The organism is Micromonospora sp. CA-259024, from assembly GCF_050936255.1.
Taxonomy (GTDB): Bacteria; Actinomycetota; Actinomycetes; order Mycobacteriales; family Micromonosporaceae; genus Micromonospora.
Genome location: NZ_JBNJND010000001.1, coordinates 2,562,163 through 2,792,848 on the forward strand (window position 1 = coordinate 2,562,163; position 230,686 = coordinate 2,792,848).

Genomic DNA, 230,686 nt, shown 5'->3' on the forward strand with positions numbered 1-230,686 from the left:
GCCGCCCGCGGCTGAGGCTCGGGCCGTTCCCAAACAGGCAGCGCTCCGCTACCGTACGGCGTATCCATGAGATACAGCGTACGGCAACGGAGTGAGAATGCGAATCGCGATTGCTGGTGGCGGCCTTGGCGGTCTGACGCTGGCACGAATCCTGCATCAGCACGGCATGGATGCGGTGGTGTACGAGCGCGAGGCAAGCCGATCCGCGCGGCCGCAGGGCGGCGCGCTCGACCTGCACCCGGAGTCCGGGCAACAGGCCCTGGCCGAGGCGGGTCTCGCCGGCCGGTTCCGGTCTGAGGCGCGGCCCGAGGGCGAGGAACATCGCATCGTCGACCCGACCGGACGGACCCTGGTCCACCACGAGCCGCAACCTGGCTCATTCTCCGGACGTCCCGAGATTGACCGGAGCGCACTGCGTGATCTTCTGCTCGACTCGCTCCCCGGCGACACGGTTGTCTGGCGGCACCGGCTGATCGCGGCGACCCCGCGGCCCGACGGAGGCTGGGAACTGACATTCCATGGCGGCCACCGAACCGGCTGCGACATCCTCATCGGCGCGGACGGCGCGCGCTCGGTCGTCCGGTCGCTGCTGACCGACGTCCAACTGTCCTCAGTGGCAACCCTCGTGGAGCTGACCATCGACGACGTCGACCGGCGCCATCCCGACCTCGCCGAGCTGGTCGGCCCCGGCAACCTGTGGTGCGTCGGCGTGAACCAGATCCTGGCGGCGCAACGCCTCGGCGACGGCCGCCTACGTGTCGGGATCTCGCTGCGCGCAGACGATCGCCCCATCGACACATACCGTAGTAAGCGTGCCCTGCTGGACATGTTCGGTGGCTGGGACCCACGCCTCACCACACTCATCGAGGCCGGCGACAGCGGGCCGACACCGCGACTGATCGAGGCGATGCCCATCGATACGCGTTGGGCCAGCCGGCCGGGCATCACCCTCATCGGCGACGCCGCGCACCTCATGGCGCCGGTCGGCGAGGGCGCCAACCAGGCCATGCTCGACGCCGCCGAACTCGCCGGCCGACTCGCCGCCAACCCCACCGACCCGGACTCGGCGATCCGTACGTACGAGGAGGAGATGTTCAGCAGGATTCACCCGATCGCCGAAATGTCCGCACGAGTCCAGGCGATGATGCTGTCCCCCACCGCAGCGGAAGACATCATCCGCTTCTTCACGGCCCGGCCTGCCGCACCGGCACCGGCAGACTGAGGACGCGCTGTGCAGTCGATCGCTGCTGTACTTCCTGGCGTACGCCGCCAGCCCGGGTTGTGTACGGGTCAATGCGAACTCGCCACGGGCCGACCGATGAATCGCACGCTGTGCGGCTAGGCTGCGGGGCCATGTCGACAAGAGAGGACCAGGTGTTTGATGCGGTGGTCCGACGGATCGCCGCCGGCGGGTACATCGACGACGTGCCAGCGAGTCGGTTGGCGCCGCTCCGACCCGCGCCGCCTGCGGCCGTCGTGGAGGCCGAGGAACTGGCCGGCCGGCCACTGCCATCGCTGCTGCGCCGGCTCTACCTGGAGGTCGGCAACGGCGGCTTCGGCCCCGGTTACGGTCTCCTCGGCCTCAGGGACGGGCATCGAACCGGCGGCCTGGACGCGCTGACCGGGCTCCAGGGCGGTGTCCTCACTCTGTGCGAGTGGGGTTGCGGCATCAGCAGTGAGCTCAACCTCGCCGACGGCCGGATCTGGGGCTGCGACCCGAACCCTGCCCCGGACGGTGTGTCATGCACGTTCCCGCAGCAGATGACGATCGTTGACTGGTTCGCCAAGTGGGTCGGGGGCACGTTGTACCAGCCGTGGCTGCTCCAGGACCTGGCGACCGGCGAGTGGCGCGGCGCAACCGATGCCGAGTACGTGGAAATGATCGAGGAGGCGTTTGGTCCCAGCGCCCGGGAGGACTGACCCCGCCCTCGCCGCGTGCATGGCATCCGGAACGTTCTGGCCCGCGCGGCTGTCTCGGATCGGGTCGGCCATCGGCGACGCGTACGTACCCTCTGGCCCCCGCCATGCCGCCCGTGTCCGCACGGTGTGTGTCGGGGTTCTTCGGGTAGGGCATCAGGGACCGAGAGAGAGGACGTGCTGATGCCGAGCACCACCAAGCCGATGCTGGACACGTACCCGAAGTCGATCAACCTGGACCGCGCGAAGCTTGCGGCGGCGATCGACGCGCTCAACGACTGTGCCCAGGCCTGCACCGCGTGTGCGGACGCCTGCCTGAGCGAGGACATGGTTGCCGAGCTGACCAAGTGCATCCGGACGGACCTGGACTGCGCCGACATCTGCGCCACCACGGCCCGGGTGCTGTCCCGGCACACCGGCTACGACGCGAACATCAGCCGCAGTTTGCTGGAGGCGTGCGCCACGGCCTGCAAGTCGTGCGGGGACGAGTGTGCCGCTCACGCCGACAAGCACGAGCACTGCCGGATCTGCGCCGAGGCGTGCCGCGCGTGTGAGCGGGCCTGTCGGGACCTGCTGGCCACCATCAGCTGAGGACAGGCGGGGGTGCCGGCACGCAGAAGGGTACCGGCACCCCGTCCCTACCGCTTGGCTTCCTGCTTGGCCATCTGGGGCCGCTCACCCTTGCCGACCCTGCGCAGCGCGTCGCGCAGCTGCTCCTCGGTCATCTTGGAGTTGCCCTCGATGCCCGCGTCGTGGGCCTGCTGGCGAAGATCGTGCAGCTTCTCCCGGTCACCCATGTCGACCTCCCCGTAGGTGCGATGGCGCTCGTGTTCCCGCGCGCCACTGTCGTGCGTCGCCTTCCCGTGCGGCGGCGGCCGCAAACGGGATCTGCGGGTGCCCTGTCCGGGCGTCTTGTCCCCGTCTCGGGTGGATGATGTCGAAGTGGCCCTCGCCGTCTCCTTTTCCCGCCGTGGGGCGCGGTGCCGGTGGCGCATGGTGTAAGAGTTCCGAAAGGGTTCGTGACCAGTTCGACGGGTGCGGTGGCCGTAGGCTGCGGGGGTGGGAAAATGGATCTTCCGGTCGCCGCTGGCATGGGCCGGTCTCGCCTCCGCTGTCGTCGTGGCGATTCTGGCGAGCTACTGGTTCCAGCCGTGGAAGCTGTTCACCGATACGTACGTCGACGAGGCACTTCCCGTCGTGGGGACGGCATCGGCCACCCCCGCTCCGGCGTCCGTGACCCCGTCCCACACGGCCTCGGCCTCCGCACCAGCCCTGAACGAGGTCCTGGCCGCCGGCGAGTTCGTCACCCATGAGCACGAGACGACCGGCAGTGCCGAGATCGTCCGGCTCGCCGACGGGCGCCACCAGCTGGTCATTCGAGACCTGAACACGTCGAACGGCCCGGACCTGCGGGTGTGGCTGACCGACCAACCGGTGACCCGAGGCACGGCCGGCTGGCGGGTGTTCGATGACGGCGAATGGGTCGAGCTGGCACGGCTCAAGGGCAATCGGGGCGACCAGGTGTACGAGCTACCGGCATCGGCTGACCCACGCGACTTCCGCAGCGTCTCCATCTGGTGCAAGCGATTCGCGGTCTCCTTCGGCGCGGCCGACCTCAAGACCACCTGACCACGCCGCTCGCCTTCAGACCTTCGGTGGCCGGCAGACTCGATTGATCTGGGGAGGATCCCGGTCAGGTCAGGCGGCGACCAACCGGACCACGAACTGGCAGCCCTCGGCGGTGTTGCTCACCTCGACCCGCCCTCTGTGCGCCTCGACCAGCCCGTGGACGATGGCCAGGCCGAGTCCTCCGGACGCGCCACCGTTGCCGTTACCCAGTCCTGGGGTACGGGCCGGTTCACCACGGAACGCGACGTCGAACAGCCGGGGCAGGTCGGCCGGGGGGATGCCGCCACACGTGTCGGCCACCGACAACCAGGCGTAGTCCTGCTCGCGGCCGGCCTCGATCCGCACCGTGCCGTCCTCCGGGGTGTAGCGGACCGCGTTCAGCAACAGGTTTGTCACCACCCGAGCAAGCTCCGGTTCGCTCGCGGCAACCATCGGCCACCCCGACTCGCTGGCGACCAGCTTGATGCGGCGGGCAGCGGCCAGCGGAATGGTGCTCGCCAGCGCGTTCGAGACCACCTCTCCGAGCGGCACCGCCGTCAACGACAACCGCAGCGCTCCCGCGTTGATCCGGGACAGCTCGAACAGGTCGTCGACGAGTCGGGTCATCCGGTCGGTCTCCACCCGGATCCGTCGGTGGTACTCGTCGACCGTGTCCGGGTCACGGACCACCCCGTCCTCCAGCGCCTCCGCCATCGCCCGGAGCCCGGCGAGCGGGGTACGGAGGTCGTGGGAGACCCACGCGACCAGGTCACGGCGGCCCTTCTCCAGGTGCCGCTCCCGCTCGCGGGCCTGGTCGCGCCAGACCGCGGCGAGTGCCAGTCGGCGGCCGAAGTGCCCGCCGACGGCAAGGCTGACCACCGCCGCCGCCGCGACGGTGATCAGGACGACTTCCAGGTCGTGTGGGGAGAGGAACATCGCCTCCGCGACCGCCATCACGCCGACGGCGATAGCGACCACCGTGGTGGTGAGCAGCACGCTGAGGTGCACGGTGATCGATCTGCGTCGAAGTGCACGGAGCAGCACCGCGCCGACGAGTCCGATGGCGAGTGCCGCGCCGAGGGAGATCGCGAAGATCAGCAGCAGGTCACGCATCGGCCGGCTCGTACCGGTAGCCGACTCCCCAGACGGTCACGATCCGCTGCGGATCAGCCGGGTTGACCTCGATCTTCTCCCGTAGTCGGCGTACGTGGACGGTCACGGTCGAGTGGTCGCCGAAGTTCCAGCCCCAGACCTGCTCAAGCAGTTCGGCCCGCCCGAACACCTGGGACGGGTGCCGCAGCAGGTGGACGAGCAGGTCGAATTCGCGCAGCGTCAGGGCCAGTTCCGTCCCGCCGAGGCGGGCGGTTCGGGAAGCGGTGTGCACCACCAGACTGCCGTCGCTGAGCACCTCCGGCCGCCCTGGTGGCGGCTCACCGCCGGCACGGCGGAGCACCGAACGAACCCGCAGGACCAGTTCCCGGGGTGAGAAGGGCTTGGTCAGGTAGTCGTCCGCGCCGAGTTGCAGCCCGAGGATCCGGTCGGACTCGTCACCGCGCGCGGTCAGCATGATGATCGGTACGCCGTCCGGCCGGGCCCGCAGTTCCCGGCACACCTGCAGGCCGTTGATCCGGGGCAGCATCAGGTCGAGTACGACCAGATGCGGTGCCTGCCGAGCCACCGCCGCGAGTGCCGCCGCCCCGTCCCCCGCATAGCTCACCTGGAAGCCGTCGTGTTCGAGGTAACGACAGATGACGTCGCTGACGGTCTGGTCGTCGTCGACCACCAGCACCCGCTGTGTCACGACCGTCCTCCGTTCCGGCCCGTCGACGTGTCCCCCCGCGTGTCCATCGGCCCAGCGTAGCCAGGCACCGAACTCCGACCGCGTTGGCGAAACCTAACGAGGTTCTTACGGCTGCGCGGGCCACCCGGTGTGGGCGTACGCGGGGTCATACGGTGACCGGAATGCGGATACTTGTCACTGGTGCTGCCGGGTTCATCGGCTCACACGTCGCCGACCTGCTCAGCGAACATGGGCACGAGGTGGTGGCCGTCGACGCGCTCCTGCCGGAGGCACACGGGGCGACGCCACCACCCTGGGCACAGCGGCACGATCTCGTCGTCGGCGACGTACGCGACAGGGAACTGCTGACCCGGCTACTCGCCGGAGTCGACGCGGTCTGCCATCAGGCGGCGATGGTCGGCCACGGCATCGATCCGGCCGACGCCCCCCGCTACGCCACCCACAACGACCTCGGCACGGCCACCCTGCTCGCCGCGATGCACGCCACCAGGGTGCGCCGGCTCGTGCTGGCCAGCTCGATGGTGGTCTACGGCGAGGGCCGTTACCGCTGCCCGACACACGGAATCGTCCGGCCTGCCGGCCGCCGGGCCGCCGACCTGACCGAGGGCCGGTACGAGCCGACCTGCCCCCGCTGCCACCGTCCGCTCGCCCCGGCTCTGGTGCCGGAGGACGCACCGCTGGAACCGCACAGCACGTACGCCGCGACCAAGTTGGCTCAGGAACACCTCGCCGGTGCCTGGGCCCGGCAGAGCGGCGGATCGGTCTGGGCGTTGCGGTACCACAACGTCTACGGCCCGCGAATGCCCCGCGACACCCCGTACGCGGGGGTTGCGTCGATTTTCTGTTCGGCCCTGGCCGCCGGGCAGCCGCCCCGGGTCCTGGAGGATGGCCGGCAGCGGCGCGACTTCGTCCACGTGTCCGACGTCGCGGCGGCGAACCTGCTGGCGCTGACCGCGCCGGCGCCGGAGCCGCTGGTTCCGGTCAACGTCTGCTCGGGTGAGCCGCACACCGTCGGCGAACTCGCCCACGAGTTGGCCACCGCGATGGGCGGGCCGATGCCGGTGGTGGTCGGGGGCGGGCGGGCGGCGGACGTACGGCACGTGGTCGCCGATCCGGCCCGCGCGACCCGGCTGCTGGGTTTCACCGCCCGGACCGGTTTCGCCGCTGGCATCGCCGACTTCACCACCGCGGTGATGCGCGACCCGGCGGCGGTCAGGAAACCGTCCACAGTAGGTGGTTGACGGCGAGCGCGGTGGCGGCCTGGGCTGCCAGCCACCAACGTCGGTGGCTGGCGGGCAGGTGGGCGGTGGCGACCAGCAGCCAGACGGCGAACGGCAGCCAGATCCGCTCCACCTCGGCCTTGCTGAGCGAGGACACGTCCGCCGCGAGCACGGCCACCGCCGCCGCGACGGGCAACCACACCGCCGGTCCGCCGGTGGCGAACGGCTGTCGGAGGGTCGCCGCGAGTGGCCGGCCCGGTGGTCGGATCGGCACGGCGGCCACCGCCCGCCGCAGCGCCGGCCCGGCCACCGGGCCGGCCGAGAGCAGCAGGGCGGCCAGGTTGGCCCAGGCCCAGTAACCGAACGGACGTTCCGCCGCCCAGCCCTGGTAGTAGCGGCGCACTACGAGGTGGTAGCCGTCCAGCCACCAGAACCCTGACAGCGTGAATGCGGCGACAACCGCCGCGACCGCCGCCGCCGCGAGCAGTAGCACGCCGAGACGGTCCCGGGCTCGGAGCAGCACCACGGTCACGGCAAGCAGCCCGACCAGGACGAACCCGTACGACAGGTAGAGCGCGAGGCCGAGCAGCAGCCCACCGAGTACGGCGCCGGCTCGACCACCCACCGCCAGCAGCGCCAATCCGGCCGCGACCACGGCGGCGAAGATCCCGTCCGCGGACGCGCCCACCCAGACCGCCCCCGGGAAGAGAACCAGGAACGGCCACACCGCCCGAGCCGCGTCCTCGGCACCGAGCGCCCGCAACGTCACCGGAACCGACACCGACACCGTGGCCCCGAGCAACACACAGGCGAGCCCGGCGGCAGTCCCGCCGCCCAGGCCGACCCGCTCCAGCCCGACGAAGAGCAGCAACGCGCCTGGTGGATGCCCGGCGGTGTGGGTCGACCACGAATCGGGTTGAAAGTCGAGGATCCGGTCTGCGAAGCCGGACAGCATCAACCCGACATCCATCACCCGGGGCACCTCGTGCAGGTACTCGGCCTGCACGGTCAACCGCTCTGTCAACCCAGCGGACCACCCGTCGACCAGGGCCAGCGACAGGGTCCAGAGCACCGAGGCGAGATAGCCGCCGACAAGCAGTCGCGGCCACCGCAACCCGGTGCCCCACCTCGTCCCCCGCCACACGAACAGCGCCGCGACGAGAAGGACGACGGGGGTACCGAGGCCCAGATGGGGTCGCCAACCGGCATAGAGCGGAGCGGCGTCGGCGTAGAGCCGAACGCCCCGATGGTTGAGCAGTGCGCCGACGGCGATCGCGGCGGCGAGCAGAGCCACCTCGGCCGCGAGGACGATCAGATCGGCGGACCGGGATCGTCCCGGCCGGGTCATCATGGTCATGGTGACGGCCGACGATACGACCTCCGACCAGCGGTCCGACAGCCGAGCGGCGACGTCGTCAGGGACTCGTAAGATCCGTTGTCGCGTAAGCGATTCGTAAGGCGGCACAGCGGGTCGGACGGCCCGCGGCGGGCCTAGCGTCCCCGGTATGCACACAACCATCGACGTGGTTCTGCCGTGTCTGGACGAGGCGGCCGCCCTGCCTGCCGTACTCGCCGGGCTGCCCCCCGGCTACCGGGCCATCGTGGTCGACAACGGCTCCACCGACGGGTCACCCGAGGTCGCGGCCGAGCACGGCGCGCGAGTCGTCCACGAGCCGAGACGCGGGTACGGCGCCGCCGTACACACCGGCCTGCTGGCGACCGACGCGGAACTCGTGTGCGTACTCGACGCGGACGGCTCGTTCGACCCGGCCGAGCTGCCGAGGCTCGTCGCGGCCGTGCTCGACGGCCGGGCGGAACTCGCCGTCGGGCGTCGCCGGCCGGTCTCGGAGGGCGTTTGGCCATGGCACGCCCGTGCCGGAAACGCCCTGGTCGCCGCACTGCTGCGGCGCCGGGGCGTACCGGTGTACGACATCAGCCCGATCCGGGTGGCCCGCCGGGCGGCACTGCTGCGGCTCGGTGTCACCGACCGCGCGTTCGGCTATCCCCTGGAACTGCTGCTACGCGCGGCCGAGGCGGGCTGGCGAATCCACGAGGTGAACGTCGCATACGCACCACGGGCGGCGGGCACCAGATCGAAGGTCTCCGGTTCCGTCCGGGGCACGTTACGGGCGACCCGGGACTTCGCCGGAGTGTTGCGTGCCGGCGTCGGCGGTGCCCGGTGAACGTCCTGCTCGTGGTCGCGAAGGCACCGGTCCCGGGGCTGGCCAAGACGCGCCTCTGCCCACCGGCCAACCCGACGCAGGCGGCCCGCGTCGCGGCGGCAGCACTGCTGGACACCCTCGGGGCGGTGAACGCCACCGCGTCGACCATCCCCGTGCTGGCGTACACCGGGCGGTTCGCCGATGCCGAGGACGGCGCGGAGCTGGCCGCCGCGCTGGATGGCTGGCACCTGGTTCCACAGCGCGGCGACACGTTCGCCGACCGCCTCACCAATGCGCACGCCGACGCGGGCGCGGCGTTTCCCGGCCGACCGGTGCTGCAGATCGGCATGGACACCCCGCAGATCCGGCCAGCCGTGCTCACCGCCGCGCTGGGGTCGCTCGCCGAACGCGACGCGGTGTTGGGACCGGCGGTCGACGGCGGCTGGTGGGCAGTCGGGTTACGTGATCCCGCGTACGCGAGCGTGCTACGTGGCGTACCCATGTCGACCGGCGAGACCAGCCGACACACCCTGGCCGGTCTTCGCGGGCGCGGACTACACCCGGCGATCCTGCCCGTCCTGCGTGATGTCGACGACTGGCCGACGGCGCTGGCGGTCGCGGCCGACCTACCCGGAAGCCGGTTCGCGGATGCCGTCGGGTCGGTGGTCGACCAGCTGGCGAAGGGAGGGCGACAGTGAGTTCGACGATCACTCGCGGCGGCTTCGATGTCGTCTTCGGCGGACTCGACGGACGGCCAGCCGACCACGACGAGTCCGGTACTCCGGTCGCCCCGTTGGCCCCGGCAAGGCCCGAACACTGGCTGGTGCACACCGACGGGCGACGCGACCCGTTGCCGGTACGGCGCTGGCACGGCCCACCCGAGCCGGCGATCGAGGCCGTCGCCGCCCGCTGCACCGGGCCGACGATCGACCTCGGCTGCGGGCCCGGCCGGCTGACCATGGCACTCGCCCAGCGGGGCCTCGTCGCACTCGGGGTGGACATCTCCGCCGAGGCGGTGCGCCTGACCTGGGACCGGGGTGTGGTAGCCCTGCGACGCGACGTCTTCGAACCACTTCCCGGCGAGGGGAGGTGGGCGCACGCTCTGCTCGTCGACGGCAACATCGGCATCGGCGGCGACCCGGTCCGACTGCTGCGCCGGTGCGGCGCCCTGATCGCGGCGGACGGAACGCTGGTGATCGAGGTGGACCCCCCGGGAGCCGGGCTGTGGCAGGGACAGGCGTACGTCCTGTCCGGATCGTCCGGCGAAGGGAAAGGACAGGGTCCGGCGTTTCGATGGGCGCGGGTCGGGGCGGAGGCGGTGGCGTGTACCGCCGCCGCTGCCGGCCTGCGGGTCGCGAACAGTTTCCGGTCCGGTCCACGCTGGTTCGCCGAGTTGGTGCGCTCATGATCCGCCGGCCACGCATCCCCGCGCCCGAGGACTTCACCGCCCCGTCGCACTCACCGCTGGTTGCCGCCCGGCTCGGCCTCTGGCTCGGGGTGGCATTCGGGCTGTGCTTCGTCACCGGACTGCTCAGCCACTACATCCAGCACCCGCCAGGCTGGTTCACCTGGCCGACCCGACCGGTCAACCTCTACCGGATCACCCAGGGTGTCCACGTCCTCTCCGGGGTCGCGGCGATTCCGTTGCTGCTGGCCAAACTGTGGAGCGTCTACCCCCGACTGTTCGCCCGTCCGCCCCTGCGCCAGCCGCGCCGGCTGCCCGCACACGTGCTCGAACGGATCTCCATCCTGGTCCTGGTCTGCGCCGCGTTCTTCGAGCTCGTCACGGGCCTGTTCAACGTCGCCCAGTCGTACCCGTGGGGGTTCTTCTTTCCGGCGGCGCACTACGCGGTCGCCTGGCTGGCGGTGGGCGCGCTGCTGGTCCACATCGCGGTGAAACTCCCGGTCGTCCACCCGGCGCTGACCACACCGTTGAGACAGGCAAACGCGGCGGGCGGTGTGGCCCCGAGGCACGACGACCGGGACCTGGCCGCGCGCCGGGCGTTCCTGCGCACGTCGGCCGGCGTCGCCGGCGTCGCGGTGCTGGCGACCGCCGGGGTCACCGTGCCGTGGCTGCGTCGGGTGTCCCCGTTGGCCTGGCGTTCCGCTTCCGGGCCGCAGGGCGTACCGATCAACCGTACGGCGGCGGCCGCGGGCATCGTCGTACCGCCCGACTGGCGACTGGACGTCGTCTGGCCGGGCGGACGACACACCCTGTCCCTGGCCGAGTTGGCAGCCCTGCCACAACGCACGGCGGAACTGCCCATCGCGTGCGTCGAGGGGTGGAGCGCCTCCGCGCACTGGACCGGAGTGCCCATCGTCGACCTGCTCCGGGGCGCCGGCGCGCCGACCGGCCGCCCGGTTCGGATCTCGTCACTGGAGACCAACGGCCTGTACGCCGGGAGCACGCTTCCAGCGGCCCACGTCGGCGATCCGCTGACCCTGCTCGCCCTACGGATCAACGGCGAAGAACTGTCCCCCGACCACGGTTATCCCTGCCGCCTCATCGCACCGAGCCGGCCGGGCGTCCTACAGACCAAGTGGGTGGCCCGGCTGGAGGTACTGACGTGAGGGCCGTCCGACTGCTTCTGCTCCTGCTCGGCGTCGCAACGGTGACGTACGGTGGTTGGCTGCTCCTCCCCCAGCTCGGCGCCATCCTGCCGTGGCTGATCGGCGGCCCGCTGCTGCACGACGCCCTGGTGGCACCGCTGGTCGGGCTGGTCGGGCTGATGCTGGGCCGGCTGGTGACCGACCGGGTCCGCCGGGCCTGGATCACCGCGGGCCTGGTGGCGAGCGCGACGTTGCTGCTGATCGCGGTGCCGCTGCTGTGGCGACCGCCATCAGCACCACCGAACCCGGGCCTGCCGGACCGCAACTATCCGCTGGGACTGACTGCCGGACTGGCCGCCCTCTGGGCCGTCATCGCGGTCGTCCTGATCGTCATCCGCGCGGTCAACCGACGCGCGAGGGATCGGACAGCCGACCGTCCCTGAGTCACCGCCACGCGCTCTCATCTCTGCCGCAGAAGGAGAAGTACACGTGTCACATCAGCCGCGGATCGGCGTGATCGGCGGATCCGGCTTCTACGAATTCCTCGACGACGTCGCCGAGATCACGATCGACACTCCGTACGGACCGCCCAGCGACTCACTGTCCATCGGGAATCTCGCCGGCCGGCCGGTGGCGTTCCTACCCCGCCACGGACGCCGTCACACCCTGCCCCCGCACCGCATCAACTACCGTGCCAACCTGTGGGCGCTCCGAACGGTCGGCGTCCGCCAGGTACTCGCCCCGGGTGCCGTCGGTGGCCTGCGACCGGAGTTCGGCCCCGGAACCCTCGTCGTACCGAACCAACTGGTCGACCGGACCAGCGGTCGCATCCAGACCTACTACGACGGGGAGCGACGCGCGGACGGGCAACGTCCCCGGGTGGTACACGTCCCGTTCGCCGACCCGTACTGTCCGGTCGGACGCGCGACGGTGCTCGCCGCCGCCCGGTCCGCCGGTTGGCAACCGGTCGATGGCGGAACCATGGTCGTCATTGAGGGGCCCCGGTTCTCCACCCGCGCCGAATCGCGATGGTACGCCGAACAGGGCTGGTCCATCGTCGGCATGACCGGCCACCCCGAAGCGGTACTGGCACGCGAACTGGAACTCTGTTACACCCCGCTGTCACTCGTGACCGATCTCGACTCCGGCGTCGAGATCGGCGACGGCGTGACCCAGCAGGAAGTGTTCGCGGTCTTCGCACACAACATCGACCGCCTACGCGACCTTCTCACCGACGTGGTGGAGACCCTGCCGCAGGGCCACGGAGACTGTCCGTGCGGGCAGACTCTGGCGGGCACGGAAACCGGCATCGCACTTCCCTGACCATCCGCAACGGCTCCGACGAGACGCGGGCCTGCGACCAGAGACGACCGCCCCCGCCTTCATCCGGCCCGCGAGACCCGCCCCTGGCCGAACCCGGAACTGGTAGCGCCCTGGTCCGGTCCGATGTGTCGCAGGCGATGGGCGGGTACACCCGCCGTCACCAGTCGGTCCGCGATGGCGCTCGACGGATGGTCCAGGAAGACAGCGACATCTTGGTCGTCGCCAAGGTGGCAGGCCGCGGCGAAGGTGCCGATGTTGATGGGGTCGAGTCCCTGGACCTCGCGCAGGTCCAGGACCAACCTTGGCGGCCGGTCGTGCCGGATGGCCCGCACGAGGGTACGGCGCAGTTCGACCGCGTCGTCGGCGTCGAGCAGGCCGCGTGGTTGTATGACAAGGGTGCCGTCTGAGCTGGTGTCGACGTCGACCGTGGCGCCGGTCATCGCGCTACCTTCCGTCACCTGATGTTTCCCGAACCGTCAGGTTAGAGGTTCTGAGGCGGACGGTCGACCGTTGGTGCGAATGTTCACCAGGTCACGGGCAGATCACTAGTGGCTGCTGACGGCGAGTCGGATTTCGAAGCCGGCGACCACAGTCCCGGTGACGCGGTCCAACAGTCCGCGGGCCGCAGGACGGTGCAGCACCGCGCGCAGCCGATGTGCCAGTACGACCAGCGAGCTTGATCATCGGTCGGCTGGGCGGCAATCTACAGCAGCCCTCGCGGGTCCGCGCGGCATGTCCGGGCGGTGGACGGGTCGGCCCGTGAGGCAGCCCATACGCTGTCAGGGCTGGACGCGGTCGTACCGATATCGGAGGTGGTCACGTTGTACCGCTGCTCATGACAGCCCCACCTGGGGCGTCACGGAGCCGAGAAGGTGACCGTATGAGCAGGACCGACAAGACTCGGCCCTGGTGGGTGAAGATCGCCGATCGACCAATGGTGACCTGCCGACCCCATCATGACCATCGGTTCGGGACGTGTACGTTGCCCGGACGGATCGATGCCGACAGCACCGCGACGGCGACCGGCCGCCTCACGAGAAGCTGTTACTGGAGGGTGACGGACCACTCCGCCGATCTGCTCCACGATGGCTGCCGGAGTTGTACCGACTACCACATCCGTCGCGAGGAACGCCGTCGCAGCCGCCACCAGGTGCGCCGCGATCTGCGCGCCTACCGCGGCGAGGATTGACCAGAACGGCAGGGCCGGACATGTGCCGGCCCTGCCCGCCCCCAGCCGGGCCTCGCCGGCAGTTCGCCCCTGGTTCGGTCGGAGGTCAGGCGGGCGGGTCGAGCCGGGTGGGCGACCACCTCGTCCCACCCGGCTCGATCACCGACGGCCGATCAGGCGGCAGCGTCGACGAGCCGGCCGACCGTCTCTTCGGGAGACGGCATTCCGCCGATCTCACTGGCCAGCTTGTCGGCGCAGGCCCGCACCTGCTCGTCGGCCAGGAGCGCTTCCGCCTGGCTGAACACCACCTCGGCGCTGAACTCGCCCGGCATCACCTGCCGGCCAGCCCCGATGTCCGCCACCGCCCGAGCATTGCTGAACTGGTCGGCACCCTGGGGCAGCATGAGGTGGGGCAGTCCGTTCGCGAGCACCTCGAGGACGGTGCTGCCGCCGCCGTGGCTCACCACGAGGTCGACGTGGGGGAGCAGGTCGCCTTGCGGCACCCAGCTCTCGACCACGACATTCGGCGGCAGGTCACCCAGGGCACCCTTCCCGCCGGTCGGGCCGGCGGCGGCCACGAGCAGGTCGATCGGCAGCTTCGAGAGCCCGGCGATGGTCTGTCGCAACAGTTCCGGGGTCCCGAAGGCCGTACCGAGCGTCAGGTAGACGAGCGGACGACCCCGGTCACGCTCCCGCACCATGGCGGGAAGATCGGCAGACTGACGCCAGGTGCCCGGCCGCATCAGGATCCGCTCGGCCGAGGTGGCGAAGCCGGGGAGCTGGAAAGAGGGCGGGCAGATGTCCAGGTACCGGTTACCGAGAAAATCGGCGTCCCGGGTGGGGGCTTCGATTCCCAACTCCGCGGCCGTGGCGAGCCACGCGGCAGACATGGCATTCCACATCGGCCCGCCGGTGAGCCGACCGATGCTGTGGCAGATCGCGGGGATACCGGCCAGCGTTGCCGCCATCCCCGCGCCCGGAGTCAGCACCTCGTAGATCATCAGATCGGGCCGCTGCTCCTTGAGTACGGGCGCGAGGTCGGCGACCATGCGTCGGGCCAGGACACTGCCGAACGCCCGGGGGGAAGCGTCGAACGGTTGACCGGCGGGAATCTCCGCCCGCACCGTGGCGATCGCCTCCCGAACGGTGGATCCGGCGGCGACGGGAGTCAGGCCAGCGTCGTGCAGCATGGGGTGGAACCGCTTGTCGGTGGCGAAGGTCACCTCGTGTCCCGCGTCGCGGGCGGCGACGGCCAGCGGAAGCAGCGGAATGAGATGGCCGTACGCGCCTATCGAAGCGAAGATCAGACGCATTCTCGTACATTGCCTTTCGATTGCGGTGGGTGTCGGCTCCGCTGGAAAGCGGTCGCGGCACCTGGGGCACGGGGACTATTGGGCGGAGATCACGAATTCCGGCCGAGCCGGAGCAGGTTGTGGGTAGCGAGGACCACCGTGACTCCACCGGCGCCGAGGCAGATGATCAAGGCTTGCCAGCCTGGCCCGGCGATGACCCCGATGACGTTCACCAGAGTCAACCAGAGCCCCATCCTGAACTGCTCCCGGTCTCCCCAGATCGCGCTGCCGCTCATGTGCAGTGCCCCGACCAGGCCGGTGGTGGTGGCACCCCAGAGCAGCTCGGACTGGTGCGGCGAGAGGTCACTACTGATCTTACCGATCGTCATGATCAAGCCCACGAAGCCGACGAGCCAGGCGGTGCCGTACCGCTTGGCCTGCTGCGTCGATCGAGGGTCGGTCGCACCACGGCCGAATGCCCGGACACCGAGGATCGCGGTGGTCGCACCGGCTCCGCCCAGGAGCGCGAGCAGTACGGTCAGGGGCAACCGGTCCGGAAGGTCCACGAAGACGCGCCCGCCCGGACCATCGTCCAGGAAGCGCAGCCCGTACCCGATGAGCCAGGCCAGTCCCCATGCCATGTGCATGACCTGGACATGGTGCTTGATGCGAGCCACCGTTTCGGCCCCCTGCTGGGTCTGGCGCGACGCCTCCGGGCTGGTGGCGTCCACCAGCAGGGCTCCGGAACCGTTTGGTGACGTTTCCACTGATCCTCACAGTTTCTGGTTGTTCGATAATTGCGTACACGAAGCCGCCAGGCGTTTTCGACTGCACCCGCCGTGGCCACGGCGGAACCGACCATCATGGACGGTCGCGCGAAAACCGGTGATTTCTGGCGGTCGGATCTGGCGCGGCATCAGCCCGCAAACCCGGAAGCAGATTAGCTTTGGTGACAATTAGGGGCAACGCGTCCAGTATCACCTACCCGACACTGTGATCTTGGTTTAGGGTTCCCGGCCCCAGCGGCGTGATCGTCCAATCCAGAGACCGCTCCTGCGGCGCCGGCTGCCGGCTCCCCGCATCGATTCCAGCCCCGACATGTGAGGGTGGGCAGGCTGCCTCCCGAAGGTGAACATTGCGCGAACGGCTGAATATCGAGTCGATGATCGGGGCACCACTCACGGAGACCGATAGGACGACATGCGAGGTGCGCGATGACCGAACCCGCCGCCACTGGCGGTCTCGTTGACCCGGAGACCGCCCTGCAACGCCAGGTCGAGACGCTCGGACAGCGTTTCCCGGACGTGGACCGCGCCGAGATCTCCAAGCGTGTCCACACAACGTACGAGCGCCTCAAGGACGAGGCGACCGTCGACTCCCATCTGGTCGCCATGACCGAGAAGCGGGTTACGGAGGATCTGCGCAGCGGCGGCGAGACTGTCCACGTCCGCAGCGACAACACGGCCTGAGCGGGCATGGGGAATGGTCGGCCGCTCGACAGGGCGACCTGGGTTGGCGGCGGTGGTCAGGCTCTCTGCGTGGCTACCGGTTGAACGGGCTGCACCGGCGTGAGTAGGGCCGTTGCGGCCAGTGCGGCACCGATGGCGGCGAGTAGGAGCATGGAGCTGGCACGAATGCCCACGTGGAGCACGGCCGCTGTTGCTGCGGCCAGTGGCCCGGCCGCCAACAGGCCGGCGATAGTGCCCGCTTGCACGAGCATCCGCCGCAGCGCGAATACACGCCCCTGCGCTTCGGGGCTGATCGCGTCCTGCCACAGCACCTGCGAGCAGGAGACCACCACCGGCACCCCAAACGAGAACACGAACGCGGCCACGCAGAGCACGACAGGCCGCGGGTAGACGCCAGCCACGATAACGGCGACGGCGCTGACCGCGGTCGCCGCACGGATCCACAGGAAGCGGCGGCGCGGACCGCGCCACAGGGACATGGCGAGGCTGCCGGCGGCCAGGCCGACTCCGGCCGCCGTGCTCACCACGGCGACGGCGAGGCTCTGCCGCGATGGGGGCACATCCGCCAGGATCAGCGGCAGCAGCAGGACGGGCGCGGCCGCCTGCACGGCGAACAGGGCGGTCGCCACGCGCAGCAGGTGCACGAGACGCCGGTCGTCCTGGATGAGCTGCCGGCCTACCCGGATCTCCACCCGCCATCCCGACCGGTCGGTTGCGGCCGGAATGTTCGCCGCAACGGGCTCGGGGAAACGCACTGCGACGAGCGTGAGCAGCCCGAAGGCGATCGACGCGGTGTCGGCCAGGAGAACCACGGTGAGGCCTCCCATGCTGAGCAGCGCGGTGGACAGGGCAGGGCTGATCAGTTGGGCGGTCGACAGGGCTGTCTGCGTCATCGCGCCGGCCCGCCCGCGCTGCGCGGGCGGCACCATCGTGGTCACGGCCGCGGAGAGGGCCGGCCATTGAAAGGCTGCGCAACCGGACTGGAGAGCGATCAGCAGGTAGATCTGCCACACGGCGAGGTGGCCGGTGCTTTGGCTGGCCACCAATGCGACGCTTCCGAGTAGCGCGGCCGCCTCCGCGCCGAGCAGGATGGTCCGCCGGCGATGCCGGTCGACGAGCACGCCGGCCCACGGCGACAGCAGCAGGCCGGGTATGAAGGCGAGGAACAGCCCGATCGAGTACTGGGTGATCGAGTGGGTCTGCTGGTACACCCAGAGACTGAGCGCGAAGGCGCTGGTCTTCGAACCGAGCACGCTGATGAGCCGGCCGGCCCAGATGGGAAGGAACGTGTTCACGGCAACTGGGCGGTGAGCACGACGCCGACCTGGGCGAGGGGCCCGTGGCCGCACATCCCGGCGTGGTCGGAATCGACCGCGTGGACGTCCAGCGCTCCGGACACGTACGGCTGCCACTGCCGCTTCGCTCCTTCGGGGGTGAATCGGCCCCGGGTTGCGGTGAAGTGGATCGCATCGCCCCGGAACGGTGGTGGGACGGTGCCGTGGTGCAGACGCATGCCGGTGCGTACGTTCCGCAGATAGGTCCGGACGTGTTCCTCCTTCACCGTCCACGGAAGGGCGTCGTCGACGAGTCGTGCGGTGGCCGGTGCCGTCAACGGGGTGGGAACGGTCGCCGGGTCGATGCCGGCTGCGCGCAGTAGATCGGCGAGCAGCGTCTCGTCGTCCGGTAGGGGCCCCGGTGCGGTGGTCGGGTAGGCATCCATCATCGCGAGCAGCGCCACCGTTTCGCCGTCGCCTTGCAGTGCGGCGCCGATGGCGTGGGCGAGGGTCCCGCCCGCCGACCAGCCCAGCAGATGGTACGGGCCGACCGGCTGGATCCTGCGAATGTGCTGGACGTACCACGCGACGAGACTGGCCAGGTCCGGGTCGGGTTGCTCGGCGTCGAGCAACGGAGCCTGGAGTCCGTAGATCGGGCGGTCGACGTCCACGTGCCGGGTCAGGCCGGCGTAGCACCAACTCAGTCCGCTTGCCGGAGGCAGGCAGAAGAGTGGTGGCCGGGTGCCCTGGGAGCGCAGTGGGAGAACGGGCTGGAACGGGTCGTCGGTCCGGTCGTCGGTGAGCAGCGGAGCCAGTGCGGCGACGGTGGGGTGCTGGAACAGGTTGACGAGGGGGATGTCGGCGCCGAGGACGGCACGGATCCTGCTGATCAGTCGGGTGGCGAGGAGGGAGTGGCCGCCGAGGGCGAAGAAGTCGTCATCCACACCGACGGTGTCCACGCCCAGGACCTCGGCGAACACCTGACACAGCAGTTCTTCCTCCACCGTGCCCGGCTCACGACGCACCAGCACTGTCGTGTGCTCCGGCAGCGGCAACGCCTTACGGTCGAGTTTCCCGTTCGCGGTCAACGGCACCGCGTCCAACCACACGAACGCCGACGGCACCATGTAACCCGGCAACCGGGCGAGCAACCGCTCCCGCACCAACCCGACATCCGCACCACCCACCAGGTACGCGACAAGCCGCTGATCCCCCGGGCTGTCCTCCCGCACCACCACCACCGCCCGGCTGACACCAGGCACCGCCACCAGCGCGGCCTCGATCTCCCCCAACTCGATCCGGAAACCCCGCAACTTCACCTGATCATCAGTCCGACCCAAATACTCCAAACTGCCCTCAGCCCGCCACCGCACCACATCACCAGTGCGATACATCCGACCCACACCGAACGGATTCGCCACGAACCGCTGCGCCGTCAAACCCGGCCGATTCACATAACCATGCGCCAACTGCACACCAGCCAAATACAACTCACCCGCCACCCCCACCGGAACCGGCCGCAAACCCGCATCCAACACATAAACCTGCGAATTATGCATCGGCACACCGATCGGCGTCACCCCCGCACCCGCGACCGTCAACGCCCCCGTGACAGCGATCGTCGCCTCAGTCGGACCATACAAATTCCACAAAGGCACATCAAGAACAGCACCAAACGCGTCAACCACATCAGCCGGCAACGCCTCACCAATACACATCACCAACCGCAAACCCACACACCCGGCCGCCCCCGCCTCAGCCAGAAACAACCGCAACATCGACGGCACGAACTGCACCACCGTCACACCCCGAGCCTGAATCAACCCCGCCAGATACGCCGCATCACGATGCCCACCCGGCCGAGCCACCACCACCGCCGCCCCCGACACCAACGGCCAGAACAACTCCCACACCGACACATCGAAACCAACCGGTGTCTTCAACAACACCCGATCCGAACCATCCAACCCAAAAGTGTCCCGCATCCACGCGAACTGATTCACCACCGCCCGATGCGACACCACCACACCCTTCGGACGACCCGTCGAACCCGACGTGAACATCACATACGCCGGACTATCACACGGCACCCGCAACCCCAGATCAGAACCAGAGCCACCAACCAACGGCAACTCACCATCCAGAACAACCACCGGAGCCGCATCAGCAAGCATCACCGCAACCCGATCCACCGGATAATCCGGATCGATCGGCAAATACGCCCCACCCGCCTTCAACACACCCAACAACGCCACCAACAAATCCACCGACCGAGGCAACGAAACCGCCACCACCGACCCCACACCAACACCCCGACCAACCAACCACCCAGCCAGCCGATTCGCCCGCGAATTCAACTCCCCATACGACACCACAACACCATCAGCCGACACCACCGCAGGCGCACCCGCCGCCACCAACACCCGCGCCTCAAACAAATCCACCAACGACACCCCAGGAACAACCCGCCCGGTGTCATTCCAACCACCCAACACCAACTCACGCTCCGCGGCACCGAGGACATCGACGTCGTGGAACGAGTCACGTTCCGACTCGATCTCCGACACGAGGCTCTCCAGCGCGACGGAAATCATCGTCGAGAGGGGCGCCGGGGCGACGGCCTGCACGGTGACCGTGAACCCCTCGCCCAGGTCGTCCACCATGACGGAGATCGGGTAGTTGGTGCGTTCCCTGACCTTCAGCAGCGTGATGCCGTCCAAGCCGTCGCCCGCGACCGTCGGTGTGGTGTGCCGATAGTTGAGCAGGGTGGTGAACAGCGGTGTGCCTGCGGGGACACCGCTGGCACGCTGGGCGACGGCGAGCGGGGTGTGCTCGTGGGCCTGGAGGTCGGCGAGTTGGTCCCGTACGGCGAACAGCACCTGCGTCAGGCTCTGGCCAGCCTCGGTGGTGACGCGCATGGGTAGCGTGTTGATGAACAGGCCCGGGGTGTCACCGCCGCCGCTCATTCGGCCGAAGAGGACGGTGCCGAAGACCACGTCGTCGCGGCCGGAGATCGCCGACAGCACGCGCGCCCACACGGTGTGGAAGAGCACCGCGGGACTCGTGCCGGTCTGGCGGGACACTGCCCGCAGCCGTCGGGCAAGGCTGGGTGTGAGTTTCGCGGTCGACTCGGTGATGTCGCTTCCGTCGCCCTGCACGTCCAGCAGACCGAAAGGGGCGGTCGGCTCGTCCACGTCGCCGAGTAGGGATGCGAAGTAGGTTTCGTGCTCGTCGAGGGACGCGCTCAGCAGCGCCCGAGCGACGTGGTCGCGGAACGGCACCGGCTCGGGAAGGTCTCCGCCGCGCCCGGCGATGACCGCGCGAACCTCGTTGAGTAGGACGTCCATCGCCGCGTGGTCCTGGACGATGTGGTGGATCCGGACCACGGCCTCGTCGCCGGTGACCTCGACCCGGAGGAGCGGCGCGCTGCTGAGGTCGATCCCACCATCGGACAGCTCGATCCGTGCTGCGCGCTGGACCACCTGAACCGGCTGCCGCAGCCCTTCCCACAGGATCGCGGTGCGGAGGATCTCGTGCCGATCGACCACCTGCTGCAGCGCGGCGAGAAACACGTCGAGTCGTGCCGCGGAGTCGAAGCGCAGCGTGAGCGGCAGGACGTACACGTCGTCGCGGCCGGTCTCTCGGCTCATCAGGTGGTGGAAGAAGATGCCTTCCTGCAGGGGTGCGAGGGGGTAGATGTCGACGATGTTCGCCGCCCCGCCAGGGATCTGGCCCGCGATCCGATCAATCTCGTCCTGGGTCAGCTCGATCAACGGGAACGTGTCCGGGGCGAACGCCGCGCCGGTGCGCCTGGGCGGCACCACGATCTCGGCGGTCGTGCTGCCGGTCGTTTCAGCCAGTCTGGCCGGGGTCGGGGTCAGGAAGATCGAGCGGACGTCGACACCGACACCCCGATCACGAAGCCGCTGGACCAGCGTCACCGCGAGCAGGGAATGACCACCAAGAGCGAAGAAATCATCATCGACACCGACCCGATCGACGCCCAACACCTCCGCGAAAGCCGCACAAACCACCGTTTCCCGAGCCGTCACCGGAGCCCGAAACACGTCCCCCGACACGAACTCCGGCGCCGGCAACGCCGCCCGATCCACCTTCCCGTTCACCGTCAACGGCAGGGCATCCAACCCCACGATCACCGCCGGCACCATGTAATCCGGCAAACGACCCCGCAAAGCCGCCAACTCCGCACCACCCACGACATAGGCGACGAGCCGGTCCTCCCGCGCGACGACCACCGCCTGCACCACCCCGGGCAACTCCCGCAGCGCCGCCTCCACCTCACCCAACTCGATCCGATAACCACGCACCTTCACCTGATCATCAGACCGACCAAGAAACTCCAGATTCCCGTCGCCGCGCCACTTCACCAGGTCCCCGGTCCGATACAACCGCTCACCCGGGCCATCGAACGGGCTCGCCACAAACCGTTCCGCCGTCAACGCCGCCCGGTTCAGATAACCCCGAGCCAATTGAGCACCGGCGACATACAACTCGCCGGCAACCCCCGCCGGCACCGGCCGCAGAGCCTCGTCCAGAACATAGAAACGGGTGTTCCACACCGGACGACCGATCGGCACCCGGCCCTCGTCATCACCCAACCGGTAATCCGCAACAGCAACGGTCGTCTCCGTCGGACCGTAGCTGTTGACCACACCAACCCGATCCCGCAAGTCCCCCACCTGGCTGCTGTGCAGGGCCTCACCACCCACCACCAACAACTCCGACGGATACTCGGTCACCATCGGAAGATGCCCCGGAGTGACCTTCAACAACGACAAACCCTCGGCCGACTCCACCTCACCGACAACGACGTGACCACCAGACACCAACGCACCGAAAACCGAAGTGACCGTCGTGTCGAACGCCGGCGACGCATGCAACAACACCCGCCCGTCCAACCCCGGATACACCTCAGCCACCCGCGCCACGTAATTCACCAAACCCCGATGAGTGACAACCACACCCTTCGGCCGCCCCGTCGACCCCGACGTGAAAATCACATACGCCGGATGATCCGACCGAACAAACCGCCGAGGACCAACATCCACGCCATTCACCAAGGCCATGACCTCAGCGGTCACCACAACCTGCGGCGCCGCATCCGCCACCATGAACGCCACCCGCTCGACCGGATAACCCCCATCAATCGGCAGATAAGCGCCACCGGCCTTCAACACCCCCAACAACGCCACCACCAGATCCACCGACCGCGGCAGATCAACCGCCACCACCGACTCCGGACCCACACCACGACCCACCAACCACCACGCCAACCCATTCGCCCGCGCGTCAAGCTCCCCATACGACAACCCACCCACCGCAAGCGCGTCCGGCGCCACCACCACCCGCGCCTCAAACAAATCCACCACCGACACCCCAGGAACAACCCGCCCGGTGTCGTTCCACCCACGCAACACCAACTCACGCTCCGCGGCACCGAGAATGTCGTGACCGCCGACACGCGCATCCGGATCATCCGCCACCGCGGTCAGGAACCGGACCAGACCGTCTGCCATACGTTCAACGTCGGCCGGGTCGAACAGGTCCGTCGCGTAGACGATCCGCCCACGCAGACCCTGCGGAGTCTCCGACAGCTGAAAATCCAGATCGAACTTCGCCACGGCCCCATCGACCGTCACCGCAGACACCTCGACACCCGGCAGATCCACCACCGGCACAGCATTGTTCTGCACCGCCACCATCACCTGGAACAACGGATGCCGACCCATCGACCGCACCGGCGACAGATCCTCCACCACCCGCTCGAACGGCACATCCTGATGCGCGAACGCATCCAGCGACGCCTCACGCACCCGCCCCAACAACTCCACAAAACTCGGATCCCCCGACACGTCAGCACGCACCACCAACGTGTTCACAAAGAACCCGACAAGACCATCCAAAGCCTCATCCGAACGCCCCGCCACCGGCACACCCAACGGAACATCCGTCCCCGCACCCAACCGCGACAACACCACCGCCACCGCCGCCTGCACCACCATGAACACCGTCACACCCGCAGCCCGCGCCACCGCAACCAACCGACGATGCACACCCTGATCAACCACCACCTCCACATGACCACCCCGATGCGAGGCAACCACCGGACGCGCCCGGGCATACGGCAACGACAACTCCTCGGGGGCCCCTGCCAACGCACGCCGCCAGAAACCCAACTGCGTTGCCAGCACGCTCCCCGGATCGCTCTCGTCACCGAGAAGGTCCTGCTGCCACAACGCGTAGTCGGCGTACTGCACCGGCAACGGCTCCCACTCGGGGGCGACACCCGAGAGCCGAGCCCGATAGGCCACCGACACGTCACGCGCCAGCGGCCCCAGCGACCAGCCATCCCCCGCGATGTGATGCAGCACCAGCACCAGCACGTGCTCCTGCGGCCGTAGGCGCAGCAACCGGACCCGCATCGGCAGGTCCGCCGCGAGGTCGAAGGGCATGCGCACCACGGCCGCGATCTCGTCGTCGAGCATGGCGGCGTGGACCTCGCGTACCCCCAGCTCCACCGACTCCTCCCCCACGGCCAGCGGCTGCTGGCGCGGAGTTCCGCCGGTCAAGGGGAAGACGGTGCGCAACGCCTCGTGCCGCGCGATCACATCGTCGAGTGCGGCCGTGAGCGCGGTTTCGTCCAGCGGTCCGGTCATCCGCAGCACGAGCGGAATGTGATACGTCGCGCTGGGACCTTCCATGCGGGCCAGGAACCAGAGTCGCTGCTGTGCGAACGACAGCGGTACCACCTCGGGCCTCGGCGTGGCCGCCAGTGCCGCACGGGCGGGTGCCGATCCCGGAAGACGTGCGGCCAGCCCTGCCACGGTCGGTGTTTCGAACAGCGCCCGCAGTGGAACCTCCGCACCCAGGACGACGCGGATGCGGCTCATCAACCGGGTGGCGAGCAGGGAGTGACCGCCGAGGGCGAAGAAGTCATCGTCGACGCCGACACTGTCGACGCTGAGCACGTCGGCGAACGCCTGGCACAGCAACTCCTCCTGAGGGGTGGAGGGTGCGCGACTGGTCGTGGCGGCGAAATCCGGTGCCGGCAGTGCGGCCCGGTCGAGCTTCCCGTTGGTCGTCAACGGCAGGGCGTCCAGTGGCATGACCGCGGCGGGCACCAGGTAGTCGGGCAGCACGTCCGTCAGGTGCGCGCGCAGTGCGGATGGCTCCGGTGCCGCGCCGGCGTCGGGCACGACGTACGCGATCAGTCGTGTCTCGCCGGGGACGTCCTCGCGGGCGACGACGGCGGCCTGCCGCACGCCGTGCACGGCCAGCAGAGCCGCCTCGATTTCGCCTGGCTCGATCCGAAATCCGCGCACCTTGACCTGGTCGTCCGCGCGGCCGAGGAACTCGAGGTTGCCGTCGGCCCGCCACCGGACCAGGTCACCGGTGCGATACATCCGCTCTCCCGGGCCGGCCACCGGGCTCGCGACGAACCGTTGCGCGGTGAGCGCGGACCGGTTCAGGTAGCCGCGGGCCAGTGCGGGGCCGGCCACGTACAGTTCACCGATCACGCCCGGCGGGACCGGATTGAGCGCCGCGTCGAGCACGTAGAGCCGTAGGCCGTCGATTGGTGTACCGATGTGCGGCGCGGCGACGTCCGCTGCGGACATCGCCGCGGTGGTCGTCGCACAGACGGTCGTCTCGGTCGGGCCGTAGGCGTTGAGCAGGGCCCGCCCGCCGGCCCAGCGGGCGGCGATCTCGGCCGGCAGGGCCTCGCCGGCGGAGACCAGGGTGGTGATCGAGGGCAGGCTGTCCGGGTCAAGCACGGCCAGCACGGCCGGTGGCAGGGTCGCGTGGGTGACTGCGCGCTCCCGCACGGTGCGGACGAGGGCGGGCCCAGGCACCAGGTCGTCGGCGTGCGCGATGACCAGCACAGCACCGGAGCACAACGTCACGGCCCATTCGGAGACCGCCGCGTCGAAGCTCGGGGATGCGAACTGAAGCACCCGGCTGTCCGGCGCGATCGCAAAACGCTCGCGCTGCGCGGGCACGAGCCCGGCGACGCCGCGGTGCTGTATCAGGGCGCCCTTGGGGCGACCGGTCGAACCCGAGGTGTAGATGAGATAGGCCGGGTGCGCGGGCAGCAGCGGGCCGGTGCGCTCGGCATCGGTGAGATTGGTGCCGGCAAGGCGCGCGCATGCTGCGGCCGTCTGCGGGTCGTCCAGGGTCACGACCGGCATACCCCGAGGGTCGACTCCGCTACTGATGTCGCTGCGGGTGATGAGCACGGCCGGGGAGGCGTCGTCGAGCATGAACGCGATGCGCCCGGCGGGATAACCGGGGTCGATCGGCAGGTAGGCACCGCCGGCCTTGAGCACCGCGAGGAAGGCGACAATCAGGTCGGGTGAGCGCGGCAGTGCGACAGCGACCAGCGACTCCGGGCCGACACCGTGCGCGGCCAGGAGACGTGCCAGGCGGTTCGCCCGGTCGTTGACGTCCCGGTAGGACAGCTCGGTGTCCTCGAAGAGCAGCGCCACGGCGTCTGGGCTGGCGGTGACCTGTTGCTCGAAGAGCGACGGGACGGTCGCGTACGGCACCTCGGCGAGGTCGTATCCGACGCGCAGGACCAGGTCACGCTCGCTGCCGTCCAGGACGTCGATCCGGCTCACCCGCGCATCCGGGTCGTCAACGAGGGCGGTGAGCACGCGTACGAACCGCTGCGCCAAGCGTTCGGCGTCGGCGGTGTCGAAGAGGTCCGTCGCGTAGGTGAGTCGCGCGCGGGTCTCAGCGAACTCGAAGGACAGGTCGAACTTGGCAGGGATCGCCCCGATCTCGTCGAGCGGCACGGCCGTGGCCTCGACGCCGGGAAGGGCGAGGATGGGCATGGGGGTGTTCAGCACCGTGAGCATGACCTGGAACAGCGGGTGGCGTCCCGTGGAACGGACCGGGGCCAACTCCTCGACCAGCCGCTCGAACGGCACGTCCTGATGCGCGTAGGCGCTCAGCACCGTCTCCCGAACTCGGCGCAGCACCTCCGTGAACGTCGGATTTCCGGACACGTCGCTCCGGATGACCATGGTGTTGACGAAGAAGCCGACCAGACCGTCGAGGGCCTCATCGGTACGGCCGGCGATCGGCGTGCCCACCGGGATGTCCGTACCGGCGCCCAACCGCGACAGCAGCACCGCCAGCGCACCCTGAAGTGCCATGAACGTGGTGACGCCGTGGGTCTGGCAGAGCCGGGTCAGGCTCTCCTGCAGGGCCGGGTCGATGTCCAGCGAAACGGTGCCGCCTCGGTGGGACGACATGGCTGGGCGGGGCCGGGTGGTGGGCAGTCGAAGCTCAGCGGGCAGGCCGTCGAGGGCGGCGCGCCAGTAGGCGAGTTGATCGTTGTCGGCGGCGAGCAGGTCGCGCTGCCAGAGCGCGTAGTCCGCGTACTGGACCGGCAACGGTTCCCACACCGGAGCGGCACCGCCCAGCCGCGCTCGGTACGCGGTGGAGAGGTCACCCGCGAGCGGCGCCAGCGACCAGGCGTCCCCGGCGATGTGGTGCAGCACGAGGACCAGCACGTCCTTGATCAGCCAGACGCGCAGGGGCACGTCCCGCGCGAGATCGAAGGTGTGCTCGACCGCCTCTCGGGGATCGTCGCCGTGCGACACGCGGACGAGGCCCGGTGACGGCGGCAGGATCACCTGGTGTGGCTCGCCGTCGGCGGAGGGGAAGACCGTACGCAGCACCTCGTGCCGGGCCACGACGTCGTCGAGCGCCTCGTCGAGCACGTCGGTGTCGAGGTCGCCGACAAGACGCAGCACGATCGGGATGTTGTAGGTGGCGTTGGGTCCTTCGAGACGATCCAGGAACCAGAGGCGTCGCTGGGCGAACGACAGCGGCACTCGTTCCGGCCGGGGCAGCGCGCCGACGACCGTCCGGCCCGACCGTTGCGCTCCGGGCAGGCGGACGGCCAGCGCGGCCACCGTGGGTGCCTCGAAGAGTGCGCGTACGGGGATCTCGACGGCCAGGGTCGTGCGCAGTCGGTTCACCAGTCGGGTGGCGAGGAGGGAGTGGCCGCCGAGGGCGAAGAAGTCGTCATCCACACCGACGGTGTCCACGCCCAGGACCTCGGCGAACACCTGACACAGCAGTTCTTCCTCCACCGTGCCCGGCTCACGACGCACCAGCACTGTCGTGTGCTCCGGCAGCGGCAACGCCTTACGGTCGAGTTTCCCGTTCGCGGTCAACGGCACCGCGTCCAACCACACGAACGCCGACGGCACCATGTAACCCGGCAACCGGGCGAGCAACCGCTCCCGCACCAACCCGACATCCGCACCACCCACCAGGTACGCGACAAGCCGCTGATCCCCCGGGCTGTCCTCCCGCACCACCACCACCGCCCGGCTGACACCAGGCACCGCCACCAGCGCGGCCTCGATCTCCCCCAACTCGATCCGGAAACCCCGCAACTTCACCTGATCATCAGTCCGACCCAAATACTCCAAACTGCCCTCAGCCCGCCACCGCACCACATCACCAGTGCGATACATCCGACCCACACCGAACGGATTCGCCACGAACCGCTGCGCCGTCAAACCCGGCCGATTCACATAACCATGCGCCAACTGCACACCAGCCAAATACAACTCACCCGCCACCCCCACCGGAACCGGCCGCAAACCCGCATCCAACACATAAACCTGCGAATTATGCATCGGCACACCGATCGGCGTCACCCCCGCACCCGCGACCGTCAACGCCCCCGTGACAGCGATCGTCGCCTCAGTCGGACCATACAAATTCCACAAAGGCACATCAAGAACAGCACCAAACGCGTCAACCACATCAGCCGGCAACGCCTCACCAATACACATCACCAACCGCAAACCCACACACCCGGCCGCCCCCGCCTCAGCCAGAAACAACCGCAACATCGACGGCACGAACTGCACCACCGTCACACCCCGAGCCTGAATCAACCCCGCCAGATACGCCGCATCACGATGCCCACCCGGCCGAGCCACCACCACCGCCGCCCCCGACACCAACGGCCAGAACAACTCCCACACCGACACATCGAAACCAACCGGTGTCTTCAACAACACCCGATCCGAACCATCCAACCCAAAAGTGTCCCGCATCCACGCGAACTGATTCACCACCGCCCGATGCGACACCACCACACCCTTCGGACGACCCGTCGAACCCGACGTGAACATCACATACGCCGGACTATCACACGGCACCCGCAACCCCAGATCAGAACCAGAGCCACCAACCAACGGCAACTCACCATCCAGAACAACCACCGGAGCCGCATCAGCAAGCATCACCGCAACCCGATCCACCGGATAATCCGGATCGATCGGCAAATACGCCCCACCCGCCTTCAACACACCCAACAACGCCACCAACAAATCCACCGACCGAGGCAACGAAACCGCCACCACCGACCCCACACCAACACCCCGACCAACCAACCACCCAGCCAGCCGATTCGCCCGCGAATTCAACTCCCCATACGACACCACAACACCATCAGCCGACACCACCGCAGGCGCACCCGCCGCCACCAACACCCGCGCCTCAAACAAATCCACCACCGACACCCCAGGAACAACCCGCCCGGTGTCATTCCAACCACGCAACACCAACTCACGCTCCGCGGCACCGAGAATGTCGTGACCGCCGACACGCGCATCCGGATCATCCGCCACCGCGGTCAGGAACCGGACCAGACCGTCTGCCATACGTTCAACGTCGGCCGGGTCGAACAGGTCCGTCGCGTAGACGATCCGCCCACGCAGACCCTGCGGAGTCTCCGACAGCTGAAAATCCAGATCGAACTTCGCCACGGCCCCATCGACCGTCACCGCAGACACCTCGACACCCGGCAGATCCACCACCGGCACAGCATTGTTCTGCACCGCCACCATCACCTGGAACAACGGATGCCGACCCATCGACCGCACCGGCGACAGATCCTCCACCACCCGCTCGAACGGCACATCCTGATGCGCGAACGCATCCAGCGACGCCTCACGCACCCGCCCCAACAACTCCACAAAACTCGGATCCCCCGACACGTCAGCACGCACCACCAACGTGTTCACAAAGAACCCGACAAGACCATCCAAAGCCTCATCCGAACGCCCCGCCACCGGCACACCCAACGGAACATCCGTCCCCGCACCCAACCGCGACAACACCACCGCCACCGCCGCCTGCACCACCATGAACACCGTCACACCCGCAGCCCGCGCCACCGCAACCAACCGACGATGCACACCCTGATCAACCACCACCTCCACATGACCACCCCGATGCGAGGCAACCACCGGACGCGCCCGGGCATACGGCAACGACAACTCCTCGGGGACCCCTGCCAACGCACGCCGCCAGAAACCCAACTGCGTTGCCAGCACGCTCCCCGGATCGCTCTCGTCACCGAGAAGGTCCTGCTGCCACAACGCGTAGTCGGCGTACTGCACCGGCAACGGCTCCCACTCGGGGGCGACACCCGAGAGCCGAGCCCGATAGGCCACCGACACGTCACGCGCCAGCGGCCCCAGCGACCAGCCATCCCCCGCGATGTGATGCACCACGAGGACGAGCACGTGCTCGTCCGGCCTGACCGTGAACAGGCTGGCGGCGAGCGGGATCTCCGTACCCAGGGCGAAGGAGTGCTGGACCCGGCGCGCGATCGCCTCGGCGAGACCTTCCTCGGGCACGGTGAGGACCGGCAGGGCGACGGTGACCTCGCCGGGTTCGAGGATCTGTTGCACGGGTTCGTCATCCACCACGGGAAAGACGGTGCGCAGCACCTCGTGCCGCGTCAGCAGATCGTTGAGCGCCGCCTCCAGGGCCACACTGTCCAACGTGCCCGACAGGCGCAGCACCAGTGGGATGTTGTAGGTCGCGCCGGGCCCCTCCAACTGGGCCAGGAACCACAACCGCCGCTGCGCGAAGGACAAGGGAATCATCGGGGCGGTCTCCGTAACAGACGTCGGTATGTGGTTTGGTCGGTTCGGGTCAGGCCGGCGGGTGGTCCTGCTCCATGGCGGCGATCAGGCTCTTGGGCCGCATGTCGGTCCACGACCTCTCGATGAAGTCGAGGCAGTCCTGGCGGGCGGCCTTGCCGTGCACCACCTGCCAGCCGGCGGGGACGTCGACGAAGACCGGCCACAGCGAATGCTGGCCCTCGTCGTTCACCAGAACCAGGTACTCGGCGTCGTTGTCCTCGAACGGGTTGGTCATGACAGGCCCTTTCTCTTCATTGGAAGGTGCTGCAGGAGATCCCCGAGCAGGTCGTCGGCCACGTCGGCGAGGTAGAAGTGACCGCCCGGGAACGAACGGGTGCGGAACATGGATCGGGTGATCGCCGACCAGGCGTGGACGTCGTCCGGGAGGAGGTCGGTGTCGTCGCTGCCGTAGTAGGCGGTCACCGGTGTGTCGAGCATCGATCGGTCGTCCGGCCGGCGGGGCGTGTAACGGTCCAGCAGGCGGTAGTCGGCGCGGATCGCGGGGAGCACGACGTCGCGTAGGTCGGGGTCATGCAGGACCTCGGCGTCGGTGCCGCCCATGCGTAGCAGTGCCTCGACCAACTCGTCGTCGCCGGCGTCGGTCAGGCCGGGCCGGCGTTCCCGGCCGGGTCCGCCGCGTCCGGAGACGAAGAGCGCGTCGGGTGCGGTGCCGTCGCGCTCGCGCAGCCGGATGGACAATTCGTACGCGACGGACGCGCCCATGCTGTGGCCGAAGAGGGCGACCGTGGTGTCGAACAGTCCTACGGATGCGTCGGCGAGTTCGTCGACCAGCTCCGCCATGGTCTCGGCGGGCGTGTCCAGGAACCGGGTCTCCCGGGCCGGATACTGCGCGGCGAGCACCTCGACACCCTCCGGCACGAGGGCCGCCCATGGACGGAAGAAGTTCGCGGTGCCGCCGGCGTGTGGGAGACACACCAGTCGGATGGCGGGTGACGGGTGCGGCCGAATGACGCGGAAACACCGGTTCCGCGTACCTGCCGCTCTCATCGGTTTCCTCCCCGCTCAGCGCGCGGGCGCAACGCGGGCCTGGCCCGGGTCGCCGGCACGGTGTCGATTGCCCGCGCCAGGCCGGCCACCGTGGGCGCCTCGAAGACCGTTCTGATCGTGACCTCGACTGCCAGTTCGGCGCGGATCCGGGCGATGAGCCGGGTGACCAGCAGCGAGTGGCCCCCGAGATCAAAGAAGTTGTCGTCGACCCCGACGCCGGTGACGCCGAGTACCTCGCCGAACAGCCGGCACAGGGCCACTTCCCGCGGTGTCGACGGTGCTCGGGTGGCGGTGGTCATGGAGGTGCGGTCCGGGACGGGCAGGGCGCGCCGATCGAGTTTTCCGTTGACCGTGAGTGGCAGTGCGGCGAGCACCACCACGGCTGCGGGCACCATGTGGTCGGGCAACGTCCGCGCCACGTGGGCGCGGACGACGGAGGGGTCCGGAGCATCGTCACCAGCGGGCACCACGTAGGCGGTGATGCGTTTGTCACCGGGTACGTCCTCGCGTACCACGACCGCTGCCTGACCCACGGTCCCGTGCCCGAGCACGGCCGCCTCGACCTCGCCGAGTTCGATGCGGAAGCCGCGCACCTTGACCTGTTCGTCGGTGCGCCCCAGGTAGACCAGCGTGCCGTCGGCGCGACGCTTCACCAGGTCGCCGGTGCGGTACATCCGCTCTCCGGGCGCACCGAACGGGTCCGCGACGAACCGGCCCGACGTCAGTGCGGGCCGGTTCAGGTAGCCGCGGGCGAGCCCGGCTCCGGAGACGTACAGCTCGCCGGGCACGCCCGGGGGCAGTACGCCGAGGTGGCGGTCCAGGACGTACGTGCGCAGGTCCGGGATGGCCTCGCCGATCGGGCTCTCGCTGTCCGGGGTGGCGGTCAACGGGGCGTACGTGACGTGCACCGTGGTCTCGGTGATGCCGTACATGTTGATCAGCTGCGGTTGGCTGTCCGGGCGTCGGGCGTACCAGTCGCGCAGGCGGCCGACATCGAGTGCCTCCCCGCCGAACACCACGTACCGGAGTTTGAGCGCGGTGGTGGACCCGCCGGCTCGCCTGCCCTCGTCCAGCAACTGGTAGAAGGCGGATGGTGTCTGGTTGAGCACCGTGACGCTCTCCTGGGCCAGCAGGCCCAGGAAGTCTCTCGGCGTACGTGCCACGTCGCGTGAGATCAGCACGAGGCGACCGCCGTGCAGCAGGGCGCCCCACAGTTCCCAGACGGAGAAGTCGAACGCGTACGAGTGGAACAACGACCAGACGTCGTCCGGGCCGAAACCAAACCAGTGATTGGTGGCTGTGAAAAGGCGAACGACGTTCCGGTGGGTGACGACCACGCCCTTGGGGCGGCCGGTGGAGCCGGAGGTGTAGATGACGTAGGCCGGGTGGTTGGGCCGCAGTGGGGCGCGCCGGTCAGCGTCGGTGAGGTCGTGGGCGTCGAGCCCGGGCAGCGCGTCAGTCTCCTCGACGAGAACGGTGCGGCCGGTGGCGGTCTCGCCCAGGACGCCGGACTCGATGACCGATCGCTGGGTGAGCACTGCCACGGGGGCGGCGTCGGCCAGCACGTACGCGACTCGCTCCGCCGGGTAGTCCGGATCGATCGGCAGGTAGGCACCACCCGCCTTGAGCACGGCCAGCAACGCGACGACGAGGTCCGGGGTTCGCGGCAGGGCGATTGCCACCACCGTTTCCGGACCGGCGCCGTGGGCGACGAGGTGCCGTGCCAGCCGGTTGGCGCGCGTGTTCAGGTCGGCGTACGTCAAGGGCTCTCCCACCCCGCTGACCGCGACGGCGTCGGGTGTCGCGGCGACGCAGGCCTCGAAGAGGTGCGCCAGCGTGGCGGACGAGGCACTGTCGACCGGAGCAGCGGCGGGGGCGAGGAGATGGGTGCGTTCCGCCTCGGTCAGCGTCTCCAGGCGGTGGAAGGGCCAGCCCGGGTTGGGGGTCTCCAACGCGGCGACCAGGCTCTCGGTGGCGGTCTTGACCATGGCGCACAGGGCAGGCGGGGACGCAGGGGCGGCGGCCTGGACGGTGACCGAGAAGTCTGCGCCCAGGTCGTCGATCATCACGGTGATCGGATAGTTGGTGCGTTCCGTGACCTCGAGCACGGTGACGCCGGTGAGGCTGTTTGCGGCCTTGCCTGGGGTGCTGTGTCGATAGTTGAGCAGGGTGGTGAACAGCGGCGCTCCGGCCGGGACGCCGCTGGCCCGCTGGGCGACCGCGAGCGGGGCGTGTTCGTGCACCTGGAGGTCGGCGAGTTGATCGCGTACCGAGGTCAACACCTGTGAGAGGCCGGCGGACCGGCTGTCGATCCGCAGAGGCAACGTGTTGATGAACAGGCCGGGGGTTCGACCGCCGCCGCCCATCCGGCCGAAGAGGACGGTGCCGAAGACCACGTCGTCGCGTCCGGAGATCACCGACAGGACGCGTGCCCAGACGGCGTGAAAGAGCGTCGCCGGGCTCATCCCGTGTCGGCCGGCCGCCTCGCGCAGCCGTGCCGCCAGGGCGGATGGCAGCGCGATCGTCGACTCGGTGACGTCGCTGCCGTCGCCCTGGACGTCCAGGAGACCGAAGGGGGCGGTCGGCTCGTCCACGTCGCCGAGCAGCGCCGCGAAGTGCGCCTCGTGCTCTTCGCGTGGAACGCCGAGCAGTGCCTGTCCGACGTAGTCGCGGAACGGCAACGGTGCCGGCAGTTCGTCACCCTGGCCGGCGATGAAGGCTCGGACCTCGTTGAGCAGGACGTCCATCGCCGTGTGGTCCTGGACGATGTGGTGCATTCGGACCAGGACCTCGTTGCCGGTGACCTGGACCCGGATCAGCGGTGCCTGGCCGAGGTCGATGTCGGCGGCGGACACCTCGATCCGCGCCGTGCGCTGGACCACCTGAACCGGAGCCGGTAGGCCCTCCGAGACGAAGGCCGTGCGGAGGATCTCGTGCCGGTCGACCACCCGCTGGAGGGCGGCGAGGAAGGTGTCGAGGCGTTCGCGGGTGTCGAAGCCGAGTCTGATCGGCAGGACATAGACGTCGTCGCGGCCGGTCTCTCGGCTCATCAGGTGGTGGAAGAAGATGCCTTCCTGCAGGGGTGCGAGGGGGTAGATGTCGACGATGTTCGCCGCCCCGCCAGGGATCTGGCCAGCGATCCGATCAATCTCGTCCTGGGTCAGCTCGACCAGCGGAAACGCGTCGGGTGTCGGGGTGTCGAAGGCCGGTCGTGGTGGCACCACGACCGCGGGCCGCGCACGGCTGCCGGCGAGCCCGGCCGGGGTCGGGGTCAGGAAGATCGAGCGGACGTCGACACCGACACCCCGATCACGAAGCCGCTGGACCAGCGTCACCGCGAGCAGGGAATGACCACCAAGAGCGAAGAAATCATCATCGACACCGACCCGATCGACGCCCAACACCTCCGCGAAAGCCGCACAAACCACCGTTTCCCGAGCCGTCACCGGAGCCCGAAACACGTCCCCCGACACGAACTCCGGCGCCGGCAACGCCGCCCGATCCACCTTCCCGTTCACCGTCAACGGCAGGGCATCCAACCCCACGATCACCGCCGGCACCATGTAATCCGGCAAACGACCCCGCAAAGCCGCCAACTCCGCACCACCCACGACATAGGCGACGAGCCGGTCCTCCCGCGCGACGACCACCGCCTGCACCACCCCGGGCAACTCCCGCAGCGCCGCCTCCACCTCACCCAACTCGATCCGATAACCACGCACCTTCACCTGATCATCAGACCGACCAAGAAACTCCAGATTCCCGTCGCCGCGCCACTTCACCAGGTCCCCGGTCCGATACAACCGCTCACCCGGGCCATCGAACGGGCTCGCCACAAACCGTTCCGCCGTCAACGCCGCCCGGTTCAGATAACCCCGAGCCAATTGAGCACCGGCGACATACAACTCGCCGGCAACCCCCGCCGGCACCGGCCGCAGAGCCTCGTCCAGAACATAGAAACGGGTGTTCCACACCGGACGACCGATCGGCACCCGGCCCTCGTCATCACCCAACCGGTAATCCGCAACAGCAACGGTCGTCTCCGTCGGACCGTAGCTGTTGACCACACCAACCCGATCCCGCAAGTCCCCCACCTGGCTGCTGTGCAGGGCCTCACCACCCACCACCAACAACTCCGACGGATACTCGGTCACCATCGGAAGATGCCCCGGAGTGACCTTCAACAACGACAAACCCTCGGCCGACTCCACCTCACCGACAACGACGTGACCACCAGACACCAACGCACCGAAAACCGAAGTGACCGTCGTGTCGAACGCCGGCGACGCATGCAACAACACCCGCCCGTCCAACCCCGGATACACCTCAGCCACCCGCGCCACGTAATTCACCAAACCCCGATGAGTGACAACCACACCCTTCGGCCGCCCCGTCGACCCCGACGTGAAAATCACATACGCCGGATGATCCGACCGAACAAACCGCCGAGGACCAACATCCACGCCATTCACCAAGGCCATGACCTCAGCGGTCACCACAACCTGCGGCGCCGCATCCGCCACCATGAACGCCACCCGCTCGACCGGATAACCCCCATCAATCGGCAGATAAGCGCCACCGGCCTTCAACACCCCCAACAACGCCACCACCAGATCCACCGACCGCGGCAGATCAACCGCCACCACCGACTCCGGACCCACACCACGACCCACCAACCACCACGCCAACCCATTCGCCCGCGCGTCAAGCTCCCCATACGACAACCCACCCACCGCAAGCGCGTCCGGCGCCACCACCACCCGCGCCTCAAACAAATCCACCACCGACACCCCAGGAACAACCCGCCCGGTGTCGTTCCACCCACGCAACACCAACTCACGCTCCGCGGCACCGAGAATGTCGTGACCGCTAACACGCGCATCCGGATCCTCAACAACAGCCGTCAGCACCCGCACAAACCGCTGCGCCAACACCTCCACGTCCGCGGCGTCGAACAGGTCCGTCGCGTAGACGATCCGCCCGCGTGCGCCGGTGAACTCGAACGACAGGTCGAACTTGGCCGGGATCTCCCCGATCTCGTCGAGTGGCACCGCCGTGGCCTCGACCCCCGGGATCGTCAGGGTCGCCTGGGGAGTGTTGTGCACCGACAGCATCACCTGGAACAACGGGTGCCGGCCCATCGACCGATCCGGGGCCAATTCCTCGACAAGGCGCTCGAACGGCACGTCCTGATGCGCGTACGCACTCAGCACCGTCTCCCGAACCCGGCGCAGCACCTGCGCGAACGTCGGATCCCCCGACACGTCGGTGCGCACCACCAACGTGTTGACGAAGAAGCCGACCAGACCATCCAGGGCCTCGTCCGTGCGCCCAGCGATCGGCGTGCCGACCGGAATGTCCGTACCGGCGCCCAACCGCGACAACAACACCGCGAGCACGCCGTGCAGGACCATGAAGGTGGTGACGCCGTGAGCCCGCGCGAGTTGGCCCAGCCGGTCGTGCACCTCCTCGCCGAGGTCGAGCATGAGCACGCCACCCCGGTGCGAGGCGACCGGCGGACGCGGCCGAGCGATCGGCAGCCTCAGCTCGTCGGGCAGACCGTCCAGGGCGGTCCGCCAGTAGGCGAGCTGGGCGTCCTCGGAGCCCAGCAGGTCACGTTGCCAGAGCGCGTAGTCCGCGTACTGGACCGGCAACGGCTCCCACGCCGGAGCGACACCGTCCAACCGTGCCTGGTAGGCGGCTGACAGGTCACCGGCGAGCGGCGCCAGCGACCAGGCGTCCCCGGCGATGTGGTGCAGCACGACGACCAGCACGTCGTCGAACAGCCAGGCGCGCAGCGGCACCTCCCGTGCGAGGTCGAAGGCGTGCCCGACGGCAGTCTGTAGATCTCCCTCGGTCGACAGGCGCACCAGGCCCGGCTCTGCCGGCAGGATCACCTGGTGCGGTTCCCCGCCCACGGTCGCGAACACCGTGCGGAGCGCCTCGTGGCGGCCGGCCACGTCGGCCAGCGCCGCGGCGAGCACCGCCCGGTCCACGGTGCCGGTGAGGCGCAGCACGATCGGGATGTTGTAGGTGGAGTTCGGCTCCTGCAGTTGGGCCAGGAACCAGAGGCGTCGCTGGGCGTACGAGAGGGGCAGCACATCCGGGCGAGCCCGTGCCGTGAGAGCCGCGCGCGGTGGCGTCGCCCCGGTCAGTCGAGCAGCGAGCGACGCTACCGTCGGGGCGTCGAAGACGGTGCGGACGGTCAGCTCGACGCCCATGGTGGCACGGATGCGGCTGACCAGCCGGGTGGCGAGCAGCGAGTGCCCGCCCAGGTCGAAGAAGTTGTCGTCGACACCAACCTCGTCGAGGCCGAGCACCACGGCGTACGCCTGACAGAGAAGTTCCTCCCGCACAGACGCCGGACCGCGGCCTACCGCGGCGGCGGTGTGGCCGGGCGTCGGCAGTGCCCTGCGGTCGAGCTTGCCGTTCACCGTCATCGGCAAGGCATCCAGCGGCACGAACGCCGACGGCACCATGTACTCGGGCAGGATCCGGCCGAGTGCCCTCCGCAGCGCGGCGGTGTCGATCGGGTCGTCGGACACCAGGTAGGCGACGATCCGTTGGTCGCCCAGCACGTCCTCACGGACGACGACGGCCGCCTGGCGTACGCCGGGCGTCGACCGTAGGGCGACCTCGATCTCGCCCAGCTCGATGCGGAATCCACGCACCTTCACCTGGTCGTCGGTGCGACCCAGGTAGATCAGGTCGCCGGACGAGGACCAGCGGACACGGTCGCCGGTGCGGTACATCCGCTCGCCGGCCGGGCCGAACGGGTCGGCGACGAACCGTTGTGCCGTCAGGCCCGAACGGTTCAGATAGCCGCGGGCCAGTTGCACGCCGGCCAGGTACAGCTCGCCCGCGACACCCGGGGGGACGGGTCGCAGCCGGGGGTCCAGGACGTACACCCGGGTGTTCCACACGGGTCGGCCGATCGGCACCTCTGCCGGTTGGGTGCCCGGGTCGGCGGTCCACGCCGTGACGTCGATCGAGGCTTCGGTCGGCCCGTACAGGTTGTGCACGATCGTCGCGGGCAGCAGCTCGCTGAAGCGCGCGTGCAGGTCGGCCGGCAGGGCCTCGCCGCTGCAGATGACCGCCCGGAGCCCGTCGCACCCGGCTGCGGCCGGATCCTCGAGGAAACTGCGCAGCATCGACGGTACGAAATGGGTGATGGTCACGCCTTGGCGCCGGATCAGGTCGGCGAGGTACGCGGGGTCCTGGTGGCCTGCCGGTCGGGCCACGACCAGGGTGGCGCCGTGCAGCAGCGGCCAGAAGAACTCCCACACGGAGACGTCGAACCCGAACGGGGTCTTCTGCAGCACTCGGTCGACCGGCGTCAGCTGGTAGGCGTGCTGCATCCAGGTCAGCCGGTTGACCAGGCCACGGTGATCCACGAGGACCCCCTTGGGGTGGCCGGTGGATCCGGAGGTGTAGATGGCGTACACGGGGTGTCTCGGGTGCAGTGGGGAGCGCCGTTCGGCGTCGGTGAGGTTGGCTGCGGACGCGGACATGTCGGCGGCGGCCATGTCTGCGGTGATCACCATGACTGGGCGGGCGTCCTCGATGAGGTACGTGATGCGGTCGGCGGGCAGGGCCGGGTCGATCGGCAGGTAGGCGGCACCCGTCTTGACCACTGCCAGCAGCGCGACGACCAGGTCGGCGGAGCGTTCCAACAGGACGCCGACAAGCTTCTCGGGGCCCGCGCCCTGCGCGATCAGGTGCCGGGCGAGCCGGTTCGCGAGGGCGTTCAGTTCTGCGTACGTGAGGTCGGTGCCCTCGAAACACACCGCGATCGTGTCTGGGGTGGCCGCCGCCTGCGCCTCCAGGAGATCCGGTAGGACGGCCGGCGGCACCTCGACGGTTGTGCTGTTCCATTCCGCCAACACCGTTCGCCGCTCGTCCACGCCGAGCACGTCCACGTCGCCGAGGTCGCCGGTGTCCGTCTCCAGCGCCGTGACGATGTCGCTCATGGCGGCGTCCACCATCGTGCAGAGCGCGCCCGGGTCGACGGAGGCGGCCGTCTGCGCGCTCAGGACGAAGCCGGTGCCGGTGTCGTCGACCGACAGGGTCAGCGGGTAGTTGGTCGCGCCGCCGTGGTGCAGGATCTCGACGCCGTCGAGCAGGGCTTCGCCGGCGCGCTCGGGAGCGGGGTTGTGCCGGTAGTTCAGGATCGTGCTGAACAGCGGGTTCTGCGGCGGGACCCCGCTCGCCTGCTGTGCCACGGACAGGGGTGCGTGCTCGTGCCGAAGGAGATCAGCGAGCTGGTCGCGCATCGCCGTCACCGCCTGCGCCACGGTCGACGTGCCGACCCGCACGCGTACGGGAAGGGTGTTGATGAAGAGGCCGGGGATCCGGTCGGCGCCGGCGCCGGCCTGCATCCGGCCGAACAGTACGGTTCCGAACACCACATCGTCGCGGCCGGCGAGGACGGCGGTCACCCGCGCCCACATCACGTGGAAGACCGTCGCGGGACTGATACCCCGAACGCGCGCCTGGTCGCGCAGCCGCTCGGCGAGCCGCCCGTCCAGCCGGTGGGCCGCCTGCCGTACGCCGCTGCCGTCACCCCGGGTCTGCACGAGCCCGAACGGAGTGGTCGGTTCGGTGACATCGCCCAGCAGCGCGGCGAAGTGCCGCTGGTGCTCCTCTCGCGGCGTCCCGAGGCGGGCCTGGGCGACGAAGTCACGGAACGGCAGCGGCGTGGGCAGCTGGTCACCGCGACCGTCGAGGACGGCGCGCACCTCCCCCAGCACCACGTCCAGGCCGGTACGGTCCTGGATCAGGTGGTGGATCCGAAGGAGCGCGAGGGCCCGTCCTGAGTCGGTGTCGATGGACACGGTGACGCGCAGCAACGGTGCCGCGCCGAGGTCCATGGTGGTGTCGGGTGACGTCGGCAGCCGATGCACCTCGTCCACCGGGATCCGTGCGTCGCGCAGCACCACCTGGACAGGCTCGCGCAGACCCTCCCAGATGATGGCCGTGCGGAAGATGTCATGCCGGTCGACGACGACCTGGAGAGCGGACAGGAACCCGTCGAGGCGCCCGCGGGTGTCGAAGGACAGCACGACCGGCATCACGTAGGCATCCGGACCGCCGGCGCTCATGAGGTGGTGGAAGAGGATGCCCTCCTGTAGCGGCGCCAGCGGATACACATCCGCGACGTTCGCCGCCCCGCCTGGCACCCGCGCCACGATCCGGGCGATCTCGTCCTCGCCGAGGTCCACCAGCGGCAGCATGTCCGGGGTGATCCGCTGCGCTCCGGCCGGAATCAGGTTCGGTGGGACGGCCACCGCGTCGGGTGCCACCGCAGCGGCCAGTCCGGCCACGGTCGGCGAACGGAACAACGCCCGCACGTCCACCGGTAGCCCGCGCAGCCGCAGCCGTTCGATGAGCCGGACCGCCAACAGTGAGTGACCGCCGAGCTCGAAGAAGTTGTCGTCGACGCCGACCCGGTCGAGGCCGAGGACCTCGGCGAACGCCTGGCAGAGCACCTCTTCGCGCGCGGAGGCCGGCGCACGGTGGGAGGCAGCCACGGTGTACCCGGGCGCGGGCAGGGCGGCACGGTCGAGTTTGCCGTTCACCGTCAACGGCAGCTCGTCGAGCACCACCACCGCCGCCGGCACCATGTAGTCCGGCAACGCCAGCGCAGCCTGTGCGCGTACGGCGGCACCGTCCACGGCCGCGCCGGGGGCCGAGACGACGTACGCGATGAGCCGCTTGCCGCCGGGTGCGTCCTCACGGACGACGACCGCCACCCGGCCCACCGACGGATGCGCCGCGACGGCCGCCTCGACCTCGCCCGGCTCGATGCGAAAGCCGCGGATCTTCACCTGGTCGTCCGTGCGTCCCAGAAACTCGAGGCGGCCCTCCGCGTCCCACCGGGCCAGGTCGCCGGTTCGGTACATCCGTTCGCCGGGCGTACCGAACGGGCAGGCCACGAACCGTTGCGCCGTCAGGCCGGCCCGACCCAGATAGCCGCGGGCCAGTCCGGCGCCGGCCACGTAGAGCTCGCCGGGGACGTGCGGCGGCACCGGTTGCAGCGACGCGTCGAGCAGATAGGCACGGCTACCGGCGATCGGGCCACCGATCGACGTCAGGCTCTCCGGCCGTACGGTGTGCGCCGTGGAGATCACCGTGTTCTCGGTGGGCCCGTACGCGTTGACCAGCCGCAGCCCGGGCACCTCGTCGAGCACCCGTCGGCAGTGTTCGGGCGACAGCGCGTCGCCGCCCGCGAGCAGCGTACGCACACCGTGCAGCGCGCTGATGTCGGTGTCCACGATCTCGTGGAACAGCCCGGCGATCAGCAGCAGTGTCGTCACGTTGAATTCGGCGATGAGGTCGCGCAGCGCGGCGCCGGAGAGCACCCGCTGCGGGGAGACGGCGAGCGTGGCGCCGTTGAGCAACGCCGCCCAGACCTCGAACGCGGCTGCGTCGAACGAGGTTGAGGAGAGCTGGCCGATCACGTCGTGTGGGCCGACGTCGAGATAGTTGGTGTCGCGTACGAGCCGGCCGATCGCCCGATGCGGTACGAGCACGCCCTTGGGACGCCCGGTGGAGCCCGACGTGTAGATGACGTATGCGGAGTGGGCAGGCAGCAGCGGATCGATCCGGTCGACGTCGGTCAGATCGGTCGTGGCGAGGTCTTCGCACGCCGCGACGGTCTCCGGATCGTCGACGACGAGACGTACCACGCCTGGCGCGGCGAGCCCGCCGGACACGGCTCGACAGGTGAGCAACACGGCGGGCCGGGCGTCGCCGAGCATGTAGGTGATGCGGTCGGTCGGGTAGTCAGGGTCGATCGGCAGGTAGGCGCCACCGGCCTTGAGCACCGCGAGCAGCGCGACGATCTGCTCGGGTGAGCGGGGCAGCGCGATCGCCACCAGCGACTCCGGGCCGACCCCGAGCCGGACCAGCAGCCGGGCCAGCCGGTTCGCCCGCGCGTTCAGGTCGCGGTAGGACAGTCGACCGCCCGGGAACACGACTGCCGCCGCGTCCGGTGCGGTCGCTGCCAGGGCCTCGAACCGTTCCGGCACGGTCAGCTCCGCAAGGGCCTGCGCGGTGTCGTTCCAGCGGTGCAGGATGCGGTGCCGATCGGCGGTGGTGAGGGTGTCGACGTACCGGAACGGCCGCTCCCCGGCGGATGCCTCAAGCGCGGCGACCAGGCTTTCCGTGGCGATGCTGAGCATGGCACCGAGCGCCGCCGGTGCGGCGGGGGCGGTGGCCTGGACGGTGATCGAGAAGTCGGCGCCCAGATCGTCGACGGTCACCGCGATCGGGTAGTTGCTGCGCTCGCGGACGTTCAGCAGGGTGACGCCGTCGAGACCAGCGGTCGCCGTGCCGGGGATGCTGTGCCGGTAGTTGAGCAGGGTGGTGAACAGCGGCGATCCGGCCGGGACGCCGCTGGCGCGTTGCGCGACCGCGAGCGGTGCGTGTTCGTGGGTCTGTAGATCGGCCAACCGCTCCTGCACTGCCGTGAGCACCTGCGCGACCGAGGCCGCGTGGGTGTCGACTCGCAGCGGCAACGTGTTGATGAACAGTCCCGGGACGTCACCGCCCCCGCCCATGCGGCCGAACAGCACCGTACCGAACACCACGTCCGTACGGCCGGAGACCACCGCCAGGACGCGCGCCCAGACGGCATGGAACACCGTCGCCGGACTGATGCCCTGCCGGCGGGCCACCTCGCGCAGCCGGGCAGCCAGTGCCGGCAGCGGGACCGTCGCCTCGGTGACGCCGGTGCCGTCGCCCTGGATGTCCGTCAGGCCGTACGGCGCGGTCGGCTCCGTCACGTCGCCGAGGAGCGTGGCGAAGAAGGCCTCGTGCTCCGCACGAGACACGTCGAGCAACGCCCGGCCGACGAAGTCGCGGAACGGCACCGGTTTCGGCAGCTCGTCACCACGCCCGCCGACGATGGCGCGGACCTCGTTCAGCAGCACGTCGAGGGCTGTGTGGTCCTGGACGATGTGGTGGATCCGGATCAGCGCCCGGTTGCCGTCGACCCGTACTCGAAGCAGCGGAGCCCGACTGATGTCGAAGTCGACGTCACGGTCGGACACCTCGATCCGCGCTGTGCGCTGGACCACCTGGACCGGCCCGCGCAGGCCCGACCAGACAATCGCCGTACGCAGGATCTCGTGCCGGTCCACCACCTTCTGAAGCGCGTCGAGAAAGCCGGCGAGCCGATCCTCCGAGTCGAAACCCAGCTCCACCGGCAGCACGTACACGTCGCCGGAGTCGTTCCTGCGGCTCATGAGGTGGTGGAAGAAGATTCCTTCCTGTAGCGGCGCCAGCGGGTAGATGTCGACGATGTTCGAAGCCCCACCCGGGATCGCGTCGGCGATCCGGTCGATCTCGTCCTGGGTCAGCTCGACCAGCGGAAACGCGTCGGGGGTTGGCGCTGCGAACTCACGGCGGGGTGGCACCACGATCGCCGCCCGGGCTGGACCGACGACCAGACCGGCGGGGGTGGGCGTACGGAAGATGTCGCGGACATCGATCGCCAGACCCTGCTCCTGCAGTCGCTGAACGAGCGTCACCGCCAGCAGCGAATGACCGCCCAGCGCGAAGAAGTTGTCATCCACGCCAACCCGGTCGACGCCGAGCACGTCAGCGAAAGCCCGGCAGACCAGGGACTCTCTGCCCGTGACAGGAGCCCGGTAGACATCGCGCGAAACGAACTCGGGCGCGGGCAGGGCATTGCGGTCCACCTTGCCGTTGACGGTGAGCGGCAGTGCGTCCAGGACGACGAGTGCCGCCGGGATCATGAACTCCGGCAGTCGCGCCCGCAGTTCCTCGACATCCGCCGTACCGACCACGTACGCGAAGACACGCCCGTCGCGCGCCACCACCGCCGCCTGCGCGACCCCGGGCAGCGTCAGCAGGGCCGCCTCGATCTCGCCGAGCTCGACGCGGTAACCACGCACCTTCACCTGGTCATCGGTACGGCCGAGGAAATCCAGGTTGCCGTCGCCGCGCCACGTCACCAGGTCGCCGGTGCGATACAGCCGCTCCCCCGGGGCACCGAACGGATGTGCCACGAAGCGTTCCGCCGTCAACGCGGGACGGTTCAGATAACCACGAGCCAACTGCGCGCCAGCGACGTACAACTCCCCGGCAACCCCCACGGGCACCGGTCGCAGTCCCGCATCCAGTACGTAGAAGCGGGTGTTCCAGACCGGACGGCCAATCGGCACTGGGCCCTCGTCATCACCCAGCCGATAGTCGGCGACGGCAACCGTGGTCTCGGTCGGGCCGTAACTGTTGACCACGTCGACCTTCTGCTGCCGCTGGCCCAACTGCCCGCTGTGCAGTGCTTCGCCGCCGACCATCAGCAGCTCGGATGGGACGTCGGCCACCATCGGGAGGTGTCCCGGCGTGACCTTCAGGAACGACAGATTGCCGGCCGAATCCACGTCACCGACGATGACGTGACCGCCCGATACCAAGGCGCCGAAGACCGAGGTGACGCTCGTGTCGAAGGCAGCCGAGGCATGGAACAGGACCCGTCCGCCCAGGCCCGGATAGACCTCCGCGGCCCGAGCGACGTAGTTCGTCATGCCCCGGTGGGTGATCACCACACCCTTCGGCCGCCCCGTCGATCCCGAGGTGTAGATGACATACGCCGCATGGTCGGGTGACAGTGCTCGTCCGAAGTCGGAATCCGGCCCGTTCGCCTCGGCGAGCGTGTCGGCCGTGAGCAACGCGGATGCGGCGGCATCCGTCACGATGAAATTGATCCGGTCGGCAGGCTGGTCGAGGTCGAGGGGCAGGTAGGCCGCACCGGCCTTCAGCACCGCGAGAAGGGCGACGATCAGGTCAGCCGAGCGGGGCAGCGCGACCGCGACCAGCGACTCCGGGCCGACACCGCGATCGACGAGCAGTCGCGCGAGCTGGTTCGCCTTCGCATTCACCTCTCGGTAGGAGAACGCGTCCACCGCGGGCGCGTCCGGGGTGGCTGCCGCCCGCATCTCGAACAGGTCCACCACCGTCACGGCGGGGACGTCGTGGGCCGTGTCGTTCCAGGCCCGCAGTATCAGCTCGCGCTCCGCGTCGTCGAGCAGCTCGAAGTGCTCGATACGGTCCTCCAGCGCGGCCTGTCCGAGCCAGTCCAGCGCGGCCAGGAAGTTCGACGTCTGGCGGGTGACCGCTTCTTCGTCGTACAGGTCGGGATTCGCGTCGGCGACGACGCTCATGTCCCCTGATACCGGCCGGTCGTAGACGGACACCGAGAAGTCGTTGAAGTGCAGACCGGCAATGTTGTGCGCGGTGCTGGCGGCGGCGCCGAACGTCAGGTCGTAGTCGAACGACATGACGTTGACCAGTAGGGAATAGAGGTTGCCCTGATTGATCAACCGCAGGTCACGCAGCATGTCCTCGGTACGGTAACGCTGGTGCCGTAGTGCGCTCCGGATCGCCCGCGATGCCTGCTTCACCAGGTCACCGGCCGTGCTGCCGGGGCGTACGGTCAGGCGGATGGGCAGCACGTTGGCGGTCATGCCGGGCACGGTCCGGGCCACGCTTCCGGTGCGGCCGATGACCGGCAGGCCGATGACGACGTCCCGCGCTCCCGTCCCCCGTTGCAGGCAGAGCGCCCCGGCTGCCACGGCCAGGACGGTGAGGCCTGTGCCGTACCGCCGGGCCGAGGCACGGCGCCGTTGCGCGATGTCCGGCGCGAGATCCTGGGTGTGGCGGATGAGTCGGTGGGGCGTCGCACCGGGTCGTTGACCGCTGAGGCTCAGCGGCGCCGGAAGATCGGCGAGCACCTCGGCCCAGTACGTCTGGTCGTCGTCGAAGTCCGCCGATGCTCGGTACTCGGTGTCGGCGTCCATCAGGACGGTCACCGATGGCAGGGTGGGCGCTGGCAGGTCCTCGCCCGCGGCCAGCGCGGTGTAGGTGTCGGCCACTCGGGCGGCCACCAGGGAGCCGCCGAAGCCGTCCCCGATGATGTGGTGGGTTCGCTGATACCAGAAATGACGCTCGTCGCCGACCTTGAGCAACGCGAGGGTGAACAACCCCCCGTCGTGCAGAGTCGCAGGGCGGCCCGCGTCCGCCCGCATCCACCTGAGCGCGTCCTCGACCGCGTTGTCGGCGGCACTGAGGTCGACGACATCGAGTTTCCAGTCGAGCGATCCGTCGAACCGGATGATCGGAAATCCGGTGGCATCGGCGTCGAATCGCAGATGGAATGCGTCAACCTCCGAAACCACCTTACGGAGAGCCGTCTCGAAGAGTCCGACGTCGATTGGGCCGCGAATGTCGACGTACTCCGCGATATTGTAGATGGGGTTGTCCGGCTGAAGCCGCTGAGCGTGCCAGATACCGAGCTGACCCGCCATGGGCCGTCTGCGATCGTCGCCCGACCCGGACATTCAAGCACCCCTATTTCATCGTTACACGCGAAGTTCGGCGCGAATCCTCGCATCGCGGATTCCCACCTTCGGAGACGCCAGGTGAAGGAAGCGTAAGGAATTGGTAAACAGCCCAAGATCCACCCAGGGTGGCGCGTCTTGGGTTACCCCTTCTGGTGGCGGCAGGCGGCGCGGTCCCGACGATCGCGTGTCCTGACGGCGAGCCACCGAACAAATCGGAGCGCCGCGGACCGCACACGAAACCTGACCCTACGAAATCGTCGATCCGTGATCGACAAGCCTGTCCGCCGCTGCGGCAATCCGGCGCTGCACCGGCGGGACCTGTACGACTTCGGCTGGCGCGACCACCCGCATCCGTCAGCGTCGCCTAGGTGACCGAGTCGGTGGCGGCCGATCAGCATCCGCACCGAAGCCAGGTCTCGCCGAGGGCACAGGTGAAACAATCGGCAGTCGACTCCGTCGTCATTTGTCTCAAGCAGCCGTCGAAACAAGATTGGTGCAAGTCCTGTCGACTCCAGTTGACGGGGGCCGAGGTTCTACCAGTCAGGCATCCCCGCTGCCCTTTTCGGCAACCTTGGAGAGAAGGCGGGCGTCGATCAATCTACGGGGATATGCCAGCTCCGGCGGTGTGCTGACGCCGGGAAGAAGGCAACAGTTCGCACTTCCACCAACCGAGCCCATCGATGGCAGGGTGCCGCCGCCCTCCAACCGTTCCACGAGCCGGACAGAAGTGTGGCTCGATTTGCTGCCGCTTTGAGGGATCAACTGGTCGGCGTTCGCCGATCAGATTCAGGCAGCCTACTGATGCTCGTTGTTCACGCCGCCGAGGATCCGTCGCCACCGTGTCGGGTCGTTGCTGAGGATGACGGCGGCGGGATCATGGCTCCGTGGGTGTCGGGCGACACTCTGGTGTGGACGGTTACCGCGAACGGCCCGGCAGCCCGGGCACGGAGGAGTGACCGAACCCGACCAGGCCACCCTGTATTCGGCGATGTCCCCACCCCGGATTCGCCGGGCCAGCCACATCACGAGATCTCCGACGTCGTCCCGATCGGCGGGCGAGCCACGGCGCGGAAACGCCCAATACTGGGCAACCAGGCGCCAGCCGAAGCGATTCACTGTGGTGGTGGACACGAATCCGCTGTGTTGCCGCCACTTTCCGCTGGTGCGACGTAGCGTCGAGGGTTGCCCAGGGCGGGTCCGCATGCCGCACACCTGGTTGACGCTGACCCGCGAGGTGAAGATGGTGCACGCCCGGTGACCCTGACGACTGATCCGCGGCCGGGCACGCTTCCGCCGATGGCCACCGCACCGGCAGCCGCGGCGGTGTTCCGTTCCTCTTCCGCCCCGGTCCGCCGTACGCTCGTCGACATTCTCGACGAGACCGTGCGCGCACACCCCGGGGCCGACGCTCTCGACAACGGTGCCACGGCGCTGACGTACCGCGAACTGGCCGACGAGGTCGAGGCCGTACGGACGTCGCTCGCCGGCAACGGGATCGGCGTCGGCGATCGGGTGGGCGTCCGGATCTCGTCCGGTACGGCCGAGCTGTACCTGGCGATCCTCGGTGTGCTCGCAGCGGGCGCGGCCTACGTGCCGGTCGACGCGGACGATCCCGAGGAACGCGCCGAGCTCGTCTTCGCCGAGGCGGGCGTCGCCGCGGTGCTCGGTGACGGGCTGACGGTGTCGCTCCGCCGTACCCCCGGGGGTCGGACCTGCCGGCCCGGCCCGGACGACGACGCCTGGATCATCTTCACCTCCGGGTCGACGGGCACCCCGAAGGGTGTCGCGGTCAGCCACGGCGCGGCGGCGGCATTCGTGGACGCCGAGGCGCAATTGTTTCTGGTCGGCGAGGCCGATGAGGCGATCGGCCCGCAGGACCGGGTCCTGGCCGGGCTGTCGGTGGCATTCGACGCGTCTTGCGAGGAGATGTGGCTGGCGTGGCGGCACGGCGCCTGTCTGGTGCCGGCCGCGCGGTCGCTCGTCCGCAGCGGCGTCGACCTCGGGCCGTGGCTGGCCGAGCAGCGCATCTCCGTGGTCTCGACCGTGCCGACGCTCGCTGCCCTGTGGCCGGTCGAGGCGTTGGATGAGGTCCGGCTGCTGATCTTCGGTGGGGAGGCCTGCCCACCGGAGCTCGCGCAGCGCCTGGCCGTCGAGGGCCGCGAGGTCTGGAACACCTACGGGCCGACCGAGGCCACCGTGGTCGCCTGCGCAGCGCGGATGACCGGCGAGGGGCCGGTACGCATCGGGCTGCCGCTGGCCGGCTGGGAACTCGCCGTGGTCGACGGGTCCGGCGCCCCGGTTGCGATGGGCGAGACCGGCGAGCTGGTGATCGGCGGGGTGGGACTCGCCCGTTACCTGGACCCGGGCAAGGACGCCGAGAAGTTCGCGATGCTGCCGGCGCTCGGCTGGCAGCGGGCCTACCGCAGCGGGGACATCGTCCGCGCGGAGGCCGAGGGGCTCGTGTTCATCGGCCGCGGCGACGAACAGGTCAAGCTCGGCGGACGCCGGATCGAGCTGGGTGAGATCGACGCGGCACTGCAGGCACTTCCGGGAGTCGCCGGTGCCGCCGCCGCTGTGCAGCGGACCGCTACGGGCAACCAACTGCTGGTGGGGTACGTGGTCCCGCACGATGGCGTGGCATTCGACGCCGCGACGGCAGCGCTACGGATCCGTGAGCAACTGCCGGCCGCGCTCGTTCCGATGCTGGCCGTGGTCGAGGCGCTGCCCACCCGGACGTCCGGCAAGGTTGACCGGGCCGCGCTGCCCTGGCCGCTGGCCACCACCGCTGAGGACGCGGCGGGTGAGCTGACCGCGACCGAGGAGTGGCTCGCGGGCGGCTGGGCGGATGTTCTGGGCGTGCGCCCCACCGAGGCCGACGCGGACTTCTTCCACCATGGCGGCGGCAGTCTCAACGCGGCGCAACTGGTGGCGTGGATCCGGCGCCGGCACCCGCGGGTCTCGGTGGCCGACATCTACCTCCACCCGAGGTTGTCGCAGCTCGCGGCCGTACTCGACGCGCTCGACACCACGCCGGCCACGCGCCGGGAGGTCAGGCCGACGCCGCGGCGCGCGGGGCTGATCCAGGCCGTGCTGATGGTCCCGATGCTCGCGCTGGTCGGGCTCCGCTGGTTAACCGTTCTGGCCGCCCTCGGCAACGTCCTCGCCCTGCTCGCTCCGGCACCCTGGGCGCCTGCCGTGTCCTGGTGGTGGGTGGCGCTGGGCTGGCTGTTGCTGTTCAGCCCGCTGGGGCGGATCGCCCTGGCCGCCGGAGGAGCGCGACTGCTGCTCCGCGGGCTACGCCCGGGCAGCTACCCGCGCGGGGGCAGCGTGCACCTGCGGCTGTGGGCCGCCGAACGGCTCGCCGAGTTGAGCGGTGCCACCAGCGTCGCCGGGGCATCGTGGATGATCACCTACGCGAGGGCGCTCGGCGCGCAGATCGGCGCCGACGTCGACCTGCACTCCGCACCGCCGGTCACTGGCCTGTTGAAGCTCGGCCGGGGTGCGGCGATCGAGCCGGAGGTCGATCTGTCCGGCCACTGGGTCGACGGCGATGTCGTCCGCATCGGCAAGGTACGCGTCGGCGCCGGGGCGCGGGTCGGGTCCCGCAGCACCCTGATGCCGGGCACTCGGATCGGTAAGGGTTCGCGCATCGCCGCCGGCTCGACCGTGGCCGGCGCCGTACCGGCGAACCAGCGCTGGGCGGGTTCACCGGCCGCACCCGCTGCCAAGGATTCAGCCGGGTGGCCCGGGCAGCGTCCCCCGAGGTCCCGGATTGGCGCACGCCTCTGGCCCGTCGCGTATGGCGTGACCGCCCAGTTGCTCGGGCTCGTGCCGGTCGCCGCCGCTCTGCCGGCGCTTGCCCTGCTCGGCTGGACGCTCGCCGTCCGACCGGCAGTCGGCCCTGTGCTGGCCGCCGTCGCGGTGGCGACCATCGGCTATGTCGTTGGCTACGCGCTGCTGGTGCTCGGGGCCGTCCGGGCCCTCGGCATCGGCATGCGCGCCGGGTACCACCCCGTGCAGGGGCGGGTGGCGTGGCAGGTCTGGACGACCGAGCGGCTGATGGGCATGGCCCGGGTCGGGCTGTTCCCGCTCTACGCCAGCCTCTTCACACCGGTGTGGTTGCGGCTGCTGGGCGCCCGGGTGGGACGCGGGGCGGAAGTCTCCACAGTGCTCGCGCTGCCCACGATGACCACGGTCGCCGACGGGGCCTTCCTGGCCGACGACACCATGGTCGCCACGTACGAGCTGAGCCACGGGTGGCTCCGTGTCGCTCCGGCCCGCATTGGGAAGCAGGCGTTCCTCGGCAACTCCGGAATGGCAGCACCCGGCAGGTCGGTGCCCAAGCGTGGGCTTGTCGGCGTGCTGTCGTCGGCGCCGCGTAAGGCGAAGAAGGACTCGTCGTGGCTCGGCGCGCCACCGATGCCCTTGCGCCGGACCGTGGAAGCGGCGGACACCAGCCGCACCTTCGACCCGCCGTTCCGGCTGAAGCTGGCCCGGGCCGCGATCGAGCTGTGCCGGATCGTCCCGGTGATCGTCTCCGCCGCCTTGGCGGTCGGCGTCCTGGCCGTGCTCGCGTTCGTGTGGCGGGCCGCCGGCTGGATGGTGGCCGCGCTCGCCTCCGGGCCGGTGCTGCTGGGTGCGGCGGTCGCCGCCGCCGCCATCGCCACGGCTGCCAAGTGGCTGCTCGTCGGGCGGTTCCGGGTCACCGAGCGCGCGCTGTGGACCTCCTTCGTGTGGCGTAACGAGCTCGCCGACACGTTCGTCGAGGTCCTCGCCGCGCCGTGGCTGGTCCGCTTCGCGACCGGCACGCCGCTGCTCACGGCGTGGCTGCGCACGCTCGGTGCGAAGATCGGCCGGGGTGTCTGGCTGGAGACCTACTGGCTTCCGGAGTACGACCTGGTGCGGCTCGGCGACGGCGCCACGGTGAACCGCGGTTGTGTGGTGCAGACCCACCTGTTCCATGATCGTGTAATGAGCATGGATGAGGTGGTGCTGGGCGCGGGAGCCGCACTGGGCCCGCACGGCATCGTTCTGCCGGGTGCGAGCATCGGCGCGCGAACCACCGTCGGGCCCGGTTCGCTGGTGACCCGCGGCGACGCCGTGCCCTGCGACAGCCGGTGGCTGGGCAACCCGATCGCGACCTGGCCCGCGCCGGCCGCGCGGCCCGCGTGAATCCGAACGCATCGGCGTCGCGCGGTGCCACGCCCGGTGCCGACCACTCGGGTGACTCGTACCTACCCGAGCACGGCAACGGCGGCTACCGGGTCCTGCACTACGACCTCGACCTCGATTACCGGGTCGTGTCGAACCGGCTCGCCGGCCGGGCGGACATCACCGCGGTGGCCGCGCAGCCGTTGTCGCGGTTCACTCTCGACCTCGGCCGGCTCCGCGTCCAGGACGTCCGAGTGGACGGGCGCCCGGCGAGGCATGTCCACCGGCCGGACAAGCTGCAGATCAAGCCCGAGCGGCCGATCGACGCCGGGGACACCTTCCGGGTGGAGATCCGGTACGCGGGGAAGCCGGTGCCGATTTCCGGCCGCTGGGGCGACATCGGGTGGGACGAACTCACCGACGGGGTGCTCGTGGCCAGCCAGCCGAACGGATCGCCGTCGTGGTTCCCGTGCGATGACCAGCCCGGTGCCCAGGCCACCTTCCGAGTGGCGGTCACGACCGCGCACCCGTACACCGTCCTGGTGACCGGCGATCCCGTTCTCCAGCGGCGTGGCGCGGGCAGCACGACCTGGGTGTACGAGCGGCACGAGCCGACGTCGCCGTACTTGATGAGCGTCCAGATCGGACGCTACGAGATGGTGGACCTGACTGTCGGCGGAGTGGTGCAGCGCGCCGCGATCCCACCCGCACTGCGCAGGAACGTCGCCCACGACTTCGGCCGGCAGGGCCAGATCATGACGACGTTGCAGCGGCTCTTCGGGCCGTACCCGTTCCGGGAGTACGTCGTCGTGGTCGCCGACGACGATCTCGATGATCCGGTCGAAGCGCAGGGCATGGCCGTCTTCGGGAGGAACCACGTCGACGGGCGGCGCACGCACGAACGGCTTGTCGTGCACGAACTGGCCCATCAGTGGTTCGGCAACAGCCTCACGGTGGCGGACTGGCGGCACATCTGGCTCAACGAGGGCTTCGCCACGTACGCCGAGTGGCTGTGGTCCGGCGTCTGCGGCGATCTGCCGGCGGATGCTCTGGCCGCGCAGTGGTACGCGCGGGTCGCCGCTCGCCCGAGGGACGTCATCGTCGCGGATCCCGGCGTCGACCGGATGTTCGACCCGCTGGTCTACAAGCGTGGCGCGCTCACGGTGCATGCCGTGCGGAAGAAGGTCGGCGACGAATCGTTCTTCGCGCTCCTGCGGGCCTGGGTCGCCGAGCACCGGCACGCCACCGTGACGACCGAGCAGTTCCGGTCACACGCCCAGCGCTTCGCCCACGAGCCCCTGGACGGCCTGTTCGCTGCCTGGCTCGACAGCCCGGCGCTGCCCCCGTTGCCGCGCTGACCACCGGTGCGGAACGTGCTCGCGGAGGATCAGGATGGTCCCGTGGTAGCCCACGGGTCCGTGCGGTTCAGCTCCTGCCCGACCATCTGGAGTCGGTCCGCGAGCTGCGGCGCACGGGCTCGTACCGCGGCCAGGTCGGTGCGGATGTCGAGCAGCTGCGCCCAGAGCACGCCCCGCCCGCTGTCCAGCAGGGAAACCGCGCAGTCGTGGCGACGAGCCGCCACCGCACACGCCGCCAGGTCCACAGCCGAGCCGTGCCAATCGGTCAGCAGCAATTCCCGGCTCGCGCGGGCGGATCCGTGCCATGCCGCGGTCGGCAGTAGTGTCACCGCAGCGGCGTACCCGTCCGTGGCCGCCGACCACCGCCGCAGCCGCGCCGACCACTCGCCCCAGGCGCGCGCCGCGTCGAGACGATAGCGGGTGGGCGTGCTGGCCGTGCCCGAGGCGTGCCGGAACTCTTCGATGGCGATGTCGAGCAGCTCGGTATCCGCCGTTGCCCGGTACGTGTCGGCGAGGGCGAGGCCGAGGTGGTACCGGAGGATGCCCACCACCGGGTGATCGGCCGGTGCGGCCTGAAGGGCGGATCGGGCGGCCGCGACCGCTTCGTCGAGCAACGCCGCCTGGCCGCTGTGCTCGTACTGGCGGCGCAACGCGACGCTCAACAGGGCCATGACGTGGGTTCGTTGAGAGGGCGACCCGAACGGGATGGCGGCGGCTGCTCGAAGGCGATGCACCGCCTCGGCCACATCGTTGGCCGCGCGCGTGCCGTCGTACCGGGTCAGCAGCGTCAGACCGAGGCTTGCCAGGGCGGGGCCATGCTCCGGGTGCTCGGGAGACAGGCCGGCGACCACCGCGCGAGCGGACTCGACGGCGCCGTCGATGTCTCGGGCATTCCTGGTCTGCTCGAATCTGATCTGCAGAACGAGAGCAAGGTTGCGCAGGAAGGTGGTGCGGCTCGGATCGTCCGCGGCGACGGCCCCCACCGCCGTCCGTGCGGCTTCCACCGACTCGCTCAGGTCGGCCAGTTCTCCCGTGTACTCGTATCGCAGGACCAGGCGCAAGCCCAGGTTGGACCAGACGCCGGCCACGAAGGCCGACCTGGGGAGCGTGGCCGCGAGGCCGACCACGGTCCGCCCGACCTCGACCGACCTGTCGAGGTCTTTGATGTCGCCTCGGTGCCGAAACCGGGTCGCCAGCATGCTGCCGAAGTTGGAGAGGATCACGGTCCGGTCCGGCGAGTCCTCGGGCGAGCGCTGCGCGGCGTTCTCCGCCGCAATGATGGCCGCATCCAGATCCGCGGCGTCGCCGAGCCGGTCGAACCGGGTCTGCAGAGCAACGCTCAGCATGGCCACGTACAGCGGGTAGGCGTCGTCGTCCGGGGCCGTCGCCTCGGTGGCCGCCTGCGCGGCGTGCACGGCCTCGTCGATGTCCCGGCGGTCGTTGCGGCGTTCGAAGCGCATCTGGAGCCCGAGGCCCAGGTTGTGGAGTTCTTCGGCGACGGCTTCCATGTTGCCCGCCGCCTGCACCGCTGACCGGCCAACGGCGATCGACTCCTCCACGTCGGCCAGGTGCCCGAATCTCTCGTACCGGGTTTGCAAGGCCGACGCCAGCACCGACAGGCTGTTCCCGAACGCGGGGTCCGCGGGCGTCGAGCCGCGGACGCAGTCGCGGGCGAGATCGATCGCGGTGTCCAGATCGGCTGGGTCGTCGGTGGTCTCGAACCGCTTGTACAGGTTGAATGCCCGCACGAGGGTATCGGCGACGTTCGACTCGGACATGTCACTCACGCCGGTGGGCAGGAGCCCGCGGCGCTCATGCCGGACACCGTTTTCAGGTCGATGGCCCGCTCGCCGTGCTCGGTCTTGAGTACGAGTGTGCCGGCGCCCACCCGGACGACCGTGCCGCAGATGGTCTCGCCGGCCGCGACCACCCGCAACCGCTGGGCTTCCTTGGCCGGCCCGTACCAGGTGACCGCGACCGCGGCGATCAGCAGGGCCGTGCATGCCAGGAAGGCACCGATGCCGTGGCGCAACGCCCGCTGGGCGCGGATGGCCTCGTCGTGGTCGGCGGCGAGGCGGGAGCGCACCGCCGCGCGTGCGACCACCTCGGGCAGCCCGTGCGCGGCCCGCAGCAGCCGCATCGCCGCGTACGAGCCGGCCAGCAGAGAGGCCAACAGGAGCACGCCGACGAGGACGGCCCAGGTGCTCGCCAGCCCGTTGATGTCCGCGCGCCCCTTGACGAGGCTGAAACCCAGCAGCCCGGCGAGCAGGGCGGCGAGCCCGTTGCGCCAGGCGAGCGCGGCCGCACGTACGCGGGGCAGCTCCTCCCGGTAGAGCCGCTGGAGGGCCTGGGCGTTCTGCCGGCCGGGCCGCCGGGGCGGCGCGGCTGCGGGCCCGGTCATGAGCCGAGGGGCAGGTCCCAGAACGCCCCACAGCCGAGATACTCGACCGGGCGTCCCGGATGTTCCTGCTCGCACGTACAGCAGATCTCTTCGACCAGCGGGGCCGCCGCCGGGGTCGTGGCCTTCCGCGCGCGCCAGCCTTTGACCACGCTCTTGGTTATCAGGTACTCCATGGCGTGCCCGCAGCGCGGGCACGGCCCGCTCAGCACGACCGTGCCGTCGGCGGTGGTCTCCCGCACGAAGGCCGAGGCGGCCTCCGCGAAGTGCTCTTGATTGGTTTCGAGGTATGGCATGTCGGTCTGCTCGGCAGTCGACAAATGGTTCCCCTTCACGGCCCGGTGTGGGTGAACGGTGTCCAGACACTTGGCTGGTCGGCGGCGGTGTCGCGGAGTGCGCGGGTCGCTCGGTGCAGCGCGTGGGCACTGCGGTGCGGATACAGGCATCCGTCGGTGATTATCTCTTCATAGAGGGTGCGGAACAACCGGGTGGTGTGGTCGCTGTCGTACACCGACCACAGGGTGCCGATGACGTGCCGGTATCCGGTGTAGTGCAGTGCGGCCGAGAGGCTGATCGCCTCGTCGAGCAGATTGACGCCGCCGGTGGCGGTCTTGCAGGCGGAGAGCCCGACGAAGTCGGCGTGGTACTGCCCGGCGGCGATGTCGGTGACGGTCAACGTGCCGTCGGACAGCACCAGCCCACCGCGGGACGGATCGCGCAGATCCTGGGTGCCGTGGCAGCTGAAGTGCGCCCACCGGTGACCGACGAGCTGCTCGCGGGTCGCGTCACGCGTCGCGTCCGGCCCGATCAGCATGGTGAGCCGGTCGGCGGGCATGAGCTCCGCCAGGGCGGCCAGCTCGCTCGTCACCCCACCGAGCGACGGCTGCCCCTCGGTGTCGCTGACGCCGACCGCGAGCATGCGGTGGTCACCCGGGGTGGGACCGAGCGGCCGGCGGGCCTCGCGCAGAGCGCGCAGCGTCGGCGTGTAGGACGACACCACTCGATCGATCACGGTCCGCGCGGGTCGGTCGCGGGACAGGTGGTGTCCGGCCGCGTGCAGCGGCAGCAGCGTCATCGGACCGGTGGGGCACCACCAGAGCCGCGGCCATCGCGCGCCGGGTGGCGGTGTCTCGTGCAGTCCCAGCTCATCGAGCACCGGTTCGGCCGCGACGTCCCAGAGCCAGGCGACCAGATCGGTGAGCATCGCCTCCGTTGCCTGGAGCGCCGCCGCCATCGCCCGCTCGGCCCGCTGCACGGCTTGACGCCCTCCCATGCCGCTGTCGCCCTGTCGATGCTCGCGCACTGCGTCGAGGTCGCCTGCGGCCTGCTCGGCGGCGCGCAGGGTGCGCAGGTAGCGGTTGGCCCAGTCCGCCGCACTCTGCGCGGTCAGATCGGGTAACGGGCGTGATGCCACGCCGGTGTGGTCGACGATGATCGCGTCGCAGCGCCATTGGCTGACGTTGACGACGACCACGGGTCCTTCCGTAGCGGGGGGCAGCAGCGTGTCCAGATCAAGGGGTTTGAGGAAGTCGGCGAGGTCCGGTAGCTCGCGCACCTCCGCGACGAGCCGGTCCCACTCGCGCGCCAGCGCCATCCGCCGATCGGTGGCGGGGGCGGCGTCGTGCCAGGTGTGGGACATCTGCTGCGGCACCGTCTCGCGGGTCGAATGGACGATACGGATCTCCAGGGTAGCCATTCGGAAGGCGAAGATGGCTGTGCCGAACTGCCAACAACATGACACCGGGGGGGCGAATGTCCGAAGTCGAGCGACTCGTGGCGGCGATCGACGAGCGCGTCCGCGCATTCGACCGTGGCGATCATGCCCAGGTGTTGGACGGCAATGCATTGTCCGAGGTGGATCGTCTCTTGCGGCATGCCGACGAGGCGACCCGGTTCGAGGCGATCCGCGTGGCGGCCTGGTTGCACTGGTGCCGCTACCTCGCCTTGCCGGCGGACAGCGAACAGCCCGACCTGCGGGCGGCGATCGAGCTCTTCATGCAGGTCGCCCTCGTCGACCTGCGGGCACTACCCGGGCCGCTGCTGCGCAAGCTGCTGCACACCGACGGCGTCGCCGACTCCGCGCCGAAGGCGAAGACCGTGCGTGACCTCATCCACCACGTCCGGCGTACCGGCGACCCGGCGGTACTGGAGGAGGCGCTCAGGCAACTCGTCGAGGCTGCGGGGAACCTGCCCGACGATCCCGACTCGGCCGCAGCGCTCCTGGCGGACCTCGACGAAGCCATCCTCGTCGGCAAGCAGACGATTGGCACCATCGCCAATGATCACCCGTACCGGTCGACGGTGTTCGACCGGCTGGCCAGCGCCATCCACGCCCGGTACCGCCGCACCGGCATGACCGCAGACCTCGATGACGCCATCACCTTCGGCCGGGAGACGCTGCCGGCGAGCATGTCCACATCGTCCTACGTCGCCCACCTGTCGAATCTGGCCGGCGCGCTGGTGCACCGGTACGACCTGGCCGGTGCTGGCGCGGATCTCGACGAGGCCATCGCGCTGAGCCGTCAGGCGGTGGCCAACTGCCCGGAAGGCCACCCCGACTCGGCCGCCGTCTGGAGCGTTCTCAGCGGAGCGTTGTGCCGCCGGTTCCAGCGCGACGACGACGGAGCCGACCTCGACGAGGCCATCGCGACGTGCCGGCGGGCCGTCGCCGCCGCTACCGACCCGGCGATGCACCTGGCGAACCTCGGCGGGCAGCTGCGGCTGCGGCACGCCCTGCACAGGGACGACGCCGACCTCGACGAGGCCATCGACGTCGGCCGGCGAGCGCTGGCCGGCGTCGCGACGAACGCTCCCGAGCGCCCCGGATACCTGATGAACCTCGCCGGGGCACTGCGCCTGCGTTCTACTGATGCGGGCGATGGGGCCGCGCTCGACGAGGCCATCGCGCTGGGCCGGCAGGCCGTCGCGGCGACAGCCGCCGGCAGCCCGGACCTCGCCAACCGGCTCACCCTGCTCGGTACCATCCTTCGCGACCGGTACGAGAAGTCGGGCGACGACGCCGACATCGACGAGGCGGTACGCGACTGGTCCGCGGCACGCGCATCCGTCACCGCCCCGGCGGCGATGCGGCTCCGAGCGGCCAAGCTCGCCGCACGGGCCGTCACCGAGCAGGACGGCCTGTCCGCTGCGGCGGGCGCCTACGGCGCGGCGGTGGGCCTGCTGCCGTTGCTCGCCTGGCGCGGCATCGGCCCCGACGACCAGCAGCTCCTCATCGAATCGCACGCCGCCGGCCTGGCCTGCGACGCCGCTGCCAGCGCCGCCGCCGCCGGCAGCGTCAGCGTGGGCGTCGAGCTGCTCGAACAGGGCCGCGCCGTCGCCTGGTCGCAGCTGCTGGACCTCCGCGGCGACCTCTCGTCCGTTCACCGCGCCGCACCGGACCTGGCTGAACGCCTCGTCGCCTGCCGCCGGGCCCTTGAGCAGCCCTACCACACCGGGCGCAGCGAAGGGTTTTGATCGATGCCCGCGCCGCCGGTAGGTGTGTACCACGTACGCCCGGGACCCACTGGTCATCGACCGAGGTGACCTGCCACCAGGTCAGGCCGAGTGCTCGGCATAGCGCAGCACCTCCGCGACGAGTCGCCTGGTGGCCTCCCCGTGCAGCATGTAGGTAACCTGCCGGCCACGACGCTTGCGCCGGATCACTCGGGCGTCCTTGAGGCACCGCAGATGGCGGGCGATGATCGTCGAATCCACGGACATGGCCTCCGCCAGCAAGGCTGGCGTCTGTTCGCCGCCCTGCAGCAGCACGAGGATGTGTAATCGGTGCTCGTACGCCATGGCGCGCAGCACGGCGACCGCGCGGTCCCGTGTGTGCCCCGTCTCGTCGAGGTGTGCGGTGCTCATGCCGGGATGGCACGGGAGCGGGCGGCCGCCGTGAACCTGGAGGTGACGAGCCGGGACAGCACGGTCGACAGCGCCAGGACCGCGGTGGCGGTCAAGGTGATGCTCGCGCCTGCGGCGACGTTCCAGCGGCTCGACGCGTACAGGCCGCCGATGCCGCTGAGAGCGCCGAACGTGACGGCCAGGGCGGTGATGACGCTCAGCCGGTGGGACCACTGGCGTGCTGCCGCGGCCGGCGCCACGATGAGGGCGAGGGCGAGGATCGTGCCGACGGCCGGGACGATCGTCACGACCACCACCTGGATGGCGAGCAGCAGCACGACGTCCCAGACACCGGTGGCGAAGCCGGCCGCCTGCGCACCGGCCCGGTCGAATCCGGTGTACCGGAGTGGACGGGCGCAGGCCAGCAGCGTGGCCGCGACGACGACGAGCGCCACCGCAGTGGTCACCAGGTCCTGCGGGCTGACCGTGAGGATCGATCCGACGAGGAACGACGTCAGGTCTCGGCTGAAGCCGTTCTGGGTGGCGACCAGCCCGGCCCCGAGCGCGAAGCCACCGGAGAGCACGACGCCGGTCGCCGCGGCCGTGTTCTGGCTTCGGCGGCGGCTGAGTGCGGCAACGCCCAGCGCGACGATCGCGCCGGCGACCACGCCGCCGAGGACGATGTTGACACCGATGATGGAGGCGGCCACCACCCCGGGGAACGTGGCGTGGGTCAGTGCCATGGTGAAGAAGGACAGTCGGCGTAGCACGACATGGACGCCGATGAGTCCGGCGAGCGCGCCGGCGAGCAGCACCTCGGCCGTGGCCCGGTGCAGCGCGTCATCCCACCAGTTCATGGGGCGATCTCCTTCCCGCGGAGACGATTCGCCCGTGGTTGCGCCTCGAACGCAGCGCGCCCAGCGGGAGCAACAGCAGGTACGCGAGCACGAGCAGCAGGACGACGGCGGAGGCCGAGGTCAGGGAGATGCCGTAGTCGACCGACGCGGTCCAGCTGGCCAGGAGGCCGCCGTATCCGGCGATGAGGATGAGGCCGGTGCCGATCACCGCCATCAACGACAGGCGTGAGGTGAGCAGGCGAGCGGCCGCGGCCGGCACGATGAGCAACGCCACCACGAGGATGGTGCCGACGGCGCGCACCGCGGCGACGACGACGAGCGCGACGATGATGTTGAGCAACAGATCGAGCCAGGCGATCCGGAAGCCGGCGGCGGCAGCTCCCACCGGATCGAAGGTCCGGTATATCAGGGCGCGGGCACTGATCAGCAACAGCCCAAGGATGACGACCGCCAGCACGGCGGTCTCCGCGAGCTGACGCGGCGTCACCGTCAGGATGCGCCCGAAGAGAAACGACGTCAGATCCGAGGTGTACGAGGAGCGCCGTGACACGAGCACCACACCGATCGAGAACATGGCGGTGAGCACCACGGCGGTGGACGCATCGTCGGACAGCGCTCCGCCACGGCTGAGCAGGGTCAGCACCACCGCGGTCACGACGCCGGCGACCAGCGCCCCGACGACGATGCCCTCGATGCCACCGGCCAGGAACCCGATGACGACGCCGGGAAACACGGTGTGCGTCAGCGCGTCGGAGACGAAGGACAGGCGGCGGGCGAAGACGAAGACACTGACTGGTCCGCAGATGAGGGCGAGCACCGCGAGCTCGGCCAGGGCTCGCCCCATGAACGGCACGGTGAACGGCTCGATCACGGCTCCACCAGCACTGTCCGGCCGTCTCGCAACTCGATGGCATGCCCGCCGTACGCGCGGCGCAGCGTATCGGCGGTCAGGGCATCAGCGGGCGGGCCCACCGCCCACTGTCGGCCGTTGAGCACGCAGACCGTGTCGGCGAGTTCGTGCGCGACCGTCAGGTCGTGGGTGCTCAGCACCAGGGCGGTCCCCACCGCGCTGAGTTCCCGCAGCACGGACAGGATGGCTTCCTGGCTCACCGCGTCGACGCCGTTGAACGGCTCGTCGAGCAGCAACAGCCGCGGCTCGGCGGCGATGGCGCGGGCCAGCAGCACCCGCTGACGCTGGCCACCGGAGAGGACGCCGAAGTGTGTTCCCGCATGATCGGCTAGGCCGAGCCGGTCGAGCGCCTCGTGGACCGCTCGACGGTCGGCGCTCCGGGTGGGACGCCACCAGCCGATGCGCCGGTAGCGGCCCATCATGACGACCTGGGCCGCGGTCACCGGAAAGTCGGCGTCGAGGGAGTCGGTCTGGGGGACGTATCCGGTGCGGGAGCGGGCCTGGGCCGGCGTACGCCCGAGCACGGTGGACGCGCCGGCGAGGACCGGCACCAGGCCGAGGATCGACTTGATCAGCGTGGACTTGCCGGCGCCGTTCGGCCCGATCAGGGCCAGACGCTGCCCGGGGGCCAGTTCGAGGTTGACGTCGGTGAGCACGGGCGTGCCGTGGTAGCCGACGCTCACCTCGGCATAGCGAAGGGCGGCGCCGGCCACCGCGACATCGCCCATGTCAGCCGCCCAGAGCCGTGACGATGACCTGGGTGTTGTGCCGCTCCGCACCGAGGTAGGTGCCCTGAGGCGTGCCTTCGGCGCCGATGCTGTCGCCGTAGAGGGCGTCCTCACCGCCGATGACCTTGACGCCGGCCTGGTTGGCGATCGCCTCGGCGCTCTTGGGCGGTAGCGACGTCTCCGCGAAGATGGCCTTCGCCCCCGTCGCCTTGATCTTCGCGACGAGGTCGTTGAGCTGCTTCGCGCTCAGCTCGGCGGAGATGTCGAGGCTGGGGATGACCGAGCCGACGAACTGCAGCTTGTACCGGTCGACGTAGTAGCCGAAGGCGTCGTGGTTGGTCACGAGCTTCCGCTGGTCGGCAGGGATCCTGGCGAAGGCGGCCTCGTTGTCGGCGTCGAGCTTGTCGAGTTCGGCCGAGTAGCCCTTCAGGTTGTCGGCGAAGGCGGCAGCGTGTGCGGGGTCGGCCGCGGCGAGGCCCTTCTCGATGTTGGCGACCATCGTCTTGGCGTTCAGCGGGTTGTGCCAGATGTGCGGGTCGTGCTCCTCGGCCTCGTGCTCGCCCGCGCCCTCCTCGTGGCCGTCTTCGCCCTCCTCGTGGCCGCCCTCGCGCAGGGTGACGCCCTGGCTGGAGTCGACGACGGTGCCCTTGAAGCCGGCCGACTCGATGGTCTGGTCAAGCCACTCCTCAAGGCCGACACCGTTCTTGACGACGATGGCGGCCTTGCCGATCGCCTGGATGTCGGCCGGGGTGGGCTCGTAGTCGTGCGGGTCCACGTTCGGCTTGATGATCTGGGTGACGGTGACGTCGCCGCCGCCGATGGTGCGGACGAAGTCGGCCACCTCGGGTGTCGTGGCGACCACGGCGAGTCTGGTGCCGGACGAGGGGCTGCTTCCGCCCTCGGCGTCGGCGTCACCCGAGCCACAACCGCCAAGGAGAACGAGCGCGGCGGCGGTTGCCGCGGCGATGATCGTGCGTTGTCCGTGCTTCACGAAAACACTCCATTCCTGAGATGCGGAACGGTAATCGTTTTCGCTAAGTATCGTCTAATAGCGAGATGACCATGCGTTTCATGTGTCACCCCCGCGGCGCTCGAGGACCGGGCGGTCGGCCCTCAGGCCACGGCCGCCAGCGCGGCGTGCCTGCCACATCGCCAGAGGATCCCGGCCTCGCCGAACCCGGCCTCACGAGCGGCGGTGGCATGCCAGGACGCCGGAGCGGTGAACTCGGCCGGCGGGCTGTTGTCGAAGATCGCCGCCCGTTGCGCGAGCGGTGGCCGCAGCGCCTCCACCGTCCCGATGTCGTTCCACCACTGCGCCCAGGCCAACTCCGCGGCGGCTTCGTCCGGGGCGGGGTCCAACGCACCCATCAGTGACGGGAGCCCGTCGTCGGGCATGAGGTCGGCGACGATGAGCAACCCGCCGGGCGCCAGGCACCGGCGAGCGTCGCCGTAGAACGCGCGCACCTGGGCCGGCGTCAGGTAGTGCAGGGTCATGACCACCGTGATCAGGTCATGATCGCCACCCACACGGGCCGCCCAGCCCGGAGTCGACAGATCACCCTCCAGCGCCCGCACCTCGGCCGCCAGGGCACCGCGCGCCAGCGCGAGCAGCACCGGATCGATGTCCATGAGGGTGACCTCGGCGTCGGACCACCGCCGAGCCATCCGCTCGGCGAGCAGCCCGGGGCCACCGCCGAGATCGAGCACCCGGCCGGGCGTCCGACCGCGGGCAGCCTCGGCGACACGGCAGAGCGTCTCCTCAAGGGTGGCGAGGTGCGGCACAAATCCCCCCATGACCTGGGCCCAGGTTTCGCGCCACCGAACGGCCTGCGCGCGGTCGAGCACGGCGCTGGGCGGGCCGGTGGTCGTTGCCATGGGTGCACTCCGGGACGACGCGCGGACGGGAAGGCAACACGATAACGGAAGCCATTTCCGACAGGATAGGCGCTCCGATGCGGGAGAATCGGCACATCGCGGTGCGTGTCCGTCAATCGTGGTCGAGTTCGCCCAGGACCGCCAGCAGCCGGTCCACCTCCTCGACGGTGTTGTAGACGTGCAGGCTCACCCGTACGGATGCCGCCTTCTCGCCCTGGTCGCCCTGGCAGTGACCGTCCGCGCGAACCATGAGCCCGTGTGCGGCCAGGATGAACCCGAGGTCGTTCGAGCCGATCACACGGTGGCGGAAGGCGACGATGCCCTGGCGCTGCTGCACCGGGGAGTCGGTGGCCAGGCTGCTCTGACAGCCCAGCACCTCGAAGCTGGACAGCGTGCGCAGCCCGTCGGTGAGCCGCGCGCCGAGCGCGGTGTTCCAGCGGGCGATGCGATCCATGTCGGCCGCGTCGAGCCAGTCCAGCGCGGCGACCAGGCTGATGATGCCGCTGGTGTTGGGTGAGCCGCTCCAGCCGGCCGGCGCGTACGTCGGACCGCGCTGATTGCGCGCCCAGATCGCACCGGTGCCGGGCAGCGCCATCGCCTTGTGCCCGGAGAACACCACGAAGTCGACGTCGGTCGCCGCGGTGGACAGCGGCAGGTGCCCCACGCCCTGTGCGGCGTCGAGGCAGATCGGGACGGCCGGTCCGGCGACCCCGCGCAGCCTGTGCACGTTCATGTCGTTGCCGTAGACGTGGTGCACGTGGGTCGCCGCGATCAGGCGCGTCCGGTCGCTGACCAACGCCGTCAGCCGGTCGATGTCGTAGTCGTGGGCGGCGTCGTAGGGCATCGGCCGCACGTTGACGGAGATGCCCTGGTGACGCAGCAGCTCCGCGGTTTCCAGCCAGGGTGCGTTGTTGGCTGCGTGATCGGCGAACGGCACGACGATGTCGTCGCCGTCGCGCAGCTGCGGGAGGAGCCAGTCGCGGGCGATGGCGCGCAAGCCCTCGGTGGTGCCACTGACGAAGTGCACGCCCGAACGCTCCGGCGCCGGGTCGTCGAGGAAGCGGCGCAGCCGGTCGCGGGCCTGTTCGATGCGAGTGGTGGTCCGGTTCGCCCACGGGTATGTGCCACGGGCGGCGTTGGCGTTGCCGGTCGTGAGGTAAGTCAGGACCGCGTCGAGGACCGCCTTCGGCTTCTGCGAGGTCGCGGCGCTGTCCAGGTACGCCACATCGGGGTTGGCGGTGATGAGCGGGAACTGACCGCGCAACTCTTCCTGCCACGGGCGCAGCTCGTCGAGAACGTCCATGTCAATCGCGCACGAGCTCGGCGCCGGCGTCGCGCCAGGCGATGATCCCGCCCTCGAGCGAGCGCACGTCCTGATGACCCATCCGGGTCAGCAGAGCGGCGTAGCGGGCGGACTTCTCCCCCACCGGGCAGACGAGCAGCACCGGCTGGCGGCGGCCGAACGGCAGCCCGCCGTGTAGCAGCTCGGCGAAGAGCTCGTCGACGATGTTGACCGATCCATCGATGTGCAGCGCCTGGTACGCGAACGGGCTACGCAGATCGACCACCAGCCCTCGGCGCCCGGCGATCCACCGCTCGGCCTCCGCGACATCCACGGTGGCCGCCTGCCGCACGTCCGCGTCGGTCACCGCACGGAGGGAGTTGCGCCGTGGCGGCCGACCGAACAGCTCGGGGCGCCGCTCCCGCAGATAGCTCATGTAGCTCTCGACGCGGTCACAGACGATGAAGACCGCCGTACGGCGTCCGGTGAGCTGCGCGTCGATGGCGCGCAGATGGCGCACGGCGCCTTGGTAGGCGCCGCCGCCGGTCGGCCCGGCGAGCGTGCCGCACCGGCGTACGAGCGTCAGCAGACCATCGATGGCGTCGTCGGCGGTGATCGTCTCCACCGTGTCGTAGACGTCGGGGTCGAAGAGGCCGACCTCGTGCACCTCGTCGATGGTGCGGATGCCCGGGATGAAGTCGGACTTGTGCGCCACCAGCCCAATGACGCGCACGTCGGGATTGTGCTGGCGCAGCGCAGCCGCGACGCCGGTGGAGGAACCGGCCGTTCCGACGCAGGCGATGAAGTAGTCCGGGGCCCTGCCGTCCAGGTCCTTCACGATCTCCGGGCCGGTGCCACTCAGGTGCGCGTCGACGTTGAGCTCGTTGAAGTACTGGTCAGTGTGCAGGTAGCCGCCGCCCGAGCCGGCGAGCTGGTGGTACATCCGGGTCAGCGGGTCGTCGGTGTCGGTCGGGTCGAGGCACTCGGCCTGCCCGGGCAGCTCGTCGATCTCCGCGCCGAGCAGCAGCAGCAGGTCCTTGATCTCGGCAACCTTCATGCGGTTGGTGATGCTCTTGAAGCTGAGCCCGTACAGGCCGGCGATGACGGCGAGAGCCTTGGCCGTGTTGCCGCTCGACAGCTCGACGATGGTGTCGCCGCGCTCGACAGCCTCGTTGAGCAGAGGTCGGACCATGTTCCAGGCGGCGCGGTCCTTCAACGAGCCGAACGGGTTGAGCAGCTCCATCTTGGCGTACAGGTCGATGTTCCGCAGACCGTGCACGGTGGGATCGATGCGTACCAGCGGGGTGTTGCCGATGGCCTCGGTCATCGTCTCGAATCTCATGGTGCCTCCGCGGGATGGTGAACGGGCCAGTACTGCTCGTCGAGGCACCATCGCCACGCGCCGTCGTCGCGGTACATCGCCACCTTGCGGCCGACCGGCTGCCGCAGCGCCTGCGTGGCGCTGAAGTCCATGAGGTAGCCGGCGGTGTTGACGAAGGCCAGCAGGTCGCCGGTGCGGGGCCGGGTCGGCAGGAAGACCTTGCGCCGAGTGATGAGATCCGCTTCGAGACAGAGGTTGCCGAACAGGTAGACCCCTGCGGGCCGGGGATCGGCCGGGGGCGTCCGGTGCACGACGACCGGGTCCATCAGCACGCCGTGCTCCTCGAGGCTGACATCGCGTGCGTTGCAGTCCAGGCGCACGATTGTGTCGCCGTCGGCCTCGTCGCGTACCTCCAGAACACCGGCCAGGACCAAGCCGCACTGGTCGAGCAGGGCCCGGCCCGGCTCGACGTGCAGGTCGTACATGTTGTCCAGTAGCAGCGTCCCGAGTGGACGACGCTGTTCGGGCGCGGTTGTCCGCAGCAGGCGATCGAGATACGCGGCTCCCGAGACGGGCCGGTGAGCGGGGTAGAGGTTCAGCGAGCCCCGAACGTGACCACCCTCGGCACGCAGCCCATAAGCGTGGCCGTTCCAGGTCAGCGGCGCCCGCCTGCCGAGCACCGCCTCGGTCAACGCGGAGGTGTACTGCTCCCACTGCGTGCCGTCGGCGAGGTAGTCCGCGCCGAACCCACCGCCGATGTCCACCGACCATGGCCGCAGCCCGCGCCGACGACACCCGTCCAGCGCACCGAGGCAGCCCTCCAGCGCCACGGCCTTCTCCGGCAACCCGATGGTGTCGAGGTGAAACGCCACCCCGACCAGATCCAGGGCCTCGGCGTGTTTCTCGATCACGTCGAGGACCTGGCTCACGGCGGTGGCCGGCACCCCGAAGCGGCTACGGCGACTGCTGAGCTGTACGCCTGACGAGGTGAAGCCCGACAGTCGTGCCATCACCCGCACGGGCGGCAACGCCCAAGCCGTGACCAGTGTGGCGAGCGCCACCAGTTCCTCGACCGAATCGGCGCTGACGGTGACCCCGGCGCGGGCGGCGAGCCAGAGAAATTCCGGATTCTTCGGCCCGGTCGCCATGATCCGCTGCGGCACGAAGCCGGCACCGAGCGCGTGCTGCAACTCGGCCAGCGACGCCACGTCGATACCCGCGTCGGTGGCGGCGAGTTCTCGTACGAGGGCACTTGACCGGTTGGCCTTGTGCGCGTAATAGATCTGACCGGAGAGGCGATGGTCGGAAAAGACGGAGCGAAATGCGGCAACGTTGCCCGACAACTGCTGTGGAAGAATCACTCCGAGTGGAGAGCCCAACGCGTCGGTTAATTGTGCCAACAAGACGGTTTCGTCGAGAGCCGACTGCAATGTCGGATCGATTCGCGGAGACAGGTAAAGGGGCAATGCGACTCCTGAGGTGAGTCGTGGAGCCACGGGCGCCGCCACTCCCCTCGCCGAGAACCCTTCGTAGCGGCGGCCTCCTTCAACGTAACCGATGTTCCGACGCCCGCCAAGGGGTGACGGATGAGCGACTGGACGCACACCGCCACATAAACAAATGCGCATATGTGACGGTGTGCGTCAATGTAGATGTCGACTATTCGGCAAGCCTCAACCGCACCTTGTTCCCCTCGAACACCCCCGAGCCGAGCGTCGTGGTGTTCCAACCCGGCCAGAGCAGATCCGGATCCTGGGTCAACGGCAGCAACCAGACCTGACTGCCCGCCGGCCCGAGGAAGGCGAACCGGGGATCGTCCGGAACGGCCATGGCCGCCTCCGGCAGAACCTGGAACGTCACGTCCGCCGGGTCCCGCGTCACCGAAGGGCTGACGGTGTCGTCGTGCACCTTCAACGACTACACACCACCCTCGTAGTGCACGTCGAGCGCATCGGTGTGCCCCTTGGACAGCACCACCTTCTCGGCCGCCGATGCGGCAGTCGGCGCCAGCACCGTGCCGGCGACCACCACCGCCCCGGCAACCAGGGCCGCGAAACCGCGAGCCCTCACCATCGCATTCATACCTCCCCTTTCACACCGCGCGTACCTGCGCGCGGTGGTACACCTGGTGACATCACCACGACGCCTTGCGCACCCCGGGCAGCTCGCCCCGCAGGGCCAACTCGCGGAATCGCACTCGGGACAGCCCGAATCGGGTCAGCACACCGCGCGGGCGGCCGTCGATCTGGTCCCGCGACCGCAGCCGCACCGGGCTTGAATCCCTCGGCAGCCGGCTGAGCCGGCGGACCGCCTCGGCGCGTACGTCCGGGTCGGTGTCCGGGTGGCGAACCATCCGCTTCAGCTCCACCCGCACCTCGGCGTACCGGGCCACCAGTTCCTCGCGGTACGCCTGCCGGTTGACCAGGCTCTTCCTGGCCATCAGCGGGCCTCTCGGAACTCGACGTGCCGGCGTACGACCGGGTCGTACTTGCGGAGGACCAGCCGGTCCGGGTCGTTGCGACGGTTCTTGCGGGTGACGTACGTGTAGCCGGTGCCGGCGGTGCTGCGCAGCCGCACGATCGGTCGAACGTCGGTCTGCCGGGCCATCAGACCTTCACCCCGCGGGTACGAAGCTCGGCGACGACCTTCTCGATGCCCTTGCGGTCCACGGTCTTCAGCGCCTTTGCCGTCAGGGTGAGGCTGACCCATCGCCGTTGCGACGGCAGCCAGTAGCGGTGGTTCTGCAGGTTGGGGTTCCACCGGCGGCGGGTGCGCCGGTGGGAGTGCGACACGGCGTTGCCGAAGCTCGGCTTCGCCCCGGTGACGTCACAACGTCGGGACACAGTGAATGCTCCTTGCCCAGGTCGTCACGATAACGACAATGGTTTTCAGTTTTACATCACCCGTTCGGTCAGACCCACGCGGGGGGCTGACCGATCTCGACGGAACAGTCGGCACCGAGGCGGTGGTGGGGCGAGGACGCGACGCGGGTGCCGGGCTGGGTAGAGCAGCAGGTTGCACTCCCGTCGGGTCGGGCGATCCCGATTCGGCCGCGCTGCGGCCACCCTCCCGGACCGCCGTTCGCTTCGGCAGCTTCGGTGTGCTTAGAATGACAATCGTTTTCAGTAAGTCGAGAGGAGTGCGATGTCGTCGTCACCACAGGCCCCGACGCACGTCATGACAACGGATGCCGATACCCGCCCGTCGTTGACCGTGCTGTCCGGGTTCTGGCCGGCGGCGACCTTCGCCGTCGCCCGCACGTTGCTCGCCGCCGACCCGACGCTGCTGCTGGTGCGGCACGACCTCACCGGGATCCGCGACGGCGTCGTTCGTCGGGTGGTCCGTTCCGGGACCGGCATCATCGAGGACGAGCAGGTCGGCCTGAGGCACGCCTGCGTCTCCTGCACCCTGCGCGAGGACGTGCTGCCCACCCTCGTCCGACTCACCCGAGCCAACCCCGGCCGAGACCTGGTGCTGATGCTGCCCGAGGTGGTCGAACCCGAGGCGGTCGCCGCCGCCTGCGTCCACTGTCTCGTCGACGGCGCACCAATCACCGACCTCATCCGCATCGACTCCTACGTGACCGTCCTCGACGCCGAACATCTGCTTGACGGCCTGGCCAGCACCGACGACCTCTCCGCGCTCGGCATCCAGGCCGCCGAGGACGACGATCGCGCGCTCGCCGACGTCGTGGTCAGGCAGATCGAGTACGCCGACACCCTGGTGCTCTGGGGACAGTCCCGGGAGGGCACGTTCGACACCAGCAGGATGTCGGTTCTGCTGCAGCGGATGGCGCCGTGGGCGGCTCACATCCGGGTCGACGGCGACCTCGTCGACGCCACCATGCTGACCCGTCAGCTGCGCCACACCCATCGGCACCGGCCGGAGACTCCCGGGGTGCTCGCCCGCGGCCTGCAGGGCTACACGCTGGGCACGCACGAGCCGGAGTCCGACTGCGGTGTGGTCTCCGCCGTCTTCCGCGCTCGCCGCCCGTTCCACCCGCAGCGCCTGCACGACGTACTGGAGGACGTCAACGCCGAGATGATTCGCTCGCGGGGTTACCTATGGCTGGCCAGCCAACCCGACACCGTGGTGGCCTGGGAATTCGCCGGCGGCGGTCTGGCCATGGGCTCGCTCGGGCACTGGCTGGTGAGCCTGCCCGAGGACCGCTGGGAGCACGTCGAAGACCAGCGCCGGCTCGCCGCCGCTCTGGACTGGGACCCCTACTACGGCGACCGCCATCAGCACCTGGTGCTGATCGGCCTCGACGTCGATCCCGTCGAGCTGCACCGCACCCTCGCCGGCTGCCTGCTCACCGACGCCGAACTCGCCGACGGCGAGGAGATCTGGCGCACCTACCACGACCCGTTCGCCGGCTGCTTCCCCCTCGATGCGACGGAACTTGCCGACACCGACACCGACACCGACACCGACACCGAAGGAGCGCAACCCGCATGAAGCCCGGAATCCACCCCGACTACCGACCCGTCGTCTACCGCGACAGGGGCGCCGACTTCGCCTTCCTCACCCGCTCCACCGCCACCAGCGACCAGACCATCGAGTGGACCGACGGCAACACCTACCCCGTCCTCGACGTCCAGGTCTCCTCCGCCAGTCACCCCTTCTGGACCGGCAAGCAGCGCCTGCTCGACACCGCCGGCCGGGTCGAGAAGTTCCGCAACAAGTACGCCCGCCACGGACTCCAGGGCAGATGAGCGCCAGGGTGCCCGTCGACCGGACCGACCAGCGCCGCAGCTGGTCGACGCCGCCCGGCACGGCTGGGTCCGGCATCTGACGATCGTCCGCGAGCTGGTCGGTTCCCCCGACCGGCTCGCGGGCGATATCGGCGAGCGCCGAAGCGGCCACCTTCGCCGGCCTTTCACCCGCTTCGACCGTACGGCCCTCGTCTACGAGCCCACCCTGCGCAGAGTCAGGCCGCTCACGTCGCCCACGGCCCCCGCTCGTTACACGTCGCGGTGTCGACACACCGCTCGGCGCCCACGAAGCGACCAGGGCCGGATCTTCCGACGAGCCGGCCCTGGTCGGTCACTGACAGATCCGCCGAAAGCTCAGCGAGCGCACTCGGCGCACGTGCCGAAGATCTCCAGGGTGTGACCGACGTCGGTGAATCCGTGCTGTGCGGCGAGCTGGTCGGCCCACCGTTCCACGGCTGGCCCGGCCACCTCCACCGTGCGTCCGCAGTCACGGCAGACAAGGTGATGGTGATGCTTGCTCTGACTGCAGCGGCGGAAGAGTTGCTCGCCGCCCGGCAGCCGAGTCGAGTCGATCTCGCCGGTGTCCACCAGCAGTTGCAACGTCCGGTAGACGGTGGTCAGGCCGACCCCCGCCTTGCGCTCCAGCAGCATCTGGTGCAGTTGCTGCGCCGAGTGGAAGCCCTCCACCTCGCGCAACAGCGCCAGCACCTCCCCGCGCTGCCGGGTGTTTCGGGGCACCTTCGCCATCGCCTGGTTCACCGTGGCCGCCATCCTCCCGTGATCTCGGCCGCCGCCGACCTACTCGTCTCCGACGCCCCACCGCGGCCGGTCGGACCATTATGCGTCGTCCGGCACCATCGACGCCGTGCCATCTCCGGCCTCACCTCACCGGTGCCGACCAGCGGAGAGCCGGCCGTTATGAGGAACACCACCGGCGAGCAGGACAACCGGAACGATCACCGGTAGGACCCCAGGAGCGGCAACGGGTCCGGCGTAGGGGCCGAGTGTCAGGAGCCCGTGACCGGGACCGGTTCGGCATGGTCGTGCTCGTGCGGATCGCCGAGGTCCCAGGTGGGGAACGGGTCGGGTAGTGCCCGCCAGGCGTCCTGACCGGCGGCGATCTCAGTGTCGGTGAGTAGGCACGTGATCAGGGCGGCCCGCAGGCCCTGGACGTCCAGGTCGACACCGATGAGAACGAGTTCCTGCTGTCGGTCCCCGAAGACCGGATGCCAGCGGGACCGCAGCTCGGCCCGCTCCTCGGGGTCCTCCGGCCACTCCCCGGAGACCACGACGGGCACGCCGACCGGGTCGCACCGGCCCGACGGTCCGACCTGCGACCACAGCGCCTGCACGTCCGGCCGGCTGGCCAGCCACAGGAACCCCTTCGACCGCACCACCCCGAACACCTCGAGACCGCCGGCCAGCAGGTCCCACAACCGCTGCGGGTGCAACGGCCGGTGGTCCCGGAACACGAGGCTGAAGATGCCGTACTCCTCGGTCTCCGGCACGTGCCCACCGTTGAGCTCGGCGACCCAGCCGGGCGCCGTCTCCGCCCGCTCCAGATCGAACCGGCCGGTGTGCAGGATCTCCGCCGGTGCCACCCGGCCGTGCACGGCACGGACCTGTCGGGCGGCCGGGTTGAGGCGGGTCAGCAGCGCCTCCACCACCGCCAGATCGCCGGGGGCGAGCAGGTCGGTCTTGTTGACCACCAGCACGTCGGCGAACTCGATCTGATCGACCAGCAGGTCGGCGATGCCCCGGTCGTCTCCCTCGTAGGCGGCCAGCCCACGCGCCGCCAAGCTCTCCCCCGCCTCGATCATGCTCCGCAGGCCCGCTGCGTCGACGACGGTGACGGTGGTGTCCAGGCGGGCCAGGTCGTCGAGCACCTGCCCGTCCTCCACACCGAAGGCGAAGGTGGCGGCCACCGGCATCGGCTCGGAGATACCGCTGGACTCGATCAGCAGGTAGTCGAATCGGCCCTGTCGGGCCAGCCGGGCCAGGCCACCTCGTTGAGCAGATCGTCACGCAACGTGCAGCAGATGCAGCCGTTGGTCAACTCGACAAGCCGCTCCTCGGTCCGTGACAGCGCCCCACCTTCGCGCACCAGCGCGGCGTCGATGTTCACCTCGCTCATGTCGTTGACGATCACCGCCACTCGCAGCCCGTCCCGGTTGCTCAGCACATGGTTGAGCAGGCTGGTCTTGCCCGCGCCGAGGAACCCGGACAGCACCGTCACCGGCAGGCGGTCGGTCACGGTTGATCCACCACCTGACGTCCCCTGTACAGGCCGCAGTGTGTGCAGGCCCGGTGCGGCACCACCATCTCCTTGCGGGGGCAGGGGCAGGGCGTCAGCTGCGGCACGCTCGCCCTCCACTGCGCCCGCCGGTGCCGGGTGTTCGACCGCGACATCTTCCGCTTCGGTACGGCCACGAGGTCTCCATTCACGAGAGGTCGGACCACACCTTAACCGTATTGGTTTTCATTTTCCACACGGCCTCACGTTCAGCCGCGCCGGCCGGGCCCACACAGATCGCCAGCGCGGCGCAAGCCCGCAGGACAAGCCCCGAGGCAGCCGTCTTGGTCAAGCTCCGGGTACGGCGGCGCCATCCGGCGCCCCTCGCCCGGTGGCGGGCGTACTCAGGACGAGCGAAGCTGCTCGCGGAGCCAGGCCCGGTCGGGGTTCACGACAGCCTGACCGCCGAGCACGACGGTGGGCACGGTCTCGTTGCCGCCAGCTACCGCCCGGACGGCGGCAGCACCCGCCGGATCGTGCCAGATGTCCACCCAGTGCGCCCGCCGGGCGAGCCGGCCCAGGGAGAACCGGAGCTGGAGGCAGTATCGACAGCCGGGGCGCCAGTACACGATCGGCCGGCCATCCGCCGCGCTGGCCCGCTGCGCCTCGGCGGCGTCCACCGACCCGGGGAAGGCCCACGGGGACAGCAGCAGTGCCAACGCCGAGAAAATCAGCAACTCAACGGCACCGACGGCGGGCAGACCGGCGGCCAGTTGCGCCACCAATACCAGCACGCCACACACCGCCATCAGGATCGTCAGGGTCCACCGTCGCAGCACGCCGGGGACCCTACCGCCAGACACGCGGATGCGCCGTCTTCGCGCGCCACCCACGACCCAGCTGCGGGTCGACAGCTGCGGCGCCCTTGTCATCGCCGGCCAGCGCATCCACGCTGGCATCAATCACGCCGCCTCACCGTCGCACATGCCGGCACCACCTTCCGCAACCACCTCGTCACCGAGGTCCCCACCAGGGCGATCGCGCGGTTCAAGCCCGCAAGCCCGAACCCCGCTACGGTGCACCCTCAGCCAAAGCGGTACAGGACAAGGATGGACAACCGAACGGACCCGATCGAGATCATCGCCCGGGTGGACGAGCGTGACGGCAAGCAGCGCGCCTTCGAGGTGGGCTCTACGAAGCCCACAAAGCAGGCTGGTCCGTGACGGCGGAGTCGACCTCGGTAGATGAGCCAGGTGACGAATGCGGAGTCGTACACATCGAAGGTTTGAAGTACCGTGTTCGCCACGCCAAGCGAGTCCGGGGCCGGGTCGCGACCGCGCCCCCGGGACAGCACCTGATGGCTGCCACCCTCAAACGGAGGATGGGCGAATCGGACGGCGTCTCCTGGACGTTTGAGTTCATGCACACGGCCTGGGCTGAGCCGATCATCGAGGATGCCTAGGGCAGCCACCGTTGCACCCTGTTACTACAAATTTGCGATCACCCGCCGGGTCAGAACCTTGGACTCCATCGGGTCGCGGCCGATCGCGCTCGGATCGGTGACCAGGTTGCCGGGTTATCTCCAGCCTGACGGCGATGGCTGGCTGCTGAAGGCCCCGAGTCAGCGGTGCAACACCCCGGCACGACTTCCACGCGGAGCGGCTGATGGCCGCTGACAGGGTCACGTATCGGACGTCAGACCCGGCGGCCGAGGCAAGGGCTGAGCGCAGGCAAGGCGTTCTTGGGGAACGCATGCTTTGCGCCGCCGATGACAGTTACGGCCGCGACGATCAGGAGGATCAGTGCCGCCCAGGTGATCGAGGCAGTGCCCAGGCCGGCGAGCAGGAGACCGCCGACCAAGCCACCGACTGCGATAGAGGTGGAGAAGATCGTGATGGTGATTGACTGAGCGACGTCGGCGGCTTCTCCTGTCGCGTTGATCGTGGCACCCACGAACAGGCTTGGGGAACTGCCGAACGCGAAGCCCCACGCGGCGACGGCGACGTAGACCAGGACCGGTGCGTCCGCGAGGACGCCCAGAGCGAGCACGCTGGCTCCGAACAGCAGGGTGCTGCTCACGACGAGCTTGCGCAGGTGTCGGTCGATGTGCGTTCCGACCACGAGAACGCTGAGCACGGAGGTGACTCCGAAGGCGAACAGCACCCAGCCCGTATGGTCGACCATCCCCAGATGAAGAAGAAGGTCGGTGATGTACGTGTAGAGAATATTGTGCGCGATCATATAGGTGGCAAGAGTGAACAGAATGGGCCGCAGTCCTGGGATGACCAGGACGTGCGAGATCTTGAAGCGTGCGTCGACCGGCTGGCCGGGCAGGTTCGGGAGGGCCGCCAGGACCCACGCCATGGTCATGATGGTCACGGCGGCCGAGGCGTGGAAGGCGAGTTGCCAGCCGCCGAGGCTGCTGAGCCAGGTCCCCAGCGGAATACCCAGGGCCAGCCCGATGGGGGTTCCGGCCAGGGCGATGGCGATGGCACGCCCCTGTCGTCGCTCTGGCGCGAGGCGGGCGGCGTAGCCGCCGAGAAGAGGCCAGATGAGTCCGGTTCCCAGCCCGGCGACGAAGCGGAGCACCATTGTCAGCGTGAAGTCGCTGGACAGCGCGGTGAGCACATTGGTGACGGCGACCATGGCCAGGGCGAGTTGCAAGACGTGCTTGCGCGGCCAGGTGGCCGTCGCCCGCGCAAGAGGGATAGCGCCGAGCGCGGTGGCGAGCGCGTAGATCGTGACGGTCTGGCCGGTCAGCGAGACGCCCGTGTGCAGAGTGCGGCTCATTTCCGGCAGGAGACCCGCCGGGAGGCATTCGGTGAGGATGCTGATAAAGCCGGCCAGGAAAAGGCCGAACAATGCTTTTCCCGGAAGGCGGCCTTGTCGGGCAGTCGCCGAGGTCGGGCCTGTGGATGTGGTGATGATGTCGGTCATGGAGCTCTTTCAATTGCGGCACGGAGCCCATCAGGGCGGATGGCGCCTTGGCGGGCGGATTGGTGACGGCAGGAACGGGTGATCCGTCGGGCCTGGCCATGGGCTTGCAGGCCCGGTTCCTCAGGACACGTCGAGCGTGCTTCAGGCTCGCAGTGCTAGCCAGCCACCTGCTTCGTCTACGTCTCGTGTGGCTATCACTGGCAGGGACAGGCTGCGTCGCGTACTGGGTGGGATAATCGAGATATGGCAACCGGCCACGCCACCCACACCAACCTCTCAGCCGCTTCGGAAACGGATGCCGAACCGGCCCCGCGGGAAGGGCTCGACCCCCGCGCGGAACTGAGCGAGTTTCTGCGCACCCGCAGGGCACGCCGCAAGCCGGCCGATGTAGGGCTGACCGACTACAGCCGACGGCGCCGCGTCCCGGGTCTGCGCCGGGAAGAACTCGCGCAACTCGCGGGAGTCTCTGCGGCGTACTACACGCGATTCGAGCAGGGCAACGCCCGCAATGTCTCGCGCGAAGTGCTGGACGCGATTTCCCGCGTACTCAAACTCTCCGAAGCCGAGCACGCCCATCTGGTGCGCCTGGCCCAGCCCAAGCGGCATCAGCGCCGGCCCACGCCGTCGCGCCAGCAGGTGAGGCCCGAGATACGAGAACTGCTCGCCGCACTGGAAGGCGTGCCAGCGTACGTCTGGGGCCGCCGCACTGATGTGCTGGCCTGGAACCAGACCGCCTCCGCCCTCTTCGGTGACTGGGCAGCCCGTGCCCCACAGGACCGGAACTGGGCCAGAATCACCTTCCTCGACCCGGCGTCCCCGAAACTGTTCCCTGATTGGGAGGCCAAGGCGTATGACGTGGTGGGACAACTACGACTGGGGGCCGGCCTGCACACGGACGACTGGATGCTCGCGTCCCTGATCGGCGAACTCTCCATAAAGAGCGAGGACTTCCGCAGGCTGTGGGCCGCTCACGACGTTCAGAAAAAGACGCATGGTGGCATCCGCCTGTCGCATTCGCTGGTGGGGGAACTAACGCTGCGCTACGAGACTTTCGCGCTCCCCGGCGATCAGGAGCAGTCGCTGAGCACCTACCACGCCATGCCTGGCTCACCCTCAGAAGAGGCGCTGCGGCTGCTGGCCAGTTGGGGAGCAGACGCCTCGCGAGAGCGGGCTGGCAACAAATCGCATTGAGGAATGCATCGACAGGTGGGCGGCTGAAGGCCGCCGCTCCATTGCTGTCGCCGTCCGGCCGCCGTGTCACGTGACGGGCGGTCGTCGATGCGACCGGCGGTATTTCGCCTCAGGAACGGTCGAAGGGTTGTTCACCGAGGACGCGGAGGAAGTCGAAGCTGTCGGCGGTGGCCGTGCCGGGTTGGGGCCGGAAGATGACGAGGCGCTGACCCGTGGTGGTGCTCAAGACGACGTCGCACTGTACGTCCAGACGCCCGGCTTGCGGATGGACGAGGATTTTGCGGGTGGTCTGTAGTGGGGAGACCTGCATGTCGGACCAGTACTGGACGAATTCGGTGCTGGCGGCGGTGAGATCGGCGATCAGTTGGTCGGAGACGGGGTCGTGGCCGCCGCGGACGGCGGCCGCGCGTAGGTCGGCGACGTATCCGCGGCCGATCGCCTCGTGTTCCTCCGGCACGTTGAGCACGCGGGATTCGGGGTTGGTGAACCAGCGCCAGGTCACGTTCGCGCGCCGGGCGTCGCCGTCGGTCCAGGAGCCCAGCAGCGCGCGACTGAGGGTGTTCTGGGCGAGGATGGTGGTGCGGCCGTCGATGACGTGTGCGGGCACGGTGGTGAGTGCGTCGAGTAGGAACATCATCGCGGGGTCGACGTACCCGCTCACAGTGGTGGTCGTCGGCGCCGAATATCCGGCGAGATGGTAGAGGTAGTCGCGCTCGTCGATGGAGAGACGCAACGCCCGGGCAAGGCTGCCGAGTAGGGCCTCTGAGGGTTTGACGGCCCGAGACTGTTCTAGTCGTTCGTAGTAGTCGACAGACAGGTTTGCCAGCAGTGCGACTTCTTCGCGGCGTAGGCCGGGGGTGCGGCGCCGCCCGCCGGATACAAGCCCGACGTCGGCCGGCCGGAGTGCCTGCCGGCGAGCCCGGAGGAAGTCGCCAAGTTCGGTTCGTGCCACGAACTTCCCTTCCCGGAAGACGGCGCCACCAGGACGGTTGGTGGCGCCGCGAAGATCCCGTCGATCTCGGACATTACTCCTGGATTGCGGCCATTGCCGGTCCGGTGTAGCGCTCGCCGACGGCGGCACCGACCGGAGCAGCGGCGCTGAGTTCCTCGAAGACGCCGGCATCAACCTTGAACTGCGCCGCGGCGACGTTCTCCTCCAGATAGGTACGACGCTTGGTGCCAGGAATTGCGGTGATGTGGTCACCTTGCGCCAACACCCAGGCCAACGCGAGTTGGCCGGGAGTGACACCCGCCTGTTCCGCGATGGCGCGGATCCGGTCCACCAGGAGCAGGTTCTGCCGCAGGTTCTCCTCGGCGAATCGGGGCCAGGTGCGACGCCAGTCGTTCTCGGGCAGGTCGTCGAGGGTGCGAACTGAGCCGGTGAGGAAGCCACGGCCCAGCGGCGCGTAGGCGACAAACCCGATGCCCAGTTCGCGCACCGTGTCGAGCACACCGTTGGCCTCAACATTGCGAGTGAACAGCGAGTACTCGGTCTGCACCGCGGACAACGGCGCGGCGGCGTGCGCGGCGCGGATGTTGTCCGGCGACGCCTCGCTGATCCCGAGATAGCGGACTTTGCCTTCGGCGACAAGTTCGCCGAGCGCGCCGAAGGTCTCCTCGACCGGTACGGTCGGGTCGACCCGGTGTTGGAAGTACAGGTCGATGCAGTCGGTGCCGAGCCGGCGCAGCGATCCCTCCAGCGACTTGCGCACGTAGTCAGGCTGCCCGTTGGCGCCGCCGATGATGCGGCCGGCATCGTCGAACGTCACACCGCCGAACTTGGTCGCGATGATGGCCTGATCGCGACGTCCCCTCAGCGCCCGGCCGAGTAGTTCCTCGCCGGTGAGCGGGCCGTACATGTCGGCCGTGTCGAACAAGGTCACGCCTAGTTCGAGTGCGCGGTGCACGGTGGCGACGGACTCCGCGTCGTCCGGCGTGCCGTACATAGCGGTCATGCCCATGGTGCCGAGCCCTTCGACCGAGGCCACCAGTCCTTGACCACCGATTGCATGTTTCTGCAAGATCACCTTGGTGTCTCTTCCCTCATGTCACGAAGCGACGTCCGATCGTTCATCACCAGCCTGCGGCAGATCGTGGCCGTTATCGGCGTTCTGTCTATCCTCGGCCTGACAGGGCGACGATCTGACGGGTCGGCTCGCCGACCGGTTGTGCGGCTCTAATCGTCGGCGCCATGCTTAACCAGCGTTGGCACGTCGCATCTCTCCAGATCCGCGACGAAGTTCGTCTTCAGAGAGCGCCGTGATGCTCTCGCAGCATTCTTCAGCTCGGCCTGCATGCTATATCTCCCCAGAACCCGTCGGGGGACGCTGCGCGAAAGCAGGTGGCGTTGCGATCGGGTCGGGCCGCTCGCCGCCGTCGGGCGCGCCAGCCGGGGCCGTGCGGTCGGCCCGGCCGTGGGTCGCTCGGCGCTGAGGTGGTCGTGCGTGACGAGGCCAGACTCCACCGCGTGGCAATCGACGAATGGCTCCAACCCGAGCTAGCGCGACGCCCCGGCTCGACCGGCGGCGGCACACTGAGGGCATGCTGATCGTGGTGGGCGTGCTCGCCGTCGCCGTACCCGGCGCGCTCGGCTGGTTCGTGGGCGAGGCGTTGGGCGGCCACGGCGAGGTGGGCCTGGCCGTGGTGTACGGCATCGTCGTCCTGCTGTGGGCGCTGCTTGACGAGCACACCGGCGAGACCACCTTCATGGCGATCCTCGCCTTCGTGCTCGGCCTGCCGATCGTGTACGTCGTGGTTGTCGCGATAAAGCTGCTCGTCCTGGCGCTCGGTCTCGCCGACCTGAGCGCTCGCGACGTCCTGCTGTCCAGCCTGCTGAGCGCGTTGGCCGGCACGGGAATCAGTGTCGGGCTCTCGCTCGTCGGCGCGTTCAAGCGGGCGACGGAGCCGTCGGCCGGCCGGCGCCCGGCCGACCTGGAAGAGTCGTTCCTGTCCGGCCTGTCGTTCCGGATGCCGCTCGCGCTGCTCATCGCCGGCCTGATGGACCTACCCGAGACCCCGGCGGCACGCGTCGTGACCGGTACGGCGTGGGGCGTCGCCGCCGCGGTCTGCGCAGTCGTCCACACCGGGCTCGTGGACCGGGAGCCGATCCGGCGCGCGTGGTTCCACATCGTCGTGGTGCAGGTCATCCTGCTGGCCTGCGGCCTGTTCGCCGTCATTCAGAGCCTCGGTGAGGCGAACCTGGTCGACGAAGCCGTGCAGCTCGCGGTGCCGGCCAGCGCGGCGTGTGCCGTGACGTATCTGCTGACGTTGCTCGGCGCCACCGCCGCCCACCTGTTGCCCCGTCGCACCCCTGACGCGGGGAAACCGACGCCGTCGAGGGCGGCAACAACCAGCTCAAACGACACCGGGCCCCGGCTACCAGGTTCGACAAACTCGCCGCGCGCCACGGGCACACACTCCCCGTCGTAGCAATCATCGAGTAGCTCAAACGCGGACTGACGAACACGGCAACTTGCCGCCGTGGCCCTCACCGGGCGCGGCGCCGCAGGCGGCCGGGCGACGGCCCCCCGGCCGGCGCTTGGCTACTGGTCGTACTGGGCGAGCACTCGTTGGATCGCCGCTGAGATGTAGGGCGGGATCCGCAGTTCCGGGAGCCGTTCCGGCGGGAAGAAGCGGAGCTCGACGCCCTCGGAGAGGGGCAGCAGTTGCGGTTGGCCATTCCAGCGGGCAGAGAAGAAGGTGATCAGCTGCCCGGACCCCAGTTCGTCCTTCACCTGGAACAGCTCGGTGATCTCGTCAGCCACCAGACCCGCCTCTTCGAACAGTTCCCGCTCGACGGCCTGACGCGGGCTCTCTCCGGGGTCGCAGCCGCCGCCCAGGACGCTCCAATAGCCGGGCCAGGTGATTCCCGGGATGTCATCCCGTAGGTGCAGCAGGAGATCGCCGGAGTCATCGAAGATCAGGGCTACCGCGCCCTGGCGCTCATCGTTACTGGTCATGCGCCCGCCGTAACTGGCTCGTAGGTTCGCTCTGCTCGGGTCTCGACGAGGTCACGGGCGGGAACGGCGACCGGCGCTCCAGCGCGAACCCGAACGAGAGCTGTCGCTGGTCAATACCAGCGGCCGCCAGTTCGCTGAGCGCTCAGGCCGCAGGCGATATCTCCGTCGGCCCACGCCAGCGCCTCCCGCACGACTCGACGGATCAGGATACAACCGCCACGCCCTGGTCCTGCCCGGGGCGGAGGCGGTGCTCGCCTCCGCGCTGGAGGTGTGTCGTCCCCTGGCATCCACGCTCATGTCCCTCTCCGAGGAACGGCTGGACGCGACTGATGCGATCAGCCGGCGCACCCCGTGGATCAGGACGGGACTCATCCGGACCTCGGTGCAGATCCTGCTGAGCTTCGCGCCGGGCCTGGTCCTGATCCGCGTCGTCTCCACCGACCGCTACGGCAGCGCCGGCCTGGGCGCCATCCTCGCCGTGTCCGCCGCCGCGGCTCTGATCGGCACCGTGGTGGCGGCCATTCAAATACCCCGCCTTCCGGGGCTCTGGGCCAACATCGGCTTCGTTTGTTACACCCCGGTATTCATCTGCATTCTCATTCCCGTTCCACTCTGGGTGTTCGTCGCCGCGATCGGAGTGGGCGGCATAGGAATCAGTCTGCACGGTGTCTGGTGGTACGCTGCGCCCAATGAGGGCGTGGCAGTTGGTCTCCGTGGCCGGGTAAACGCAACCGATCTGATGACCACAAAGCTGCTCGAGCCGGCCGGCATGGCCCTGGCAATTCCGGCGACATCTCACCTCGGAATGCAGTCCATCTGCCTGATCGGTGCCACCACGTTCATGGCCGCACCGGCCCTGGCCCTGCTCACCAACGGCTTTCCGCAGTACGGACGGCACCTTTCTCCCGCACCCAGCCCCGTGGAAAGGAAGACGGCATGAGCACGGCCGGACCGGTGATCGACGAAGCACTCGTGGCGCGATTGATATCGGACCAGTTCCCTGAGTGGGCTGGTCTACCCATCGTCGCCGCGTCACCGCAGGGTTGGGACAACCGGACGTTCCGGCTCGGCGACACGCTGACCGTCCGGCTGCCGAGCGCCGAGGGTTACGCGCACCAGATCCTCAAGGAGAGCCGCTGGCTGCCATACCTGGCGAAGCATCTGCGGATCGCGGTGCCGAAGCCGCTCGAACTCGGTCACCCCGCGCACGGCTACCCGTTCGCCTGGTCGGTCAACGCGTGGCTGGACGGGCAGGTGCTCTCCCTCGCCGCCATTCCGGACGAGGCGGCGCTCGCCATGGAACTCGCGTCCTTCCTGGTCGAGTTGCGCGCCGTACCGACGGACGACGACGCCCCCCGGCCCGGCCCCGACACCGCCCACCGGGGCGGGCCCTTCGCGTACTACGCACCCGAGGCGCGGGCGGCGCTCCGCTCGCTGGACGTCGAGTCCCCCGTCACCGACCAGGTGATCGATGAGGCGTTGGCGTCGCAGTGGGCGAGCCCGCCGGTCTGGTTCCACGGCGATGTCGGCGTCGACAACCTCCTCATCGCCGACGGTCGCCTCGCGGGCGTCCTCGACTTCGGCTGTTGCGGCGTGGGCGATCCGGCCTGCGACCTCGTCATCGCCTTCACGTACCTCAGCGACGACAGCCGGCCGGTCTTCCGCCGGACGGTCGGGCTCGACGACGACACCTGGCGCCGCGCTCGGGGCTGGGCACTCTGGAAGGCCGCCATCACGCTGGTGAGCCCCGGTGCCCCGCAGGCGCGCCGGACGGAACAGAAGCGGGCGTTCGCGGCCGTCCTGCGCGACGTGTCCGGCGACTGACGGTCCCGGAGTCCACAGGCGACCCGGCCGGGCGCTCGCTCAAGGCTGTTCAACTGCGCGATCGGTCGGTCGAACACCGTCCCGTGGGCGAGCGGGCGCACGGAAGGTCACCCGCAGGTGCGCCGGCAGCGGCGGCGGGCGTACTCCCGAGCGGTGCGGGACCTGCTCGGCCAGGACGCCAGCGCGAACATACGCGTAGGTGTCTTCATCCGCCGGGACACGCCCGAGCCGGTACGCCACCGCATCTACGAAGGCATCCAACAGGCGAGCGCCCGCTGGCGACGGATCTCCGTCGCCGCTGAACTGACGGTGCTCCGCGGTCAGGTGTCGCTTCTGGACCGGGTCACCAGAAAGGTTTGGGTAGGTCCGGGACGGCGAGCCGGTCGGCTCGCTCGCGCAGGTGCCGGGCGATCTGGTCGCTGGCCAGGGTGAAGCCGGCTGTGAAATCGGCGTCGAGGGAGATGCCGGTCGCGGCAACGTGGTGGTCGGCCTGCTGGCGCAGTTCGTGGGCAAGCGTGTTGCGCCAACGGATCACCTCCTCGGTCAGGTGCGCCCGCTGAGCCGCCAGCCGGCGCTGCGTCGCGGCCAGTTGCTCCTCCACCCGTTCGAGATGGTTCAGCGTGTCATCGAGACGGTCGAGCTCCGGCAGGTCGGCCACAATCGTCCGCCCGATGGCGGTCGGGTCCGCGCTCGGGCTGCCGGGGTGGTGCAACGGTTCGATGGCGCTGGGTCACCCGCGCCGTCCACCGCTCGTGCCGAGCGTCCCGCTGGTGGGGAAGTGCCGCCACGGCGTTGCGTAGGGCTGCCAGCACCGGGGTGGGCGAATCGGCCGGTTCTGCGGGCGGAGCAGCCGTGGCCAGGACGCCGCGGCGGGGGTTGCGCTCCGGCGTCCCCTCGAGTTCCGTCGCCCGATGCGCCATCTGCTTGACGAATCCGGCGTACGCTGCCCGGTAGCCGACCTGGTGTTCACCCTCACCAGTCACCGGTGCGCGACCGACCCGCTCCGCCTCGATCCGGAGAGCATCGGCGATGGTGGTATCCCGATCGCCGATCTCCGACGCCGGGTCCGTGGCGTCGTGCAGCACCATGTCGCGCAGGGTGCCGAGCAGGCATTCGGCGTGCTGGCAGCGCTGCCGGGCGTTCGCCATCAGGTTCAGCTCCGGCATGGCCTGCCAGACCGCCCAAACCGCGGCGGTCGCGTCGTCCGGCACCGGCGCGTGCCGCCGGACTATCTCACGGATTGCCTGCACCGGTTCGGGTGTGTGGGTGGAACCGGCCGACGCCAATCGCTGCAGCAGGGCCAACAGCTTTGCCTGGAGCTCCGGCCCGACCGACGACCCGTCCCCGGTCAGGTCCCGCAGGCTGGGCGGCCAGGGGCCCGGCGGTACGCCCCGAGGTGGCCGGCGCAGCGGGTGACGCGATCCGCGTCGGAATCGATTCCACCAGCCCATTGATCCAGCTTTGCACCGCCGATGATCACGCGCAATGTGTCCGGTGCGGCGCCTTCGGGCGAATCGAGGGCCGAGCCTGCCGGGCGGCGATCCTTCTTCGCCGGTCAGCAGCGCTCGCCGGGGGGTGATTGGAGACGTTGCTGCGGGTGAGGTCCTACGTCTGCGGGTCGCGAGCCTCTGCGCTGGTGGTCGCACGGGTCCAGCCTCGTGGGCAGGTGCGCCAGCGGCTTCGCCACGGCGTCAACCGGCGAGCAGGTGTTTCTGAACCTTCCCCATCGCATTGCGGGGCAGCGTGTCGAGAAACCTGACCTGCCGGGGTCGTTTGTGAACGGACAGCGTCCGCGCCACGAAATCGACGAGTTCGGCCGCGGTCACCTGGTCGGCCACGACGAAGGCGGTGACCTCCTGGCCGAGGTCGTCGCTCGGCGTGCCGACGACCGCGGCCTCGCGGACGCCCGGGTGGGCCAGCAGCGCGTCCTCGACCTCCCCCGCGCCGATTCGGTAACCACCGCTCTTGATCAGGTCGGTGGACCGGCGGCCGATCAGCCGGTGCGCGCCGTCGGGTGCCACGCTCGCGATGTCGCCGGTGCGGAACCACCCATCGTCGTCCAGCAGCCGGGCGGTGACGTCGGGTTTGCCCAGATAGCCATCGAACAGCATGGGACCGCGAACCCACAACTCCCCGATGGCCGTACCGTCGGCGGGCACCGGCTGCCCGTCGTCGTCGACCACCCGGGTTTCCGCGCCCGGCACCGGCGTGCCGACCATGCCGGGCTGACGAGACGGGTCGTCGGCACGATTGCTCAGCGTGATCAGCGTTTCGGTCATGCCGTAGCGCTCGACCGGCCGGTGGCCGGTGAGCTGGCGCATCCGCTCGAACGACGGCGCGGGCAGGGCGGCGCTGCCGGAGACCAGCAACCGCGCCGAGCTGAGGCGTGCGGCGGCTTCCGGCTGGGCGCAGATCCGCGACCAGACGGTCGGCACTGCGAAGTAGAGGGTGCCGCCCGCCGCGGCGTACGCCTCGGGCGTCGGTCGTACGGTGTGGTGCAGCCGGCAGCCCACCCGCAGGGCGCCGAGCACGCCGAGCACGAGACCGTGTACGTGGAACAGGGGCAGACCATGTACCAGGACGTCATCGGGGGTCCAGGCCCAGGCGTCGGCGAGCGCGTCGATGCCGGCCTCGACCGCACGGTGCGACAGGACGGCACCCTTGGGCGCGCCCGTGGTGCCACTGGTGTACATGATCAGAGCGGTTCGCTCGGGCCCCGGCTCCGGATACCGGGTGTCCGAGGTACGCCCCAGGTCGACCCGGCGGACATCGACCTCCGCCGGTACGTCCCCCACACCAGCGAGCAGCAGCGCCGCCCCCGAGTCGCGCAGGATGTGCGCCCTCTCCCGGGGCCCGGAGTCAGGCGGCACCGGTACGACGGCGGCACCGCTGAGCAGCGCGCCGAGCACCCCCACCACCGTCTCGGCGGTCGGTGTGGCGTGCACCGCGACGACCGGTTCGCCGTCCAGGTCGTCCGCCACCGCGGCCGCGCACCCCAGCAGACGGTCCGCGGACATCGTCACCGGTCCGAGTCGAATCAGATCGTCGACGGCCGGAGCGGATCGGGCGAGACCGGCGAGCAGACGCATGCGCCGAGGCTACGCCGGATGCGGCACATGCACGACCGCCAGTTCGAGGTCAGCCCCGGCGCCTTGACCGCTCCGGGCCAGGGCCAGCCACGCCGGTTCATCCGAGGCATTGTCAGCGTGTCCAAGGTGCTTTGATCAGCTGCCCGCCCCGAGCGAGGTCAAGGCAAGGAGTAGCAGCTCTGTGAGCTTCCACATGCACCTGCGCGCCACGGCCGCCAACGAAGTCTCAGAGGATTTCTCGTCGCTGCATGACTTCATGTGGATCGCCTGGGAGGACCACCAGCAGGAGTACGCGGCCGGCATCGCCGATTCCATCGAGAAGGACTTCGGGCACGTCCACGAGCTCTACACCATGGGCGCGGACCACGGCGACGCCACGAATGCCGCCAGCACCCTGCCGGTCTTCGGCGGCCGTCACATACACAGCCCGACAAAGGACCAACCGCCGTTCGTCCTCCTCAACCCGGCCGAGGTGCGTGGGGTAGCGGAGTTCCTCCGGACCGTTTCGTTCGACGAACGCTGGCAGACGGCGGGGACAGAGCCCTCCCAGCCGTACATCGGGTGGGAGGACAAGAACGCGGCCAAGAACATCTTCCTCGGCTACCACAACGACCTGCGCACCTTCTACGAACGAGCCGCGCTATCGGGACGTACCGTGATCAAAGCTTTTTGGTATTAGGCGCGTCAGGCAACGCGGCGCAGAACGACCGAGCCGCTCGACGCGCAACGGGGCTCCCTCCCGCGAGCAGCGCCACGGTGGGCATCATGCAGATCAGATAAGGGCCGAACTGTCAATAAGCGAATCACGATTGGGTGAGGCCACAAGCGACCCGGAACTTCAAGGCATTGAGATTCCCATCTCTGCCGACGGAGTTCCTGGCCGGTGAGGAGAAGCCAGCTCTATGCTTGCCGCCGGAATACACTGCGGCCCATCAGGGCCGAGGGGAACACCAATACAGGGATTTGCGAATGCGCCGGGATTCTGCTCCGAACAACGGCACTGCTGGCATCAACGAGGTAACACCGAACGGCGAACCGCCGACCGATACCGCAGAGAAGGCCGCACGCCGATCCGCCGTCGCCGAGGAACAGGACTTTCTCGACTTGGCCACGGCCCGGCGCGACAGGCTGGCCGACCACCTGCAGGCCGAGCTTTCGTCGGAGGCCCTGGACGCGTTGGAACGGGCCCGGCAGCGCATGCTCCGCCAGCAGTACGAAGAGCTACGGCGAGCACGGGAAGGGCTGGTCTTCGGCCGCCTCGACGGCCTTGATGGCACCGTACGACACGTCGGCCGGGTCGGTCTCCGCAACGACGGCGAGGACAGTGAGCCACTGCTGGTGGACTGGCGCGCTCCCGCATCCCGGCCGTTCTACACCGCGACGGCTGTCGACCCACAGGGTCAGGCACGGCGTCGTCACATACGCACGACGGGATCGACTGTCGTCGGCGTGGACGACGAGCCACTGGACGGGACCATAACGGCGGAACTCGTCGGTGAAGGCGCTCTCCTGGCCGCCCTCGACCAGCGGCGTACCGGCCGCATGTCGACGGCGATCTCCACGCTGCAACGCGAACAGGACGACATCATCCGGGCCGAGGCGACCGGCCCGCTGATCGTTCAGGGCGGCCCTGGCACCGGCAAGACCGTGGTTGCTCTGCACCGCGTCGCCTACCTGCTGTTCGCGCACCGAAAGATGGCCGACCAAGCGGTCCTGGTCCTCGGCCCCTCGCCACGGTTCCTCCAGTACATCGCCCAGGTGCTGCCCGCGCTCGGTGAGACCGCCGTCGTCTCGGCGACCTGCGACACTCTGCTGAGCGAGATCCACGTGCGCCGCGACGAGAGCCGGCTTCTCGCCGAAATCAAGGGCCGCGCCCTCTGGCAACCCGCGCTCGAAAGCTACGTCACGTCGCTGCTCCCCCGACCCCAAGAGCTGAAGCTGCGCTGGGAGGGCGAGTTCTCCGTCATCACCGCCGCAACAGTGGCACAGGCACTCGCCTCGGCGGTGCAGGGACGCCCGTACCATCGCGCCCGCGCGGCGTTCGCCGAGCAGCTGCACCACCTCCTTGCCGAAGCCGTCGTCGAGCAGCGCGAGGCGCTGATGAACGAGATGGAGGAGGGTTTCGAGGACATCCTCGCCCGTGTCGACAAGGGCATGCGGAACGACCACCAGCCCGGCAGGACACCCACCGGCAGTGACATCGACGGATTGCTCTCCGACGAAGAGATCGAAGACCTCCGTTATCGTATCGCCGAGAACGCCACCATCGCCCGGTTCATCGAGGCATGGTGGCCCACCCTCGACGCCGAGGCCCTGCTGCGTGATCTCCTGACCGACCGCACCCTGCTGGCCCGGTTCGCCCCACAGCTGTCCCCGCAGGAGATCGCCGCGGTCTCGGCCGAGCCCGCGCCATGGGCATCGAGCGACATCCCCCTGCTCGACGCCCTCGCCGACCTGCTCGGCGAGGGCGAAACCCCACAACCGCAGGGCGAGTTCGTCGCCGACCGCGCTCGCCGGCAGCGTGGCTGGGTGTACGGCCACGTCGTCATCGACGAGGCGCAGGAACTGTCCGAGATGCAGTGGCAGATGGTCCTACGGCGCTGTCCCAGTCGCTCCATCACCGCCGTCGGTGACATCGACCAGGCGGAGGCAGCGCACCGGCACACCAGCTGGGCACAAGCGGTGCAGGCTGCTTTCGGAGACCACTGGACCGCCGCGGAACTCACCATCTGCTACCGGACCCCGCGTGAGGTCATGGACCTCACCGAACCGGTCTTGAAGGAAGCTGGCAGCCACAACGCGCCGCCACGGGCGGTGCGCTCCTCCGGCATCGCCCCCTGGGAACTCACGATCCCGTCCGCCGAGCTTGCCGGGGCCGCCGCCCAGGCTGTGCGACAGCTGCAGCAACGGTGGCATGGTGGCACGGTCGGCGTCATCGCCCCCGCCGACCGCATCGCCGAACTCCTCGCCGTGCTGAGCGATGTGCCGGTGCTCACCGCGACCCAGTCCAAGGGATTGGAATGGGACGCGACGCTACTCGTCGACCCCCAGGGCATCGCCGCTGAACCGCGCGGCTGGAACGGCCTCTACGTCGCGCTCACCCGATGCACCCAGGAACTCGGACAGCTGATCCTCACGCAGCAATCGCCACAGCCCGGGGTAAAGGGGTGAGTAGCCACCACCATCGTCGCGCCGACCACCGTCGAGGGCGGCCGATGTCCGTTGCTCCTGCTGCCCGGCAACCCGGTCAGACACGGAACGCGTTGAGCACGAGGATCGCGTACCGGTGCCAGACTTCTGGGTCATATTCCCGAAGCACAATCAGCTGACGGACCGCGCCGCAGAGGACGACCCGCACGTCACGTACGCCGACGTCGGGCCGCACCTGGCCGGAGCTGACGGCGTTCTGCAGTAGCAGTCCGACGAGGTCGAGCAGCTTTCCGGCCGACGGTAGGCGCGCCTCGAAGAAGGCGGTGGCCAGGCCGCGGTTGCGGGCCAGTTCGTCGAAAAGAGCCAGGACGTATTCGTTCAGGCTGCGGTACGCGTCCGGCGCGGCCAGCGCCTGTCGTGCCCGAGATTCCAGCCGGTTGAAATGCTCACCGGCAACGGCCGCGACGAGGTCTTCCTTGGTCGGATAGCTGCGATAGACGGTGGCACGTCCGACGCCCGCCCGAGCAGCGACCTGGGGCACTGTCACCCCGAGGCCGTGCTCGGCGAACAACTCCTGGGCTGCGGCGACGACCAGTTGCTGGTTACGACGGGCGTCGGAGCGCCGGTGTGTGTGGGCAGCACTGGCGGATCGCGACTCTGTCACCGTGTCAGCCTCCCACACCGTCGCTGCTGTTCAGGCCGTCTCGGGATCGAGCTTGATGACCGTCTCCTCGCCGTAGACCTGGGTCACCGGCACCTGCAGCACGGTGCTGACCCGGCCAAAAGTCCAGTAGTAGCCGGCGACCTGGATGACCTCGACGATCTCACGGTCACTGAGGTGCTCGCGGGCCTCGTTGAACAGCTCGTCGCTCACTGTCGGCCGCTGGGTGATCTCGGCGGTGAAACGCAGGACCAGGCTGTCGTGCGCGGTGAGGCTCGGATCGGTGAGCCGGCGCTCTCCGATGAGCCGAATGGTCTCGTCGCTGACGCCGGCTGCTTGGGCCATCGGCACGTGCTGGGAGGTGACGAAGTCGCAGTCGGTGTACTCGGCGGTCGTGAGGATGACCAGTTCCCGCGTTCGTTCGGGCAGTTCGAGCCCGGTGAACAGGGTCCGGGCGAACTGGATGAACGGCTTCACCGTGCCAGTCGAGTGGGTGAGCATCTTGACCTGCGGGTCGGGCGGCAGCGCGTTGAGGAAGGTGCTGACCTCCTGGGGGATGGTCGCCGGGTCCGGATCCGGCAGCCGCGGGCCTTCCGAGGTGGAGTTCTCGCCGATGTCGACGCCCGTCTCGGCGAGTTCGGCGAAGCGGCCGTCCGGCGCGAACCGGCCGAACACGACGACCTCCTTCTGGGCGGTCGTGCCGTCGTTCATCGTGATCCGGTAGCGGTGGCGCTCCGCGTACTGGTCGCCGTCGACCACCTCGTCGAGCACCGTGACCGTGCCGCCGCGGATCTGACCGCGGACGGCGACGACCACCTGACGGAACGCCGCCCAGTCCAGTTCCCGGCCTTCAGCCCGGTGGACGTAGCCGGGGGCGTAGTACCTGTCGAGCGCCGTTTCGAGGTCCTCGGTCGGATTGAGGGCTACAGCGAGGAGTGCGTCGCTGATGCGGACGTTTGCCATGTGACACCTCCTGTAAGTGGACTTGCGTGTCCGTTAAACCGTAGCGGACACGCGGGTCCGCTTATCAGTGTTCTGCCTCACAATCCGTTACTGGTTGGCACCTGCGCGCTATCAAGCCCACTGCCACCGGTGGCATGCGCTCCAAGGGCGTCTGCCTCGCCCTCGGCGTCGGCCAGCGACGCCGAGGCCCGCACGTTGTCAGCCGCAGGCAGGGCTTTGGGGGTGAATCAGCGGCTCAGGCGGCCAGCGCAGTGGCGAGCCTGCGGGCTTCGGTCACCAGCCGGCTCGTGCCGCCGCGCGCCACCATGTCGGCCAGCCCCGGCACCTCGATCGGTACACCGGTCGCGCTGGCCGTCTCGGCCGCCAGGGTGAGCAGGTCGGGCGTGCCGCGAGGTGGGGTCGGGGCCGCCAGCAACGGTGGCAGCGCGGCGGCGAGCAACCGCCAGACGCTCAGTCGCGCGCCGGCCGAGACTGCGTCGCGCAGCGGCGTCGCCGCTCGGGTCAGCGTCACCTGGCTGTCCGCCGCCAGCGCGCCCAACTGCCCACCGACGCCTGGGGCGTCCAGCTCACCGGAGGCCGCCAGCATCAGCAGGGCGTCGAGGGCGGCCACCCGGTCCACCTCGTGCCGGGCGCACAGCCCGTACGCCAACGCCAGGTCGAGCGCCGGGCCGCCCGTGCCAGTGCACTCGGCGAGCATCGGCAGGATCGTGGCAGCCTCCTGGGCGTCCTCCTGCGCTGCGCTGGCGAACGCGGGCAGCAGGTGGGCAGCGACCAGACCCCGGTGCCCCGGCAGCAGCGCCGGCCACAGGTCCTCCCAGCCGCCGTGCCCGTGTCCGTCCATCTGCGCCGGCACGGTGAGCAGTCCGAGCGGGTCCGCCGCGCCCTCGGGCGGGCTGCTGGCGACGACGGTGCGCCGGATGGGCAGCCGGTCGTAGCCGAAGTCGTAGGTGCCCCTGCGCTCACGGCGGTCAACCGTGACCACCCGGTGGACCGGCACCGGTAGGACGTCCCCGCGCAGCCAGCGGGCCAGTTCGTCGCCGGCCATGGTGCCGAGCGCTGCGGCGCGGGCCGCCAACACCTCGTCCACGCCGACGGGCAGCCGCAGCAGAGCCTGGGTGAGATCCCATCGCCAGACTGGGCGATCGCCGAGGGCGGCCAGCCGTTCGTAGAGCGCGGTCGGGTCGACGGTCCCGGTGGCGGACGTCGGGGCGGCCAGCAGCCCAGGGTCGTCCCGCCCGTCCAGCCGCTGCCCGATCTCCGCGAGCCGGGCGCAGTAGACCAGCGTCAGCGCGGACTGGCGGGGCGGCTCGACCGCCGGCCGGTCCCAAAACGGGCGCAACGTCCGGGTCAGCGACTGGCTGAGGATGCCGGACCACTGGTCGCGCCGCATGGCAGCCTCGGCCGGCGCAGCAGCGGCCAGCAGGACGCCGTGCAGCTGGACCGACAGGTTGAACACGGCCCAGATGTGGTCGTAGGCGCCCACCTGTCCGCGTCGCAACACCGGCAGCAGGGCGGTCGCCAGCCGGTCCCGTTCGGTGGTGCCCAGCCGGACCAGCCCGTCGAGGACCCGTTCCAGGGCCGGCGCGGGCCAGCGCCGAGCGATCAGCCCGGAGACCTCCTCGACCAACTCGTCCACCTCGGTGATCGGCGGCGGCGCGAGCGGGGGCGACATCGGCGGAGGCAGTTCGTCGCCGGCCACCGCCACCGTGACCGTGGCGACCGGCCGATGACCGTGCCGCTGCGCCAGCGCCGCCGCGCGGTCCCGCAGGTCGGCGGCCGGGTGTTCGACACCCGACGCGAGGACCTCGCCGATGTCGGCTGCCCGCTCGGGGTTTTGCCGGGCCAGTCGGTCCAGCCAGGACAGCTGCGCCCGCACCAGCGCTTTCTCGGGCCGTCCCAGCACGACCCGCGCGGTGTCCAGCACCGACTCGAGTTCCACGTCGCCGCCCGAGGCACGCAGCGCCCGCTGCGCCAGGCCGGCCACCGGCCCCGGTCCGTCGGCAAGCAGCCGCAGGTACGCGCTCCCCCGCGCTGCCACCTCGTCCGACGTGGGTCCAAGCTGCTCGTGCAGGGCGAGGAACGGACGCAGCGCGCCGGGTCGGTCCCCGCGCAGCAGCCGGCCTATCACCCCATCCAGCAGCGCCGTCCGGTCGAGCCGCCCCTCCGACGTCAGCTCGGCCAGCACCCGGGGCACCGCCTGCCCGTCGCCGCCGAAGGACAGTTCAGCGCCGACCCCGTCGACCTCGAACAGGCGGGGCAGCAGCACGTCCAGGAACGGGTCGGCGCGCAGCCGATCGAGCAGGGGTGTGTGCTGCTGCGCTCCGTGGGGCCGCTGCCACCACATCGCGTGCGCCCAGCCGACGACGAACGCGTCCCCAGTCGGTGGCGCCACCTTCTCCGCCAGCAGCAGCCCGGCCGTGAAGTGCCAGCCCTCCCACGGTTGGCTGCGGCGCAGTCGCTCGGCCAGCCGGAATGCCAAGTCGGCCAACGAGATCACGCCTCGCTGCCGGGCTTCGGCGATCACCGGCTCGGGGTCGGCGTCGCGCAGCATGACCGAGCGCCGGCCGAGCAGCGCTGCGGCCTTCGCCGCGGTGCTCAGCGTGCCCACGGCGGCCACCGCCAACGCGGTCGCCTCCTTCCCCCACCACCAGTTGTCCCGCCGACGCCGGACGTGGTCGATCAGCTCGTCGCCGAGCGCCCGCCGGGCCGGCTCGTCCAGCGCGTGCAGCACAGACCGGACCGCGGCGACATCGCCCCGGACCAGCGACTCGAAGAAGTCGGTCATGCCCCCACCTCCACCGGTGCCACGACCATGGACACCGCGAGGGCGTGCTTGCACGGGCCGCGCTGCCCCCGATGCTTCGCCCACCACCGACACGAGCACGTGAAGTTCCCGTCGGGCAGCCGGCGTACCCGGTACTCCTCGTCGCCGCTGCGTACCCAGGCGTGCTCCCCGTCCCGGCGGACCGCGCCCTGCTCCACCAGCGTGCGCGCGCCGACCAGGCGGGGGTTGTCCCGCTCGGCCCGGCCGGCGTCGTAGGGCATCACCCGGTGGAAGTACGCGACCTCGGCGACGTCATAGCCGACTCGTCCGGCGGTGCCGAGTTGGGCCAGGGCCGCGCGGACCCGGTCGTCGGGCAGACCAGACGCGTCGGCCAGCGCGGCGACATCGATCGTCGGGTCCCAGGAGAGCAGGGCGCCGACCAGCTCGGCGTCGTCGATGACCTCGTCACCGGCGAGCGCGAGCAGGGCGGCCCCCTCGCCGGAGAACCCCCGGTACGGTTCGGGAGAGAGTGTCAGCGACAGCCGCAGCGACCCCGTGTCCAGCTCCCACGTGCTCGACACAGCCGGAGAACCGCTGTTCACTGTCGGCCCGTACACCCGTAGGGTGCTCGCGTGCCGGAGTAGCCCGCGCAGCGCCGCGAGCCGCCCCGCGCCAGCCAGACAAACGGCCCCCGGTGCCGGCCGCGAGGTCAGCCGGAGAGTACGCCCGGCCGGCACCGCCCAGAGCACCGAGCGGTTGCCAGCCCCGGGCAGGCGGCGCAGGAACGCAGCAGCCTCGACGGCCGGGATCTCGGCGCGCGGTTCGAACCCGGCGGTGAGCACCTGCACCTCCGCGAAGCCGCGCAACCAGCGCCCCGGCAACGGAACCTTTCGCTCCACCACCGCGCCCTCCATCGTGGAGACGGTGAGGTCATCCGGGCCGACCGCCACGTGCAGCGGCTCGATCCCACCCACCCGGGCGAGAGCCTCCCGCAGCGGCGGGTTGACGTCGACGTTGGTGGTGCCGTGCCCGACGATGTCGCCGTCGAAGCCGGCCGGGATCACGTCCATCCGGGCGTACACGCCGCAACAGCCGGAGAAGGACTCGAAGCGCAGCCGCTCCCGGCTTCCGGTCACCACCGGGTCCAGGCTGGCGGGGCTGACCGGCTGGTAGTAGCGGGTGCGAGCTACTTCGGCCACGGCGAGCAGGCCGGCGGCCGCACCCGCTGGTGTGGTGAGGAAGCCGGAGAAGAAGCGCGGGTTGGCCGCCGGGCCGCCGCTGGTCTGGAGATCGAGGCCCGCGGCGCGCATGGCGGACGGCTGGAGATACCGGTACGTCTGGACGGCGTTCACGGCGCACACCGTAGAGCGACCGACCGACATCCGTTCCGGCTGTCGCCCGTGCCTCCCCCCGGCTGTAGAGCATTTGCTGGGCCTCGGCATCGGTTGTTCGTCGCGGTGCGCGTCAAGGACGTGCAGGAGCCTTTGCCATCAACCGGTGGCACCGTAAACGCCGGCGCCCATCGGCTCGTCGAGTTCCAGGTCGGTTGCTGCGGCGACACGGGCGATCATCATGTATTGCCCGATCACCATCAGGAGTTCGACCACCTCCCGCGGGGAGAGTCGCCCTGTCAGTGCGGTGGCGGTTTCGTCGGAGGGGCGGACGTCGCGGACGACTTCGGTCGTGAAATGCAGGACGAGCCGCTGGTCTGCCGAGAAACAATCGGCTTCGATCTCGTCGCGCCCAAGCGCGTGAATCATCGCGTCTGTGGCGCCGACGGAGCGGGCGATCGGCTCGTGCTGAACCCACTCATACCTGACGTCGCTCAGCCCGGCAACTCGCAGAATCGCGATCTCGCGGAGCAGCGGATCGAGGGCTAGGTCCTTGAGCAGCGTGCCTCCCCAGCGCATCCAGTCCGGAAACGCCGTCTCGGCGTTGGCCATCACGCGGAAGAACTTCAGAGGAAGCGCGGCCTGCAGCGCCTCGCGGACCGCCGCTGGCGCGTCGGCAGGGTTCACGTACGGTAGGCGGCTCAACTATTTTCCTCTCATAATCGGCAAATCAGGCCTCACGGACCATTATCCGATCGCCGCCAGCTACCGGACCGGCATTCGGGAAAGCGCAAGTGGTGACCAACGACCTGCCGCCACGGCGGTCTGGTGAAGAAGATGGCCGCTCGGGCTGCTGCCCCAGGGTGCCGTCAACTCGCCCGGTCTTTGCCGGTCTGCGCTCTCGTTGACGGCATGCCCCAGGGGAACGTGGATCTGCCGACGCGCTGGCGAGCTACTCGGCTCGCCAGCGCGTCGTACGGGCTTACGCCCGCTGGCATGTTGACGAGGGGTGTTACTTCTCGCCCGTGTGGGGGTTGCCGGTGATGGACTCCTGATAGACGTCCGCATAGGTGCGCGAGTCCTTGACCAGGTCGTCGCAGAAGGCGGCGACGTCGTTGCCGACGAGTTCCAAGACCCCTTTGCCGGCCACGACGCCCTCCTCGAAGAAGTCGACGATCCCGGGGAGCAGGGGCCCGTCAGGCAGGTCGATCGGCCCGACCTTGAACAGGTATTTCTGCATCTCCTTGTAGACGATCTGGTAGTCCGGCGGAAGCGCCTTGACCCGAGCCACGTGCGCCCGCCACTGCTTCTTGCCCTCGATGATGTCTTGGATGCCCACGTCAGCCTCCTAGCCGGCCCAGTTTCCTTGCGACGTTCCTGTTCAACTGCTCGCGCCAGCGGTCGCGATAGGTCCGGGCTCCCTCTCCGCCGGCCAGCGCCGTACAGAAGCCTGGGATGTCGTCCCCGAGCACCTCGTGAATGCGCTGCCCGTCCGCCGATGCTTCTTCGAGCAGCCCCAGGGCGGCGTCGAGGATCGGGGTCAGGTTGCGACCTGTGAAGCCCGCGTAGGGGTAGAGGTTGCCCTTGATTTGTTCCCATGCCGCCTGGTAGTCGGCCGGCAATGCTTCTGCCCGGGCTTCGAACGCCTTCCATTCGCTGGTGAGATCGCTGCCGGTGATGGTCTCCCAGAAGCTCATCTCGCCCCCTCCCTGAGCCTGTCGATGCGTGATGAGACGTACTGCCATTTCGCCCAGAACGTCGCGAGTTCCTTGCGCCCGGCGTCGTTGAGCGCGTAGAACTTGCGCGGCGGGCCCACCTCGGATGGTCGTTTCGTCACCTGGACGAGCCCGTTCCTCTCCAGTCGCAGCAAGATGGTGTACACCGTCCCCTCGATGACGTCGGCGAAGCCGAGCTCGTTCAGCCGACGCGTGATGGCGTACCCGTAGGTCTCCTCGCTGCCGATGATTTCGAGCACGCAGCCCTCGAGCGTGCCCTTCAGCATCTCCGTCAGGTCGTCCATCGCGGCTCCTCTTCGGTCCCTGGTACTCGGTATTACTGAGTACCGCTATACCGTAGCACCGAGTACCGCTATACGGTAGTGCCGAGTAGCGCGTCGATCAGTTCCTCGGCCTGGATCGTCGCCATGGGCGCTCGCCCTCCGGCCACCCACACCACCGAAGCAGCTTGAGGTTCAGACAGCGACTTCGGCGCTGAGGACGACGGTGCGCTCCTCGGGCAGGTGGAGGAACTCGGCCTGGCTCGCGGCGTTGTGGGCGAGGGCGATGAACAGGCGCTTACGCCAGATGGCCATGCCGGGCTGGCGGGTGCACCGCAGCGTGATCCTCGAGATGAAGTAGGTGACCTGGTCGGGGTCGAGGTTGATTCCTTCGGCGAGGGGGTGGATGGCGGCGCGGCGAAGTACCTCGGGGAAGTCGGTGGGGTCCTGGAAGCCGAAGAGAGCGTCGATGTGGATGATGCCGTCGTTCGGGTCGCCGAGGTCATCGATGGTGAGGCGCTGGTCCCAGGGGATGTGCGGGACGTTGGCCGTGCGGCCCGTAATGATCACGATCTTCTCGTGCCGGACGTGGTAGTACGCGACGTTCGCGCGCAGCGCAAGAGGCGTGGTCGCCTTGTTCGGGTGGGGAAAGACCGCGGTGCCCGGCACCCAGGGGACGTTCGTGGCGTGCAGGGTGTCGATGAAGTCGGGGAGAGGTCCTTCCCGTTCGATCCGCCTGGCGGTGACCAGTTGGGCTCCGCGTCGCCAGGTCAGCAGGACCGTGAACAGGATGATCGCGATGAGCAGCGTCAGCCAACCGCCATGGGTGACCTTGGCCAGGTTCGCGATGAAGAAGGTCAGCTCGAGGCTGCCGAAGACGAGCCCGAACAGCACCAGCCGCCAGGTGGTCCAGTGCCACAGCGCTCGCGCGACGACGAGGAAGAGGGTCGTGGTGATCAGGAATGTGCCGGTGACCGCGACCCCGTAGGCGGCGGCAAGGTTCGTGGAGGAGCCGAACGCGAACACGACCACCAGGACTGCGGCGAAGAGGCTCCAGTTCACGCCTGGGGCGTAGATCTGTCCGTACTGGTGGCGTGAGGTCTGGCGGATGCGCAGGTGCGGCAGGAAGCCCAGCCGCATGGCCTCCCGGGAGACTGAGAACGCTCCGGAGATCACCGACTGGGACGCGATCACAGTGGCAACGGTGGCCAGAACGACCATCGGCAGCTGCGCCCAGGCTGGTAGCAGCAGGAAGAACGGATTGTCCCGGCTCTCCGGCGCCCGAACGATCAATGCGCCTTGGCCGAGGTAGTTCAGCGTCAGAGCGGGGAAGACGACCCCGAACCAGGCTCGGCGGATGGGAGCGCGACCGAAGTGCCCCATGTCAGCGTAGAGCGCTTCGGCGCCGGTGATCGCCAGCACCACAGCACCCATCGCGATGAACGCGATCATCGGGTGGTCGACGACGAACAGGGCCGCGTACGTCGGTGACAGCCCGGCCAGAACGCCCGGGTGACGAATCACCTCGGCAGCGCCGGCGACGGCCAGGCAGGTGAACCAGAGCAGCATGATGGGCCCGAACACGGCCCCGACCCGTCCGGTGCCCCACCGCTGGATGGCAAACACCAGGGTAAGGATCACCGCCGACGCCGGCAGCACGACCACCTCCCAGCGCGGGGATATCACCTCCAGCCCTTCCACCGCCGACAACACCGAGATCGCCGGGGTGATCACACTGTCGCCGTAGAACAGGGCCGCGCCGAGCGCTCCAAGCGCCAGCACGGTCGCGGCGCGCCTTTCACTGACGTTGAGCAAAGCTCTTCGGGCGAGGGCGGCCAAGGCCATGACCCCGCCCTCGCCCTCGTTGTCGGCCCGCAGGATGAAAATGACGTACTTGACCGACACGACCAGGATGATCGACCAGAAGACCCACGAGATCACCCCGAACACGTCGGGAGCGTCTGGTGTCAGGCCCCGGTCGAGGGTGAAGACCGTCTTCAGCGCATACAACGGGCTGGTACCGATGTCGCCGTACACCACCCCCAACGCGCCCAGCAGCAACCCGAGCCGCGCCGTACGGTGCCCGGCCAGCGATGCCTGAGAGGGCGTCCCACCATCCTCCGCCGCCCTGTCGCCGTCTGCTTCGGGCCGCTCATCGTCCGGACGCTCCGCCACCTCACAGGCATACCAACCCAGACGACCGGTCCTACCCCGGACTCCGAACTTTGGTCACGCTGGCGCTGAAGAACCTCCATCAACGGATCAGCCGCTTCGGCGGTTACCCCACTGTCGCGGGCTCTGGACCGAGCCCCGTCCGCCGAGGTGCTGACCCTTTCCGTACGGTTGAGGCGAGGCGACCTTGCCCTTCGCGCGTCGGGCAGCCCGATTCGCGTGAACGGCAGGCTGGTCGGTCTCGGCCGTGGTTGAGGTGTCGGTATCCGCCTCGTGGGCGTCTTGGACGGGCTCAGGCTCCGGCATCGGTATCTCCCTGGATTCGTGGGGCCCTGCGGAGCATCGACAGCCGCCGGACGCGGACTATTCGACGCCGGTGTGGGCGCCTTGACGGTATCGCAACGCCTGGCCCGTCCGATCGACGGTCCCTAGCCCATACCGCCCGCTAGCCGCGCAGGCGGGTCGCGATCCGGTCGGCCTCATCGGCGTTCAGGGGGTAGGGGCTGCCGTGCAGAACCGGGCCGGTGATGATCGCGGGGCCAGTGACCGGCGGCGCGCCGTGCTCGGCGGCGAGCTGGCTCGCGGTGGGGTTGGGCTGCCCTGGTCGGGATCGACCCGGGCTGTCCTCGGCGTGCCACAGGGTCAGGTCGGTGCCAAGCCTGGTGGATCGTATGTTCGCCGAGCCGAGCAGGCGGGCCACCTCCTGCACGAGATCCATCCCGAAGAAGGGTGTCGTCAGCTGCTGGACGTCACCAGCGGTCACCAGCAGCAGCCCCGCTGCTGTGCCGCGTTCATTCGCCGTCCCGGAATCAGCTGGCTGGCCTGTCGAGGCGGTCGCGGTCTGACTGGACGTAGCCTGAGGCTGAGCCGGCCGGGACGCACGCTGCATCAGCAAGACGATTCCGCTCACCGTGGTGACCAGCAACGCCACCGCCCCAAAGGGCACGGCCAGCATGAACGGCCATCGCCAACCGACCGCCTGCCCCAGGAGCACCCCTGCCACGGGCCCCAGACCCAGCGCCAGCACCACCGCGCCGGCGACGAGGGGCGTCACCCACACGCGTCGTGCCCCCATCTGCGCCACCAGCATGGCCGTGACGCCCCACGCCAGTCCGGCCCCGAACCCCGTCACCGCACGGCCGACTAACAGCACACCACCGCCCGGGGCCAGCGCCGTCAGCAGCGATCCGAAAACCAGCAGCACGATCGCGAGCAACGTGCCGGCAGTCGGCCACCGTCGGACGACCAAAGCGCCGACCGCAACCGCCAGTGCGGCCGGCAGTAGGTAGGCGACGAAGATCCAAAGGACCGCCGAGCTCGGCAGGTCCATGTCCCGTTGGATCCCAACCCATTGCGACCCGACGGTGACGGCAAGCAGGAAGGCACCCAGCGACGCGGCGAGTGTCGGCCCGATCAGCAGCCAGACTGGGAGGAACGCGTGCGGCCGATCACTAGCGGCCACCACGGAGCCTGAACCGTACGGAGGAACCTGGTTCGCGGTGCTGGGGAAGGGCGCAGTCACTCCGGCGAATATACCCGCTCGCGAGACCGGCGTTGGCCCGAGGGGGCGTACGGGTCGTGGCGGCCGGCCAGTTGGTGGCGCGCCGATGGTCACCTGCCGACTCGTCGAGCACGTCGCCGCCCCCGCACCCCGCACAGAAGACTCCGCATCCTGGTGAAGCTGGAGCTGCGTGACCGGATGCGGGCGGCGGTGCATCTGTCGACGTCTGCGTCGACCAGGGATGATCAGGCCGTTGAGAACATCTCGTCCATCGGGATGTATCTGCACGATCTGCGGCGGCGGTCTGGTTGACGATCGCCGACACCGCCGGGTTCTGGTTCAGAGGCTGCAGGAGGTCTGCCCGCGATGCGACATTCCGAAGACGAAGGAGAGCCCAGCACATGAGTGAAGACCAGGGCCTCACGCGGCTGCGCTACGACCAGACGGGTCTGCAAGGAAGACTCGCCCGCGTCCTCGTCAAGGAACCCACCGATGAAATCGACTGGCCCGCCGGACTACCGGCCGGGATCGAAACGGTCGTCATCCTTGATGATGAACCAAACCCACATCACACCCTGCGGGTGCACCCACAGGACGACCCGACGCGCATAGCCTTGGTCGTGTTCGACCAGTTGGCGCTCTGCGAGGACGTGTCGGAGACGTGAGGACGATGGACCACCGACCATCGAGATCAACCGACGGCAGTGGTCCGAATTGTCTGGGGCCGCGGCCATGGCCCCTACAGTGTGTCGCTCGGCAGGGCCACCCCATGCGGCGCGCTGGTGCCAGCGCGCCGCGCGCCCCGGTTGGCGACTGAAAGCCCGCGCCGCTTCCGGATCTGTCGATGGGCGGACATGTTGCGCCGTCTCTGCGGAGGTTTAGGGGCGTGCGTCGAATTGGGTGCGGGCTTCGAATACCCGGTCCATGTGCATCTCCGCCCAGTTCTTGATCGCGACCATGACCGGAAACAGTTCATGGCCGAGCGGAGTGAGTTCGTAGTCGACGCGGACCGGTACCGAGGCGGTGACCGTGCGGGTGACCAGACCGTCGCGCTCCAGCGCGCGCAGGGTCTGAGTGAGCATCTTCTGGCTGACGCCGGCGATGCGGCCGGCGAGTTCGCTGTGCCGCTGCGGGCCGTCGGCGAGGGCTGGGATCACCAGTGCGACCCACTTGTCAGTAAGCCTGCTCAGCAGCTCGCGGGTCGGGCACCGTTCCAGGAACGCGTCGTAGTCGCGTTTGGCCTGTTCGCGGCGTTGTGCCGCGGTCGTCGTCGCCATCTTGCCCTCAATCCGTGCCCTAGGTACTTCGCGGTACCTACTTTCTCATGGTGCCCGCTGATTCGTACGTTCTTGGTGATCACGAGAGCCCACCAAGGAGACAGCGATGCGCGCAGTCAGCTATGCACAGTTCGGCGGGCCGGAGGTCCTGCACGTGGCCGACGTGCCGGTGCCCGAGCCGGGGCCGGGGCAGGTACGGGTGAGGGTCGCCGCGTCCGCCGTCCACCCGGTCGACCTGATGATCCGCTCCGGTCGGTTCCCGGCCCCGCTGCCGACCGGTCTGCCGTACACGCCCGGCTGGGATGTGGCCGGCACCGTCGACGCGGTCGACCCGGCAGTCGCGCATTTCACGATCGGCGACAAGGTCATCGGCTTCTCGCCATGGCTGCAAACCACGGTCGGTGCCCACGCGGAGTACGTGGTGCTCGACGCTGCCTGGCTGACCCCCGCGCCCGCCGGCGTCCCCGCCACCGAGGCGGCGACCCTGCCGACCAACGGCCTCGCCGCTGCCCAGGCCCTCGACCTGCTCGCGCTCCCGGCGGGTTCGACCGTGCTCGTCACCGGCGCCGCCGGGCAGGTCGGCGGGTTCGTCCTGGCGCTGGCTCGCGCGACCGGCCTGCACGCCACGGGACTCGCCGGAACCGACGACCGTGCGTTCGTGGAGTCGCTGGGCGCGGCATTCCTGTCGCGCTCCGACGACCCGACGGGGACGTTCGATGCGGTCATCGACCTGGCGGTGATCGGCCCCTCGCTGCTGGGCCTCATCCGCGACGGCGGCGGCTACGTGGCCGCGTCGCCTCCGTTACGCCCGGAACCGGTGCGGGACATCCGGACCTTCGCGCTGGAGGTGTCACCGGACGGATCGCGGCTGGGTGAACTGGTCAAACTCGTTACCAGCGGCGACATCCCGCTCCGGGTCGCCGGCGTGTACCCCTTCGCCGACGCCGCGGCCGCTCACGACCGGCTGGCCAAAGGCGGCGTCCGCGGCGGCGTGGTGATGGTTCCTTGACCCCCAGCCACGCCGCCGTCACGATCAACTGACACGCCCCACGGTGACCACGCCGCATCGCCAACGGGCTCGCCGGACTGATCGGCGCAGGCTGCATCCTCATGGGCGCCAACGCCTTCCGGGCGCCACAGGCCGCAGCCGGCTTCGGCATCCCCGGCACGCCGACCGAGAGCCACACCTTCCAGGCCTGGCTGTCTGTCAAGGCCGTGCGCGACATGCCTCGGGAATCTTCATCTTCATCCTGCTGGCTGGAGCGACACCGCACCTGCTGGGCTGGTTCATGCTGGCCGCCGCCGCCATACCCACCGGCGACGCACTGATCGTGTCCCGCAACAACGGGCCCAAGGCGGCCGTGTACGGCATCCACGGGGCCACCGCCAACGCTTCGGCGACGCGTGCCTGCAAGGGCTGGAGGACTTCTCCCACGTCGACGTGCTGTTCATCTTCGACCAGTTCCCGCCGCACGACGACTACCGCGAGCCCCGCCCGAACCGCGGCCGCACCGACCTCCCGCCCGTCGGCATCTTCGCCGGCCGCGGTCCCCGCCGACCGAACCGCATCGGGGTGACGTGCTGTGCGATCGAATCCGTGCGCGGCCGCCAGCTGACGGTGGTCGGCCTCGACGCGGTCTCGGGCACCCCCGTCATCGACCTGAAGCCAACGATGGCCGAGTTCCTGCCGGTGAACGTCCAGCAGCCGGAATGGGTCAGCCACCTGATGTCGGAGTACTTCCAGCCGTAAGCGAGTGCCTGACGGTGGAGCCGAGGCCCGCAACACGGCGGGCCGGGCTTCGTGCCGGATACCCGACGCGTCCGGTTGACGACGGTCGAGTCCTCTTCACCTCTCACGCCGCCTCTGACACTCTGCAATCGCCATATGACTCTATGGATAGGGCGGGCCGAGGGCATGACGAAGCGTTGGTTAATCACGGGGTGTTCGAGCGGACTCGGTCTGGCTCTCGCGGCCCGGCTCGCCGCCGAGGGCGAACAGGTGGTGGCGACGGCCCGGCGGCCGGAAACCCTGGACGCATTGGTGGCGCGGCATCCGGGCAACGTGGTGGCCGCCGCCCTCGACGTACGGGGTCCGGAGCAGTGCGCGGCAGCCGTCGAGCAGGCGGTGGACGCCTTCGGCGGCGTCGACGTCCTGGTCAACAACGCGGCCTACGGACAGTTCGGCACCTTCGAGGAGGTCTCCGACGCCGAGCTCGTCGCGCAGTTCGACACCAACGTGTTCGGGCCTTGGCGGCTCACCCGCGCGGTGCTGCCGTTGTGGCGGGCGCAGCACCGCGGACACGCCATCTTCGTCAGCTCGGTCGCCGGCATGGTTCCCTTCCCGGGCCTCGCCGCGTACACCGCGAGCAAGTTCGCGGTGGAGGGGGCGGCCGAGTCGCTGGCCGCCGAGGCCGGGCACTTCGGGGTGAAGGTGACCATCCTGCAGCCGGGCGGCTTCGCCACCGGTTACAGCGCCAACCTGGTGATGCCGGAGCACCGTATCGCCGACTACACGCCGGTCAACGACGGCATGCTCGGCGCGCTACGCGGCATGAACACCAAGGCGGAAATCAACTCCCCCGAACTCTTCGCCGACGTGGTGTGGCGGCTCGGGCAGATGGACTCGCCGCCGCTGCGGCTGCCGATCGGCCCCGACTCGGAGGCGTTCCTGGAATCCGCCTACGACGCCCGACGCAGCGAGTATGACCAGGTGATCAAGGCGGGTCATCACACCGTCGCGTGAGCAGGTACGCGACATGCTCCTCGCTTTTTGAGCATGCCCAAGGGATCAGCCGAGCTGAGACGCAAGGAACCGGTTGCGACCAGGATCGCGCCGTGACGTCGAGGCCCATCGTGCTCACCCGGTTCGTCGTCGTTGCCGCCGGCAAGGAGGTCCTCCTTCGACCTCGGCCCATGGTCGAACGTCCTCGGTCACCGGCGGCGGACATGGCACGATGGCCGTGTCCTGCGCCGCCGGTGGCCGGGCACGACACTGATGGAGTCGGGATGTCAGAACTGGCCGGCACGCCGGTGCCAGGGTTGGCGAAACTGTGGACGCACGATCCGGTCACCGCCGGCCCGTATCGGCTGGTCGGCCGGCTGGGCGCGGGTGGGCAGGGGGTCGTCTATCTCGGTGAGGACGACGCCGGTGACCGGGTCGCGGTCAAGATGGTCAACGTCGATCTGAGTGATCCACGGGCGCGGTCGCAGTTCGTGAAGGAGATCGCCGCCGCACGCCGGGTCGCTCCGTTCTGCACCGCGCAGGTGCTCTTCGCCGAGGTGGACGGCGAGCGGCCCTACGTGGTCAGTGAGTTCATCGAGGGCCTGACCCTGCACCGGCACGTCCGCGAGCGCGGTCCGGTGACCGGTAACGCCCTGCACCGGCTCGCGGTCGGCACCGTCACCGCGCTCGCCGCGATCCACAGTGCCGGAGTGGTGCACTGCGATCTGAAGCCGGACAACGTGGTGCTGGGCGAGGACGGTCCTCGGGTGATCGACTTCGGCATCGCCCGCGCGTTGGGCGTCACCGAGACGGCGTCCAGCCGGGTCATGGGGACCACCGCGTACATGGCGCCCGAGCGGTTCCGCAACGACGCGGTCGGTCCGCCCTGCGACGTCTTCGCCTGGGCGGCCACGATCGCCTTCGCCGCCGGTGGTCGGCCGCCGTTCGGCAATGATTCGCTCTTCGCCGTGATGCACCGGGTGCTGCACGATCCGCCCGAGCTGCCTGCGTTGCCGCCCGTTCTGGACGAGCTGATCCGGGAGTGCCTGGCCAAGGATCCGGCGGACCGGCCGGGTGCCGAGCGCGTGCTGGTGCGGCTGCTCCGGCAGGACGGCAGGGTCACCGATCCGCTTCGTCGGGAGAACCTGCTCGAGGTCGGCAACGAGACCGCGGGCGCGCCGACGCCGAACCACCCGCTGCCCCAGGTCACGCCGGCGGCTCCACAGTCACGCCCGACGCAGCCGCAGATGCCGACCCGGCCGACGGTGCCGACCCAGGCCCGGCCGACCCAACCAGCACACCTGCCGGTGACGGAGCCCGGCGTCGGTGGAGGTGGCGGCGCGTTGCGGCGGCTGCGTAGTGAGGCCCTTGACGCCTGGGGCATCTCGACCGCGATCTTCCTCGGTTCGGCCGGCGCCGCCGCCGGCTACGTCGCGTCGAGCGCGGTCGGCCCGGCCACCGCGGTCGGGGCGGTCGCCTTCGTCGTGGTCTACCTGGTTCGGCTGCTGGTCGCGGCGGCGGTCGGAGGACCGTCCGACCGCGAGTGACCGGTGCGGTGGGTCGGGGTCGCCGGCTGGCGCCGGATCGATAGGTTGACTGCCACCAGCCGCCCGCCGAGGAGGACGTCCCGATGGCCCCATCCGCTACGCGTACGCGGCAGTGGTTGCCGTACACCGCCGCCGTCACCGCCGGGCTGGTGGTCATCGCCGGGGCGTTCGTGTTCGTCCGGCAGCGCGAAGCGGGCAACGACTGCGCCACCACCCTCCAGGTCAACTCCTCCACCGAGAAGGCGGCACTGCTGGTCGACCTGGCCGAGCGCTACAACCGCAGCGACCGGTCGATCGATGGCGGTGGCTGCGCCCAGGTGCACGTCAGCGCGTTGAACTCGGGCAAGGCCACCGAGGCGCTGGCTACCGGCTGGACCCACACCGGCCTGCCGCAACCACAGGTCTGGCTGCCGACGTCGAGCCTGTGGACCGGCCAGCTCCGGCTGCTCGACGAGGCCGCCGGGCGAGAGCTGCAGACCCCGGACCGCTACCCGTCGATCGCCAACAGCCCGCTGGTGATCGCGATGCCGCAGCCCAAGGCCGAGCTGGTACGCCAGCGCGGGTCGCTGGGCTGGGGGGAGATCCTGGGCCTCTCCGGGCGCGACGGGTGGGCGGGCTTCGGCAAGCCGGAATGGGGCCGCTTCACCTTCGGCAAGGACAACCCGAACCTGTCCACCTCCGGGCTGGCGGCGACCATCGCCACCTACTACGCGGCGGTGCAACGGTCCAGCGACCTGACCCAGTCCGACCTGGCCGACCCCGCGGTCACCCAGTTCGTCCGCCGGATCGAGGCCAACGTGTCGCACTACAGCGACGACTCGGTCGACCTGCTGCGCAGCCTCGCCGAGGCGGACCTGGCCGGCGGTGCGGGCAGTACGGACGACATGAGTGCCATCGTCCTGCAGGAGGAGCTGGTGGACCTCTACAACACGGGCGCGCTGAGCCCTCGGCAGGACGGGCAGGAGCGGGGCCGCCGGCCGAACGTCCCGCTGGTCGCCGTCCATCCCAGGGAGGGCACGTTCAACCTGGACCACCCGTTCGTGGTGCTGCCGTCGGCCGATGAGCGGCAGCGCGCGGCAGCGGCCGACTTCCAGAAATTCCTGACCATGGACGCCCAGCAGGAGAGCTTCGCCCGCCTCGGCTTCCGGGACCACGAGCGCCGCGCCTCGGCGGAGCTGCTCGCCAGCGTCGGCGCCGAGCCCACCGGCGGGCTGACCTACTTCGAGCCCCCGAACCCGGAGGTGGTCGGCGCGATGCTGGACGGCTGGCGCACGCTCCGCAAGAAGGCCAACATCCTGATCGCCCTGGACACCTCGGGGTCGATGCTGGCGAAGGTCGGCACCCGTACCCGTTTCCAGGTCGCGTCGGCGGCGGCGGGCAAGGCCCTCGCGCTGCTCAACACCGAAGACCGGGTGGGACTCTGGTCGTTCTCCTCGGAGACCAAGAATCAGCCGAAAAGCCCATACCGGGAGGAGTCCCCTCTCGGCGAGTTCGACCAGAAGCGGATCACCAGCAAGATCGCCGGCCTGCATGTCGAGGGTGGCACCGCGCTCTACGCGACGGTCCGGGCCGCACACCGAGAGCTGCTCGACCGGTACGACCCGCAGCGGATCAACGCGGTCGTCGTGCTGACCGACGGCAAGAATGAGTACAGCCGGGACAACGACCTGGCCCGGTTGCTCGCCGAGGTCGCCCTGGACCCGCAGCGTCCGGTGAAGGTGTTCTGCATCGCGTTCGACCGGGAGTCGGACTTCGCCACCCTGGACCGGATCGCCAAGGCATCGTCGGGCAAAGCTTTCGACGCCACCGATCCCGCCAAGATCGACGAGGCGTTCGTGAAGCTGGTCAGCAGCTTCTGACGCTCTCCCTGGCGCGACTGGGCCGGGCGATCGCGTCACCGAGGCCGCCCTGCTCAAGGGTCTGCCACAGACCCACGCAGGGAGAGGGGCCAGCGGTCCGTGAGGCGTTGGAAGAGGATGCGGTCCTGCCAATCGCCGACGATTCTCAGGTACGCGGGGGCGAGCCCGCACCGGGGTGGCTGGCGCGGGAGCGCCACCCCGGCCACCCGGTCACCCGGTCACCCGGTCACCCGGTCACTCGGTCGTCCAACGGTCGTGGTGGATCACCGACGAGACCGGACGTCGCTGGCGCCAACCGTGCCGCTCCAGGTCCGGCGTCTGCTCCAGATGGGTGACCGGGCCGAGGCAGAGCCACGCCACCGGGCGGACGGTGGCCGGGATGCCGAGCAGGTCGCGCAGAAACGGCTCCCGGTAGAACGAGACCCAACCGACCCCGAGCTGCTCGGCGGTCGCGGCCAACCACAGGTTCTGGATCGCCAGACAGACCGAGTAGAGGCCGGCGTCGGCGATCGCGTGACGACCGAGTACGGCCGGTCCACCCCGCTGCGGGTCGTACGTGACCACGACCGACAACGTCGACTCCCGTACGCCATCGATCTTGATCCGGGTGAAGCGTTCCGCCGCGGCACCGTCGAGAGTGGCCGCGAAGGTGTCCCGCTCCCGCTCCACGTGCCGGTGAAACTCCTGCCGCAGCTCAGGATCGCGGACCAGGATGAAGTCCCAGGGCTGGGAGATACCGACGCTCGGCGCGGCGTGCGCCGCCGTGAGGATCCGGTCCAACGTCTCGTCGGGGATCGGCGCCCCGGTGAACTGGGCACGTACGTCCCGGCGGCGGTGGATGGTCTCGTAGAATCCGGTGTTCAAGGCAGGCTCCCCTGCTTCTCGCCCCTGACGGGGCCGATGACGCGAGGCCGGTCTTCGGACTCCCGGATCTACGCTGGTCACCCGCCTTCCCAACCCCTCAGGGCCAGTGGCTGCGTCTAGTGCGCGTGGGTGGCAGCTCCCCGGTCACCGCGGCGGGCCCGTGCCGGACTCACACCGGCTTCCCGATTCTCCCCACTCGCGCGGGGCACCTCGCAACGTTTGTGCCACCGCGCACCATAGCGGCCCCGCCGAACCTGGGACGAACCCCGCCACAAGCTCGGGATTGGCGTTGCGGTGGCCGGGTTGTTCCCGGACCACCGCTACGCCGTTGCCGGTCGGAGTGAACCTTGCCTGCGGGGTGACAGTCTCGCCGCTCAGTCGGATGCCCGGCTGGGCGACGCCCGCTACCCGCGCCGCATACGTCAGGCGGAAAGTTCCGCCCGGATCAGCGCGGCCAGCTCGGCGGGCTGAGAAAGGAACGGCGAGTGCGAGGAGTTCATCCGCAACACCCGCTCGGCCCGCTTGGCCATGAGCTCCTGCGCGAAGGGCGGAAGAGCGTTGTCGGCCTCGCAAATGATGTAGGTGCTGGGAATGGTGCGCCACGCCGCCTCGGTCAGCGGCTGCTGCGTCGAGGCCCATGACTGGAGTCCGAGTCGTGCAACGGCCTGTTCCGCGATTTCCGGATCGACGTCGCCGTAGAAGACATCTCGGGGCTGCGATGGCTCGATGTGACCTTTGCTCTTCAGGTCCGTCCGCTCGTGCACCTCCCACCACGGCGGAGCAACGCCACCGGCGGTGGAGAAGAGCGAATCGCCGACGTCCGGCTGAAAAGCAGCGAGATAAACAATCCGGCGTACGTTGTCCGCGGCAGCGAGCGCCTCCGTGACCGGGGCACCACCGTAGGAGTGGGCGACGACCACGACCGGGCCGCCGATGGCGGCGACGGCGGCCTTGACCACGGCCGCGTCGTCGTAGAGGTCCCCGAGGGCAGCGGGGTCGTTGCCGCTACTGGGTAGCGCGACGGTGTGGATGTCAATATCCGGGAACTGCTCGACGAGCGACTGCCAGACCCACGGCCCGTGCCAGGCGCCGTGCACGAGAAGAAGCGACGGAATACTGTTCAAGATGATGTTCCTGCCCGCATGGATTCAAATGATCGGATCTGGAGTTCGTCGCCGCCCACGCCGTCGTGTATCGCCGCAGCGCCCCATCTCGACCGAGGACAGCGGAAATATATGCCGCTACTTTCGGGTAGCAAGGTGCGGTCGCCTATGAGCCGAGCCACAAGCCGGGCGGCAACGGTGTCACCGTGAGCAACAACACGTTGCCCGGTTTCGTGCCGAATCTATGCACGTAGACATGCACTCGATCCCCGCATTGCTGAGCGTGGCGGCACAACAAAATCGTTTCCCGTGGCTATGCGGTTGTATCTGATTCTCGGCCCCCGGATATCGACCTTTCGATGTTGCTACAGATCCTGAAAGGTCGGGTTCGTCCACTATGACCCAATGCGTCGGCGTGATCGTCGCGGCGGGGAGGCGTAGGCCGGGGTGATGAGGTATGCCTACCAGCAGGACCCGCACGCGTGGGCCGGGCTCGGCCTCGCCCAGCACCTCACCACCGGCAGTTCCACACCAGCCGAGGCCACGACATGGATCGGGACGGACGGGGCCCGGCAGTTCGCGACCGGCAACAGCCGCAGGTGGGCGGACCTGTTCATCGGCACCGGCACCTCGGCAACCGCCGCCCGAGCCGTGCAAGCTCGGACGACGGCGTTCCACCTGGGCACCGGGGCAGCCGCCCGGCGGCGAGCAGTAACCACAGCTCGCGGCGATCACGCCGATCTTCTGGCGGGTACGAGCGTCCTAGTGGCTGAGAGCAGCCACCGTCGAGGAGACCGCCGCATCGAACACCGCCTCGTCTAGCGGCTCCGCGATGGCGGTCAGCTGCACCTGCACCAGGTTGTGACCGATCCGGACCAGGCCGAACAGGGTTGTACCGGTGATCCTGCTCGAACCACTGCCGAGGGAGAGGTCATACCGCACCCGCCAGGACTCTTCCCCCACCTGGGGAGCCGGCTGGGCGCTCACGGTGAACCGCACTGGTGAGCTGCCGGGGACGGTGGCGTCGAACCGGGGGCACGCGGCGCGGGCTGCCTCGGCCTCGTCGAGAAGGGTGTCGGGCACGGGGTGGGCGTACGAGGTGACGATCACGATGACGGCCGATTGCCTGATGCTGCTCGGCAATTTCCTGGTGGCAAAGCCGCGAATCTCGTCGACCCGTTCGTCCGACTCGATCCGGCGCAGATAGTCGTCCCGGGCCAACTCCCGGCAGGCCGCCGGCGCGATGGCGGTGTCGGGGTCCTCGGTCTCCTGTTCCTGCGGCTCCGGCTTCCAGAACGCTGACAGTGGCGCCCGGACGGCGCTGGCGGCGGCACCGGCTTCCGCGACGGTAAGCAACCGGCCGGGATCCGCACCGGTCTGCGCACCGGGCGAGGCGCTGGCGTTCGGCCCGACGGTGGTCGATGACGGCACCACCACGACCGCCGGGCCGGTGGTGGCCGGCGCCCCTGTGGGCAGCAGCACCGGCCCACCGGGCAGGCCGATGACCGCCGCCGCCCCGACCAGGAGCACCGCCGTCACCGGACCCACCGCCGGCCACACCTGCGGTCGCGTGCCGGCCCGGCCGGGTGGCCATCCGATCGGGTCGGGTCGTTGTCCCAGTCGTCCGGTGAGAGCGGAGAGCCCGATCAGGACGGGCATCGTGAGCACCGCGAGGTAGAACCACCAGATCACCGGCACACCGACATAGAGCCGGAGCAGGGTCGCATCCGAGGTACGACCGGCGAGTATCTGGTGCGCGAACTGCGAGGTCCCGGCCAGCACCGCGACACCCGTCCCCGCAACAAGGGCCCGTCCCAGACCGGGGTCACCACGTCCAATGGCGAGCACCACGAGCGCCGCCCACCCGGCCAGGGCACAGATCCACCATCGCTGCTGGGAAAGGGAGAGCGCGGCGTCCAGCGTGATCGGTGGGTGCCGTAGCGCCTGTGCCGATGCGAGGCTCCCACCGATCAGCACCGTCACCGCCACAACGGACAGGACGGCACGGGTGGCGACCCGGCGCCAACCGAGCAGGGCCACGACCGCCGCTGGCGCGGCTAGGCCCAGCCACGGCCACGGCGCGTCGGGCAGCGTGTAGACCAGCCAGGCACGTACCGGCACCGGCCGTTCCAGGCCGACGACGAGGGGCTGCAACGGCCAGCAGATCGCCGTGACGGTCGCTGAGGCCGCCAGATAGGTGAACCCTCGCCGGAGTCGGGTGTACCGGTCCGGGCCCCGGCGAGCCGCCATCCCGGCGAGCACGGTGCAGGTCGTGACGGCGACCACGCCGGCCAGTGCGACCACGATCGCGAACCGCAGACTGACGCCCAGACTGGCCGTGCCGGCCGGGAACGACGCACCGCCACCGGTCGTCCCGGTGGGAAAGAGGAAGCCGCCCACGGCGAGACCGGCAGCGGCCGCGACGACCGGAAGCCAACGCCGCGAGGGCGCACCGGTGAGCGCCCTGCGGTGCAGCGCGGGGGTCAGCCCGAACCCGAGCAGCACACCGACCAGACCGGCCGGCAGCACGGAGAGATCCCGGTCAATCGCCAATGCGCTGACCGCCTGGGTCGCCGCCCCCGCGACGATCGCCGTCACCGCCCCGGTCACCGCGGCCTGCATCGGGCCACCAACCGACACCTGCTGCCCGCCACGCAGCGCGGCGGCCCGCCGCTGCGGCGTCGGGTGCCGGGCGAACAGCCGGCGCAGCCGCCCGGGGCGGTGCGGTCGGATCGAGGCGGCGGCGTCCAGCAGCCAGACCAGCGCGGTCCGGTCACCGGTCCGGTTGACCTGCTGATCCGCCTCGTGTTCGCGCAGTCGCAGCACCTGCGCCCGCAGCAGGGCGCTGAGCAGCACCAGCACCAGCGCCCGGCTGAGCGTGACGACCGGGATCTCGGTGAGCCCTTCCCGGCGGATCTCGGAAAGACTGGCCACCGCCACCGCCGGTACGACCAGCCACAGCAGACCACGCACGGCGGAGACCCACCGGACGTCCCGACCCTGTACATGCGCCAACTCGTGCTGGACGACTGGATCGAACCGCGCCGGATCTCGGTGACCGACCGCCACCGCGGCCGGCAGCACCACGAGTGGTCGGCCGCCGGGCCGGACGGTGGTGAACGCCTGCCGCACCGACGGTCCCGCCACGAACAGCCGGGGCCGGTGGCGACCGTGCAGCCCTTGCCGATCGCAGAGCTCGGCAAACCGCTGCTCAGCACCGGCGATGGTGCCCGGGAGTCGGTGGCGACGCAGCCGCCAGTGATCGACCACCGGGGTGAGCGCGACGATCAGGGCGAGCCCGACCAGCAGCAGGACGCCGCCGGTGAGCATGACCAGTCCGCGTATCCGGGACGGGTCGGACATGCAGGTCAGGAACTGCATTGTCCGGGTGGCATCGAACTCGACAGGACTGCTTGGGTCGACGTCATACGTCCGGGAACACCGGATGGTCGCCTGCGCGTAGGGCTGCGCCAGTGGACGGCGACCGAAGAAGAAAACGGTGCCCACCGCGATACCGACGCCACCCACCACCCCAACGACTTGGAGATAGAGCCAGAGCAGTGGGGTCGGCTCTCCGCCGGGTTTCCGGGCCTGGGGAACAGCCGGCGGCGGCGCGTCGGTGCGGATCACTCCGGTGCGGACAAACGAACGTGCAGGGCCCCCACCGCCGCGTCGGCCAACAGGATGGCCTGCTCCTCGGTGAGGCCAAGGGTGACTCCGTGGCGCCGGCACGCCTCGCGTAGAGCCTGTGCCTGCGCATCAGTCAGCGCCAGCCGGTCCCCGTCGATGACCGGCTGGGGCGCGTCGTCGCCCGGTTGGAGCGCTTCACCGCCCGACTCGACCGCTGCCGGCGCCGTCGACCGGCGTAACCGGCGCCTGCTGCGCCACCAACCGGCACCAGCCGCGGTCGCACCGGCCGCGAAAATGTCACCCAGTCCCGACGTGACGGCCTGCAGTGCGATCTCGCTGACCAGGACCGAGTCGATCCCGAACCCGATCGACCCGCCGGGCGCCGGTCGGCTCCGTAGCGACGACCCGTCCCGCCGCCACTTCTGGGCGACCGGGGCGAAGACCGCCAGCTCCTCGGGAGCTAGCCGGGCCACCCCGGCACGGGCGGCGGCCTCGATGAGGCCCGGCAACTGCGTGTGCGTGTCGACCATGGCCACCCTCCACAGAGTAGGCATTAGGATACGCAACGTCCGCCAGCCTCATCGGGCAGGATTCGTCGTAGGCTCCGCGCCCGAGAAGACAGCGAGAGCCGAGGCGGTGAGCGTCGCTTCGACTCACGAGGGGCACACAGCCCAACGCCCCAGCCAGTTTGTTGATCCAGGCGACGCAGTCCTCAACCCCCTTGGCGGAGGTGCCGACGGCGGCGGCGATCTCACGCGCTGAGGCTGTCCGGTCGGGCTGCTCGGTGAGACAGCGCGAAATGCTCCTGCCGTCACTGTCGAACTGGGGCCATGTAGGCGGCCAAAAGGTCGTTGGGTTGTCGGTCGAGGTATCGGGCGGGCACGCGAGGTGCCGTCCGGTGACCCGCTCGGGCGGACCTAAGTGGGATGGAAGCGAGCGCGACTGACGACGAACTGTGGGAGGTCGACCGTGGCGTCTGGATTCTCGGGAGCCGGGTCGACGGCCAGCGGATCGTCACTCTCTCGTTCGACGGCCGTATGGCAGTCCACCTCGTCGTTCAACTCGCTCGCGGGACTGACTCGCGCGACGATTTTCTGTGCGGCACGGCTCCGTTGCCGCACAGAGAGAAGGCTGTCGACGGATCAGTCAATTCGCGACTGCTGCCTGGGATACCTACGTTCTACTCCTTCGTGGCGTCCATGAGGGCGTCGATCAGCGCGCCCAGTGCGGGCTGCGCCAGCGAGATCTCCCGGACCACGGCGTAGATCGTCCTGATTGGCGCCGGGCGCCGGACCTGGCGGATGGTGACGCCTGGGTGGCGGGTGCCCAGCCCCAGTCGGGGAATGAGGCTGACGCCGAGGCCAGCCGCGACGAATCCCTGGGCCGTTGCGTAGTCCTCCGACTTCGCCACGATGTCCGGGCTGAAACCCGCCGCGGCGCAGGCGTCGGTGATGGGCTCCAGGCAGGGGCCGGGGGGTTCACTGCCGACCCAGGGTTCGCCGGCGAGGTCGGCCAGGTCGATCACCCGTTGCCTGGCGAGCGGGTGTCCGGTGGGCAGGACGGCCTGGTACGCGTCGTCGAGCAGATGCACCGCGCGGATGCCCCGGTGGCTTTCGTCGTGTGGTCGGCGGACCACGATGGCCAGGTCGGCGTTGCCCTGCTCCACGGTCGGCAGTGGATCGTCAGGGTCGGTCACTCTGGCATCGATCGTCACGCTGGGGTGCTCGCGCCGGAGTCGGGCGAGGGCCGGTGCCAGCAGGGTCGGGCCGACCGAGGCGAAGTACCGGATCGTCAGTCGGCCCGTACGTCCCGCGCGCAGGTCGGCCAGCGCCGTCTCGGCCTCGGCGACATGCTGGCTGATGATGGCCGCGTGCCTGGTGAGCAGTCGGCCAGCCGCTGTGGGCTGCACACCGCGGCCGACCCGTTCGAGCAGCGCGATCCCGGCCTCTTTTTCCAGCGCCGCCACCTGCTGGCTGACGGCGGAGGGTGTGTAGCCGAGGTGTGCCGCCGCCGCGGTCACCGATCCGCTGGTGACCACCGCCCGCAGCACCTGCATGCGTCTCACATCAAGCATGTAGCAGAGCTTAATGCTCATGCAGAACCTTTTGCTTTTCCTTTTCAGTTGGGCGCGGCACTGTTCATGGGAACGGATCAAGGAGAGCAGGGTGAACAGTGCCGTGGGCAGGACATGGGCGTGGGTACGGGTGGGCGTGCTCGCCCTGCTGTGGGGATCAACCTTCCTCTGGATCGAGCTGGCCCTGGACGCCCTGACTCCGGTCCAGGTCACGCTCAGCCGGTGCGTACTCGGAGCGGCCGCTCTGCTGGTCGCATGCCTCGGCTCGGGACGACGGCTGCCTCGGGGTGGGGCGGTCTGGGGTCGCATCGTCGTGGCCGCCTTCTTCTGCAACGCCCTGCCGTTCGCCATGTTCAGCATCGGCCAGCAGACCATCGACTCCGGGGTGGCCGGCGTACTGAACGCGACGACCCCGCTGTGGTCCCTGCTGATCGGCGTCGTGATCGCCTCGGAGCGCGGGCTCGGGCCGGGCCGGCTGGGCGGGCTCCTGCTCGGGTTCGCCGGAGTTGTGCTGATCTTCGCGCCGTGGCAGACGACCGGGCCGGTCGGGTGGGGCGCTCTTGCCATCGTCGCCGCGGCGGCGAGCTATGCCATCGGCTTCGCATACATGGGCCGCCACCTGGTCGGCAAGGGCATCCCCACCATCTCGCTGTCTGCGGCGCAGCTCATCGCGGCAACCGGCTTGACCGCGCTGACCCTGCCGGCCGGCGGCCTGACGTCGATCGGGATCGGCCCGAAGACGCTGATCGCCGTCGTGATCCTGGGCGTCGTGGCCACCGGGGTCACCTTCCACCTCACCTACCGGATCATCGCCGCCGAGGGCGCCACCAACGCCGCGACGGTCGGCTATCTGCTGCCGGTGGTCTCGGTAGCGCTGGGAGCCATCGTGCTCGACGAGGATTTCAGCTTCCGGATCGCCATCGGGATGGTGGTCGTGCTCGTCGGGGTCGGCCTGACCCGCCGCAGGAGGCCGACGCCGTCGACGCCAGCCCCAGAAGAGACCCCGACGGCGCTGGCCGCGCCGAGACCGTGACCCGCCACCTTCGGCCAGAAACAGGACGTACGACAGTGACCGCACTATCGGTAAGCACCATCCCCGTCGCATCGCTGCCCGTGGACTGCATCGTGATCGGCGCCGCCAAGAGCACAAAGGGCCCGGTCCCGGCCCCCGGCGCCGAGGCGGTGGCCGAGGCGTTCGACGGCGCACTGGCCGAACTCCTCGGCACCCTCGGCGTAACCGGTGCCGAGGGCGAAGTAGCCAAGCTCCCCGCGCCCGCCGGCATCAGGGCCCGACTGGTCCTCACGGTCGGCCTCGGCGACGCCGCCAACAACAACGAGGAGTACGACGCCGAGACCCTGCGCCGAGCCGCCGGGGTGGCCGCCCGGACTCTGGCCGGCACCGGGACGGTCGCGCTGGCGCTGCCGGCCAGGACGGCCGAGGCCGTGGAGGCGGTGGCGGTGGGTGGCCTACTCGGTGCCTACGCCTTCACCGCCTACCGCACGACCGACCACGCCGCGGCCCCGGTCCGCGAGCTGGCGATCCTTGCGAACCGCGTCGGCCGGACGGACGCCGAGGCCGCCGTGCGACGCGCCGGCGTGCTCGGCCAGGAGCTGAATCGGGCTCGCGACCTGGTCAACACGCCAGCCAACGACCTGCACCCGGAGAGCTTCGCCGCCGCCGTGGTCAGCGCCGGCCAGGAGTACGGGCTGGCGGTCGAAGTGCTGGACGAGGAGGCATTCGCGGCGGGCGCCTTCGGCGGCATCCTCGGCGTCGGCCAGGGCTCGGCCCGACCGCCGCGGCTGGTGCGGATCGCCCACACCCACCCCGAGGCGAAGGCGAGTCTCGCCTACGTCGGAAAGGGCATCACCTACGACTCGGGCGGCATCTCGTTGAAGCCGGTCGGCGCCAACGAGATCATGAAGCGCGATATGGCCGGCGCCGCAGCGGTGTTCGCCGCGGTGCTGGCCGTCGCCCGGCTCGACCTTCGGGTCAACGTCACCGGTTGGCTTGCGTTGGCCGAGAACATGCCGTCCGGCTCCGCCGTCCGTCCCGGCGACGTGCTGCGGATGTACGGCGGGCGGACCGTCGAGGTGCTCAACACCGACGCCGAGGGACGCCTGGTGCTCGCGGACGCGCTGGTGCGCGCGGGCGAGGAGCGGCCCGACGCAATCGTGGACGTGGCCACCCTGACCGCCGCCATGCGGTTCGGCCTGGGTAACCATCTCTTTGGGACGATGTCCAACGATGACGCCTTCCGTGATCGGGTACTGGCCGCCGCCAGCCGGGCCGGCGAGCGGGCCTGGCCGATGCCGCTGCCGGCCGAGCTGCGCGGGAGCCTGGACTCCCGGGTGGCCGACCTCGCCAACCTCGGCGAGCGGATGGGCGGCGGCCTGGTGGCCGGTCTGTTCCTCCAGGAGTTCGTGCCAGCCGGCACGCCCTGGGCACACCTGGACATCGCCGGACCGGCCTTTCACGAGGGGGAACCCAACGGCTACACACCCAACGGCGGCACCGGGTGCGCGGTCCGTACCCTCGTGCGGCTCGCGCAGGACACCGCGACCGGCGGACATGATGGTCCTTAGATCAGGTGAGCCCTCGGTCTCGTCAGGAATGCGTCGGTTGACCTCAACCAAGCATGAGGTTGCATGCTTTCGGCGTTCGCGTCGGCGAACGGATGGGAGCAGGTGGTATGCGAGTGGTCCAGGCGATCCGTTTCGGGGGTCCCGAGGTGCTGGTTCCAGGCGAGGCGCCGGATCCGGTGGCCGGGCCGGGCCAGGTCGTGGTCGATGTGGCGGTGGCGGGCATGACGTTCGTCGAGACGCAGATCCGGCGTGGCACCGACAGGTGGCATGAACGGCCACGGTTGCCGTACGTGCCGGGCGGTCTGGTGGCCGGGCTTGTGAGTGCGGTCGGCGCGCAGGTGGATCCGGCTTGGCTGGGGCGGCGTGTCGTCGCCAGCACGGGAGAGACCGGCGGTTTCGCCGAACGGGCGGCGGCGATGGTCGGGGAACTGTTCCCGGTGCCGGACGGCCTGGGTCTGCCGGAGGCTACCGCCCTTTACAGCGACGGCAGCACGGCGCAGGGGCTGGCCGAACACGCCAAGATCGGCCCCGGTGACTGGGTTCTGGTCGAAGCGGCGGCGGGTGGGGTGGGCAGCCTGCTGGTGCAGCTCGCCCGTGCGGCGGGCGCGCAGGTCGTCGGAGCCGCCCGCGGATCGCGGAAGCTCGATGTGGTCCGGGAACTGGGCGCCGACGCAGTGGTGGACTACTCCGAACCGGGCTGGACCAAGCGGGTGCTCGAAGCGACCGGCGGCGCGGGACCGGATGTGGTGTTCGACGGCGTCGGCGGCCAGATCGGGCGGGCCGCATTCGAGGTGACGGCCCGCGGCGGCCGTTTCTCGGTGCACGGCGCCTCCAGCGGCGAGGCCACGTTCATCGATCCTGCGGAGGCGCACCACAGAGGCGTGGAGGTGATCGGTATCGAGCAGCTTTTTGATTTCGGACCGAATGTAGTGCGGTGGGCGGAGCGGATGATGACCCAGGCGGCAGCGGGACTCGTCCGGCCGATCATCGGGCAGACCTTCTCGTTGGAGCGTGCCGCCGACGCGCACACCGCGGTCGAAAACCGCACCGCCGTGGGGAAGACCCTGCTGCTGATCTGAGGGCCTACGCTCGGGAACGCCTCCGGCCACCGCATCCGCCACTGAGGCTGAACAGCCTGATGCCCTCCGTCAAGCCGGACGCTCATCGCCTACTGACCGTACGCCGCCGCGATCTCGGATTGCACGGTCCAGCCAAGGGCGCGGTACAGGCGGCGTCCGACTTCGGTAGCGACGAGGATGCCGGTACCCAGATCGTTGCGCGCGGCATGGTCGCTCAGCGCCCGCATGACAGTGGTGCCTAGGCCTCGGTGCCGATGCGCCAGACGCGAGTCGGCCAGTCAGTCGGTCGCCGGCCAGCGCTGCCATGCCTTTCGGAGCGTCAGTAGCATTCGGTTAGACGCTTCACCGAGCGGTTGGTGTGTGCGCGAGCTACGGGTCATCAGGAGCGACCGCCGGTGGATGGGCTGCTAGCGTTCCCCGCCATGTGGACTGAGGAATTCGTGGCTGGGCGCCCGGCATGGCGGCACGTCCCGTCGGGGGTTGTGTTCCGGATGGTTCCCGGCGGCACGTTCCGGATGGGACTGTCCGAGGCGGAGCTGGACGCGGTACGCGCTATCGAGCGCAGCGGCGAGGTCGAGGACACCATCGACCCGTTCCTCGCCAGCGCTGGGGACGCACAGCCGGTACGCGAGGTGCGGGTCGAGCCGTTCCTGCTTGCCCGGCACCCGCTGACCGTGGCTCAGGTCCAGCACTGGCTGCCCGAGTACGAAGACGACTACGCCGAGGCGGGCACCGGCACTGCCCGACTGGAGAGTGACCTGGAGGACCTGCTCAAGCTGTTGCCGTTCCAGCTGCCCAGCGAGGCGCAGTGGGAATACGCGGCCCGGGCCGGAACCACCACGCTGACCTTCCGCGGTGACGGGAAACCCGACGAGGACCAACTGCTCGACGACTTCGGCGACGAGACGCGGACCGCCGCCGGCGAGAACGCGTTCGGACTGGCGGCGATGGGCTCGGCGAACGAGCTCTGCGCCGACGTGTGGATCCCCGGGTTCGACGGCGCACCGTCAGACGCGCGGCCACGGACCGGCGACGGGCCCCGGACCGTACGCGGCGGAGCCGCCGACCTCTACCCGTGGCAGGGCTGTGACGAGTGGCTGCTACTGCTCTGCGCCACCCGATACGAACACGCCGACTTCACAGCGGTACGCCCATCGCACCGCTGCCACCCCATTGAGGTGGTCTAGTTAGGTGCTACTCCATTCCCCTCCGGCGCTGCGGGTTTTGGGACACCGTTGAGGTTTCCCCACGGGCCCCAAGCACATCGGGTTCGGTTATGGACAACACGGCGCCAGAGCAAGCAGCCCGAAGCGCAGCTGTCGCCGAAGGTGGTGGGGTGGACTGTGGCGCGTCGACGTAGATGCCAGCGCGCAGCCGTACGAGATAACCCCGGCGACGTCGGTGGTCATTCCCGCAATGATGGCCGACATGGACGTAGACGAGGTCGAGGTTGTCGTCGCCCATAACGAGCGCGCGACCCTGCGCGTCGGCGATGTGTTCGTGAAAATCGACGCTGATCAGACCCGCACCGACGTCGAGGTCGAGGCGATGGCGATGGCGCCGGTCCCAACCCCGGAGATCCTGTGGCGGAAGCCGCCCGTGCTCGCGGTCGCCGCCCTCCCGGGGACGGCACTCGGCCACCTCGGCGAGCCATCTACCGCTTCGTCGGCCGCATGGGCCGCGGCGGGTGCCGCCGCCCGGATGCTGCACGACGCGCCGCTGCCGCCATGGCCCGGTCGGAGCCTCGACGAGCTCGCATCGCGCCTCGCCGATGAGTGCGAGTGGCTCGTCGCCAACGACGTCCTTCCCGCCGACGTGGTCGCACGCAACCGCCGGCTCGCCGAGACTGCGCTCCGGCCGTGGACACCGGTGTTCATCCACGGCGACCTGCAGATCGACCACGTCTTCGTCGCCGGTGACGAGGTCACCGGCGTCGTCGACTGGTCCGAGGCGTCCCAGGGCGACGCGCTTTTCGACCTCGCCATCCTCACGCTCGGGCACAAGGAGCACCTTGGCGACGTCGTCGCCGGCTACGGCACCGACGTCGACCGCGACCTCATCCGCGCGTGGTGGTCGTTGCGATGCCTGACTAACGTACGCTGGCTGGCCGAGCACGGCTACGGCTCGCCGGACGAGTTCCCCGAGGTCGCCGTGCTGCGATCCGGGCCGTAAGGCTGGCGGAGAACTCGCATCAATCGAATACGCAGTTCTACCGGTCCAGTCGACCGCCGCTCGAAGCAACGTCCGATTCTCGGCATGCCCGGGAGTTGGGCGGCCTGACTCGCCACCACGTTCCGTAGCCGCGTTGCGTCATGCTCGCGCTGATAGCCATGACGGGGCCGGCACCCTCTGTCCGATCTGGTGTGCGAGGCTTCGACGGTGACTGACCTCGGCATCCGCGCAGCCACCTCGGCTGATTCCGAATTCCTGGTCGACATGCTCGTGGAGGCCGTGAACTGGCTGCCTGAGCGCAACTGGTCTCGCAAGCAGATCCTGGCGAATCCCGCGCTGGCGCACTATGTCACCGGTTGGATGCAGCCAAACGACTTCGGCCTGGTTGCGGTGGACCCGGCTGATCGGCCAGTCGGCGCGGCCTGGTTCCGATACCTGACCGCCGCTGATCCAGGCTACGGGTACGTGAGGGACGACGTGCCAGAGTTGACTATCGGCGTGGTGGAAACCTGGAGGGGCCGGGGTGTGGGCCGGGTGCTTTTGCGCGCTGTTCTGGACGCCGCACGGGAACGTGGCATCCGCACGGTGTCGCTGAGCGTGGAGCGGGCGAACTTCGCTGCGAGGCTGTACGCCGCTGAAGGGTTTCGCACGGTTGAGTCGTTCGAGGACGCGGACACGATGGTCGCTGAGATCGGGGCCTGACGCGTGTGGCACCTCAGTCAAGTCACTGCAAGGCAGGCCTGGACGCACTGTCAGCTCCCTTGACCCACGCGTCGCTCCCTCTCCGCCCCCTAGCCATCCCGTCGGCCTTCGTCCGCACAGCGTGGAGTGGTGGGGCCCGCCCGCTTCGCAAGGTTCGGACGGCTGGCAGTGGCCGTACGCCCACGGCGAAACGTTCTGCGAGCACTGCCGCGACCGCCACGACATCAGCCTCGTCATCGACAAGCAGCTCCAGCGGGTACGCGGCCGGCTGCTGCACCGGGCGACCAAGACTGAGGAGTCCGACGCTCCCCTACCGCTGCCGGCCATCTGCGTCGCCGCACTGCGGCACCGCTCTCGGCAACAGGAGGCCGCACGGGGAAAGAGCTGGCGACGCCTGGCACGACACCGGCATGATCTTCACGACCCGCTACGGCGGTGAACGGCAACGCGCCGCGGACGAGTAGTCCGCCGGCTGCTGCCTAGATCGGCGCGCAAACTCTCAAGGTGCTCCAGGAGACCGGGACGGACCTCGAGAGGCTAGGTGCGCTCGTACGGTGGCTGCTCTTTCGTCAAGTGGAGCAGCCACCCCTCACTGGTGCGGATGAGCGCGTATCGCCGGGGGCCGGTGCGGCCGTGCAAGGTGAACAGTATTCGGCGGTCGGTGCGGTCGTGCTCCTCCCACGTGCCGATGTCGGCGATCGACTTGTCCGCGTCCTCGTAACTGAGGTGATCGAGGTGGTGGTCGGGCACGGCGATCGCGAGCCGGTTCTCGCTGGGACTATCGGGCAGGCCGCGAGGCACTGCCCAGGAGCGCAGCACACCGTCCTCCTCGAGCCGCAGGTCAAAGTGCGGTCGCGGTTTGCGGTGGTGGTGCAGGACGAAGGCGGGTGCCACTCTTACCATTGTCGGCGCCCGCCAGCCCTACCGCCCGCCTATGCGTACGGCCGGCCCACCAGCGGCAACACGGGCGTCAACGTGCCCGTCACCGCCCGCGGGCCAGGCCGAGCAGTTCGATGGGCCTCGCGTCGCCCCGCGCCGACGCTGCCGGTCGGCGCGGCGTGCCCGGTCGGTGGCCTGCGGCCAGGCCAGCTCCACCTGCACATGGCCGTGGCCAGCAGCCCCGCCGGCGACCTCGCCGACCGCCCCAGTCTCGACCGGAAACGCACAGCCCGGAAGTCGTCAACACGTTACCTGCGGACAACGCCCTGACCTTGCACTCCCCTGGCATGCACACACCCGACGTCCACGGCTATCGACCTCCGCACTCCCCCAACTTCCCGGGATCTGTAAACAACCCTTGATATTAAACTTCACGAACGTCAATATGTGGAGGTCGCGGGTCACCGAAGCCTGGGGAGTGAGCCATGGGAAGCCGTCGGATTTTCGCAGTGGTAGCCGGGGCGGCGCTGACCGTCACGGCCGCCGTCGCCTTCGTCCCCAGCAGCATGGCGGCCGTGTCCTCGGCCAACGCCGTCCCGATGGTCGCCTGCACCGCCCCGGCCTGGGCCGAGGGCACCACCTACCAGGCGGGCGCCCAGGTCACCTACGGCGGCCGGCTCTACCAGGCTCTGGTCACCCACACCGCGCACCCCGGCGCCGGCTGGAACCCCGCCGCGACCCCGTCGCTGTGGCGTGACCTGGGCGCATGCTCGGGAACCACTCCGCCGCCCACCACGCCGCCACCGACGACACCTCCCCCCACCACGCCGCCACCGACCACACCTCCCCCCACCACGCCGCCGCCAACCGGCGGGACGTGCGCGGTGAAGTCGCGGCCCACCGGCAAGGTGCTGCAGGGCTACTGGGAGAACTGGGACGGCGCCTCCAACGGCGTACACCCAGGCCTCGGCTGGATCCCCATCACCGACAGCCGGCTCAACCAGCACGGCTACAACGTGATCAACGCGGCGTTCCCGGTGATCCGCTCAGACGGCACGGTCCTCTGGGAGAACGGCATGGACGTTGGCGTGAAGGTGGCCACCCCGGCCGAGATGTGCCAGGCCAAAGCGGCCGGCGCCACGATCCTGATGTCGATCGGCGGGGCTGCCGCGGGCATCGACCTGAGCTCCACCGCGGTCGCCGACCGGTTCATCGCGACGATCGTGCCGATCCTGACGGCCTACCACTTCGACGGCATCGACATCGACATCGAGACCGGCCTGACCGGCAGCGGCAACATCAACACCCTGTCGACGTCGCAGGCCAACCTGATCCGGATCATCGACGGCGTGCTGGCCCGGATGCCGTCGAACTTCGGCCTGACCATGGCACCGGAGACGGCCTACGTCACCGGCGGCAGTGTGGTCTACGGCTCGATCTGGGGCTCGTACCTGCCGATCATCAAGAAGTACGTGGACAACGGTCGGCTCTGGTGGCTGAACATGCAGTACTACAACGGCAGCATGTACGGCTGCGCCGGCGACTCCTACCCGGCGGGCACCGTGCAGGGCTTCACGGTGCAGACGCAGTGCCTGAACAACGGCCTCACCATCCAGGGCACCACCATCCGCGTGCCGTACGACAAGCAGGTTCCGGGCCTGCCGGCGCAGAACGGGGCGGGCGGCGGCTACATGTCGACGTCGTTGGTCACGCAGGCCTGGAACACTCTGCCCGGCCTCAAGGGCCTGATGACCTGGTCGGCGAACTGGGACGGGTCGAAGGGGTGGACCTTCGGCGACAACGTGAAGCGCCTGCAGGGCCGCTGACGGGTGATGGCGTCAGGCATACCGTCAGCCGACCTCCGGCGGGCGCGGGCCCGGCGATTCGCCGACGTGCGGCATGCTGGGCAGCCCGGCCGCCCGAGCGGCGGCGACAGGGCTGCTGGCCCCGGGACATCCCGGTCTCCGGGCCGCCCAAACCGAAGCTGATTCGGCACTCCGGCTGAGGATCCCGCAACGCGAGTCGCCGCGATGGTACTTGTGCCCGAGCATCGAAAAGCGAGATCATCACGCATGCTCGACCCCTCGCCCGAGGACGACGGGACTTCACCGACGGTTTCCACGCCGCATTTCGTGGGTCGTGATCGTGAGATGACGACGCTTCGGGGCGCCTTGGCCCGACCACCGGCGATCGTGCTGGTGGAGGGCGAGGCGGGGATCGGAAAGAGCCGACTGCTGCGAGAGTGGTTGGCCGAGCCGGACCAGCGCACTGCCTTGGTCTCGGTGTGCCCACCGCTTCGCGAGTCGCTGACGTTGGGGCCGATCGTCGACGCGTTCCGTGGGATCGACCGCCCGGTGTCGCGATTGCGGCTCACCGAGCTTGCGGGTGCGTTACGGCCACTGTTCCCTGAATGGTCCTCGGACCTGCCGCCCGCACTGCCGCCCTTGGACGATGCGAAGGCGGCACGGCATCGCCTGTTCCGCGCCCTGGACGAGCTGCTGCGGGCCCTGCGTGTCGACGTTCTCGTGCTCGAGGACGCTCACTGGGCCGACGAGGTGACCTTGGAGTTCCTGCTGTTCGTCACCTCCCGACAGCAGTCGGACGGGCCGAGCCTCGTGATCTCCTATCGGCCGGAGGAGGTGGACGTCGGATCGCTGTTGCTGCGGCTGACGTCCCGGTTGCCTGCTGGCGTGACCCAGCTGAGGATCGCCCTGGCGCCGATGCGACCGAACGACACGGCAGCGCTGGTGTCCTCGATGCTGGACGGCAATCCGATATCGCAGGAGTTCACGACGTTCATGCACGAGCGGACCGGTGGCGTTCCTCTGGCGCTGGAGGAGTCGGTTCGCCTCATGTGCGACCGCGCCGACCTCGTCTTCCGCGACGGGCAGTGGGTCCGACTGAAGCTGCGCGAGCTACAGGTGCCGCCAACGGTGCGCGACTCCACCCGGGAGCGGGTGGGCCGTCTGTCGGCGACGGCGCAGCAGGTGTTACGAGCCGCGGCTACGTTGGCTGAGCGGTCATCGGTGGCCACGATCGCGGTGACCGCCGGTCTGTCACCAGCTGCGTGTCGAGGCGCAATCGCGGAGGCGGCCAACGCCGGCGTCCTGGACGGAGACGACCACGGCCAGTGGCGATTCCGGCATGTGCTGGCCGCCACGGCTGTCTACGAAGCGATCCCGTTAACCGACCGCAGACACTTCCACCTGCTGGCCGGCCGGGCGTTGGAGGACATCCATCCGCCGCCTGTCGCACGCCTTGCCCACCATTTCCGTGAGGCGGGCGAGACGCAGTCCTGGGCGCGGTACGCCGAGCAGGGTGCCGAGCTGGCCATGGCCTCGGGTGACCACACCAAGGCGGTCGACTTGCTGGTTGATCTGTTGTCGTGGGCCGTGTTGCCGCCGACGGATCGGGCACGAGTCGCGCGCATCGCCGGAGTTGCCGCACTGGGCCGTCGTGAACAGGTCGACGAGGTCTACCACCGCGTGATCCGTACCTTGCGCTCGGTGCTGGAGACCCCCGGTCTCTCCGCCCGCCAGCAGGCCGAGATCCGCAACCCCCTGGGTCGGCTCCTGATCACCGGGGGTGAGGCGCAGGCCGCACTCAGCGAGCTGGAGCAGGCGGTGGCCAACCTCGACCATGACCCGGTCGAGGCGGCTCGGGCAATGACCTACCTGGGATGGGCCTATGCGGGGCCGTGGCCGGCGTCGACCCATCGGCGTTGGCTGGATCGCGCCGCTGAGCTCACCGCCGAATTCGATTCTCCCCCAGACCGGCTGAACCTGGCCGGCAACCGCGCCGCGGCGTTGCTCATGCTCGGCGAAGAGGAGGCCTGGGACGTCGTCGCTGGCCTGCCCATCGACGGCGCGACCTCGACGGAGCGTCTCGACGTGGCCCGCATCCACGCAAATGTCGGGACCGGCGCACTGATCTGGGGTCGGTACGCCGACGCGGAAGAACACCTCGCCGTGGCCATGCGCCTTGCCGAGGCCGAGCAGGCGTCCCGGTTGCACCACAACGTCCGACTCGAACAGGCCAACCTGGCGTGGTTCACCGGCCGGTGGGAGGGTCTCGCGGAGCGAAGCGCGGCACTCGCCGATGCCGACCGGGACCGGCCGGCGCACTACCTCGGCAGCATTCGCCTCGCGGCCCGGCTGGCAGTCGCAGCCGGACGGCGGCGCGCTGCGGAGGAGCAGTTCCGGCTGGTCCTCGACGAGTCTGCCCGTCTCGGCGCAGCCGACGACACGATGGAAGCCGCCGCTGCGCTGGCCAGACTGTGGCTGACGGACGGAAACAGCGTCCGGGCGCTACAGATCACGAACGAGCCGATGGACACCGTCCGGAGAAAAGGCATCTGGGTCTGGGCGACGGACCTCGTCCCCGCCCGGATCGAGGCGCACCTCGCCGCAGGCGACCTGAAGGCCGCGACACGCCTGGGCGACCAGTTCGCCAGAGGACTGCGTGGCCGTACGGCGCCTGCGCCTCGCGCCGCCCTCACCGCATGCCGTGCCCTGCTGGTCGCCGCAGCCGGAGACCACGCCCGCGCGGCGACGGCATACGATCGGGCGGCGCGCGCCTGGAGCGCGTTGCCGCGCCCCTACGACGCCATGCTCGCCCGCGAGCGTCAAGCCGAGGCGCTCATCGCGCAAGGCCAGATCGAACAGGGCCGAGAGTTGCTGGCCGCACAGTACGAGCAACTGTTCAGGCTCGGAGCCCGCGGCGATGCAGACCGTGTCGCACAGCGGCTTCGCGAACACGGCGCCGAGGTTCCGCGATTGTGGCGCGGCGGCCGACGGGGGTACGGCGACCAGCTCTCACCTCGGGAGCTCGACGTGGTCCAACTTGTTGTCGCCGGCAAGACGAACCGGGAGATCAGCCGGATCCTGGCCAAGTCGCCGGCCACGGTGGATCAACAGCTGCGCGCGGCGATGCGCAAGTTGAAGGTGACCTCCCGGACCGCGCTCGCGGTCAAGGCAGTGGAGGCCGGAGTGTTCGCAGAAGAGGACCCCCTCGACGACGCGTCATGAAAATTGACGTATCCGCTGGATAGCGACGGTCACTCGTCCCGCCGAGCATGACTCCATGATTCATAGCCGTTGGGCAATGCATGCCTGAGCGACCTGTCGCGGGTGACGACTCCGCCATCGAGCGCCAGCCACCACCCGAGCTGGCCCGCGAGCCGCGCGTCAGCGCCTCCGACGCCCGTGACGTAGACGGTGGCGACGGTGCCGACGACCACGAGAGCCACGACCCCTACCAACCCCTGTAAGCCGAAGGACCCCACATGAGACTCAAAGCCCTCGCGGCTTCGCTGGCTGTAGCGGTCGGTCTGAGCATGATCCAGGCTCCACCGGTGTCCGCCGCCGAGCCGGATCCCGGTGCCGCCGCCAACAAGATCGCCTCGAGCCTGAAGGACCGCTTCCGCACGCAGCCGGCTTCCGACTTCTGGATCAGGTTCGAGACCAAGGCCGACCTCGGGCCGGCAAAGAAGCTCACCGATTGGACTGCTCGTGGTCGGTTCGTCTACGACGCGCTGACCGCAACAACGAAGGACTCCCTGGCATCCGTCTCCACCGACCTCGACCGGGCAGGGGTCAAGTACACCTCCTACCCGATCGCCAACGCGGTGCTCGTCAAGGGGGGCACCGAGAAGCTGGCCCTCAACGTGGCCTCGAAGGTGCAGGTCGCCGAGATCCACGCGACGCCGCAGGTCGCGCTGGTCGAGCCCGTGGACGAGAAGATTCCAGCTGACCAGGCTGCCCGCCCCACCGCCCCGAAGGCCGCCGCCGAGGCGGGCACCGTCTCGTGGGGTCTGGACGCCATCCACGCCCCGCAGGCGTGGGCCATGGGCGCCACCGGCGCGGGCATCACCGTGTCCAACCTCGACTCGGGCGTCCAATTCGACCACCCCGCCCTGGCGCACCAGTACCGGGGCACGAAGCCCGACGGCACCGTCGACCACAACTACAACTGGATGGCCGCCCGGGGCACGTGCACGGGCGCACCGTGCGACGACAACGGACACGGCACGCACACCATGGGCACCATGGTCGGCGACGACGGCACCAACCACGTCGGCGTCGCCCCGGACGCGCAGTGGATCGCGACAAACGGCTGCTGCGACAGCACCGGCGTCGAGTCGCTGCTGCGGTCCGGCTGGTGGCTGCTCGCCCCGACCGACGTCCAGGGGAACAACCCCGACCCGTCCAAGCGCCCCCACGTCATCAACAACTCGTGGGGCCAAACCGAAGAGCACAGCTTCAACGACTTCTTCCGGGCCATCGACGAGGCCTGGAGCGCCGCGGGCATCTTCAGCGTCTGGTCATCGGGCAACACCACGCCGTACGCGGCCTGCGACACCGTCTCCTCGCCCGGCTCCGCCGAGAGCGCCTACTCCGTCGGCGCCTACGCATCGGACGGCACGCTCGCGTTGTTCTCCCGCAAGGGCGAAGGTGAAGGTGACCGGATCAAGCCCGAGATCTCCGCTCCGGGCGACGCCGTGCGTTCGTCCTACCCGGGCAACAGCTATGTCGAGATGTCCGGCACGTCGATGGCGGCACCCCACGTCGCCGGCGCCGTCGCGGCGCTGTGGAGCTACGACCCGACCCTCATCGGGCAGGTCGAGGAGACCCGCCGCCTGCTCGGCGAGTCGGCCGTCGACGTCGACGACACCGAGTGCGGAGGCACCGCCGAGGTCAACAACAAGTACGGCGAAGGCCGGCTCGACCTCGTCCGCCTGCTCGAGCTCGCGCCCCGGCAGGGAGGCACCCTCACCGGTGTGGTCACCGCGAACGGCGCCCCGGTCCCCGCGGCCGAGGTGACGATCAGCGGTCCGTTCAGCCGGTCGATCGGAACCGACAAGGACGGCCGGTTCACCACGAACCTCCCGGTCGGCGACTACCAGCTCAGCACCAAGGTCTTCGGCTACCTGACCGCGACCGCCAACGTCACGATCTCCCTCGGCGAGGACACCTCCGTCAAGCTGCCGCTCACGGCCGCCGCGCGGCACGACATCAGCGGCAGGGTCGTCGACGACAAGAAACAGTCCGTCCCGAACGCCGACGTCTCCGTCAGTAACACGCCGCTGAAGCCGGTACGCACGGATGCCAACGGCGCGTTCACGATCGCCGCTGTTCCCGAGGGCGGGTACACGCTGACCGTCAAGCCCAACGCGTGCTTCTCGCCCACGACGGTCCCGCTGACCGTCGGCGCGCAGAACGAGTCGCGCGAGATCCCGGTCGGGCTCGTCGTCGACAAGGGCGGCTACAGCTGTGCCGTCTCCGACGGCGAGTACCTGCGCGGCAGTGACCCGGTCGCGTTCACCAGCGGCGTGTGGGCGACGGTGAAGCTGCCGTTCCCGGTCGCGCTCTACAACGGCAGCCACGACACCCTCGGTATCAGCCTGCGCGGCGTGATCTCCCCGGACACCAGCACCGGACCCGGCAGCGGCGGTGCGGGCATCTTCCCGTTCTACGCCCAGACCCCCGTCGAGTTCGCCCCCGGCGGAGGAGTCTTCACGGCAGCCACCAAGGTCGGCGGCGAGGACGCGTTCGTCGTCGAGTTCCGCAACGCCAAGCTCTGGGCCTATCCGGACCGGTCGGAGTACACGGAGCCGGTCAGCTATTCGGCCACGCTCACCCGCTCCGGCACCGTGATCTTCGGCTACGGCGACGGCATCGGGTCCGACGACCCGGTGACCGCCGGCGCGCACGCCATCACCGGCATACAGGGCTGGGCCGGCGTCGACGGCATCCGGTTCTCCGACAGCGCCCCGGTGCTGCGCGACGGGATGGTCGTCACCTACGACATGCCTGACTTCGGGTACCTCGACGCGACCGTCGTCGACCAGAACGACGGGCTGCCGGTGGCCGGGGCCAAGGTCTCCTTCACGAACAAGACTGGGCTCGTCGAGACCGTCACGACCAACGCGACGGGCATCGTGCATCGCCAGCTTCCGGTCGGCGACTACACCATGACGGTCGACGCGCCGAACTACACGACCGGGGCATACCCCTTCTCCCTCGACAAGCTCTACGCGAACGCCAAGATCGACGCTCGTCTGACCACGGGCGTCGCCGGCCTGAAGGCCGACGGCCTCGACGCCGTGTTGGGCACCGACCAGAACGGTGTGGGCTCGCTGACGCTGACCAACAACGGTTCCGCCCCACTCACGTACAACCTGGGCGAGGCCGCGCGCCACCCCGACCTTGACGCCGCCGACGCCACCGGGCGCACCGGGACGGGTGCGGACAGCACGATCGACCTCACCGCGTGGAAGACCGGTGCGAGCGGCATGAAGCCGTCGAACGTCGACGGCAAGGCTGCGACGGCGAGCGCCGCGGAAGCACAGGCGGCCGGCAAGGTCGGCGTGACCTCCGGCGGTGACGTCATCACCCGGATCGCCATTCCGGGCAGGATCGAGGATAAGGAGCCCTCCGGCGTCGGGTACGACGGCGATGTCTGGGTCCACGACTACAACGCGCGGACCAACACCGCCTACACGGTGGCGGGCAAGCCGACCGGGAAGGTCTTCGACGCGTCGTGGAACCCGGCGTACCGGGCGTTCGACATGGCGCTCGACACCAAGACCGGTGACATGTGCCAGATGGAGGACAGCCCGGCCAGCTACATCCACTGCTTCGATCGGCAGACCGGGAAGGAGACCCGGCAGGTCAAGGGTGACTGGTCCACGCTGCAACTGACCGGACTCGCCTACAACCCGACCGAGGACGTGTTCTACGTCGGCGGCCGGAGGAACGGCATGATCGGCACCGTCGCCGGGACGTCGCACGACAACCCGGGTGCGCTGCTGTCCTTCTGCGCCCCGCCGCTGCCCGAGGTGATGGGCCTGGCCTACAACCAGGCGTCCGACACCATCTGGTACACCGACCTCACCTCGAACCGGCCGACCCGCCTGCTGCAGGTCGACCCCGACGACTGCTCGCTGGTGAACGCGTGGTGGTTCCCCGGCCAGAAGGCGGGCCAGGGCGGTGGCCTCGAAACCGACTCGACCGGTGCGCTGTGGGCGGCGGACCAGGTCGCCGATGACGTCGTGCTGGTCGACGTCGAGGACGACCTGCTCACCGACCTGCCGTGGCTGTCGCTCTCCTCGACCGGCGGCACCCTCGCCCCGGGTCAGTCGACGACCGTCAAGGTTTCGATCTCCTCGAAGGGCACCAAGCCAGGGGTCCTCGGTGCGAACATCGTGGTGAGGTCCGACTCCGGACGCCAGTCCAAGACCTACGTCCCGGTGACGCTCACGACCGCGAAGTATCAGGTCGGCGTCAACGCCGGCGGCCCGTCGTTCACCGACGGCTCCGGCTTCACCTGGCTCGCCGACCAGGCCGCCGGTAAGAAGGCGTGGGGCTACGAGGGGAAGACGAAGGTCGCCTCCACGAAGGCCGGGATCGACGGTACGACGGACGACGCCCTGTTCCAGTCGCAGCGCACCACGCCGGACAAGCAGTTGTTCTACCGCTTCCCGGACGCGCCCAAGGGCACCTACGCGATCGATTTCGGGTTCGCCGAGATCGAGAAGGTGGCCAAGGGGAAGCGGGTGTTCGACGTCCTCGTGGACGGATCGCTGGCGGAGTACGCGTACGACGCGGCCGCGGCCGTGGGGCCGAACGCCGCCGACTGGCGCACCGCCGTCGTGAAGCACGAGGGCGGTCCGCTGACCGTGGAACTGCGCGGCTCGAAGGGCCTGAAGGCTCCGACCATTGCCGCGCTGCGTGTGACGCTCGACCCGCGGGCGGACACGGCGGAGCCGGAGCCCCAGCCCGAGCAGCCGGAGCCGGGCCCCGTGCCGGTGGCCCCCGCCGGTCGCTCGTACTCGATGAAGGTGACCGAAGGGCTCTACCGCCAGGGCACGGAGGAGTCCGGGTGGCACGGCGATGACCTCTGCGGCGTGCTGTGGTTCGACTCCAGCTTCCTGCAACCGTTCTACGACACGGCCTGGGACGGGGTGTGCGTGACGACGAACGGCACGCTGACCTTCGACCGCGCCAGCACGCTGGGGAACAACACGGCACTGCCGTCGCCGTACCCGATCGACGCGATCTATCCGCTCTGGGACGACCTCATCGTCGACGACGAGGCAGGCATCTACTTCGGCACGACCGAGGTGGACGGGCTGGCGGCGCAGGTCATCGAGTGGCGCAACGTCGCCTTCTACAACGACCGGACGGCTCGCGTGAGCTTCTCGGTCACCCTGATCGCGGACGGACGGATCCAGATCGGGTACGGCGACGGCGTCGGCGGCGACAACCCCCTCACCCGCGGGTCGTCGGCGACGGTCGGCCTGGAGAGCCTGAACCGCAACCCCGCGAGCCAGTACTCCTTCAACCAGCCCGTCCTGAAGGCCGGCCTGGGGCTGGAGTACACCCTCCCGGCCGCGGGCACGATCGAGGGCACGGTCACCGACAAGAACGACGGCAAGCCGATCGAGGGCGCGATCGTCACGCTCAAGGGGCCGGCCGGTGAGCGGGTCATCACCGCCGACGCGAAGGGCCGGTGGAAGGCTCAGGCGCTGGTCGGCGAGAACACCGTGGAGGTGTCGGCGCCGAACTATGTCACCGCCAGCCACCCCGTGACCATCGCCAAGAAGGACCAGTCCGAGGTGGTCGACACGGCGTTGACCACGGGCGTCGCCACCGTCACCGGAGGTGCCTTCGACTGGCTCCTCGACAAGGACCAGAAGGCGACGGCCGACGTGACCGTGACCAACACCGGCTCCGCCCCACTCGAGGTGCGGCTCAGCGAGCAGAAACGCACCAGCGACGGCGGGCACGAAGCCGCCGACCTTGCGTGGCTGACCCTCACGGGCGCGGCCGCAACCGGCACTGTCACGCTGGCGGCCGGCGAGTCCACCACGGTCACGGCGACGGCCGACAACGCCGACGTCGAGCCCGGCGTGCTCGTCGGGGACGTGCTCGTGGCGTCGAACGCCGGCAAGGGCGAGGCCCAGCTCAAGCCGGTCCGCCTGGCGACCTCGGCCTACTGGAAGGGCGTCGACGTCGGCGGATCCGGGTCTGTCGGTGCCGACGGCTTCGTCTGGTCGCCCGACCAGCAGCTCGGCTCGCGGCCGTGGGGCTACGTCGGCGGCAAGGCGCGTACCACCAAGGCCGACATCGCCGGCACCGAGGACGACGCGCTGTTCCGCACCCAGCGGACCGGCGAGGCGTTCAGCTACGTGTTCAAGAACGCCCCCGCCGGGACGTACCGGATCGCCCTCGACTTCGCGGAGATCGAGAAGGTCAAGGCCGGCACGCGTACCTTCGATGTTCTGGTCGACGGCAAGGTCGTGCTCTACGACCACGACGTGCAGGCGAAGGTGGGTGCGCTGACCGCGGACGTGAACACGGTCACCGTCGAGCACGCCGGTGGCGATCTGAAGGTCGAGCTTCTCCGCGACAAGGGCGAGAGCGACCCGATCCTCAACGCCCTGAAAGTCCAGCAGGACCCGCGCCTCTGAGCTAGTCAGCCAGTTCGCCAGTAGTGGTCAGAGCCTCCTCGGAAAGGATCGCCGGGGAGGCTCTGACCACGACTACAGAGATCAGCGTCCGTACAGCTCGAACTCGTAGAGCGAGAACCCGTACGAGGTGGCCCGCTTGACCCCGTACACCCGCACGGAGCGGGCGGTGACCGGGGCGAAGGTGGCGTTGTCGACGCCGCCGTTGCCGTTGGTGGTGGTGAACACCGGCGTCCAGGAACTGCCGTCGCCGGAGACCTCGACCCGGTACGAGGTGCCGTACGCGGCCTCCCAGCGCAGCACCACCCGGCTGACGCTGCGGGCCGCGCCGAGGTCGACCCGGATCCACTGGTTGTCGTTGTAGCTGCTGGCCCACCGGCTGCCGAGACTGCCGTCGACCGCCTTGTCCGGGGTGTGGCTGGTCAGGAACTGGGTGCTCGACGCGGTGGTCGGACGACCCTGCGCCAGGTTGGTGACGTCGTCACCTCGGCGCGCCGGGAATGAGACGACCTGCTGGTAGGTGGGGCGGTTCTGCCAGGCGATCAGCGGGTGGGTGATGCCGCCGAGCCCGGACTGGGCGATCGAGTCGGCGCACCACTGGTCGCCGGCCCCGCAGGACTTGTCGCCTGGGTAGACCGTGGTGGCCGGCACCGCGGCGGCTTGGCCGAGCGTGTCGAGCAGGGACTGCCGGCACGCGGCGAGGTTGCCGTTGCCGCAGTACGCGGGGCCCAGCCCACCGGCCACCGGGTCGCCGAGCACCGTGCGCACATCCTTGTCGACGTAGCCCCACCAGCCGTACTGGAATGACGAGCCCTTGTGCGCCTGACCCTGCAGGGCCCAGCTCGCGGCGCCGTCGCGCCCGCCGTTCTGGCCGCCCGACGGCGCCTCGTTCACCTCGATGGCGTCCACCAGCGCGGCGTAGAGGTCCGGCCCGAGGCCGGGGCGGAACTGCGCCGAGGCCAGCAGCGGCCACCAGGCGTCGAAGATCCGGATCGCGTCGGCGTGCTGGTAGCTCTTCGTGCCGGGGGACGTCTCCACCCGGCGGGCCCCGGCCTGCTGCCAGGCCCGCAGCTTGCCCACCGCGTCGGCCAGCGCCGGATCCGTGACCGGCGTGCTGTCCAGCACCCGCAGCAGGTCGCCGAGAACCTGCTGGCCGCGCAGGTCGGTCACCGCCGCGTCCGCCATGATCTTGACGACGTCGGCGCGGCCGAGCTTGCGCTGGGCGATCGCGGCGCGCACCGGGCCGTCGAGCAGCTGACCCCGGTGTACGGAGCCGAAGCTGAAGTTGCCGTCCGCCGCCCCGAAGTCGCGCGCCTGCTTGTTGTTCCAGCTGACGTAGTAGTCCTGGTTGACCGACTGCGGATGCGCCGACGCCGGGGTGTAGGTGGCGTCGTTGGTGTCCGGGTTCCAGCCGGCCCACTCGTACGCCGGTTCGGCCTTGGTGGGCAGGTTCGGGTCGGCGGTGGCCGGACGGACCGGGTTCGAGCCGGAGTTGACGTACGCCGCCTCGGTCGAGTTGACGTAGAACCAGTTGAACGCGTACCCGACGTTGGCCGCGGACGCCTGGAAGGCCGCCGCGCTGCCCATCGCCGACGGGTCGTTGTAGGCCTGGAAGCCGATCGCCGAGTCAGCCTCGTGCCGGTAGGTCGAGCGCAGTTTGGTGAACGCGGTCGGCTGCCCGTTCACCATGCCCCGGTAGGCCACCAGCCCGTACTTGGTGCGCAGCGCGCGCAGCGTGTACGAGCCGGCCGGGGTGGAGTCGGCCAGCGTCGGGGACCAGGAGTTGCGCTGCTCCAGCGCCTCCATGGCGAGGCACTGCCCGTGGTAGAGGTAGCGGTTGGTGTGCAGCGTCGGGGCGCTGCCGTCGGTGGTGCACAGCGGCACCGCGTACGTGTCGGTGAGGTCCTGTGCGGCGGAGGTCGCGCTCCAGGCGTAGTCCTGGCCCCGGCCGAGCAGCACGTAGAGGTTGAGCCCGGCGAACGCGGCGCCGCGAGCGCTGATGCCTGGCCCTTGCAGCTCCTGGAGCATCAGCAACTGCGGCGCGAAGTAGCCGGTCTGCGGCCCGAACACGGCAACCGGGTTGCCGGTGGTGGTGTGCCGTCCGGAGACCACGACCGCGTTGGACATGCCGTGCGCGCGCAGGTTGGACAGGCCGCCGAGCAGCCCCTGGGTGGCGGTGCTGGCGCCGGTGCGGGCGGCCCCGCCGGTGGCGTCGTAGGCCAGCGGCTCGGCGACCACCGAGCCGGCGTCGGGGAGCACCGCGCTGGTCGCGCCCGGCGGCGTCGCCCCGTACGGGAAGCTCTGCCCGTCGTGCAGGGTGAGCACGGTCTCCGGGTCGTTCTGCGACCGGAACGCCGCCCACACCCGGTCGCCCTCGGTGGCGCCGTACTTGGCGCGGGCGGCCACCCGGACCAGCGCGGACTGGATCTCGCTGCCGCCGCCCCCGCCGAAGAGCCCGCCGACGACGCCGGCGGTGGCGATGAGGTCGGTCATGGTGAAGTGCTTCGGCTTGCCGGCGCCGGTGAGCACGTACTCACCCGGGTAGTTGTCCTCGGCGATCGACTTGTCGACGTAGGCGTTGATGCCGGCGATGTAGTCGACCACGTCGGTGTAGAGCTGCTGGCCCCGGGTGCCCTTGAGGCGCAGCGCGTCCACCTGGGCCTGCAGGTCCGCCTCCGAGTAGGGCGAGTTGGCCCAGATGCTCTGCTCCAGCTCACGGTTGCCCGGCGCGCCGCCGGCGAACGAGGTGAGCGTGCCGCGACCGGCGTGCCGCAGCAGGTCCATCACCCAGAGCCGGTCCTGGGCCCCGGCGTAGCCGGCGCCGAACATCGTGCCGGCGCGGGTGGTGCCGGTGACGTGCGGGACGCCGGTGGCTTTGTCCCGCACGATGGTGACGTCCGCGCGCGGCGCGACGGTGCTCTCGACCTGCGCGGCCGGGACGCCGAACGAGGCGTCGTTGTAGAAGTGGGCGATCTGCTCGTCGGTCAGCCCGGCGTAGTTGTAGACCAGGTTCGCGTACTCGTCGAGCTGGTCGCTGGAGTGCGCCGGGCGGGTGCCGAGCGCTTGGTGCGCCAGGATGGCGGCCAGCGTGGCGTTGCCGTTCTGTCCGGGGGGCAGGATGTCGGCGCACTGACCGAGGCAGTAGTCGTTGGCGGCGAACGTGCTGGCGGCCAGCGCCGGTGACGGCGGGGTCACCGTCGTCAGGACGCTCGCGGTCAGGGCGGCGGCGGTGAGCGCAGCGAGCCGGGTACGGAGAGCGGGACGGGGCATGGCGATCCTCCGGGGACGCGGAGTCGGGCCGATCGGTTACGCCCGGCTTCCGGTGCCGACGTCTCGCCCTCCGCGCCCGGGCGTTCCACCAGGAGGTGAGAGTGGCTCATATCTATCTCCGGGCAATGATCGGCGCAGCACCGCCGTCCGGGATACCCGTCGTTCACCACGTGCCAATGCCGACGTTTCGCCGTCTCTCGCCATCGGGAACAGGCACGGCGGGAGTGGCTAGGACTCCAGCTGGGATCGTGATCAAGGTCCGGCGGCATGAGCAGGCCGCCAGTACCATGCGGGGATGGGTAGATTCCTTGCACTCTTCAACGGCGCGGCTGATGAGGTCGGCAAGGCCACACTCACGGAACAGCAGCAAACTGAGTTCATCCGCGCCTGGGCGTCATGGGCGCAGGCCAACGAGAGAGCTCTCATCGATCCCGGCGCTCCGTTGAACGCGAAGAAGCTGGTCACGGCGCAGGGGGTCGAGGACTTCACCGACGCCATGACCGGCTACACCATCGTGGAGGCGGACTCGCACGATGAGGCAGTTCGGATCTTCTCCGGACATCCGCACCTGGGGCTGTACGCCGGAAACTCGATCGCAGTCCTCGAGTGTCCGCCTCCGCCCGGCTGATACTCCCGCCTGCACGTTGATCCTGGCTGAGCTCGTATCTGATGTGAGGGCGCCACCGTCGATCATGGGCAGTTGTGTGGACCAACCATGACGCAGCGGTGGCTGCGGTTACAGGGCAGACGCCCAACGATGGTGGATGTTGTTCGACGACCTGTTGATGACCGTCGGGCAACGGTTCCGCAGGCCAGAGCCCCGGCACCGGGTACGAGGGTTCGTGCGCGGGCTGCTGGCGCCACTACCGACCAAGAACTGCTGGAGCACCGCTGTGCTGCCGGCGTCCCCCGTATCAGGCGCGACCAGGGCCCGCAGCAGCCGGGCGTCCTACGGCCAGCGGCGGGTGTCGGGGGCGTCATCGGCGCGAAGGTGAGCGGCGAGGCCCGGCAGAGTAAGGCCTGGGAAGAAGACGGACTCCGGCATGTCCGTGCGGGCCGATACCGTATCGACTTATGGATCCTAAGCAACGCACGCGGGACATCATGAGCTCGATGTCGCAGGGCCGGGTCGGGCCGCTCTTCGACGCGATGGCCGAGGACGTCACCTGGCGCTGGATGGGGGTCAGTCAGTGGTCCCGCACGTTTGAGGGCAAGCAACTGGTGGTGGACACACTGTTCGGAGGAGCGCGGGAAACGCTCAGCCCGTCGTCGAGAGTTGAGGTGCAGTGCATCCACGGTGACGGCGACTTCGTGGTGGTGGAACACTCGGGACGTAACGAGTTGGCTGACGGTCGCAGGTACGACAACAACTACTGCTGGGTCCTTCGATTCCAGGACGGACTCATCCAGGAGGTCCGTGAGTACATGGACACCCAGTTGGTCACCGAGACATTCGGGCCTGACGGAAGCTCGTGACACGAGCTCAACTGAGCGGATAGCCCTGGGCAGGCATCTCATGGACCACGGCGGGCCGTTCGGGACTCAGTAGGTAACAGGCTCAGTCGAGTACCGACTCGCCACCCGGGTAGGCGAACGACGCGCGCGGTGAGTAGAAGCCCCAGACGATTTCCAGCGGATCGGCCGGACGCAGCGCGTACACCGGATGGTCGGGTTCGAGGAACTCCAGCAACTCGACCTCGAACGGGTCGACCGGCTCCGCCACGAACGGGTAGTTGCCGCTGAGCAGCTTGCCGTTCAGGCGGGTGAGGTAGCGCAGCTGGCCCCGGTTGACGGCGTCGCCGGTGCGCCCGACGCGGGCCGTCGTCCTGATCACGGGTATGCCGTCCGCCTCGGTGGTCGCGATCAGCCGACGCCCTCGTACCTCGATGGTGGTTCTTCCCGGGGTCGCCGGCACACCCCGGGCGGCGGCGTACGCCCGGACGACCGGACTGGAGTTGACGTAGTGCGTCCACCAACGACCGGGCGTGACACCGTCGGGAGCGTCGACCCCGGAGAGATCCGGCCCGATGTACGTCAGGGAGTAGGCGCCGAAGCCAGAGGTCTGCCCGGCGTCGTCGACGACGTACTGGTTCATGAAGACCTGGTGGTTCGGTGCCGGCTTGAGCCCGTCGGGCACCAGGGCGGCCACCGCGTCGGGGTCGGCCGGTAGCCAACCGAAGTAGATCATTCTGCTGTTGACGACGAGCTGCGGAGCGACGAGTTCGGTCACGAGGGGTCCTTCCGCTGGGCATCGATCCGTAGTCGCGACGCTACGGAGCCGCCCGCCACCCGGACAACGACGGATTGCCGACATGCAGCCCGTCCGGCTCGGGCTCGGGCTCCGATGGCTCGGTGTCGGGTGGCACCGATGCGCGTCAGAGCGGGTCGAGGCGCGCCAGTCGTTGGATGCGCCGTCGTGACAACCGAGGTCCGGCTGCGCCCACACATTTCACCCTGGTCGGCACCGAGCGTGTGGGGCAGGCATCGGCGGAGTGCCATCGGTGTGGCTCGCTCGGAACAACTGCCGGTTGACCAGCCTGATCCGGGTACTCACCGCAGGCGATCAACGCTTCGCCGAATTGTGGGCCTGCGGCGCGGTCGGTGCACAGGGCGACGTCTTCCACGTGGCTCGTCAACGCCCGATCAGCGGCCATGAGCGGATGCCGTATTCCATCCGTGAGGTAGAACCTCAGCCACAGGTAGCGGTCAGGACTTCGCGAATGTCTCTTTGGGCTGACGGGGTCTTCTCTCGATCCAGTGCCCGCACATCGTTGAGGGCGGCACGCCGAAGAGAGCGGCGATCTGGTCGAGTGGACAGCTATCCGACCAGTGCCTGGGTGCCGAGCACGGTGAGCAGGGCGAGGCGGTCGGCGTCCTCGGTGCCGGGCTCGGCCGTGTAGATCATGATGCGCAGGTCGCTGCCCGCCACACTGAGCACGTCGCAGTCCAGCGTCAGGGGGCCGACGTGCGGATGATCGATGGTCTTGCGTGCAGCCTCATGACGGCCGACAGTGCCGGAATCCCACAACTTCGCGAACCGGTCGTTGTTCGCGCGTAGTTCCGCCACCAGCTGCCGTAGCTGCTGATCGGCCGGATAGCAGCCCGCGGCCGCACGCAGGTCGGCAACCAGCGCCGTCTCGAACGCTCGTAGGGACTGCGGGGTGTGCCGGGCTCGAGTACCCGGGCCGAGAAAATGCCGCCACACCGCGTTGCGTTGGTTGCCACGCCATCCGGACGGATCGCCCATCAACGCCGCGTAGGGCGGATTGGCCACAAGTAGCGTCCAGGACGCGTCGTAGACGCCGACGGGTGTCCCGGTCAGCCTGTCCAGCAGCCGCTGGACGCTCGGGGTGATGTAGGCGGGTACCGTTTCCGGGCCCGGCGGTGCCAGCCCGGCCAGCCGAAACAGGTGTGCGCGCTCGGTTGCCGACAGCCGCAGGGCCCTGGCCAGGGCTTCGACGACCTGCGCCGAGGGATTGGACGCGCGGCCCTGTTCGAGGCGGGTGATGTAGTCGACGGAGATCCCGGCCAGCAGGGCAAGCTCCTCACGGCGCAGTCCGGCCGTACGTCGGTGCCCGCCGGCGGGCAGCCCGGCGGCCTCGGGCGAGACCCGGTCGCGCCAGCGGTGCACCGCCTGCCCGAATTCCGTCGTCGTCATGCTCACCAGTGTGCGCCGTTCAGTTGTGGTGTTGCCTGGTACTGGCAGTCCCAGGAAGACGGGACGACTGGGCGACCGCACCGCCCGGCCGGAGCCTGGAGGCATGACAACAACACTGATCACCGGAGCGAACAAGGGACTCGGCTTCGAGACCGCCCGTCGACTCATCGCAGCAGGTCACACCGTCTACGTCGGCAGCCGGGACGCCGAACGCGGGCGCCGCGCCGCCGAGCAGCTGGGCGCGCGGGCCGTCCAGCTCGACGTCACCGACGACGCGTCCGTGGAGGCCGCAGCGAAGGCCATCGAGGCTGATGGAGGGCTGGACATACTGATCAACAACGCGGGCATCGAGGGACGGGGTGCCGGCAACATCGTGATCGGCGCAGCCGACGTGACCGCCGACATGATGCGGGAGACGTTCGAGGCGAACGTCTTCGGCACGGTCCGTGTCACCCACGCGTTCCTGCCGCTGCTGCAGCGTTCGGCCGCCCCGGTCATTGTCAATCTCAGCAGCGGCCTGGCCTCGCTGGCCCGGGTCACCGACGCGGGCACCCCGACGTACGCCTACCCGGGGGTCGCCTACCCGGCGTCGAAGACCGCGGTCAACATGATCACCGTGCAGTACGCGAAGGCGTTCCCGAACATGCGGATCAACGCGGTCGAGCCCGGCTTCACCAAGACCGACCTGAACGGAAACACCGGTATCCAGACTGTCGAGCAGGGCGCCGAGATCATCGTCCGCATGGCGCAGGTGGGCTCCGACGGCCCCACCGGAGGCTACTTCGACGCCGAGGGCCGCCTCCCCTGGTAGGAGGAGGGGTAACCGGGTGGAGGAAACCGGCCTGGTCGGCCCGTGCACACGCGGGGCCGGCCGGGCCGCAAAGCTCTGCGGCCGACGGCCGGCGCGAACCGGCGAGGCGGTCGGATCCATAGGGCCTGCAGCTGACCATCGAGCGTGACCACGCCATGTCCTGGGGTGACGACCTGGCGCGGGCCTACGATCTCGTCCGCTCGTAACGACACCTCGGTCTGCGACAGATGCGGACTCGTCCACTGCGCGAGCGGGTTATCCCTCGGCAGCGGGTCGGCTCCGCACCACCAGTTCGTCGATCTCCAACCGGCCGACGCGCAGCTCCCGCACGACCGCCCGGCGGATAGCCAGCCGCCCGATGACCAGCACCCCAACGGCCACGGCCCCGACGGCCAGCGCCCCGACGGCCAGGGCGCCGAGCGACGCCGCCCCCGCAGCCCGCGCGCCTGTAGCCGCCGCGCCCGTCGCCACCGCGCCGTCGGCGCGCGTCCCGGCCAACCGCATCAGGCGAACCTCTCGCTTCATCCCCCCATTATCCGCGCACCGCCGGCCGCCCGCTCCCCACAGATCCCGGGTGTCACCCCACCGCCCTATCTTCGTCGCCCTCCGGCTATCTCAATCGAGTCGACGCGATCCACGGATGCCCGGGGACCAGGGCGCTCTCAAGCTTCCGTGGGTCAATGCTCCATTGACCGGCGAGCGTGAGCACGGTTTCCTCACTCGGCCACGGCGAAGTCTCGTCATCGTCGTCCCACGGTTCGTCCTCGTCGTAGGCGGCGCCAACCCCGAGCGCTTGCTCTTCCATCGTGCGCTCGCCTACGTCAAACAGCACCTCGCCGCGCTCGCCGAGGTAGGCGAATGCTCGCTCCACAACGCCGCCCCTGGCGCGCCCCCACCCGTGATAGTCGACAACGCGATGAGTTCCGAAGTACTGCACCTCACCCAGTAGACCGCTTAGCGCCGCCAGCCAAGTGGCAAATCGGTCATCTTCGGGTGCGGGAACGTCTCTCGAAGCGGCGAGCGTCCACAGATCGAGCGGCGGCGTAAGAAGCCAGTGGCCGTGGCCGTCATACGCAGCGGCGACCGCACTGCGCCAGGTGGCTGGAGTGGGACGGCTGAGGTTCAGCGCGGCAGCGACGGCGTCCGCGTCCCGGTCACGCACAGCGAGCCACTGAAGCTTGTAGCCGAAGCCGAGCGCGGCGTCCGTCATCGCGTCATCGTAGGTGGCTGCAAATGGTGCCTCGCATCGCCGACTGACCATCAGACCGAAGCAGCCGCAGGGCGTGCTGGATCCGCGCCAGGTCGACCGGTGACCGCGGGAGCCAACGGCGATTGGCGCGGGGCCGGCGCTATCGTGCAGCACATGGCCGTTTCCGGTTGGCTCGACGACACCCGGACCTCCTACGACACGGTGGCGATCAGCTATGCCGACCTGCTGCGCGACGCTCTCACCGACGAACCGTTCCAGCGGGGCATCCTCGCGCTCTTCGCCGAGCTGGTGCGGGCCCAGGGGAACGGGGCGGTCGCCGACGTCGGCTGCGGCCCGGGCCGGATCACCGCGTACCTGCACCGTCTCGACCTGGACGCGTTCGGCGTCGACCTGTCACCCGCGATGATCGAGATTGCCCGGCGGGATCATCCCGGCCTGCGTTTCGAGGTGGGCTCCATGACTCGCCTCGACCTGCCCGACGACTGTCTGACCGGCCTGCTTGCCTGGTTCTCCCTGATCCACGTCCCCGACGACGAGGTACCCGCGGTCCTCGCCGAGTTCCGCCGCGTGCTGCGGCCCGGCGGCGTCGTGCTGCTCGGGTTCCACGCCGGCGACGGCAGTCGACTGAAGACGGAGGGCTACGGCGGTCACCCGATGCACGTCTACGTGCACCGCCGCCCGCCGGACCGGGTCGCGGCCTGGCTGGACGCCGCCGGCTTCACCGTCGAGGCCGAGATGACGCACCGGCCAGCCCCGAACGTCGAGGGCGGGTTCGTCTTCGCCAACCGCTGAAATTTGCCGAGGCCATCCGTAACCGCGGACTCGGGCGGCCCGGGTGGCTCGTTTGCCTACCCTCGCAAGGGCTTGTGCTGTCCGGGCTCGATGTCGGATGTTCGAGCCGGAACGTTGTCCCGATGTGGGCGGACACGACGCACTCCCCAGCGAGGCCTACTCACGCGACATGACGTCAGAGGTGGAACTCTCGGGTATGCAAGCACTCGGCGCTCAGCATTTCAGCGAGGCCGGCACCGCCCGGTCAGCCCCTGCCAACGTGGGCACGGAGAGTGACGGCCAGCGGATCCAGCGACCGGCCCGCACGTGGCCCGGGACCGGGGCGAGAGCACGAAGACGGGCACGATGTGCAGGTCCCAGTAATCGTCGGCGGTCAGGCCGGAGCGGGCCTTGAGCACCGTCCGCGCCATGTACACGTCCTGGTCGGACAGCACCATCGCGCCGGTCGGGACGAGCGGGATGTGACCTTCGAGTGGTCGATGAGGTTCGCGCCCGCAACGGGCCTATGGGTGCCGGAGCCTCGATGCGGGCAATCAGCGCCGACCTCCTGCGGTCTGCGGGCACGTTTCTCTACGGGCGGCGCCTGTACGAGGCGGTGGCCGTCTGGGAGACCGACGCCGCTCTGGCCGCGCAGTCCGACCTCGTGGCCGACTTCGCGAGCGCCTGGCAGGCGGCGAGCAAAGCGTCCCGTATCGGCGCGTGCTGAGCCCGAGGAAGCTGCCGGGGGTCTGCATGACGGGCGCGAAGAGGCTGGCGCGCATAAGGTCGGCTCGACACGGCAACCCTCGCAAGATTGGAACGGGGCAGGACATGGACCGAGGCACCCGCGACGAGATGCTCGTCCGCCTTGCTGAGACGGTCGGGTCCGTCACAGTCGCCCACCCGACGCGGGTTGCCATCGACGGACCGCCCGCGACAGGCAAGACCACCCTCGCCGACGAGCTGGCCGTTGTCTTGCGCACACAGGGCCGCGACGTCATCCGCGCGACGATCGACGATTTCCTCCTCCCCCGGGCACAGCGCTATCCGCGCGGCGAGTACTCGGCCGAAGGTTGCTACTTCGACACCCACGACTACGAGGCGCTGAACCGGGTTCTGCTTGATCCGCTCGGCCCGGGCGGAGATCGACGCTTCCAACCCGCGGTCTACGACCGCACAGCAGATACCGCGCTGTCCCCGCCGGTCACGACTGCGCCCGCCGACGCCGTGCTGGTCTTCGACGGCGTCTTCCTCATGCGCCCGGAACTAGTTGATCGGTGGGACCTGCGCATCTTCGTGTCGACCGCGCTCGAGAAAACCGTGGATCGTGCCGTGATCCGAGAGCGTCAGGTGTCATCTCGGGCCGACGTCGAACGGCGCTGGCGCGAGCGTTACATTCCCTCCCAAGAGCTCTACTTCGCCACCGTCCACCCGACCCATCACGCCAACATCATCGTGCACAACGACGAGCCCCAACAGCCGCTCTGGGAGACCCGAACAAACTGACGCACTCGATTCGGCACCGACACCTACCGCCGCTCCTGGACAGCAAGGCTGCGATCGGTGACGCGCGGTCGGCGACACGACCGCGCATGAGTGGATCTACGCTTACGGCCATGGGCCGCTTCTACCGTCGTCGCTGGGAGGAATCGCGCGGCGACGAGTTCGATGCTTTCGGGCACTCGGTCTGGTACTTCGAGGTGGATGACGACGGTTGGCCGGTTCGACAGATCGAGGTGTACGACCGCGGCCCGGTTCTCCGGTACGGGCCCGGACATGAAGAAGACCAGTGCGGCGGCCTCGGGCAGGCAAGCCTGCATGATCAGGAAGAAGACTGGAGCCCATTCGTCATCACACGGGACGCATTCGAACACGCCTGGAACTCCGCTGGTGAGTAGCCCGAGCACTCGGGATCCGCGCGCTGCGGCAAATCCAGGTGGCGGATCATGAGGGTGCGCAGCATGATCATCTCGTGGATGCCGCTGAACGATCGTCCTGCTCGAATCTGGCTCGGCGATAACCGTCGCGCGTCTGCCGGCGCGGCGGCGTTTCGCCGGGCGGGAGTGTCGACCCGCCTGTTCACCCTCGCCCGTGGGCAGGTCGGCCGGTATCGGGCCAACTTCCGGTTCCGGTTCACCGACTGCGCGTGCGACCCCAGCTGGTACTACGAGGACCGGCATGTCAGCAACGGCGATGTCGCACACGACCGTTTCCTGCACGGCGAGCCGGACTCCGTTGTCGACAACCGTTTCCATCTGCATGGCGGCCCCGCGCCGAGATAACCGCTAGCGAGCCGTGCCCGAGCGATTTGCGACATCAGTGGATGGCTGCTGTGGTAATTGCCCGAAACAGGTGGGTCACGACTTCGCTCTGCCCTCAGCCCTCGCCTCGCATGCGGTGTGCACGTCTGCTGGCTTAGAGTCCCTGGGATGGTCATGAGCGCGCAGGACGTTGTGGGCGTGATCGAGTCAGACCCGGGAGCGATGAGAGTCCTTCGGGCTACGGCCGACCTTGGATTACCGGACTGGTGGATCGGTGCCGGCTTCGTACGCAACCGCGTCTGGGACGCGATCAGCGGCCTCCCGGTCTTGCCTGAGCGCGACGTGGATGTCGCCTACTTCGACCCGGAAAAGCTGGACGCACGCGAGGACGCACGCGCCGAAGCCCAAGCAGTAGTGGCCCTGCCTGGGGTGCCGTGGGAGATTCGCAATCAAGCACGGATGCATCTGCGCAACGGCGATGAGCCCTACACGTCTGCCCTGGACGCGATATCGCGCTGGCCCGAAACGGCGACGTGCGTCGCGGTGACTCTGCGGGGCGACTCTGTTCGCCTGGTGTCCTGCCACGGTCTGACTGACCTTGTGGGAATGGTTGTCCGCCCCTCTCCAGCCTTTGACAACGCAGCGGGCCGCGCGAAGGTACAGCGCCGCGTGGAGGTCAAGGGATGGCTCCACCGATGGACCGGACTGCGGCTGGAGATCTAGCGCTCACGCCAAGCGAAGGAAGGGTAAGCCCGACAGAACGTCCTCTTCGCGGCTAAGGGGCGTCTCTCGACGATGGTGAGATGCCCATCGCTGCTGTGATGGTCCGACCGACGGTGGTCTTCGACGTTGCTGCCGCCGGTGGCCGCCGTATCACGGCGTCGTCCAGCTCGTCGAGAGCTGCGCGGTCGGCGGGGTTCATGGCGCAGTAGGCGAGCCGCGTCCGCCAGCTGCATCAACAGGGCAGCGAACGTATCGCCCTGCACGTGGATGCCGGGAAATGCTCTACCCGCCAGCTGTACGACGGCACAGTTGGTGCCACGGGACAGCACCTGCGCTTGCTCCTGGCTCATCTGAGCAGAATCCCAGCACCACTCGAAGGTCGTCCAAGGGAGCCGCTTCCGGCATCGCCAACCTCCACAACATCATCCTGACCGGCTGACCGCCGGGCCGGCGCTAGGAAACACCTTCACCCAGTTACGAGACGTCCCGTAGATGCGCACGTCGCTTCTGCCAACGCGGCGGGTATTCGTTGCACCCTGCTTCGCCAGGCAGGTCACGGTGAGGGTGGGTGGGCGCCTTCGCGGGTGTGGCGGCCGATGGGTTGTGCTACCCCGCCCGGACGACCAGGCGGATGCGCACGACGTCGTCGAGGGCGATGTCCTCCTTGTTCCGCACCGAGTCCCGCAGCGGGAGGACGTAGCCCCCGTCCTTCGGGAACAACGAGGTCCGCCAGCGGCTTTTCCCGAGCCGAACCTCCACCGGAATCATGCCCCAGCCGTAGGTGACCGCCGAGGCCAGCTGGCGCACCATATCGGCGCACTCGGGCGGGATCGTCACGAAGTGGTACGGCGACGGCCCCCGCCATTCCCACACAGCGCCCTCGAACTCGTACTCCATCACGGCATCAGGCCACGCAGAACTCGTTGCCCTCGGGGTCCTGCATGACGACGTGCCCCAAGATGTCGCCGTACAACTCCTCGCGGACCACCGTCGCGCCGGCGGACACCAGCTCGGGCACCTTCTGCCGGATCAGTCGTGCGCGCTCGGTCATGTCCCAGGGGCCTGGGCCGGCCACCCGTACATCAAGGTGCATCCGGTTCTTGGCGGTCTTGCCCTCGGGCACCTTCAGGAAGCCGATGGCGGGCCCCCTGCCGTCCGGGTCGACGATGGACGCACTGTCCGGTTCGTCGAAGCCAGGCTCCTTGATGTACCCCAGGGCACGTGCCCAGAAGGCCGCGATCTGCTGGGGATCGTCGGCATCCCAACCCAAGGTCCAGTGGATTGCCATGGCGCCAACGTACGTGAGCCAGGAAACGCTGTCATCGGCGGGACCGCGCGTCGGGCGCTGCCGTTCGCCCGTCACGTGACGGTCGGTCGGCGACCATGAGCGTCCGCCCTATCTGGGGCTGCCCTCGCCCGGCTCGGGCCCGGCGAAGTTTGGCAGGACCAACGCTTGAGCGGCGACGACGCGGTCCCCGTTGAAGGCCAGCGCCGGTGAGCCGTAAAGCCGGTAGCCCTGCTCAAGGAGGAGCTTAGCCGTATGCCTTGCCGGGTGTTGGTGGTCATGAGGCTCGCCGCGAGGCATCGAACGTCGGGTACTGGATCTGCCAGCGCTGCGGGCAGGAGATCACGGCCCTGCTCACCCTGCGCCTGCAGAGCACGCAAGATCGTTGTTCGTACGACCGGGTGTGGTTCCGTCGACAGCGCCTGCGCCAAGACGTCGAGGAGCGATGCGCTCGGCCCGGGATAGGTGATGAACGTGTACGCGGCAGCGTTGCGTCGCGTTGCCCATGCGCCCTTCAGCAGCGTGTCCACGAGTTCTGGCTCGTCGCCGGCCATCTGGTGTGAGAACCAGGTCAGATCATCATGTCCGGCCAGGGTGAAGTCCAGCCAACGCTCGTACCAGGCCAGGAAGTCCGCATCGGTGTGGAAGTGAGGCACGACGTCGCTGCCGGTGAAGACCTCGACGAGACGGCCGCGGCCGGACCCGGTGACGACCAGCAGGGTGTATTGGGCGCCTCCTCCCCAGACAACTGCGATCGTGCCGGGAAAAGGAAGCGTGGGACCGCCCTCATCGCCAGACCAGGCCGAGACGTACGAGTCAGGCGCAAGGGGAAATGGATCGGTGAGCTTTGCGTGGACTGCCATGCGTCGGGGAATCCACCTGTCCATGGACAGCAGCCCACAGGCCGGGCCGTATCCGCCATGGCCGATGCGGGTAACAAATTGTCTAAATTCCTCGGGCAGTCGGATACCGTGCAGGTCCTCGAAACCCGAGACCTGCTGCTCGGTGAGTACGGGGTTGAGAACGGCCTTTTCCGTTGGAGGCAACGCTGCAAGTTTGGCCTGAATCCTGGCGATCCTGTCGTCCATCAGTGCTTCTTCACGCATGAGGGGGTGACTGGGAACACAAGCATAGTCGCGCGCTGGCTGCATCGACTGGCATCAGCCAGCCGGGAGTCATTGGCCAGCGAGGACTCCGGTCGCACGATCAGATGCACGGTTCTCGACAGATCCGACTGCGCATCGTGGGGTTCTAAAGATCGTCGGGCCACCAGCCTCAATTGCCGCAGACAACGCGCGGTTAACCGCCAATCGCCGCGTGACAGGCGCGGGCTGCGGCTACGTTCGGTGACCGGCCGGTGGTATTGACCAGCCTGTGGTGACGCTGTGGGACGAGTACCTCGACGGGCTGAGCCCGGCCCTACCGCGATGGCGCCCGCCGGGAGGACCGCTCGGCTGAGGGTGAGGGCGATCGATGACGAATGGTCATCCCGACCCACGCAACCCCGTCCGGTCACTACCATCTGGTGTCTGAGCCTCAAGGAACTCCGAGTCGGAGTCATCTACATCAGCTCCTCGACATTTCCGGACATCGAGGCGACGCAGGTCGGTCCATTAGGGTCGGCGGTATGACGCCAGCCCTTGCCGCCAATGCCTTCGACTCGCTGCGCCTCGACGCCGTGCCCGACCAGGAGGCGTTGCGCCGGGCCTACGATCTGCCCAGCGACGCGGCCGTGCGGAAGCAGATGACCGAACTCACCGAGCAGACCCGGCGGTTGATCGGCTGCTCGTCGCTGGTCATGGTCGCCAGCGTGGACGCCGAGGGCAACTGTGACATCTCCCCGCGCGGCGGCCCCGCCGGGTTCGTCGCCGTCCTGGACGCACGGACGGTGGCGATACCGGACGCGACTGGCAACAAGCGTCTGGACACCCTGCAGAACGTCGTCGCGACCGGGCGGGCCGGGCTGCTGTTCATCATCCCGGGGCGCACCACGACGCTCAGGGTGAACGGCCGGGCCTGCGTCTCCACTCGCCCCGAGCTGCTGTCGCAGCTGACCGCCGTAGGCAAGCCGCCGGCCAGTGCGCTGGTCGTGGGAATCGAGGAGGTCTACCCGCACTGCCCCAAGTCGCTCCTGCGCAGCGGGGCTTGGAACCCGGAGCAGTGGCTGCCAGCGGACGCCCAGCCGACCTCGGCCGAAGTGACGCTGGCCCAGCTGCGGATGCCGGAGCTGACGATCGCTGACATCGAGCAGGCGGAGGCAGACTCGCTGAAGTACCGGTACGAGTGACGGGCCGCACAGCGATTGTGCGAGCACGGTGGTCGAGCACATCGCCGCGATCGGGTATCCGATCGCTGCGGCGCGACGTCAGGTCCACACCTGGACCACCTCGGCGGTAGCCCTCGCTGACGAGGACGGTGCTCAAGTCGGCGCCTGCGCGCCCTGCTGAGTAAGAGGCTGTGCTACGGACGGCCGGGCCGGCGAACCGGTACCCGGCCGTCCGCGTTCTGACCGCTGGCGAAACTACCGGTCCAGCGGCTCGATCCAGATGTTGCGGTACTGGACCGGGTTGCCGTGGTCCTGCAGTCGGATGGCACCCGTCGCCGGGCCCTCGGGCCGGCTGCCGCCAGTCGGGCCGAGGATCTCGACGTCGTCGTGCACCTTGACGCCGTTCCACACGACGGTGACGTGAGGGTTGGCGACCTTCTGCCCGGATGCGTCGTAGCGGGCCTGCCGATAGACGATGTCGTACGTCTGCCAGGTCTGCGGCGGCAGCGCCGCGTTCACGTCGGGGGCCTTCTGGGTGTAGATGGCCGCGGCGTCGTTCTTCTGCGGCAGGTCGATGCCGAAGGAGTCCAGCACCTGGATCTCGTAGCGGTCCTGCAGGTACACCCCACTGTTGGCGCGCGCCTGGCCGGTCACGTCCGGCGGATACAGCGGCAGGTTGAACTCCACGTGCAGCCGGAAGTCACCGAAGGCCTCCACGGTGCGCAGATCCCCGTTACGCACCGTCATGGCGCCGTCGGCGACGGACCACGAGGGTTCGCGCCCGTCGGTGTGCTGCCACTCGGTGAGCTCGCCGCCGTTGAACAGCGTGATGCGTTTGCCGTGCGGCCGGGCGGCGAGCACGTCCAGGTTCAGGTGCCCGGAGTCCGCAGCCTCCTTGCGGTACTCGACCACGTTGCGACCCTTGTTCAAGCGCGCGGTGGTGGTGACGGTGCCCCACTCTTCCCAGGTCACGGTGGAGGGGAAGACCGTCTGCTCGACCCGTTCACCGTTGACGTAGAGGCTCAGCTGCTTCTCGCCGGAGTACGGATTCGGGCCGTTGCTGTAGCGCATCGCCAGGTCGTACGTCCCGGCCTCGCGGACATCGACAGAGATCCTGGTCGACGAGCCGTCCTGGGCGAACCCGGCGGCGAAGCCGGCACCGGAGTAGGCGGCGTGGTCGGTCGCCATGCCGACGCCGGCCGTACGGCCCTCCTCGGCCTCGAAGAAGGTTTGCGGCTGCACCACCCGACCCGGAATCTCGTTGAGCGTGTACCAGGCCTCAGTGTTCCACAGCTCCTCGCCGTCGGCGGACGAGAACGGACGCGGGGAGCGCACGTGCACCACGCGGTTCTCCTTCAGGCCCGGAATGTGGAGTTTGACGGTGCGGCGGTCGGTCGACAGCTCGGCCTTGGCCACCTTGAGCGTCTCCAGCTCGAGCTTCGGACCGCCGTACTGGCTCGTCGCGCCGTAGCGCCACTGCGTCACCTGGTACGCGTCGGCGAGTTCCTGCACGGTCTCGGCCGACAGCGGCTCGGTGTACTCCAGCTCGAACCCGACACGCGACGCGCGCATCTGCTTGACCTCGAAGACCGAGGTGCCGTTGGGCGTGAGCTTCTGCAGGCCGTAGGAGAGCTTGCCCTCCTGGCCCCAGTTGCCGCCGGCACCCAGGCCACCGGTGTAGAGCGCGCCGTCGGGGCCGAGGGTGACCTCGTTGACGCCGGCCTCCAGGCCCTGCGTGTGCCGGAACACCGCGCCCTGGTACTGCCCCTCGATCTCTTCGAGGAACACGCGCTGCAGGCCGCCGTAGGTCACGTCGCCGACGACCAGTTGTCCCGCGTACGGCCCCTGCTTCAGCAGCACCGGAGTCGACGGCGAGTTGCCGATCTCGTTCTGCGGGATCCAGACGATGGGACGCGTCACGGCCTTGTCGTCGAACGGACCCGCGGGCGTCGTGTAGTGGTTGTAGAACGCCCCCTGCTGGATCTGGACCAGCTTGGACGCGGGCAGCCAGCCGCCCTGGTTGTCGGTGACGAGGACCTCCCCGCGGGGGCCCCACCCGATCCCGTTGGGGGTGCGCAGGCCTCCTGCGACATAGGTGATCTCGCCGGTCTCGGCGTCCACCTTGATCGAGGTTCCGCGGTTCGGCGCCGGCTGGGGCACGGTGGTGGCGCCGCCCAGGTCGATGGCGACCGAGAGGTTGAGGTAGAAGTACCCGTCCCGGTAGAGCAGGCCGAACGCGAACTCATGGAAGTTGCCGCCCCATGGCCAGGTGGCGACCGTGCGGCGGTCGTCGGCGAGGCCGTCGCCGTCGGTGTCGCGCAGGGCCGTCAGCTCGTGCTTCTGGCTGACGTAGACGGTGCCGTCGACGACCGCGACGCCCTGGGGCTCGCGCAGCCCGTCCGCGAACTTGCGGTAGGTCACCTGCTCGGGGCTGGTCTGTCCGGTGACACCCTCGACAACGTAGATCTCGCCGGTCGCGTTGTCGGTGCCGCCCCAGGTGGACATCAGAAGGTCGCCGTCGGGCCGGAACGCCATACCGGTGACCTGCGGCTGGAGCCCTTCGGGGCGCAGGTCGGTGAGGGTGTAGCCCGGGTGCACCCGGTCGAGGGGCAGGCCGTCGCCGGCCGAGTCGGTCGCCCCCTCGCAGTACTTCCATCCCGGGGCGGTGACGCGTACGACGTCGGCGTCGGTGCTCAACGCGGAGTTCGGTACCAGCTCGAAGGTGGCCGCACCCGGGCGGCGCCATTCGAGCCGCAGGACCTGGCCGCCGCCGTTGTCGAAGAACTCGATGCGCAATGGGTGCAGGCCGGCGCTGAGGGTGGTCGACCCTTCCTTGGAGGTTTCGCCGTGCAGCCCGTCGTGGTCGACGACACGCTGATCGTCGATCGTCAGCCGTGACCCGTCGTCGCTGGTGAGCCGGAAGGTGTACTCGCCGTCGGCGGGCGCGGCGAGGTTGGCGATGACGTGGCTGATGAACCGGTCGGAGAGGCCGAACTCCTCGGTGGTGGTCCAGCTGACCTGCGGCATGAGCTTGTCGACGTTCGGTGTCTGTGCCGGCTTGAGGTCGCACAGCGCCGACAGCGGACCTCCCATGTCGTACGAGCGCAGGGTGACGCCGGGTTCCTGCGGCGGGACATCGGCGGTGATGGGTGCGGCCCCGGCTGGGGTGATGGGGACCGCGGCGAGCAGAGCCGCCACAGCGGCACCTGCGGCCACGAGACTGACGCGACGGCGACGGCGCCATCGGTTCGGTGCGGGCATGGTTCCTCCCGGTGGGTGGGTCCTGGCCGAGGTAGGAGGCGCTTTCTCCTCCCTGGACGGGCCAGTACGGTCTCGGAACACAAAAGATCGATCGCAGACGCTATCACTTTGGATTGATCAAGCGGAACTTTTAGATTTTTGGATAAAAGTGCCCCCTGCTGGCCCATGACCTTGGTGGCATCTGGGCAGCGCGAGCGGGGCATGTGGTGGCGTCGCGGAGCGGAGGTAAGGGCAGCCGCGAGCCCGATGAAACGCCGCTACCACGGTGGCGCGGTGACTACCGACCGGCGGCGGGGCGCCAACGAACGACGCCTCGCCGGCTGGCGGTCGGCACCTTCTCGTAGGTGTCCCTCACGGCCCGGTGACGGAGATCGGCGCGCCGAGTCGGCCCTCGTTCCCGCTGCGATCCAGCCCGGACACGCAGTAGGAGAGCGGGCGGTCGGCCGGCTCGGTGCGATCGATCCAGCCGGTTCCTCGGGCGGTGCCGACGAGCCGGGCCTCGTCGCCGTCCACCCGGTAGACGGCGTAGCTGGTGGCGCCGTCGCCGCGCCAGGTCAGCGCCACCCCGCCGGCGCCCGCACGCCGGGCGTCGGTGAGCGTGGGTGCGGCCGGCGGCGCCGCCGGGAGCTGCGCCATCGTGGGCACCAGCGCCGGGCCGGCGTAGTGCGCCCGGCTGTAGCGGCTGACCGCCCCGAGCTTGTCGGCGCGGACCTGCTTGGCGCTGAAGTGCACGCTTCCGTGCACGCCGTGCCGGCGGTTGAGGGCCAACTGCCGGTCCAGTTCGGCCGGGTCGCGCCAGGCGCCGCGCTCACCCACCCGGTAGTCGGCCTGACCGATGTAGAGCTGCACCCGGGTGCCCCGCACGGTGTCGACCCACCACGGCAGCAGCTTGGCGTAGTCGGCCTTGGCGAACCCGACGTGCCAGTAGAGCTGCGGCACGACGTAGTCCAGCCACTGTTCCCGCACCCACAGCCGCGTGTCGGCGTAGATGTCGTCGTAGCTCTGCAGGCCGGCGGTCGCGGAGCCGGCGGGATCGGTGCGCTCGTTGCGCCAGATGCCGAACGGGCTGATGCCGAACTTCACCCACGGTTTGATCGCCTTGATCCGCTCGCTCATCTCCCGGACCAGCGTGTTCACGTTGTCCCGGCGCCAGGCGTGCTTGTCCGCGAAGCGCCGGCCGTACCGGGCGAACGTCGCGTCGTCCGGGAAGTCCTGCCCGGCCTCCGGGTAGGGGTAGAAGAAGTCGTCGAAGTGCACCCCGTCGACGTCGTACCGCTGAACCGCCTCCAGCATCGAGTCCTCGACGAACGTGCGCGCCTCCGGGATGCCTGGGTTGAAGTAGAGGCGGCTGCCGGGCCGGTCGGCGCTGGGGTAGGTCACCACCCAGTCGCGGTGGTGCCGCAACGGGTGGGCCGGCGCGAGCTGGTCCAGCCTCGGTCCGGGCCCGCCCACCGTGGCCGGTTGGCCGCCCCGGTAGGGGTTGAACCAGGCGTGGAACTCCAGGTTACGGGCGTGCGCCTCGGCGACCATGAACTCCATCGGGTCCCAACCCGGGTCGCGGCCGTCGCGGTGCCCGGTCAGCCACTCCGACCACGGTGCGTAGCTGGACGGCCAGAGCGCGTCCCCGCTGGGCCGGACGTGCACGAAGACCGCGTTGTGGTTGTGCCGCACGGCCAGGTCCAGCCAGCCCCGGAACTCCGCCCGCACCGTCTCGGCCGGCAGCCCGCGCCGGCTCGGCCAGTCGATGTTGTTCACCGTCGTGATCCACATGCCGCGCAGCTCGCGGGGTGCGCGGGCTGGCCGGCCGGCGCAGCTGGGCGTACCGCCCGCCGGGCCGGCGTCGGTGGCCGCGCCGAACGCGGCGACGTCCCCGGTCTCCGGTGCGCCGCCGTCGCCGACAACCCGGTGCCGCAGCGACCATCCGCCCACCGCGAGCGCCACAGCGAGCGCGACGACCACGGCGACGAGAGCCTGGGTACGACGACGGTGGGCAGCAGGAGCGGACGGCTCGGCGGCGGGCATTGTCACAGTCTGCCGAGTGTGGCTCACCGGGTGAACCAGTCGGCCCGTTACTTAACGGTCAGCTAAGGCCGGCGCTCAGGCTGGCGCGGCGCCAGCTCGCTCCCCCGTTCGCCCGTCTGGGCAGTGGTCACCGCCAACTGACGCGGGAACCGGGTTTCAGCGGCTGGTGGAAAGCGGTCGCCGAGGGTGATGGTGACGGCGTTCGACGTGTCTCGGCGAGCAGGCCAGCGTGATCGGTCCGGTCGCTTATGGTGATAAACCGGGCGGCCACTGTCGTCGCCTGGTGGTGTGGAACGGGTGTCCGGTCCGGCCCGCAGGATCTTCACGTTGTCCAGCCGGAGGGTGCAGCGATGACCGAGAGGACCTCGATGTGCCCGGTGTCGACAGCTCGGAGCCGCGGTTCGGCAGCTCACACCCGGTCATGTGCGCGCCCGACCGACGCCTGCGTCGGGAGACCGGGCGTCGCCAGCGCTTGCGCCGCCGGAGCGGCCGTACCGACTGAGTACGCCCGCGACGTCAACCACCGCTGAGATGGACTGGGCCGGATGGGCGTTGTTCGGGTTGGTCGCCACCGTGGCGCTCACCGCGGCGTTGATCAGCGCGCAACTGGCCGGCCTCACGCGGCTCGACATTCCGTTGGTGCTCGGGGCCTTCGTCACCGACGATCCCGATCGGGCCCGGGTCATCGGGTTCTTCATCCACCTCTGCGCCGGTCAGGGTTTCGCCCTCGGTTACGCGGCCGCGTTCGCCCTGCTGAACCGCGCCACCTGGTGGATCGGGGCGCTGTTCGGGCTGCTGCACGTCGGGATCGCGCTGACGGTGATTCTGCCGCTGCTTCCCGGTGTCCATCCGCGCATGGCCTCGCAGCGGGCGGGGCCGGCCAGCACTGCCGTGTTGGAGCCGCCCGGCCTGTTCGCCCTCAACTACGGCGTCCAGACCCCCGCGGTCTCGGCTGTCGTCCACGTCATCTACGGGGTCGTCCTCGGACTGCTCCTCCACGCCACGTGACCCGCACCCCGCTGTTTTCCCCGCCCGATCCGCCGTTCGCACCAGCGCGACCCGTTAGGAAGCGATCTCCATGACCGGTAGGCCCGACACGGCGTGTCCCCGGCCACCGGCGCCGATCAGCGACTACGGGTTGCTGGGTGACACACGCACGGCCGCCCTGGTCGCGAGCGATGGCGGGATGGACTGGTTCTGCGTGCCCCGCTTCGACGGCGAGCCCCTGTTCGGCCGGCTGGTCGGGGGCCCGGACGCGGGAACGTTCCGGGTCGGACCGGCCCGGCCCGCCACGGTCCTCGAACGACGTTACCGGCAGCACACCGCCACCCTGGAGACCACCTGGGCGGTGGGCAGCAGCCGGCTCAGCCTCACCGAGGCCATGGTGGCCGAGGTCAGCGGTCGCCTGCTGCCCACGACACTGATCGTGCGGCGCCTGTCGGCCGAGCATGCGGCGGTCGACGTCGTCGTGGAGTTCGACCCCCGCTTCGGCGCCCGGCACCGCCGGCCCCGGGTCCACCACCAGCGCCAGGCCCTCGTGTGTGAGTGGGGGCCGCTGGCGGTCGCACTGGACAGCACGCCGGAGCTCAGCATCGAACCGGGTCGGCCCACCTCGATCACGGTTCGGCCAGGCCGTCCGGTCACCCTCGTACTGGCCGTGGCCTACCGCGAACCGCTGATCCACGTCGAGCCGACAGCCGCCTGGGAACTGCTCCTCGCCGACGAGAACCGGTGGCGGGCCTGGACCGCCGAGATCGACGAGACGTTGCCTTTCCGGGAACACGTCGTACGAAGCCTGCTCACCCTGCGGCTGCTGACCTACTCGCCCTCGCGCGCGCCGGTGGCCGCGCCCACCACGTCACTGCCCGAGGATCCCGGCGGGGTGCGGAACTGGGACTACCGCTATGTCTGGCCCCGTGACGCCAGCATCGGCGTCAGCGCCTTCCTCAGCGTCGGCAAGACCAACGAGGCCTACGGCTTCCTCGCGTGGCTGTTGCACGCCAGCCGGCTGCAGCGACCACGCCTGCCGGCACTGCTCACCCTGCACGGCCGCCACGTACCAACGGAACGGGACCTGCCTGGCTGGCCCGGCTATCTCGACAGCCTCCCGGTCCGGATCGGCAACGGCGCCGCCGGGCAACACCAGCTCGATGGCTACGGCTGGGTGATCGACGCCGCCTGGGCGTTCGCGCAGGCCGGACACCGCCTCCACAGCGAGACGTGGCGGGCGGTGCGCGGTTTCGCCGACGTGGTCGCCAAGTGTTGGCAGGAGCCCGACGCCGGTATCTGGGAGGTCCGCGAACCCGCCCAACACGTCCATTCCAAACTCATGGGTTGGCTCGCCCTGGACCGCGCCCTGGCCATCGCCGACACCCACCCCCTGCCGGACCGCCAACGTCGACGCTGGCAGGAATCCCGAGGTGCCATCGCCGCCGAGGTCCGGACGCGCGGCTTCGACCCGGCGGCGGCCAGCTACGTCCGCAGCTACGGCTCCCAGGACCTCGACGCGGCCCTGCTCGTCCTGCCGCTGCTCGAGATGGACAGCATCGAGTCGCCCCGTGTACGTGGCACCATCGACGCCATTCGCGACAGGCTCTCCGCCGGCGGTCCACTCCTCTACCGCTACCCGCCGGGACGTGACGGCCTCCCCGGCTCCGAGGGCGCGTTCCTGCCCTGCTCATTCTGGCTCGTTCAAGCCCTCGCCCGCACCGGACGCCGCCGCGAGGCGACCGAGCTGTTCCAGACCATGCTCGACTACGCCAGCCCGCTCGGCCTCTACGCCGAAGAGCTGGACCCCGCGACCGGCGCTCACCTCGGCAACTATCCCCAGACCCTGACCCACGCCGCGCTCATCCAGGCCGCACTCGCCATTCGAGACGCCCCCACCGGTGATCCCGGAGCCTGATCCCGGGCCAGCCCTGGTCGAACCGCTGCGCAGCCGACGGCCGCGGCGCCGGAGAGCGCCGCGGCCGTCGACCGTACCGATCGCTGATCAGCCCGTCGGTAGAACGGCCTGACCCTTGCGGTAGTTCCTGCCGCCGCCGTCGGCGGTGTAGTTGTTCTCGACGTTGCCCGCCGAGTCCACCGAGAACCAGTGGACCTTCGTACCCACGGGAAGGGTCAGGGTCTCCCCGCCCTCGCGGATACCCGCCGAGCCGTAGAGCACCGAGGAGTACGTGGGTGCGCTGCCGTCGACGGTGTAGAAGACCGCGGCCGGCTCGGTGACGCCGAAGGTCACGTTCACCATCCCCGCCGTCGTGCTCGGGGTGACGGACATGCTGCTCTCCGGCCGGGTGTGGTCCTTGTCGAAGTCCCGCGCCACCCGCATGAGCTCCACCAGGCCGTTGGCGAACTCCATCGTCTCGTCGTGCGCCTCGTCCCACTCCGGTTGGAACTCGGTGCCGACCTCGAAGTTCCAGGCGTAGATGCCGTACTTGTACCAGAGCATGTCGCCGGAGTTGCCCGCCGCCGAGTAGAGCACGTCGGAGATCGGGCCGGTGCGCGCCGGGGTGACCGCCAGGTTCCGGTGTTGCTTGATCGAGGTCAGGATCCGCGCCGAGGCGCCCCAGAACGCCGATTCCTGGGCGAGCGTCGGGCGCGGCGCCGAGATCCGGTCGGGCAGGGCGTACGCGCCGGGTGACCACATGAAGTAGTTGCCCGACGAGTGCAGGTTCATGGAGAACTTGATGTTCGGTCGGGCGGCCAGCCAGTCGAGGTTCCTGTTCTCCGGTTCGGACAGCTCGCTCGGCCCGGCGTACGTGCCGCTGGTGCAGCTCGTGGACGCGCCGGAGTAGCCGTCGAAGAGGCTGTACTCCGTGTAGTTGCGGTTGTTGTCCACGCCCCACGAGTTACGGCCGAGGTAGTCGGCAGCTCCGGTGAGCGGGCAGTGGTTGGTCATGTTCTTACGCTGGGAGTTGAAGTCGTAGAAGGAGTAGTGGCCACCGTCGGGGTTGACCGACGGCGCGATCCAGATGTCAAGGTTGTTGAGCAGCTGCTTGGTCTGCCCGTCGTGCGCGTAGTTGCGCAGCAGCCGCTCGGCGGTCTCGATGGTGACCAGCGGCGGCACCCATTCCCGGGCGTGTTCCTGCGCGTAGGCGAGCACACCCAGCTTCGAGCCGTCGCGGTGTTTGCCGATCCGGATGGCGTACACCGGCTGCGGATCGCGGGAGACGCTGGCCGGCGCGCTGAGGCCGTCGCTGAGCGACGTCGGCGCTGCCGGCGCGACCACGCCGGTGCCCGCGCTCCCCCGATAGGTGTACGCCCGGACCAGCGACCCGGCCCCGGCGTTGAGGGCCGCGACGACCTGCGCTGCCGTGCTGGTCACCGCGCCGGCGGCGTCGGTGGCGAGGTTCACCCGGATGGCCTTGCCGGTCACGTTCACCGACAACGCGGCATTGGCGGCGCCGGGGTCGGCCAGCTCGACGGAGATGTCGTTGCCGCCCTGGTGCCCCCACGCGAGGGAGTCGACCGCGACGCGACTGTCGTTGGCGGTGCCGAGCACCGCCTGCGCTTGGCGCCGGTAGCCGTTGGTCCGGTACGGCAGTTCGACGATCTCGGCCAGGTCCGGGAACGCGGCGGCGAGCTGGTGGATCCGCCCGTACAGCTCGGTGGGTGTCAGGTAGCTGGTGACGAAGTCCTTCTGGTACCCGGGGCCCTCCGGGTTGGTGTCCGGAGTGGGCAGCCACTCCTGCACCTTGGCCACGGCGACATCACCGGTGGGGCTGGTGATCCGGACGTAGTCGGGGCGGCTCGTCACCAGCGAGGCGCCGCGATGGTAGAGGTAGACGCCGGCGTCGACGAAGCGGGAGATGGTCTGTGTCCCGCCGGAGCCGATCTCGGTGCCCGGGCCGCTGTCCCGCGCGACGGTGAGGGTGTTGGTGGCCGTCTGGCCCTGCGCCCACTTCGCCTCCACGGAAAGGACCTGGCTGGTCCCCGAGGTGTAGTAGTCGGCGCGGATGATCTTGATGTCGGAGACGTCCGCCGCCGTTGCCGTCGTGGAGAACTCCCGGTTCTCCGCGACGTGCTCCGCGATGGTCGCCTCCCGTTCGGCGACGCGAGCCCGCGCGTCGTCCGGGCGATGCACGACGTTGCCCAGGGTGAACCCGGCGGCCGTCAGTGCCGCAGCCTCATTGGGCGTGATCACGGCGTGTGCGACCACGCCGTTGTCCGTCCGTGTGACGTCGTGGTCGAGGTCGACGCCGGTGGCGACGAGTGCGTCGAGCTGCGCGGTGTCGGCGAGCAGCACCTCGACGACGCTTGCCTCCTCGTCAGCGATGCGACCGAGGTCGGCAGGCGGTGGGGCCGCCTGCGGCACGATCGCCGCAGCCGGACTGACCAGCAGCACGACGGCTGCGGCAGCGGCCAGCGCGGCCGGGACGGGAAGGCGGCGGCGCCACCGTGGACGTAGGGGATCATGCATTGTCATGTCCGCCCTTCTCGGGTTTTCTCGGCATGGATGGCCGAATGACGTGCCGAGGGTCCCGCCCGGGGTACGCGGTTCCGCTCTGGTGGTCGCGTGTGGTCGCTGCCCGGTCAGCAGCGCCCACGACGCGGAGAGAGGGAAGGTGGTGTCCGGTTGCGGCGGACCGAGGCTGCCCGCATCGCCGACCTGCGGGCAGTTAGTGCCGATCTGTGAACGAGAGGCTGTGCCGGTGACGGTCGGTGGACTGATCCAATCCTCAGCGTGCCGAAAGTGATCTGTCAATACCTGGCGGGCCGCCATTGATCTATGCGGCAGGACAGCGACCGCCGGGGCGAGTCAGTCACCCAGGTACGACAAAGTCGCCGGTCTCATCGACCACCAGGACCGCGTCCGGGCCACCGAACCGGTCGGCGATCAACTGCCGCAGGTCGTCGCGCACCGCGTCGGCGTCCCACACCGCCCGGTACAACAACCTTTGCATCGCATCCGGCCGACCGTGCCCGGCCTGCTCCGCCAGCTGCCAGCACGTCTCGACCTCAAGATTAAACAGAGGTAACGGGTACGCGTCAGCGTGGCGGCGAGGCCTGCTCCAGTGGGCGTCCGTGGGCTCGGATCGTGTCCGAGACGGCGACGCCGAGCAGGACGGCGACAGCTGCTGCAGCGACCCCGAGTGGCGGCAGACCGACCGTCACCGGCGCCACGGCCGCGAGGACGAGGATCCCGATCGGCCGCGGCCGGGACACGCGGGCGAAGGCAACGTACTCGAATACTGAGCGACCGGCCAGGTAGAGCGCGGGCCCGCCGAGGATGGCGCCGACCCAGGCGGGTTTGGCGTGTCCGGTTGGATCCATGAGGACGAGTTCGGAACCGGCTGAGGTGGCGAGGATGCCGGCCACCATGAGCAGGTGGGAGAACTCGGCCAACCGACCGAGCCGGCCGGGGTCGGCGGATGCCGCGATGGCCTCGCCCAAGATCTGGCCGGCTCGGTAGAAGTAGATCCGCCACAGCAACACCGTGGTGAGGAACGCCAAGGTAAGGGCCAATGTTCGTTCCGCCACGATCGGACCGCGTAGAAGACTCGATCCGGAGGTCAGGATCGTCTCACCAAGCGCGACGATGACGAGCTGCCAGTAGCGTTCGGCCAGGTGCTCGCCCGCGACGGCCCACGGGGATACCCGCGAGCGACCCAGCCGCGGTACCGGCCAGCCGAGCCTGCCCCCCAGGTAGTCGATCGCCAGGGCCAGCGTCCACAGCGAATTACGCGCCACCTCAGGCGCGAAAGCTCCGGCGAACCACGGCACGGCCGACACGCCGAACCAGACGAGCGCCAGTATGTTGACGCGGCGCAGTTCGTGACCCCGTACGACGAATACGAAGAAGAGGGTGCGGCCCACCTGGATCGCGACGTACGTGCTCGCGAAGAGCAGGCCAGTCTCCGCGAGAGCCCCGGATATCGCGACCGCCAGGAACAGACTCCCCAGCATCGTCGCGAGGACAACGAACTGGATCTCCGGCTGGAACGGATCGAATCTGCTGGTCATCCATGCCGTCTGGGTCCAGATCCACCAGACGGCCAGGAGCAGCAGCAGAGTCTCGCCGTTTTCCGAAAGGGAGGTGGTCAACGTCTCGGCGACGTGCTCCCTGGTGTAGTCCAGCACCAACTCGTGCACGATCCGGGTGAGCGCGAACACGTACACCAGGTCGAAGAACAGTTCCAGGAAGGTCGGCCGCTGCGGACTCTCCCGCCCGCGCAGCAGATTGGCCACTCTGTTCGTCGTCACCGGCCCGCCCGCTTCGTCGGCTTGTCGCTGAAGCAGTCGTACCACGTCGCCGGCGCCGGCCACGGACAAGTGGCAGCCCTGGTGACTAAAGGGCCTGACGGCCAACGAGGCCTGCCACCGCGCCCAGCATCGTGCTGTCCCATTCCGGCAACGGCCAGCTGACCGACGTGCTATGGACGTTTCGCGCTGACGCCGGCGCAGACGGATGGGGCGTCTGATGGGATCTTGGGGGAGGTCAGGTTGGTTCGGGCACCTGACGTAGATCCTGGGCCTTGCGGCGTACCCCGGCGGGTCGGACCTGCAGCACACCGGCGGCGGACAGCACCAGGGTCGCGCCCGCGAGCTGAATGGCGCTCAGTGATTCGCCGAGGATGAGCGCGGCCAGCGCGGTGGTGACCACGGGTTCGAACGTCGACAGGATCGCGGCGCTCGAGGGGCCGGTCCGCCGCAGGCCCGCGAAGAAGGTGAGCATCGCCACCACGGTGGAGACGACGGCGATACAGATCAGCCAGAACCATCCTGGCAACCCGAAGTCGAGGTCGACACCTCCCGTGACGAGGGCGCGTGCGCCGAGGGTGCCGGCGGCCCCGGTCATCACCAGCGCGGCCAGCACCACGGGTGGCAGCTCATGCACGACGGAGTCGGCGACGAGGATGTAGATCGTGTAGACCATCGCGGAACTGAAGGCCAGCAACGCCCCGAGCGGGTGGAAGCTCGCCCCGCCGGCGCCGAGCAGAACGAGGAGCGTTCCGCAGGACGCGGCCAGCAGCGCGGCACAGCGCCCCGGTGTCATCCGGTCTCGCCCGAGCAGAACCGCCGTCACGGTGACGAGGACGGGGTAGGTGTAGAGGATCAGGGACAGGAGCGAGGCATCCATCAGCTGAAGAGCCGAGAAGAACAGGCTCGCCTGAGCGGCGTACCCGACCGCGCCCAGGCCGATGGCGATGGCCAGCACGCGTCGGCGTGCTGTCGCTGGACGGCGGCCGGGTTCTCCCCCGTTCTTCCCGGCTCCTCCTCGGCGCAGACCCGGCCGCAGGAGCAGGAGCAGTGCCAGCACAACGGCCGCCAGGCTGAAACGCACCAGAAGCAGCGCCCCGGGCGCGACGCCCGCCTCGTAGGCGAGCTTTCCGAAGATCGCCATGGCGCCGAAGCACGCCGCTGAGAGGAGACACAGTGCGAGACCCACGGCGTTGAGCATCGGGGACCGAACTCATCAGGTCCAGTGATGGTTCGTGGACTCAACCCGTTAGCATTCCTGGATGGTGTTGCAGGATCTTCGCCGCCTCCGCTTCCTTCGGGAGTTCGAGGAGCGGGGCACCCTGGGCGCCGTGGCCGCAGCTCTCGGCTACAGCCCGTCCGCGATCTCCCAGCAACTGACCCTCCTGGAGAAGGAGGTCGGTACGCGGTTGTTCGAGAAGGCCGGGCGAGGTGTGCGACTGACTGATGCCGGGCAGCTGCTGGCCCAGCACGCGCGAGTGCTGCTCTCGGCGGCCGAGGCGGCAGCCGCGGACCTGGCGGCCTTGGACAATGAGGTCCGCGGCACCGTCCGGGCCGGCGGCCTGCAGTCGGCGGCCCGTCGCCTGTTGGTGCCGGCCGTGGCCCGCATGATGGTCGACCATCCCCGGGTGCGCACGGAGATCTTCGAGCTCGAACTCGAAATGGCCCTACCCGGCCTGCGGTTGGGTGCGGTCGACCTGGTGATCGGCGACGAGTACGACGGGCATCCACGGCCCCGTCCGGCCGGGCTGCGCTTCGCACTCCTGCATGAGGAGCCGCTGAAGGTGGTGCTGCCAGCGACGCACCCGCTGGCCGGGCCGGGAGGACCCGTCGCGGTCGCCATGCTGCGGTCCGACGTCTGGGCCACCTCCGCGGAGGGGACCGGCCATCACGCGATGGTCGTCGGGACCTGCCGCTCCCTCGGCGGATACGAGCCCGACCTGCGGCACCGCTCCAACGACGCAGACGTTCAACTCGAACTCGTCCGCGTCACGGGAGCCGTCGCGTTGCTGCCGGCATTGACCCTGCCGGCGAACGACCCCACTCTCGCTGTCTGTGACGTTGCCGAAGCCAACATCAGGCGCCGTCTGGTCGTGGTCACCCGAGATGCCCCGCCGACTCCCGCCCTGACCGCCCTCCTGGCCGCCGTGACAGACCAGGCGCACAAGCTCACCTGAGTCGGGGACGTTCTGACCCGAGCCGGGACGCCACTGACCCACCAGCCGTCAGCGCCGTTCCGGCTCGCTCGTCACGCGCTGCGGCAAGGCTTTCGATTCGAGACCGGTCACGTCGCCCCAGGGTCCTGCACCGGATGGCTTTCGAAGCCGCTTGCGGCTGTGCCGCATGGTGGGCCATAGTCACCCCCATGATCTCTTCACGGAAGGGCGGCGACGCCCAGGCGCGATGAGCGCCCCCGCGCGGCGCAACGACGCCGCGATGCCCGCACAGGCCGTCTATGGCAACAACGTTCGTGACCTGTGGCAGCAGGCCGTCGGGATCCGGCAGGAGTGGCTTGGCCACGCCTTGTCCACAGAACCGGCCGACAAGCCGACCACCGAACGCTGTTTGACCGCCATTTACGCCAGAATGAAGCGGCCGCGACCCCGATTCGAATGGGTCGAGTCGCCCGACAAGGCACGCTCCCTGATCACCGGATGGCCCACCCTCGACCAACTCTACGAGTGGATCCGCGACCCTCGTCCGCGCGGAACACCACCACTGGCGAGCGATCTCGCCATGGTCACCTCCCAGCTCCGTGGCGCGCTGAGTGCGAGCGTCATTCACACCGATCCGGAGCTGTCACCGATGCGGGCGGGCAAGACCAAAGAACCATGGCCCGAACTGGCACCGCTACAGGCGCTCGACAGCGGCGTTCCGCTCGGTGTCGTGTTGCACCAAGGCGTACGCACGGCACTGCACCGGAGCCTCGCGCACGGGTACTACCTACCCGTGCGTGCCGCACTGGCCGGCAGCGGTCCGGTCCCCGTTTGCTGGTACGGCCAGCAGGACGCGTCGTGGGTCGCCTACTACGACACGCTGCATCGACTCGGCCTTGCCCGGTACGGGCCGGACGAGGCCGAACACCTCAACGCGTGGGCCAGCCTGGCCCGCTCCTGTGGCTGGTGGTGGCCGGGTGAGGACGTCTGCGTCGTGGTGGACCGGCCCCAGGAGATCCGAACCGAGCCGGTCGCCGCAACGGTGCACGAGCCGGTCCGACTGCGACCTCGCGGTCTGCGCTACCGCGACGGCTGGCAACCCCTCCTGAAACTGTGACCTGAGCCGACAGCCGGCCGGGTCGAGGCTCCCATCAGGCCCGGCCGGCACCGCCGTCCACCAGCCAGCCGCTTCCCTACGTCTCCGTCCACGGACAGAGCGCGCACGACACGTCGCGGGCAAGGCGAAGGGAAGGCACGCGACAGGGTGGCTGAACGTGAATCTCACCTGACTCGACAATTCTCCCCCTAGGTTCGATGCGCAGGACGCAGCCGAACCGGGGAGAGACGTGGACAGCTATCCGGCGATCGAGGATCACGGACTCATCGGCGACCTGCAGACCGCCGCGCTGGTGACGTGCGACGGGACGGTCGACTGGTTCTGCGCGCCGCGCTTTGACTCGCCGAGTATCTTCGCCGCGCTGCTGGACAAGGAGAAGGGTGGCTACTTCCGTATCGCGCCGCACGACGTGCGGTACGTCACCAAACAGCTCTACCTCCCCGGCACACCCATCCTGATCACCCGGTTCATCAGCGCCGACGGCGTGGCCGAGGTGATGGACTTCATGCCGGTCACCGGCGAACGGGCCACCGACGCGCACCGCCTGGTCCGCATCGTCACCATGGTCAAGGGCAGCATGCGCTTCCGCGTGGAGTGCCGGCCGCGGTTCGACTATGCCCGCGAAGGGCATCAGTTGGAGCGCCACCACAACGGGTACGTCTTTCGCGGCCGGTCGACGACGCTGACATTCAATCCGGTCGACCCCGCGCGACGGTTGATCTCCGAACGCGGCGACATCCGCCATGAGGGCGACGACCTCGTCGCGTACGGCACGCTGAACGAGGGCGACACTGGCGGGGTGGTCCTGGAGACTGGCGGCACCGAGCCACGGGTCATCCCGCCGGAAGAAGTCCAGGGCATGTTCGAGTGGACCCGGGACTACTGGCGGCGCTGGCTTGAACGCTCCCGCTACACCGGCCGCTGGCGGGAGATGGTCGAGCGCTCCGCCATCACGCTGAAACTCATGACGTACGCGCCGACCGGTGCGATGATCGCCGCGCCCACTGCCGCGCTGCCGGAGCTGGTGGGCGGAACCCGCAACTGGGACTACCGCTACACCTGGGTACGGGACACGTCGTTCTCGGTGCACGCGTTGCTCGGCCTCGGCTTCACCGAGGAGGTCAGCCGGTACATGGATTGGTTGGACGAGCGGATCCGCGAGGCCGGCGACCTCCAGGATCCACTGAAGATCATGTACCGGGTGGACGGCTCCTCCGACCTGCACGAGGAGGTTCTCGATCACCTGGAGGGCTACCGCGGCTCGCGGCCCGTGCGGATCGGCAACGGCGCCGCCGACCAGCTCCAGCTCGACATCCACGGCGAGGCGCTCTACGCCATGCATCTCGCTGACGAGCAGGGCATCCGCGTCTCGCACCAGGTGTGGAAGAGCACCGTCCGGCTTGTCGACTGGCTCTGCAACAACTGGGATCGGGCCGACGCCGGCATCTGGGAGAGCCGCCACCACCCCCGTAACTACACCTTCGGCCGGGTGATGTCCTGGGTCGCGCTGGACCGGGCCGTCCGCCTCGCTCTTCGGACCGGCCGGCCCGGAGACGTCACCGGCTGGACCGAGCATCGCAACCGCATCTACAACCAGGTCATGGACCGCGGATATGACCGGGGCCGCGGCACCTTCGTGCAGGCGTACGACGAAAGCGTGCTGGACGCGGCGTTGCTCGCCATGCCGGCGGTCGGCTTCGTCACGCCGAGCGACCCACTGTGGCAGTCCACCTTGGCCGCGATCGAGCGCGAACTGGTCTCCGACAGCCTGGTGCACCGGTACGACCCGGTCCACTCCCCCGACGGTCTCCCTGGCCACGAGGGCACCTTCAACATGTGCACCTTCTGGTACGTCGAGGCGTTGGCCCGTTCCGGCCGCCTCGACGACGCCCGACTCACGTTCGAGAAAATGTTCACCTTCAGCAACCACCTCGGCCTCTACGCCGAGGAGATCGCCGCGACCGGGGAGCAGATCGGCAACTATCCCCAGGCGTTCAGCCACCTTTCATTGATCAACTCAGCGCTGACGCTCAACGACCTGCTCGACGCCGAGGCCGACGCCCGCAGGCGCCGGTAGCGCGGGGGCACGCTCCGGCCAGGCGCCGTCGCGGGCGGTGCCGTCGCGCGCGGGCCTACCGACTTCATCGGCGTCCGCGCACGAAGAGCTACTTTCGTCCGCCTCGGACGAAAGTTCGGTTGAGTTGAAGGAAAGTCATAGACACGCCTACATGTCTTTTGTAGCGTCGGCCAGGTCGATGGTGTTTCGTCGCGGTTAACCGCCACGTTGGCGGCCCTGGCTGCCGGCCGGCATCTGACCGCACCTGTCCCCTACCCCTGCCCTCCGCCCGTTCCCGACCACGCAGTCGCGAGGCCGTCGGCAACCTGACCGGGGTGTGTTCTCGCGTCCTACACCGACCCCGGCGGTGACGGCCTACCGTCCCTGACCGGCACCGATGAGGTCGTCCTCGTCCCCAGCGCATAACGTTCGATAAGGAGAGACCATGTGTTATGGACATGACGGGATGGCCGCGCTGCGGCGCTCCGTCGACCGGCGCACTCTGCTGCGCGGCACGCTGGCCGCCGCCGGCGTCGGGCTCGCCTCGTCCGGCCTCAGCGCGACGGCCGCGTCGGCCACCGCTCACCGGGCCGGACGGCAGCACGTACCCCCGGGTCTGATCAGCATCCAGCTGTGGACCGTGCGCGACGCCCTGTGGGGCGCACCCGGCTACGACGCCACCCTCACCCACCTGGCCCGGCTCGGATACCCGCGCGTGGAGCTGGCGCTCGGCTACTTTGGTCGGACCGCCGCTCAGCTGCGCCAGTTCCTGGACGGCATCGGCATCAGGAGCAGCTCCAGCCACGACGGGATCAGCGGTACTGCCACCGAGCTGGAGCAGAAGGTCCAGAACGCGGTCACCCTGGGCCAGCAGTTCATGGTGGTGCCCTACCTGTACTCCGAGAGCACGGACGACTGGAAACGCTGGGCGGAGCAGATGAACGTCGAGGCCGCCGCGGCGCGGGCAGCCGGCCTGCGCTACGGCTACCACAACCACGCCCACGAGTTCACCATCGACCTCGGCGGCGGCAAGCGCCCCTGGGACGTGCTGACCGCGGAACTCGACCCCCGGCTCGTGCACCTGGAGGTCGACCTCTACTGGGCGGTCACCGGTGGCATCAACTCCGGCGACGGCGTCGCGGATCCCGAGGGCTTCACCCTGGACGTCATCCGTTCCGCGCCGCAGCGCGTCCTGCAGTACCACGTGAAGGACCGGGACGAGGCCACCGGCGACATGGCTGACCTGGGCACCGGGACGATCGACTTCGCCCGGATCTTCCGGGAGCACTCGGTGCTGGAGTACATCGTCGAGAACGATACCCCCGATGTGACGCCGCAGCAGACGGCCGAGGTCGGCTACCGCTACCTGCGCAAGCTGCGGTACTGAGACACCTCCGAGAGGAGTGCTGACGGGCACCGGGGCCGGCCGGAACTGCCGGCCCCGGTGCCCGACCGACATTTCATTCAATTGACTGCCGATAACCACTCTCTCCGTTCGAGAGAGTGGTTATCGGCATGCCTTTAAACCGTCGCGTCCGGCGAAATGTAGGCGACCCCGGAATATTGACCCTTCGGAATTGATCTCATAGGGTGCAGGCAACGTGGAAAGCGCTTTCTTACCACCGTCCCCAATAAGGAGCGCGTGTATGAGACGCCAACGCACGCTACTGTTCGCCCTGCTCGCGGCCGTCACACTCCTGTTGCCGAGCACGGCAGCGACCGCCGCCGAATCCGCCACCGACGCCAATTTCCGGGTGCTGGTCTTCTCCAAGGTCACAAACTTCTACCACGACTCCATCCCGGCCGGCGTCGCCGCCATCCGGCAGCTCGGCGACCAACAGGGTTTCGCCGTCGAGGCGACCACCGACGCGGGCGCGTTCACCGATGCCAACCTCGCTCGATTCGACGCCCTCGTGTTCAACAACACCAATTCCACCCCGGCCTCCGGCGACCTCCTCGACGCCGACCAACGGGCCGCGCTCCAGCGGTTCGTCCGTAACGGTGGCGGCTGGGTCGGCCTGCACGCCGCGTCGGCGAGCGAGCGGAACTGGTCCTGGTACGAGGGGCTGGTCGGGACCATCTTCGACCAGCACCCGGACTTCTCCGCCACGGGCGGCACCTTCCCGGGCCGGATCAAGGTCCTCGACCACGCCCACCCGTCCACGAAGGACCTGCCGGAGCTCTGGGAGCGCAGCGAGGAGTGGTACAACTGGCGGGCCAACCCCACCGGCAAGGTCCACACGCTCGCCCAGATCAAGGTGCGCGACGGCATTCCCGGGCTCGACGAGGGCACCGACCATGCGTACTCGTGGTGCCAGAACTACGACGGCGGGCGCTCCTGGTTCACCGCCGGCGGGCACAGCTCCTCGTCGTTCCAGGAGCCGGCGTTCCTCGCGCACCTGCTGGGCGGCATCAAGTGGGCCGCAGGCGCCGTCCCGGGTGACTGCGGCGCCACCAGGACCACCAACTTTGAGCGGGTCCCCCTGGTCAACCAGGACCTCTCCGACCCGTTCGAGCTGGCGGTGGCGCCGGACCGCCGGGTCTTCTACATCGAGCGCACCGGCGCGCTGAAGGTCGTCAACCAGGACACGCTCACGGTCACCACGCTGCTGGACTTCGCCTACACGCCGGCGCAGACCAGTCAGTCCGACGGCCTGCTCGGCATGACGTTGGACCGACACTTCGCTGACAACAACTGGCTCTATCTGCTCTGGTCCGACCGGGTGGAGAAGCAGCTGAACCTGTCCCGCTTCACCGTCGACGGTGACAGTGTCAGCCTCGCCTCGGAAAAGCGTCTGCTCACGATCCCGACCTGGCGCGGTGAGGCGCGCGCCAACTCGCACATGGGCGGCTCGGTGACGATGGACCAGCAGGGCAACCTGTACGCCGCGATCGGTGACAACACCGACCCCTTCGAGTCCAGCGGCTTCACCCCGATCGACGAGCGGTCCGGCCGGCGCGCGTACGACGCCCAGGGCACCGCGGGCAACACCAACGACCTGCGGGGCAAGATCCTGCGGATCAAGCCCCTGCCGAATGGCAGGTACGCCATCCCCGACGGCAATCTGTTCGCCCCGGGCACGGCCCGGACGATGCCTGAGATCTATGCGATGGGCATGCGGAACCCGTTCCGCATCACCGTCGATTCCAAGACGAACGCGCTGCTCGTCGCCGACTACGGCCCGGACGCCCGGTCCGCCAACCCGGCCCGCGGGCCGGAGGGCACGGTCGAGTTCAACCGGATCACCAGCGCCGGCAACTACGGCTGGCCCTACTGCATCGGCAACAACATCCCGTTCAACGACTACGACTTCGCCACCGCCACCTCAGGGCCGACGTTCGACTGCGCCGCGCCGGTCAACGACTCGCCCAACAACACCGGCCTGACCAACCTCCCGGCGACCAGGCCGGCCCTGGTCTGGTACGCCTACTCGGCCTCCCCGCAGTTCCCGGAGCTGGGCACGGGCGGCGGCGGCCCGATGAGCGGGCCGGTCTACGACTACGACCCGTCCAACAAGCGGCTGACCAAGTTCCCCGAGTACTACGAGGGCAAGTGGTTCGTCTACGAGCTGACCCGCAGGTGGTTCAAGACGCTGTCGATCCACGACACCGCCCAGACCTTCAGCGATCCCCGCTTCGGCCCCACCAACGCCGGTGACCTGCAGTCCATCAACGGCATTCTCGGCGATATGTCGTGGATCCAGCCGTTCGAGGCGGAGTTCGGGCCGGACGGCTCGCTCTACGTCATCGACTTCGGCGAGGGCAGCGGCAGCGGTCGGGGCGGCAGCAACGAGGGCGCCGGCATCTACCGCATCGACTACGTCGCCAACAGCCGGCCGCCGGTCGCCAGGCTGGCCGTCGACAAGGACAGCGGCCCGGCACCACTGACCGTCGCCTTCTCCAGCGCCGGCTCCAGCGGGCCGGACGGTACCGCGATCCAGTACGCCTGGGACTTCGACGGCAACGGCAGCGTCGACTCCACCGCCGCCAACCCCAGCCACACCTACAGCACGCCGGGGCGCTTCACGGCCCGGCTCACCGTCACGGCCACCAACGGGCAGACCGCCGTCGCCGTTCAGGAGATCACGGCCGGCAACACGCGCCCGACGGTGACCCTCAGCGTCCCCGACGGGGCCTTCTTCGACTTCGGTGACCGCATCCCGTACACGGTCACGGTCACCGACCCGGAGGAGAGCACCATCGACTGCGCCAAGGTGGTCGTGCAGACCCAGCTCGGCCACGACTCACACGCTCACCCGCTGGACAACTACGTCGGCTGCACCGGCGTGGCGGTGACCGAGAGCAACGGCGGCGACGGGCACGGCCCGGGACAGAACCTCTACACGCTGCTGTCCGCGCAGTACACCGACGGCGGGGCGAACGGGGCGCCGGAACTGGTCGGCTCGACCCGGGCGGAACTGCAGACCAAGAGCAAGGAGGCCGAGCACTTCGACGGCCAGAGCGGCATCCAGGTCCTCGACCGCGCGACAGCGAGCGCCGGCAAGCGCATCGGCGACATCGATCACGGCGAGTGGATCAGCTTCGGCCCGGTCAACCTCCGCAACATCGACTCGGTCACCTTCGGAGTCGCCTCGGGCAGCGGCGGCGGCGACATCGAGATCAGGGCCGACTCACCCACCGGCCAGCTCCTCGGCCGGGCCACCATCGGCGGCACCGGCGGCTGGGACAACGTCGTCTCGCCCACCGTCGAGCTGACCGATCCGGGCCGCACGACCACCCTTCACCTGGTCTTCGTCAACCCGAACCAGACGGGTGGCACCCCCGACCTGATGGCGCTGGACTGGCTGCGCTTCAACGGCGCCGGGGTGCGCGAACAGGCCGACGCCACGGTTTCGGCCTCGGCCACGCCCACCACGGGCACCGCGCCGCTGGCGGTCGCGTTCACCGGGACAGCCTCGCCGGCGCCCGGGCGCACGATCACCGATCACGCGTGGGACTTCGGCGACAACTCGGCCGTCGCGCACGGCGCGTCGGCCAGTCACACGTACGCCCGCAAGGGCACGTACACGGCACGGCTGACCGTCACCGACAGCCTCGGGGCGACCTGGTCCTCGACCGTGGTCGTGACGGCGAGCTGAGCGACACGGGTGGCGGGGCGGAACGTCGCCCCGCCACCACCGACCCGGCGCGGCCCCCAACAGCCTCCAGCAGCCGCTATCCGCGGCGCTGCCCTCTGTGGCGTGACCACCTGCCCCTCCGACTTCCGGGAGCCAACGATGAACTCCACCTTCGCCCGCCCGTCCCGCCATCGACCGCGAGCCCGGTACCTGCTCGCCGTGTCGCTCGCCGCGACACTCCTGCCGTTCACCGCGGCTCCGGCGTCGGCCGCCGAACCCGAGACGCCCGCCGCGGAACAGGTCGCCGACGACCTCTGCCCGTGGGGCTACACCACCTCGTCCACGGTCTTCTTCGGCCATGGCGGCGCCGACTCGGGCGTACCCAACCACGACCTCGGTGACGGGTGCACGATCCTGGACGCCATCTGGGCCGGCGCGCCGTTCGCCGACCACGGCGGCTTCGTGCGCACCGTCAGCGGGCTGGCCAACGCGCTCCGACAGGATGACGTCATCACCGCGCGGGAGAGCGCGAGCATCGTCCGGGCAGCGGCCGCCTCCGAGATCGGCCAGCCGCAGCCGGCACCGGGGACCCGCGCGGTACCCGACGACCGGATCGGCCTCGTCCTCTACACGGTGCGGGCCACCATGCCGGCCGCACCGGAGGCCACCCTGGCTGCGCTCGCCGCCTGCGGATACCGCAACGCGGAACCCTCGGGCGCGGTGAACAACTTCTACGGCAAGCGGGCCGCCGCGCTGGCGCCCCTGGTGGCCGACGCCGGGCTCTCCGTCCCGTCGATCGGGATCGGCCTCGGCGATCTCCAGAACAACCTCGACGGCGTCATCGCCGACGCCCGGGCGTTCGGCGCGAAGTACGTCCGGATCTCGGGTTCGGGCTCGTGGACGCTCGACGACTACTCCGAGATCGCGGCGACCCTCAACGCGGTCGGCGCCGAGCTCAAGCAGGCGGGCATCACGGTCGCCTACCACAACCACGGGTTCGAGTTCACCACTCAGGAGGGTGGCGTACGCGGCTACGACGTGCTGGTCCGCGAGACCGACCCGAATCTGGTGGCGATGGAGCTCGACCTGTACTGGGCGTCCAGCGTCGGCGCCGACCCGGTGGAGCTGATCAAGCAGTACCCGGGCCGGTTCTCGCTGTTCCACGTCAAGGACATGGCCGCCGACGGCTCCTTCGCCGACGTGGGCGAGGGCACCATCGACTTCGCCCGCATCTTCGCCTACAGCCGGATGAGCGGCGTCGGCCTCTTCCTGACCGAGAACGACAGCCCCCGCCCGGACGGCGTCTCGTCCGCGTGCGACAGCTACGCGAACCTCCGCGCCCTGCGCTACTGACAAATCCCACAGATTCGCCCGCTCCGGCCTGTCGGCCGGAGCGGGCGATCGTCTGCCTAGCGCCGCCGTCGGCTTCCTCGGCTACCCACTGCTCGGTCGGCGGCCGCAACGACCATGACTCCATCGGCGTCTTCCAGCACCGCCCCAGCCAAGGCTGGGGCACCATCGCGCAACGGTCCGAGCCCGCGCTCACCGACGGCTGGTGCTGCACCGGCATCCGGGGGCCAGCGATTAGGGGCTCCTACTACTCCTCCTCGGCGAACACGATCTCTCGGCGCTTGCGAATCGTCGGGAGGACGGCGACGACGAGCGCCGCCACGGCCAGGGCCAGGAGCACTGCGGAGATCGGTCGGGTCAGGAAGACCGAGGCGTCGCCGCGGGAGATGATGAGCGCCCGCCGCAGGTTCTCCTCAAGCAAGGGGCCGAGGACGAAGCCGAGCAGCAGTGGCGCCGGCTCGCAGCCGCACTTGATCAGGAGGTAGCCCAGGATCCCGAAGAACGCGATCGCGTAGACGTCGTACGCGTTGGACCCCAGTGAGTAGGTGCCGATCGCGGCGAACAGGACAATCATCGGGAACAGCACCTGGTACGGGATGCGCAGCATGCGCACCCAGATGCCGATCAGCGGCAGGTTCAGCAGCACGAGCAGGACGTTGCCGATCCACATCGACGCGATCAGACCCCAGAACAGCGCCGGCTCGTCGGTGATGACGTTCGGGCCGGGGGTGATGCCGTGGACGATGAACGCGCCGACCATCAGCGCCATCACCGGGTGGGCGGGCAGACCCAGGGTGAGCAGCGGAATGAACGACGTCTGTGCGGCGGCGTTGTTCGCCGACTCGGGGCCGGCGACGCCCTCGATCGCGCCGCGCCCGAACTCCTGTTGCCGCTTCGAGATCCGCTTCTCGACGGCGTACGAGGTGAACGAGGCCAGCACGTGGCCACCGCCGGGCAGGACGCCGAGCGCGGCGCCGAGACCGGTGCCCCGCAGGATCGGTCCGACGATTCGGCGCCTGTCCTCGCGGGTCGGCCAGAGGTTCTTCACCGTGCTGACGACCGTCGTCCGGGTCTGCTCGTTCTCCAGGTTGCGCAGGATCTCGGCCACCCCGAACATGCCGACGGCGACCGACACGAAGTCGATGCCGCCGTACAGCTCGCGCTGGTCGAACACGAAGCGGGGGGTGCCGGTGTAGATGTCCTGGCCGACCGTGCCGAGCAGCACGCCGAGCGCGATCATCGCCAGTGCCTTGAGCGCCGTGCCACGCGCCAGCGCGATCGACACGATCAGACCGAGCAGCACCAGCGAGAAGTAGTCGGCCGGGCCGAACTGTAACGCGACGCTGGCAAGCGGTGGGGCCGCGACGGCCAGCGCGACGGTGGCCACCGTACCCGCGACGAAGGACCCGACTGCGGCGGCGGCCAGGGCAGGACCGGCCCTGCCCTGCCGGGCCATCTCGTGCCCGTCCAGCGCGGTGACCGCCGCCGACGACTCACCGGGCAGGTTGATCAGGATGGCGGTGGTCGAGCCGCCGTACTGTGCGCCGTAATAGATGCCGGCCAGCATGATCAGCGCCGTCACCGGCTCGAAGCTGAACGTGATCGGCAGCAGCATCGCCACCGTCGCCGTCGGCCCGATGCCTGGCAGCACGCCGACCGCGGTCCCGAGCAGCACTCCCACGAAGCAGTAGAGGACGTTCTGGACCAGGAGGGCGGTCGAGAAGCCCAGCGCGAGGTTGTCGAGAAGTTCCATGCCTCAATCCGGATGCCGCGTCAGAACCCGAGCCACGGGCCCCATAGCGGGATCCGCAGCTGAAGTCCGACGACGAAGATGAGCGTGCTGGCCACGGTCAGCCCGGCGGCCACGGCCACGGCCGTGAGCAGCCGTACGCGTGAGCTGGCCAGTGTGGTGAGCAGAGCCGTCACCGCCGACGTCGGTACGAATCCGAGGCGCCGGACGGTGAGTCCGAAGAACAGGACCGCGAGCACGATGAGAGCGACCGCACGCCACGGGATCGGTCCGAACGAGATCACCTCACCGGCGATGAGTCCCTTGAAGATGATCGCCAGGCCCAGGACGGCCACCGTTGCGCCGACCAGCAATGGGAAGGCCCCGGGGCCCATCCGCAATGGGGTGCCCAGCTCGTAGCGGAGCGACCCCACCACGAATGCACCACCGATCAGGACGAAGATCCCTCCGGCGAGGACGTCCGGGAACGACCGACGGCGCTCCACCTCAGGAGACCTTGACCCCGGCGTCAGCGATGATCTTCGCCCAGGTGCCGAGCTGCTCCTCCAGCTTGGCCCGGTGGGCCTGCGGGGTCGCGTCCTGGGCCGGGACCGGCGCGGTGCCGAGCTTGGCCATCTGGTCGATGACCCCCTGGTCGGCCAGTGCCACCTTGAGCGCCTCGGACAGCTTCTGGACGACCTCCTGCGGCGTGTCGGCCGGGACGTAGAGACCGTGCCACACGCTGACCTGAAGCTGGGGCAGCCCGGCCTCGGCCGTGGTGGGCAGGTCAGGAAGGCTCTTCACCCGCTGCGGCGTGGTGACCGCGTACGCCTTCACCTTGCCCGCGGCGATCTGGCCGCTGGTGTTGGTCGTCTGGTCGCACATGAAGTCGACCTGGCCGCCGACGAGGTCAGTCAGCGCGGGGCCGGTGCCCTGATACGGGACCTCTTGGAGCTTGACGCCGGCGGTGGTCTGGAACAGCAGGCCGCACAGGTGGGATGCGGCGCCGATGCCGGCGTTGGCCAGCGTGACCTTGCTGGCGTTCGCTTTCACGTGGGTCACGAGTTCCTGGAGCGTCGTGGGCGCGAAGTCCTTACGCGCGACGACCGTCATCGGCACCTCGGTGACGAGCCCGACCATCTCGAAGTCCTCGAGCGGCTTGTAGCCCAGGCTCTTGTACAGGGCGGGCGCCGTCGACATGCCGATGTGATGCATGAGCACGGTGTAGCCGTCGGGCTCGGCCCGCGCGACCTCGCCGGCGCCGACCGTTCCGCCCGCGCCCTCGACATTCCGGACGACGATCTTGCCGCCGAGTTTGGCGGCCATCGGCTCGGCGATCATGCGGGTGACGGTGTCCGTCGGGCCGCCCGCGCTGAACGGCACGACGATCGTGATGTTCTGGTCCGGGTAGCTCGCGGTGTCGCCTCCGCCGTTGGCGCCTCCGTTGCCGGAACAGGCGGCGACGAGGGAGATGACGCCGATCGCGGCGATCATCCGCGCGGTAGCCCGGTACCTGCTGGTCTCTGTCACAGCGACCTCCCCATCGACGCGTGCACATGTCTCGGTGATTGAGTGGCCTCCAGTCTCGACTGGCCGGGACGCGGATGGTGTCAGAGAAATCCCAAGGAATGCACTGGATGTCAGAGGAATCCCAAGAACTCCAGGGCTGACACGGAGGCCGGCCCGGGCCGTACAATCCGCTGGTATGCGGATAACCGTCATCGAGGATGACGACCGCGTGGCACTGGGTCTGGTGACCGTCCTGACTCAGGCGGGCTTCGAGGTCCACCGCATCGCCACCGCCGCGGAGGCCGTGCGTGCCGCGCCGTCCGACGTGGTCCTCGTCGATTTGGGTCTGCCCGACGGCGACGGACTCGACGTGATCCGGAAGCTGCGTGATCGCCCGGAGACCGCCGTCATCGCGGTGACCGCACGGTCCGAGGAGCACGAGCGGGTTCGTGGCCTACGCGCCGGCGCTGACGACTACATCGTCAAGCCGTTCGGTGTCCCGGAGTTGCTCGCCCGGATCGACGCCGTCCTGCGGCGCACCCGGGCGGCTCGTGCCCTGAACCATTCAGACGAGCCGCTCCTGCTCGGCCCGATGCGCATCGGCGTGGGCACCCGCGAGGTTACCGTCGACGGCACGCCCGTGCCGTTGACCCGCAAGGAGTTCGAACTGCTCCTGCTGCTGGCCCGGCGGGCGCCCAACGTGGTCAGCCGTGACGTCATCCTCGACCAGATCTGGGGCGCGACCTGGGAGACGTCGAGTCGCACCCTGGACACCCACATCGCGGCGTTACGGCACAAGCTGGGGCCGAACGTTGTCATCCGCACGATTCACGGCGTCGGCTATCGGCTCCTGGCCGACCAGCCGGAGCTGATCGGCTGACACGCCGTGCGCCGTCGCCTGCTCGTCGTCCTGGTTCCCCTCGCGGTGCTACTCGTCGCGGCGCTCGGGGTGCCGCTCAGCGTCACCGTGGCCGAGCGGGAGATGCAGGAGACGTACGTCAACCGGCTCAACGACGTCGGCCGGTTCGCCTCGCTGGCCGAGACCGCGCTGTCGACCGGGCGAACCGAGGCGCTACAGCAGGAGCTGACGCGCTACCACGAGCTCTACGGCATCCCGGTCGCGCTCGTCGACACCTCGGGCGAGGTGTTGCTCGGACCGGCCGATGCGTACCGGGAGGCGGCGCGCGGCGAACCGACATTGCCCCGGATCGTGACCGCGGCGCTGGCCGGAGCGCGGTCCGAGCCATCCTGGGAATGGGCGCCGTGGAACGACTCCGCACTCATTGTGGCCGAGCCGGTGGGCCGCGACAGTGAGGTTGTCGGTGCCGTCGTGACGATCTCCGACCTGTCGAAAACGCGCGAAAGCATTCTCGTACGCTGGGCCCGGCTCGCCGGGCTCGGGCTGCTGCCGTTGATCGCGTTGGCGGCCGTCGCCTGGCCGGTGTCGGCATGGGTGCTGCGGCCGGTGCGGAAGCTGGACGCGGCGACCTCGCGGATCTCCGAGGGCGACCTGACGATCCGCGCCGACGCCGAGGCCGGCCCGATCGAGCTGCGGCGGCTGGCGGAGTCGTTCAACACCATGATGGACGCCGTCGAGAACGCCGTGCAGCGGCAGCGGGCGTTCGTGTCCGACGCGTCGCACCAGTTGCGCAACCCGTTGACCAGCCTCCGGCTCGCGGTGGAGAGCCTCGCGCCGCACCTGCGGCCGGAGGGCAACGGGCGGCAGGTGTACGACGTCGCTGTCGACGAGCTGAAGGCGATGCAGCGGATGCTCAACTCGCTGCAGGCCAGTGCGCGAATGGAGAGCATGCGGACGGCGTCGCCGGTGGATCTCGACGAGGTGCTGGCGACGCGGGTGGTCCGGTGGCGGGCGTTGACGGCGACCGCGGGGCAGACACTGGCGGTCGACGTGCCGCCAGGCCTGCGGCTGCTGGAGCCTCCGGGCGGACTGGGCAGCATCCTGGACGAGCTGATCAGCAACGCGTTACGGCTGTCGGGCGCGCAGTCCGTGGAGGTGACCGCCCGCGTTGTTCGCGGTGGTGCGGGCGCCGGAAAGCGCATCGGCTCCGCAGCCGGAGGCGTGGTCGCCGTCGCTGTCCGCGACGACGGGCAGGGAATCGACGTTTCCGAGCGGGCCCAGGCGCTACGACGGTTCTGGCGGTCGCCGCGGCACCAGAACGTGTCCGGGACGGGCCTGGGGCTGGCGATCTGCGCCGACCTGGTCGGGGCGGCCGGGGGCGAGCTGCGGCTGGAGGAGGGCCTGCCGCGTCCAGACGGGTCCGGGCACGGGCTCGCCGCAGTGGTTGCGTTGCCGGTCGTGTCGCAGGTGCCGTCGTCGCCCGGCGCCCCGGCTCCGGCGCCGGTCTGAGGACCCGTCCCGTCGCCAACCTGTCTCTGCTCAGCGCTTGCGGTCGCGGAACCAGGCCGCCGCGCCGGGATGGAGCGGAACCGATGCGGTGGAGATCCCGGTACGTACGTTGATCTGCCACGCTTCGGGAACAGCCGCGGCGTCGCCGCGGCTGGCGGAGGTGATCGTGCCGGTGTGCGTGAAGATCGTGTCGGTGATGGCGTAGACCAGGTCGTCGGGCAGGTCGTTGCGCGCGAGCAGCACGTTCGGCACGGCGACGGTGCGGGTGGCCGGGACGCCGGGGTAGGCAGTCGCGTGGATCATGGCGGGAGCGTAGGGACCTGGGTACGCCGTGAAGAGCGCGTCCGCCTGGGCCTCCAACGGGATCATCCGGATCGGGTGCCGCTGCGCCAGCTCCGTGATGGCGGGTGTCGGGACGCCGGTTAGGGAGAACATTGCGTCGATCTTGCCGTCGCGCAGTGCCGCCGCCGATTCGGCCTGGCTGAGGTACCGAGCGTCGGCGTTCACCGGGCCGAGCGACAGAACCCGCAGCGACGTGAACTCGGTGCCCGAGTTGCGGGCACCAAGGGAAACGCGCTTGCCCTCAAGGTCCCCGAACTCCTCGATCGCTGACCCGGCCATGACCACGAGATGGAGATGACTGTCGTAGAGCCGGCATACCGCCGAGAGCCCCTCGGGCGCGCTGCCGTCAGTCGTGATCAGCGCATCCAAGCTCGTCAGTCCGAGGTGCGCCTCGCCGGCCCGCAGCATCCGGATGTTGTCGGTGGACGCCCCGCTCGGCACGGTTGTCACCGTGGCGCCCGGCACCTGTTCGGAGATGTGTCCGGCCAACGCACCGCCGATGCGCCGGTATACCGCCCCCGCCGGACCGGTGGCCAGTCGCAGGTGGACCTTGTCGGCCTCGGGCCGCTGGGAGCAACCGACGAGCAGCCCTCCGGCGGCCAGGAGCATCGCCCGCCGGCTGATCCGTGCCTCCAGGTTCAGCACCATGCCGAGATGATACGGACGGCGGCGTCGGTCGCCGATGACATCAGCGTCCCGTCCGCGTGTGTGTGACGTCCGTGCGGGTGGTCAGTTGAAGTCGTCGCCGAAGGCGGCGCCGAGAGCGGCGGCGATCAGGCCGGGCAGGTCCGGACGCCCGTCCTCCTGGGCCCAACGCATCAGGGCGACGAGCATCGCGGCCAGGCAGGTGCTGGCCGCGACCCAGGTGCGGAACTCCGCCTCGGGGTCCGGTGCGTCGCCGAGCAGGGCGTCGACGATGGCCTTCTGGGTGGCGAACTGCCTGTCCAGGTGGCGGGCGCGTAGGGCCGGCGTATCGATCATCAACCGAAGGCGGGCGAGCAGCAGGTCCTTCTCGGACGACGAGAGCGCTCCAGGTGTGTCGTCGCCGGGTCCGACGACGGTACGGGTCGTTTCGACCAGGGTCCGCCCGATCCGGCGCACCAGGGACTCGTCGGCCGGCCGGGCTGCGACCCGGGCTGCGATGAGTAGGTCGAACCGGTCGTGGAGCACCAGGTCTTCCTTGGTCGGGAAGTGCCGGTAGACGGTCATCGTCGAGACCCCGGATGCCCGTGCGACGTGGTTGACGGTGGTCGCGTCGTAGCCGTGCTCGATGAACAGCCGCATCGCGTGCGACTGAATCACGCGCTGGGTCTCCGTCCGCCGGCGTTCGCGCAGATTTGGCCCTTCACTACTCATGAGTGATACCGTACCGTACTGGTAGTCGCTAACAGTTCGAGAGTCACTAACATATCGAGGTGAGTGGAATGGGCCGACTGGCTGGCAGGACCGCACTGGTGACCGGAGCGTCGCGCGGCATCGGACGGGCCATCGCCCAGCGTCTCGCCGCTGACGGCGCGGACGTCGCCGTGCACTACGGCGCCAGCGAATCCGCGGCGAACGAGACGGTCGACATGATCGAGAAGGCCGGCGGGCACGCCTTCGCCGTCCAGGCCGAGCTGGGAACGGCCGGGGACGTCGACACCCTGTTCACCGGCCTGGAGCGCGGGCTGGCCCATCGACCGCTGGACATCCTGGTCAACAACGCCGCGGCCCTCCCGGGCGGCCCCATCGAGACGGACACCCCGGAGCGGTTCGACCAGCTCTTCGCGGTGAACGTCAAGGCGCCGTACTTCATCATCCAGCGGGCGCTCCCGCTGCTGCGCGACGGCGGCCGGATCATCACCCTGACCTCGGTCGCCACCCGGCTGGCCCTCCCTGGTCAGACCTCCTTCGCCATGGGCAAAGGCGCCCTCGAGACGATGACCCTGACCCTGGCCAGCGCGCTAGGTGTCCGCGGGATCACGGTCAACGCCGTGGCCCCCGGCGCCACCAAGACCGACGTGAACGTGCCCGTCTTCGAGGCCCCGGGCGTCGAGGAGCTTCTCACCGGCCAAACCGCCCTCAACCGCCTCGGTCAGGCCGAAGACGTCGCCGACGCCGTCGCCTTCCTCGCCTCCGACGACGGCCGCTGGATCACCGGCCAGGTCCTCGACGCCAGTGGCGGCCTCCACCTCGGCGTCCGGAGCTGACCAACCCCATGGCCAGGCACAGCGAGGAAGACCATGACCGAGCCGTTCGGTCATGAACCACAGAGCGAACTGAACGGGAGCAACCGATGCCCTACTCCGACGCCGGCCACGCTCCGGTGACTGTCATCGGCCTGGGACTGATGGGCCAGGCGCTGGCCGGAGCGTTCCTGGCAGACGGACACCCCACAACCGTGTGGAACCGCTCGACAGCCAAGGCCGAACGGCTCGTCGCCCGCGGCGCGACCCTCGCGGCCTCGGCCCGCGACGCCGTCGCGGCGAGCCCGCTGGTGGTCGTCTGCGTAACCGACTACCAGGCTGCGCGCGAGCTCCTCGACCCGCTGGGGGACGTGCTTGCGGGCCGGGTCCTGGTGAACCTGACCACGGGCACCTCGAAGCAGGCCCACGAGACCGCCGAATGGGCGGCACTGCAGGGTGCCACCTACCTCGACGGCGTGATCCTGGCCTTTCCCCAGACCATCGGCACCGCCGGCGCCGTACTCCTCTACGGTGGGGCACGGCCGGCCTTCGACACGCACGAGTCGACCCTGCGGAGCCTCGGCGCGGGCACCGCCCACCTAGGTGTCGATCATGGTTTGCCCGCGCTGTACGACATGGCGATGCTGAGCGTCATGTGGAACGTTCTGAACGGATTCCTGCACGGCGCTGCCCTGCTCGGGACGGCACGGGTGAACGCCGCAACGCTCGCCTCGTTCATGAGGCAGGGGATCGGGGCCATGACCGAATGGGTTTCCGCCTATGCGGATCAAATCGACGCCGGCAGGTACCCGGCCGTCGATTCCACCCTCGACACCCACCTGGCGGGGATGGAGCACCTCATCCAGGAGAGCGAGTCCCTCGGTATCAATGTGGAACTACCCAGGTTCGTGAAGACGCTGACTGACCGGGCGGTTGCCGAGGGCCGCGGTGGCGACAGCTACGCGGCCATGATCGAGCAGTTCCGCAAGCCGACCACGGTCCGACCGTAGCCGGCCGGGCTCGCCTCGCCAGGTACAGGAACGACAAGGCGTGATCGGGCCGTCATTGGCCTCCCACCGGAACGGGAGCAGACCCGGTAGTTCCGCGGTCACCGCTGGGCTGCCGAGGAGATGACGCGGGGATGGCGTTGTCGATGAGGACGGCGGCGATGGCGGCGGCGGTGGGGAAGGCGTCGGCGTTGAGAACCCGAGTCCGGGCCGCGGCGCCGTCGATGAGCAGCGCGAGCTGCTCGCCGAGCTGTTCAGGCTCGGCGGCGCCGGCTTCCCGGGCGGTGTCGGCGAGCCGCGCGGCGACGGCTTCCTTGTAGTTGCGCGCGTACTGGGATGCAGGGTGCTGGGGGTCGTGAAGTTCGACGGCGGCGCCGATGTAGGGGCACAGGGGGGTGGTGGGAGGGACGTCGAAGGCGGCCAGGAGCCGCTCGCGGGGCGTGAGGTCGGTGCGGTCGAACACGCCGGACAGAACGGAGGGGTCGAACCGGCGCAGGTACTCGGCGACGAGTTCGTCCTTGCCGGTGAAGTGCTGGTAGGCCGTGCGCTTGGACACCTGGGCCGCCGCGCAAAGCTGGTCCATGCCGGTGCGGTTGATGCCCTGCTCGCGGAACAGCTGCTGGGACGCGCTGATGATGCGCTCGCGGGCACCCCGGCCGCGGCGGCGGCCCTGGGGGCCCTTCTCCAGCTCTGTCATGGGTCCATGGTACCCCAGCTGGGTAACGACCGGTGTACATAGCTTGCGTTCCCGGCCGCCCGCCCCGTACCGTAAGCACACAGGGCGGTGTACATAACATCGTCGCCCCGGGTGCGCGCGGCACCACCGACCCAAAGGAGCGATCATGGGAAAGCTTGACGGCAAGGTAGCGGTCATCACTGGCGGCACCACCGGCATGGCGCTGGCCGGCGCGAAGCTGTTCGTCGACGAGGGAGCGCACGTCTTCATCACCGGCCGGCGCCAGGACGCCCTGGACGAGGCCGTGAAGCAGATCGGCCGCAACGTCACCGGCGTCCAGGGCGACGCCGCCGACCTGGACGACCTGGACCGCCTGTACGACACGGTCAAGCGGGAGAAGGGAAGCCTCGACGTACTGTGGGCCAGCGCCGGCGGCGGCGAGCCCGCCCCGCTCGGCGAGATCACCGAGGCCCAGTTCGACACCTGGTTCGGGCTCAACGCCCGGGGCACCCTGTTCACCGTCCAGAAGGCCCTCCCGCTCTTCAACGACGGCGGCTCCATCCTCATGACCGGCTCCAACGCCTCCCTCGGCGCCTTCCCCGGCTGGAGCCTCTACGCCGGCAGCAAGGCCGTCCAGCAGGCCTGGGCCCGCGTCTGGCTCAACGAACTGCGCGACCGCAAGATCCGGGTCAACGTCCTGACCCCCGGCCAGGTCGCCACCGCCAAGCAGGAAGAACTGTTCGACGAGGCCACCAAGCGCCAGTTCGAGTCCCTCATCCCCCGCGGCCAGATGGGCCGCCCCGAAGAAATCGCCACCGTCGCGCTGTTCCTCGCCTCCGACGACTCCAGCTACGTCAACGGCATGGAACTGGTCGCCGACGGCGGCACCACCGCCATCTGAACCACACATCAGGAATGCCGCGGTCACACCCCACAACAACCCAATCCACCGGCGGAAGACGACGAGCCGGAGGCGCCGGGAAAGGCGCGGCAGTTGGCCCAGAAACGTCGCGGCCGACGCCCGGCGCCTGACCCGCCACGAATGAGACAGAGCGACACCTTGAGAACAGGAAGAGAGCACACCTCGTGAGCAGCATCACCCTCATCGGTACGGGCAACATGGCCCGTACCATCGGCACGCTCGCGGTGGCGGGCGGCAACACCGTCGAGGTCATGGGACGCGATCAGTCCAAGGCCGATGGCCTGGCGAAGGCTCTGGCCGGCGGCGCGACGACGGGCAAGTGGGGCGCCGTCCCGGCCGGGGACATCGTCATCACGGCCCTGTTGTACGACGGTGTCGTTCCGGTCGTCGCCGAGTACGGAGACGCCCTCGCGGGCAAGGTCATCGTCGACATCAGCAACCCCTTCAACGCCACGTTCGACGGACTGGCCCACAGCGAGGAGACCTCGGTCGCGCAGGAGGTCGCCCAGGTGGCCCCGGCCAGCGCCAGCGTGGTGAAGGCATTCAACACCGTCTTCCGTAATGTCCTGGAGAAGGGCCGGCCCAACGTCTTCATCGCTGGCGACGATGCGCAGGCCAAGGCGGGCGTGGCGGCATTCATCGAGAGCCTCGGGCTGCGCCCGCTGGACGTCGGCGGCCTGAAAATGGCGCACTGGCTGGAAGGAGTGGGCGTGGTCACGGTGGGCCTTGCCGGCAACGGGGTCGGCCACTGGGACTTCGCCCTCGGCGTCAACGAATTCACCGGCTGAGCCCCGGGGCCGAGCAGTCGGCGAACAAGAGCCGTGCGCCCTGACAATGGTTGATGGAGCACCGACTTGCTGACGTCGGATATCAATGGGCCTTCAGCGCGTTGACGATGGTGTGGGTGCGGGCCGCGGTCAGGTCGTGGACGGAGCCGGGCAGCGCTGCCGAGGCCCAGACCAGCCGGCCTGCCGGGTCAGCGATGACCTGCACGTTCACGCCGTGGCGGTGGTGTTTGCCGGAGTAGTAGGGCTCTGGTCGGCGATCCGGTCGATCGGGATGAGGGTGCCGTCGAGGATGACATAGGCCGGCAGGCGGATTCTGTTCATCGCGGTGTCGAGGTCGTCTGCGGCGGCGGCGAGCAGGTCGATGACTTCGCGGATGTATCGCCAGGCGGTGGTCACGCCGATCTCGAATCCGCAAGCCAGGCGGGTCAAGGTGTCGCCGTTGCGCAGGTGTGCCAGGGCGAGCAGGGCTTGCCGGCCGGGATCGAGGCGTCGCCATCGGGACCGGCGCTGGACGCGGTGGGCCCGGATAAGGTCGGCGAGGTGGTTCAGGCTGCGGGTGGACAGCGCAATCGTGGCGGGGTAAGAGAGCACAGCGAGGCTCCCGGTTGGGGCGTCGGATCTTGGTCGACTGCTGTCGTACCGGGAGCCTCGCCATGTGTCCACATCAGACCTCGCCGTACTCGTGACCTGCACCGTCACGATGAAAATGGCTCCATGATGTGATCGGGTGGCCGGAGTCATCGGCTGCGCTGATCCCGGGTTCCGGGTCTGATCCGTCATCAATACTTTGATCAGCGTCGTACGATGGGTGGATTGCGATGCGCCCGTTCCAAGGAGATGCCGTGCCCCGCCCGCGTAGTGCCACCCGGACTGTCGAGCACCCCGACCTGGCTGAGGTTTCCCTGCAGCAGTTCATGGAGGCGCTGGCGGATCCGGTGCGGCGAGCGGTGGTCTCCCAGTTGGCCGACAGGGGCGAGGACATGAGCTGCGGCGCGTTCGAGACGCCCGTGTCGGTTTCGACGCTGACGCACCATTTCAACACTCTTCGTGAGGCCGGCGTGATCCGCCAGTACTACGTGGGGACAGCCAAGATGAATGCGCTGCGAGCGGACGAGATCGAACGCCGTTTTCCCGGCTTGCTCTCGGCGGTGGTGGCCGCCGCCGGCTCCGAGACACGGGCAGGGTCGACCTGAGTTCGCAGCCCCTGTTCCGATGATGGTCGAAGTTTGATCGCAGTCGAGATTAAAGGTAGCGTGAGTGACAGCGCGCGTTGGTTCGGCGCCATTCCCGTGACTCCTATCGCTAGGACTGATGCACCATGGCAAAGCTCGTACAGTTCGACCGGCTCGGCGACTCCAACGTTCTGACCCTGCGCGAAGTCGAGGTGGGCGCTCCGAGCGCGGGCGAAGTCCGGATCCGCGTCGACGCCATTGGTCTGAACCGGGCCGAAATCATGTACCGCGACGGCGTCTACTTCGACCAGCCCGTGTTCCCCTCCACGCTCGGCTACGAGGCCGCCGGTGTGATCGAGGCGGTCGGTCAGGGCGTGAATGGCCTCGCCGAGGGCGACACGGTCGCAGTCGTACCGGCGTTCCTGCAGAGCAAGTACGGCACGTACGGCACCCACATCATCGTTCCGGCCTCGGCCGTGGTGCCTCGCCCCGCCCACATCGACCCCACGCGGGCGGCAGCCGTGTGGATGGCCTACACCACCGCCTACGGGCCCTTCATCGAGTCCGGCAAGGTACGTCCTGGTGACTACGTGCTGATCACGGCAGCCTCCAGCAGCGTCGGCCTGGCCGCCATCCAGCTGGCCAACCACATCGGTGCGATCCCGATCGCCGCCACGCGTGGCTCCGACAAGAAGCAGCGCCTGCTGGACGCCGGCGCCGCCCATGTCATCGTCACCGACGACGAGGACCTCCCTGCCCGGGTCATGGACATCACCGGCGGCGAAGGCGTCCGCCTGGCCTTCGACCCGATCGCCGGACCCGGCGTCGAGGTTCTCGCGCAGGGCATCGCCGCCGACGGTTTCCTGGTGGTCTACGGAGCCCTCGACCCGCGCATCACCCCGCTGCCCAACGCACAGTCCTACCCGGCGCTGAACAGCAGCACCTACACCCTCTTCGAGATCACCATGAACCCGGAGCGCCTACGCCGCGCCGTCGCGTTCGTCAACGCCGGACTCGCCTCAGGTTCCCTCACCCCGGTCATCGATCGCACCTTCGACCTCACGGAGATCGCCGAGGCCCACCGCTACATGGAGGCCAACGGCCAGGTTGGCAAAATCGTCGTCACCGTCACCCACGGCGACGCGACAGCCTGAGCCCGCGCAGCTTGCCGGGGCACACTCGACACTTCGACCACAGGATCGGACGCCGCTGGCGCGGTGCCAGGCTCTGTCGGCGGTACCTCCCGACCGGGATCCGCGACCTACGTCCGCCCGGGCTGGGTTGAGGTAGCTGGCGACTTGCTTGAGGAACGCTCTGCGTGACGTTCTGGCATTGCTCAACAGTTTGGCCCTGGACCGTGTGGTCCTGGTAGGACATTCGCTGGGGTTCACCATCGCCCATCGGCAATGCGGCCGGGGTGATCCGCTGCCGGGCGGGTGTGCCGCCGGGCGCCACAAACGCTCAGCCACGACATCCGCCCCCGATCGAACCACGTTCGGTCGGGGGCGTCGCCGAGATCACATTGGCGTGATCAAGCGTGCTGGACCACCAGCCGCGTTAGCCGGGGGCACTGGCTGTCGGTTCACCACCGCACGATGTGTCCGTTCTCAGGATTCCACCTGATGACGTACGACCGTCACATCCAGCGCATCGCTTTGACCCGCCCCTGCGGCTGCGGCGAATGCCTGCCGGACACCCTCGGCGGTTCGAGCACGACCATCCCCTTTTCGCCACGCTAGGGCCGTTGCTCCGCGCCCTGCAATGTGGGTCGGATTGAGAAGTGTGACCGGAAGGCGAATGAGGAGGTTGGCGAGGTCCGCGTCGGCGGTGGGCGCCCTTCGATATCGCAGCGAGGTCATCTTTTCGAGTCCTAGACTGCGAGCGTGCACGGCGGGGCCTTTCCCTGCCAACGGGGGGAGAACGGCATGCAATCTCGGTCGACGCCGCCCGGGTCTCAGTCGACAGAACAACAACCCGACAAAACTCACGGTGGCGCCAACCGCGACATGCCGCCGGAATTGGGGTCGGACGCTGTCGGGATATTTGAAGGCCGCACCTTCATGTTGTCCGATCCAACTGGTGACGTACCCGCGGACTCCATCGCTGGCCTGGTACACGACGACACCCGCTACATCAGCCGTTGGGAGATAACCCTCGACGGGTTTGCTCCGCTTGTCCTCAGCGCGAACACTGTCGATCCCTACTCGGCGGCCTTCTTTCTCGCGAACCCGGAGATCCAGGGCCTGGCGGCAAACCGGGTCGGCGTGCGGCGGGAACGGTTCGTCGGAGACGGCATGCACGAGCGGATCACGGTGCAATATTTTGGCGTCGAGCCGGTCTCCGTGCGTCTGCGGTTGGAGGTTGGCGCGGACTTCGCCGATCTCTTCGAGATCAAGGGTGCGGGGCGCAGCAGGCTGGCCGACATCCGGCGTGACCACCGGTCGGACGGCTCTGCCCTGCGTTTCTCCTACCAGAACTCGCAGTGGTCGGCCGTTACGACTGTCGAGGCCGAACCGCGTGCCGATCGGGTCGAGGGCGACTCACTGGTCTGGGACGTGCACCTGGGGCGAGGTGAGACGTGGCGTTGTGAGCTGCGGGTGTTACTGAACTGCCAGGGTGAGGACTACCAGCCTGTCAGCCGCACCTTCGGCGAGCAGCATGACCCCGGTGCCGACGACCCGGTGACGCGGTGGAGGGCGAACAAGCCGCACCTGAGCGCGGATTCAGAGTTGCTGGGCAGCGTTTACCACAAGTCGGCCACCGATCTGGTGTCGATGCGGATTGTCAAAGAGATCCGAGGTGAGCAGGTCGTTCTGCTGGCCGCCGGCATGCCCTGGTTCCTGGCGGTCTTCGGGCGGGACACATTGATCACCGCCTACCAGAGCGTCAGCTGCGGACCAGACGTCGCCCGGGGGGCACTGATTACCCTCGCCGCACACCAGGGCAGCGCCGTTGACGACTTCAGCGACGAGGAACCGGGAAAAATACTTCACGAGTTCCGGTCCGGCGAGCTGACGCAGCTCGGCATCATGCCGTACGGCCCGTGCTTCGGCGCGTCCGACACCACCCAGCTGTGGCTCATTCTGCTCTCCGAGTACTGGCGGTGGACGGGCGACGACGCGTTGGTCCAGCGGTTGCGTCCCAACGCCGACGCAGCTCTCCGTTGGATCGACACCTTCGGAGACCGCGACGGCGACGGCTACATCGAGTACGCCACGCGCTCCCCCGAAGGTATGCGCAACCACTGCTGGCGCGACTCACCGGACGGGGTCCAGTTCGCCGACAGCAGGCTCCCCTCCCTGCCGATCGCCACCTGTGAGATCCAGGGCTACACCTACGATGCGAAGCTCCGCGCCGCGCAACTCGCCGACGGGCCCTGGGCCGACAGCGCATTGGCGCGACGTCTACGTGCGGAAGCCGCCGATCTGCGCGAGCGGTTCAACCGCGACTACTGGCTGCCCGCGCGCGGCGGCTACTACGCGATCGGCCTCGACGCCGACAAACGTCCCATCGACTCGATGACCTCGAACATGGGCCACCTGTTGTGGAGTGGCATCGTCCCGCCGGACCGTGCCGCGGCGGTGGCCGGGCAGTTGATGTCCGACGAGATGTTCTCCGGCTGGGGCGTCCGGACCCTGTCCACCGAGGACGTGGGGTACAACCCCATCGGCTACCACCTCGGGACCGTATGGCCGCACGACAACTCGATCATTGCGGCCGGGCTCGCTCGGTACGGCCACCGCGACGCGGCGAACCGCATCGCGATGGCGATGCTCGAGGCCGCCACCCACTTCGAATACCGCCTGCCCGAGGCCATTTCCGGGTACGACCGCTCGCTCGGCCGGCGACCCGTGCCGTACCCCACCGCCTGCAATCCCCAGGCCTGGGCCAGCGGAGCACCCCTGCTGTTCCTGCGTACGATGCTCGGCCTTGACGTCAACAACGGGATCCTCGTCTCCGATCCGCATGTCCCCGAGGCGCTGGGGAGCATCCGGCTGACCGGTGTCGCTGTCCACGGCGCGCGTCGGACCGTCGAGGCCTCCGCTTCGCAGCCGCGCTCGGCCTGAGCTGCGGGGTGCCCCCGTCGCCTTTCGCTGGAGCGGAGGCGGTTGGTGTGCCGGCCGCCACGCGTGCCGAGCTTTGCCGGCCGTAGCTGCCGGCCGTAGCTGGTCATGGTGACGGCTGGCATCACCGCGGTCCTGCTGATGACCGGACGTGCCGCCGCGGGCTCACGTGGCCGAGGAGCTGCTAGCCGGGCTGGCTGAGCCGAGACGCCACCGCATCGGCCACCTCGGCTTCTGACGACGGCTTGGCCAGGGCCGACGGCAGTAGTACACGAGGGCGGGCGGCAGATTGGCCGGGCAGCTACGAGACGAATCGGGGATTGCTGTCCGTCGAGGACTGAGCTGAGGTCTGGCGGCTGACCCGCCAGACCCTGCCCACCGAAGACCTGCTGATCGCCCCGGCCCACCCGCCGAGCGGCCGGGTCAACACCGCCGGGCACCGGCGCCCGAGCGGCCACGCGCGACCCGCCGGTCAGGGCTGGTACTGGCTGCGGGTGCGCGGCAGCCACTGGGGATGGTGGTCCCGCAGGTAGCGGACCAGTCCCTCGCGCAGGTCGCAGCGTAAGTCCCAGGCGCTGGCGCCGTCCGCGGCCGAGGCCTGCACCTGGATGACCACGGTCTGCGGGGTGGCGTCGACCATCTGGAGCACCCACTGGTGCCGATCCCACAGTGGTGAGGATTCGACCAGTCGGCATGCCTCGCGGCGCAGGTCGTTCAGGTCGGCGGTGTGGTCGAGATGAATCTGGATCTTGCCGATCACCCGCGACTCGTTCCGGGTCCAGTTCTGGAACGGCCGCTCAGTGAAGTACGTGGTCGGCAGGATGAGCACCCGGTCGTCCCAGAGCCGGATCACCACGTTGGTCAGCTTCACCTCCTCGACTCGGCCCCATTCGCCGTCCACTACCAGCACGTCGCCGACGTGCATTCCGTCGGCGAAGGCTATCTGGATGCCGGCGAACGCGTTGCCGAGCGCGGTTCGGGCGGAGAGGCCAATGACGGCGCCGATCACCCCGGCCGACGTCAGAATGGAGATGCCGAAGATGCGTACCGGCCGGAAGGTGATCAGGATCAGGCCGATTGTGACGACCGTGACCACGGCGACGGTGAGCCGCCGCACGGGGCGGATCTGGGTCCGGGCCCGTCGGATCCGCCGGCTGGTGACCAGATCGCTCGGCAGCTTGCTGAACGAGACCGTTTCGACGACGTTCAATGTCTTGATCACCAGCCACGCACTGGCGGCGATCAGGACCAGCAGGGTGGAGTGGCGCAGGTAACGCTGCCACTCGGCCGGTCCGGGCGGCAGCGCGTAGTGCAGCGCCCCGACCAGCAGTACCGCGGCCGCCGGGCGGCGGCAGGCGTGCCGCAGCGGTTCCAGCAGCCACTTGTAGCGACCACGGGCAGCCCGGCGGATCAGCACGCCGGAGAGCAGGTCCACGACCACGGCCGCCGCCAGCGCGGCCAACACGATCAACGCGGTATGCATCAGAGGCCGTTCACCGTGATTCCGATGCCGCCTCTCCTGGGCTCGCGACCGCACTTCCCGCGTTCAGGGTGCCATCGGATCCGGTGGCAAGCGGCGGATATCGGGAATGCGAAACGGCCGTGACGGAACTCCGACGACAGCCACTGCTTGAGCCGGTTGACAGCGCTCCACCACGTTGCGCTGCTTGTAGATCACCTTGCCCAAGGCCGGTCGCCGTCCGCCGGCGTGTCGGCAAGGTGTGCCGCCGCCGCGGACGAGGCCTACCGCAGCACCAGCGTCTTCCGCGCTCACCTATACCAACTGCGGTTGGATGATGCCCTGCCCTCACAAAGCGGTCTTAAGGGTCGGAGCGGTCTGCGAGGATGTGAACGCCAGAAAGGGCATGGCGCGGGCGACCGGTTCGACGAGGGCATCGCGGTGGCCTTGTACGGGCTGGTCGGGGTGGTCCTTTCGGCGGCCTGGCTTTGGCTCCACCACCACCTCAGCAGGCACGGGCTGCAACGGCACGCCCGGCCCGGGTTCTTCGCCGTCGAGCGGCTCCGGGCGCTGCTCGGGATCATGGCCTACGCCGCAGCCAGCGTGGTTGGCTGGCTGGTCAACGCGCCGGCGCACTGGTCGTCCTGTTCCTGTTTCCGCTCTTGTGCGGACTGCGTAGCAGCCGCTTCTACGACATGCGGCGCAGGTTGTGCCACCGCTGACTCGGCCACCCTGCCCCGACCGGGGTGGCGAACAGACCTCGGTGCCGACACCGAGAGGGAGCACCATGACAACCGTCGGAGAAGCTCACGAGGACCTGGTTGGTGACGACGGACGGCGACGAGCCCGGCTACCGGGAGAAGCACCGATGACCCACACTGAACAGCACCGCCCGGAGATCGTCGTCGGACTGGTGGCGACCCCGCCGGACTACCCGGCCCGGGTGGCCGCGCGGCTCACCGCCGAGTTGGCCCGCCGGCTCTCCGAGCGGGTGGACGCCGGCGTGCGGTGGACCGTCCGGGAAGGCTGGGGTGAGGTGGCGCCGCGCCGCGACGGCGGCGTTGAGGCGCTGCTCGACGATCTTGCCCAACGGCGTACCGACGACCGGTGGGATGTCGCGATCTGCCTGACCGACCTGCCGCTGCACACCGAGCGGGCGCCGCTGGTCGCGCAGACCTCCGCCCGGCGACGAGTCGCGATGGTGTCTCTGCCCGCGCTGGGACTGAGCCAGCTGCGAGCGGCCCGTGCGGCCGTTCCGGATCTGGTGAGCCGACTACTCACCGACGTCTCCGACCAGCGGGTGGCGCCGGCCGGCTGGGCACCGGCCGAGATGCGAAGCCGGGTTGCCGCCATCCACCGGGTGGTCGGCGAGGCCGACGCCGGGGAACTGCGCTACGTTGACTCGCGGCTGATCGGCCGGGTGCGTCTGTTGACCGGAATGGTCAAGGCCAACCGCCCGGGGCGCGCCCTGCTGGGCCTGTCCAAGCTGCTGGTCGGTGCGTTCGGCACGGCCGCGTTCGCGCTCACCACGGACACCATCTGGCAGATGGGCGATGCACTCGGCGGACTCCGGCTCGCCGTGATCATGCTACTCGGGCTGACCGCGTTGGTGGCCTGGCTGATCGTCGCGCACGACCTGTGGGAGAAACCAGACCGGGAGACACCGGCGGAGCTGGCCCGGCTGTTCAACCTGGGCACGATCCTCACCCTCACTCTGGCCACGGCGGTGTCCTATCTGGTGCTGTTCGCCGGAACGGCGCTCGTCGCGGCGCTGCTGATCGACACATCCGTGCTGGAGCAGACCCTGCAACGGCCGGTCGATTTCACCGACTACCTGACGCTCGCCTGGATCACCAGCTCGCTGGCCACCGTCGGCGGCGCGATCGGCTCCGGGCTGGAGAACGAGGACACGGTGCGGGCTGCCGCTTACGGCTACCATCCCGAACCCGGCGGCTGGCGGGACGAGAGCAACGGGTAGCCCCATCGCGGGCGGGGTGATCGGGCGCATGCCCGAGTCGCGACCGAACCGCGGTGGCGTGGTGGCTGACAACCACGCCGCCGACAGCTCCCCTCTAGCCCACTTGGCTGCGCCTGGATACCGATGGCGGGGGCGCCAACCGCGCCACGGGCGGGAGCGGCGAGACATCCGGGGAGGCCTGGAATGCCGAGATGGCGAGCGCGGCGAAGCGCCGGGAGGCGGCGACCTGGGTAGTCGGCGAGGTCGTGTGGATACCACTGTTGGCCATGAGCACGAGGATGACGTCGTCCAGGACGAAGTCGGGGCGCAGGCGGCCCGCTTCCTTGGCGCGGCGGGCCAGCTCGTCGATCGCTCTGAGCGCGTATTCGCGGCGCGCGTCGAAATCCACTGCATTGGGAAAGGTCGAAATGAGAGCTGCGGTAAAGCCTCGGTCGCGTGCGTGCAGTTCACACATTTTCTCGATCACGAGACAGAAACCGTGCCATGGATCCAGATCGGCAAGGCCCTCGTCGACAACGGCGCGACACGCGTACATCTGTTCTGCGAATGCCTCGGTGACCAGTATCTCCTTGGTCGGAAATCGGCGGTACAGGGTGGCGGGTGCAACCCCGGCGCGCCGGGCAACCTCCCGCATCGGCACGTCCAGGCCGTCAACGGCGAAGACCGCGCGGGCGGCATCGAGGATGCGCTCGCGGTTGTCCAGGGCGTCGGAGCGAAGGGCGTGAGGCAAACGACCGGTCACGGCTCTCACTTTAGCGAGGCGGACAGCGGCGTGCGTTAGCGTCCGTGTGCATGAGGGCTTTGCAATTTTCGAAGTATGGTCCCGCGAGTGTCCTTGAGGTGTCGGAGGCACCGGAACCGCACGCCGGACCCGGCCAGATACGGGTGGCGGTTCGGGCCTCGGGTGTCAATCCGGCCGACACGTACGTCCGCGCCGGCCGATTTCAGGACTGGATTCCGCTCCGCCTGCCGCACGTGCCCGGTGTCGACGCTGCCGGCGTGGTGGATGAGGTCGGTGACGGGGTGACCACGGCTCGGGTAGGCGATGAGATTTTCGGGATCACCGACTACGCCCAGATGGGCGGAGCGAACGCCGAATACGCCGTCTTGGCCGCGTGGGCACCGAAGCCGGCCGCCCTGACCTGGGAGCAGGCCGGCGGCGCGGCGGGCAACATCGAGACGGCCACCCGCGTGCTCGACCGGCTGGGCGTCAAGGACGGCACTACGCTGTTGATCGAGGGCGCGGCCGGCGGGGTCGGTACGACCGCGATCCAGCTCGCGGTCGCTCGCGGCGCAGCCGTCATCGGCACGGCCAGCGACCGCAACCACGAGTTCGTCGCCTCGCTCGGGGCGATCCCCACCACCTACGGCCCCAGGCTGGCCGAGCGGGTCCACACTCTGGTGCCCGGCGGGGTGGATGTCGTACTCGACTGTGCCGGCTCTGGTTCTCTACCTGACCTGGTCGGCCTGGTCGCGAGCCCGGACCGGGTGGTGAGCATCGCCGACATCAACGCCGCGGCGTACGGCGTGCATCTATCGCGCGGCTCTGGCCCCGGCGCGGACACACCGGCTCTCGAAGGAATCGCCGCCGCCGGCGAACTCGCCGAGCGGAGTCGTTTCACAGTGCCGGTCGCTGCCGTGTTCGCTCTGGAAGAGGCGGTCGCCGCCCACGAGTTGAGTGAGTCCCGCCACGCGCGAGGCAAAATCGTGCTGAAGCCGTAGGGTGCCCCACCGAGCCTCTGTCCACCTGATCCGAGGACGCGCGGCCCGGGGTAGCCGCCGAACTCCGCCGGGGCCAGGACCGCCGGACGCCGGTCGGCTCAGTCACTGCGGCGCGCTCCCTGCGCCAACGGCACCGACCTGGACGACCCGGTAGCGGTCGAGCTGCGCCGGACCGCGTCGGGTGTAAGCGAGCCGTGGAGCGGTCCGCCCCTCGCCCGGAGTGCCCGCCCGGTCGCCGACGACGGCGTCGGGCCGTGATGTGACGGAGGGCGACGGCACATCCCCCTCGGGGTTCGGTTCGCGCACGCTGATCGGCATGTAGCGATGCCCAACGCCGGCTGCTCCGGCCAAGATCGGGCACGAGCAGGCGCTGGAGACGTCCACAGGGATCGCTATCCGAACAGTTCGGCGCGGCGGCGACGCGGATCATGTTGTCCGTCGTGCCGATGACCCGGAGACCGGCGCGGGCGAATCCATCGTCCACATCGGCACGGTCGGGATACCCGCCGGCCCGGGGCTCAGGACCCGGCTGACTCCCGGCCCTGAGCCCCACAGGGTCAGGCCCTCGCCATCTGGCGGACATGTTTGCCCTCGGCGAACTCCTCGACCATCTTGGCGCAGAAGGCCGGAAGGTCGCTGGGGCTGCGGCTGGTGACCAGGCCGTTGTCGACCTGCACCTGTTGGTCCACCCAGTTTCCGCCCGCGTTACTGATGTCTGTGCGCAGGCTGGGGAACGAGGTGACGGTCCGGCCGTTGACGATCCCGGTCTCGACCAACGACCAGGGGCCGTGGCAGATCGCCGCCACCGGCTTCTGTTGCTGGAAGAACGCCCGGACGAAGTCCATCGCCTGTGGGTTCATCCGGAGCCGGTCGGGGTTGACCGTCCCGCCTGGCAGCAACAGGGCGTCGTAGTCGGACGCATTGGCCTCGTTCACGGTCCGGTCCACCCGATAGTGGTTGGCCGGATTGATGTCCTGGTTCATCGACTGGATCTCGCCGGATTTCAACGAGATCAGGTGGACCTCGGCCCCCGCCTGCTCCGCGGCGGCCCGGGACTGCGTGTACTCCACGTCCTCCACCCCGTCGGCGGCGAGGCAAGCGACTCGCTTGCCGGTCAGTGGCTGCTGGCTCTGCGCCATTCCCGCGGCCTCCCTTCGCGGCGCCGCCCCATCGGCGGCGCATCGCTCGCTCGCGGTCGCCTTCCCGGTGCGGGCACCGGCAAACAGACCAGCAAACCACGCTCGAGGGCGGACAATTCGGCCGCCTGCCCGCTGCACGGTGAGGGCCTGCGGGGAGAAGGGTCGCGCTAGGAGGGTGTGCTGCCCGTGGCAGCGGGTAACGCAGGCACCCCACTGGCACCCCGGCTCCCTGAAAGGTGGAGATGACCCTCGCTGCCGACGCGATCGAGCTGCCGTCCGGCCAGACGATGCCCGTGCTCGGCCAGGGAACCTGGTACCTGGGCTAGCGCCCCGCGAGGCGGCGCACGGGGCAGGGCAGCCGCAGGTAGCGTCCCTCGCCGCCGATTCCAACGGGTGGTAGCGGCGCATCCGGCGCCGCTACCACCCGAGCTTGCTGGCGGTCCGTGCGCCCGAGCTAAGTGCCGACCCGGCGGGTCTCGAGCCGTCCCGCGCCTGGCCCGGTCAACTGCCAGAACTCCTGCGGCAACTGGTCGACAAGGTCCCCGTACTCCTTGGCGCTGGCCGCCTCACGAAGGGTATCCAGCACGGCCCGTGCTCCGTCGGTGGCCGCCTGGCGATCCACCCCGGCCCGTGACTGCACCCGTTCGAAGAATGCGGCCAGCCCGAACCGTTCCGGATCTTCGGTGGGCCTACGCACCAGGCCTCGTAGCTCCTCAGGGAGTTGCGAGGCGAGATCCCTCGCCTGGCCGCCAGTGATCCGTTCTGCCAACGTCTCGAGCGTGGCGCGGGTGATCGGTTCCGCCTGCTCCGGCGAAACCTTCGGTCGCGCTGCCACGGACTGGATGAACTCGGTGTAGTTCACCTGGGATCCCCTCTCGAACCGGATGGCGGCGGGTACCCGCGCCCGCAGGGGTAAAACGGCGGTTCGCCCGCCCTCAGCCGGGTGGCGGAGGGCGGTGGGTGATCCGGCGGGTGAGAGGCACCTGGTACAGGCCGGCGCTGGTGACCGCGTAGAACACCGGCAGCACGACGAAAATCACCAGGCCAGCGAGGGGTGCGACCAGGTACCCGATGAGCCCCGCGGCGGCATAGAGGATGACCCCGACGAGTGCCCGCACGCGCTCGGCGGGGAAGTGCCGCTCACTCACCTCCTCCTCGAGCAGGTCTTGGCGCCGAGCCAGGTAGTGGAAGAACGCCAGCCAGCTGGCGCAAAGTAGCGCGCCGATCAACGCGTAGAAGGCGACGGCAACACGTTGGTCCTGCTGGTCGTGCTGCTGAAGCGCGTGCGAGACGACGGCGGTCGGGAACGGCAGCAGCGCGGTGGTGAACAGGACGAAGAGGTTCACCCAGTGCAGGCCCCGATCACTCTCCTTGACTCGATTGAACGCGCCCTTGTGGTTGAGCCAGACGATGGCCACGTAGGTGTACGAGGCGAGATAGGCGACGTAACTCGGCCACTGCTCCAGCAGCCCCGACAGCAGGCGACCGGGCGGTACGTCCGGCACCCGGAGATCCAGCACGAGCAGCGTGATGATGATGGCGAAGACGGCGTCGCTGAACGCTATGGCACGGCTGGTGTCCGACCGGGTGCCGATGTCGTCGGTTGGCCTGCTCACGGCCGGTGGCTACCCACCGACGCCCACGATAACCGGCTCCTCGTAACGGGCAAGAATTTGACCGCCGGGCGCTCTTGGAACCGCTGTTCGTGGCTCGGCTGTTCGTCGAACGGTGGCGTCCTTCGCCCGCGCGGTGTCGCGCCCGTACCACTGCCGTTACCTATCAGTGCGCTTCAGTGAGCACACGATCGGTCGCCCCGCCTTGCGGTGGCGACGGTCCCGGTCTTGCCGGCGGATGCCGGGTTCACGTTTCACAGCCACCTGCCCTCGTGCGCGGGTCTTCTGATCGGCTCCGCGTGCTGCGCGCCTACTGCTTCAAGGCGAGCGAGGCGAGATTCCGCTGTTCGTCGGTGCTCCGACAGCCGATGGGATCGAACTGGGCATCGGCACCCGCGGTATGGAACCCGGGTCGGACCACTGGTCGCACGACGAGTGGACAGCCTGGTGCGAAACGACGCCGTCCGAGTCGGACGTGATGGCGGTGGCCGGTCGCCGGAGCATCGACCCGAGCGCCGTCGACGACGCCACCGTCGCTACAAGTGGAAGGCCCTCCGCCTCGTTGCGCACTCACATCGGCAGGTCGGGATGGCAGCGCGGGCTCGCGGTCGGGGAAGATCAAGGTCGTGGAGGACAGACCCGCCAGGTGGGCATGGTCGAAAGTCAGCACAATTCACGGGGCCGGTGACAGAGACACCGCCGCGTGTGTTGGCGAGATCTACTCCTACAGGTACCGCTTCTACGCGCCCTCCGACAGCTTCTATGAGCGCTGCGTCGGCTTGGCGTGGTGCTCGATATGCCGCGAGTACTCCGGCAGCATGGTGTTCGTGACGCGGAACGAGCGTCTGCCGGACCTGCTTGCCGATCTGCCGACCCCCGAGCGTGAGCGGCTGACTCGCAGCGAGGTCAAGCTGCTTGAATACCTTGATCGTCTCGTTCGGCGAGGATCTTGGCCGAGGCGCCAACAGTGATGGGCGGAAGCAATACCGTAGTGGTGCACTCACTTCGGCACGTTCGGGCGCGGGAGTTCGAGATCTTCGTCGTGCCGCGAGCCCGACCTGCGGCAGGTGTAGGCACCTGATCGAGCGTGCGTGTGGACGCAAGAATCGCGGAGTGCCGGGTCAGTAGTGAGGACCGGCCGGACGTGCTGACCGACGAGTCTCCACAGTGCCCGCAATGCGGCGCTTCCGGATAGGGGTGTGTCACAGGTGTGCGCCGCCGGTGGCGTCGAGATGCTGGCCGGTGACCCAGCGGGCCTCGTCGGAAGCGAGGAAGGCCACCACGTCGGCGATGTCGGCGGGTTGGCCGACCCGGTTGAACGGGGAGAAGGAGCCCCAGAAAGCGAGTTGTTCAGGGTTTTCCCGCAGCCAGACGGCATTGCTGTCCACGTCGACGATGCCGGGGACCACCGAGTTGACCGTGATACCGCGTTCGCCGAGCTGCTTGGCGAGGGTGAAGGTGAGAGTGTTGATGGCGCCCTTGGTCAGCGAGTAGGTGATGATCGCGGGTGCGGCGATGCGGGTGGTGCCGGAGGAGATATTGATGACCCGGCCGTTGTCCCGCAACTGGTTCAGGGCCTGCTGAAGGACAAAGAACGGGGCTTTCACGTTCACGGCGAAGATCTTGTCGAATTCGGCCTCGGTCGTGCGGGCCAGGTCGTTGGAGTTCGCGATGCCGGCGTTGTTGACCACAATGTCGACGCCCGGTTCGGCGCCGGATTCGGTGAGGCCGGCGTCGAAGGCGGACCACAGCTCCTGTGCGTCGCCGGGTACACCCAGTTCAGCGCGGACCGCGAACGCGCGGCCGCCGGCTTCGGTGATGGAGGTGACGGTGTCGTTAGCGGCTGCCTCGTTGGTGCCGTAGTGGACGGCGACGAGGGCGCCGTCCGCCGCGAGTCGTGTGGCGATCGCCCGACCGATGCCTCGGCTGCCGCCCGTGACCAGAGCGGTCTTGCCGTTGAGCAGTGCCATGATGCCGCGTGACCTTTCTGTAGTAATCACTACGTATTTCCTGGCATGAGGTTAGCGAGCGCTATAGAATGTGTCAATGGCCAATGATCGTCCCCACCGGCGTGGCCGGCCCCGAGCCTTCGACCGGGACCAGGCCCTGTTGACGGCGCTGCACGAGTTCTGGCAACGCGGCTTCGAGCCGGTGTCGGTGGCCGAACTCACCGCGGCCATGGGCATCACCCCACCCAGCCTCTACGCGGCGTTCGGCGACAAGAAGACTCTGTTCCGCGAGGTGGTCGAGCGCTATCAGCAGACCCACGGCACGTTCTTCGCGACGGCACTCGCGGCGGAGGAGTCCGTGCGCGACGGTGTCGCGCGCGCGCTACGCGCCGCCGCCGTGGAGTACACCCGGCCCGAACATCCACCTGGTTGCCTCGTCATCAGCGCGGCCGTCAACTGCACCGCAGCGTCGGCTGACATCGCCGACCTGTTGCGCGCCCAACGGGCCGCCAACATCACCGCGCTGCGAAAGCGGATCAAGGCCGATGTCGCAGACGGCCGGCTACCCGCCGGCACCGACGCCGACCGGCTGGCCGTCCTCGTCGGCGTCATCCTGCAGGGCATGTCCCAGCACGCGCGCGACGGCGCCAGCACGGATGAGCTTCTCGCCGTTGCCGAAGCCGCTATGCTCGCCTGGCCCGCTAAGATCGACGCGAAACCGTTGACGGCTGCTTAACCGCCACCTGGCCAATACTCGATCGTCAGGCCTCTGACAACCCGCTTGTCCAGAGCCGCACAGGGCGTCGACAGCCTCACACGCTGCGCATGATCCGGTATCCGCTCATCGACTACTTGTTTCTTTGACCTACGACCGCGGCCCGGCCAGGCTTCGGTTGAGGCGCCCGGGCTGTCGCTCACTCATCGGCCGGCATGTGCGGACGCCGGCTCGCCTCCGCGAGCGGGAGCAAATCGCCGCTGACGACTTCGGGTCCACCTAAGAGGTCACCACGCCCGATCGGCAACCCAACCTCGTCCTCAATGCACGAGCAGTGGACGGCAAGTCTCGTCCCGGCGCGGACGGCGACGGGACGAGCGCTCAATTCCACCGTCAGCGGCCGTATGTTTCCAGCAGCCGTAGCCAAACCTCGCTGACGGTCGGGTATGCCGGCACCGCGTGCCACAGCCGGTCCAGCGGGACCTCGCCGACAATGGCGATCGTCGCAGCGTGGATCAGCTCCGCGACGTCCGGGCCGGCGAGGGTGAAGCCGACGACCACCTTCCGGTCCTCGTCGACAACCATGCGGGCGTGGCCCCTGTAGCCATCGGCGCACCGCACGCTCATCGGCCGTGGCCGCGTGCCGGCCCCACCGGCCGTCCTCGACCTTCCCACCCTTCGCCCGGGCCACGATCACGTCGCCGCAGGTGGCGCCATGCGAGCGTCGGCTCGCGGTGCTTCCTGGAGCGCGCGATGGCGGACGCCGCGGACCAGCAGGTAGCCGACCATCCAGAACTCGCCTACGTGCGCGGGCACTGCGATAAGTTCAGCGACGACTCGTGCCTCGGGAGCGAGGTACACGATGAACGCGCCGAGCAGATAGCCGCCACCGCCGCTGATGAGCAACCAGCCCAGCAGCCGGGGCATCCACCCCGAGTGGAGCACGCAGAAGCCCATGGGGACAAGCCACAGGCCGAAGAACATTCCTCCCACGCCCCACAGGTTGCCGCTCAGCAGGTACAGAAGATAGACGGTTGTCGGCGCGTCGCCGACCGGGTCGAACGCGACCTCGACCGCCGTCGCCAGGAACGCCGCGCTACTGAGGCCGATGACCGCGTTGACCAGGCCGAAGGCGGCGATGCTGCCGGCGGCAAAGGCGTCCACGGTGCGGAACAGGCGGTAGAACCACATGGCGGTGAGCGCCTGGGTGGGGACCATAAGCATCTCCAGCACGACCCCGGCGCGCGCAAGCGACTCGTTCCCGACCAGGTGCGCTAGCGTCGCACTGGGATCCTCGGCCGCGAAAAGCCTCGGCCGGATGATCAGAAATCCAAGCATGGCCGCGATGGCCATACCGAGATAGAACAGCCCCGTCATGCGGGCGGTGCGGACTAGCTCGGCCGTGCTGGCTCCTTCAGCTGTTGCGCCGGCTCGTGAAGGTCCCGTGATCATCCGACGAGCCCCAATTCAACGACGGTGTCGGCAACCACCGGCCTGTCGACCATGGCGCAGAGGGCAACGATCAGATGGAACATGCCTGCGATCCGGGCGGGGCGTTGAGGGGTGTACATGGTTCTCCCTTGTTTTGGGCGTGAAGGAGGAAGCCGCTGGGGGTTTCCTCGCGCGGCGGTGGTAGTGGTGTGGCGGTTAGTCCTCGGTGTCGGGGTAGCCGAAGACGTCGTCGAGCGGCACCCTGAACACTCGGGCGATCTGGAAGGCCATTTCCAGTGACGGCGAGTAGCGACCCTGCTCGATGGCGATGATGGTCTGGCGGGTTACGCCGAGGCGGTCGGCCAGCTCCGCCTGCGTCATCTCCCCATGGGCGAACCGCAGGGCTCGGATCGTGTTGGTGACCCTGGTGGGCTTGGCCATGGGCTAGAAGCCTCGCCGGTACACAACGATCTTCACGATTGAGGAGGCGAGGGCGGCGAGGACGAACGCGAGGTAGAGCGTGTTGGCGATCCAGAACTGCTCGATCTTCGCCATCGCCAGGCCGAGCGGGACGATCGCGGCGACGCTCATGACGTAGAAGCCGAAGTGCTCGCCCAGCCGGTTGATTTGCCTGTCGCGCTCGTCGGTCTTGCCGGCCTCCCTCGGTGAGAGGATCGCGGCCATGACGGTCAGGACGATGTTCGCGGCGATCCCAACACCGATCGCGGTGAGCATCGGCCACACGTAGGCGATCGTCGCCACGTCCGTTCCGGGCACCTTTGACAGGACGGTCGCGAAGTAGACCACGGCTATGCCAACCGCGACCACGGCGTAGATCCATGTGCGCTTCTCTTCGGAGGACATGTCCGCTCCCATGTACAAGAAACTTGACATCACCAAGGTAAAGCAGGGCGGACATGATGTCAAAGAATCTTTACTCCGACGTGCGGCGTGAGTCCGCCACCTGGCGGTCGACCGGCCCCGTGGGCACAGTGCGGGCCGTCAGGCAGTCGTCGGATCGACTTGATCCCCACGGCGCCACTGCCATATCGGCCCGCGACGGCTCGCGGCGGCTCCATGCTTCCGACGGGGAATCCGGCGTGGGAGCACCCGAGCCGGTCGCGCTCTCGGTCGACGGGCCGGAGGTGGGCCTCCGTAGAACCCGCGGCGCTCACGGATCCGACGTCATCACTCCCTGCGCCCAGACTTTCCCAGCGCGCAGCCGCCGGGAATGCCGACTTGTGGTCCGACCTTGTGTGCCGACCTTCGGTCCGACTTAACGCCGAACTGCGCAGACTTTCAGCGCGAGAGTTTCCTACCGCTCGTCGCGGTGCCGCGCGCCACCGTGGCAGCGCCCACGTGACGTTAACCGGCCGGGATCGCGATCGCGTCGGCGAAGACCACGCGATCCGCGAAACCGCCGAGGTCGGACGGGGTGCGTTCGACCTCCAGGACGAGCAGGCGGTAGTCGCGGTCCGCGGAGGTGGCCTGCGACGGAAGTCCGGTGACCCGCCACAGCCCGTTGGCGTCGTCGCGGTCGAGGTCGCGGGCGGCCACCGCGTCGAAGGTCCACGGTGCGGTCGACCCGGCGGGCCGCGATGCCCAGCGGATCCACACGCGGGAACGGGCACGGGCGGTCGAAGCCACCGGGCCGCGCCCGCGCACCGACTCGTAGGTGACACCGGCGAGATAGACGTCGACCGTGCGGTCGGCGTTGACCGAGTAGGTCAACCGGCGATCGGGCAGCGTCACGATCGGGTCGAGGGCGACCACCGGGGAGACCACGCACAGGTCCGGTGACGCGGCCTGGTCGTCGGGCAGCCGGACATCGCGGATCGACGCGGGCTGGAAACGCGCCACCACCAGGCGGACGAAGGGAAGGTACGCCGGGCTTGTGTCGATGTCGATGTCGCAGAACCAGCGGCCGCTGATCTCGTCGTAGGCCGGAACGAATCCGAGGACGGTCGCGGTGGTCGGGCCGCCGTCGCCGAGCCGGCGCAGTTCCGCGAGTTCGACGTCGATCGTGGCGGTGGCGTTACGGAAGTGGCCGGGTCGCAGGACGTTGGCCCGGCCGGCGGCGCGCGTGGCGTCCTGCCCGATCCGAGAGACCAGGTTTGCCCGCGGGCCGGTGTCGACTGCGTCGAACGCCGACCCGCCGACCACCACGCCGAGCAATTCGTCGTCGCCGGTGGCGAACCAGGGTCGTTGCAGGTACACGCGTACGCCGCCGCGGCGTACCCGCGTGGTCGTGGTGCCGGTCGTCGTTTCCTGCCAGAGCAACGCCGGGACCGTGCCGAGCACGGCCAGCGCGGGGGCTGGTGCGCTGTTGAGGATCTCGCATTCGACGGATGCGCCGTCGAGTGCGAATCCCCCGTGCTGCTCGGCGCGGACGGGGTCGAAGTGGTCGCTGTATTTCGTGGTCGAGACCATCCGGTACGCGACGCGCCGGTGCCGCGTCTCGCCGAGTTGGTGCGGCGGTTGGCTCCCGCCGGCGCCGGTGGCCAGGGACAGCCGCCAGCATCCCTCGCGGACGTCCGCCGGCGCGTGGGCCTGCCAGCCCTCGGGCAGCGTATGGGTGAAGACCGTGCCGTGCTGTTCGCGCACCGACCACGCCGGCTGGGTGAGGTCGTCGACCTGCGCGCGCCAGTCCGCGACGAGGCTGATGGTGCCGGTGGTCCCCGCGTGTACGGAGACGGTGACGGCGAGGTTCACATCGGAGTCGTTGAAGCCATGCCGCGCGGTGGGTGGGCTGACGAGGTCCGGTGTCGCCAAGGGACGCAGCACGGCGTGTACGAGCGTCAGCGTCTGCCATGGTGTGAACATGCAGTGCCCGCTGGCCCGCGCGGTCGCCTCCACCTCGGCCGCCTCGGCCGCCGAGCGGTGCTCGCGAACCCAGCGCAGCAGCGCCATCAGCTCGGGCTCGGCAAGCAGCGAGGACGCGCGCACCTCGGCGACGGCGCCTGGCTCGACCGGCACCGTCAGCGTGCCGGCGGCCTCGTCGAACAGTGGTCCGGCCGGGTCCGCCCCCGTGCAGACCAGGGCGAAGGTGTGCGGCTCGTGCCAGGTGGGCATGGCGAAGGGCACGTCGGTGGACGGCCCGGGCGCCTGCGGTAGCCCGCGGAAGCTGACGCCCCGGGCCAGCGGATCCGGCAAGTAGGGCGGCACAGGCCCGACCGGAAACGTGAGCGCGTTGCCGTCCCGTGACACCACACGTAGGCCGTCGGCGCGAGGGCCGGCCACCCGGCTCGTGCCGATGGCGTCGTCGAGGCGTCCGTGCAGTTCGGCCAGTTGGGCCGAGCCGCGGGGGGCCAGCACGTCGCGCCGGGCGGGTTCGACCAGACCGTCGAGGTAGTTGCGGACCACCAGCCGGTGCACGCTCTCGCCGGGGCCGAACGCTGGCTGGCCATCGGGTGTGACGTCGTCCGGGCCCGGGGCGAACACGGGCGGCGCCACCGGCTCGAAACGCAGGTACGCGCGGCGCCCGGAGGCCACGTCCGGCGCGTTGTCCGGACCCAGGGCGTTGCCAGCGACGTCGACCGTACGCAGCCGCACCTGGTAGGTGTGCCCGAACCTCAGCCGGGGCAGGCTGCCGGGCAACACCTGCGGGCGTACCGTCAGCCGCAGGTGCTCGTCCGCGGCCGGCTGCGGCGCAGGTCCGGGGTTCTCCAACGGCCGCTCGGGTCGCGGCGCCGACAGGCTCCAGCCGTTCCAGACCACGAGGTTCTCGTGCAGGTAGATCTCCGAGGTGGGGTCCGCCGAGCCCGTGCGCATGCTGACGGCGAACAGGCCCTCCTCGTCGGCGACGGTCAGCGGGTCGGCATCGCCCTCGATCTCGTAGGTCACCGAGCGGCGGTGCAGCGACCGCCAGCGACCGTCGAGGTCGGCGTCGCGCACGTCCATCCGGTAGCCGCGAGTGAGGTCCTCGGTGAACAGCAGCGCCTCGCCGTCGGCTATCGACCCCTCGGCGAACGCGATGAACATCTGCTGCGGGAGCCCGATCTGGATGAGGGCCAGTCCCCCGGTACGCAGCGCCGGTGGGCCGACACGGTCGCCCGGGTTCGCCGACAGCGAGCTGACCATCGCCGCGGCCTTGTGCACGGCACCGTCGACGTCCAGCTCTTCCAACAGGAAGGTCTCCTCGGGCAACGGCAGAACGCCGGGCGCAGCGTTTCTGCGCGACACGGACATTCCCGTTTGGGGCCCCACGGCGGTGCGTGGCCGCCGGTTCGCGGTCGTCGCCTCGACGATCGAGTCGTCGAGGAAGCCGATTACCTTGGGGGGCAACAATGGCGTCCAGTCGGTGTGCACCCGCATCGTCGTGACGTACAGGTCGCTCGTCGGTAGCGTGACGTCGCACTCGGTGTCGACGACCAGGCCCAGGGCGCGCAGCAGTGCGGGATGGTCGCCGAACGCGCTGAGCCGCTCGTGGAAGTCCCGCACCGGGCGCGGCGGCGCGCTCTCCCGCGTCGCTGGCGTCGCCGAGAACGCCAGGGCCCGGGCGATGTGGTCCCGGCGGCTCCGCGCGACCGGAAAGACCTCCAGCATCTCGCGCGCGACCGCCTGCGCACCCGCTCTGCGCCGGGCCTGGCCGGCGAGTCGGGCCTCACCGATCAGCCGGGGAAGCTGCGGTTCGAGCGGTTCGACCACGAACTCGCTGAACAGGTCGTCGAGGCCGGGCATGACCGGCACGAGCAGTTCCGGCGGCGTCATGTTCAAAGGCGGCTCCACGGTGGACGCGGCGGCCGTGTCCAGGTAGGCCGCCTGGATCGCCTCGACGACGTCTGGCATGGAGTAGGTGCAGACCGGGCGGTCGCCGTGCTCCTCGGTCTGGTAGCCGACAACCGTGGTGGTTGGCGGCAGCAGGGCTCGCCACCGGCGTGAGTCCGGGGGTGCGGACACGATGTCCAGTGGCACCGTCCGCTCGTCGGGGCCGGCACCGACGGTGAGGGAGAACCTGACGTCGCCGCGCAGCCTTTCGGGCCAGTCGACGAAATCCGGGAAGGTGGTCAGGGGCGTCGGACCGAAGTCGGGGCTCAGCCGGGGTGCGATGAACACCGACACCCGCAAGCGGCCGGCTTTGGTGCGGCCGTTGGGGCAGGCCGTCCAGGTAATTTCCTGTGTGGGCACGGGTTCTCCGGTGGCTCAGACGAATGCTTGGCAGTACAGGTCCCAGCCGCCCACGTCGACCCCGGCCGGAAGCGCCGGCCCGGCCGCGGCGAACGCGCTGAACCTGGCGGCGGGCGCGGAGCCGGCGAAGCGCCGTTCCACGCTGAAGGTCAGCGACTTGCTGAAGAACAGCACGCTGATGCCGACGGTCAGCGTCGCCGAGCCGACCACTTCGCCCGTGGTCGGGCTGTACCGCAACTCCATCCGGAAGTCGACACTGATGCTGACGATGCCGAGGATGTCCAGATATCCGCCGCAGCGCACGTACCCGCTGATGACCGCGACGCCGTTGGTCAAGGCCAGGTAGATGCCCACCATGGCGTAGACGCCGCCGCGGGCCACGACGACGTCGACCTCGCAGTTGCCGCCGAACTCCAGCGCCGCCTCGACCCGGGTGACGCCCTTCTCGCCGTCGACGGTCAACGCGAAGAAGCCGCCGCCGGCCAGGAACAGCACGCCGACCGTGAACGGGTCGTCGCGGTGCGAGAAACCGAACCGCAGCTGCGGCGCCGCGCCGGTGAACGGCAACGTCAGACCGGTGGACAGCACTAGGTTGCTGAGGTTGAAGACCCCGACCGCCGCGGACGGAATCGCCGCGGTGTAGCCGATTTCGATGCCAGCCGGAGTGACCGTCACGGAGGTTCCGGAGCCGAATCCGAAAGAGCTGAGCGCGTCGGCCAGGTCGCCCACGAACTTCAGCTCGCCGTGGAAGCTGACCTCGCAGCCCTCGATGTCGATCTGCGGGTTGCGTCCCGCGTCGGCGACGAAGCGGAGCTTGGCGAAGCGCACGGTTACCACGTTGCCGACCGAGAGCGACATGTCGGTGACGGTGCCCTCGACGTGGCTCTGCGGTAGCTGCCCGGTAGCGGCGCCGAGGGCCGAGGTCGAGGTGATCGCACGCAGATCCAGCGTCGCGGCCGTGCCGAAGCTCAGCGACCGGTGGCGCACGCCGCTCTTGAGCGCGGCGTGCAGGGCGTACTCGATCTGGATGGTGTCACCGACGCGCCGCGTGATCATGGTGGGAGGCTCGGGGACCGAATCGAGGATGACCCGGAACGGCACGATGCCCAGCAGTTTCGCGTCGCCGAAGATCGCGCCGAGGTCGGGTGACGGTGTCCCGTCGCTGAAGCCCCGGGGAATCACGCCCCGGCGGGCGCTGACCGCACCGAGAACGGTGTTCGGGGAGGCCAGGCCGCCGACGCGGTGGGCGGCGAAGGCCACCCCGACGTCGCGTACGAGCTGCAGGTAGGCCCCGGTCGGGTTGCCGGCGCCCATGCCGTGCGCGGTGTACTTGTCGTGCAGCACCACGTCCACCGGCGCGGCACCGGCCGGGTCGAAGTGACTCAACGACTCGACGGTGACGGCGAATCCGGCCACGCCCAGCAGGAAGGCCGGCCGCACCGCGGTGGCCGGCTGGAGCTGGAAGTTCATCGCGGTCACCGGGACCGCGGTCGGACCACCGCAGGCGCCGACCGGGTTGGCGACCGCCACCACCTGACCGCCGAACGGCCGGGTGCGCCGCCACTGGGGGCCCTCGGCGTAGACGCGCGACGCCGCCTGCCCGTCGGCCGCCGATGCCTCGGGCACGAACACCAACGGCATGCTGAAGGCGACCGCCCGCTCCTCCCAGTCGACGGCCTCAATCGCGAACTCGACGTCGCCACCGCCGGCCCTGACCCAGAACGGCACGTCACCGGGCGGTTGCTCATCCAGGGGTACGCGCAGCGTGCGCAGCCGCAACCGGCGCAGCGGCATCTCGCGCCCGTCGAAGATGTAGTGCTGACCCAGGCTGCCGCAGGGCACTTCGGGTTGCGTGACGACCAGCCAGCTCGACCGGTGCAGGTAGCCGAAGCTCACCCGCTCCATGCCCCGGTCGTCGACGGCGTAGGCGAAGTCGCCGAGGTCGTGTGCAACACCGCCGACGCAGAGCCCGCCGCCCTGGACCAACCGTCCGCACCGGTCGCAGCGATGGGCGGCGGTGGCCAGGAGCGGGAACGCGGTGGCCCACAGGTTCTTTTTGACGCTGTATCGGCCGCTGCCTGCGGTCTGGTGCGCGGCGCCGCTCCAGCAGACCCCGCCCTGGGTCAGCGACTCACAGACCGCGCACCATGCCCAGCCTGGGTCGGACGGGAACGGCTCGGACCCGAGCGGCACCATCTTCCCCGGATCACCGCCGAGGCGGTGCGGGTTGCCGTCCACGCACCGGCCGCCTATCCCGCCGCCGTACGACAGCGACCCGCATTGGCCGCACCAGTCCCACAGGGCCTGGTTGCCGGCGGGCACCACCGGGACCCACCGGTAGCCGATGCGGCGCTCGGTGAGGGTCACGATGCTGGCCTCGTTGCGGGTGGACAGGTAGCCCCGCTGCGTCACCCGCACCCGCACGTCGCGTCCGAACTCGGCGTGGTGCTCGTAGTCGATGCCCGGATCCTCGACCGGCTCGGGCTGGTAGGCGATCGGTCCGGCCATGCGCACCGAGGCACCCAGCGGCGACAACGCGAAGGCCGTCACGTCGAACATGCCGTTGACGACATGGTGCAGTTGTTGCGGAGTGGGCGACATATCGAACGGCGTATCGCCGTCGCGAGCGGCCTCCGCGACCACCGCCGTGCCGCCCGTCGACGGCCCGCGGACCACGGTGTACCAGTTGCTGTCGTGGGGATAGTGCGGCCGGCCGTTCACGCACAGGCTGGGCGCGTACATGTAGAACAGCACCTGGCAGTAGCTGCACCATCGCCACCCGATCTCGGCCCCGGGCGGTGCGCTGGCGATGGCGACCGAATAGTCCTCGGTACGGATGTGGGTCTGGTTGCCGCGGCAGCGGCCGTCGCCGAATCCCGAGAAGAAGAGTCCCTGACAGCGGCCGCATCGGTACCAGCCGGGTTGCTCCCCGTCGATCCAACCGCCGAGCCGCAGGGAGTACGTGCTGGGGGCGTAGCGGTGCGCCTGGCCGGTCTGGCAGATTGCCGTGGTGTCACCGGGGAAGACCAGCGTCTGGCACGCCGCGCAACGTCGCCAGCCTTCCTGGAGGCGGCTGAGCCGGCCCTGCCACAGTCCGGCGGCCGCGGTGCCGTCCGGGCCCTCGGCCAGCGACGCAGGATGGCCGAGGGACCAGTACGCCCCACTGCCGACCCGCAGCCGCAGCCGTGCCGGAAACTCCAGCATGCTGCTGCCGGCGTCATACGGCCACCGGTCCAGCGCCGCCAACAGGCCACCGGGCGGCAGCGGGCCGGTCGGCGCGGCGAAGCTCAGCTTCGTGGGCGCGGCGGCCAATGACCGTACCGGCAGGTGCAGGAGGCCGTCGCCGACCGGTTCTTCCAGCAGATGCTGGAACGGAAAGAGCGCGTTGACGCGGGGTGGGCTGGGGACCTGGATGCGCTCCAACGTCGTGCCGTCGTCGGACAGGCGGCACCTGACCAACTCCAGCTCCAGCCATAGCAGGTCGGCGCGGCGAAGGACGAAGACCCGGTCACGGTCGACGAAGTACTCCGGCTGCATGTGCACCCCAGTCGGGTTGTCAGGGTGTGAACGCTCGCAACGCCCGGGCCGACGGCCCGCGCCGCGCGTTGAAGACGGCCTGGACGGCAGGATCCGTGCGTGGCAACTTCTGCCCACCGCTGAGGATCGCTCCGGGCACCTCAAAGTTGTAGACGATTTCGTCGCTCGCCCGCTCGACGGTCACGCCGGGGTCGGTGACGACCCGAAAGACACCGGCGAAGCCGGTCCGCAACTCACTGGCGAGGTAGTCGAGCTGGGCGTCCATGCTGCTCAAGGCGGCCGAGCCCCAGGGACGGCCGTTGTAGACGTGTGTGAAGACACCCGCCCGCCGGGATGCGGACGTCCACTGCGCGAGGCCGACACCGGGCAGCCGCGGCCCACCGGGGTTCGGCCGCAGCATCACCTGGTCCGGAGTGAAGTCGGTAACCACGCCCGCGAAGTTCTGCGCACGCAGCGGGTGCCCTTCCGAGCTTCCCTCGATGCGGGGCGGAATGACGCCGGACTCGGCCCATAGATTGCCGACCACCCCGGCGGCGCCGTTGCGCGGCAGGCCGAATCGGAACACCAACTGGCCGACCGCGTACCGCATCCGCTCGTCAGTGTTCACCTGCGGCCAGTCGCCGGCCGCGGGTGTGACCGCTCCCGCGACCGACGCGAAGATCTCCAGCACGTCGTCGGCCGGTGTCCACGCGAGGGTTCCGCCCTCGAAGTCGGAACTCCGTCCGACGGCGCCGTCCGGGTATTCGTCGCTGGCCGGGTAGCCCCACGTGCTGACCGGGCCGCCAGCGTCCCAGTAAACCTCGCCGATCCGGCCGTGCACCTCGTGGACGCCGAACACCGGGTGCCACAGGATCGCGGCACCCTGGAACTGGAAGAGGTTGAACCGGCCGGGTCCAGCGACGGACTCGTCGGTGGTCGGGAATCCCAAGTAGCCGGCCGGTCCTCCCATCCGGAAGTACCGCTCGTAGATGAGACCGTGCACCTCGTGCAGGCCAGCGGAAGGATGCGAGGTGAGCAGCGCGAACTGGTAGCGGCGCATTTCACCGCCGGCGACGGGCTCGATGGGTCCCGCGGCGGCGCCGGGGTCGAAACCGGCCGCTCTCATCTCGGCGGCCTTACGGTCGAACTCAGCCTCGGTCGTCATCCCGGTTCCTCCACACCGTGCAGCGGGTCGATGTGCTGCCGCGGCGGCGGATCCACTGTGGTGCCTCGGCACCACACGGTCACACGCGCAAGGACACCCGCCACGCGCCAAGTCCTGAATCGGACACGGTTCTTTCGCGGAGCGGGTAATCGCCTCAAGGGCTGGTCTGAAGTCCGGGCGGCCGCGCCGATCACCTGCACGCCGTCCAATACTCCGTGGAACCGGAAGCTGGGCCGCCGACCAACGCGTCGCCGCGCCACACGGCACCGACCGAGTCGTCGTACTCTTCGCCGACGTTCTGACCGAAGACCCCGACCTGTATCGCCGGCTGGACGACAGCAGCGGTCAGCTTGGCGTACCCATCACCCGCGTCGCCGACGGACGCACTCCCCGGCAGCTCTTCCACGACGTGCGCTACCTCGGCAACAGCCGCATCGCCCCGTGCGGCGACAGTGACAACCAGAGCAGGTGAGCGCCTTCAGTTGAGACGATCGTGGTCGTGTCCTTGCCGTCCTGTCGACCGACACTGCTCCTCTGACCGGAAGGCGGCAAGACGGCGGGTGGGTTGGATATTGACTGCAGCCGATGTATCGTGGGAACGCTCCCACATCGCATCCACCACCCCACCTGCTCGAGGAGCTGAACATGTCGCGACGGCGTCGTCGCCCGGCCACCATGCTGGCCGGGCTGCTCATTCTGACCCTGCCTGCGTTCCTGTTGCCACCGGCGCCGGTGGCCGGAACCGCCGCGGCCGGCACACCCCACACCCGCGCGGTGCCACTCGCTGAGCTGACCGTGGTATCCGAACAGGTGGCGTTCGGTCTGCAGCGTCCGATCGCGATCACCGGGCTACCGGACGGCCGGATGCTGATCGCGGAGAAGAACGGCACCGTCCGCGCCTACCACCCCGACACCGGCTTGGCGGCCGAGCCCGTGCTCGACCTGACCGCCCGGATCGACAGTTCGGACAACGAACGCGGCCTCCTCGGCATCACGCCTGCGCCGAACTTCGCGCGGACCGGGATCCTCTACGTGGCCTACACGAGCCTACCGGCCGGGGCGCTGACCCTGGCGCGAGTGCCCATCGACGCTCCCGAGCGGGTACAGGTGCTGCTCACCCAGGAGCACGCCGAGTACGGCAACCACAACGGCGGACAGGTGGCGTTCGGCCGCGACGGCTACCTCTACTGGTCCCTCGGCGACGGCGGCCACGCGAACGACCCCTTCAAGAGCGGCCAGAACCTCGGCACTCTGCTCGGCAAGATTCTGCGGATCGACGTCAACCGCAGCTGCGGGGGAAAGCCCTACTGCGTGCCCTACGACAACCCGTTCGTCCGCACGCCGGGCGCGCGGCCGGAAATCTGGGTCTACGGGCTGCGCAACCCGTGGAAGTTCTCCATCGACCCGGTCGACAACTCGCTGTGGATCGGTGACGTCGGCCAGGGCCTGATCGAGGAGATCAACCACGTCCGCCCGTCGCAGCGTGGCGCGAACCTCGGCTGGTCCTGTCGAGAGGGCACGCCGGTCTTCGACGAGACGCAGTGCCGACCGGGCGTGCGGCTCACCGACCCGGTCGTCGAGTACGACCACTACATGACGGAGAACTGCTCCATCATCGGCGGCCTGGTGTACCGGGGGTCCGCCACCCCGGAGGCGCGGGGGACCTACATCGCGAGCGACTACTGCTCGACCCGCGCGTTCGCCGTGCGTCCCAAGTCCACGGGCGGCTACGAGTCCGCCACGATCGGCAACTTCCCCACTCAGCCGACCGCGTTCGGCAGCGACGTGCACGGCGAGCTGTACGTGCTCAGTGACCTCCCGGGATGGCTGAGCCGGGTGCGGTTCGAGCGGGTCCAGCCAGCCTCTGGCGGCGGGGCGGCGAACCGCTGAACCTCAGGGCAATCCCTCCGCATCCGCAATACCCCTGGGGACGGCCGCGTCCGGGCGGCCGTCCCCGGCTCATGCAGAGCCCCGGGTGCGTTTCTTCTTGAGTGGCCTGCTCCCGCATCGCGCTGACCGCGGCGTGCTGCACCTCCTCGACGCCGACCGGACCCTGCTACGCAGCCTGCCCAACCCGCTCGCCCCACAAGAGCAGGTCCGCATCCGCGACGCCTGCCCCGCCGAACCCCCACCCACCCCGGCACCCGAACCACAACGCGTCGAACGACGCGTCAGCAGCCGGGGCGTCCTCGTCGTCGCTGGTCAGAAAATTCACGTCGGCATCGACCACGCCGGTCGAACCGTCACCGTCGAAGACGCCGACGCCACCTTCCGCGTCCACGACGGCGACCAACTCCTGGCCGAGGTGCCCCGCACCACCACGAAAAGCAGACCTGCGACTGCGGCCGCGATGGCGACGATGATCGGCACGCGGGGTTTCCGCTGGTCGGCGGGACCCGGCGGACGGTCTGGCAAATGGGCGGTGGCCAGCGGATACCGGGCGGAGCCGGGACCGGGACCGGGACCGGGGTGGCATGCGCCCACCGGGACCCGTCATGCCGGGTCCGCGGCCCGCAGTCGTGGCCACCGCTGCTCGGTCCAGGCCCGCAACAGCCACTCCATTGGTCCGTACCGGAACCGGGCCATCCACGCCGCGCTGACGGCGAGCTGCACGCAGTAGATCGCGACCGCGATGAGTATGACGACCGGGGGTGCGACGGCACCGGCGAGGCCCAGCCCGACGCCGGTGAAGACCAGCACGCAGAGCAGCGACTGACCCAGGTAGTTCGACAGGGACATCCGGCCGGCCGGCGCGAGTACGGCGACAACCCGCCGCCCCCGGTCGGTCTGGAAGAACTGGAGCAGGGTGGCGGCGTACGCGGCCGCGAGCAGCGGCGCGGTGAGCACGCCCGCCGTCAGCCCGGTCAGGTTGGCGGTGCCCCCGCCCGAAGCGAAGATCATCGCGCCGGCCAGGCCGACCGGATAGCCCAGCTGCTGCGCCCGGCGCAGGAGCTGCCGGTTCTCGACGACGTTGGTGAGTAGCCGGCGCCGCCCGGCCGCGTAACCGAAGAGGAAAGCCGAGAGGGCGAGCGGCCCCTGCACGAGGAGTGCGCCGGACATCGCCGGCAGCTGGCGTACGTGCTCGGTGATCACGGAGCCGAGCCCGCCCTGTAGTGCCTCGGTGGACCGCTGCCCCGCCGCGAGTGCCGTCGCCGGATCGGTGACCAGCTGGGTCCCGCCCGTGGCGGCGAGCGCGAGGACGAAGCCGATCCCGCCGGTCACCAGTACAGCGGTGCGCAGCGCGGTCCCGACGCTGACTCGCCGCATGGCGAGCAGGACCAGACCGAGCAATGCGTACGTGGTCAGGATGTCGCCCTGGAACAGCAGCACCGCGTGCAGGATGCCGAGCACGAAGAGCCCGGCCAGCCGTCGTCGGAACCGTGGGGCGAAGTCGACGCCGCGCCGCGCGGCGGAATCGAGCTGGAGCGTGAAGCTGTAGCCGAACAGAAAGGAGAAGAGCAGGTATGCCTTCATCGCGAGGAGAAACTCGACCAGCCACCGGACCGCCTGGTCGCCCCACGAGTCGTGTGCGGGATCCGCAATCAGCTGGAAGGAATAGCCGGAGGCGAAGAAGGCGATGTTGACGACCAGGATGAGAAGCAGCGCCACGGCCCGCAAAGCGTCAACGTCGACGATCCGGGAGATCGTCCCGGACGACGCTCGATTCCCGACGGGCGGGTCTTCGATGGAAGGATTCATGACCACCTCCGGAACGGACAGGGATCGTCTTCGATGACTCTCCTGTGACCCTAGGAAGCGGCCTGTCCAGATGACAGCCAGTGAGCGGGAAGACCGCCGGTAGGGTAGGCCCCACCGGACTCTCGCAAGGTAGCTGCATGCCCGTTCCAGGGCGAGGAGTTGTAGGCACCGCCATCGACCCGGACTCGAACCAATCTGCCGGCACCTCTGTCACCGGCCCGCACGGCGGACTGATCGGGCGCGACAAGGCCGTCGAGGCCGTACGGGAGCGGCATGGTGATCGGCACGCCCTGGTCTCGCAGCCGCCGTTGGGCTCTCCCGATGCCGGTGACGGTGAGCGCCGGGATGAGACCGGATGCGCGCTGGTCACGCTGATCGGGTGGCAGGACCTCGATGCCGCGCCGGAGCAGGACGACGTCGACCGCGGCGTCGTCGCGGCTCAGAGACGCGAACCCCTGCCCGGCAACCCTCTCCGTGAAGCCGACTACTGAGCACTCCTGATCACCAGACCGCCAGCAGTTACTTGCCCTCTGCGTACGACCGCGCCCGCAACCGGCACCGCGACGGCATCGCCTGGTCCGAGAGCGCCATCCGCGTCACCCTCACCAACCCCCGCTACACCGGGCGGCAAGTGTGGACAAGCAACGCACCGACGAGGACCTGCTCAAGGTTGACGACGTGGCAACGGGTCACACCGGCGTCATGCGCTGGAACAGCCGCGACAAGTGCGCCGTTCTTCTGCGGTGAGCTGCGAGAGAGCACGGCGAGTCGGATCGGGCTCGGATCCCCACTGCCCCCGGTGGAGACCTGCCCGCCGGTCGTGGTCGGGCAGGTCTCCGAGCTGTACGTCAAACTCCACGAGCCGTTGGTTGTGAGGCATCGGCCTCGTGGGCCACGCTGTTTCTTCTACCGGAAGTCGGGGGCCATGCTGCCGCTGGCGTGCAGGCCGCCTCTACCCGCGCAGTAGGCGTACGACCAACCTCCGGTCGCGGCGTTCTTCCACTGCCCGGTGGCGAGAGTTTCGTTGGCACACCGGGCCGTCGCGCGCACCTGCGCGCCGCTGGCGTATCCGCTGCAGGTGACACCGTAGGTGTTGGCGTCCCACCACTCAGAGCAGCTGCCGGCTGCTGACGCCGGTGTGACACCAACTGCCAGGAGGGTGCCGGTCGCCAGGGTGAGTGAGGCCAGAAGCGTTGCTGCACGTCTGCGAACCATGGTGCTCCTCAATGGAAGGGATGCCGCAACGTCGTAGTCCTGCTGGAAGATCAGGATCCAGGGGACGCCGACGACCTAGATCGTGCCATTCCGGCCTCTGATGCGCTATGACGTCCGCGGGCCGCGCTGACGGCGGTGGTCAGGACTGCGGCCAGGACGGGTGCCACGCGGGTGGCCAGCCGGGGATCAACCTGCCGGAGATTCCGAGCATGCCGTGCTAGCGGCCATGATCGTACGGATGGTCATGACTGTGACGGTGGCAACGATCATGACCATGGCTGGGACTGTGACCGGTCACGTGGAGGTTCGGCCCCACCATCCGCCCATCGATGGCCAGGGGGATCAGGGCCGGCGCCGAGCTGGGCCAACTCGCCGTCCGCTGCTCAGCGCGGACCGTGGCGGACATCGGGGCTGGCCGGCAGGGTGATGCCGGGCGAGTTCAGCGCCGAGGTGGTGTTCAGCCAGGCGGAAGCGCTCCTGGCCGACGAGCAGGTGCGGGCCTACGCCGACACGCTGGCCAGCGAGATCGGCGGAATGCCGTCTCCCGAAGAGACGGTCGGCCGGCTCGTCGACGCTGCCGCCTGACCGGCCGTCGGTGATCGAGCCGGGTGGGACGAGGTGGTCGCCCACCCGGCTCGACCCGCCCGCCTGACCTCAACCAGGGGCGAACTGCCGGCGAGGCCCGGCTGGGGGCGGGCAGGGCCGGCACATGTCCGGCCCTGCCGTTCTGGTCAATCTTCGCCGCGGTAGGCGCCGGGACATGCCGCGACTTTGCCGGGGCCCTGGGTGGTGACCCGGTCCAGCGGGTCGGTGATCGTCGGCAGGAAGGGCGGTACCGCTGGTCGTAAGCCGCACCTCGCGGAACACGCGCCGGACACCGAACGCGTAGACATCCGGCAACAACGTGCCAGGCAGCTTGTTCCGTCTATTCATCTGCCTTGACCTAACCGCAAAGTTAAGGCGTTCCGGGCGGAACGGCCGGACGGACGAATCCAGGAATCTGGGGAATAGAATGAAGAAGAACGCTCTGTTCGCGAGCGCGCTGGCAGTCACCGCCGTAATTCTCCTTCCGGCCGCCGCGAATGCCGCCGCCCGGGCGAACCCAGTCGCTCCCGCTATCGCTGTCGTGGAGAGCGGCAACTCGACGGCCTGGGACTGACCGCAGCGACCAATACTCGCCCCTGCCGGCCTTGGCGGCGCAGTCATGGGATCGGCCCGCCGATGAACGCCAATGGAAGGCAGTGGACCGATGACCGAAGAAGTACCGGTCACCCCCATCGCGGGACTGATCGTCGTCGGACCGCGTTCAGAACGCCCGCAGCTGCACGATCTGCTGACCGAGCGCACCGCGCTCTGGCGGCGGGCGGGGATCCCGACCGGTTCGGTGAGCAGCAAGCCTTGGACTGCCGGATCGGTCGAGGCCGCGGTGCGCGACGCCGTCCGATCCGTGGACGGGGCCGACGGCAGCACCGCGGCGGTCGTGGACCCCGAGCATCGGGTCACGACACTCCTCGTACTACTCGGTGAGGGGCGGACCCGCTGGACCGGAATTCGGAGCTTGACGGATCTCGAATTGATGCCGACGGCCAGCGAAGAACCGGGTGACGCCTTAGCGATACTGGCGCCGTGGGCCGGAATGCTTGCTCCCGAACCACTCGCGGCACACGATTCGACGCGATTCTCCGCAGCTGCGGTGCGGACGTCCGACCCCGCACAGCCCCACTGCGGGCTGGGCTGGGCGGCTCGGGGAGACCTGGCGCTGCAGCACGCGATACTGGACTGCTTGCGGTCGATGTCTTCGGACGCGGTCCCGACATCCGGCCGCGCGGTGGCCGGCGCCTCGGGCGCGACAGAGTGGACGTGGCTCCTCGACGGCTCGCTCACCCTGCTGACCGCGTACAGCCGGGATACCCGGCGGCACTCCCTACCTGACACCAACTTCGACGTCGTCACCCGCCATATTCCGCAGTTCAGCGGGCCTCTGCGGCTCGCCGCAGTCGTACGCCGGTCGTCCAGTGCCGTCGTAGCGGCAGCCTGGGGCCAGCAGACTGAGGAGGCGATCGACTACGCCCTCACTGCGGCCCGAACCCGAGATCTCCTGCTCCCCGGTACTCCCCGAACAGCCGCTCCGAGCGCGCCGGAGACCGCCTCCCTGATCAGCGCCCTGTCCCCGGGCGACGTCCGGCGCCTGCTACACGACATCCACGCCACCGTCTTCGGCACCTCCGGCCGGCGGGTCCTGGGGATCCGGATCGCAGCCGATGCGCTGCTCGGCCCGCAGGACCTGGCCTGGGGGCCAGTCTGGCTCGGCTGAGCCGGTGACCTGTGATGTCAGTGGAGTGACAGCGAGACGTAGGTCGATCGGCTATCGGCACGCGATGGAATGGTTTCAGTCACCAAGGCGGGCCGGACCGAGACGGACGGCCCAGACATCGCTGAGGAGTAGCAATGAACATCGACGACAAGACCAACCTGGCCGACCTGGCGAACGAGATCCTCGAGCTCGAGTCGGAGACCTTCGAGATCTCGGACTACTCGGACGCGAGCGGCGTCCTGCTGGCCGTGGCCGCCTCGTGCAGCACGAGCTCCACCAGTACCTGCTCCAGCACCACCAGCACCACCTCCTGCTCCGCCTGATCCTCCCTCGATCAGCCGCCCGAAGACCCTGGCCACTCCCGAACAGCCCTCTCGGACGAAGACCGTCCAAGGGGGCTGTTCGGCGTGTCGCCACGGCGGCAGCAGGACCGGGACCGGGGGGTGACACGAACAGCGTGGCGCCCCGCCGGAAAGGGACCGGCGGGGCGCCACGCGTCGTACGGGGAGTTCAGGGGAACGGGTGCGGGACCGTCCGTAGGTCGTGATCGGCCAGGTCGTTGGTGTGCAGGCCGGCCCGCCGGGGCGCGGAGCGCAGCCGAGGCATCTGCAGGGCCCGTTGCCTGGTCCAACCGAAGTCGATCGGCAACAGGCCGGGGACGATCGTGGACACCGTGTGCAGGCCCATGCGGCGCTGTTCCGGGGTGGTCTGGTCGACCACGATCACGTCGTAGCCGGCACGTTCCAGTTCGCGCTGGCAGGTACGGAGGTCGAGCAGGAGGTCCCGGGAGTCCGGGTCGCCCGGGGGACGGATGTCCTGGATCGAGCAGCGGCCGACCGGTTCGAGGTAGCTGCGGGCGTGCTCGGTCATCCGCGGCAGGCCGAACAGTTGGGGGTGGTCGCCCAGGTTGGCGCAGAGGTTGTAGTCGTCCGCCATGGCGTCGAGTTCGTCCCAGCGCTCGTCGACCTGCCGGGACAGATGGGGAATGTAGGTGAGCACCTCCGACAGCGCGCCCTCGACGGCCGTCTCCGGATTGAGGCTGGCGCCGGCGGCGAAGGCGAGGGCGCCCGCGCCGCCGTCCCGGCGGACCGCGAGGCCGGTGACGACGGGTACGGCCAGGTCGACGCGGCTGTCGAAGGCGTGCACCTCGTAGCCGCGGAAGGCCGCCCGGTCCACCATGGCGCGGACGGCGGGGCTGCGGCACGAGCCGAGGTCGATCTCGGTGAGCGCCAGGTTGCCGTACCAGCCGAGGAGGAACGCGTCGCGCTCGATGAGTTCGAGCAGACCGAAGAGGATCGCCTCCTCCAGGCAGCTGCCGATCGCGCAGCCGTTGGAGGACTCGTAGACGAAGTTGTCGGCGGCCTGCCCGGAGGCGTAGTACGTGAGGCGGGCCGGCACGAGCACGGGCCGGTCGTCGCGAAGGGAGTAGCCCCACACCCACGGTATCGGTCGGTCCGGGGCGAACGGCGCGACCAGCGGATCGGTCCGGTACGTCTGCGCCGAGTACTCCCCGCAGCCGCGCGGGTCGAGCGCGGTGTCCCCGAGGTCGGTGTACGCGGCGACGACCGGCTCGGCCCGGCGCCGCTGGTGGGTGCCGGCGTATCGTTCGAGCCCCTCCAGATACGCGAGGTCCTTGCTGGTGCGGAAGGAGTTGGCCTGCCCGCTCCAGCTGAAGTTGACGAGCCCGGCGTACCCGCGGATGAAGACGCTGCCGGTGACCGCCGAGGTGGTGGGCGAGGTGACGTCGAGCCAGGTGCCGGCGCCCAGGCTGCCGCAGACCGGGTTGGCCATCGCCCCGGTGGCCAGCGGGTATGACGTTGTCGAGGTGAGCCGGTAGCTGCCCGGGTCCGGCTTGGGGCGGGACACCAGGTCGAGGGTGGCCAGGTGCGGGGTGGCCTCTTCGATCGGCGCGCAGTTGGGGCAGAGCGGATCGGTGAGCAGCGGGAACGTCAGCACGTGCAGCGTCTGGAGGTCGATCCGGGTGACCTGCGGCAGGCTGAGGTCCGCGGTCGCGTGCCAGCCTCCGGCGGCCCGCCGACCGACGACCCCGGACCGGCCGAGGACTGCCGCCTGGTACACCGACCAGACGGCGTCCACGACGTAGTCCGGGACGACCGGCCAGGTGCCGGCCGGGATGACCGTCTGGCCGTGTTCGAGGGCCTCCCGTTCGGATCTGGTCCGCAACCGCTGCCACCGCATCGCGAGGCACTGGCCGCAGGCCTGGGCGTCCGAGACGCCGCCCCACGGGCCGATGAGCACGGCCTGGGCGGTGAGATGCACGTCCGCGGCACCGCGTACGGGCGCGAGCCGGGTGGCGGGCGCACCGAACACGTCGACCGCGCCGACGGTCTGCACCGCCGGTCCGGGACCGTGCGGGGCGTCCCCGACGTCGCGTCGGAACCGGTCGGTGAGCGCTTGCTGCAGGGTCAGCCGGGCGAACTCCATCGGGATGGGTCGAGTGTCGGCTCGCGTCGTCGTGCTCACGAGTTGTTGCTCCAGCGAAAGGTCCGCACCGCGAGGAAGCCGAAGACGAGGGTGAACCCGGCCAGGGCCGCGCTGCTCAGGCCGATGGTCGCGAGGTCGCCGCTGCCGGTGAGGGCGGTCGAGATGCCGTCGTTCATGTAGCGCAGCGGCAGAGCTCGGGAGATGTTCTGCAGCCACGCGGGCATGAGATCGATCGGCAGGAAGGAGCCCGACAGGAATGCCATCGGCACCATGATCGAGTTGGCGATGGCGGCGACGGCCTCGGGGGTGTTGGCGCGGGATCCGACGACGACGCCCATGGACAGGAACGCCGTGACGCCGAGCAGCAGCACAGGCAGGGCGAGCGGCCAACTGCCGGCGAGGGTGAGGCCGAACACCGGCAGCAGGGCCACGCCGACGAAGAGCACCGCCTGCACCAGGCCGATCACCAGTGCGCCCGTGTAGCGCGAGGCGAGCACCGTGGTCAGCGGTGTGGGCGTCATCCGGATCAGGCGCAGGATGTCGTCGTTGCGCCACTGCATGAGCGTGAACGCGATGCCGAAGAGGGCGGCGTTGCCGACGCCCCAGGAGAGCACGCCGGGTGCGATGTAGTCGATGTAGCTTCGCCCGGAGCCTTCCACCTCTTGTCCCGCAAAGATCAGGCCGAAGACCACCAGGAAGAGCAGCGGGAAAGCGAACGTGAAGAACACGGTGGTCTTGTCGCGTACTGATGCCCTGTAGTTGGCCGTGCTCAGCGCGGCGAATGCGGTCATGAGCGCGTCTCCGATCCAGTGAGTTCCAGGTAGACGTCCTCGAGGGTGGCGGTGCGGGTCTGCACCTCGTCGAGGCCGATGAGGTCGCCGACGGCCGCCAGGGTGGCACCGGCCGCGGTGGTCTCCAGAACCACGGAGCCCCCCTCGACGGTGACCCGGATGACGCCGGGAAGAGTCCCGGCCTGGTCGGTGGAGATCTGGCCGACCGGCACCATGACGCGGGTGGGTACGTGCGCCGCGCCGACGAGCCGGTGCGGGGTGTCGAGCGCGATGACGGAGCCGGCGACGACGATGGCGACGCGGTCGCAGAGCGCCTCGGCCTCGTCGAGATGGTGGGTGGTGTAGACGATCGTGCGGCCCTGCGCCTTCAGGTCGCGCAGCACCTGCCACAGGTCGCGGCGAGACTGCGTGTCGAGCGCCGCGGTGGGCTCGTCGAGGAAGACGAGTTCCGGTTCGTGGATGAGAGCGCCGGCGATGGCGAGCCGCTGCCGCTGACCGCCGGAGAGAACTCCGACCCGCTTGTCCGCCTCCCCGGTCAACCCGACCAGCTTCAGTGCGGGACCGGCCGCCGTGGCCGGCAGTCCGTACAGGGCGGCCACCGTCGCAAGGTGCTCGCGGGCCGTCAGCCGGGCGAAGAACGCGCTCTTCTGCGTCTGCAACCCGAGGCGGGGCAGCAGTGCCACGTTGCGGGGCCACGGGGGCATCCCGAGCACCTGGATCGTGCCGGCGTCCGCCTGGCGCAGGCCCTCCATGATCTCGATCAAGGTCGTCTTGCCGGCGCCGTTGGGGCCGAGGATGCCGAAGAACTCGCCGCGTCGGATGGTCAGCGAGATGCCGTCGACGGCCTGCACGTCGCCGTACCGCTTCCGGACGCCGTCCAACACGACGGCCGACTCGGCGACTGCCTCCACGATGGGTTCCTCACTGCTCAGTGTCGAAAGTTCGATGCCGTGCGTCGTGGTCATTTCTGGACCTCTCCTCTCCGGCCGTCGGCCGGCTTGCGGGTCCCCGTGAACGACGTGCGGGGCACCACGAAGAACATCCCGATCAGTACGGCGAGCCCGGCCGAGATGGCCCCGGCGACGGGCCCGAAGTGGGCGGTAGCAACACGTTCCGCGACCAGCGCGACGATCGTCACGATGCTCACGACCAGGGCGGCCGAGCCCAGGGCGTACCCGGAATAGGCGATCCGGGCGGCCCGGTGGTATCCCGCCAGACCCGGTCCGCGGCCGGCCAGAGCGGCCAGCGCCCGGCCGACGAAGCGCCGGCTGCCACTCGCGTAGCGCAGCATGCCCAGTGAGTGAGCGAGCATCTTGTAGCCGTCCATCGGCGGCAGCGGCAGCAGGAACAGCGCGGCCTGGGCGAGCCCCAGCACCATGAACCCGCCGAGCAGCGCTCGGGCCGGTTCCCGTTCCGGCAGCAGCAGCCAGGCCGGCAGCACCGGCAGCAGCAACAGCAGGTTCACCAGGATGCCGGCCGACGCGGTCGTCACCTGCTGACGGCGGGTCCGCAGGAACAGGTAGTCGTCGATCCGGCAGTACATGACGACCATGGGCAGCTGCCAGCGGATCCCGATCTCACCGACCGTACCGCCGAAATGGTGCGCCACCACGCCGTGCCCGAGTTCGTGCAGGCCCATGGTGACCCACAGCGCGGTGGCGACCGCCATCAGCGCGAACGGGTTGTCGAGCACCCTGGCGGTGTCGGCGACCAGGGCCGGCCCGTGCCACACCACACCGGCGAGCATCAGCAGGATCGCGGCGAGCGCGGGGACGAGGAACCAGCCGCGGAACGTGAACCCGAAGAGGCGGTGCAGGCTGGCCGTGGTGGCCGTGGCGTCACTGACCAGCCGTAGCGAGCCGCCGAGGAGCTTGCGCCGGGCTGCCGCCGGCGGCGGGTCGGCTGCCGGCACCGGGCACCCCTTGATGAGGCCCCGGGCGGCCAGCAGCCCGAGGAGCTGCTGCCACGCGGCCGGGCCGAGGGACCGACCAAACTGCCGGCCGTACGCCGCAACGATCTCCTCGCGCGACGTCACCCCGTCGAGCCGAACGAGGACGAAGTGCTCCTTCACTCCGATCTCGAACGTCTTCCCATCGGCGGGATCCCGGACCAGGTGGACCGACGTGCCGTCACGCAGGTAGCGCCCGCTGATCTGGATGTCGGCGCGCACCGCCGGCCCGGCGGCGACGGCGGTGGTCATGCCCCCTCGCCATGCTCGCGCAGCGCCCGGCCCAGCATGTACGACAGGTACGCCTCATCGGTGATCGTGACGTGCAGCCGGTTGTTCGTCATGTGCATGTACGGCGACAGCAGCAGCGGCAGTGCGACCTGCGGGTCGGTGGGGATCTCGTCGCGGGTGTCGTCCCAGGAACGGAACACGAGCTGCCCGCGCTCGGCCAGACCGGCCGCCCGGCGGCGCAGCTCAAGGCAGTGTTCGGCCCAGCCGCGCAGCAGCCCGGGCAGGTCTCGACCCCCGGTGGCCCGCAGCGAGTGCCGGATCTCGGCGAAACGCCGGCCGATCTCGGCACCCATCGCGGCGTACTGCTGCTGGTACTCGTCGTCGCCCGCGTAGTTGGTGTCCGGGAACGCGGTGCGCCAGAACTGGTGGTACCTGTCCAGATAGTCGACGAGGCCGCCGGTGTCCGGCAGGAAACACGCCGACATCACCATCATCAGCTGCGCCGACGTGCCGAGCAGCACGGTACGCAGGTGCAGGTTCTTCGTGCGGATGGCGTCGACGACCATCTCGCTCGAGTGCGCGAAGTGCCACTCCGCGAGCTCGATCCCGGCCTCGCCGCCGTACTTGCCGTACTCCGGCTCGTACGGCTCGTAGCTGTAGGTGTTGTTCTCCCGCAGGTTCATCCGGCCATCGCCACGCAGGTAGTTGGATTTCTCGTCGGCGGAGAACTCCATGTCGAACAGGGAGTTGTAGAAGTCCTCCAGGAACCCGGCGTCCACCTGGTACAGCGCCGGCCGGACCCGCAGGTACTCGGTGATGGCCGCCTCCGCTCGCCGCTTCACCTCGGCGGTGGCTGCCACCGTCACCGGCTTGAGCCGCAGCCGTACGTGCGGCCCCTCAAGCCAGTAGTTGATGAAGAAGTGGCCGGCGATCAGCCCGTCGGCCTGGAGTCCGCCGATCAGCGGACGCACGCACTGCACGAGCAGCGGCTGCGGGTTGGCCGCGTAGTAGATGTGGATGGCCTGCCACTCGCCGGTGGTCACGTCCGTCGCGGGGTCGATGAGGGTCTGCGTCATGGCTGCCCGTCCTGTCGCATCGCGGGGGGAAGGATCGAAGGGGAACGGAGGGTCTCGACGGCCAGCTCGGCGACGTGCTCACCGCGGCTCGACCGCACGTGCAGCGCGTCCTCGTCGGGGAGCATCTCCCGGAACACCACCCGCGCTCCCGGGCTCTGCAGCAGTCCGTCGAGGGCGTACAGGGAGAGGTAACTGGCGAAGTCCACGTACTGCGGCTTACCGCTGCGCGATCGGCCGTCCCCGGAGGTCTCGGTGACCGTGGCGAACGTGCGGTCCGGCAGGCCGTGCGCCCGCCGCCAGCGCTGCCACGCCAGGAACCAGTCCTCGTCGGCGACCTGCGGCGACAGCCGAGGCAGGTCTGTGCCGGCGACCGTCCAGGCCCGACGGCTCAACACCAGGTTGCGATGGCGCACCCGCGGCCGGTACCGCACCCCGTCGCGCGGCTCCCCTTCGGGCACTCCGCCCCACAGGTTCACCGGGGCCAGCGACGACGGTGACAGCAGCAGCAGGGTCCGGGGGATCTCCGGAAGCGCCAGCGGCACCAGGTAGCCGAGGTAGACCGGGATGACCTCACGGCCCAGCCGGCGTGACCGCAGCACCAGGCGCGCCTCGGCCACGTCGTGCTCCAGGTAGAGATCGTCGAGGTGGAGCTGGTCCTCGGCCGGCACGGAGCTGGTCTCGCCCGGACAGACGATCTGGTAACGGGTCAGCCGCCCGTGCAGGTTGAGGTTGGTGACCACCGCGCCACCGGTGATCTCCGCGAGGACCGCGCCGTCCGGTTCGATCTCCCCCGCCTGCCGCAGCAGCTGTTGCGCCAGCCCGTCCGGCTCCAGCTCGTCCGGCGGCGCGTCGAAGCAGTGCGTGAAGCGGCTGAACGGGAAGAACAAGCCACCGTACGACTGGTTCAGGACCGCGACCGGATCACCGGGCCGGTCCGCGAGCTGGACGAAGTGGCTCTGCGGGGCGAAACGTGTGGTCACCGGGGTCAGGTGCGCGGCGACGGCGTCGACCGTCTCCTCGTCGAGCCGGACCTCCTCCCCCGCGTCCCCGGCTCCGGCCCAGACCGCGCGCATCCGGACGATCAGCTCGCGGCGGGCGTCGTCGAGGGCCTTGATGCCGGGCAATCGCAGCCAGTTCACCTCGGGGACGTACTCGCCGTCCTCGAACGCCTTCGGGCGCCCGTTGAACGTCAGGTACTGGTCGAAGAAGTCCTCGTGGAAGTCGTGCACCAACTTCAACAGGTCATCGCACAGCCCGCCGCGGCCGTACCGCGCCAGGAAGTACCCGGTGAACGTGATGCGCTGGGGCAGGGTCACGTCGAAGGCTGGCAGGATCCGTTCCACCGACCGCAGCGAGTCCGCGAGCAGCCCGGACCACGCCTGCCGGTCGAGCACCAGCTCCTCGACGCCGGCCCGGACGTCCTCGTACAGCAGGGTCCGGGGCAGCGTCGCGCCCTCGTCACCGAGGCTCGTCTGCAGCTCGTGCAGGCTGGCGCGTAGCCGCCCGAGCAGCTCCCGGCGTTCGGCGTGGCCCGCGAGCGCGTACCGGTCGACATACGAGATCGGAGCGACGAGCCCGTCGGCCAGCTCATCCGCCCAGGGGCGCTCGATCGCCCGCAGGGCCTCCTGGAAACCGCGCAGCGGGTCACGGCTGTGCACGTCCGTCTGCAGGCACGGGAACTGCAGCATGCCGAGTTGCAGGAGCGCGGCGAGGTACCGGTCGCACTCGTCGGCGGTCGCCCGCTCGGTGGCCCCGAGCCACTCGGTGAGCTGACCGAACGACACGCCCGGGGTGCGTTCCATCATCCGCAGCATGCGTTCGAGAACGCCCGTACGCTGCAGGAAGTAGAGCCGGTCGGAGGCTGCGTCGAAGGTCACCGCGGCGTTGTCGTCACCCATGGTGACCCACCGGCGGACGAACCGTACGCGGTCTTCGTCGTTGCGCCATCCGGTGGCTGCCTGGACCGGCAGGTCCGCGCGACGCTGCGGGTCTGCCAGGACGAGTTCGGCGAGCCGACCCAGCACAACCACGTTCAGCCGGGGATGGCTGGACCAGTCGTCGGCGGTGGTGACGCGGTGCCCGGCGTCGGCGGCCTCCGCGAGCCGCCCCACCCCGACCGCGGTGAACGTGCTGAACGGGCTCGGCTTGCACGCGGTCCGGTACAGGTAGGACAGCACCGAGCGGGTGATCCGCCGCTCTCTCTTTCCGGGTCGGTCGGCGCCGCCCTCGATGAACGCGTCGAGCTGCGAATCCAACGACGGCGAGGCGAGCAGCACACCTCGGCGCAGCCGGTCCTCGGCGGCCAGCTGGCGCAACCGCGCGGTCGTGCCGGACACCTCCATGCCGACGATCCGTCCGCCTTCGGCGCGCAGGTCGTCCAGCCTGCGTCGGGCTGCCAGCCAGCTGATGAGGCGCTCGGCGGTGTCGCCGTTTCGCCCGGCCACCAGGGTCACGGCGGCGGTCGCGTCCTGGGGCAGCCGGTTGTTGAACACCTGTCGGCGCAGCCGCAGCAGCTGCCGGCGGACGTGGTCGTCGTCATTGTCGTTGACCATGCCGTGGAGCAGGTCGCTGAGGTGGCTCGCCGTCTCGGCCAGCGACTCCTC

The 230,686-nt window shown here is 69.3% G+C and carries 178 protein-coding genes, 5 pseudogenes and 1 riboswitch (2 of these 184 running past the window's edge); of the genes and pseudogenes, 79 read left to right on the plus strand and 104 right to left on the minus strand.

The genetic code is table 11. The features are described 5' to 3' along the window. On the minus strand, positions 1-68 hold the start of the coding sequence (locus ACQEUX_RS11150; protein ID WP_433045201.1) for a TetR/AcrR family transcriptional regulator. 658 nt of this gene lie to the left of the window's left edge; the window shows 68 of its 726 coding nt (coding positions 1-68); it begins with the start codon at positions 66-68; its stop codon lies off the left edge, out of view. A 29-nt stretch (positions 69-97) separates the two neighbouring features. Between ACQEUX_RS11150 and ACQEUX_RS11155 the strand changes: the two genes are divergently transcribed. The 3 genes from ACQEUX_RS11155 (at position 98) to ACQEUX_RS11165 (ending at position 2,508) form a co-directional block, all read left to right on the plus strand. Continuing rightward, entirely contained in the window at positions 98-1,222 is a 1,125-nt protein-coding gene (locus ACQEUX_RS11155; protein ID WP_433045204.1) for an FAD-dependent oxidoreductase, read from the plus strand. 131 nt (positions 1,223-1,353) lie between these two features. After that, on the plus strand, positions 1,354-1,920 hold the full coding sequence (locus ACQEUX_RS11160) for a hypothetical protein (RefSeq protein ID WP_433045207.1): 567 nt from the start codon (positions 1,354-1,356) through the stop codon (positions 1,918-1,920). A 180-nt stretch (positions 1,921-2,100) separates the two neighbouring features. After that, positions 2,101-2,508 carry a four-helix bundle copper-binding protein gene (locus ACQEUX_RS11165; RefSeq protein WP_433045210.1) on the plus strand — a complete coding sequence of 136 codons (408 nt, stop codon included), beginning with the start codon at positions 2,101-2,103 and terminating at the stop codon, positions 2,506-2,508. A gap of 47 nt (positions 2,509-2,555) precedes the next feature. Here the strand turns inward: ACQEUX_RS11165 and ACQEUX_RS11170 are convergent, their stop codons facing one another. Then, the gene (locus ACQEUX_RS11170) at positions 2,556-2,714 is read right to left on the minus strand and encodes a hypothetical protein (RefSeq protein ID WP_433045213.1); all 159 of its coding nucleotides are present in this window, start codon (positions 2,712-2,714) and stop codon (positions 2,556-2,558) included. Positions 2,715-2,976: 262 nt separating this feature from the next. Here ACQEUX_RS11170 and ACQEUX_RS11175 point away from each other — a divergent pair, with 262 nt between their 5' ends. After that, positions 2,977-3,546 (plus strand): DM13 domain-containing protein, encoded by a 570-nt coding sequence (locus tag ACQEUX_RS11175; protein WP_433045216.1) that lies wholly within the window; start codon positions 2,977-2,979, stop codon positions 3,544-3,546. Between the two features lie 69 nt (positions 3,547-3,615). On the opposite strand, the gene ACQEUX_RS11180 is transcribed toward ACQEUX_RS11175, so the two are convergent. Beyond that, positions 3,616-4,638 (minus strand): sensor histidine kinase, encoded by a 1,023-nt coding sequence (locus tag ACQEUX_RS11180; protein ID WP_433045219.1) that lies wholly within the window; start codon positions 4,636-4,638, stop codon positions 3,616-3,618. Then, positions 4,631-5,326, minus strand: a complete 696-nt coding sequence (locus ACQEUX_RS11185; RefSeq protein ID WP_433045222.1) for a response regulator — start codon at positions 5,324-5,326, stop codon at positions 4,631-4,633. The genes ACQEUX_RS11180 and ACQEUX_RS11185 overlap by 8 nt, the downstream gene beginning before the upstream one ends. 161 nt (positions 5,327-5,487) lie before the next feature. Here ACQEUX_RS11185 and ACQEUX_RS11190 point away from each other — a divergent pair, with 161 nt between their 5' ends. Beyond that, the gene (locus ACQEUX_RS11190) at positions 5,488-6,567 is read left to right on the plus strand and encodes an NAD-dependent epimerase/dehydratase family protein (RefSeq protein WP_433045225.1); all 1,080 of its coding nucleotides are present in this window, start codon (positions 5,488-5,490) and stop codon (positions 6,565-6,567) included. Here ACQEUX_RS11190 and ACQEUX_RS11195 read toward each other — a convergent pair. Next, positions 6,539-7,903 (minus strand): hypothetical protein, encoded by a 1,365-nt coding sequence (locus tag ACQEUX_RS11195; RefSeq protein WP_433045228.1) that lies wholly within the window; start codon positions 7,901-7,903, stop codon positions 6,539-6,541. The two genes, ACQEUX_RS11190 and ACQEUX_RS11195, sit on opposite strands and share 29 nt — an antisense overlap. Positions 7,904-8,051: 148 nt before the next feature. Here ACQEUX_RS11195 and ACQEUX_RS11200 point away from each other — a divergent pair, with 148 nt between their 5' ends. The 6 genes from ACQEUX_RS11200 to ACQEUX_RS11225 are packed head-to-tail and all read left to right on the plus strand — an operon-like array spanning position 8,052 to position 12,581. Next, positions 8,052-8,729, plus strand: coding sequence for a glycosyltransferase family 2 protein (locus tag ACQEUX_RS11200; RefSeq protein ID WP_433045231.1), 678 nt, complete (start codon positions 8,052-8,054; stop codon positions 8,727-8,729). Next, positions 8,726-9,406: a TIGR04282 family arsenosugar biosynthesis glycosyltransferase gene (locus ACQEUX_RS11205; RefSeq protein WP_433045235.1), complete on the plus strand. Its 681-nt coding sequence runs from the start codon at positions 8,726-8,728 to the stop codon at positions 9,404-9,406. The genes ACQEUX_RS11200 and ACQEUX_RS11205 overlap by 4 nt, the downstream gene beginning before the upstream one ends. After that, a complete protein-coding gene (locus ACQEUX_RS11210; protein WP_433045238.1) occupies positions 9,403-10,116 on the plus strand; it encodes a class I SAM-dependent methyltransferase in 714 nt (237 codons plus the stop codon). Before ACQEUX_RS11205 ends, ACQEUX_RS11210 begins: the two co-directional genes overlap by 4 nt. Continuing rightward, positions 10,113-11,279: a molybdopterin-dependent oxidoreductase gene (locus tag ACQEUX_RS11215; RefSeq protein ID WP_433045241.1), complete on the plus strand. Its 1,167-nt coding sequence runs from the start codon at positions 10,113-10,115 to the stop codon at positions 11,277-11,279. The genes ACQEUX_RS11210 and ACQEUX_RS11215 overlap by 4 nt, the downstream gene beginning before the upstream one ends. Then, complete coding sequence (locus ACQEUX_RS11220) at positions 11,276-11,701, plus strand: hypothetical protein (RefSeq protein WP_433045244.1); 426 nt, start codon at positions 11,276-11,278, stop codon at positions 11,699-11,701. The genes ACQEUX_RS11215 and ACQEUX_RS11220 overlap by 4 nt, the downstream gene beginning before the upstream one ends. 46 nt (positions 11,702-11,747) lie before the next feature. After that, positions 11,748-12,581, plus strand: coding sequence for an S-methyl-5'-thioadenosine phosphorylase (locus ACQEUX_RS11225; RefSeq protein ID WP_433045247.1), 834 nt, complete (start codon positions 11,748-11,750; stop codon positions 12,579-12,581). Between the two features lie 59 nt (positions 12,582-12,640). On the opposite strand, the gene ACQEUX_RS11230 is transcribed toward ACQEUX_RS11225, so the two are convergent. The 3 genes from ACQEUX_RS11230 to ACQEUX_RS11240 all read right to left on the minus strand — a co-directional run bounded on the left by ACQEUX_RS11230 (position 12,641) and on the right by ACQEUX_RS11240 (position 15,808). After that, the gene (locus ACQEUX_RS11230) at positions 12,641-13,021 is read right to left on the minus strand and encodes an STAS domain-containing protein (protein WP_433045250.1); all 381 of its coding nucleotides are present in this window, start codon (positions 13,019-13,021) and stop codon (positions 12,641-12,643) included. A 901-nt stretch (positions 13,022-13,922) separates the two neighbouring features. Continuing rightward, complete coding sequence (locus ACQEUX_RS11235) at positions 13,923-15,062, minus strand: glycosyltransferase (RefSeq protein WP_433045253.1); 1,140 nt, start codon at positions 15,060-15,062, stop codon at positions 13,923-13,925. 89 nt (positions 15,063-15,151) lie between these two features. Next, complete coding sequence (locus ACQEUX_RS11240) at positions 15,152-15,808, minus strand: transporter (RefSeq protein ID WP_433045256.1); 657 nt, start codon at positions 15,806-15,808, stop codon at positions 15,152-15,154. 447 nt (positions 15,809-16,255) lie between these two features. Here ACQEUX_RS11240 and ACQEUX_RS11245 point away from each other — a divergent pair, with 447 nt between their 5' ends. Continuing rightward, positions 16,256-16,510, plus strand: a complete 255-nt coding sequence (locus ACQEUX_RS11245) for a three-helix bundle dimerization domain-containing protein (protein ID WP_433045259.1) — start codon at positions 16,256-16,258, stop codon at positions 16,508-16,510. Between the two features lie 56 nt (positions 16,511-16,566). Here ACQEUX_RS11245 and ACQEUX_RS11250 read toward each other — a convergent pair whose 3' ends face one another. The 5 genes from ACQEUX_RS11250 to ACQEUX_RS11270 all read right to left on the minus strand — a co-directional run bounded on the left by ACQEUX_RS11250 (position 16,567) and on the right by ACQEUX_RS11270 (position 47,107). After that, a complete protein-coding gene (locus ACQEUX_RS11250) occupies positions 16,567-17,805 on the minus strand; it encodes an MFS transporter (RefSeq protein ID WP_433045262.1) in 1,239 nt (412 codons plus the stop codon). Next, complete coding sequence (locus tag ACQEUX_RS11255) at positions 17,802-30,728, minus strand: amino acid adenylation domain-containing protein (protein WP_433045265.1); 12,927 nt, start codon at positions 30,726-30,728, stop codon at positions 17,802-17,804. The genes ACQEUX_RS11250 and ACQEUX_RS11255 overlap by 4 nt, the downstream gene beginning before the upstream one ends. Positions 30,729-30,777: 49 nt before the next feature. Beyond that, positions 30,778-31,002 carry an MbtH family protein gene (locus ACQEUX_RS11260; protein ID WP_433045268.1) on the minus strand — a complete coding sequence of 75 codons (225 nt, stop codon included), beginning with the start codon at positions 31,000-31,002 and terminating at the stop codon, positions 30,778-30,780. Beyond that, entirely contained in the window at positions 30,999-31,703 is a 705-nt protein-coding gene (locus ACQEUX_RS11265; RefSeq protein ID WP_433045271.1) for a thioesterase II family protein, read from the minus strand. The genes ACQEUX_RS11260 and ACQEUX_RS11265 overlap by 4 nt, the downstream gene beginning before the upstream one ends. Positions 31,704-31,771: 68 nt before the next feature. After that, a complete protein-coding gene (locus ACQEUX_RS11270) occupies positions 31,772-47,107 on the minus strand; it encodes an amino acid adenylation domain-containing protein (RefSeq protein ID WP_433045274.1) in 15,336 nt (5,111 codons plus the stop codon). 1,332 nt (positions 47,108-48,439) lie between these two features. Here ACQEUX_RS11270 and ACQEUX_RS11275 point away from each other — a divergent pair. Together ACQEUX_RS11275 and ACQEUX_RS11280 are read left to right on the plus strand one after the other, a co-directional pair. Continuing rightward, positions 48,440-52,315, plus strand: a complete 3,876-nt coding sequence (locus ACQEUX_RS11275) for a Pls/PosA family non-ribosomal peptide synthetase (RefSeq protein ID WP_433045277.1) — start codon at positions 48,440-48,442, stop codon at positions 52,313-52,315. Continuing rightward, positions 52,312-53,652 carry a M1 family metallopeptidase gene (locus ACQEUX_RS11280; RefSeq protein ID WP_433045280.1) on the plus strand — a complete coding sequence of 447 codons (1,341 nt, stop codon included), beginning with the start codon at positions 52,312-52,314 and terminating at the stop codon, positions 53,650-53,652. The genes ACQEUX_RS11275 and ACQEUX_RS11280 overlap by 4 nt, the downstream gene beginning before the upstream one ends. Positions 53,653-53,681: 29 nt before the next feature. Here the strand turns inward: ACQEUX_RS11280 and ACQEUX_RS11285 are convergent, their stop codons facing one another. Genes ACQEUX_RS11285 through ACQEUX_RS11300 form a run of 4 tightly spaced genes read right to left on the minus strand, consistent with a single transcriptional unit; the run spans position 53,682 to position 57,746 of the window. After that, positions 53,682-55,430 carry a hypothetical protein gene (locus ACQEUX_RS11285; protein WP_433045283.1) on the minus strand — a complete coding sequence of 583 codons (1,749 nt, stop codon included), beginning with the start codon at positions 55,428-55,430 and terminating at the stop codon, positions 53,682-53,684. 5 nt (positions 55,431-55,435) lie between these two features. Continuing rightward, positions 55,436-56,053, minus strand: a complete 618-nt coding sequence (locus ACQEUX_RS11290; protein WP_433045286.1) for a hypothetical protein — start codon at positions 56,051-56,053, stop codon at positions 55,436-55,438. Beyond that, positions 56,050-56,346 (minus strand): hypothetical protein, encoded by a 297-nt coding sequence (locus tag ACQEUX_RS11295; RefSeq protein WP_433045289.1) that lies wholly within the window; start codon positions 56,344-56,346, stop codon positions 56,050-56,052. The genes ACQEUX_RS11290 and ACQEUX_RS11295 overlap by 4 nt, the downstream gene beginning before the upstream one ends. Before the next feature lie 35 nt (positions 56,347-56,381). Next, on the minus strand, positions 56,382-57,746 hold the full coding sequence (locus ACQEUX_RS11300; protein ID WP_433045292.1) for a CHAT domain-containing protein: 1,365 nt from the start codon (positions 57,744-57,746) through the stop codon (positions 56,382-56,384). 56 nt (positions 57,747-57,802) lie between these two features. Between ACQEUX_RS11300 and ACQEUX_RS11305 the strand changes: the two genes are divergently transcribed. Further along, complete coding sequence (locus ACQEUX_RS11305) at positions 57,803-59,524, plus strand: hypothetical protein (RefSeq protein ID WP_433045295.1); 1,722 nt, start codon at positions 57,803-57,805, stop codon at positions 59,522-59,524. A gap of 81 nt (positions 59,525-59,605) precedes the next feature. On the opposite strand, the gene ACQEUX_RS11310 is transcribed toward ACQEUX_RS11305, so the two are convergent. From ACQEUX_RS11310 to rpmB, 13 genes and pseudogenes are all read right to left on the minus strand, one after another. Then, a complete protein-coding gene (locus ACQEUX_RS11310) occupies positions 59,606-59,914 on the minus strand; it encodes a metalloregulator ArsR/SmtB family transcription factor (RefSeq protein ID WP_433045298.1) in 309 nt (102 codons plus the stop codon). Further along, positions 59,911-60,750 (minus strand): metal ABC transporter permease, encoded by an 840-nt coding sequence (locus tag ACQEUX_RS11315; protein ID WP_433045301.1) that lies wholly within the window; start codon positions 60,748-60,750, stop codon positions 59,911-59,913. Before ACQEUX_RS11315 ends, ACQEUX_RS11310 begins: the two co-directional genes overlap by 4 nt. Next, positions 60,734-61,621: a metal ABC transporter permease gene (locus tag ACQEUX_RS11320; RefSeq protein WP_433045304.1), complete on the minus strand. Its 888-nt coding sequence runs from the start codon at positions 61,619-61,621 to the stop codon at positions 60,734-60,736. The genes ACQEUX_RS11315 and ACQEUX_RS11320 overlap by 17 nt, the downstream gene beginning before the upstream one ends. Then, complete coding sequence (locus tag ACQEUX_RS11325; protein WP_433045307.1) at positions 61,618-62,388, minus strand: metal ABC transporter ATP-binding protein; 771 nt, start codon at positions 62,386-62,388, stop codon at positions 61,618-61,620. The genes ACQEUX_RS11320 and ACQEUX_RS11325 overlap by 4 nt, the downstream gene beginning before the upstream one ends. A gap of 1 nt (position 62,389) precedes the next feature. Continuing rightward, positions 62,390-63,379, minus strand: a complete 990-nt coding sequence (locus tag ACQEUX_RS11330) for a metal ABC transporter substrate-binding protein (protein ID WP_433045310.1) — start codon at positions 63,377-63,379, stop codon at positions 62,390-62,392. A gap of 122 nt (positions 63,380-63,501) precedes the next feature. After that, a complete protein-coding gene (locus ACQEUX_RS11335) occupies positions 63,502-64,263 on the minus strand; it encodes a class I SAM-dependent methyltransferase (RefSeq protein ID WP_433045313.1) in 762 nt (253 codons plus the stop codon). A gap of 112 nt (positions 64,264-64,375) precedes the next feature. Then, the gene (locus ACQEUX_RS11340; RefSeq protein WP_433045316.1) at positions 64,376-65,566 is read right to left on the minus strand and encodes an aminotransferase class V-fold PLP-dependent enzyme; all 1,191 of its coding nucleotides are present in this window, start codon (positions 65,564-65,566) and stop codon (positions 64,376-64,378) included. A 1-nt stretch (position 65,567) separates the two neighbouring features. Further along, the gene (locus ACQEUX_RS11345; RefSeq protein WP_433045319.1) at positions 65,568-66,887 is read right to left on the minus strand and encodes a pyridoxal-phosphate dependent enzyme; all 1,320 of its coding nucleotides are present in this window, start codon (positions 66,885-66,887) and stop codon (positions 65,568-65,570) included. Further along, complete coding sequence (locus tag ACQEUX_RS11350; protein WP_433045322.1) at positions 66,884-68,227, minus strand: alanine racemase; 1,344 nt, start codon at positions 68,225-68,227, stop codon at positions 66,884-66,886. The genes ACQEUX_RS11345 and ACQEUX_RS11350 overlap by 4 nt, the downstream gene beginning before the upstream one ends. Positions 68,228-68,528: 301 nt before the next feature. Continuing rightward, a pseudogene (locus tag ACQEUX_RS11355) lies at positions 68,529-68,948 on the minus strand (choice-of-anchor M domain-containing protein); the annotation flags it as partial. Between the two features lie 52 nt (positions 68,949-69,000). Next, positions 69,001-69,306 (minus strand): 30S ribosomal protein S14, encoded by a 306-nt coding sequence (gene rpsN, locus ACQEUX_RS11360; protein WP_433045325.1) that lies wholly within the window; start codon positions 69,304-69,306, stop codon positions 69,001-69,003. Next, positions 69,306-69,473 carry a 50S ribosomal protein L33 gene (rpmG, locus tag ACQEUX_RS11365; RefSeq protein ID WP_013287204.1) on the minus strand — a complete coding sequence of 56 codons (168 nt, stop codon included), beginning with the start codon at positions 69,471-69,473 and terminating at the stop codon, positions 69,306-69,308. Before rpmG ends, rpsN begins: the two co-directional genes overlap by 1 nt. Beyond that, the gene (gene rpmB / locus ACQEUX_RS11370; RefSeq protein WP_433045329.1) at positions 69,473-69,709 is read right to left on the minus strand and encodes a 50S ribosomal protein L28; all 237 of its coding nucleotides are present in this window, start codon (positions 69,707-69,709) and stop codon (positions 69,473-69,475) included. The genes rpmG and rpmB overlap by 1 nt, the downstream gene beginning before the upstream one ends. A 301-nt stretch (positions 69,710-70,010) precedes the next feature. Between rpmB and ACQEUX_RS11375 the strand changes: the two genes are divergently transcribed. Together ACQEUX_RS11375 and ACQEUX_RS11380 are read left to right on the plus strand one after the other, a co-directional pair. After that, positions 70,011-71,324, plus strand: a complete 1,314-nt coding sequence (locus tag ACQEUX_RS11375) for a CobW family GTP-binding protein (protein WP_433045332.1) — start codon at positions 70,011-70,013, stop codon at positions 71,322-71,324. Beyond that, positions 71,321-71,581: a type B 50S ribosomal protein L31 gene (locus tag ACQEUX_RS11380; RefSeq protein WP_433045335.1), complete on the plus strand. Its 261-nt coding sequence runs from the start codon at positions 71,321-71,323 to the stop codon at positions 71,579-71,581. The genes ACQEUX_RS11375 and ACQEUX_RS11380 overlap by 4 nt, the downstream gene beginning before the upstream one ends. 354 nt (positions 71,582-71,935) lie before the next feature. Here the strand turns inward: ACQEUX_RS11380 and ACQEUX_RS11385 are convergent, their stop codons facing one another. The 5 genes and pseudogenes from ACQEUX_RS11385 to ACQEUX_RS11405 all read right to left on the minus strand — a co-directional run bounded on the left by ACQEUX_RS11385 (position 71,936) and on the right by ACQEUX_RS11405 (position 76,751). Then, positions 71,936-72,352 carry a Fur family transcriptional regulator gene (locus tag ACQEUX_RS11385; RefSeq protein ID WP_433045338.1) on the minus strand — a complete coding sequence of 139 codons (417 nt, stop codon included), beginning with the start codon at positions 72,350-72,352 and terminating at the stop codon, positions 71,936-71,938. Positions 72,353-72,588: 236 nt separating this feature from the next. Continuing rightward, positions 72,589-73,835, minus strand: a pseudogene (locus ACQEUX_RS11390) (GTP-binding protein). Next, a complete protein-coding gene (rpmF, locus tag ACQEUX_RS11395) occupies positions 73,832-74,011 on the minus strand; it encodes a 50S ribosomal protein L32 (RefSeq protein ID WP_433045341.1) in 180 nt (59 codons plus the stop codon). Before rpmF ends, ACQEUX_RS11390 begins: the two are co-directional and overlap by 4 nt. Before the next feature lie 207 nt (positions 74,012-74,218). Continuing rightward, complete coding sequence (locus ACQEUX_RS11400; RefSeq protein WP_433045344.1) at positions 74,219-74,653, minus strand: glutaredoxin domain-containing protein; 435 nt, start codon at positions 74,651-74,653, stop codon at positions 74,219-74,221. Between the two features lie 856 nt (positions 74,654-75,509). Further along, entirely contained in the window at positions 75,510-76,751 is a 1,242-nt protein-coding gene (locus ACQEUX_RS11405) for an MFS transporter (protein WP_433045347.1), read from the minus strand. Between the two features lie 243 nt (positions 76,752-76,994). On the opposite strand from ACQEUX_RS11405, the gene ACQEUX_RS11410 reads away from it, so the two are divergent. Continuing rightward, positions 76,995-77,942, plus strand: coding sequence for a helix-turn-helix transcriptional regulator (locus ACQEUX_RS11410; protein WP_433045350.1), 948 nt, complete (start codon positions 76,995-76,997; stop codon positions 77,940-77,942). 109 nt (positions 77,943-78,051) lie between these two features. Here ACQEUX_RS11410 and ACQEUX_RS11415 read toward each other — a convergent pair whose 3' ends face one another. Both ACQEUX_RS11415 and ACQEUX_RS11420 read right to left on the minus strand, forming a co-directional pair. Beyond that, the gene (locus tag ACQEUX_RS11415) at positions 78,052-78,894 is read right to left on the minus strand and encodes a helix-turn-helix transcriptional regulator (protein ID WP_433045353.1); all 843 of its coding nucleotides are present in this window, start codon (positions 78,892-78,894) and stop codon (positions 78,052-78,054) included. A gap of 73 nt (positions 78,895-78,967) precedes the next feature. Further along, entirely contained in the window at positions 78,968-79,963 is a 996-nt protein-coding gene (locus ACQEUX_RS11420; RefSeq protein WP_433045356.1) for an aldo/keto reductase, read from the minus strand. 520 nt (positions 79,964-80,483) lie between these two features. Between ACQEUX_RS11420 and ACQEUX_RS11425 the strand changes: the two genes are divergently transcribed. Next, complete coding sequence (locus tag ACQEUX_RS11425) at positions 80,484-81,371, plus strand: hypothetical protein (protein ID WP_433045359.1); 888 nt, start codon at positions 80,484-80,486, stop codon at positions 81,369-81,371. Positions 81,372-81,484: 113 nt separating this feature from the next. Here the strand turns inward: ACQEUX_RS11425 and ACQEUX_RS11430 are convergent, their stop codons facing one another. Further along, complete coding sequence (locus ACQEUX_RS11430; RefSeq protein WP_433045362.1) at positions 81,485-81,901, minus strand: NUDIX domain-containing protein; 417 nt, start codon at positions 81,899-81,901, stop codon at positions 81,485-81,487. Positions 81,902-82,196: 295 nt separating this feature from the next. On the opposite strand from ACQEUX_RS11430, the gene ACQEUX_RS11435 reads away from it, so the two are divergent. Both ACQEUX_RS11435 and ACQEUX_RS11440 read left to right on the plus strand, forming a co-directional pair. Next, a complete protein-coding gene (locus tag ACQEUX_RS11435) occupies positions 82,197-82,841 on the plus strand; it encodes a hypothetical protein (protein WP_433045365.1) in 645 nt (214 codons plus the stop codon). Further along, positions 82,838-83,725, plus strand: a complete 888-nt coding sequence (locus tag ACQEUX_RS11440; RefSeq protein ID WP_433045368.1) for an aminoglycoside phosphotransferase family protein — start codon at positions 82,838-82,840, stop codon at positions 83,723-83,725. The genes ACQEUX_RS11435 and ACQEUX_RS11440 overlap by 4 nt, the downstream gene beginning before the upstream one ends. Before the next feature lie 343 nt (positions 83,726-84,068). Here the strand turns inward: ACQEUX_RS11440 and ACQEUX_RS11445 are convergent, their stop codons facing one another. From ACQEUX_RS11445 to ACQEUX_RS11455, 3 genes are all read right to left on the minus strand, one after another. Beyond that, positions 84,069-84,383, minus strand: a complete 315-nt coding sequence (locus ACQEUX_RS11445; RefSeq protein WP_433045371.1) for a hypothetical protein — start codon at positions 84,381-84,383, stop codon at positions 84,069-84,071. After that, complete coding sequence (locus ACQEUX_RS11450) at positions 84,349-84,975, minus strand: hypothetical protein (RefSeq protein ID WP_433045374.1); 627 nt, start codon at positions 84,973-84,975, stop codon at positions 84,349-84,351. Before ACQEUX_RS11450 ends, ACQEUX_RS11445 begins: the two co-directional genes overlap by 35 nt. 441 nt (positions 84,976-85,416) lie before the next feature. Continuing rightward, positions 85,417-86,814, minus strand: a complete 1,398-nt coding sequence (locus tag ACQEUX_RS11455) for an acyl-CoA synthetase (RefSeq protein ID WP_433045377.1) — start codon at positions 86,812-86,814, stop codon at positions 85,417-85,419. Between the two features lie 181 nt (positions 86,815-86,995). Here ACQEUX_RS11455 and ACQEUX_RS11460 point away from each other — a divergent pair, with 181 nt between their 5' ends. Together ACQEUX_RS11460 and ACQEUX_RS11465 are read left to right on the plus strand one after the other, a co-directional pair. Next, positions 86,996-87,493, plus strand: a complete 498-nt coding sequence (locus ACQEUX_RS11460; RefSeq protein WP_433045380.1) for a DUF1877 family protein — start codon at positions 86,996-86,998, stop codon at positions 87,491-87,493. A gap of 134 nt (positions 87,494-87,627) precedes the next feature. Then, on the plus strand, positions 87,628-89,985 hold the full coding sequence (locus ACQEUX_RS11465) for a HelD family protein (protein ID WP_433045383.1): 2,358 nt from the start codon (positions 87,628-87,630) through the stop codon (positions 89,983-89,985). A gap of 76 nt (positions 89,986-90,061) precedes the next feature. Here the strand turns inward: ACQEUX_RS11465 and ACQEUX_RS11470 are convergent, their stop codons facing one another. From ACQEUX_RS11470 to ACQEUX_RS11515, 10 genes are all read right to left on the minus strand, one after another. Next, positions 90,062-90,646, minus strand: a complete 585-nt coding sequence (locus ACQEUX_RS11470) for a TetR/AcrR family transcriptional regulator (RefSeq protein ID WP_433045386.1) — start codon at positions 90,644-90,646, stop codon at positions 90,062-90,064. 12 nt (positions 90,647-90,658) lie between these two features. After that, on the minus strand, positions 90,659-91,588 hold the full coding sequence (locus ACQEUX_RS11475) for a carboxymuconolactone decarboxylase family protein (protein ID WP_433045389.1): 930 nt from the start codon (positions 91,586-91,588) through the stop codon (positions 90,659-90,661). 235 nt (positions 91,589-91,823) lie between these two features. Next, a complete protein-coding gene (locus tag ACQEUX_RS11480) occupies positions 91,824-94,373 on the minus strand; it encodes a DUF6493 family protein (protein ID WP_433045392.1) in 2,550 nt (849 codons plus the stop codon). Continuing rightward, positions 94,370-95,704 carry an SWIM zinc finger family protein gene (locus ACQEUX_RS11485; RefSeq protein ID WP_433045395.1) on the minus strand — a complete coding sequence of 445 codons (1,335 nt, stop codon included), beginning with the start codon at positions 95,702-95,704 and terminating at the stop codon, positions 94,370-94,372. The genes ACQEUX_RS11480 and ACQEUX_RS11485 overlap by 4 nt, the downstream gene beginning before the upstream one ends. A gap of 138 nt (positions 95,705-95,842) precedes the next feature. Beyond that, a complete protein-coding gene (locus ACQEUX_RS11490; protein ID WP_433045397.1) occupies positions 95,843-96,370 on the minus strand; it encodes a carboxymuconolactone decarboxylase family protein in 528 nt (175 codons plus the stop codon). Between the two features lie 325 nt (positions 96,371-96,695). Further along, positions 96,696-97,022, minus strand: coding sequence for a DUF1048 domain-containing protein (locus tag ACQEUX_RS11495; protein ID WP_433045399.1), 327 nt, complete (start codon positions 97,020-97,022; stop codon positions 96,696-96,698). A gap of 1 nt (position 97,023) precedes the next feature. Beyond that, entirely contained in the window at positions 97,024-97,380 is a 357-nt protein-coding gene (locus ACQEUX_RS11500) for a DUF1048 domain-containing protein (protein WP_433045401.1), read from the minus strand. Beyond that, positions 97,377-97,703 carry a PadR family transcriptional regulator gene (locus tag ACQEUX_RS11505; protein WP_433045403.1) on the minus strand — a complete coding sequence of 109 codons (327 nt, stop codon included), beginning with the start codon at positions 97,701-97,703 and terminating at the stop codon, positions 97,377-97,379. The genes ACQEUX_RS11500 and ACQEUX_RS11505 overlap by 4 nt, the downstream gene beginning before the upstream one ends. A 171-nt stretch (positions 97,704-97,874) precedes the next feature. Then, positions 97,875-99,854, minus strand: coding sequence for a potassium transporter Kup (locus ACQEUX_RS11510; RefSeq protein ID WP_433045406.1), 1,980 nt, complete (start codon positions 99,852-99,854; stop codon positions 97,875-97,877). 442 nt (positions 99,855-100,296) lie between these two features. After that, a complete protein-coding gene (locus ACQEUX_RS11515) occupies positions 100,297-101,373 on the minus strand; it encodes an MFS transporter (protein WP_433045409.1) in 1,077 nt (358 codons plus the stop codon). A 153-nt stretch (positions 101,374-101,526) separates the two neighbouring features. Here ACQEUX_RS11515 and ACQEUX_RS11520 point away from each other — a divergent pair, with 153 nt between their 5' ends. Continuing rightward, positions 101,527-101,664: a hypothetical protein gene (locus ACQEUX_RS11520; RefSeq protein ID WP_433045412.1), complete on the plus strand. Its 138-nt coding sequence runs from the start codon at positions 101,527-101,529 to the stop codon at positions 101,662-101,664. Between the two features lie 89 nt (positions 101,665-101,753). Continuing rightward, positions 101,754-102,017: a DUF7161 family protein gene (locus ACQEUX_RS11525; RefSeq protein ID WP_433045415.1), complete on the plus strand. Its 264-nt coding sequence runs from the start codon at positions 101,754-101,756 to the stop codon at positions 102,015-102,017. A 213-nt stretch (positions 102,018-102,230) separates the two neighbouring features. Here the strand turns inward: ACQEUX_RS11525 and ACQEUX_RS11530 are convergent, their stop codons facing one another. After that, positions 102,231-102,629 (minus strand): winged helix-turn-helix transcriptional regulator, encoded by a 399-nt coding sequence (locus ACQEUX_RS11530; protein ID WP_433045418.1) that lies wholly within the window; start codon positions 102,627-102,629, stop codon positions 102,231-102,233. A 106-nt stretch (positions 102,630-102,735) separates the two neighbouring features. Here ACQEUX_RS11530 and ACQEUX_RS11535 point away from each other — a divergent pair, with 106 nt between their 5' ends. The 6 genes and pseudogenes from ACQEUX_RS11535 to ACQEUX_RS11560 all read left to right on the plus strand — a co-directional run bounded on the left by ACQEUX_RS11535 (position 102,736) and on the right by ACQEUX_RS11560 (position 108,757). Next, complete coding sequence (locus ACQEUX_RS11535) at positions 102,736-103,638, plus strand: NADP-dependent oxidoreductase (protein WP_433045422.1); 903 nt, start codon at positions 102,736-102,738, stop codon at positions 103,636-103,638. Positions 103,639-103,739: 101 nt separating this feature from the next. Then, positions 103,740-103,963: pseudogene (locus tag ACQEUX_RS11540) on the plus strand (DUF4267 domain-containing protein); the annotation flags it as partial. A gap of 74 nt (positions 103,964-104,037) precedes the next feature. Further along, a complete protein-coding gene (locus ACQEUX_RS11545; protein ID WP_433049763.1) occupies positions 104,038-104,379 on the plus strand; it encodes a TrmO family methyltransferase domain-containing protein in 342 nt (113 codons plus the stop codon). A 135-nt stretch (positions 104,380-104,514) separates the two neighbouring features. After that, positions 104,515-105,372, plus strand: coding sequence for an SDR family oxidoreductase (locus ACQEUX_RS11550; protein ID WP_433045425.1), 858 nt, complete (start codon positions 104,515-104,517; stop codon positions 105,370-105,372). 263 nt (positions 105,373-105,635) lie between these two features. Then, on the plus strand, positions 105,636-106,898 hold the full coding sequence (locus ACQEUX_RS11555) for a serine/threonine-protein kinase (RefSeq protein ID WP_433045428.1): 1,263 nt from the start codon (positions 105,636-105,638) through the stop codon (positions 106,896-106,898). An 83-nt stretch (positions 106,899-106,981) separates the two neighbouring features. Then, positions 106,982-108,757 (plus strand): substrate-binding domain-containing protein, encoded by a 1,776-nt coding sequence (locus tag ACQEUX_RS11560; RefSeq protein ID WP_433045431.1) that lies wholly within the window; start codon positions 106,982-106,984, stop codon positions 108,755-108,757. Positions 108,758-108,991: 234 nt separating this feature from the next. Here the strand turns inward: ACQEUX_RS11560 and bluB are convergent, their stop codons facing one another. From bluB to ACQEUX_RS11585, 5 genes are all read right to left on the minus strand, one after another. After that, positions 108,992-109,621 carry a 5,6-dimethylbenzimidazole synthase gene (bluB, locus tag ACQEUX_RS11565; protein WP_433045434.1) on the minus strand — a complete coding sequence of 210 codons (630 nt, stop codon included), beginning with the start codon at positions 109,619-109,621 and terminating at the stop codon, positions 108,992-108,994. A gap of 28 nt (positions 109,622-109,649) precedes the next feature. Beyond that, positions 109,650-109,849, minus strand: a riboswitch (cobalamin riboswitch). A 194-nt stretch (positions 109,850-110,043) separates the two neighbouring features. Beyond that, positions 110,044-110,745: an alpha/beta hydrolase gene (locus ACQEUX_RS11570; RefSeq protein WP_433045437.1), complete on the minus strand. Its 702-nt coding sequence runs from the start codon at positions 110,743-110,745 to the stop codon at positions 110,044-110,046. 741 nt (positions 110,746-111,486) lie between these two features. Next, a complete protein-coding gene (locus tag ACQEUX_RS11575; protein WP_433045440.1) occupies positions 111,487-114,105 on the minus strand; it encodes a M48 family metalloprotease in 2,619 nt (872 codons plus the stop codon). Between the two features lie 245 nt (positions 114,106-114,350). Next, on the minus strand, positions 114,351-114,884 hold the full coding sequence (locus ACQEUX_RS11580) for a hypothetical protein (protein ID WP_433045443.1): 534 nt from the start codon (positions 114,882-114,884) through the stop codon (positions 114,351-114,353). Positions 114,885-115,534: 650 nt separating this feature from the next. After that, positions 115,535-116,428, minus strand: a complete 894-nt coding sequence (locus ACQEUX_RS11585) for a LysR family transcriptional regulator (RefSeq protein WP_433045446.1) — start codon at positions 116,426-116,428, stop codon at positions 115,535-115,537. Between the two features lie 91 nt (positions 116,429-116,519). On the opposite strand from ACQEUX_RS11585, the gene ACQEUX_RS11590 reads away from it, so the two are divergent. From ACQEUX_RS11590 to ACQEUX_RS11600, 3 genes are all read left to right on the plus strand, one after another. Further along, complete coding sequence (locus ACQEUX_RS11590) at positions 116,520-117,461, plus strand: DMT family transporter (protein WP_433045450.1); 942 nt, start codon at positions 116,520-116,522, stop codon at positions 117,459-117,461. 35 nt (positions 117,462-117,496) lie between these two features. Then, positions 117,497-119,011 (plus strand): leucyl aminopeptidase, encoded by a 1,515-nt coding sequence (locus ACQEUX_RS11595; RefSeq protein ID WP_433045452.1) that lies wholly within the window; start codon positions 117,497-117,499, stop codon positions 119,009-119,011. Positions 119,012-119,118: 107 nt separating this feature from the next. Continuing rightward, positions 119,119-120,090: a zinc-binding dehydrogenase gene (locus ACQEUX_RS11600; RefSeq protein WP_433045455.1), complete on the plus strand. Its 972-nt coding sequence runs from the start codon at positions 119,119-119,121 to the stop codon at positions 120,088-120,090. An 89-nt stretch (positions 120,091-120,179) separates the two neighbouring features. Here ACQEUX_RS11600 and ACQEUX_RS11605 read toward each other — a convergent pair whose 3' ends face one another. Continuing rightward, positions 120,180-120,317 carry a hypothetical protein gene (locus ACQEUX_RS11605; RefSeq protein ID WP_433045458.1) on the minus strand — a complete coding sequence of 46 codons (138 nt, stop codon included), beginning with the start codon at positions 120,315-120,317 and terminating at the stop codon, positions 120,180-120,182. 195 nt (positions 120,318-120,512) lie between these two features. Here ACQEUX_RS11605 and ACQEUX_RS11610 point away from each other — a divergent pair, with 195 nt between their 5' ends. The 4 genes from ACQEUX_RS11610 (at position 120,513) to ACQEUX_RS11625 (ending at position 123,403) form a co-directional block, all read left to right on the plus strand. Next, positions 120,513-121,277, plus strand: coding sequence for a formylglycine-generating enzyme family protein (locus tag ACQEUX_RS11610; RefSeq protein ID WP_433045461.1), 765 nt, complete (start codon positions 120,513-120,515; stop codon positions 121,275-121,277). Positions 121,278-121,506: 229 nt separating this feature from the next. Beyond that, positions 121,507-122,262: a phosphotransferase family protein gene (locus tag ACQEUX_RS11615; RefSeq protein WP_433045464.1), complete on the plus strand. Its 756-nt coding sequence runs from the start codon at positions 121,507-121,509 to the stop codon at positions 122,260-122,262. 207 nt (positions 122,263-122,469) lie between these two features. After that, entirely contained in the window at positions 122,470-122,964 is a 495-nt protein-coding gene (locus ACQEUX_RS11620) for an N-acetyltransferase family protein (protein ID WP_433045467.1), read from the plus strand. A gap of 121 nt (positions 122,965-123,085) precedes the next feature. Beyond that, positions 123,086-123,403, plus strand: a complete 318-nt coding sequence (locus tag ACQEUX_RS11625; protein ID WP_433045470.1) for a hypothetical protein — start codon at positions 123,086-123,088, stop codon at positions 123,401-123,403. Between the two features lie 98 nt (positions 123,404-123,501). Here the strand turns inward: ACQEUX_RS11625 and ACQEUX_RS11630 are convergent, their stop codons facing one another. Beyond that, the gene (locus ACQEUX_RS11630; protein ID WP_433045473.1) at positions 123,502-123,867 is read right to left on the minus strand and encodes a DNA polymerase ligase N-terminal domain-containing protein; all 366 of its coding nucleotides are present in this window, start codon (positions 123,865-123,867) and stop codon (positions 123,502-123,504) included. Between the two features lie 461 nt (positions 123,868-124,328). On the opposite strand from ACQEUX_RS11630, the gene ACQEUX_RS11635 reads away from it, so the two are divergent. The 4 genes from ACQEUX_RS11635 to ACQEUX_RS11650 all read left to right on the plus strand — a co-directional run bounded on the left by ACQEUX_RS11635 (position 124,329) and on the right by ACQEUX_RS11650 (position 135,316). After that, on the plus strand, positions 124,329-125,669 hold the full coding sequence (locus ACQEUX_RS11635; RefSeq protein ID WP_433045476.1) for a carbohydrate-binding protein: 1,341 nt from the start codon (positions 124,329-124,331) through the stop codon (positions 125,667-125,669). Between the two features lie 204 nt (positions 125,670-125,873). Beyond that, positions 125,874-128,870: an ATP-binding protein gene (locus ACQEUX_RS11640; RefSeq protein ID WP_433045479.1), complete on the plus strand. Its 2,997-nt coding sequence runs from the start codon at positions 125,874-125,876 to the stop codon at positions 128,868-128,870. A gap of 80 nt (positions 128,871-128,950) precedes the next feature. Then, entirely contained in the window at positions 128,951-129,112 is a 162-nt protein-coding gene (locus tag ACQEUX_RS11645) for a hypothetical protein (protein ID WP_433045482.1), read from the plus strand. Positions 129,113-129,127: 15 nt separating this feature from the next. After that, positions 129,128-135,316 carry a S8 family serine peptidase gene (locus ACQEUX_RS11650; protein WP_433045485.1) on the plus strand — a complete coding sequence of 2,063 codons (6,189 nt, stop codon included), beginning with the start codon at positions 129,128-129,130 and terminating at the stop codon, positions 135,314-135,316. Positions 135,317-135,397: 81 nt separating this feature from the next. On the opposite strand, the gene ACQEUX_RS11655 is transcribed toward ACQEUX_RS11650, so the two are convergent. Further along, on the minus strand, positions 135,398-138,583 hold the full coding sequence (locus ACQEUX_RS11655) for a penicillin acylase family protein (RefSeq protein ID WP_433045488.1): 3,186 nt from the start codon (positions 138,581-138,583) through the stop codon (positions 135,398-135,400). Between the two features lie 295 nt (positions 138,584-138,878). Between ACQEUX_RS11655 and ACQEUX_RS11660 the strand changes: the two genes are divergently transcribed. Both ACQEUX_RS11660 and ACQEUX_RS11665 read left to right on the plus strand, forming a co-directional pair. Further along, positions 138,879-139,211, plus strand: coding sequence for a hypothetical protein (locus tag ACQEUX_RS11660; protein WP_433045491.1), 333 nt, complete (start codon positions 138,879-138,881; stop codon positions 139,209-139,211). Between the two features lie 446 nt (positions 139,212-139,657). After that, the gene (locus ACQEUX_RS11665) at positions 139,658-140,059 is read left to right on the plus strand and encodes a nuclear transport factor 2 family protein (protein ID WP_433045494.1); all 402 of its coding nucleotides are present in this window, start codon (positions 139,658-139,660) and stop codon (positions 140,057-140,059) included. An 82-nt stretch (positions 140,060-140,141) separates the two neighbouring features. On the opposite strand, the gene ACQEUX_RS11670 is transcribed toward ACQEUX_RS11665, so the two are convergent. Together ACQEUX_RS11670 and ACQEUX_RS11675 are read right to left on the minus strand one after the other, a co-directional pair. Next, positions 140,142-140,813, minus strand: coding sequence for a hypothetical protein (locus ACQEUX_RS11670; protein WP_433045497.1), 672 nt, complete (start codon positions 140,811-140,813; stop codon positions 140,142-140,144). Between the two features lie 588 nt (positions 140,814-141,401). Next, positions 141,402-142,241 (minus strand): helix-turn-helix transcriptional regulator, encoded by an 840-nt coding sequence (locus tag ACQEUX_RS11675; RefSeq protein ID WP_433045499.1) that lies wholly within the window; start codon positions 142,239-142,241, stop codon positions 141,402-141,404. Between the two features lie 103 nt (positions 142,242-142,344). Between ACQEUX_RS11675 and ACQEUX_RS11680 the strand changes: the two genes are divergently transcribed. Continuing rightward, on the plus strand, positions 142,345-143,052 hold the full coding sequence (locus ACQEUX_RS11680) for an SDR family NAD(P)-dependent oxidoreductase (RefSeq protein ID WP_433045502.1): 708 nt from the start codon (positions 142,345-142,347) through the stop codon (positions 143,050-143,052). 255 nt (positions 143,053-143,307) lie between these two features. On the opposite strand, the gene ACQEUX_RS11685 is transcribed toward ACQEUX_RS11680, so the two are convergent. Together ACQEUX_RS11685 and ACQEUX_RS11690 are read right to left on the minus strand one after the other, a co-directional pair. Beyond that, entirely contained in the window at positions 143,308-143,577 is a 270-nt protein-coding gene (locus tag ACQEUX_RS11685; protein WP_121153555.1) for a hypothetical protein, read from the minus strand. A gap of 85 nt (positions 143,578-143,662) precedes the next feature. Beyond that, entirely contained in the window at positions 143,663-144,262 is a 600-nt protein-coding gene (locus tag ACQEUX_RS11690; RefSeq protein ID WP_433045506.1) for a hypothetical protein, read from the minus strand. 153 nt (positions 144,263-144,415) lie between these two features. Here ACQEUX_RS11690 and ACQEUX_RS11695 point away from each other — a divergent pair, with 153 nt between their 5' ends. The 6 genes from ACQEUX_RS11695 to ACQEUX_RS11720 all read left to right on the plus strand — a co-directional run bounded on the left by ACQEUX_RS11695 (position 144,416) and on the right by ACQEUX_RS11720 (position 148,017). Continuing rightward, the gene (locus tag ACQEUX_RS11695; RefSeq protein ID WP_433045509.1) at positions 144,416-145,054 is read left to right on the plus strand and encodes a class I SAM-dependent methyltransferase; all 639 of its coding nucleotides are present in this window, start codon (positions 144,416-144,418) and stop codon (positions 145,052-145,054) included. A gap of 523 nt (positions 145,055-145,577) precedes the next feature. After that, positions 145,578-145,760: a hypothetical protein gene (locus ACQEUX_RS11700; protein WP_433045512.1), complete on the plus strand. Its 183-nt coding sequence runs from the start codon at positions 145,578-145,580 to the stop codon at positions 145,758-145,760. 104 nt (positions 145,761-145,864) lie between these two features. Further along, positions 145,865-146,539: a cytidylate kinase family protein gene (locus tag ACQEUX_RS11705; protein ID WP_433045515.1), complete on the plus strand. Its 675-nt coding sequence runs from the start codon at positions 145,865-145,867 to the stop codon at positions 146,537-146,539. Positions 146,540-146,649: 110 nt separating this feature from the next. Then, a complete protein-coding gene (locus tag ACQEUX_RS11710; protein ID WP_433045518.1) occupies positions 146,650-146,931 on the plus strand; it encodes a DUF6881 domain-containing protein in 282 nt (93 codons plus the stop codon). A 63-nt stretch (positions 146,932-146,994) separates the two neighbouring features. Then, the gene (locus ACQEUX_RS11715) at positions 146,995-147,315 is read left to right on the plus strand and encodes a hypothetical protein (protein WP_433045521.1); all 321 of its coding nucleotides are present in this window, start codon (positions 146,995-146,997) and stop codon (positions 147,313-147,315) included. A 153-nt stretch (positions 147,316-147,468) separates the two neighbouring features. Continuing rightward, on the plus strand, positions 147,469-148,017 hold the full coding sequence (locus ACQEUX_RS11720) for a nucleotidyltransferase family protein (protein ID WP_433045524.1): 549 nt from the start codon (positions 147,469-147,471) through the stop codon (positions 148,015-148,017). Here the strand turns inward: ACQEUX_RS11720 and ACQEUX_RS11725 are convergent. The 4 genes from ACQEUX_RS11725 to ACQEUX_RS11740 form a co-directional block, all read right to left on the minus strand. Next, positions 148,014-148,367, minus strand: coding sequence for a DUF6959 family protein (locus ACQEUX_RS11725; protein WP_433045527.1), 354 nt, complete (start codon positions 148,365-148,367; stop codon positions 148,014-148,016). The genes ACQEUX_RS11720 and ACQEUX_RS11725 overlap by 4 nt on opposite strands. Before the next feature lie 256 nt (positions 148,368-148,623). Continuing rightward, entirely contained in the window at positions 148,624-148,914 is a 291-nt protein-coding gene (locus ACQEUX_RS11730) for a DUF1905 domain-containing protein (RefSeq protein WP_433045530.1), read from the minus strand. A 7-nt stretch (positions 148,915-148,921) separates the two neighbouring features. Next, positions 148,922-149,305 (minus strand): VOC family protein, encoded by a 384-nt coding sequence (locus ACQEUX_RS11735; protein ID WP_433045533.1) that lies wholly within the window; start codon positions 149,303-149,305, stop codon positions 148,922-148,924. Positions 149,306-149,376: 71 nt separating this feature from the next. Further along, complete coding sequence (locus ACQEUX_RS11740) at positions 149,377-150,390, minus strand: hypothetical protein (protein WP_433045536.1); 1,014 nt, start codon at positions 150,388-150,390, stop codon at positions 149,377-149,379. Positions 150,391-150,929: 539 nt separating this feature from the next. Here ACQEUX_RS11740 and ACQEUX_RS11745 point away from each other — a divergent pair. Beyond that, on the plus strand, positions 150,930-151,589 hold the full coding sequence (locus ACQEUX_RS11745; protein WP_433045539.1) for an MSMEG_1061 family FMN-dependent PPOX-type flavoprotein: 660 nt from the start codon (positions 150,930-150,932) through the stop codon (positions 151,587-151,589). 234 nt (positions 151,590-151,823) lie between these two features. Here the strand turns inward: ACQEUX_RS11745 and ACQEUX_RS11750 are convergent, their stop codons facing one another. Together ACQEUX_RS11750 and ACQEUX_RS11755 are read right to left on the minus strand one after the other, a co-directional pair. Then, a complete protein-coding gene (locus ACQEUX_RS11750; RefSeq protein WP_433045542.1) occupies positions 151,824-154,784 on the minus strand; it encodes a family 16 glycoside hydrolase in 2,961 nt (986 codons plus the stop codon). Between the two features lie 396 nt (positions 154,785-155,180). After that, a complete protein-coding gene (locus ACQEUX_RS11755) occupies positions 155,181-156,851 on the minus strand; it encodes a glycoside hydrolase family 10 protein (RefSeq protein ID WP_433045545.1) in 1,671 nt (556 codons plus the stop codon). 531 nt (positions 156,852-157,382) lie between these two features. On the opposite strand from ACQEUX_RS11755, the gene ACQEUX_RS11760 reads away from it, so the two are divergent. Together ACQEUX_RS11760 and ACQEUX_RS11765 are read left to right on the plus strand one after the other, a co-directional pair. Further along, a complete protein-coding gene (locus tag ACQEUX_RS11760) occupies positions 157,383-157,859 on the plus strand; it encodes a hypothetical protein (RefSeq protein ID WP_433045548.1) in 477 nt (158 codons plus the stop codon). A 70-nt stretch (positions 157,860-157,929) separates the two neighbouring features. Continuing rightward, positions 157,930-159,756 carry a glycoside hydrolase family 15 protein gene (locus ACQEUX_RS11765; protein WP_433045551.1) on the plus strand — a complete coding sequence of 609 codons (1,827 nt, stop codon included), beginning with the start codon at positions 157,930-157,932 and terminating at the stop codon, positions 159,754-159,756. A gap of 87 nt (positions 159,757-159,843) precedes the next feature. Here ACQEUX_RS11765 and ACQEUX_RS11770 read toward each other — a convergent pair whose 3' ends face one another. The 4 genes from ACQEUX_RS11770 to ACQEUX_RS11785 form a co-directional block, all read right to left on the minus strand. Then, entirely contained in the window at positions 159,844-162,276 is a 2,433-nt protein-coding gene (locus ACQEUX_RS11770) for a M14 family metallopeptidase (RefSeq protein ID WP_433045554.1), read from the minus strand. A 337-nt stretch (positions 162,277-162,613) separates the two neighbouring features. Further along, positions 162,614-162,934 (minus strand): transposase, encoded by a 321-nt coding sequence (locus tag ACQEUX_RS11775; protein WP_433049766.1) that lies wholly within the window; start codon positions 162,932-162,934, stop codon positions 162,614-162,616. Continuing rightward, positions 162,840-164,117 (minus strand): low temperature requirement protein A, encoded by a 1,278-nt coding sequence (locus ACQEUX_RS11780; protein WP_433045557.1) that lies wholly within the window; start codon positions 164,115-164,117, stop codon positions 162,840-162,842. The genes ACQEUX_RS11775 and ACQEUX_RS11780 overlap by 95 nt, the downstream gene beginning before the upstream one ends. 172 nt (positions 164,118-164,289) lie before the next feature. After that, positions 164,290-165,195 (minus strand): DMT family transporter, encoded by a 906-nt coding sequence (locus ACQEUX_RS11785; protein WP_433045560.1) that lies wholly within the window; start codon positions 165,193-165,195, stop codon positions 164,290-164,292. Positions 165,196-165,313: 118 nt separating this feature from the next. Here ACQEUX_RS11785 and ACQEUX_RS11790 point away from each other — a divergent pair, with 118 nt between their 5' ends. The 6 genes from ACQEUX_RS11790 (at position 165,314) to ACQEUX_RS11815 (ending at position 175,811) form a co-directional block, all read left to right on the plus strand. Next, positions 165,314-166,228 (plus strand): LysR family transcriptional regulator, encoded by a 915-nt coding sequence (locus ACQEUX_RS11790; protein WP_433045563.1) that lies wholly within the window; start codon positions 165,314-165,316, stop codon positions 166,226-166,228. Between the two features lie 226 nt (positions 166,229-166,454). Further along, on the plus strand, positions 166,455-167,324 hold the full coding sequence (locus tag ACQEUX_RS11795; protein WP_433045566.1) for a DUF6745 domain-containing protein: 870 nt from the start codon (positions 166,455-166,457) through the stop codon (positions 167,322-167,324). A gap of 229 nt (positions 167,325-167,553) precedes the next feature. Beyond that, a complete protein-coding gene (locus tag ACQEUX_RS11800) occupies positions 167,554-169,401 on the plus strand; it encodes a glycoside hydrolase family 15 protein (RefSeq protein WP_433045569.1) in 1,848 nt (615 codons plus the stop codon). A gap of 424 nt (positions 169,402-169,825) precedes the next feature. Then, positions 169,826-170,767: a sugar phosphate isomerase/epimerase family protein gene (locus tag ACQEUX_RS11805; RefSeq protein WP_433045572.1), complete on the plus strand. Its 942-nt coding sequence runs from the start codon at positions 169,826-169,828 to the stop codon at positions 170,765-170,767. Between the two features lie 259 nt (positions 170,768-171,026). Further along, complete coding sequence (locus ACQEUX_RS11810) at positions 171,027-174,479, plus strand: ThuA domain-containing protein (RefSeq protein ID WP_433045575.1); 3,453 nt, start codon at positions 171,027-171,029, stop codon at positions 174,477-174,479. 138 nt (positions 174,480-174,617) lie between these two features. Then, the gene (locus tag ACQEUX_RS11815) at positions 174,618-175,811 is read left to right on the plus strand and encodes a sugar phosphate isomerase/epimerase family protein (protein WP_433045578.1); all 1,194 of its coding nucleotides are present in this window, start codon (positions 174,618-174,620) and stop codon (positions 175,809-175,811) included. A 244-nt stretch (positions 175,812-176,055) separates the two neighbouring features. Here the strand turns inward: ACQEUX_RS11815 and ACQEUX_RS11820 are convergent, their stop codons facing one another. The 3 genes from ACQEUX_RS11820 to ACQEUX_RS11830 are packed head-to-tail and all read right to left on the minus strand — an operon-like array spanning position 176,056 to position 179,067. Then, positions 176,056-177,561: a tripartite tricarboxylate transporter permease gene (locus ACQEUX_RS11820; RefSeq protein WP_433045581.1), complete on the minus strand. Its 1,506-nt coding sequence runs from the start codon at positions 177,559-177,561 to the stop codon at positions 176,056-176,058. 20 nt (positions 177,562-177,581) lie between these two features. After that, complete coding sequence (locus tag ACQEUX_RS11825) at positions 177,582-178,043, minus strand: tripartite tricarboxylate transporter TctB family protein (RefSeq protein ID WP_433045584.1); 462 nt, start codon at positions 178,041-178,043, stop codon at positions 177,582-177,584. A 1-nt stretch (position 178,044) separates the two neighbouring features. Beyond that, entirely contained in the window at positions 178,045-179,067 is a 1,023-nt protein-coding gene (locus tag ACQEUX_RS11830; RefSeq protein ID WP_433045587.1) for a tripartite tricarboxylate transporter substrate-binding protein, read from the minus strand. Positions 179,068-179,242: 175 nt separating this feature from the next. On the opposite strand from ACQEUX_RS11830, the gene ACQEUX_RS11835 reads away from it, so the two are divergent. Continuing rightward, positions 179,243-179,926, plus strand: coding sequence for a response regulator transcription factor (locus tag ACQEUX_RS11835; protein ID WP_433045590.1), 684 nt, complete (start codon positions 179,243-179,245; stop codon positions 179,924-179,926). Positions 179,927-179,932: 6 nt separating this feature from the next. Beyond that, positions 179,933-181,414 (plus strand): ATP-binding protein, encoded by a 1,482-nt coding sequence (locus tag ACQEUX_RS11840; RefSeq protein ID WP_433045593.1) that lies wholly within the window; start codon positions 179,933-179,935, stop codon positions 181,412-181,414. A gap of 30 nt (positions 181,415-181,444) precedes the next feature. Here ACQEUX_RS11840 and ACQEUX_RS11845 read toward each other — a convergent pair whose 3' ends face one another. Both ACQEUX_RS11845 and ACQEUX_RS11850 read right to left on the minus strand, forming a co-directional pair. Further along, positions 181,445-182,365: a TAXI family TRAP transporter solute-binding subunit gene (locus ACQEUX_RS11845; protein WP_433045596.1), complete on the minus strand. Its 921-nt coding sequence runs from the start codon at positions 182,363-182,365 to the stop codon at positions 181,445-181,447. 120 nt (positions 182,366-182,485) lie between these two features. After that, positions 182,486-183,112: a TetR/AcrR family transcriptional regulator gene (locus ACQEUX_RS11850; RefSeq protein WP_433045599.1), complete on the minus strand. Its 627-nt coding sequence runs from the start codon at positions 183,110-183,112 to the stop codon at positions 182,486-182,488. Positions 183,113-183,180: 68 nt separating this feature from the next. Here ACQEUX_RS11850 and ACQEUX_RS11855 point away from each other — a divergent pair, with 68 nt between their 5' ends. Together ACQEUX_RS11855 and ACQEUX_RS11860 are read left to right on the plus strand one after the other, a co-directional pair. Continuing rightward, a complete protein-coding gene (locus tag ACQEUX_RS11855; RefSeq protein WP_433049769.1) occupies positions 183,181-183,945 on the plus strand; it encodes an SDR family oxidoreductase in 765 nt (254 codons plus the stop codon). Positions 183,946-184,031: 86 nt separating this feature from the next. Next, positions 184,032-184,931, plus strand: a complete 900-nt coding sequence (locus ACQEUX_RS11860) for an NAD(P)-dependent oxidoreductase (protein WP_433045602.1) — start codon at positions 184,032-184,034, stop codon at positions 184,929-184,931. A gap of 52 nt (positions 184,932-184,983) precedes the next feature. On the opposite strand, the gene ACQEUX_RS11865 is transcribed toward ACQEUX_RS11860, so the two are convergent. Continuing rightward, a complete protein-coding gene (locus ACQEUX_RS11865) occupies positions 184,984-185,625 on the minus strand; it encodes a TetR/AcrR family transcriptional regulator (RefSeq protein WP_433045605.1) in 642 nt (213 codons plus the stop codon). Between the two features lie 145 nt (positions 185,626-185,770). On the opposite strand from ACQEUX_RS11865, the gene ACQEUX_RS11870 reads away from it, so the two are divergent. Both ACQEUX_RS11870 and ACQEUX_RS11875 read left to right on the plus strand, forming a co-directional pair. Continuing rightward, positions 185,771-186,505 (plus strand): SDR family NAD(P)-dependent oxidoreductase, encoded by a 735-nt coding sequence (locus tag ACQEUX_RS11870; protein ID WP_433045609.1) that lies wholly within the window; start codon positions 185,771-185,773, stop codon positions 186,503-186,505. 185 nt (positions 186,506-186,690) lie between these two features. After that, positions 186,691-187,314, plus strand: a complete 624-nt coding sequence (locus ACQEUX_RS11875) for an NADPH-dependent F420 reductase (RefSeq protein WP_433045612.1) — start codon at positions 186,691-186,693, stop codon at positions 187,312-187,314. Between the two features lie 94 nt (positions 187,315-187,408). Here the strand turns inward: ACQEUX_RS11875 and ACQEUX_RS11880 are convergent. Continuing rightward, positions 187,409-187,905 (minus strand): annotated as a pseudogene (locus tag ACQEUX_RS11880) (transposase family protein); the annotation flags it as partial. Positions 187,906-188,156: 251 nt separating this feature from the next. Here ACQEUX_RS11880 and ACQEUX_RS11885 point away from each other — a divergent pair. From ACQEUX_RS11885 to ACQEUX_RS11895, 3 genes are all read left to right on the plus strand, one after another. After that, on the plus strand, positions 188,157-188,507 hold the full coding sequence (locus tag ACQEUX_RS11885; RefSeq protein WP_433045615.1) for an ArsR/SmtB family transcription factor: 351 nt from the start codon (positions 188,157-188,159) through the stop codon (positions 188,505-188,507). A 125-nt stretch (positions 188,508-188,632) separates the two neighbouring features. Further along, a complete protein-coding gene (locus ACQEUX_RS11890; RefSeq protein ID WP_433045618.1) occupies positions 188,633-189,640 on the plus strand; it encodes a zinc-dependent alcohol dehydrogenase family protein in 1,008 nt (335 codons plus the stop codon). Positions 189,641-190,411: 771 nt separating this feature from the next. Next, on the plus strand, positions 190,412-192,553 hold the full coding sequence (locus tag ACQEUX_RS11895) for an amylo-alpha-1,6-glucosidase (protein ID WP_433045621.1): 2,142 nt from the start codon (positions 190,412-190,414) through the stop codon (positions 192,551-192,553). Positions 192,554-193,022: 469 nt separating this feature from the next. On the opposite strand, the gene ACQEUX_RS11900 is transcribed toward ACQEUX_RS11895, so the two are convergent. Next, positions 193,023-194,033, minus strand: coding sequence for a mechanosensitive ion channel family protein (locus ACQEUX_RS11900; protein WP_433045624.1), 1,011 nt, complete (start codon positions 194,031-194,033; stop codon positions 193,023-193,025). 844 nt (positions 194,034-194,877) lie between these two features. Between ACQEUX_RS11900 and ACQEUX_RS11905 the strand changes: the two genes are divergently transcribed. Next, a complete protein-coding gene (locus ACQEUX_RS11905; RefSeq protein WP_433045627.1) occupies positions 194,878-195,987 on the plus strand; it encodes a hypothetical protein in 1,110 nt (369 codons plus the stop codon). Positions 195,988-196,081: 94 nt separating this feature from the next. Here ACQEUX_RS11905 and ACQEUX_RS11910 read toward each other — a convergent pair whose 3' ends face one another. Beyond that, entirely contained in the window at positions 196,082-196,729 is a 648-nt protein-coding gene (locus tag ACQEUX_RS11910; protein WP_433045630.1) for a TetR/AcrR family transcriptional regulator, read from the minus strand. Positions 196,730-196,779: 50 nt separating this feature from the next. Here ACQEUX_RS11910 and ACQEUX_RS11915 point away from each other — a divergent pair, with 50 nt between their 5' ends. Beyond that, on the plus strand, positions 196,780-197,709 hold the full coding sequence (locus tag ACQEUX_RS11915) for an NADP-dependent oxidoreductase (RefSeq protein WP_433045633.1): 930 nt from the start codon (positions 196,780-196,782) through the stop codon (positions 197,707-197,709). A gap of 557 nt (positions 197,710-198,266) precedes the next feature. Here ACQEUX_RS11915 and ACQEUX_RS11920 read toward each other — a convergent pair. From ACQEUX_RS11920 to ACQEUX_RS11935, 4 genes are all read right to left on the minus strand, one after another. Beyond that, positions 198,267-198,848 carry a type 1 glutamine amidotransferase domain-containing protein gene (locus tag ACQEUX_RS11920; protein WP_433045636.1) on the minus strand — a complete coding sequence of 194 codons (582 nt, stop codon included), beginning with the start codon at positions 198,846-198,848 and terminating at the stop codon, positions 198,267-198,269. A 454-nt stretch (positions 198,849-199,302) separates the two neighbouring features. Then, positions 199,303-199,710, minus strand: a complete 408-nt coding sequence (locus tag ACQEUX_RS11925; protein WP_433045639.1) for a DUF2267 domain-containing protein — start codon at positions 199,708-199,710, stop codon at positions 199,303-199,305. A gap of 73 nt (positions 199,711-199,783) precedes the next feature. Then, positions 199,784-200,464 carry a TMEM175 family protein gene (locus ACQEUX_RS11930; RefSeq protein WP_433045642.1) on the minus strand — a complete coding sequence of 227 codons (681 nt, stop codon included), beginning with the start codon at positions 200,462-200,464 and terminating at the stop codon, positions 199,784-199,786. Positions 200,465-201,663: 1,199 nt separating this feature from the next. Continuing rightward, on the minus strand, positions 201,664-202,431 hold the full coding sequence (locus ACQEUX_RS11935; RefSeq protein ID WP_433045645.1) for an SDR family oxidoreductase: 768 nt from the start codon (positions 202,429-202,431) through the stop codon (positions 201,664-201,666). A gap of 139 nt (positions 202,432-202,570) precedes the next feature. Here ACQEUX_RS11935 and ACQEUX_RS11940 point away from each other — a divergent pair, with 139 nt between their 5' ends. Continuing rightward, positions 202,571-203,146, plus strand: coding sequence for a TetR/AcrR family transcriptional regulator (locus ACQEUX_RS11940; RefSeq protein ID WP_433045648.1), 576 nt, complete (start codon positions 202,571-202,573; stop codon positions 203,144-203,146). Positions 203,147-203,518: 372 nt separating this feature from the next. On the opposite strand, the gene ACQEUX_RS11945 is transcribed toward ACQEUX_RS11940, so the two are convergent. From ACQEUX_RS11945 to ACQEUX_RS11980, 8 genes are all read right to left on the minus strand, one after another. Continuing rightward, positions 203,519-203,710 (minus strand): hypothetical protein, encoded by a 192-nt coding sequence (locus ACQEUX_RS11945; RefSeq protein WP_433045651.1) that lies wholly within the window; start codon positions 203,708-203,710, stop codon positions 203,519-203,521. A 108-nt stretch (positions 203,711-203,818) separates the two neighbouring features. Continuing rightward, on the minus strand, positions 203,819-204,502 hold the full coding sequence (locus ACQEUX_RS11950; protein WP_433045653.1) for a DUF4386 domain-containing protein: 684 nt from the start codon (positions 204,500-204,502) through the stop codon (positions 203,819-203,821). Positions 204,503-204,772: 270 nt separating this feature from the next. Then, positions 204,773-204,997: a helix-turn-helix transcriptional regulator gene (locus tag ACQEUX_RS11955; RefSeq protein WP_433045656.1), complete on the minus strand. Its 225-nt coding sequence runs from the start codon at positions 204,995-204,997 to the stop codon at positions 204,773-204,775. Between the two features lie 3 nt (positions 204,998-205,000). Continuing rightward, the gene (locus ACQEUX_RS11960) at positions 205,001-205,420 is read right to left on the minus strand and encodes a hypothetical protein (protein ID WP_433045659.1); all 420 of its coding nucleotides are present in this window, start codon (positions 205,418-205,420) and stop codon (positions 205,001-205,003) included. Between the two features lie 501 nt (positions 205,421-205,921). Further along, complete coding sequence (locus ACQEUX_RS11965; protein WP_433045662.1) at positions 205,922-209,683, minus strand: hypothetical protein; 3,762 nt, start codon at positions 209,681-209,683, stop codon at positions 205,922-205,924. A 15-nt stretch (positions 209,684-209,698) separates the two neighbouring features. Beyond that, positions 209,699-213,226: a hypothetical protein gene (locus ACQEUX_RS11970; protein WP_433045665.1), complete on the minus strand. Its 3,528-nt coding sequence runs from the start codon at positions 213,224-213,226 to the stop codon at positions 209,699-209,701. Between the two features lie 13 nt (positions 213,227-213,239). Continuing rightward, positions 213,240-214,364, minus strand: a complete 1,125-nt coding sequence (locus tag ACQEUX_RS11975; RefSeq protein WP_433045668.1) for a phage tail tip lysozyme — start codon at positions 214,362-214,364, stop codon at positions 213,240-213,242. A 190-nt stretch (positions 214,365-214,554) separates the two neighbouring features. Continuing rightward, positions 214,555-214,770: a hypothetical protein gene (locus tag ACQEUX_RS11980; RefSeq protein ID WP_433045671.1), complete on the minus strand. Its 216-nt coding sequence runs from the start codon at positions 214,768-214,770 to the stop codon at positions 214,555-214,557. Between the two features lie 239 nt (positions 214,771-215,009). On the opposite strand from ACQEUX_RS11980, the gene ACQEUX_RS11985 reads away from it, so the two are divergent. Next, positions 215,010-216,254 carry a PQQ-dependent sugar dehydrogenase gene (locus ACQEUX_RS11985; protein WP_433045674.1) on the plus strand — a complete coding sequence of 415 codons (1,245 nt, stop codon included), beginning with the start codon at positions 215,010-215,012 and terminating at the stop codon, positions 216,252-216,254. A gap of 166 nt (positions 216,255-216,420) precedes the next feature. Here ACQEUX_RS11985 and ACQEUX_RS11990 read toward each other — a convergent pair whose 3' ends face one another. Both ACQEUX_RS11990 and ACQEUX_RS11995 read right to left on the minus strand, forming a co-directional pair. After that, positions 216,421-216,645: a hypothetical protein gene (locus ACQEUX_RS11990; RefSeq protein ID WP_433045677.1), complete on the minus strand. Its 225-nt coding sequence runs from the start codon at positions 216,643-216,645 to the stop codon at positions 216,421-216,423. Between the two features lie 212 nt (positions 216,646-216,857). After that, positions 216,858-218,063, minus strand: coding sequence for a DUF418 domain-containing protein (locus ACQEUX_RS11995; protein ID WP_433045680.1), 1,206 nt, complete (start codon positions 218,061-218,063; stop codon positions 216,858-216,860). Between the two features lie 137 nt (positions 218,064-218,200). Between ACQEUX_RS11995 and ACQEUX_RS12000 the strand changes: the two genes are divergently transcribed. Both ACQEUX_RS12000 and ACQEUX_RS12005 read left to right on the plus strand, forming a co-directional pair. Further along, complete coding sequence (locus tag ACQEUX_RS12000) at positions 218,201-218,554, plus strand: hypothetical protein (protein WP_433045683.1); 354 nt, start codon at positions 218,201-218,203, stop codon at positions 218,552-218,554. Between the two features lie 32 nt (positions 218,555-218,586). After that, positions 218,587-218,673: pseudogene (locus ACQEUX_RS12005) on the plus strand (hypothetical protein); the annotation flags it as partial. 296 nt (positions 218,674-218,969) lie between these two features. Here ACQEUX_RS12005 and ACQEUX_RS12010 read toward each other — a convergent pair. Then, positions 218,970-219,278, minus strand: coding sequence for a hypothetical protein (locus ACQEUX_RS12010; RefSeq protein WP_433050011.1), 309 nt, complete (start codon positions 219,276-219,278; stop codon positions 218,970-218,972). A 426-nt stretch (positions 219,279-219,704) separates the two neighbouring features. Between ACQEUX_RS12010 and ACQEUX_RS12015 the strand changes: the two genes are divergently transcribed. From ACQEUX_RS12015 to ACQEUX_RS12030, 4 genes are all read left to right on the plus strand, one after another. Next, positions 219,705-219,863 carry a hypothetical protein gene (locus tag ACQEUX_RS12015; protein ID WP_433045686.1) on the plus strand — a complete coding sequence of 53 codons (159 nt, stop codon included), beginning with the start codon at positions 219,705-219,707 and terminating at the stop codon, positions 219,861-219,863. A 427-nt stretch (positions 219,864-220,290) separates the two neighbouring features. After that, positions 220,291-220,437 (plus strand): hypothetical protein, encoded by a 147-nt coding sequence (locus ACQEUX_RS12020; RefSeq protein ID WP_433045689.1) that lies wholly within the window; start codon positions 220,291-220,293, stop codon positions 220,435-220,437. A 633-nt stretch (positions 220,438-221,070) separates the two neighbouring features. Next, positions 221,071-221,592, plus strand: a complete 522-nt coding sequence (locus ACQEUX_RS12025; protein ID WP_433045692.1) for a hypothetical protein — start codon at positions 221,071-221,073, stop codon at positions 221,590-221,592. Positions 221,593-221,726: 134 nt separating this feature from the next. Then, positions 221,727-221,915 (plus strand): thiazolylpeptide-type bacteriocin, encoded by a 189-nt coding sequence (locus ACQEUX_RS12030; protein ID WP_396787085.1) that lies wholly within the window; start codon positions 221,727-221,729, stop codon positions 221,913-221,915. A 187-nt stretch (positions 221,916-222,102) separates the two neighbouring features. On the opposite strand, the gene ACQEUX_RS12035 is transcribed toward ACQEUX_RS12030, so the two are convergent. The 6 genes in view from ACQEUX_RS12035 to ACQEUX_RS12060 are tightly spaced (each overlapping or abutting the next) and all read right to left on the minus strand, a layout consistent with a single transcriptional unit that may run on beyond the window. Then, the gene (locus ACQEUX_RS12035) at positions 222,103-224,076 is read right to left on the minus strand and encodes a TOMM precursor leader peptide-binding protein (protein WP_433045696.1); all 1,974 of its coding nucleotides are present in this window, start codon (positions 224,074-224,076) and stop codon (positions 222,103-222,105) included. Then, positions 224,073-224,828: an ABC transporter permease gene (locus ACQEUX_RS12040; protein WP_433045699.1), complete on the minus strand. Its 756-nt coding sequence runs from the start codon at positions 224,826-224,828 to the stop codon at positions 224,073-224,075. The genes ACQEUX_RS12035 and ACQEUX_RS12040 overlap by 4 nt, the downstream gene beginning before the upstream one ends. Then, positions 224,825-225,793, minus strand: a complete 969-nt coding sequence (locus ACQEUX_RS12045; protein WP_433045702.1) for an ABC transporter ATP-binding protein — start codon at positions 225,791-225,793, stop codon at positions 224,825-224,827. The genes ACQEUX_RS12040 and ACQEUX_RS12045 overlap by 4 nt, the downstream gene beginning before the upstream one ends. Beyond that, positions 225,790-227,028: a hypothetical protein gene (locus ACQEUX_RS12050; protein ID WP_433045705.1), complete on the minus strand. Its 1,239-nt coding sequence runs from the start codon at positions 227,026-227,028 to the stop codon at positions 225,790-225,792. The genes ACQEUX_RS12045 and ACQEUX_RS12050 overlap by 4 nt, the downstream gene beginning before the upstream one ends. Then, positions 227,025-228,083: a lantibiotic dehydratase C-terminal domain-containing protein gene (locus tag ACQEUX_RS12055; RefSeq protein WP_433045707.1), complete on the minus strand. Its 1,059-nt coding sequence runs from the start codon at positions 228,081-228,083 to the stop codon at positions 227,025-227,027. Before ACQEUX_RS12055 ends, ACQEUX_RS12050 begins: the two co-directional genes overlap by 4 nt. Then, positions 228,080-230,686, minus strand: partial view of a lantibiotic dehydratase gene (locus tag ACQEUX_RS12060; protein ID WP_433045710.1) — the 3' portion only. Its footprint extends 177 nt past the window's final position; 2,607 of the gene's 2,784 nt are visible here — the last part of the coding sequence; its start codon lies beyond the right edge, outside the window — the gene reads right to left on this strand; the stop codon is at positions 228,080-228,082. Before ACQEUX_RS12060 ends, ACQEUX_RS12055 begins: the two co-directional genes overlap by 4 nt.

Excerpts from the sequence above, each read along its gene's own strand:
- ACQEUX_RS11155 (WP_433045204.1), top strand. The coding sequence starts at position 98 with ATGCGAATCGCGATTGCTGGTGGCGGCCTTGGCGGTCTGACGCTGGCA.
- ACQEUX_RS11160 (WP_433045207.1), top strand. The coding sequence starts at position 1,354 with ATGTCGACAAGAGAGGACCAGGTGTTTGATGCGGTGGTCCGACGGATC.
- ACQEUX_RS11165 (WP_433045210.1), top strand. The coding sequence starts at position 2,101 with ATGCCGAGCACCACCAAGCCGATGCTGGACACGTACCCGAAGTCGATC.
- ACQEUX_RS11170 (WP_433045213.1), bottom strand. The coding sequence starts at position 2,714 with ATGGGTGACCGGGAGAAGCTGCACGATCTTCGCCAGCAGGCCCACGAC.
- ACQEUX_RS11180 (WP_433045219.1), bottom strand. The coding sequence starts at position 4,638 with ATGCGTGACCTGCTGCTGATCTTCGCGATCTCCCTCGGCGCGGCACTC.
- ACQEUX_RS11190 (WP_433045225.1), top strand. The coding sequence starts at position 5,488 with ATGCGGATACTTGTCACTGGTGCTGCCGGGTTCATCGGCTCACACGTC.
- ACQEUX_RS11195 (WP_433045228.1), bottom strand. The coding sequence starts at position 7,903 with ATGACCATGATGACCCGGCCGGGACGATCCCGGTCCGCCGATCTGATC.
- ACQEUX_RS11200 (WP_433045231.1), top strand. The coding sequence starts at position 8,052 with ATGCACACAACCATCGACGTGGTTCTGCCGTGTCTGGACGAGGCGGCC.
- ACQEUX_RS11215 (WP_433045241.1), top strand. The coding sequence starts at position 10,113 with ATGATCCGCCGGCCACGCATCCCCGCGCCCGAGGACTTCACCGCCCCG.
- ACQEUX_RS11230 (WP_433045250.1), bottom strand. The coding sequence starts at position 13,021 with ATGACCGGCGCCACGGTCGACGTCGACACCAGCTCAGACGGCACCCTT.
- ACQEUX_RS11235 (WP_433045253.1), bottom strand. The coding sequence starts at position 15,062 with ATGCGTCTGATCTTCGCTTCGATAGGCGCGTACGGCCATCTCATTCCG.
- ACQEUX_RS11245 (WP_433045259.1), top strand. The coding sequence starts at position 16,256 with ATGACCGAACCCGCCGCCACTGGCGGTCTCGTTGACCCGGAGACCGCC.
- ACQEUX_RS11255 (WP_433045265.1), bottom strand. The coding sequence starts at position 30,728 with ATGATTCCCTTGTCCTTCGCGCAGCGGCGGTTGTGGTTCCTGGCCCAG.
- ACQEUX_RS11260 (WP_433045268.1), bottom strand. The coding sequence starts at position 31,002 with ATGACCAACCCGTTCGAGGACAACGACGCCGAGTACCTGGTTCTGGTG.
- ACQEUX_RS11270 (WP_433045274.1), bottom strand. The coding sequence starts at position 47,107 with ATGGCGGGTCAGCTCGGTATCTGGCACGCTCAGCGGCTTCAGCCGGAC.
- ACQEUX_RS11275 (WP_433045277.1), top strand. The coding sequence starts at position 48,440 with ATGGCCACCGCACCGGCAGCCGCGGCGGTGTTCCGTTCCTCTTCCGCC.
- ACQEUX_RS11285 (WP_433045283.1), bottom strand. The coding sequence starts at position 55,430 with ATGTCCGAGTCGAACGTCGCCGATACCCTCGTGCGGGCATTCAACCTG.
- ACQEUX_RS11290 (WP_433045286.1), bottom strand. The coding sequence starts at position 56,053 with ATGACCGGGCCCGCAGCCGCGCCGCCCCGGCGGCCCGGCCGGCAGAAC.
- ACQEUX_RS11295 (WP_433045289.1), bottom strand. The coding sequence starts at position 56,346 with ATGCCATACCTCGAAACCAATCAAGAGCACTTCGCGGAGGCCGCCTCG.
- ACQEUX_RS11300 (WP_433045292.1), bottom strand. The coding sequence starts at position 57,746 with ATGGCTACCCTGGAGATCCGTATCGTCCATTCGACCCGCGAGACGGTG.
- ACQEUX_RS11305 (WP_433045295.1), top strand. The coding sequence starts at position 57,803 with ATGTCCGAAGTCGAGCGACTCGTGGCGGCGATCGACGAGCGCGTCCGC.
- ACQEUX_RS11310 (WP_433045298.1), bottom strand. The coding sequence starts at position 59,914 with ATGAGCACCGCACACCTCGACGAGACGGGGCACACACGGGACCGCGCG.
- ACQEUX_RS11315 (WP_433045301.1), bottom strand. The coding sequence starts at position 60,750 with ATGAACTGGTGGGATGACGCGCTGCACCGGGCCACGGCCGAGGTGCTG.
- ACQEUX_RS11325 (WP_433045307.1), bottom strand. The coding sequence starts at position 62,388 with ATGGGCGATGTCGCGGTGGCCGGCGCCGCCCTTCGCTATGCCGAGGTG.
- ACQEUX_RS11335 (WP_433045313.1), bottom strand. The coding sequence starts at position 64,263 with ATGGCAACGACCACCGGCCCGCCCAGCGCCGTGCTCGACCGCGCGCAG.
- ACQEUX_RS11340 (WP_433045316.1), bottom strand. The coding sequence starts at position 65,566 with ATGGACGTTCTCGACGAGCTGCGCCCGTGGCAGGAAGAGTTGCGCGGT.
- ACQEUX_RS11345 (WP_433045319.1), bottom strand. The coding sequence starts at position 66,887 with ATGAGATTCGAGACGATGACCGAGGCCATCGGCAACACCCCGCTGGTA.
- rpsN (WP_433045325.1), bottom strand. The coding sequence starts at position 69,306 with ATGGCCAGGAAGAGCCTGGTCAACCGGCAGGCGTACCGCGAGGAACTG.
- rpmG (WP_013287204.1), bottom strand. The coding sequence starts at position 69,473 with ATGGCCCGGCAGACCGACGTTCGACCGATCGTGCGGCTGCGCAGCACC.
- ACQEUX_RS11375 (WP_433045332.1), top strand. The coding sequence starts at position 70,011 with ATGTCGTCGTCACCACAGGCCCCGACGCACGTCATGACAACGGATGCC.
- ACQEUX_RS11380 (WP_433045335.1), top strand. The coding sequence starts at position 71,321 with ATGAAGCCCGGAATCCACCCCGACTACCGACCCGTCGTCTACCGCGAC.
- ACQEUX_RS11385 (WP_433045338.1), bottom strand. The coding sequence starts at position 72,352 with ATGGCGGCCACGGTGAACCAGGCGATGGCGAAGGTGCCCCGAAACACC.
- ACQEUX_RS11405 (WP_433045347.1), bottom strand. The coding sequence starts at position 76,751 with ATGACCGACATCATCACCACATCCACAGGCCCGACCTCGGCGACTGCC.
- ACQEUX_RS11410 (WP_433045350.1), top strand. The coding sequence starts at position 76,995 with ATGGCAACCGGCCACGCCACCCACACCAACCTCTCAGCCGCTTCGGAA.
- ACQEUX_RS11425 (WP_433045359.1), top strand. The coding sequence starts at position 80,484 with ATGCTGATCGTGGTGGGCGTGCTCGCCGTCGCCGTACCCGGCGCGCTC.
- ACQEUX_RS11430 (WP_433045362.1), bottom strand. The coding sequence starts at position 81,901 with ATGACCAGTAACGATGAGCGCCAGGGCGCGGTAGCCCTGATCTTCGAT.
- ACQEUX_RS11435 (WP_433045365.1), top strand. The coding sequence starts at position 82,197 with ATGTCCCTCTCCGAGGAACGGCTGGACGCGACTGATGCGATCAGCCGG.
- ACQEUX_RS11440 (WP_433045368.1), top strand. The coding sequence starts at position 82,838 with ATGAGCACGGCCGGACCGGTGATCGACGAAGCACTCGTGGCGCGATTG.
- ACQEUX_RS11455 (WP_433045377.1), bottom strand. The coding sequence starts at position 86,814 with ATGCGTCTGCTCGCCGGTCTCGCCCGATCCGCTCCGGCCGTCGACGAT.
- ACQEUX_RS11475 (WP_433045389.1), bottom strand. The coding sequence starts at position 91,588 with ATGGCAAACGTCCGCATCAGCGACGCACTCCTCGCTGTAGCCCTCAAT.
- ACQEUX_RS11480 (WP_433045392.1), bottom strand. The coding sequence starts at position 94,373 with ATGACCGACTTCTTCGAGTCGCTGGTCCGGGGCGATGTCGCCGCGGTC.
- ACQEUX_RS11500 (WP_433045401.1), bottom strand. The coding sequence starts at position 97,380 with ATGAGCTTCTGGGAGACCATCACCGGCAGCGATCTCACCAGCGAATGG.
- ACQEUX_RS11505 (WP_433045403.1), bottom strand. The coding sequence starts at position 97,703 with ATGGACGACCTGACGGAGATGCTGAAGGGCACGCTCGAGGGCTGCGTG.
- ACQEUX_RS11525 (WP_433045415.1), top strand. The coding sequence starts at position 101,754 with ATGAGTGAAGACCAGGGCCTCACGCGGCTGCGCTACGACCAGACGGGT.
- ACQEUX_RS11530 (WP_433045418.1), bottom strand. The coding sequence starts at position 102,629 with ATGGCGACGACGACCGCGGCACAACGCCGCGAACAGGCCAAACGCGAC.
- ACQEUX_RS11535 (WP_433045422.1), top strand. The coding sequence starts at position 102,736 with ATGCGCGCAGTCAGCTATGCACAGTTCGGCGGGCCGGAGGTCCTGCAC.
- ACQEUX_RS11550 (WP_433045425.1), top strand. The coding sequence starts at position 104,515 with ATGACTCTATGGATAGGGCGGGCCGAGGGCATGACGAAGCGTTGGTTA.
- ACQEUX_RS11555 (WP_433045428.1), top strand. The coding sequence starts at position 105,636 with ATGTCAGAACTGGCCGGCACGCCGGTGCCAGGGTTGGCGAAACTGTGG.
- ACQEUX_RS11560 (WP_433045431.1), top strand. The coding sequence starts at position 106,982 with ATGGCCCCATCCGCTACGCGTACGCGGCAGTGGTTGCCGTACACCGCC.
- ACQEUX_RS11575 (WP_433045440.1), bottom strand. The coding sequence starts at position 114,105 with ATGCAGTTCCTGACCTGCATGTCCGACCCGTCCCGGATACGCGGACTG.
- ACQEUX_RS11580 (WP_433045443.1), bottom strand. The coding sequence starts at position 114,884 with ATGGTCGACACGCACACGCAGTTGCCGGGCCTCATCGAGGCCGCCGCC.
- ACQEUX_RS11585 (WP_433045446.1), bottom strand. The coding sequence starts at position 116,428 with ATGCTTGATGTGAGACGCATGCAGGTGCTGCGGGCGGTGGTCACCAGC.
- ACQEUX_RS11600 (WP_433045455.1), top strand. The coding sequence starts at position 119,119 with ATGCGAGTGGTCCAGGCGATCCGTTTCGGGGGTCCCGAGGTGCTGGTT.
- ACQEUX_RS11605 (WP_433045458.1), bottom strand. The coding sequence starts at position 120,317 with ATGCGGGCGCTGAGCGACCATGCCGCGCGCAACGATCTGGGTACCGGC.
- ACQEUX_RS11610 (WP_433045461.1), top strand. The coding sequence starts at position 120,513 with ATGTGGACTGAGGAATTCGTGGCTGGGCGCCCGGCATGGCGGCACGTC.
- ACQEUX_RS11615 (WP_433045464.1), top strand. The coding sequence starts at position 121,507 with ATGATGGCCGACATGGACGTAGACGAGGTCGAGGTTGTCGTCGCCCAT.
- ACQEUX_RS11630 (WP_433045473.1), bottom strand. The coding sequence starts at position 123,867 with ATGGTAAGAGTGGCACCCGCCTTCGTCCTGCACCACCACCGCAAACCG.
- ACQEUX_RS11635 (WP_433045476.1), top strand. The coding sequence starts at position 124,329 with ATGGGAAGCCGTCGGATTTTCGCAGTGGTAGCCGGGGCGGCGCTGACC.
- ACQEUX_RS11640 (WP_433045479.1), top strand. The coding sequence starts at position 125,874 with ATGGTACTTGTGCCCGAGCATCGAAAAGCGAGATCATCACGCATGCTC.
- ACQEUX_RS11645 (WP_433045482.1), top strand. The coding sequence starts at position 128,951 with ATGCCTGAGCGACCTGTCGCGGGTGACGACTCCGCCATCGAGCGCCAG.
- ACQEUX_RS11650 (WP_433045485.1), top strand. The coding sequence starts at position 129,128 with ATGAGACTCAAAGCCCTCGCGGCTTCGCTGGCTGTAGCGGTCGGTCTG.
- ACQEUX_RS11655 (WP_433045488.1), bottom strand. The coding sequence starts at position 138,583 with ATGCCCCGTCCCGCTCTCCGTACCCGGCTCGCTGCGCTCACCGCCGCC.
- ACQEUX_RS11660 (WP_433045491.1), top strand. The coding sequence starts at position 138,879 with ATGGGTAGATTCCTTGCACTCTTCAACGGCGCGGCTGATGAGGTCGGC.
- ACQEUX_RS11665 (WP_433045494.1), top strand. The coding sequence starts at position 139,658 with ATGGATCCTAAGCAACGCACGCGGGACATCATGAGCTCGATGTCGCAG.
- ACQEUX_RS11675 (WP_433045499.1), bottom strand. The coding sequence starts at position 142,241 with ATGACGACGACGGAATTCGGGCAGGCGGTGCACCGCTGGCGCGACCGG.
- ACQEUX_RS11680 (WP_433045502.1), top strand. The coding sequence starts at position 142,345 with ATGACAACAACACTGATCACCGGAGCGAACAAGGGACTCGGCTTCGAG.
- ACQEUX_RS11685 (WP_121153555.1), bottom strand. The coding sequence starts at position 143,577 with ATGAAGCGAGAGGTTCGCCTGATGCGGTTGGCCGGGACGCGCGCCGAC.
- ACQEUX_RS11690 (WP_433045506.1), bottom strand. The coding sequence starts at position 144,262 with ATGACGGACGCCGCGCTCGGCTTCGGCTACAAGCTTCAGTGGCTCGCT.
- ACQEUX_RS11695 (WP_433045509.1), top strand. The coding sequence starts at position 144,416 with ATGGCCGTTTCCGGTTGGCTCGACGACACCCGGACCTCCTACGACACG.
- ACQEUX_RS11700 (WP_433045512.1), top strand. The coding sequence starts at position 145,578 with ATGCGGGCAATCAGCGCCGACCTCCTGCGGTCTGCGGGCACGTTTCTC.
- ACQEUX_RS11705 (WP_433045515.1), top strand. The coding sequence starts at position 145,865 with ATGGACCGAGGCACCCGCGACGAGATGCTCGTCCGCCTTGCTGAGACG.
- ACQEUX_RS11710 (WP_433045518.1), top strand. The coding sequence starts at position 146,650 with ATGGGCCGCTTCTACCGTCGTCGCTGGGAGGAATCGCGCGGCGACGAG.
- ACQEUX_RS11715 (WP_433045521.1), top strand. The coding sequence starts at position 146,995 with ATGATCATCTCGTGGATGCCGCTGAACGATCGTCCTGCTCGAATCTGG.
- ACQEUX_RS11720 (WP_433045524.1), top strand. The coding sequence starts at position 147,469 with ATGAGCGCGCAGGACGTTGTGGGCGTGATCGAGTCAGACCCGGGAGCG.
- ACQEUX_RS11725 (WP_433045527.1), bottom strand. The coding sequence starts at position 148,367 with ATGAGCCAGGAGCAAGCGCAGGTGCTGTCCCGTGGCACCAACTGTGCC.
- ACQEUX_RS11730 (WP_433045530.1), bottom strand. The coding sequence starts at position 148,914 with ATGGAGTACGAGTTCGAGGGCGCTGTGTGGGAATGGCGGGGGCCGTCG.
- ACQEUX_RS11735 (WP_433045533.1), bottom strand. The coding sequence starts at position 149,305 with ATGGCAATCCACTGGACCTTGGGTTGGGATGCCGACGATCCCCAGCAG.
- ACQEUX_RS11740 (WP_433045536.1), bottom strand. The coding sequence starts at position 150,390 with ATGGACGACAGGATCGCCAGGATTCAGGCCAAACTTGCAGCGTTGCCT.
- ACQEUX_RS11745 (WP_433045539.1), top strand. The coding sequence starts at position 150,930 with ATGACGCCAGCCCTTGCCGCCAATGCCTTCGACTCGCTGCGCCTCGAC.
- ACQEUX_RS11755 (WP_433045545.1), bottom strand. The coding sequence starts at position 156,851 with ATGCCCGCCGCCGAGCCGTCCGCTCCTGCTGCCCACCGTCGTCGTACC.
- ACQEUX_RS11760 (WP_433045548.1), top strand. The coding sequence starts at position 157,383 with ATGGACTGGGCCGGATGGGCGTTGTTCGGGTTGGTCGCCACCGTGGCG.
- ACQEUX_RS11765 (WP_433045551.1), top strand. The coding sequence starts at position 157,930 with ATGACCGGTAGGCCCGACACGGCGTGTCCCCGGCCACCGGCGCCGATC.
- ACQEUX_RS11770 (WP_433045554.1), bottom strand. The coding sequence starts at position 162,276 with ATGACAATGCATGATCCCCTACGTCCACGGTGGCGCCGCCGCCTTCCC.
- ACQEUX_RS11785 (WP_433045560.1), bottom strand. The coding sequence starts at position 165,195 with ATGGCGATCTTCGGAAAGCTCGCCTACGAGGCGGGCGTCGCGCCCGGG.
- ACQEUX_RS11790 (WP_433045563.1), top strand. The coding sequence starts at position 165,314 with ATGGTGTTGCAGGATCTTCGCCGCCTCCGCTTCCTTCGGGAGTTCGAG.
- ACQEUX_RS11795 (WP_433045566.1), top strand. The coding sequence starts at position 166,455 with ATGAGCGCCCCCGCGCGGCGCAACGACGCCGCGATGCCCGCACAGGCC.
- ACQEUX_RS11805 (WP_433045572.1), top strand. The coding sequence starts at position 169,826 with ATGTGTTATGGACATGACGGGATGGCCGCGCTGCGGCGCTCCGTCGAC.
- ACQEUX_RS11810 (WP_433045575.1), top strand. The coding sequence starts at position 171,027 with ATGAGACGCCAACGCACGCTACTGTTCGCCCTGCTCGCGGCCGTCACA.
- ACQEUX_RS11815 (WP_433045578.1), top strand. The coding sequence starts at position 174,618 with ATGAACTCCACCTTCGCCCGCCCGTCCCGCCATCGACCGCGAGCCCGG.
- ACQEUX_RS11820 (WP_433045581.1), bottom strand. The coding sequence starts at position 177,561 with ATGGAACTTCTCGACAACCTCGCGCTGGGCTTCTCGACCGCCCTCCTG.
- ACQEUX_RS11835 (WP_433045590.1), top strand. The coding sequence starts at position 179,243 with ATGCGGATAACCGTCATCGAGGATGACGACCGCGTGGCACTGGGTCTG.
- ACQEUX_RS11845 (WP_433045596.1), bottom strand. The coding sequence starts at position 182,365 with ATGCTCCTGGCCGCCGGAGGGCTGCTCGTCGGTTGCTCCCAGCGGCCC.
- ACQEUX_RS11850 (WP_433045599.1), bottom strand. The coding sequence starts at position 183,112 with ATGAGTAGTGAAGGGCCAAATCTGCGCGAACGCCGGCGGACGGAGACC.
- ACQEUX_RS11855 (WP_433049769.1), top strand. The coding sequence starts at position 183,181 with ATGGGCCGACTGGCTGGCAGGACCGCACTGGTGACCGGAGCGTCGCGC.
- ACQEUX_RS11860 (WP_433045602.1), top strand. The coding sequence starts at position 184,032 with ATGCCCTACTCCGACGCCGGCCACGCTCCGGTGACTGTCATCGGCCTG.
- ACQEUX_RS11865 (WP_433045605.1), bottom strand. The coding sequence starts at position 185,625 with ATGACAGAGCTGGAGAAGGGCCCCCAGGGCCGCCGCCGCGGCCGGGGT.
- ACQEUX_RS11870 (WP_433045609.1), top strand. The coding sequence starts at position 185,771 with ATGGGAAAGCTTGACGGCAAGGTAGCGGTCATCACTGGCGGCACCACC.
- ACQEUX_RS11890 (WP_433045618.1), top strand. The coding sequence starts at position 188,633 with ATGGCAAAGCTCGTACAGTTCGACCGGCTCGGCGACTCCAACGTTCTG.
- ACQEUX_RS11895 (WP_433045621.1), top strand. The coding sequence starts at position 190,412 with ATGCAATCTCGGTCGACGCCGCCCGGGTCTCAGTCGACAGAACAACAA.
- ACQEUX_RS11900 (WP_433045624.1), bottom strand. The coding sequence starts at position 194,033 with ATGCATACCGCGTTGATCGTGTTGGCCGCGCTGGCGGCGGCCGTGGTC.
- ACQEUX_RS11905 (WP_433045627.1), top strand. The coding sequence starts at position 194,878 with ATGACCCACACTGAACAGCACCGCCCGGAGATCGTCGTCGGACTGGTG.
- ACQEUX_RS11915 (WP_433045633.1), top strand. The coding sequence starts at position 196,780 with ATGAGGGCTTTGCAATTTTCGAAGTATGGTCCCGCGAGTGTCCTTGAG.
- ACQEUX_RS11920 (WP_433045636.1), bottom strand. The coding sequence starts at position 198,848 with ATGGCGCAGAGCCAGCAGCCACTGACCGGCAAGCGAGTCGCTTGCCTC.
- ACQEUX_RS11935 (WP_433045645.1), bottom strand. The coding sequence starts at position 202,431 with ATGGCACTGCTCAACGGCAAGACCGCTCTGGTCACGGGCGGCAGCCGA.
- ACQEUX_RS11945 (WP_433045651.1), bottom strand. The coding sequence starts at position 203,710 with ATGGTTGTCGACGAGGACCGGAAGGTGGTCGTCGGCTTCACCCTCGCC.
- ACQEUX_RS11950 (WP_433045653.1), bottom strand. The coding sequence starts at position 204,502 with ATGACGGGGCTGTTCTATCTCGGTATGGCCATCGCGGCCATGCTTGGA.
- ACQEUX_RS11955 (WP_433045656.1), bottom strand. The coding sequence starts at position 204,997 with ATGGCCAAGCCCACCAGGGTCACCAACACGATCCGAGCCCTGCGGTTC.
- ACQEUX_RS11960 (WP_433045659.1), bottom strand. The coding sequence starts at position 205,420 with ATGTCCTCCGAAGAGAAGCGCACATGGATCTACGCCGTGGTCGCGGTT.
- ACQEUX_RS11975 (WP_433045668.1), bottom strand. The coding sequence starts at position 214,364 with ATGACGACCGAGGCTGAGTTCGACCGTAAGGCCGCCGAGATGAGAGCG.
- ACQEUX_RS11985 (WP_433045674.1), top strand. The coding sequence starts at position 215,010 with ATGTCGCGACGGCGTCGTCGCCCGGCCACCATGCTGGCCGGGCTGCTC.
- ACQEUX_RS11995 (WP_433045680.1), bottom strand. The coding sequence starts at position 218,063 with ATGAATCCTTCCATCGAAGACCCGCCCGTCGGGAATCGAGCGTCGTCC.
- ACQEUX_RS12000 (WP_433045683.1), top strand. The coding sequence starts at position 218,201 with ATGCCCGTTCCAGGGCGAGGAGTTGTAGGCACCGCCATCGACCCGGAC.
- ACQEUX_RS12010 (WP_433050011.1), bottom strand. The coding sequence starts at position 219,278 with ATGGTTCGCAGACGTGCAGCAACGCTTCTGGCCTCACTCACCCTGGCG.
- ACQEUX_RS12015 (WP_433045686.1), top strand. The coding sequence starts at position 219,705 with ATGCCGGGCGAGTTCAGCGCCGAGGTGGTGTTCAGCCAGGCGGAAGCG.
- ACQEUX_RS12020 (WP_433045689.1), top strand. The coding sequence starts at position 220,291 with ATGAAGAAGAACGCTCTGTTCGCGAGCGCGCTGGCAGTCACCGCCGTA.
- ACQEUX_RS12025 (WP_433045692.1), top strand. The coding sequence starts at position 221,071 with ATGTCTTCGGACGCGGTCCCGACATCCGGCCGCGCGGTGGCCGGCGCC.
- ACQEUX_RS12030 (WP_396787085.1), top strand. The coding sequence starts at position 221,727 with ATGAACATCGACGACAAGACCAACCTGGCCGACCTGGCGAACGAGATC.
- ACQEUX_RS12040 (WP_433045699.1), bottom strand. The coding sequence starts at position 224,828 with ATGACCGCATTCGCCGCGCTGAGCACGGCCAACTACAGGGCATCAGTA.
- ACQEUX_RS12045 (WP_433045702.1), bottom strand. The coding sequence starts at position 225,793 with ATGACCACGACGCACGGCATCGAACTTTCGACACTGAGCAGTGAGGAA.
- ACQEUX_RS12050 (WP_433045705.1), bottom strand. The coding sequence starts at position 227,028 with ATGACCACCGCCGTCGCCGCCGGGCCGGCGGTGCGCGCCGACATCCAG.
- ACQEUX_RS12055 (WP_433045707.1), bottom strand. The coding sequence starts at position 228,083 with ATGACGCAGACCCTCATCGACCCCGCGACGGACGTGACCACCGGCGAG.